This is a genomic window from Pseudomonas sp. WS 5021, assembly GCF_012985535.1.
Lineage (GTDB): Bacteria > Pseudomonadota > Gammaproteobacteria > Pseudomonadales > Pseudomonadaceae > Aquipseudomonas.
Genome location: NZ_JAAQWP010000003.1, coordinates 398,229 through 624,580, shown reverse-complemented (window position 1 = coordinate 624,580; position 226,352 = coordinate 398,229). Strand labels below are relative to the sequence as shown.

At 61.7% G+C, this 226,352-nt stretch carries 216 protein-coding genes, 1 other RNA gene and 1 riboswitch (1 of these 218 only partly in view); of the genes, 103 read left to right on the top strand and 114 right to left on the bottom strand.

The annotated features are described in order from the left end of the window. Positions 1-907: the 5' portion of an L-serine ammonia-lyase gene (locus HBO19_RS12865; RefSeq protein WP_170057606.1), read on the bottom strand. The gene continues 470 nt to the left of window position 1, outside the view; only the first 907 of its 1,377 coding nucleotides appear in the window; the start codon lies at positions 905-907; the stop codon falls past the left edge of the window. Positions 908-1,334: 427 nt separating this feature from the next. Here HBO19_RS12865 and HBO19_RS12860 point away from each other — a divergent pair, with 427 nt between their 5' ends. From HBO19_RS12860 to choV, 3 genes are all read left to right on the top strand, one after another. After that, positions 1,335-2,282, top strand: coding sequence for a choline ABC transporter substrate-binding protein (locus HBO19_RS12860; RefSeq protein WP_169953669.1), 948 nt, complete (start codon positions 1,335-1,337; stop codon positions 2,280-2,282). 67 nt (positions 2,283-2,349) lie between these two features. Continuing rightward, entirely contained in the window at positions 2,350-3,195 is an 846-nt protein-coding gene (gene choW, locus HBO19_RS12855) for a choline ABC transporter permease subunit (protein WP_032858679.1), read from the top strand. Further along, positions 3,192-4,370, top strand: a complete 1,179-nt coding sequence (choV, locus tag HBO19_RS12850) for a choline ABC transporter ATP-binding protein (protein WP_029300678.1) — start codon at positions 3,192-3,194, stop codon at positions 4,368-4,370. Before choW ends, choV begins: the two co-directional genes overlap by 4 nt. Before the next feature lie 156 nt (positions 4,371-4,526). Here choV and HBO19_RS12845 read toward each other — a convergent pair whose 3' ends face one another. Further along, entirely contained in the window at positions 4,527-6,464 is a 1,938-nt protein-coding gene (locus HBO19_RS12845) for a BCCT family transporter (RefSeq protein ID WP_346266490.1), read from the bottom strand. 378 nt (positions 6,465-6,842) lie between these two features. Here HBO19_RS12845 and betI point away from each other — a divergent pair, with 378 nt between their 5' ends. From betI to yccS, 11 genes are all read left to right on the top strand, one after another. Further along, the gene (gene betI / locus HBO19_RS12840) at positions 6,843-7,436 is read left to right on the top strand and encodes a transcriptional regulator BetI (protein WP_032858683.1); all 594 of its coding nucleotides are present in this window, start codon (positions 6,843-6,845) and stop codon (positions 7,434-7,436) included. 94 nt (positions 7,437-7,530) lie between these two features. Then, positions 7,531-9,003, top strand: a complete 1,473-nt coding sequence (gene betB, locus HBO19_RS12835) for a betaine-aldehyde dehydrogenase (RefSeq protein ID WP_170057605.1) — start codon at positions 7,531-7,533, stop codon at positions 9,001-9,003. A gap of 128 nt (positions 9,004-9,131) precedes the next feature. Further along, positions 9,132-10,832: a choline dehydrogenase gene (gene betA, locus HBO19_RS12830; RefSeq protein ID WP_170042181.1), complete on the top strand. Its 1,701-nt coding sequence runs from the start codon at positions 9,132-9,134 to the stop codon at positions 10,830-10,832. A gap of 246 nt (positions 10,833-11,078) precedes the next feature. Beyond that, positions 11,079-11,774, top strand: a complete 696-nt coding sequence (locus HBO19_RS12825; protein ID WP_029297314.1) for an RraA family protein — start codon at positions 11,079-11,081, stop codon at positions 11,772-11,774. A gap of 127 nt (positions 11,775-11,901) precedes the next feature. Continuing rightward, complete coding sequence (locus HBO19_RS12820) at positions 11,902-13,344, top strand: TldD/PmbA family protein (protein ID WP_170057604.1); 1,443 nt, start codon at positions 11,902-11,904, stop codon at positions 13,342-13,344. Continuing rightward, on the top strand, positions 13,344-14,660 hold the full coding sequence (locus HBO19_RS12815; protein ID WP_170057603.1) for a TldD/PmbA family protein: 1,317 nt from the start codon (positions 13,344-13,346) through the stop codon (positions 14,658-14,660). Before HBO19_RS12820 ends, HBO19_RS12815 begins: the two co-directional genes overlap by 1 nt. Before the next feature lie 256 nt (positions 14,661-14,916). Then, entirely contained in the window at positions 14,917-15,807 is an 891-nt protein-coding gene (locus HBO19_RS12810; RefSeq protein WP_170042178.1) for an alpha/beta hydrolase, read from the top strand. Positions 15,808-15,843: 36 nt separating this feature from the next. Beyond that, positions 15,844-17,271 (top strand): multidrug transporter subunit MdtD, encoded by a 1,428-nt coding sequence (mdtD, locus tag HBO19_RS12805; protein ID WP_169953655.1) that lies wholly within the window; start codon positions 15,844-15,846, stop codon positions 17,269-17,271. Between the two features lie 130 nt (positions 17,272-17,401). Then, complete coding sequence (gene dbpA, locus HBO19_RS12800) at positions 17,402-18,739, top strand: ATP-dependent RNA helicase DbpA (RefSeq protein ID WP_232545553.1); 1,338 nt, start codon at positions 17,402-17,404, stop codon at positions 18,737-18,739. Between the two features lie 163 nt (positions 18,740-18,902). After that, complete coding sequence (locus HBO19_RS12795; protein WP_170057602.1) at positions 18,903-20,081, top strand: NAD(P)/FAD-dependent oxidoreductase; 1,179 nt, start codon at positions 18,903-18,905, stop codon at positions 20,079-20,081. A gap of 223 nt (positions 20,082-20,304) precedes the next feature. Next, on the top strand, positions 20,305-22,488 hold the full coding sequence (gene yccS, locus HBO19_RS12790) for a YccS family putative transporter (RefSeq protein WP_170057601.1): 2,184 nt from the start codon (positions 20,305-20,307) through the stop codon (positions 22,486-22,488). Between the two features lie 87 nt (positions 22,489-22,575). Here yccS and HBO19_RS12785 read toward each other — a convergent pair whose 3' ends face one another. Further along, complete coding sequence (locus tag HBO19_RS12785; protein WP_170042177.1) at positions 22,576-23,313, bottom strand: transporter substrate-binding domain-containing protein; 738 nt, start codon at positions 23,311-23,313, stop codon at positions 22,576-22,578. A 255-nt stretch (positions 23,314-23,568) separates the two neighbouring features. Between HBO19_RS12785 and HBO19_RS12780 the strand changes: the two genes are divergently transcribed. Continuing rightward, complete coding sequence (locus HBO19_RS12780; RefSeq protein WP_169953647.1) at positions 23,569-24,021, top strand: GNAT family N-acetyltransferase; 453 nt, start codon at positions 23,569-23,571, stop codon at positions 24,019-24,021. 96 nt (positions 24,022-24,117) lie between these two features. Here the strand turns inward: HBO19_RS12780 and HBO19_RS12775 are convergent, their stop codons facing one another. The 3 genes from HBO19_RS12775 to HBO19_RS12765 are packed head-to-tail and all read right to left on the bottom strand — an operon-like array spanning position 24,118 to position 27,101. Further along, positions 24,118-24,414, bottom strand: a complete 297-nt coding sequence (locus tag HBO19_RS12775; protein ID WP_169953646.1) for a winged helix-turn-helix domain-containing protein — start codon at positions 24,412-24,414, stop codon at positions 24,118-24,120. 17 nt (positions 24,415-24,431) lie between these two features. After that, complete coding sequence (locus HBO19_RS12770) at positions 24,432-24,938, bottom strand: M48 family metallopeptidase (RefSeq protein ID WP_169953644.1); 507 nt, start codon at positions 24,936-24,938, stop codon at positions 24,432-24,434. Positions 24,939-24,980: 42 nt separating this feature from the next. Further along, positions 24,981-27,101 (bottom strand): EAL domain-containing protein, encoded by a 2,121-nt coding sequence (locus HBO19_RS12765; RefSeq protein WP_169953642.1) that lies wholly within the window; start codon positions 27,099-27,101, stop codon positions 24,981-24,983. A 319-nt stretch (positions 27,102-27,420) separates the two neighbouring features. On the opposite strand from HBO19_RS12765, the gene HBO19_RS12760 reads away from it, so the two are divergent. From HBO19_RS12760 to HBO19_RS12740, 5 genes are all read left to right on the top strand, one after another. Continuing rightward, positions 27,421-28,086, top strand: a complete 666-nt coding sequence (locus HBO19_RS12760; RefSeq protein ID WP_170042173.1) for a polysaccharide lyase family 7 protein — start codon at positions 27,421-27,423, stop codon at positions 28,084-28,086. A 131-nt stretch (positions 28,087-28,217) separates the two neighbouring features. Beyond that, positions 28,218-29,447, top strand: coding sequence for an alanine racemase (gene alr / locus HBO19_RS12755; RefSeq protein WP_170057600.1), 1,230 nt, complete (start codon positions 28,218-28,220; stop codon positions 29,445-29,447). A gap of 318 nt (positions 29,448-29,765) precedes the next feature. Beyond that, entirely contained in the window at positions 29,766-30,023 is a 258-nt protein-coding gene (locus tag HBO19_RS12750; protein ID WP_169953636.1) for a hypothetical protein, read from the top strand. A gap of 374 nt (positions 30,024-30,397) precedes the next feature. After that, positions 30,398-30,667 (top strand): hypothetical protein, encoded by a 270-nt coding sequence (locus HBO19_RS12745; protein ID WP_169953634.1) that lies wholly within the window; start codon positions 30,398-30,400, stop codon positions 30,665-30,667. A gap of 273 nt (positions 30,668-30,940) precedes the next feature. Further along, positions 30,941-31,402: a hypothetical protein gene (locus HBO19_RS12740; protein ID WP_170057599.1), complete on the top strand. Its 462-nt coding sequence runs from the start codon at positions 30,941-30,943 to the stop codon at positions 31,400-31,402. Between the two features lie 118 nt (positions 31,403-31,520). Here HBO19_RS12740 and fba read toward each other — a convergent pair whose 3' ends face one another. From fba to tkt, 6 genes are all read right to left on the bottom strand, one after another. Next, entirely contained in the window at positions 31,521-32,585 is a 1,065-nt protein-coding gene (gene fba / locus HBO19_RS12735; protein ID WP_029297347.1) for a class II fructose-bisphosphate aldolase, read from the bottom strand. A 279-nt stretch (positions 32,586-32,864) separates the two neighbouring features. Continuing rightward, on the bottom strand, positions 32,865-33,200 hold the full coding sequence (locus HBO19_RS12730) for an MliC family protein (RefSeq protein ID WP_169953630.1): 336 nt from the start codon (positions 33,198-33,200) through the stop codon (positions 32,865-32,867). Between the two features lie 60 nt (positions 33,201-33,260). Further along, a complete protein-coding gene (locus HBO19_RS12725) occupies positions 33,261-33,482 on the bottom strand; it encodes a hypothetical protein (protein WP_170057598.1) in 222 nt (73 codons plus the stop codon). 29 nt (positions 33,483-33,511) lie between these two features. Next, positions 33,512-34,675, bottom strand: coding sequence for a phosphoglycerate kinase (locus tag HBO19_RS12720; protein ID WP_057440234.1), 1,164 nt, complete (start codon positions 34,673-34,675; stop codon positions 33,512-33,514). After that, positions 34,672-35,757, bottom strand: coding sequence for an erythrose-4-phosphate dehydrogenase (gene epd, locus HBO19_RS12715; RefSeq protein WP_169953624.1), 1,086 nt, complete (start codon positions 35,755-35,757; stop codon positions 34,672-34,674). The genes HBO19_RS12720 and epd overlap by 4 nt, the downstream gene beginning before the upstream one ends. Before the next feature lie 122 nt (positions 35,758-35,879). Next, positions 35,880-37,877 carry a transketolase gene (gene tkt / locus HBO19_RS12710; RefSeq protein ID WP_169953622.1) on the bottom strand — a complete coding sequence of 666 codons (1,998 nt, stop codon included), beginning with the start codon at positions 37,875-37,877 and terminating at the stop codon, positions 35,880-35,882. A gap of 273 nt (positions 37,878-38,150) precedes the next feature. Between tkt and HBO19_RS12705 the strand changes: the two genes are divergently transcribed. From HBO19_RS12705 to HBO19_RS12685, 5 genes are all read left to right on the top strand, one after another. Then, positions 38,151-39,146 (top strand): metalloregulator ArsR/SmtB family transcription factor, encoded by a 996-nt coding sequence (locus HBO19_RS12705; protein ID WP_170057597.1) that lies wholly within the window; start codon positions 38,151-38,153, stop codon positions 39,144-39,146. Positions 39,147-39,165: 19 nt separating this feature from the next. Continuing rightward, the gene (gene metK, locus HBO19_RS12700) at positions 39,166-40,356 is read left to right on the top strand and encodes a methionine adenosyltransferase (RefSeq protein WP_169953618.1); all 1,191 of its coding nucleotides are present in this window, start codon (positions 39,166-39,168) and stop codon (positions 40,354-40,356) included. A 251-nt stretch (positions 40,357-40,607) separates the two neighbouring features. Next, positions 40,608-40,955 carry a DUF1090 family protein gene (locus tag HBO19_RS12695; RefSeq protein WP_070993955.1) on the top strand — a complete coding sequence of 116 codons (348 nt, stop codon included), beginning with the start codon at positions 40,608-40,610 and terminating at the stop codon, positions 40,953-40,955. A 95-nt stretch (positions 40,956-41,050) separates the two neighbouring features. After that, entirely contained in the window at positions 41,051-42,733 is a 1,683-nt protein-coding gene (gene ligB / locus HBO19_RS12690; protein WP_170057596.1) for an NAD-dependent DNA ligase LigB, read from the top strand. Between the two features lie 79 nt (positions 42,734-42,812). After that, on the top strand, positions 42,813-43,208 hold the full coding sequence (locus tag HBO19_RS12685; protein WP_170042168.1) for a DUF1090 domain-containing protein: 396 nt from the start codon (positions 42,813-42,815) through the stop codon (positions 43,206-43,208). Between the two features lie 18 nt (positions 43,209-43,226). On the opposite strand, the gene HBO19_RS12680 is transcribed toward HBO19_RS12685, so the two are convergent. Continuing rightward, on the bottom strand, positions 43,227-43,676 hold the full coding sequence (locus tag HBO19_RS12680) for a cytochrome c (protein ID WP_169953612.1): 450 nt from the start codon (positions 43,674-43,676) through the stop codon (positions 43,227-43,229). 127 nt (positions 43,677-43,803) lie between these two features. Between HBO19_RS12680 and HBO19_RS12675 the strand changes: the two genes are divergently transcribed. Then, positions 43,804-44,985 (top strand): MltA domain-containing protein, encoded by a 1,182-nt coding sequence (locus HBO19_RS12675; protein ID WP_170057595.1) that lies wholly within the window; start codon positions 43,804-43,806, stop codon positions 44,983-44,985. A 102-nt stretch (positions 44,986-45,087) separates the two neighbouring features. Here HBO19_RS12675 and HBO19_RS12670 read toward each other — a convergent pair whose 3' ends face one another. The 4 genes from HBO19_RS12670 to HBO19_RS12655 all read right to left on the bottom strand — a co-directional run bounded on the left by HBO19_RS12670 (position 45,088) and on the right by HBO19_RS12655 (position 47,787). Then, positions 45,088-45,474, bottom strand: coding sequence for an MAPEG family protein (locus tag HBO19_RS12670; RefSeq protein WP_057960859.1), 387 nt, complete (start codon positions 45,472-45,474; stop codon positions 45,088-45,090). A gap of 31 nt (positions 45,475-45,505) precedes the next feature. After that, the gene (locus HBO19_RS12665) at positions 45,506-46,339 is read right to left on the bottom strand and encodes an EamA family transporter (RefSeq protein ID WP_169953608.1); all 834 of its coding nucleotides are present in this window, start codon (positions 46,337-46,339) and stop codon (positions 45,506-45,508) included. 74 nt (positions 46,340-46,413) lie between these two features. Further along, complete coding sequence (locus HBO19_RS12660) at positions 46,414-47,301, bottom strand: formate/nitrite transporter family protein (RefSeq protein WP_169953842.1); 888 nt, start codon at positions 47,299-47,301, stop codon at positions 46,414-46,416. 87 nt (positions 47,302-47,388) lie between these two features. Beyond that, positions 47,389-47,787, bottom strand: a complete 399-nt coding sequence (locus HBO19_RS12655; protein ID WP_029297383.1) for a hotdog domain-containing protein — start codon at positions 47,785-47,787, stop codon at positions 47,389-47,391. A 198-nt stretch (positions 47,788-47,985) separates the two neighbouring features. Further along, a riboswitch (S-adenosyl-L-homocysteine riboswitch) is annotated at positions 47,986-48,093 on the top strand. Positions 48,094-48,114: 21 nt separating this feature from the next. On the opposite strand from HBO19_RS12655, the gene ahcY reads away from it, so the two are divergent. From ahcY to HBO19_RS12635, 4 genes are all read left to right on the top strand, one after another. Then, a complete protein-coding gene (gene ahcY / locus HBO19_RS12650) occupies positions 48,115-49,524 on the top strand; it encodes an adenosylhomocysteinase (protein WP_169953606.1) in 1,410 nt (469 codons plus the stop codon). Positions 49,525-49,693: 169 nt separating this feature from the next. Next, the gene (gene metF / locus HBO19_RS12645) at positions 49,694-50,539 is read left to right on the top strand and encodes a methylenetetrahydrofolate reductase [NAD(P)H] (RefSeq protein ID WP_029297387.1); all 846 of its coding nucleotides are present in this window, start codon (positions 49,694-49,696) and stop codon (positions 50,537-50,539) included. A 130-nt stretch (positions 50,540-50,669) separates the two neighbouring features. Next, positions 50,670-51,473: a transporter substrate-binding domain-containing protein gene (locus tag HBO19_RS12640; RefSeq protein ID WP_170057594.1), complete on the top strand. Its 804-nt coding sequence runs from the start codon at positions 50,670-50,672 to the stop codon at positions 51,471-51,473. A gap of 223 nt (positions 51,474-51,696) precedes the next feature. Then, on the top strand, positions 51,697-53,577 hold the full coding sequence (locus HBO19_RS12635; RefSeq protein ID WP_057440348.1) for a DEAD/DEAH box helicase: 1,881 nt from the start codon (positions 51,697-51,699) through the stop codon (positions 53,575-53,577). A gap of 227 nt (positions 53,578-53,804) precedes the next feature. Here the strand turns inward: HBO19_RS12635 and HBO19_RS12630 are convergent, their stop codons facing one another. Next, entirely contained in the window at positions 53,805-54,383 is a 579-nt protein-coding gene (locus tag HBO19_RS12630) for a YceI family protein (RefSeq protein ID WP_169953600.1), read from the bottom strand. A gap of 32 nt (positions 54,384-54,415) precedes the next feature. After that, positions 54,416-54,967, bottom strand: a complete 552-nt coding sequence (locus tag HBO19_RS12625) for a cytochrome b (protein ID WP_169953598.1) — start codon at positions 54,965-54,967, stop codon at positions 54,416-54,418. 274 nt (positions 54,968-55,241) lie between these two features. Here HBO19_RS12625 and HBO19_RS12620 point away from each other — a divergent pair, with 274 nt between their 5' ends. Together HBO19_RS12620 and HBO19_RS12615 are read left to right on the top strand one after the other, a co-directional pair. Then, a complete protein-coding gene (locus tag HBO19_RS12620; protein WP_170057593.1) occupies positions 55,242-56,648 on the top strand; it encodes an adenosylmethionine--8-amino-7-oxononanoate transaminase in 1,407 nt (468 codons plus the stop codon). Between the two features lie 166 nt (positions 56,649-56,814). Beyond that, positions 56,815-57,534 carry a 16S rRNA (uracil(1498)-N(3))-methyltransferase gene (locus HBO19_RS12615; RefSeq protein WP_170042165.1) on the top strand — a complete coding sequence of 240 codons (720 nt, stop codon included), beginning with the start codon at positions 56,815-56,817 and terminating at the stop codon, positions 57,532-57,534. 120 nt (positions 57,535-57,654) lie between these two features. Here the strand turns inward: HBO19_RS12615 and HBO19_RS12610 are convergent, their stop codons facing one another. From HBO19_RS12610 to HBO19_RS12600, 3 genes are read right to left on the bottom strand one after another with little or no spacing between them, the layout of a single operon-like run. Next, entirely contained in the window at positions 57,655-58,557 is a 903-nt protein-coding gene (locus HBO19_RS12610; RefSeq protein ID WP_169953592.1) for a transporter substrate-binding domain-containing protein, read from the bottom strand. A gap of 24 nt (positions 58,558-58,581) precedes the next feature. Then, positions 58,582-58,935 (bottom strand): RidA family protein, encoded by a 354-nt coding sequence (locus tag HBO19_RS12605; protein ID WP_170057592.1) that lies wholly within the window; start codon positions 58,933-58,935, stop codon positions 58,582-58,584. Positions 58,936-58,944: 9 nt separating this feature from the next. Further along, positions 58,945-60,186, bottom strand: a complete 1,242-nt coding sequence (locus HBO19_RS12600; RefSeq protein WP_169953588.1) for a D-amino acid dehydrogenase — start codon at positions 60,184-60,186, stop codon at positions 58,945-58,947. A 106-nt stretch (positions 60,187-60,292) separates the two neighbouring features. Between HBO19_RS12600 and HBO19_RS12595 the strand changes: the two genes are divergently transcribed. After that, positions 60,293-61,195 carry a LysR substrate-binding domain-containing protein gene (locus HBO19_RS12595; RefSeq protein WP_169953586.1) on the top strand — a complete coding sequence of 301 codons (903 nt, stop codon included), beginning with the start codon at positions 60,293-60,295 and terminating at the stop codon, positions 61,193-61,195. 95 nt (positions 61,196-61,290) lie between these two features. On the opposite strand, the gene HBO19_RS12590 is transcribed toward HBO19_RS12595, so the two are convergent. After that, positions 61,291-61,908, bottom strand: coding sequence for a hemolysin III family protein (locus tag HBO19_RS12590; protein ID WP_170042164.1), 618 nt, complete (start codon positions 61,906-61,908; stop codon positions 61,291-61,293). 132 nt (positions 61,909-62,040) lie between these two features. On the opposite strand from HBO19_RS12590, the gene HBO19_RS12585 reads away from it, so the two are divergent. Further along, complete coding sequence (locus tag HBO19_RS12585; protein ID WP_169953584.1) at positions 62,041-62,955, top strand: LysR substrate-binding domain-containing protein; 915 nt, start codon at positions 62,041-62,043, stop codon at positions 62,953-62,955. Between the two features lie 102 nt (positions 62,956-63,057). Here HBO19_RS12585 and madM read toward each other — a convergent pair whose 3' ends face one another. From madM to HBO19_RS12530, 11 genes are all read right to left on the bottom strand, one after another. Then, a complete protein-coding gene (gene madM, locus HBO19_RS12580) occupies positions 63,058-63,822 on the bottom strand; it encodes a malonate transporter subunit MadM (RefSeq protein WP_169953582.1) in 765 nt (254 codons plus the stop codon). Positions 63,823-63,827: 5 nt separating this feature from the next. Then, on the bottom strand, positions 63,828-64,220 hold the full coding sequence (gene madL, locus HBO19_RS12575) for a malonate transporter subunit MadL (protein ID WP_169953580.1): 393 nt from the start codon (positions 64,218-64,220) through the stop codon (positions 63,828-63,830). Between the two features lie 66 nt (positions 64,221-64,286). Continuing rightward, complete coding sequence (gene mdcH, locus HBO19_RS12570) at positions 64,287-65,192, bottom strand: malonate decarboxylase subunit epsilon (protein ID WP_170042162.1); 906 nt, start codon at positions 65,190-65,192, stop codon at positions 64,287-64,289. Beyond that, positions 65,189-65,785, bottom strand: coding sequence for a malonate decarboxylase holo-ACP synthase (locus tag HBO19_RS12565; RefSeq protein WP_170057591.1), 597 nt, complete (start codon positions 65,783-65,785; stop codon positions 65,189-65,191). Before HBO19_RS12565 ends, mdcH begins: the two co-directional genes overlap by 4 nt. After that, entirely contained in the window at positions 65,779-66,558 is a 780-nt protein-coding gene (gene mdcE, locus HBO19_RS12560; RefSeq protein ID WP_170057590.1) for a biotin-independent malonate decarboxylase subunit gamma, read from the bottom strand. Before mdcE ends, HBO19_RS12565 begins: the two co-directional genes overlap by 7 nt. Continuing rightward, the gene (locus tag HBO19_RS12555) at positions 66,555-67,397 is read right to left on the bottom strand and encodes a biotin-independent malonate decarboxylase subunit beta (protein WP_170057589.1); all 843 of its coding nucleotides are present in this window, start codon (positions 67,395-67,397) and stop codon (positions 66,555-66,557) included. The genes mdcE and HBO19_RS12555 overlap by 4 nt, the downstream gene beginning before the upstream one ends. Continuing rightward, positions 67,390-67,689, bottom strand: coding sequence for a malonate decarboxylase subunit delta (locus HBO19_RS12550; protein ID WP_057960874.1), 300 nt, complete (start codon positions 67,687-67,689; stop codon positions 67,390-67,392). Before HBO19_RS12550 ends, HBO19_RS12555 begins: the two co-directional genes overlap by 8 nt. Then, the gene (locus tag HBO19_RS12545; protein ID WP_170057588.1) at positions 67,689-68,546 is read right to left on the bottom strand and encodes a triphosphoribosyl-dephospho-CoA synthase; all 858 of its coding nucleotides are present in this window, start codon (positions 68,544-68,546) and stop codon (positions 67,689-67,691) included. Before HBO19_RS12545 ends, HBO19_RS12550 begins: the two co-directional genes overlap by 1 nt. Continuing rightward, complete coding sequence (gene mdcA, locus HBO19_RS12540; RefSeq protein WP_115129199.1) at positions 68,547-70,217, bottom strand: malonate decarboxylase subunit alpha; 1,671 nt, start codon at positions 70,215-70,217, stop codon at positions 68,547-68,549. It lies immediately after the preceding gene. Positions 70,218-70,316: 99 nt separating this feature from the next. Then, entirely contained in the window at positions 70,317-71,039 is a 723-nt protein-coding gene (locus HBO19_RS12535; protein WP_170042159.1) for a hypothetical protein, read from the bottom strand. 121 nt (positions 71,040-71,160) lie between these two features. Then, positions 71,161-71,412 (bottom strand): DUF6124 family protein, encoded by a 252-nt coding sequence (locus HBO19_RS12530; protein ID WP_170057587.1) that lies wholly within the window; start codon positions 71,410-71,412, stop codon positions 71,161-71,163. Between the two features lie 395 nt (positions 71,413-71,807). Between HBO19_RS12530 and HBO19_RS12525 the strand changes: the two genes are divergently transcribed. Further along, entirely contained in the window at positions 71,808-72,068 is a 261-nt protein-coding gene (locus HBO19_RS12525; RefSeq protein WP_169953841.1) for a type II toxin-antitoxin system RelE/ParE family toxin, read from the top strand. A 14-nt stretch (positions 72,069-72,082) separates the two neighbouring features. After that, positions 72,083-72,370 (top strand): HigA family addiction module antitoxin, encoded by a 288-nt coding sequence (locus tag HBO19_RS12520; protein WP_099168625.1) that lies wholly within the window; start codon positions 72,083-72,085, stop codon positions 72,368-72,370. 142 nt (positions 72,371-72,512) lie between these two features. Here HBO19_RS12520 and HBO19_RS12515 read toward each other — a convergent pair whose 3' ends face one another. The 6 genes from HBO19_RS12515 to pilG form a co-directional block, all read right to left on the bottom strand. Beyond that, positions 72,513-72,968: a chemotaxis protein CheW gene (locus HBO19_RS12515; RefSeq protein WP_169953565.1), complete on the bottom strand. Its 456-nt coding sequence runs from the start codon at positions 72,966-72,968 to the stop codon at positions 72,513-72,515. After that, positions 72,961-78,816, bottom strand: a complete 5,856-nt coding sequence (locus tag HBO19_RS12510) for an Hpt domain-containing protein (RefSeq protein WP_170057586.1) — start codon at positions 78,814-78,816, stop codon at positions 72,961-72,963. The genes HBO19_RS12515 and HBO19_RS12510 overlap by 8 nt, the downstream gene beginning before the upstream one ends. Before the next feature lie 158 nt (positions 78,817-78,974). Beyond that, positions 78,975-81,026: a methyl-accepting chemotaxis protein gene (locus HBO19_RS12505; protein WP_169953563.1), complete on the bottom strand. Its 2,052-nt coding sequence runs from the start codon at positions 81,024-81,026 to the stop codon at positions 78,975-78,977. Continuing rightward, positions 81,023-81,559, bottom strand: coding sequence for a chemotaxis protein CheW (locus HBO19_RS12500; protein WP_169953562.1), 537 nt, complete (start codon positions 81,557-81,559; stop codon positions 81,023-81,025). The genes HBO19_RS12505 and HBO19_RS12500 overlap by 4 nt, the downstream gene beginning before the upstream one ends. Positions 81,560-81,571: 12 nt before the next feature. After that, on the bottom strand, positions 81,572-81,937 hold the full coding sequence (gene pilH, locus HBO19_RS12495; RefSeq protein WP_169953561.1) for a twitching motility response regulator PilH: 366 nt from the start codon (positions 81,935-81,937) through the stop codon (positions 81,572-81,574). A gap of 44 nt (positions 81,938-81,981) precedes the next feature. After that, complete coding sequence (gene pilG, locus HBO19_RS12490; protein ID WP_032858786.1) at positions 81,982-82,389, bottom strand: twitching motility response regulator PilG; 408 nt, start codon at positions 82,387-82,389, stop codon at positions 81,982-81,984. A gap of 238 nt (positions 82,390-82,627) precedes the next feature. Between pilG and gshB the strand changes: the two genes are divergently transcribed. The 7 genes from gshB to HBO19_RS12455 all read left to right on the top strand — a co-directional run bounded on the left by gshB (position 82,628) and on the right by HBO19_RS12455 (position 88,551). Continuing rightward, positions 82,628-83,581 (top strand): glutathione synthase, encoded by a 954-nt coding sequence (gene gshB, locus HBO19_RS12485; RefSeq protein ID WP_029300457.1) that lies wholly within the window; start codon positions 82,628-82,630, stop codon positions 83,579-83,581. 77 nt (positions 83,582-83,658) lie between these two features. Then, entirely contained in the window at positions 83,659-84,558 is a 900-nt protein-coding gene (locus HBO19_RS12480; RefSeq protein ID WP_169953560.1) for an energy transducer TonB, read from the top strand. Positions 84,559-84,658: 100 nt separating this feature from the next. After that, positions 84,659-85,228, top strand: a complete 570-nt coding sequence (locus HBO19_RS12475) for a YqgE/AlgH family protein (RefSeq protein ID WP_170042156.1) — start codon at positions 84,659-84,661, stop codon at positions 85,226-85,228. Then, positions 85,228-85,665, top strand: coding sequence for a Holliday junction resolvase RuvX (gene ruvX / locus HBO19_RS12470; RefSeq protein ID WP_005792259.1), 438 nt, complete (start codon positions 85,228-85,230; stop codon positions 85,663-85,665). Before HBO19_RS12475 ends, ruvX begins: the two co-directional genes overlap by 1 nt. 82 nt (positions 85,666-85,747) lie before the next feature. After that, positions 85,748-86,254 (top strand): bifunctional pyr operon transcriptional regulator/uracil phosphoribosyltransferase PyrR, encoded by a 507-nt coding sequence (pyrR, locus tag HBO19_RS12465; RefSeq protein ID WP_169953558.1) that lies wholly within the window; start codon positions 85,748-85,750, stop codon positions 86,252-86,254. Between the two features lie 24 nt (positions 86,255-86,278). Continuing rightward, positions 86,279-87,283, top strand: a complete 1,005-nt coding sequence (locus HBO19_RS12460) for an aspartate carbamoyltransferase catalytic subunit (RefSeq protein ID WP_038444135.1) — start codon at positions 86,279-86,281, stop codon at positions 87,281-87,283. Beyond that, the gene (locus tag HBO19_RS12455; protein ID WP_169953557.1) at positions 87,280-88,551 is read left to right on the top strand and encodes a dihydroorotase; all 1,272 of its coding nucleotides are present in this window, start codon (positions 87,280-87,282) and stop codon (positions 88,549-88,551) included. Before HBO19_RS12460 ends, HBO19_RS12455 begins: the two co-directional genes overlap by 4 nt. Before the next feature lie 128 nt (positions 88,552-88,679). On the opposite strand, the gene HBO19_RS12450 is transcribed toward HBO19_RS12455, so the two are convergent. Next, complete coding sequence (locus HBO19_RS12450) at positions 88,680-89,108, bottom strand: TM2 domain-containing protein (RefSeq protein ID WP_169953555.1); 429 nt, start codon at positions 89,106-89,108, stop codon at positions 88,680-88,682. Between the two features lie 249 nt (positions 89,109-89,357). Here HBO19_RS12450 and HBO19_RS12445 point away from each other — a divergent pair, with 249 nt between their 5' ends. Beyond that, positions 89,358-89,993 carry a C40 family peptidase gene (locus tag HBO19_RS12445; RefSeq protein ID WP_170042154.1) on the top strand — a complete coding sequence of 212 codons (636 nt, stop codon included), beginning with the start codon at positions 89,358-89,360 and terminating at the stop codon, positions 89,991-89,993. Positions 89,994-90,069: 76 nt separating this feature from the next. Here HBO19_RS12445 and HBO19_RS12440 read toward each other — a convergent pair whose 3' ends face one another. Further along, a complete protein-coding gene (locus HBO19_RS12440) occupies positions 90,070-91,104 on the bottom strand; it encodes a type IV pilus twitching motility protein PilT (protein WP_170057585.1) in 1,035 nt (344 codons plus the stop codon). 57 nt (positions 91,105-91,161) lie between these two features. Between HBO19_RS12440 and HBO19_RS12435 the strand changes: the two genes are divergently transcribed. The 9 genes from HBO19_RS12435 to HBO19_RS12395 all read left to right on the top strand — a co-directional run bounded on the left by HBO19_RS12435 (position 91,162) and on the right by HBO19_RS12395 (position 97,820). After that, positions 91,162-91,848, top strand: a complete 687-nt coding sequence (locus HBO19_RS12435) for a YggS family pyridoxal phosphate-dependent enzyme (protein ID WP_170042152.1) — start codon at positions 91,162-91,164, stop codon at positions 91,846-91,848. A 33-nt stretch (positions 91,849-91,881) separates the two neighbouring features. After that, the gene (proC, locus tag HBO19_RS12430; RefSeq protein ID WP_057440375.1) at positions 91,882-92,700 is read left to right on the top strand and encodes a pyrroline-5-carboxylate reductase; all 819 of its coding nucleotides are present in this window, start codon (positions 91,882-91,884) and stop codon (positions 92,698-92,700) included. 9 nt (positions 92,701-92,709) lie between these two features. Continuing rightward, a complete protein-coding gene (locus HBO19_RS12425; RefSeq protein ID WP_057440376.1) occupies positions 92,710-93,300 on the top strand; it encodes a YggT family protein in 591 nt (196 codons plus the stop codon). Positions 93,301-93,462: 162 nt separating this feature from the next. Further along, positions 93,463-94,602, top strand: coding sequence for a homoserine O-acetyltransferase (locus tag HBO19_RS12420; RefSeq protein ID WP_169954935.1), 1,140 nt, complete (start codon positions 93,463-93,465; stop codon positions 94,600-94,602). 7 nt (positions 94,603-94,609) lie between these two features. Continuing rightward, complete coding sequence (gene metW / locus HBO19_RS12415) at positions 94,610-95,230, top strand: methionine biosynthesis protein MetW (protein ID WP_029300485.1); 621 nt, start codon at positions 94,610-94,612, stop codon at positions 95,228-95,230. Between the two features lie 21 nt (positions 95,231-95,251). Next, positions 95,252-95,686: a DUF4426 domain-containing protein gene (locus HBO19_RS12410; protein WP_029300487.1), complete on the top strand. Its 435-nt coding sequence runs from the start codon at positions 95,252-95,254 to the stop codon at positions 95,684-95,686. Next, positions 95,683-96,279, top strand: coding sequence for an RdgB/HAM1 family non-canonical purine NTP pyrophosphatase (gene rdgB, locus HBO19_RS12405; protein ID WP_170057672.1), 597 nt, complete (start codon positions 95,683-95,685; stop codon positions 96,277-96,279). The genes HBO19_RS12410 and rdgB overlap by 4 nt, the downstream gene beginning before the upstream one ends. Beyond that, complete coding sequence (gene hemW / locus HBO19_RS12400; protein ID WP_262386264.1) at positions 96,276-97,478, top strand: radical SAM family heme chaperone HemW; 1,203 nt, start codon at positions 96,276-96,278, stop codon at positions 97,476-97,478. Before rdgB ends, hemW begins: the two co-directional genes overlap by 4 nt. A gap of 18 nt (positions 97,479-97,496) precedes the next feature. After that, positions 97,497-97,820, top strand: coding sequence for a DUF3392 domain-containing protein (locus HBO19_RS12395; RefSeq protein WP_034116244.1), 324 nt, complete (start codon positions 97,497-97,499; stop codon positions 97,818-97,820). Positions 97,821-97,958: 138 nt separating this feature from the next. On the opposite strand, the gene trmB is transcribed toward HBO19_RS12395, so the two are convergent. The 4 genes from trmB to HBO19_RS12375 all read right to left on the bottom strand — a co-directional run bounded on the left by trmB (position 97,959) and on the right by HBO19_RS12375 (position 100,196). Further along, on the bottom strand, positions 97,959-98,684 hold the full coding sequence (gene trmB, locus HBO19_RS12390) for a tRNA (guanosine(46)-N7)-methyltransferase TrmB (RefSeq protein ID WP_169954936.1): 726 nt from the start codon (positions 98,682-98,684) through the stop codon (positions 97,959-97,961). Positions 98,685-98,693: 9 nt separating this feature from the next. Beyond that, the gene (locus HBO19_RS12385) at positions 98,694-99,488 is read right to left on the bottom strand and encodes a thiazole synthase (protein WP_017845016.1); all 795 of its coding nucleotides are present in this window, start codon (positions 99,486-99,488) and stop codon (positions 98,694-98,696) included. Positions 99,489-99,543: 55 nt separating this feature from the next. Continuing rightward, the gene (thiS, locus tag HBO19_RS12380; RefSeq protein WP_162947777.1) at positions 99,544-99,744 is read right to left on the bottom strand and encodes a sulfur carrier protein ThiS; all 201 of its coding nucleotides are present in this window, start codon (positions 99,742-99,744) and stop codon (positions 99,544-99,546) included. 71 nt (positions 99,745-99,815) lie between these two features. Then, positions 99,816-100,196: a DUF423 domain-containing protein gene (locus tag HBO19_RS12375; protein WP_076963151.1), complete on the bottom strand. Its 381-nt coding sequence runs from the start codon at positions 100,194-100,196 to the stop codon at positions 99,816-99,818. A gap of 74 nt (positions 100,197-100,270) precedes the next feature. Here HBO19_RS12375 and mtgA point away from each other — a divergent pair, with 74 nt between their 5' ends. Then, positions 100,271-100,993, top strand: coding sequence for a monofunctional biosynthetic peptidoglycan transglycosylase (gene mtgA, locus HBO19_RS12370; protein WP_169954937.1), 723 nt, complete (start codon positions 100,271-100,273; stop codon positions 100,991-100,993). Between the two features lie 170 nt (positions 100,994-101,163). Here mtgA and rpoH read toward each other — a convergent pair whose 3' ends face one another. The 4 genes from rpoH to ftsY all read right to left on the bottom strand — a co-directional run bounded on the left by rpoH (position 101,164) and on the right by ftsY (position 105,259). After that, entirely contained in the window at positions 101,164-102,018 is an 855-nt protein-coding gene (gene rpoH, locus HBO19_RS12365) for an RNA polymerase sigma factor RpoH (RefSeq protein WP_003176698.1), read from the bottom strand. A gap of 129 nt (positions 102,019-102,147) precedes the next feature. Continuing rightward, positions 102,148-103,170 carry a permease-like cell division protein FtsX gene (ftsX, locus tag HBO19_RS12360; RefSeq protein WP_057440383.1) on the bottom strand — a complete coding sequence of 341 codons (1,023 nt, stop codon included), beginning with the start codon at positions 103,168-103,170 and terminating at the stop codon, positions 102,148-102,150. Next, entirely contained in the window at positions 103,167-103,838 is a 672-nt protein-coding gene (gene ftsE / locus HBO19_RS12355; RefSeq protein WP_003213784.1) for a cell division ATP-binding protein FtsE, read from the bottom strand. The genes ftsX and ftsE overlap by 4 nt, the downstream gene beginning before the upstream one ends. Further along, positions 103,835-105,259 (bottom strand): signal recognition particle-docking protein FtsY, encoded by a 1,425-nt coding sequence (gene ftsY / locus HBO19_RS12350; protein ID WP_170057584.1) that lies wholly within the window; start codon positions 105,257-105,259, stop codon positions 103,835-103,837. The genes ftsE and ftsY overlap by 4 nt, the downstream gene beginning before the upstream one ends. Before the next feature lie 341 nt (positions 105,260-105,600). Here ftsY and HBO19_RS12345 point away from each other — a divergent pair, with 341 nt between their 5' ends. The 4 genes from HBO19_RS12345 to HBO19_RS12330 are packed head-to-tail and all read left to right on the top strand — an operon-like array spanning position 105,601 to position 110,107. Next, positions 105,601-106,956, top strand: coding sequence for a pitrilysin family protein (locus HBO19_RS12345; protein WP_170057583.1), 1,356 nt, complete (start codon positions 105,601-105,603; stop codon positions 106,954-106,956). After that, complete coding sequence (locus HBO19_RS12340; RefSeq protein ID WP_170057582.1) at positions 106,949-108,439, top strand: pitrilysin family protein; 1,491 nt, start codon at positions 106,949-106,951, stop codon at positions 108,437-108,439. The genes HBO19_RS12345 and HBO19_RS12340 overlap by 8 nt, the downstream gene beginning before the upstream one ends. Then, the gene (gene rsmD, locus HBO19_RS12335; RefSeq protein WP_169954941.1) at positions 108,439-109,053 is read left to right on the top strand and encodes a 16S rRNA (guanine(966)-N(2))-methyltransferase RsmD; all 615 of its coding nucleotides are present in this window, start codon (positions 108,439-108,441) and stop codon (positions 109,051-109,053) included. The genes HBO19_RS12340 and rsmD overlap by 1 nt, the downstream gene beginning before the upstream one ends. Positions 109,054-109,111: 58 nt before the next feature. Continuing rightward, positions 109,112-110,107: a hydrolase gene (locus tag HBO19_RS12330; protein ID WP_170057581.1), complete on the top strand. Its 996-nt coding sequence runs from the start codon at positions 109,112-109,114 to the stop codon at positions 110,105-110,107. A gap of 113 nt (positions 110,108-110,220) precedes the next feature. Here the strand turns inward: HBO19_RS12330 and HBO19_RS12325 are convergent, their stop codons facing one another. Beyond that, on the bottom strand, positions 110,221-111,075 hold the full coding sequence (locus tag HBO19_RS12325) for a sulfurtransferase (protein ID WP_170057580.1): 855 nt from the start codon (positions 111,073-111,075) through the stop codon (positions 110,221-110,223). A 33-nt stretch (positions 111,076-111,108) separates the two neighbouring features. After that, positions 111,109-111,780, bottom strand: coding sequence for a TetR/AcrR family transcriptional regulator (locus tag HBO19_RS12320; protein WP_029300622.1), 672 nt, complete (start codon positions 111,778-111,780; stop codon positions 111,109-111,111). Positions 111,781-111,927: 147 nt separating this feature from the next. Here HBO19_RS12320 and HBO19_RS12315 point away from each other — a divergent pair, with 147 nt between their 5' ends. From HBO19_RS12315 to HBO19_RS12295, 5 genes are all read left to right on the top strand, one after another. Continuing rightward, positions 111,928-113,355, top strand: coding sequence for a coniferyl aldehyde dehydrogenase (locus HBO19_RS12315; RefSeq protein WP_169954944.1), 1,428 nt, complete (start codon positions 111,928-111,930; stop codon positions 113,353-113,355). Positions 113,356-113,383: 28 nt separating this feature from the next. Beyond that, positions 113,384-113,929, top strand: coding sequence for a twin-arginine translocation pathway signal protein (locus tag HBO19_RS12310; protein ID WP_169954945.1), 546 nt, complete (start codon positions 113,384-113,386; stop codon positions 113,927-113,929). A 57-nt stretch (positions 113,930-113,986) separates the two neighbouring features. Beyond that, positions 113,987-115,582: a GMC family oxidoreductase gene (locus HBO19_RS12305; protein WP_170057579.1), complete on the top strand. Its 1,596-nt coding sequence runs from the start codon at positions 113,987-113,989 to the stop codon at positions 115,580-115,582. 114 nt (positions 115,583-115,696) lie between these two features. Then, positions 115,697-116,176, top strand: a complete 480-nt coding sequence (gene coaD, locus HBO19_RS12300; RefSeq protein WP_003176711.1) for a pantetheine-phosphate adenylyltransferase — start codon at positions 115,697-115,699, stop codon at positions 116,174-116,176. Positions 116,177-116,279: 103 nt separating this feature from the next. After that, the gene (locus tag HBO19_RS12295; protein ID WP_003213796.1) at positions 116,280-116,531 is read left to right on the top strand and encodes a YfhL family 4Fe-4S dicluster ferredoxin; all 252 of its coding nucleotides are present in this window, start codon (positions 116,280-116,282) and stop codon (positions 116,529-116,531) included. A 122-nt stretch (positions 116,532-116,653) separates the two neighbouring features. Here HBO19_RS12295 and mutM read toward each other — a convergent pair whose 3' ends face one another. Continuing rightward, positions 116,654-117,466 (bottom strand): bifunctional DNA-formamidopyrimidine glycosylase/DNA-(apurinic or apyrimidinic site) lyase, encoded by an 813-nt coding sequence (gene mutM, locus HBO19_RS12290; protein WP_057440389.1) that lies wholly within the window; start codon positions 117,464-117,466, stop codon positions 116,654-116,656. Positions 117,467-117,487: 21 nt separating this feature from the next. Further along, a complete protein-coding gene (locus HBO19_RS12285) occupies positions 117,488-118,300 on the bottom strand; it encodes an HDOD domain-containing protein (RefSeq protein ID WP_169955046.1) in 813 nt (270 codons plus the stop codon). 310 nt (positions 118,301-118,610) lie between these two features. Between HBO19_RS12285 and HBO19_RS12280 the strand changes: the two genes are divergently transcribed. The 3 genes from HBO19_RS12280 (at position 118,611) to ilvD (ending at position 123,322) form a co-directional block, all read left to right on the top strand. Further along, on the top strand, positions 118,611-119,807 hold the full coding sequence (locus HBO19_RS12280) for a class I SAM-dependent rRNA methyltransferase (protein ID WP_170057578.1): 1,197 nt from the start codon (positions 118,611-118,613) through the stop codon (positions 119,805-119,807). A gap of 245 nt (positions 119,808-120,052) precedes the next feature. Further along, positions 120,053-121,252 (top strand): MFS transporter, encoded by a 1,200-nt coding sequence (locus HBO19_RS12275; RefSeq protein ID WP_170057577.1) that lies wholly within the window; start codon positions 120,053-120,055, stop codon positions 121,250-121,252. Between the two features lie 228 nt (positions 121,253-121,480). Further along, a complete protein-coding gene (gene ilvD, locus HBO19_RS12270) occupies positions 121,481-123,322 on the top strand; it encodes a dihydroxy-acid dehydratase (protein WP_170057576.1) in 1,842 nt (613 codons plus the stop codon). Positions 123,323-123,490: 168 nt separating this feature from the next. On the opposite strand, the gene HBO19_RS12265 is transcribed toward ilvD, so the two are convergent. Then, complete coding sequence (locus HBO19_RS12265; protein WP_170057670.1) at positions 123,491-124,489, bottom strand: haloacid dehalogenase-like hydrolase; 999 nt, start codon at positions 124,487-124,489, stop codon at positions 123,491-123,493. 302 nt (positions 124,490-124,791) lie between these two features. Between HBO19_RS12265 and HBO19_RS12260 the strand changes: the two genes are divergently transcribed. Then, positions 124,792-126,183, top strand: a complete 1,392-nt coding sequence (locus tag HBO19_RS12260) for an L-cystine transporter (RefSeq protein ID WP_170042142.1) — start codon at positions 124,792-124,794, stop codon at positions 126,181-126,183. 67 nt (positions 126,184-126,250) lie between these two features. On the opposite strand, the gene HBO19_RS12255 is transcribed toward HBO19_RS12260, so the two are convergent. Next, on the bottom strand, positions 126,251-126,763 hold the full coding sequence (locus tag HBO19_RS12255) for a dihydrofolate reductase (protein ID WP_169954952.1): 513 nt from the start codon (positions 126,761-126,763) through the stop codon (positions 126,251-126,253). Positions 126,764-126,832: 69 nt separating this feature from the next. Here HBO19_RS12255 and HBO19_RS12250 point away from each other — a divergent pair, with 69 nt between their 5' ends. Beyond that, positions 126,833-128,212 (top strand): DUF2868 domain-containing protein, encoded by a 1,380-nt coding sequence (locus tag HBO19_RS12250; protein ID WP_170057575.1) that lies wholly within the window; start codon positions 126,833-126,835, stop codon positions 128,210-128,212. After that, a complete protein-coding gene (locus tag HBO19_RS12245) occupies positions 128,205-129,572 on the top strand; it encodes a DUF3482 domain-containing protein (protein WP_169954954.1) in 1,368 nt (455 codons plus the stop codon). The genes HBO19_RS12250 and HBO19_RS12245 overlap by 8 nt, the downstream gene beginning before the upstream one ends. On the opposite strand, the gene HBO19_RS12240 is transcribed toward HBO19_RS12245, so the two are convergent. From HBO19_RS12240 to HBO19_RS12215, 6 genes are all read right to left on the bottom strand, one after another. Continuing rightward, the gene (locus tag HBO19_RS12240) at positions 129,569-130,123 is read right to left on the bottom strand and encodes a phosphonate degradation HD-domain oxygenase (protein ID WP_169954955.1); all 555 of its coding nucleotides are present in this window, start codon (positions 130,121-130,123) and stop codon (positions 129,569-129,571) included. The genes HBO19_RS12245 and HBO19_RS12240 overlap by 4 nt on opposite strands. 141 nt (positions 130,124-130,264) lie before the next feature. Beyond that, positions 130,265-131,290 (bottom strand): putative 2-aminoethylphosphonate ABC transporter substrate-binding protein, encoded by a 1,026-nt coding sequence (locus HBO19_RS12235; protein WP_057440401.1) that lies wholly within the window; start codon positions 131,288-131,290, stop codon positions 130,265-130,267. Positions 131,291-131,315: 25 nt separating this feature from the next. After that, positions 131,316-133,040, bottom strand: a complete 1,725-nt coding sequence (locus HBO19_RS12230) for a putative 2-aminoethylphosphonate ABC transporter permease subunit (RefSeq protein WP_170057574.1) — start codon at positions 133,038-133,040, stop codon at positions 131,316-131,318. A gap of 1 nt (position 133,041) precedes the next feature. Beyond that, entirely contained in the window at positions 133,042-134,106 is a 1,065-nt protein-coding gene (locus HBO19_RS12225; protein ID WP_169954958.1) for a putative 2-aminoethylphosphonate ABC transporter ATP-binding protein, read from the bottom strand. Between the two features lie 237 nt (positions 134,107-134,343). Continuing rightward, positions 134,344-135,207 (bottom strand): LysR family transcriptional regulator, encoded by an 864-nt coding sequence (locus tag HBO19_RS12220; protein ID WP_169954959.1) that lies wholly within the window; start codon positions 135,205-135,207, stop codon positions 134,344-134,346. A gap of 16 nt (positions 135,208-135,223) precedes the next feature. Beyond that, positions 135,224-137,536: a heavy metal translocating P-type ATPase gene (locus tag HBO19_RS12215; RefSeq protein WP_170042138.1), complete on the bottom strand. Its 2,313-nt coding sequence runs from the start codon at positions 137,534-137,536 to the stop codon at positions 135,224-135,226. 85 nt (positions 137,537-137,621) lie between these two features. Between HBO19_RS12215 and cadR the strand changes: the two genes are divergently transcribed. Next, entirely contained in the window at positions 137,622-138,071 is a 450-nt protein-coding gene (gene cadR / locus HBO19_RS12210) for a Cd(II)/Pb(II)-responsive transcriptional regulator (RefSeq protein ID WP_169954961.1), read from the top strand. A 130-nt stretch (positions 138,072-138,201) separates the two neighbouring features. On the opposite strand, the gene HBO19_RS12205 is transcribed toward cadR, so the two are convergent. Beyond that, positions 138,202-139,173, bottom strand: a complete 972-nt coding sequence (locus HBO19_RS12205) for a thymidylate synthase (RefSeq protein ID WP_170057573.1) — start codon at positions 139,171-139,173, stop codon at positions 138,202-138,204. A 51-nt stretch (positions 139,174-139,224) separates the two neighbouring features. Beyond that, entirely contained in the window at positions 139,225-140,037 is an 813-nt protein-coding gene (gene lgt, locus HBO19_RS12200; RefSeq protein ID WP_169954962.1) for a prolipoprotein diacylglyceryl transferase, read from the bottom strand. A 212-nt stretch (positions 140,038-140,249) separates the two neighbouring features. On the opposite strand from lgt, the gene HBO19_RS12195 reads away from it, so the two are divergent. Next, complete coding sequence (locus HBO19_RS12195) at positions 140,250-140,996, top strand: NRDE family protein (protein ID WP_170057572.1); 747 nt, start codon at positions 140,250-140,252, stop codon at positions 140,994-140,996. A 111-nt stretch (positions 140,997-141,107) separates the two neighbouring features. Here HBO19_RS12195 and ptsP read toward each other — a convergent pair whose 3' ends face one another. After that, entirely contained in the window at positions 141,108-143,387 is a 2,280-nt protein-coding gene (gene ptsP, locus HBO19_RS12190) for a phosphoenolpyruvate--protein phosphotransferase (RefSeq protein ID WP_169954964.1), read from the bottom strand. A 22-nt stretch (positions 143,388-143,409) separates the two neighbouring features. Beyond that, entirely contained in the window at positions 143,410-143,889 is a 480-nt protein-coding gene (locus HBO19_RS12185) for an RNA pyrophosphohydrolase (protein WP_032858866.1), read from the bottom strand. A gap of 143 nt (positions 143,890-144,032) precedes the next feature. Here HBO19_RS12185 and HBO19_RS12180 point away from each other — a divergent pair, with 143 nt between their 5' ends. Then, entirely contained in the window at positions 144,033-144,689 is a 657-nt protein-coding gene (locus HBO19_RS12180; RefSeq protein WP_169954965.1) for an HAD family hydrolase, read from the top strand. A gap of 112 nt (positions 144,690-144,801) precedes the next feature. On the opposite strand, the gene HBO19_RS12175 is transcribed toward HBO19_RS12180, so the two are convergent. Beyond that, positions 144,802-145,215 (bottom strand): DUF2269 family protein, encoded by a 414-nt coding sequence (locus tag HBO19_RS12175; protein ID WP_170042135.1) that lies wholly within the window; start codon positions 145,213-145,215, stop codon positions 144,802-144,804. Between the two features lie 40 nt (positions 145,216-145,255). After that, positions 145,256-146,770, bottom strand: a complete 1,515-nt coding sequence (gene ilvA / locus HBO19_RS12170) for a threonine ammonia-lyase, biosynthetic (protein WP_169954967.1) — start codon at positions 146,768-146,770, stop codon at positions 145,256-145,258. 136 nt (positions 146,771-146,906) lie between these two features. Here ilvA and rpiA point away from each other — a divergent pair, with 136 nt between their 5' ends. Further along, positions 146,907-147,578 (top strand): ribose-5-phosphate isomerase RpiA, encoded by a 672-nt coding sequence (gene rpiA / locus HBO19_RS12165; protein WP_076963671.1) that lies wholly within the window; start codon positions 146,907-146,909, stop codon positions 147,576-147,578. Positions 147,579-147,940: 362 nt separating this feature from the next. Beyond that, entirely contained in the window at positions 147,941-149,887 is a 1,947-nt protein-coding gene (locus tag HBO19_RS12160) for an autotransporter domain-containing protein (RefSeq protein WP_170057571.1), read from the top strand. Between the two features lie 7 nt (positions 149,888-149,894). Here HBO19_RS12160 and HBO19_RS12155 read toward each other — a convergent pair whose 3' ends face one another. The 4 genes from HBO19_RS12155 to HBO19_RS12140 all read right to left on the bottom strand — a co-directional run bounded on the left by HBO19_RS12155 (position 149,895) and on the right by HBO19_RS12140 (position 154,211). Then, on the bottom strand, positions 149,895-150,815 hold the full coding sequence (locus HBO19_RS12155) for an SdiA-regulated domain-containing protein (RefSeq protein ID WP_169954969.1): 921 nt from the start codon (positions 150,813-150,815) through the stop codon (positions 149,895-149,897). A 121-nt stretch (positions 150,816-150,936) separates the two neighbouring features. Then, positions 150,937-151,863, bottom strand: coding sequence for an SdiA-regulated domain-containing protein (locus HBO19_RS12150; RefSeq protein WP_169954970.1), 927 nt, complete (start codon positions 151,861-151,863; stop codon positions 150,937-150,939). Between the two features lie 263 nt (positions 151,864-152,126). After that, entirely contained in the window at positions 152,127-152,792 is a 666-nt protein-coding gene (locus HBO19_RS12145) for a fumarylacetoacetate hydrolase family protein (RefSeq protein WP_169991322.1), read from the bottom strand. A 24-nt stretch (positions 152,793-152,816) separates the two neighbouring features. After that, positions 152,817-154,211, bottom strand: coding sequence for an FAD-binding oxidoreductase (locus HBO19_RS12140; RefSeq protein WP_169954972.1), 1,395 nt, complete (start codon positions 154,209-154,211; stop codon positions 152,817-152,819). A 205-nt stretch (positions 154,212-154,416) separates the two neighbouring features. On the opposite strand from HBO19_RS12140, the gene serA reads away from it, so the two are divergent. After that, positions 154,417-155,646 carry a phosphoglycerate dehydrogenase gene (gene serA, locus HBO19_RS12135; RefSeq protein ID WP_029289418.1) on the top strand — a complete coding sequence of 410 codons (1,230 nt, stop codon included), beginning with the start codon at positions 154,417-154,419 and terminating at the stop codon, positions 155,644-155,646. Between the two features lie 64 nt (positions 155,647-155,710). Here the strand turns inward: serA and HBO19_RS12130 are convergent, their stop codons facing one another. Beyond that, positions 155,711-156,148 carry a DUF4399 domain-containing protein gene (locus HBO19_RS12130; protein WP_169954973.1) on the bottom strand — a complete coding sequence of 146 codons (438 nt, stop codon included), beginning with the start codon at positions 156,146-156,148 and terminating at the stop codon, positions 155,711-155,713. A 134-nt stretch (positions 156,149-156,282) separates the two neighbouring features. On the opposite strand from HBO19_RS12130, the gene HBO19_RS12125 reads away from it, so the two are divergent. After that, complete coding sequence (locus HBO19_RS12125; RefSeq protein ID WP_169954974.1) at positions 156,283-156,906, top strand: transporter substrate-binding domain-containing protein; 624 nt, start codon at positions 156,283-156,285, stop codon at positions 156,904-156,906. Positions 156,907-157,037: 131 nt separating this feature from the next. On the opposite strand, the gene HBO19_RS12120 is transcribed toward HBO19_RS12125, so the two are convergent. Both HBO19_RS12120 and HBO19_RS12115 read right to left on the bottom strand, forming a co-directional pair. Then, complete coding sequence (locus tag HBO19_RS12120; protein WP_169954975.1) at positions 157,038-157,532, bottom strand: DUF523 domain-containing protein; 495 nt, start codon at positions 157,530-157,532, stop codon at positions 157,038-157,040. A 2-nt stretch (positions 157,533-157,534) separates the two neighbouring features. Next, positions 157,535-158,167, bottom strand: coding sequence for a 2OG-Fe(II) oxygenase (locus tag HBO19_RS12115; protein WP_169955048.1), 633 nt, complete (start codon positions 158,165-158,167; stop codon positions 157,535-157,537). 131 nt (positions 158,168-158,298) lie between these two features. Between HBO19_RS12115 and HBO19_RS12110 the strand changes: the two genes are divergently transcribed. Further along, on the top strand, positions 158,299-159,051 hold the full coding sequence (locus HBO19_RS12110; protein WP_170057570.1) for a DUF2059 domain-containing protein: 753 nt from the start codon (positions 158,299-158,301) through the stop codon (positions 159,049-159,051). 122 nt (positions 159,052-159,173) lie between these two features. Here HBO19_RS12110 and HBO19_RS12105 read toward each other — a convergent pair whose 3' ends face one another. Beyond that, complete coding sequence (locus HBO19_RS12105; RefSeq protein WP_170057569.1) at positions 159,174-160,115, bottom strand: alpha/beta hydrolase; 942 nt, start codon at positions 160,113-160,115, stop codon at positions 159,174-159,176. Between the two features lie 111 nt (positions 160,116-160,226). Between HBO19_RS12105 and HBO19_RS12100 the strand changes: the two genes are divergently transcribed. Both HBO19_RS12100 and HBO19_RS12095 read left to right on the top strand, forming a co-directional pair. Further along, positions 160,227-160,802, top strand: a complete 576-nt coding sequence (locus HBO19_RS12100) for a DUF6436 domain-containing protein (protein ID WP_170042128.1) — start codon at positions 160,227-160,229, stop codon at positions 160,800-160,802. Between the two features lie 40 nt (positions 160,803-160,842). Next, positions 160,843-163,209: a penicillin acylase family protein gene (locus tag HBO19_RS12095; protein ID WP_170057568.1), complete on the top strand. Its 2,367-nt coding sequence runs from the start codon at positions 160,843-160,845 to the stop codon at positions 163,207-163,209. Between the two features lie 110 nt (positions 163,210-163,319). Here the strand turns inward: HBO19_RS12095 and HBO19_RS12090 are convergent, their stop codons facing one another. Continuing rightward, positions 163,320-164,225 carry an AraC family transcriptional regulator gene (locus HBO19_RS12090; RefSeq protein WP_170057567.1) on the bottom strand — a complete coding sequence of 302 codons (906 nt, stop codon included), beginning with the start codon at positions 164,223-164,225 and terminating at the stop codon, positions 163,320-163,322. A 99-nt stretch (positions 164,226-164,324) separates the two neighbouring features. Between HBO19_RS12090 and HBO19_RS12085 the strand changes: the two genes are divergently transcribed. Next, a complete protein-coding gene (locus tag HBO19_RS12085; protein WP_169954980.1) occupies positions 164,325-164,717 on the top strand; it encodes a carboxymuconolactone decarboxylase family protein in 393 nt (130 codons plus the stop codon). Here HBO19_RS12085 and HBO19_RS12080 read toward each other — a convergent pair. After that, complete coding sequence (locus HBO19_RS12080) at positions 164,656-165,621, bottom strand: GlxA family transcriptional regulator (RefSeq protein ID WP_169954981.1); 966 nt, start codon at positions 165,619-165,621, stop codon at positions 164,656-164,658. The genes HBO19_RS12085 and HBO19_RS12080 overlap by 62 nt on opposite strands. A 257-nt stretch (positions 165,622-165,878) precedes the next feature. Here HBO19_RS12080 and HBO19_RS12075 point away from each other — a divergent pair, with 257 nt between their 5' ends. Next, positions 165,879-166,520 carry an HD domain-containing protein gene (locus HBO19_RS12075; RefSeq protein ID WP_169954982.1) on the top strand — a complete coding sequence of 214 codons (642 nt, stop codon included), beginning with the start codon at positions 165,879-165,881 and terminating at the stop codon, positions 166,518-166,520. 130 nt (positions 166,521-166,650) lie between these two features. Here HBO19_RS12075 and HBO19_RS12070 read toward each other — a convergent pair whose 3' ends face one another. The 8 genes from HBO19_RS12070 to HBO19_RS12035 form a co-directional block, all read right to left on the bottom strand. Next, positions 166,651-167,535: an ABC transporter permease subunit gene (locus HBO19_RS12070; protein ID WP_057440425.1), complete on the bottom strand. Its 885-nt coding sequence runs from the start codon at positions 167,533-167,535 to the stop codon at positions 166,651-166,653. Next, on the bottom strand, positions 167,532-168,413 hold the full coding sequence (locus tag HBO19_RS12065) for an ABC transporter permease subunit (protein WP_169851359.1): 882 nt from the start codon (positions 168,411-168,413) through the stop codon (positions 167,532-167,534). Before HBO19_RS12065 ends, HBO19_RS12070 begins: the two co-directional genes overlap by 4 nt. A 35-nt stretch (positions 168,414-168,448) precedes the next feature. Further along, complete coding sequence (potA, locus tag HBO19_RS12060) at positions 168,449-169,591, bottom strand: polyamine ABC transporter ATP-binding protein (protein ID WP_029289449.1); 1,143 nt, start codon at positions 169,589-169,591, stop codon at positions 168,449-168,451. Positions 169,592-169,658: 67 nt separating this feature from the next. Continuing rightward, the gene (locus tag HBO19_RS12055) at positions 169,659-170,753 is read right to left on the bottom strand and encodes a polyamine ABC transporter substrate-binding protein (RefSeq protein ID WP_169954983.1); all 1,095 of its coding nucleotides are present in this window, start codon (positions 170,751-170,753) and stop codon (positions 169,659-169,661) included. Positions 170,754-170,994: 241 nt separating this feature from the next. Beyond that, positions 170,995-172,107 (bottom strand): polyamine ABC transporter substrate-binding protein, encoded by a 1,113-nt coding sequence (locus HBO19_RS12050; protein ID WP_220273125.1) that lies wholly within the window; start codon positions 172,105-172,107, stop codon positions 170,995-170,997. 179 nt (positions 172,108-172,286) lie between these two features. Next, positions 172,287-173,651, bottom strand: a complete 1,365-nt coding sequence (locus HBO19_RS12045) for an aspartate aminotransferase family protein (RefSeq protein ID WP_169954984.1) — start codon at positions 173,649-173,651, stop codon at positions 172,287-172,289. Positions 173,652-173,706: 55 nt separating this feature from the next. Beyond that, positions 173,707-175,065, bottom strand: a complete 1,359-nt coding sequence (locus tag HBO19_RS12040; protein WP_169954985.1) for a glutamine synthetase family protein — start codon at positions 175,063-175,065, stop codon at positions 173,707-173,709. 39 nt (positions 175,066-175,104) lie between these two features. Then, positions 175,105-175,893: a gamma-glutamyl-gamma-aminobutyrate hydrolase family protein gene (locus HBO19_RS12035; protein WP_169954986.1), complete on the bottom strand. Its 789-nt coding sequence runs from the start codon at positions 175,891-175,893 to the stop codon at positions 175,105-175,107. A 278-nt stretch (positions 175,894-176,171) separates the two neighbouring features. Between HBO19_RS12035 and HBO19_RS12030 the strand changes: the two genes are divergently transcribed. Both HBO19_RS12030 and HBO19_RS12025 read left to right on the top strand, forming a co-directional pair. Further along, the gene (locus HBO19_RS12030; protein ID WP_057440427.1) at positions 176,172-177,548 is read left to right on the top strand and encodes a glutamine synthetase family protein; all 1,377 of its coding nucleotides are present in this window, start codon (positions 176,172-176,174) and stop codon (positions 177,546-177,548) included. Between the two features lie 163 nt (positions 177,549-177,711). After that, positions 177,712-178,338, top strand: coding sequence for a TetR/AcrR family transcriptional regulator (locus tag HBO19_RS12025; RefSeq protein WP_169954987.1), 627 nt, complete (start codon positions 177,712-177,714; stop codon positions 178,336-178,338). A 113-nt stretch (positions 178,339-178,451) separates the two neighbouring features. Here HBO19_RS12025 and HBO19_RS12020 read toward each other — a convergent pair whose 3' ends face one another. The 8 genes from HBO19_RS12020 to HBO19_RS11985 form a co-directional block, all read right to left on the bottom strand. Then, positions 178,452-178,667 (bottom strand): TOBE domain-containing protein, encoded by a 216-nt coding sequence (locus HBO19_RS12020; protein WP_003213899.1) that lies wholly within the window; start codon positions 178,665-178,667, stop codon positions 178,452-178,454. Between the two features lie 27 nt (positions 178,668-178,694). Then, a complete protein-coding gene (ssuB, locus tag HBO19_RS12015; RefSeq protein WP_169954988.1) occupies positions 178,695-179,501 on the bottom strand; it encodes an aliphatic sulfonates ABC transporter ATP-binding protein in 807 nt (268 codons plus the stop codon). Continuing rightward, the gene (ssuC, locus tag HBO19_RS12010) at positions 179,498-180,286 is read right to left on the bottom strand and encodes an aliphatic sulfonate ABC transporter permease SsuC (RefSeq protein WP_169954989.1); all 789 of its coding nucleotides are present in this window, start codon (positions 180,284-180,286) and stop codon (positions 179,498-179,500) included. Before ssuC ends, ssuB begins: the two co-directional genes overlap by 4 nt. 9 nt (positions 180,287-180,295) lie before the next feature. Beyond that, positions 180,296-181,444 carry an FMNH2-dependent alkanesulfonate monooxygenase gene (gene ssuD, locus HBO19_RS12005; protein ID WP_169954990.1) on the bottom strand — a complete coding sequence of 383 codons (1,149 nt, stop codon included), beginning with the start codon at positions 181,442-181,444 and terminating at the stop codon, positions 180,296-180,298. A 25-nt stretch (positions 181,445-181,469) separates the two neighbouring features. Further along, the gene (locus tag HBO19_RS12000; RefSeq protein ID WP_169954991.1) at positions 181,470-182,438 is read right to left on the bottom strand and encodes a sulfonate ABC transporter substrate-binding protein; all 969 of its coding nucleotides are present in this window, start codon (positions 182,436-182,438) and stop codon (positions 181,470-181,472) included. Between the two features lie 93 nt (positions 182,439-182,531). Further along, positions 182,532-183,125, bottom strand: a complete 594-nt coding sequence (gene ssuE, locus HBO19_RS11995) for an NADPH-dependent FMN reductase (protein WP_038444301.1) — start codon at positions 183,123-183,125, stop codon at positions 182,532-182,534. A 314-nt stretch (positions 183,126-183,439) separates the two neighbouring features. Then, positions 183,440-184,078 carry a peroxiredoxin gene (locus tag HBO19_RS11990; RefSeq protein ID WP_169954992.1) on the bottom strand — a complete coding sequence of 213 codons (639 nt, stop codon included), beginning with the start codon at positions 184,076-184,078 and terminating at the stop codon, positions 183,440-183,442. Positions 184,079-184,354: 276 nt separating this feature from the next. Further along, positions 184,355-185,686, bottom strand: a complete 1,332-nt coding sequence (locus HBO19_RS11985) for an OprD family porin (RefSeq protein ID WP_169954993.1) — start codon at positions 185,684-185,686, stop codon at positions 184,355-184,357. A gap of 369 nt (positions 185,687-186,055) precedes the next feature. Between HBO19_RS11985 and tauA the strand changes: the two genes are divergently transcribed. Then, positions 186,056-187,042: a taurine ABC transporter substrate-binding protein gene (tauA, locus tag HBO19_RS11980; protein ID WP_170057566.1), complete on the top strand. Its 987-nt coding sequence runs from the start codon at positions 186,056-186,058 to the stop codon at positions 187,040-187,042. Between the two features lie 115 nt (positions 187,043-187,157). On the opposite strand, the gene argA is transcribed toward tauA, so the two are convergent. Beyond that, the gene (argA, locus tag HBO19_RS11975) at positions 187,158-188,456 is read right to left on the bottom strand and encodes an amino-acid N-acetyltransferase (RefSeq protein ID WP_032858930.1); all 1,299 of its coding nucleotides are present in this window, start codon (positions 188,454-188,456) and stop codon (positions 187,158-187,160) included. A gap of 135 nt (positions 188,457-188,591) precedes the next feature. Next, positions 188,592-189,740 carry an acetylornithine deacetylase gene (gene argE / locus HBO19_RS11970; protein ID WP_169954995.1) on the bottom strand — a complete coding sequence of 383 codons (1,149 nt, stop codon included), beginning with the start codon at positions 189,738-189,740 and terminating at the stop codon, positions 188,592-188,594. A gap of 160 nt (positions 189,741-189,900) precedes the next feature. On the opposite strand from argE, the gene HBO19_RS11965 reads away from it, so the two are divergent. Beyond that, the gene (locus HBO19_RS11965) at positions 189,901-191,268 is read left to right on the top strand and encodes a CYTH domain-containing protein (protein ID WP_170042117.1); all 1,368 of its coding nucleotides are present in this window, start codon (positions 189,901-189,903) and stop codon (positions 191,266-191,268) included. 102 nt (positions 191,269-191,370) lie between these two features. Here the strand turns inward: HBO19_RS11965 and HBO19_RS11960 are convergent, their stop codons facing one another. Next, positions 191,371-191,841 (bottom strand): Lrp/AsnC family transcriptional regulator, encoded by a 471-nt coding sequence (locus tag HBO19_RS11960; protein WP_076963642.1) that lies wholly within the window; start codon positions 191,839-191,841, stop codon positions 191,371-191,373. 127 nt (positions 191,842-191,968) lie between these two features. Between HBO19_RS11960 and HBO19_RS11955 the strand changes: the two genes are divergently transcribed. The 6 genes from HBO19_RS11955 to HBO19_RS11930 all read left to right on the top strand — a co-directional run bounded on the left by HBO19_RS11955 (position 191,969) and on the right by HBO19_RS11930 (position 197,280). Beyond that, on the top strand, positions 191,969-192,304 hold the full coding sequence (locus HBO19_RS11955; RefSeq protein WP_170057565.1) for a hypothetical protein: 336 nt from the start codon (positions 191,969-191,971) through the stop codon (positions 192,302-192,304). Between the two features lie 84 nt (positions 192,305-192,388). Continuing rightward, complete coding sequence (locus tag HBO19_RS11950) at positions 192,389-194,140, top strand: GspE/PulE family protein (protein ID WP_170057564.1); 1,752 nt, start codon at positions 192,389-192,391, stop codon at positions 194,138-194,140. Between the two features lie 74 nt (positions 194,141-194,214). Continuing rightward, positions 194,215-195,135 (top strand): SPFH domain-containing protein, encoded by a 921-nt coding sequence (locus tag HBO19_RS11945; protein WP_027608388.1) that lies wholly within the window; start codon positions 194,215-194,217, stop codon positions 195,133-195,135. Positions 195,136-195,145: 10 nt separating this feature from the next. Continuing rightward, positions 195,146-195,592 (top strand): NfeD family protein, encoded by a 447-nt coding sequence (locus HBO19_RS11940; protein ID WP_169954999.1) that lies wholly within the window; start codon positions 195,146-195,148, stop codon positions 195,590-195,592. A gap of 69 nt (positions 195,593-195,661) precedes the next feature. Then, on the top strand, positions 195,662-195,979 hold the full coding sequence (locus tag HBO19_RS11935) for a DUF2388 domain-containing protein (protein ID WP_057440438.1): 318 nt from the start codon (positions 195,662-195,664) through the stop codon (positions 195,977-195,979). 161 nt (positions 195,980-196,140) lie between these two features. Continuing rightward, positions 196,141-197,280, top strand: a complete 1,140-nt coding sequence (locus HBO19_RS11930) for a DegT/DnrJ/EryC1/StrS aminotransferase family protein (protein ID WP_170057563.1) — start codon at positions 196,141-196,143, stop codon at positions 197,278-197,280. Positions 197,281-197,322: 42 nt separating this feature from the next. Here the strand turns inward: HBO19_RS11930 and gcvH are convergent, their stop codons facing one another. From gcvH to HBO19_RS11885, 9 genes are all read right to left on the bottom strand, one after another. Then, entirely contained in the window at positions 197,323-197,706 is a 384-nt protein-coding gene (gene gcvH / locus HBO19_RS11925) for a glycine cleavage system protein GcvH (protein ID WP_170057562.1), read from the bottom strand. 52 nt (positions 197,707-197,758) lie between these two features. After that, a complete protein-coding gene (gene gcvT / locus HBO19_RS11920) occupies positions 197,759-198,841 on the bottom strand; it encodes a glycine cleavage system aminomethyltransferase GcvT (protein WP_169955002.1) in 1,083 nt (360 codons plus the stop codon). A 156-nt stretch (positions 198,842-198,997) separates the two neighbouring features. Then, positions 198,998-200,614, bottom strand: a complete 1,617-nt coding sequence (locus tag HBO19_RS11915; protein ID WP_169955003.1) for an iron ABC transporter permease — start codon at positions 200,612-200,614, stop codon at positions 198,998-199,000. A gap of 196 nt (positions 200,615-200,810) precedes the next feature. Then, positions 200,811-201,815, bottom strand: a complete 1,005-nt coding sequence (locus HBO19_RS11910) for an extracellular solute-binding protein (RefSeq protein WP_169955004.1) — start codon at positions 201,813-201,815, stop codon at positions 200,811-200,813. A 163-nt stretch (positions 201,816-201,978) separates the two neighbouring features. Next, complete coding sequence (locus HBO19_RS11905; protein ID WP_170042271.1) at positions 201,979-203,196, bottom strand: 2-octaprenyl-3-methyl-6-methoxy-1,4-benzoquinol hydroxylase; 1,218 nt, start codon at positions 203,194-203,196, stop codon at positions 201,979-201,981. A 9-nt stretch (positions 203,197-203,205) separates the two neighbouring features. Further along, complete coding sequence (locus HBO19_RS11900; protein ID WP_169955005.1) at positions 203,206-203,691, bottom strand: DUF4442 domain-containing protein; 486 nt, start codon at positions 203,689-203,691, stop codon at positions 203,206-203,208. Beyond that, the gene (gene ubiH, locus HBO19_RS11895; protein ID WP_170042110.1) at positions 203,684-204,871 is read right to left on the bottom strand and encodes a 2-octaprenyl-6-methoxyphenyl hydroxylase; all 1,188 of its coding nucleotides are present in this window, start codon (positions 204,869-204,871) and stop codon (positions 203,684-203,686) included. The genes HBO19_RS11900 and ubiH overlap by 8 nt, the downstream gene beginning before the upstream one ends. After that, positions 204,868-206,190 carry a Xaa-Pro aminopeptidase gene (gene pepP, locus HBO19_RS11890; RefSeq protein ID WP_169955007.1) on the bottom strand — a complete coding sequence of 441 codons (1,323 nt, stop codon included), beginning with the start codon at positions 206,188-206,190 and terminating at the stop codon, positions 204,868-204,870. The genes ubiH and pepP overlap by 4 nt, the downstream gene beginning before the upstream one ends. 20 nt (positions 206,191-206,210) lie before the next feature. Then, the gene (locus HBO19_RS11885) at positions 206,211-206,768 is read right to left on the bottom strand and encodes a YecA family protein (RefSeq protein ID WP_169955008.1); all 558 of its coding nucleotides are present in this window, start codon (positions 206,766-206,768) and stop codon (positions 206,211-206,213) included. A 137-nt stretch (positions 206,769-206,905) separates the two neighbouring features. On the opposite strand from HBO19_RS11885, the gene HBO19_RS11880 reads away from it, so the two are divergent. The 4 genes from HBO19_RS11880 (at position 206,906) to HBO19_RS11865 (ending at position 208,330) form a co-directional block, all read left to right on the top strand. Next, complete coding sequence (locus HBO19_RS11880; protein WP_057440444.1) at positions 206,906-207,115, top strand: TIGR02449 family protein; 210 nt, start codon at positions 206,906-206,908, stop codon at positions 207,113-207,115. Beyond that, positions 207,112-207,429: a cell division protein ZapA gene (locus tag HBO19_RS11875; RefSeq protein WP_029289530.1), complete on the top strand. Its 318-nt coding sequence runs from the start codon at positions 207,112-207,114 to the stop codon at positions 207,427-207,429. The genes HBO19_RS11880 and HBO19_RS11875 overlap by 4 nt, the downstream gene beginning before the upstream one ends. 30 nt (positions 207,430-207,459) lie before the next feature. Further along, a non-coding RNA gene (gene ssrS, locus HBO19_RS11870) (6S RNA) lies at positions 207,460-207,638 on the top strand. Between the two features lie 56 nt (positions 207,639-207,694). Next, positions 207,695-208,330 carry a 5-formyltetrahydrofolate cyclo-ligase gene (locus HBO19_RS11865; protein ID WP_170057561.1) on the top strand — a complete coding sequence of 212 codons (636 nt, stop codon included), beginning with the start codon at positions 207,695-207,697 and terminating at the stop codon, positions 208,328-208,330. Positions 208,331-208,332: 2 nt separating this feature from the next. Here the strand turns inward: HBO19_RS11865 and HBO19_RS11860 are convergent, their stop codons facing one another. Continuing rightward, a complete protein-coding gene (locus HBO19_RS11860) occupies positions 208,333-208,482 on the bottom strand; it encodes a hypothetical protein (RefSeq protein ID WP_169955010.1) in 150 nt (49 codons plus the stop codon). A gap of 195 nt (positions 208,483-208,677) precedes the next feature. Here HBO19_RS11860 and HBO19_RS11855 point away from each other — a divergent pair, with 195 nt between their 5' ends. The 5 genes from HBO19_RS11855 (at position 208,678) to HBO19_RS11835 (ending at position 214,611) form a co-directional block, all read left to right on the top strand. Continuing rightward, positions 208,678-209,127: an EVE domain-containing protein gene (locus HBO19_RS11855; RefSeq protein ID WP_169955011.1), complete on the top strand. Its 450-nt coding sequence runs from the start codon at positions 208,678-208,680 to the stop codon at positions 209,125-209,127. 86 nt (positions 209,128-209,213) lie between these two features. Continuing rightward, entirely contained in the window at positions 209,214-210,179 is a 966-nt protein-coding gene (locus tag HBO19_RS11850) for an HlyD family efflux transporter periplasmic adaptor subunit (protein ID WP_170057560.1), read from the top strand. After that, on the top strand, positions 210,176-212,893 hold the full coding sequence (gene rbbA / locus HBO19_RS11845) for a ribosome-associated ATPase/putative transporter RbbA (protein ID WP_170057559.1): 2,718 nt from the start codon (positions 210,176-210,178) through the stop codon (positions 212,891-212,893). Before HBO19_RS11850 ends, rbbA begins: the two co-directional genes overlap by 4 nt. Beyond that, positions 212,893-214,011, top strand: a complete 1,119-nt coding sequence (locus tag HBO19_RS11840) for an ABC transporter permease (protein WP_169955014.1) — start codon at positions 212,893-212,895, stop codon at positions 214,009-214,011. The genes rbbA and HBO19_RS11840 overlap by 1 nt, the downstream gene beginning before the upstream one ends. Before the next feature lie 150 nt (positions 214,012-214,161). Continuing rightward, positions 214,162-214,611 carry a hypothetical protein gene (locus HBO19_RS11835; protein WP_169955015.1) on the top strand — a complete coding sequence of 150 codons (450 nt, stop codon included), beginning with the start codon at positions 214,162-214,164 and terminating at the stop codon, positions 214,609-214,611. 62 nt (positions 214,612-214,673) lie between these two features. On the opposite strand, the gene HBO19_RS11830 is transcribed toward HBO19_RS11835, so the two are convergent. Continuing rightward, positions 214,674-215,081, bottom strand: coding sequence for a flagellar basal body-associated protein FliL (locus tag HBO19_RS11830; RefSeq protein WP_169955016.1), 408 nt, complete (start codon positions 215,079-215,081; stop codon positions 214,674-214,676). Between the two features lie 149 nt (positions 215,082-215,230). On the opposite strand from HBO19_RS11830, the gene HBO19_RS11825 reads away from it, so the two are divergent. Both HBO19_RS11825 and glpT read left to right on the top strand, forming a co-directional pair. After that, a complete protein-coding gene (locus tag HBO19_RS11825; RefSeq protein WP_169955017.1) occupies positions 215,231-216,211 on the top strand; it encodes an NADPH:quinone oxidoreductase family protein in 981 nt (326 codons plus the stop codon). 288 nt (positions 216,212-216,499) lie between these two features. After that, positions 216,500-217,837: a glycerol-3-phosphate transporter gene (gene glpT, locus HBO19_RS11820; RefSeq protein ID WP_057440450.1), complete on the top strand. Its 1,338-nt coding sequence runs from the start codon at positions 216,500-216,502 to the stop codon at positions 217,835-217,837. Here glpT and HBO19_RS11815 read toward each other — a convergent pair. Together HBO19_RS11815 and HBO19_RS11810 are read right to left on the bottom strand one after the other, a co-directional pair. Beyond that, positions 217,821-218,486: a gamma-glutamylcyclotransferase gene (locus HBO19_RS11815; protein WP_169955018.1), complete on the bottom strand. Its 666-nt coding sequence runs from the start codon at positions 218,484-218,486 to the stop codon at positions 217,821-217,823. The two genes, glpT and HBO19_RS11815, sit on opposite strands and share 17 nt — an antisense overlap. Positions 218,487-218,512: 26 nt before the next feature. Further along, positions 218,513-220,900 carry a TonB-dependent receptor gene (locus HBO19_RS11810; protein WP_170042105.1) on the bottom strand — a complete coding sequence of 796 codons (2,388 nt, stop codon included), beginning with the start codon at positions 220,898-220,900 and terminating at the stop codon, positions 218,513-218,515. Positions 220,901-221,226: 326 nt separating this feature from the next. Here HBO19_RS11810 and HBO19_RS11805 point away from each other — a divergent pair, with 326 nt between their 5' ends. Beyond that, the gene (locus HBO19_RS11805) at positions 221,227-221,703 is read left to right on the top strand and encodes a sn-glycerol-3-phosphate transporter (protein ID WP_170057558.1); all 477 of its coding nucleotides are present in this window, start codon (positions 221,227-221,229) and stop codon (positions 221,701-221,703) included. A gap of 203 nt (positions 221,704-221,906) precedes the next feature. On the opposite strand, the gene HBO19_RS11800 is transcribed toward HBO19_RS11805, so the two are convergent. From HBO19_RS11800 to trxA, 4 genes are all read right to left on the bottom strand, one after another. Then, a complete protein-coding gene (locus HBO19_RS11800; RefSeq protein WP_170057557.1) occupies positions 221,907-222,875 on the bottom strand; it encodes a CDP-6-deoxy-delta-3,4-glucoseen reductase in 969 nt (322 codons plus the stop codon). After that, on the bottom strand, positions 222,875-224,341 hold the full coding sequence (gene ubiD / locus HBO19_RS11795) for a 4-hydroxy-3-polyprenylbenzoate decarboxylase (protein ID WP_038444369.1): 1,467 nt from the start codon (positions 224,339-224,341) through the stop codon (positions 222,875-222,877). Before ubiD ends, HBO19_RS11800 begins: the two co-directional genes overlap by 1 nt. A gap of 156 nt (positions 224,342-224,497) precedes the next feature. Then, the gene (rho, locus tag HBO19_RS11790; RefSeq protein ID WP_003176825.1) at positions 224,498-225,757 is read right to left on the bottom strand and encodes a transcription termination factor Rho; all 1,260 of its coding nucleotides are present in this window, start codon (positions 225,755-225,757) and stop codon (positions 224,498-224,500) included. Between the two features lie 232 nt (positions 225,758-225,989). After that, the gene (trxA, locus tag HBO19_RS11785; protein WP_169955022.1) at positions 225,990-226,319 is read right to left on the bottom strand and encodes a thioredoxin TrxA; all 330 of its coding nucleotides are present in this window, start codon (positions 226,317-226,319) and stop codon (positions 225,990-225,992) included. Between the last annotated feature and the right edge of the window lie 33 nt (positions 226,320-226,352).

Sequence of the window (226,352 nt, the reverse complement as noted above, 5' to 3'; positions counted from 1 at the left end):
AGTGCAGCACCGCCGGAATGATCCCCGCCGCGCCGTTGGTTGGGGCCGTGACCATGCGCCCACCGGCAGCGTTTTCTTCGTTGACGGCCAGGGCGAACAGGTTGACCCACTCCATGGCGCTCAAGGTCGAGCCGATCACATTGGGCTTGCCCAGCTCCTGCAGGCTGCGGTGCAACTTGGCGGCGCGGCGGCGCACATTCAAGCCGCCGGGCAGGATGCCTTCGTGCTTGAGGCCCTGCTCGACGCAGTCCTGCATGGCACGCCAGAGTTTCATCAGGCCGCTGCGGATTTCTTCCTCGGAACGCCAGACCTTTTCATTGGCCAACATCAGTTCGGCGACGCGCAGGTTGTGGGTCTTGCACAACTGCAACAACTCCACCGCGCTGGAGAAATCATAGGGCAGTTCGGTGCGGTCCATATCTGCCACGCCGCTGCGCGCCTGGGCTTCATCCACCACAAAGCCGCCGCCCACCGAATAGTAGGTATCGCGATGCAACTCGGTCTGGGCGCCGTAGACCACCAGGGTCATGGCGTTGGGATGGAAGGGCAGGTTTTCGTCGATCAGGCGCATGTCCCGCGACCACACAAACGGCACCGGTACGCGGTTGTCCAGCAGCAACGTCTGCGTTTGGCGCAGGGCCTCGATACGCAGGCCGATCTGCGATGGATCAATCGCGTCTGGCCACTCGCCCATCAGCCCCATGATCACCGCGTTGTCGCTGCCGTGGCCGATGCCTGTGGCCGATAAAGAGCCATACAGCTGCACTTCGACACGCCGCACCTGATCCACAAGCGCACGTTCCCGCAAGCCCTGGACGAATAACGCCGCGGCGCGCATGGGGCCGACGGTGTGGGAACTGGACGGCCCAATGCCGATCTTGAACAGGTCGAAAACGCTGATAGCCATTGCGCGAAACTCCTCGATAGCACAGGCCAGGCGCAATAACGCCTGGTGGCGGAGCTGCTACGCTCAAGTCGCCCAGATGGCGGCATCATCAAGCTTTCACTGCGCCGTCCGGCGTCTCACACCGACCTACCCATGCTCACCAGCGTCTTCCCCGTGCAATGGGGCGTAATCGCCGTTTTTTGCGGCGCAGATCGAGAAAAAGTGCAGTTTTGCCTATGGAAAAATCTGTAAGCGACGTCACCGACACTGGATACGACCATCCCTGTACTGGATACGACCCACCCTGTAGGCGTCAGATTTTCACTGGTACATGATCAGTCTCGACTCGTTTGCAAGGCACCGAGGCTGCACATCGCTCGCACGCCCCAACTGCAACACTTATAAGCGCGGTCAAGCACCGCCGGAAAAACACCAGGAGTCCAAACCCATGAAAGGTTCCCCCCCGTTGTTGTTGGCCGCCATGCTGAGTCTTCCCCTTGCGGCCCTCGCTGCTGATCCTGAGCAGTGCAGCACCGTCAACTTCTCCGATGTCGGCTGGACCGATATCACCGTCACCACCGCCACCACCAGCGAAGTCCTCAAGGGCCTGGGCTACAAGCCCCGCACCACGATGATTTCCGTACCCGTGACCTACAAGTCCCTGGCCGACGGCAAGAACATGGATATCTTCCTCGGCAACTGGATGCCGACCATGGAAAACGACATCAAGCAGTACCGTGATGCCGGCACCGTGGAAACCGTGCGCGCCAACCTGGAAAACGCCAAATACACCCTGGCCGTGCCGCAAGCGCTGTACGACAAGGGCCTGAAGGACTTCGCCGACATCGTCAAATTCAAGGACGAACTGGGCGGCAAGATCTACGGCATCGAACCGGGCAACGACGGCAACCGTACGATCCAGAGCGTGATCGACAAGAATCAGTTCGGCTTGAAGGACGCAGGCTTCAAGGTGGTGGAGTCCAGCGAAGCGGGGATGCTCTCGCAAGTGGACCGTGCCACCAAGCGCGGCCAGGCCATTGTGTTCCTCGCCTGGGAACCGCACCCGATGAACACCCGTTTCAAACTCAAGTACCTGACTGGAGGTGACGATTCATTCGGCCCCAACTACGGCCAGGCCACCATCTACACCAACACCCGCAAGGGCTACGTGCAGGAATGCAGCAACGTTGGCCAACTGCTGAAAAACCTGTCGTTCACCCTGGACATGGAAAGCACCCTGATGGGCAACGTCCTCGACGACAAGATGAAACCCGACGTAGCCGCCAAGGCCTGGCTGAAGAAGAACCCGCAAGTACTCGACACCTGGCTCGCCGGGGTCACCACCCTTGATGGCAAACCAGGACTTGCCGCCGTGAAAGCCTACCTCGACAAGTAACCGCTGACCCTGGGCCGGCGTGCCGGCCCGGGATGTTTTCCCTCTTCGCATGTGGACATTCACTACCATGCTGACTGAACAGAAAATCCCACTAGGCCAGTACATCGCTGCCTTCGTCGAATGGTTGACGCAGAACGGCGCCGATTATTTCGACGCGATCGCATCGACACTGGAAACGATGATCCACGGCGTGACGTTTGCGCTGACCTGGTTCAATCCGCTGGCATTGATCGGTCTGATTGCGCTGCTTGCTCACTATATTCAACGTAAGTGGGGCCTGACCGTATTTGTCATCGCCTCCTTCCTGCTGATCCTCAACCTGGGGTACTGGCAGGAAACCATGGAGACCCTGGCGCAGGTGCTGTTCGCCACCCTGGTCTGCGTGGTGATCGGCGTGCCGCTGGGCATTGTTGCCGCGCACAAGCCGATGTTCTACACGATGATGCGCCCGGTGCTCGATTTGATGCAGACCGTGCCAACCTTCGTCTACCTCATCCCGACCCTGACCCTCTTCGGGCTGGGCGTGGTGCCTGGCCTGATCTCCACGGTGGTGTTCGCGATTGCCGCGCCGATCCGCCTGACCTACCTGGGCATCCGCGATGTGCCGCAAGAGTTGATGGACGCCGGCAAGGCCTTTGGCTGCTCGCGCCGCCAGTTGCTCTCGCGCATCGAACTGCCCCACGCCATGCCGAGCATTGCTGCCGGCATTACCCAATGCATCATGCTGTCGTTGTCGATGGTGGTGATCGCGGCCCTGGTGGGCGCCGACGGCCTCGGCAAACCCGTGGTCAACGCGCTGAACACCGCCGACATTGCCCTGGGCTTTGAAGCCGGCCTGGCGATTGTGCTGCTGGCTATCATGCTCGACCGCATCTGCAAACAACCCGACGCCAAAGTAGGGGGTGATGCATGAGCATTATCCGATTCGACAATGTCGACGTGATCTTCTCCAAAGACCCACGCGAAGCCCTCAAGCTGCTGGACGAGGGGATGCACCGCAACGAAATCCTGAAAAAGACCGGGCAGATTGTCGGCGTGGAAAAGGCCAGCCTGGATATCGAGAAAGGCGAGATCTGCGTGTTGATGGGCCTGTCCGGCTCCGGCAAATCCAGCCTGTTGCGCTGTATCAACGGCCTTAACACCGTGAGCCGTGGCCAGTTGTTTGTCGAGCATGAAGGGCGCCAGATCGACATCGCCTCATGCACCCCGGCAGAGCTGAAAATGATGCGCACCAAGCGCATCGCCATGGTGTTCCAGAAGTTCGCCCTGATGCCCTGGCTCACGGTGCGCGAAAACATCAGCTTTGGCCTGGAGATGCAGGGCCGCCCCGAGAAAGAGCGGCGCAAGCTGGTGGACGAAAAACTTGAGCTGGTGGGCCTGACCCAATGGCGCAACAAGAAGCCCGACGAACTCTCGGGCGGCATGCAACAGCGCGTCGGCCTGGCTCGCGCACTGGCGATGGACGCCGATATCCTGCTGATGGACGAACCCTTCTCGGCCCTCGACCCCCTGATCCGCCAAGGCCTGCAGGATGAGTTGCTGGAGCTGCAACGCAAGCTGAGCAAGACCATCGTGTTCGTCAGCCACGACCTGGATGAGGCGCTCAAGCTCGGTAGCCGGATCGCGATCATGAAAGACGGCAAGATCATCCAGTACAGCGTGCCGGAAGAGATTGTGCTGAACCCGGCGGATGACTATGTGCGCACCTTCGTCGCCCATACCAACCCGCTGAACGTGTTGTGCGGCCGCAGCCTGATGCGCACCCTGGACAACTGCAAGCGGGTCAACGGCTCGGTGTGCCTGGACCCAGGCGGCGATTCGTGGCTGGACCTGGCCGAAGGCAACACCATCCAGGGCGCGCGGCAAAATGGCGTGGCAATGAACCTGCAGAACTGGGCGCCAGGGCAAGCGGTGGAAGGCCTGGGGCGGTTGCCGACCTTGGTGGATTCGAATATCGGCATGCGCGATGCGTTGCAGATTCGCTACCAGACCGGCAACAAGCTGGTGCTGCACGACAACAACAAGGTGGTAGGGATTCTGGGGGATAGCGAGCTGTACCACGCCCTGCTGGGCAAGAACCTGGGCTAAAGACCCAACTGAAGGAACTGGGTCATTGTAGGAGCTGGCTTGCCAGCGATAGCGGTGTTGGATTCACTACCGCTATCGCTGGCAAGCCAGCTCCTACATTTGAGCGCATTGCCAAGTTTGAACAGGCGGTGTCAGTGACGACACCGCCGGCTTTTATCAGCTATAGACACGGCCAAGGAGCTGCCGATGGCTTTCAAACTGATCGAGCACATCCCGGGTGATCTGCTCCTGGGTGAAGCCCATCAGGTCGTATTCCTGGCCGCCGTTGTGCAGGTAGACCTCGGCGCGGTAGTAGCGCGCACGTTCCTCGTCGGCCTCGATCGACTCACTGGGCGCCGCCAGGTAGCCGTCCAGGCTCACCTCGTAGACAAACGGGTTGCCTTCCATCTCGATCCGCACGCCAATGCAGCGCTTGGACTTACCCAGCAGCGTCTGCACATCCAGCCCTTGGGCGCGCAATGCCACGGCCGCTTCTTCCAGCGCCGGGGTGACTTTCTTGTCCATAAAGCGTTGCACCACCGCCTGGCTCGGTTGCAGGTCCTGGGCGGTGAGGCGCTCGCTGAAACCGCGACGGCCGCGTTCGGCCAATTGCGCCTGCTCCTGTTCGATGGCCACATCCTGGCGCATGGCCTTGTGCAAACCGAACATAAAGAAGATCAGCACCACCGAGAACGGCAGGCCCGCCAGTACCACCATGGTCTGCATGGCTTCAAAGTTGCCGGCAAACAACAAGCCGATGGTCACCAGGGTGATCACCGCCGACCAGAAGATCCGCAGCCAGTGCGGCGCATCCTCATCCACATTGCCACCTTTGCACGACAGGTTGGCCATCATCACCGCGCCAGAATCCGCCGGCGTCAGGAACAGCACAAAGCCGACAAAGATCGACACGCCGATCACCACTTTCGACGCCGGGTAGTATTCCAGCAACTGGTAGATCGCCATGGATGGCTGCTCCAGCGCGGTCTTGCCCAGCTCCACCGCACCGTGGTTGAGCACCAGGTCCAACGCCGAGTTGCCGAAGATCGACAGCCACGCCAGGGTAAAGCCCAGCGGGATCAGCAATACGCCAGCCACCAGTTCACGCACGGTACGGCCACGGGAAATACGCGCGATGAACATGCCTACGAACGGTGCCCAGGAAATCCACCAGGCCCAGTAGAACAGGGTCCACAGGCCCATCCAGCGCTCGGACTTCTCGCCATCGCCTTCGTACACGTAGAGGTCGAAGGTTTTGAGCACCAGGCCGTTCATGTAGTCGCCCAGGTTCTGCACAAAGCCGTTGAGCAGGTGCAGGGTCGGGCCAAACAGCAGCACGAAAATCAGCAGGCCGCTGAACAGCACGATGTTCAGGTTGGACAGGCGGCGAATGCCATTCTCCACGCCCGACACGGCGGCGATGGTCGCCACGGTGCTCATCACGATGATCACGATCAGCAGGTTGGTGTTGCTGTGCTCCATGCCGAACAGGTTTTCCAGCCCGGACGACACTTGCATCGAACCAATCCCCAGGTTCGTCACCAGGCCCAGCAGGGTCACGAACATGCCGAAGCCATCCACCGCATGACCGGCCGCACCCTTGACCCAGCGCTCGCCCATCAACGGGTACAGCGCCGAACGCAGGGCCAGCGGCTGGTTATGGCGGTAAGCAAAGTACGCCACGGCCAGGCCGACCAGCGCATAGATCGCCCAGCCATGCAGGCCCCAGTGCAGGAAGGTCAGCTGCAACGCCTGGCGCGCGGCCATATGGGTGGCGGCGGCGCCTTCGGGCGGGTTGAAGTAGTGATCCAACGGCTCGGACGCGCCGAAGTACAGCAACGAGATGCCGATGCCCGAGGAGAACAACATGCCGGCCCAGGCGCCGTAGCTGAAGTCCGGGGTATCGGCCTTGCTGCCCAGCTTCAATTTGCCGTAGGACGAAAACGCCAGGCCCACCACAAATACCAGGTAGGCGGCGATAACCACCATGTAGTACCAGCCAAAGCTCTTCGAGAGCCAGGTCTGGGCGACTCCCAGCATTCTGCCGGCCTCTTGCGGGGCGATGATCAGAACGGCGGTCAACAACAGGATCAGCGCGGTGGAGGTGTAGAACACCCAACCGTTGACCCGCACCTTTTCCGGTGGGGTCTTTATAAGAGAGGCAGAACTCATGGCACAGAGGCTCCGGGCAGTGCGAGAGAGGACACAAGGCAGCGCGTGACCCGCGCCATCGATTTTTCGGCAGTCGACGGACGGGTGTTATAAAGACATCCCGAAAATCCCCGAACCCCAGCGACCCAGGGTCATGGGCGGTTTCAAGGGTTTTTACGGATGTCAGATGTGCCTGCCGACATGTAGGAAATACCTGTAGGCAGCGACCATTTGTCGCAGATCTTATTCTTTGTTGATTGAACGTTCAATCAAAACAAAATAGACTGGCCCTCAAGCCGACGAACGTTTACGCCCGTCGGCAGGCCTAAGGAGAGGTGCTACATGCCCAAGGTCGGTATGCAACCCATACGCCGCCAGCAGTTGATCGAAGCCACATTGACGGCCATCGATCAGGTTGGGATGGGAGATGCCAGCATTGCGCTGATCGCCCGTCTGGCCGGCGTCTCGAACGGCATCATCAGTCACTACTTTCAGGACAAGAATGGCCTGATCGCCGCAACCATGCGGTACCTGATGAATGTGCTGATCGAGAACGTCCACGAACGCCGGCAGGCATTGAAGGAAGACAGCCCCCGGGCGCACCTTCAAGTGATTATTGGCGGCAACTTCGACGCCAGCCAGGTCAACGGCCCGGCAATGAAAACCTGGCTGGCCTTCTGGGCCACCAGCATGCACCACCCGTCTTTGCACAGGTTGCAGCGGATCAACGATCACCGCCTGTATTCCAACCTGTGCTGCCAGTTCCGCCGTGTGCTGCCGCTGGAAGATGCACGCAGCGCAGCCCGAGGCCTGGCGGCCCTGATCGACGGCTTGTGGTTGCGCGGCGCCCTGTCGGGAGACGCTTTCGACACGGAGCAGGCGCAACGGATCGCTTACGAATACATGGATTTCCAATTGGCCAAGCAGGTGAGTTAGAGCCCACATAAACGCTCAACCCCTGAACTGCTGCTGAGCGGGCTATGCCCCTTCAGTGGTTAACGCCAACCACTTATGCACTTGCGAGGACTTTATGGCCCGTTTCGAACTGCAAAAACTCTACATTGACGGCGGCTACAGCGACGCTGGCAGCGATGCCACCTTCGAAGCCATCAACCCGGCTAACGGTGAAGTTCTCGCCAACGTGCAGCGCGCTACGTTCGAAGACGTTGAGCGTGCGGTGGTCAGCGCCGAAAAGGGCCAGAAAATCTGGGCCGCGATGACCGCCATGGAGCGTTCGCGCATCCTGCGTCGCGCCGTGGAAATCCTGCGTGAGCGCAACGATGAACTGGCCGCCCTGGAAACCCTGGACACCGGTAAATCCTTCTCTGAAACCAAGTACGTCGACATCGTCACCGGTGCCGACGTGCTGGAATACTACGCCGGCCTGGTGCCCGCCATCGAAGGCGAGCAGATCCCGCTGCGCACCACTTCGTTCGTCTACACCCGCCGCGAGCCGCTGGGCGTGGTCGCCGGTATCGGCGCGTGGAACTACCCGATCCAGATCGCCCTGTGGAAGTCTGCCCCAGCCCTGGCGGCCGGCAACGCAATGATCTTCAAGCCAAGCGAAGTGACGTCGCTGACCACCCTGAAACTGGCCGAGATCTACACCGAAGCCGGCGTTCCGGATGGCGTGTTCAACGTCCTGACCGGCAGCGGTCGTGAAGTCGGCACCTGGCTGACCGAGCACCCACGCATCGAAAAAATCTCCTTCACCGGCGGCACCGACACCGGCAAGAAGGTCATGGCCAGCGCTTCGAGTTCCTCGCTCAAAGACGTGACCATGGAACTGGGCGGCAAATCCCCGCTGATCATCTTCGACGACGCCGACCTGGATCGCGCCGCCGACACCGCGATGATGGCCAACTTCTACAGCTCCGGCCAGGTCTGCACCAACGGCACCCGCGTGTTTATTCCAAAGCACCTGCAAGCTGCCTTTGAAGCCAAGATCGTGGAACGTGTTGCGCGCATCCGCGTCGGCAACCCAGAAGACGAGAACACCAACTTCGGTCCACTGGTCAGCTTCGCCCACATGGAAAGCGTGCTGGGCTACATCGCCAAGGGTAAGGAAGAAGGCGCACGCCTGCTGTGCGGCGGCGACCGCCTGACCGACGGCGACTTCGCCAAGGGCGCGTTCGTGGCACCGACCGTGTTCACCGACTGCACCGACGAAATGACCATCGTGCGTGAAGAAATCTTTGGCCCGGTAATGAGCATCCTCACCTACGAGACCGAAGAAGAAGTGATCCGTCGTGCCAACGACACCGACTTCGGCCTGGCCGCTGGCCTGGTGACCCGCGATCTGAACCGCGCTCACCGCGTGATTCATCAGTTGGAAGCCGGTATCTGCTGGATCAACGCCTGGGGCGAGTCCGACGCCAAGATGCCGGTGGGCGGCTACAAGCAGTCGGGTGTTGGCCGTGAGAACGGCATCAGCTCGCTGAACAACTTCACCCGCATCAAATCGGTACAGGTTGAGCTGGGCGACTACGCCTCGGTGTTCTAACCCGGCTACCGCCAATCGCCCGCAAGCGGGCTCCTACAAGGATTGCGCACGACCTGTAGGAGCCGGCTTGCCGGCGATCGAGGGCAACGCCCTCGCCTGACCTGACCATCTCCAAAGAGGGTGCATTTATGTCCCAAGAATACGACTACATCATTGTGGGTGCCGGTTCCGCCGGTAACACCCTGGCGACCCGTCTGACCGAAGACGAAGGCGTCACCGTCCTGCTGCTGGAAGCCGGCGGCCCGGACTACCGTTTCGATTTCCGTACCCAGATGCCCGCCGCCCTGGCGTTCCCGCTGCAAGGCCGCCGCTACAACTGGGCCTATGAAACCGATCCAGAGCCACACATGGACGGCCGCCGCATGGAATGTGGGCGCGGCAAGGGCCTGGGTGGCTCGTCGCTGATCAACGGCATGTGCTACATCCGTGGCAACGCCATGGACTACGACAACTGGTCGAAGCTGCCAGGCCTGGAAGACTGGAGCTACCTCGACTGCCTGCCGTATTTCCGCAAGGCCGAAACCCGCGACATCGGCCCTAACGACTACCACGGTGGCGAAGGTCCGGTCAGCGTGACCACGCCTAAAGCCGGGAATAACCCGCTGTTCCACGCCATGGTTGAAGCCGGCGTGCAGGCCGGTTACCCGCGTACCGAGGACTTGAACGGCTACCAGCAAGAAGGCTTCGGCCCGATGGACCGTACCGTGACGCCCAAAGGCCGTCGCGCCAGTACCGCCCGTGGCTACCTGGACACCGCCAAGAAACGTTCGACCCTGACCATCGTCACCCATGCCCTGACCGACAAAGTGTTGTTCGAAGGCAAGCGTGCGGTCGGCGTGCGTTACCTGATCGGCGCCGCCGAAGAACGTGTTGAAGCCCGCGCGCGCAAGGAAGTGCTGGTGTGCAGCGGCGCCATCGCTTCGCCGCAATTGCTGCAACGCTCCGGTGTAGGCCCGGCCAAACTCCTGGAAAGCCTCGACATCCCGGTGGTCCACGACCTGCCAGGCGTCGGTGAAAACCTGCAGGACCACCTGGAGCTGTATCTGCAATACGCCTGCACCCAGCCGGTCTCGCTGTACCCGTCGCTGCTCTGGTACAACCAGCCGGCCATTGGTGCCGAATGGCTGTTCAACGGCACCGGCATCGGCGCCAGCAACCAGTTCGAGGCGGGCGGTTTTATCCGTACCCGTGAAGAATTCGAATGGCCGAACATCCAGTACCACTTCCTGCCGGTCGCGATTAACTACAACGGCAGCAACGGTGTGAAAGAGCACGGCTTCCAGGCGCACATGGGCTCCATGCGTTCGCCGAGCCGTGGCCGTGTGCAAGTGAAGTCGAAGAACCCACGGGACTACCCGAGCATCCTCTTCAACTACATGGCCACCGAGCAGGACTGGCAAGAGTTTCGCGATGGCATCCGCCTGACCCGTGAAATCATGCAGCAGCCGGCACTGGACCCGTACCGTGGCCGCGAGATCAGCCCGGGCATCGACGTGCAAACCGACGAGCAACTGGACAAGTTCATCCGCGAACACGCCGAAACCGCGTTCCACCCCTCCTGCTCGTGCAAGATGGGCACCGACGAAATGGCCGTGGTCGATGGCGAAGGCCGCGTGCATGGCATGCAGGGCCTGCGGGTGGTCGATGCGTCGATCATGCCGATCATCACCACCGGCAACCTGAACGCGCCAACCATCATGATCGCCGAGAAAATCGCCGACAAGATGCGTGGCCGCCAGTTGCCGCGCAGCACCGCGGACTACTACGTGGCCGGCGATGCGCCAGTGCGTGGCAAGCCGTTGCGTGAGGTGGGTCCGACCGCGCGGTAAGCGTTACACCGCGGCGCTCCTATCGCAGGCAAGCCAGCTCCCACATTTGAATGTATTCACCCATCAAAATGTGGGAGGGGGCTTGCTCCCGATGAGGCCCGCCCAGCCAACACACATCTTCCCAGACTCTTCCTACACTGCCCCGCCCTTGATCCCACCCCCCGCGCCGGCCTAATCTAGTCCCTCGCGCAAACGTTTCACCTTCCTACCGACACGCCGGCTTCTGCCTGGCCACGAGGCTTTCTCATGTTTGATGTCGTTTCTTCGAGCAAATGGCCTACCGGCTTCCTGATCAATCCAAACGTTGAACCGCTGGACCCGAAATGGCTGAAGGAATTCAGCAAGATTCCGGCCGCGGCCGTCAGCGACTGCCTGGGCCGTAACGTCGGTGGCCTGGGCCTGAAGGCCTTCCACGGCAATGCACCGATGCTCGGCAGCGCGCTGACCGTGCGAGTGCGCCCCGGTGACAACCTGATGATTCTCAAAGCCATGCAAATGGCCCGCCCGGGCGATGTGCTGGTGATCGACGGCAGCGCCGACCTGACCCGTGCGGTGTTCGGCGGCATCATGCGCGCCATGGCCCTGAAGGCCGGCATTGTCGGGGTGGTGATCAACGGCGCCCTGCGTGACCTCGACGAATGGCAGACCGGCGAACTGCCAGCCTACGCCATCGGCGGCGTGCATCGTGGCCCGAGCACTGACGGCGGCGGCGAGATCAACGTGCCGATCTCCTGCGCTGGCATGCTGGTAGCGCCTGGCGACCTGATGATCGGCGACGGCGACGGCGTGGTCGCCGCCTCGCGCAGCGAACTGCCGGAATTGCTGGTGCGCTGCCATGACCTGCTGGCCCGCGAGAAAGCCACACTGGCCGCCATCGAAGCCGGCACCCTGGACCCTGATCGCTTTGACGCGATTTTGCGCGCCAAGGGTTGCCCGGTCTAAAGCCAAGGCAAAAGCATCGCAGGCAAGCCAGCTCCCACATTTTGATTTGTGAACACATTCAAAAGGTGGGAGCTGGCTTGCCTGCGATGGGGCCCTCAAAGCCATCACCGCCCACAAGGAAGGCCCCATGTTCGACAAACACCCGCAACTCAAACAACATTTCGCCGCCCTGCGCACCCGCGCCGAGTTCTTTTCCCTGCGCTACGTGCGCGAGTCCGGCCAGTACCTGTCGGTGCGCAAGAACGTCGCCGAACCGCCACACCTGAGCCGCGACGAAGGCGCCATGCTCACCGTGCGCCTCAACGGGGTCGAAGCCTACGCGGCCACCAACGATATTTCCCTGACCGGCCTGCAAGCCGCCCTCGAGCGTGCCGAGCAGCAAGCCCGGCGGATCAGGCCCCACGCCCTGCTCGACCTGCGCGACCAGCCGGTGTCCAGCGACGTCGCCGACTATCTGTCGCCAGAACTCGACCAACCCTTCCCGTCCCTGAGCGACTGCTACCAACTGCTCGGCGCCGAATCGGCCGCCGTGCCCAAGGACGAGCGCCTGGTGAACTGGGAGGTCAGCCTGGGCACCACCCGCGTTGAACAGATTTACCTCAACAGCGCCGGCGCCGAGTTGCGCCAGGCCCAGCGCTTTGTGTTCCCCGGCGTCAACGTGACCGCCTACGACGGCAACGACAGCCAGACCCGCACCCTGGGTGGCAGCAACTTTGGCCAGCAAGGTGGCTTTGATGTGATCAGCCGCTTCGGCCTGATAGGTGCTGCACCCCGAATTGCCGACGAGGCCCTGCAACTGCTGCTGGCCCCCAACACGCCCCAAGGCCCGCGCGATCTGCTGCTGATGCCCGACCAGATGATCCTGCAGATCCACGAGTCCATCGGCCACCCGCTGGAGCTGGACCGCATTCTCGGCGACGAGCGCAATTACGCCGGCACCAGCTTCGTCAAGGCCAGCGACTTCGGGCACCTGCAATACGGCTCCAACCTGCTGAACGTGACCTTTGACCCCGACATTCCCGAGCAACTGGCCAGCTACGCCCATGACGATGACGGCACGCCCGCCAACAAGCAGTTCCTGATCCGTAACGGCCTGCTGGTCAAGCCCCTGGGCGGGGCGCTGTCGCAATACCGCTCGGGCATGGGCGGCGTGGCCAACAGCCGCGCCAGCAGTTGGAACCGCGCGCCCATCGACCGCATGGCCAACCTCAATATCGAGGCCGGCGACCAGAGCCTGGGGCAACTGATCGGCGGCATCGAGCACGGCATCCTGATGTCGACCAACCGTTCCTGGTCCATCGATGATGCGCGCAACAAGTTCCAGTTCGGCTGCGAATGGGGCCAGTTGATCGAGAATGGCGAACTCAAGGGCGTGGTGAAGAACCCCAACTACCGGGCGATTTCCGCGCAGTTCTGGCGCAAGCTCAGCGCCGTGGGCGATGCCAGTACCTTCAGGGTGCTGGGCACGCCCAACTGTGGCAAGGGCGAGCCGAACCAGGTGATCCGCGTCGGCCATGCGTCGCCGGCGTGTGTCTTCAGTGATGTGGATGTGTTTGGGGGAGACGCCTGATGAAGGCTTTCAAGGACCTGGTGGAGTGGCTCAAGCAGGCCATCACCGAAGGGGAACAGTTTCATCTGGACTACGCGGCGGAGTCGTCCGAATTCGTGCGTTTCAACCACGCCAAGGTGCGCCAGGCCGGCCAGGTACAGCAGGCCAGTGTCAACCTCAAGCTGATCAACGATGGCCGGCACGCCGACCTCGGTATCACCCTGTCCGGAGACCCCGAGGTGGACCGCCAGCGCCTGGCCGAGGGCCTGCAGCAACTGCGCGAAACCTTGCCCTTGCTGCCCAAGGATCCTTACCTGCTGCTCAATCACACGGCCTGGCAAAACAGCAGCGAGCAGGCCCAGGCGCTGCCGGACCTCGATCAGGTCCTGGGCGAAATCAGCCAGGGCGCCCAAGGTTTCGACCTGGTCGGCATTTATGCCGCCGGGCCGATCAGCCGTGGGTTCGCCAGCTCGTCGGGGGCTTTTGGCTGGCATCAGGCCAATAGTTTCAACTTTGATTTCAGCCTGTTCCATGCCAATGGCGAGGCAGTAAAAGCCAGCTACGCCGGCGATGCCTGGGACAGCGCGGCCTTTGCCCAGCGCTTGCAGCAAGCCCGCGAACAACTGGAGTTCCTTGGCCGGCCGTTGCACACCCTGGCGCCCGGTCAATACCGCGCGTACCTGGCACCGGCGGCCATGGAAGAAATCATCGGCATGCTCGCCTGGGGTGGTTTTTCTGCGCAGGCCATCGCCAGCAAGGGCAGCCCGTTGCAGCGCCTGTATGCCGGCGACCAGGCCCTGAGCCCGCTGGTGGGCATGAGCGAACAGATCACGGCCTCCCTGAGCCCGGCGTTCTCCCGTGACGGCTACCCGCGCAGCGACGTGACCTTGGTCGCCAATGGCCAGGCGCAAGGGCAACTGGTCAACTCGCGCAGCGCCGCCGAATACGGCTTGAGCACCAACGGCGCCAGCGCCGATGAGTCCCCCAGCGCCTTGCAAATGGCCGCCGGCAGCCTGGCCCAGGCCGATATCCTCAAGCAACTGGGCACGGGCCTGTATATCAGCAACCTGTGGTACCTGAACTACTCCGACCAACCGGCGGCGCGCCTGACGGGCATGACCCGCTTCGCCACGTTCTGGGTGCAAGACGGTGAGATCAAGGCGCCGGTCAGCACCATGCGTTTTGACGATAGCGTCTACCAACTGCTGGGCTCACAGTTGGAGGCATTGACTGCCGAGCGCGAGTTGTTGCTGTCGGCCAGCACCTATGGCGAGCGTAATACCTCGTCCAACCTGCTGCCCGGCGCGCTGGTAAAACGTCTGACCCTGACCTTGTAAACGCCCGGCTTGGCGGCGATGGCGGCCAGAAGATCGCCGTCAGGCTCCCGGGCCTGATCGCCGGCAAGCCGGCTCCTACAGGGGAATACCCTGGGTTCTGATGAACCGTCCCTTGCCGCACCCCGTTGGTTGGCGGGCTGTTGTCGACACTCCAAAACCTCGTTATAACGGTTGGTGGCATCCCGCCACCTTTCAACCCGCTTGCGCGCAAGCGATGCATGACCTCGCCCGGGATAGGGCGAGCCGGAGCGTTGACATGTACCAAGGAAGTTTTGTCATTGATAAGTTGTTCAAGCACTACAACGTTCACGTAGAGCAACTGGGTAACGATCCGCAACGCAAGACCGTGCTGTTGGTCAATGGCGCGCTGTCCACCACCCGCTCATTCGCCCGCACCAGCAAGTGCCTGGCCGAGCATTTCAATGTGTTGATGTTCGACTTGCCGTTTTCCGGCTATTCGCGCCCCCACAACGCCGATCTGGACCTGGTGACCAAGGACGACGAAGTCGAGATCCTGCGGGCGCTGGTGGAGCGTTTCCAGGTCAACCACCTGGTGTCGGCCTCCTGGGGTGGCATCTCGACCCTGCTGACCCTGGCGCGCAACCCGCCGTCCATCGAAAGCTCGGTGGTGATGGCCCTGGCGCCCAATCTCAACCAGGCGATGCTCGAATACGTGGAGCGCGTGCGGGTGCTGATCGAGGCCGATGACAAGTCCGCCGTCGGCCACCTGCTCAATGAAACCGTCGGCAAATTCCTCTCCAGCCGACTCAAGCGCAATAACCATCGGCACCTGTCGACCATGGCCACCACTGAGTACCGCCAGGCGCGCTTTCATATTCATCAGGTGCTGGCCCTGGGCGATGGCAACTACCTGCCGCAATTGCGCCAGATCGAAACCCCGGTGCATTTTCTCAACGGCACCCTGGACGAATACACCCCGGCCAATGAAGCCCAACTGTTCAAGCAGTACGTGGGCCGCAGCAGCTTCGCCAGCGCCGAGCACACCGGCCATTTGCTCGACCTGGAGTCGCGGGAGGCGGCGCTGGCGGTGCACCGGGCGTTGATCGATTTCCTGGTGGGTAAAGACGTTCCCCTGTCAGATATAGACGAACCGCCAGTGGGAAAACCGGCGGAGGTTAGCGCATAATCGGCAACACATAGCCTGCTAACAAAAAGGGATCCCATGCCCAATCGTGTCGTGCTCGATGCCAAGACTGCCCGCTGGTTGCCCTGGGTGGTCGCGATTGCCTTCTTCATGCAGTCGCTCGACGGCACGATTCTCAACACGGCACTGCCCGCCATGGCCGAGGATCTGGCGGAAAACCCGCTGCGCATGCAGGGCGTGATCATCGCCTACATGCTCACCGTGGCCTTGCTGATCCCGGCCTCGGGCTGGATCGCCGACCGTTTCGGCACCAAGAAGATTTTCTTTGGCGCGATCATGCTGTTCAGCATCGGCTCGCTGCTGTGCGCCCTGTCCAGCAGCCTGACCATGCTGGTGGGCGCGCGGGTGATCCAGGGCCTGGGCGGTGCGCTGATGCTGCCGGTCGGCCGGCTGGTGGTGCTGCGCGCCTACCCGCGCTCGGAGCTGGTGCGGATCATGGGCTTTATCACCATCCCCGGCCTGCTCGGCCCCTTGCTCGGCCCGACCATGGGCGGCTGGATGGTGCAATACCTGACCTGGCACTGGATCTTCCTGATCAACCTGCCGGTAGGCATGATCGGCTGCTACGCCGTGTGGAAGTTCATCCCCGACCTGCGCGGCAGCGAGCGAACACGCTTCGACAGCCTGGGCTTTTTGCTGTTTGGCGCGGCGATGGTGCTGATCACCATTGCCATGGAAGGCCTGGGTGAGCTGCACTTGCCGCATTTGCGCGTGATGTTGCTGCTGTTCGGCGGCATGGCGTGCCTGGCGGCCTACTGGCTGCGCGCCGGGCATATCGAAAACCCACTGTTCTCGCCGGTGCTGTTCAAGACCCGGACCTTTGCCGTGGGCATTCTCGGCAACCTGTTCGCGCGCCTGGGCAGCGGCGCCCTGCCGTTCCTCGTACCGCTGTTGTTGCAGATCGCCCTGGGCTATTCGCCGTCCCAGGCGGGGATGAGCATGTTGCCCCTGGCGGCGGCGGCCATGCTCGCCAAGTCCATCGCCCGGCCGCTGATCGAACGCCTGGGCTATCGCATCGTGCTCACCGGCAACACCCTGGCGCTGGGGATCATGCTGGCGAGCATGGGCCTGGTCAGCGAGCAGACGCCGTACCCGCTGTTGCTGGCGATGCTCGCGGTACTGGGGGCGATCAACTCCCTGCAATTTACCGCGATGAACACCGTGACCCTGATCGACCTCGACGACGCCCAGGCCAGCAGCGGCAATAGCCTGCTGTCGGTGGTGGCGCAACTGGCCCTGAGCCTGGGGGTGGCCTGCGCCGGTGCCCTGCTTGGCGGATTTACGGCCGAAGCCGGTAACGATGGGGTCAACACCGTGCTTGAGGCATTCCAGTTGACGTTCCTCACCGTGGGCATCATGGCGATGCTGGCGGCGGCGATCTTCCTGCAATTGTCGCCAAAAGACGGCAAACGGGTGGTCAGCCGCGAGCACGACATTGAGCATTAAGCAGCGACTCGTCTAGAACTTGCAGGGAAATTCCCACGGGGCTGGTACACTGCGCGACATTTTGTTTTGCAGAGCCAGTCCCGTGACCACCATCGCCACCGCTTTTAATACTTTGCCGCTCTCCGCCGCCATGCTGGCTAACCTCGACTCGCTGGGTTATGCCGAGATGACGCAGATCCAGGCGCAAAGCTTGCCGGTGATCCTCAAGGGGCTGGACCTGATCGCCCAGGCCAAGACCGGCAGCGGCAAGACCGCTGCCTTTGGTATCGGCCTGCTGAACCCGATCAACCCGCGCTACTTCGGTTGCCAGGCCCTGGTGATGTGCCCGACCCGCGAGCTGGCAGACCAGGTGGCCAAGGAAATCCGCCGCCTGGCCCGCGCCGAAGACAACATCAAGGTACTGACCCTGTGCGGCGGCGTCTCCCTCGGCCCGCAGATCGCTTCCTTGGAGCATGGCGCCCACGTCATCGTCGGCACCCCGGGCCGCATCCAGCAACACCTGCGCAAGGGTTCGCTGGTGCTGGACGGTTTGAACACGCTGATCCTCGATGAAGCCGACCGCATGCTCGACATGGGTTTCTACGACGCCATCGAAGACATCATCAGCAAGACCCCGGCCCGTCGCCAGACCCTGCTGTTCTCGGCCACCTACCCGGTGAGCATCAAGCAACTGGCGTCCAAATTCATGCGCGCGCCGCAGCAGGTCAAGGCCGAAGCGTTCCACTCCGATGAGCAGATCGAGCAGCGTTTCTACGAAATCTCCCCGGAAGAACGCATGGACGCAGTGACCAAGGTGCTGTCGCACTTCCGTCCGGCCTCTTGCGTGGCCTTCTGCTTTACCAAGCAGCAAGTGCAGGAAACCGTGGATCACCTGACCGCCAAGGGCATTTCTGCGGTCGGCCTGCATGGCGACCTGGAACAGCGCGACCGTGACCAGGTGCTGGCAATGTTCGCCAACCGCAGTACTTCGGTACTGGTGGCCACCGACGTGGCGGCCCGCGGCCTGGACATCGACTCGCTGGACATGGTGATCAACGTCGAACTGGCCCGCGATTCGGAAATCCACATCCACCGCGTCGGCCGTACCGGTCGTGCCGGTGAGACCGGGATCGCCATCAGCCTGGTGGCACCGTCCGAGGCGCACCGCGCCCAGGCCATCGAACTGCTGCAAAAAGCCCCGCTGAACTGGGACCAACTGAGCAACCTCAAGTCCCAGGGCGGCGCGCCGCTGCTGCCGGTGATGAGCACGTTGTGCATTGCTGCCGGCCGTAAAGACAAGGTCCGCCCAGGCGACATCCTTGGCGCGCTGACCGGTGAAGCCGGGATTCCGGGCGCCCAGGTCGGCAAGATCGCGATCTTTGACTTCCAGGCCTACGTGGCGGTGGAGCGCAGCGTCGCCAAGCAGGCGTTGCAGCGCTTGAACGACGGCAAGATCAAGGGCCGTTCGTTGCGCGTACGGATCCTGTAAGCACACCGCGTTGCTGTTGAAGGAACCGAATCAATGTGGGAGCCGGGCTTGCCCGCGATGCAGGCGACTCGGTCTGACAGATTGACCGAGTTGATGCCATCGCAGGCAAGCCAGCTCCCACAGTTGATTGCATTTCAAATCAGGTTTTTGTGAGGACATTGCTGTGCGCTCGACCGAAGTTGTGATCATTGGCGCTGGCGCCGCAGGCTTGATGTGCGCGCTGACCGCCGCCGGGCGTGGGCGCAAGGTGATGCTGATCGACCATGCGAACAAGGCCGGCAAGAAGATCCTGATGTCCGGCGGTGGTCGCTGTAACTTCACCAACATGTACACCGAGCCGGCCAACTTCCTCTCGCACAATGCGCACTTCTGCAAATCCGCCCTGGCCCGCTACACCCAGTGGGATTTCATCGCCTTGGTGGCCAAGCATGGCGTGCCGTACCACGAGAAAAAACTCGGTCAGCTGTTCTGCGATAACAAATCCAGCGACATCCTCGGCATGCTGCTCGACGAATGCATCCAGACCGGCGTGAGCCTGCACCTGGACACCTCGATCCAGGAGATCTCCAGGCTCGACAGCGGCTACCAACTGCAAACCACCCTCGGCGAGTTGCGCTGCGAATCCCTGGTGATTGCCACCGGCGGCCTGTCGATTCCGACCCTGGGCGCCACCGGCTTTGGTTATCAGGTGGCCAGGCAGTTCGGTCATGAACTGCTGCCGACCCGTGCAGGCCTGGTGCCGTTTACCATCACCGATCAGCTCAAGGAGCTGTGTGGCGAGCTGTCCGGCACCTCGGTCGATTGCCTGGTCAGCTGCAACGAGCAGAGCTTTCGCGAGAACATTCTGTTTACCCATCGCGGCCTGAGCGGGCCGGCGATTTTACAGATTTCCTCGTACTGGGAGCCCGGCGACACGGTTGAGATCAACCTGCTGCCCGACCACGACGCCCACGCCTGGCTGCAACAGCAACAGGCCGAGCGCCCCAACAGCGAGCTCAAGACCCTGCTGGGCGAGATCTTCACCAAGAAGATGGCCAACCTGCTGGCCGAGACGTGGTTTGTGTCCAAGCCGATGAAGCAGTACACCCACGCCGAACTCGCGGACATCGCCACCCGGCTGGGCTGCTGGCAATTGGTCCCGGCCGGCACCGAAGGCTACCGCACCGCCGAAGTCACCCTGGGCGGGGTGGATACGCGGGAAGTGTCGTCCAAGACCATGGAATCGCTGAAAAGCCCCGGCCTGTATTTTATCGGCGAAGTGCTGGACGTGACCGGGCACCTGGGCGGCTTCAACTTCCAGTGGGCCTGGGCTTCGGGGTATGCGGCGGCGCAGTACGCCTGAACCAAGGATGTACTCGATCAAACTGTAGGAGCTGGCTTGCCGGCGATAGCGGTGTATCAGTGCCCCATTTGCCGGTTGACCCACCGCTATCGCCGGCAAGCCAGCTCCTACAGTTGATTGCGGTGCCTGGGATATTTTTTGCTTATGAATGTGATCGCCACGCTTGCCGTGGCGTCATTACTGGCTCAATTTAGCGGCATCGTCCCGGAAGACCCCAGACTTCATGTCCTCGACCTCGTTCAAGCAGTCCATGCGGCGCCTTTGGGCACTGGATAAGTTCAGTTACAGCGTACGGGTGTTTATCGCCCTCACCGGCAGCATGGCGCTGTGCTGGTATCAGGATGAAATGTCGCTGCTGATCCCGCTGTTCCTGGGGATTATCGCCAGCGCCCTGGCCGAGACCGATGACAGCTGGCAGGGCCGCCTCAATGCGCTGGCGGTAACGCTGGTGTGTTTCAGCGTGGCGGCGCTGTCGGTGGAGTTGCTGTTTCCCTACCCGTGGATTTTTGCCATCGCCATCGCCCTGGCGAGTTTCTGCCTGACCATGCTCGGCGCGTTGGGCGAGCGTTATGGGGCGATAGCCTCGGCCACCTTGATCCTGTCGGTCTACACCATGATCGGCGTGGACCAGCGCGGCGGTGCCGTCACCGACTTCTGGCACGAGCCTTTGCTGCTGGTGGCCGGTGCCGCCTGGTACGGCGCACTGTCGGTGCTGTGGCAGGCAATGTTTTCCAACCAGCCGGTGCAACAAAGCCTGGCCCGGCTGTTTCGCGAGCTGGGGCGTTACCTCAAGCTCAAGTCATCGTTGTTCGAGCCTATTCGCCAGCTGGACGTAGAAGCGCGGCGCCTGGAGCTGGCGCAACAAAATGGCCGGGTGGTGGCGGCGCTCAATGCGGCCAAGGAAATCATCCTGCACCGTGTCGGCAATGGCCGGCCGGGGTCCAAGGTCAGCCGCTACCTCAAGCTGTACTTCCTGGCCCAGGACATCCACGAGCGCGCCAGCTCCTCCCACTACCCCTACAACGCCCTGGCCGAGGCGTTCTTCCACAGCGATGTGCTGTTCCGCTGCCAGCGCCTGCTGCGCCAGCAAGGCAAGGCCTGCCAGGCCCTCGCCGAGTCGATCCAGTTGCGCCAGCCGTTTGTCTACGACGACAGCTTCGCCGAGGCCCTGGGCGACCTGAACGCCTCCCTCGAACACCTGCGCATCCAGAGCAACCCGGCCTGGCGCGGGCTGCTGCGTTCGTTGCGCGCGCTGGCGGCCAACCTGTCGACCCTCGACCGCCTGCTCAGTGACGCCAGCAACCCCGACAGCCTGGCAGATGCCAGCGACAGCAGCCTGCTGGACCGTTCGCCGCGCAACCTCAAGGAAATGTGGACGCGCCTGCGTACCCAACTGACCCCGACTTCGCTGCTGTTCCGTCACGCCCTGCGCCTGCCGCTGGCGCTGAGTGTCGGCTACGGCATGGTGCATTTGATCCACCCGTCCCAGGGCTACTGGATCATCCTCACCACCCTGTTTGTCTGCCAGCCCAACTACGGCGCCACGCGGCGCAAGCTCGGCCAGCGGATCGTCGGCACAGCCATCGGCCTGACAGTGGCCTGGGCGCTGTTCGATCTGTTCCCCAGCCCCCTGGTGCAATCGATGTTCGCCATCGCCGCCGGGCTGGTGTTCTTTATCAACCGCACCACCCGCTACACCCTGGCCACTGCGGCCATTACCCTGATGGTGCTGTTCTGCTTCAACCAGGTGGGCGATGGCTACGGGCTGTTCCTGCCGCGCTTGTTCGATACCCTGCTCGGCAGCCTGACCGCCGGGCTGGCGGTGTTCCTGTTCCTGCCGGACTGGCAAGGCCGGCGCCTGAACAAAGTGCTGGCCAACACCCTGACCTGCAACAGCATCTACCTGCGCCAGATCATGCAGCAATATGCCGCCGGCAAGAGCGACGACCTGGCCTACCGCCTGGCCCGGCGCAATGCACACAACGCCGACGCCGCGCTGTCCACCACCCTGGCCAATATGCTGATGGAGCCTGGGCATTTCCGTAAGGAAGCCGACGTAGGCTTCCGCTTCCTGGTGCTGTCCCACACCTTGCTCAGTTACCTCTCGGGGCTTGGCGCGCACCGCGACACCCAACTGCCAGCAGACGTGCGCGAGCACCTGATCGAAGGCGCGGGCAAGACCCTCGCCACGAGCATCGACGAAATCGCCACGGGGCTGGCGAACAAGCAGCCGATCGCGGTGCAAAGCGATGCCGAGGAAGCGCTGGCGGTGGAGCTGGAGCAGATGCCGGATGAGATCGACGAAGCACAGCGCCTGGTACAGACGCAGCTGGCATTGATCTGTCGGCAGTTGGGGCCGCTGCGTACCTTGGCGGCGCATTTGATCAAGGAAACCAGTGCGGCTTAGGCCGTCATCGCAGGTGAGCCAGCGCCTACCTTTGAAATGCATTCCCATGTGGGAGCTGGCTTGCCTGCGATGAGGCCCTGAAGACCACTACATCCCATGCTGTTTGAGCAGTCGCGCATAACTGCCATCAACTTTCATCCGGGCAATCTCCCGATCAAACCCGGCAACAATCTGCTCATGCCTGGGGTTTTTCAGGCTGACCAGAATATGCAGGCTGTTCTCACTCAAGGGCTTGGGCAAAAACTCCACCGCACTGCGCACCCTGGGTGATTCCCGCGCGAGGTAAAAGCGCGCGACATATTCGTCCTCGACCGTCAGCCGCACCCGCCGGGCCGCGAGCATGCGCACGGCCATGGCGAAGTTATGCACCGGGACTTTTTGCAGTTGGGGATCGGCATCGAAGTCTGCCGAATAGGCGTAGCCGCGTACGACGGCGACGGGATAGTCGTGCAATTGCTGCAGGTTCTGGAACTCGATGGGATCGTCGCGGCGCTTGATGAAACGCACGCGGTTGAGCAGGTACTCGGCGGAAAACTGCCCCAACTGCGTGCGCGCCTCGTCGTACCAGGCATTGATCAGTACGTCATAACGCCCGTCGCCCACGCCCATCAGCGCCCGCGCCCAAGGCACCTGCTCGAAATCACTGGCATAGCCGGCACGCGCCAGGGCAGTGCTGACGATATCGGTGGCCAGGCCTCCATTGACCAGGGTCGCATCGGTAAACGGCGGCCACGCATCCGCCACCAGGCGCAAGCGTTCCGCGGCCACCGTGGGGGCCAGCAACAGCAATACGATCAAAGCAACGGCACGAGACAATCGCAGCATGCTTAATGTCCTTGCACAACGGGCAGTTCCTTGCGGGCGATGACGCCTGGCGGGAATCCTTCCAGGTTCTGACTTTAGCTTATCGCTCGCGGTGTACCGCAGATTACACAAAGAACCCGGCCGCGAAAGCACTCAATGATGGCAAATTGACGTCACTCACAAAAAACGTGGTTTTGCAGGTGTTTGCACCACCGCCCAAGACAGTCGCCGGTCAGGGCATTACTATCCAGGCAGGTCTTTATGCGAGATGGAACGATGACTGTCGATTGGGTTTGCAAGCACCACAATGATCTGGGCAAGGAACAGCTCTACGCCATTTTGCGTCTGCGGGCAGCGGTGTTTGTGGTCGAGCAGAAATGCGTCTACCAGGATATCGATGACCAGGATCTGGAGGGCGATACCCACCACCTGATGGCCTGGCAGGACAATCAACTGGTGGCCTACCTGCGCCTGCTCGACCCGGAGCTGCACGGCGGCGACGTGGTGATCGGCCGCGTGCTGGTGGCCGAGGCGGCACGGGGTACCGGCCTGGGGCACGAGATGCTGGAGGAAACCCTCAAGCAGATCGACGATATCTGGCCGCAGACGCCGATCTTTCTCTCAGCCCAGGCGCATTTGCAGGGGTACTACGCAAGATACGGGTTCAAGGTCGAGGGGGAGGAATACCTGGAGGATGAAATTCCGCATATTGGGATGCGGCGCGCTTGAGATCGCCATCGCGGGCAAGCCCGCTCCCACATTTGAGCGCAATCAGCCTGTGGGAGCGGGCTTGCCCGCGATAGCGCCAGGCCTGCCAACCCAACTTCAGGGATAACCCAACACCTGCTTGACCTGCACCAGGTTGCGCTCGATCCAGCCGCGGTCAATCGCCCCCCAGTCGCGAATCCGATAGTGCCCGGCATGATTGCGGGCGCCCTCTTCCTGCTCGAACTCACAGACGATATCCAGGTCCGCCAACGCGGCGATGGTGTCCTGCGCCGTGCGCCGGGGCATGCCGGTCACCTCGGTCAGCGCCGGGACGCTGCTGGCCAATTGGCTATCGATCAGGTACGCCACATACAGGCGGCGGTAGAAACTGCTCTTGGTCTTGCTGACATCCATGCTCGCTTCCTCTCGATTCAATCCCGCGCCGCGCCTTGCAAGTCGCGATAGGTCAGGTACACCCGCAGGTCGAATTCCACCTGGTGGTAGCCGGGCAACATGTATTCGCAAAGTTTATAGAACGCCTTGTTGTGGTCCGATTCCTTGAAGTGCGCCAGTTCGTGGACAACGATCATCTTCAGGAACTGCGGCGCCGCGTCCTTGAACAACGCGGCGATGCGGATCTCTTTCTTGGCCTTGAGATTGCCGCCCTGCACCCGCGAGATCGTGGTGTGCAGGCCCAGGGCGCGGTGGGTCAGGTCCAGGCGGTTGTCGAACAGCACTTTGTCGATGGCCGGCGCGTTGCGCAGGTGCTCCTGCTTCAGGGCCAGGGCGTAGCTGTACAACGCCTTGTCACTTTGCACCCCATGGCGCTCGGGGTAGCGCTGTTGCAGGTAGTCGCCCAGTTGATCCTTGGCGATCATTTGGCGCACTTGCTCTTGCAGGGCGGCGGGATAGGCCTGGAGGTATTTCAACGCAGTCATGGGTTCGAACGGCAGGGGCGTGAGGCCGCCAGTGTAGCGAATTCAGCAAGGGCCTGCCCGTAGCGCGAAAAGCTGCGGCCACTGGCAAATATCCTCAGCCGTCAGGGGCGGGGCCACCAGCGGTCCCTGGATAAACTGGCAGCCATTGGCCTGCAGCCAGTGGCATTGCTCAAGGGTTTCCACACCTTCGGCGATCACCAGCAAGCCGAAGTGCCCGCACAGCTCGATAATGCTGCGGGCCAGCGCCGCCTCCCGCGGCGAGCCGAGCACGCGGGCGACCAGGCCGGGGTCGAGCTTGAGCGTGTCGAACTCCAGGTCACGCAGATGCGCCAGGGAGCAGTTGCCCGAGCCAAAGTCATCCAGGGCTATGCGCACGCCCAGGCGCCGTAGCTGCTTGAGCTGCTTGATGGACTCTTCAATGTTGTGCATCAGGCTTTCTTCGGCGATTTCCACTTCCAGTTGTCGCCCGTGCAGCCCATGTCGCTCCAGTGCCTGCTGCAGTTGAGCCACCAGGTTGGGCATATTGAACTGGCTGCTGCTCAGGCTCACGCTGAGCACCCAGTCGTCACGCATGACTGGGGCCCAGGCCTGTCGCGCCAATGCCACCTGGTGGTAGATCCAACTGCTGAGCTGGCTAATCAACCGCGCCTCTTCCAGCAAGGGCAGGAACAACCCGGGCGGCACATCGCCAACACTGGGGTGCTGCCAGCGCAACAAGGCTTCGACCCCGCGCAAGTGCCCGTCCACCAGGGACACTTGGGGCTGGTACACCAACGTCACCTGCTTGTTGTCGATGGCCTCGCGCACACTGCTTTCTAGCATCAGGCGCGAGCGGGCCCGGCCGTTCATTTCCTGATCGTAATAGCGATATTGCTGACGCCCTGCCCGCTTGGCTTCGTACATGGCGATGTCGGCGGCGCGCAGCAGGCCAGTGAGATCGCGCCCGCAATCGGGGAAAGTGGCAATGCCGATACTGACCCCCAGCATCACTTCCAGGCCGTCTACCTGCTGGCAGATCGACACTCGCTCGATCAGTTGTTCGGCGAGCTTGGCGGCCTGCTCCGGGTATTGCAGTTCCAGCAACGCGACAAACTCATCCCCCCCAAGGCGGCCAAGAATGTCACAACTGCGCAGGCACAGCTCCAACTGCTCCGAGACCCAGCGCAGCACCCGGTCGCCGGCGTCGTGCCCCACGGAATCATTGACCCGCTTGAAGCCGTCCAGGTCCATGTACAGCAGCACCGTGGCCAGCTCGCTGCGCTCGTTGCGCAGCAGGATCGTCTCCACGGTCTGGTAAAAACCCCGCCGGTTGAGCAGACCGGTGAGGGGGTCGGTGACGGCCTGGGACTCCAATTGCTGATGCAGGTGCCGTACTTGCGACATGTCCTGCACAGTCACCACCATGGCCTTCTGCTCGCGGGGCAAGGGCGCACAGGACATCGCCACCGGCAGTTGCTGGCCGGGCGCGGTACGCAGGATCGCATCGTGCAGGCGCCAGGTTTCGCCGCGCAGGTAGCCGGCGTATAGCTCGCAGCCGAACCAGTCGGGCATATGGGGTTTTTGCAGGTAGCCGAGGAACGCCCGGCCTTGCAGTTCATCCACCGTGGCATTGAGCAATCGCGAAATAGCCGGGTTGGCGTAGCTGATCACCCCGTCTTCGCCCACCACCAGGATGCCCTCGGCGGCGTTGTCGAGCACCGAGGCATTGAAGGCACGGGCCAGTTCCAGGTCATGACTCAAGCGCTGCAAGGCCCGCCGGTTGCGCTGATGCTCCAGCAGGGCCTGGACCTTGGGCTTGAGGATCTGCGGGTCGAATGGCTTGAACAGGTAGTCGATGGCACCGCTGGCATAGCCTTCCAGCACGGCGGCGGGCGATTGCTCATTGGCACTCAAGAAAATGATCGGAGTCATGCGGGTGCGCTGGCTGCCGCGCATCAAGCGCGCCACTTCGAAGCCGTCCATGCCCGGCATTCGCACATCCAGCAGCACCAGGTCGACGTCACGTTCGAGCAGCAGCCCCAGGGCTTCCTCGCCGGAAGCCGCCGTCACCACCTGCCAGTCGTCGCGCTGCAGGAGCGCGCGCATGCTGATCAGGTTTTCCGGGTAGTCATCGACCACCAGGAGCACTGAACAGCCGTCGGCCGGGGTTGGAACGGATTCCATGCTGCATCTCTTCCTTGAGGGTTCATTCCGGTCATTTTTGCGACAAAACCGGACACTTAATGTGGAGTCACTCTAGCCCTGGATCCAATAAAGCAGAAGGCGCGACGATGCCATCATTGCGCCAAAAGGCCACACAACCGACTAACGGTCAGCGCCTACAGCCCACGGACTACGGGAAAGATGGCTTTTTGACAGACTATTGACGCCAATAAACCGCCTAAAACTTGTTAACAAACAGTTACCAGCCGCTTATAAAGAACGCGCCAATCCACGGGCCAAAGCCTTTTGACCCTTCTTTCGTACAGTAAAGGCGCACCCCATGATTGATCTGTCCACCTGGAACCTGAGCATCCCTGTTGGCACCCCGCCAGCCACCATCGACACCCCCAAGCTGCTCAGTGGTTTCAAAGGCAAATACTTCCAGGCCGAAGGCAGCAGCGTGCAATTCTGGTCCCCGGTGACCGGTACCCGTACCGAAAACGCCATCTACCCGCGCAGCGAACTGCGGGAAACCTATGCCGACGGCCGGCTGCGCAACTGGACCTATCCCGAAGCCGACAATTACCTGCGCGCCACCCTGGCCATCAACCAGGTGCCCTCTTCGGGCAAGATCGTGATCGGCCAGATTCACGCCTATGACAGCCAGAAACCGCTGGTCAAAGTCGAATACCAGTACAAGGAAAAAACCCAGACCGGCAACATCGTCGCCAAGGTGCGCATGCGCCCGGACGACAGCAAGGGCCGGGTAATTATCGTGGCCGAGAATGTGCCCCTGGGGCGCAACTTCACCTACGTCATTCACCTGAACAAGGCTGGCTTGTTGAGCATCGAGGCCGCCAACGGCCAATGGAACGAGCGCCTCGGCGCGGCCTGGGGCAAAAAGCCGTTGTACTTCAAGGCCGGTGTGTACGTGCAAGACAACAGTGGCGACAGCAAAGAGGGCGGCAAAGTGACGTTTGCCAAGCTGGATATCGATCACAACTGACAGTCTGATCATTCTCACGACGCTTTAGGACAGAACCGCGACCCTGGGTCTCGACTTTCTTGTAGGACAATTCGAGTATGGCGCCGCGCACGCGCAATGCTTACCTATAAGAAAGTCATGGAGACTCATCAATGCCCTTCACTCGCACCCTACTCGCCCTGTCCATGGGCATGGTTCTGCTGCAAAACCCGGCCTTCGCGGCCCCGCCGTTGTCGATGACCGACGGGGTGGCCCAGGTCAATATCCAGGACAGCAACGCCTGGGTTGAGATCAGCAAAGCCGCGTTTGAACACAACATCCGCACCCTGCAAACCAGCCTCGCCGATAAGTCGAAAATCTGCGCCGTGCTCAAGGCCGACGCCTACGGCCACGGCATTGGCCTGCTGATGCCATCGGTGATCAAGCTCGGCGTGCCTTGCGTGGGCGTGGCCAGTAATGAAGAAGCCCGCGTGGTACGCGAAAGCGGCTTCAAGGGCCAACTGATCCGCGTGCGCACCGCCGCCCTCAGCGAACTGGAAGCGGCGCTGCCATACAACGTCGAAGAGCTGGTGGGCAACCTCGACTTCGCCGTGCGCGCCAGCCTGATCGCCGAGCATCACGGCCGCCCGCTGGTGGTGCACCTGGGCCTGAACTCCAGTGGCATGAGCCGCAACGGCGTGGAAATGACCACCGCCCAGGGCCGCCGCGACGCCGTAGCCATCACCAAGGTGCCAAACCTGGAGGTGAAGGCGATCATGACCCACTTCGCCGTCGAAGACGCCGCCGACGTGCGCACCGGCCTCAAGGCCTTCAACGAGCAGGCCAACTGGCTGATCAACGTCGCCCAACTGGACCGCAGCAAAATCACCCTGCACGCCGCCAACTCCTTCGCCACCCTGGAAGTGCCCGAGTCCCGCCTGGACATGGTGCGCCCTGGCGGCCTGCTGTTCGGCGACACCGTGCCGTCGTTTACCGAATACAAGCGGGTGATGCAGTTCAAGTCCCACGTGGCCTCGGTCAACAGCTACCCCAAGGGCAACACTGTCGGCTATGACCGCACCTACACCCTGGCGCGTGATTCGAAACTGGCAAACATCACCGTGGGCTATTCCGACGGCTATCGCCGAGCGTTCACCAACAAAGGCATCGTGCTGATCAATGGCCATCGCGTGCCGGTGGTGGGCAAGGTGTCGATGAACACGCTGATGGTGGATGTGACGGACGTGCCGACCGTGAAGAGCGGCGATGAGGTGGTGTTGTTTGGCAAGCAGGGGAATGTACAGACGACCCAGGCGGAGGTAGAGGATATAAACGGGGCGTTGTTGGCGGACCTTTATACGGTGTGGGGTAATTCCAATCCCAAGGTTCTGGTCGATCAATAAACTACAGCAACCCTGTGGGTTGATACTTTCAAATCCTGCCCACAAAAAACCCGCATCTCTGCGGGTTTTTTATTAATACCTAAAGCTTAGTTAACCCTGTTATTAATTTTAAATACCACTTCAAATTTACCGCCCTCACACAACTTACATTTCCTAATAACAACCATTCCAAAAAAATCTAAAAAACTGTCATTTCTTACAGATGAAAGCAACAGTTAACGCCCCTATCATTCTCCTCGCACCACCCAGGAAGGGTGAAGCTGGAAACCGGGATTTATCTAATTCACCCACCAATTTTATTTAATAAAGGAATATGCAATGACCATTTCAATCAACTATGCACAAAGCACTTCAACCGGGACCATTACCGTCGGTGGTACAGGCGCAGCACCAAATACTGTTCTAAACGTACAGCAAGCCAACACCGGATATCTCTATGGGCAAATGACCTCAAGTTATGATGGTAGTTTTGCTGGAACATTTGCAGGTGTACCTTCAGGCACACGACAAGACTTGACGATCTACGATACAACCATCGGTCGATACACGCCTTACTATTATGTAGACGTCCGATAAGAAGCATCCCTCTGAGCACTATAAAAGCAACCGAAGGAAGCTTGCTCAAACATCGCTACAAAAAAGCCCGCGTCGCTGCGGGCTTTTTCCATTGAGGATAAAGGGGACGGATCTTTTTTGGCACCATTTTTACTGCTATACGTCTACCCGATTACACGGGCGTGGGAGGATCGATGCCCAATCTGGCCAGAGTTGCATTGCCTAAAACCCCGCATCAGATGGTCCAGCGCAGCCATAACAAACAGATCTTATTAACCACAAGTGCAATCACGAAAAAATATAAAAAAGCCACCAATACTGTGAGATTTCACAGTAGAGACAGTTATAAAAAAAAACTACCTTAAGGACTCAGATCAATCCAGATGAGAAAAATCATGAAAAACTCAATCCTTACGAAGTTATTAAATTCAGGAAAAAACCTCACCCCGGCAGCTTTCCTTGCTTGCACCCTAGCGGTGTCTGCTCCAGCCCATGCACAGGAGGATACATACATATGCAATATATCGTTACCTGGCAACCCAATTTCAACTGTCAAAGCAACGTCTGCAAGTGAGGCAGAAAAAAAAGTAAAAGCGGAAATGGCGGGCACCGCCCAAAAAATTTACGGCATAACATCCCTTAATGTTACTTGCGTAAAAAAGTGAACAAGCCATAACGATAAAGAGGGTAAAGGGGACGGATCTGTTAGATTCCATAGAGTACTGACGCCCCATAAGGGTGGGTTAGTTAAATAGATCTGTCCCCATTATCGATATTCTTCCATTTTATCCTCAATAGCGAAAGAGTCTAAAGACTGCAGTCTTTTGACAGGTTTAACTTGGTTTTTGTTGGTTTATTTTTGTTGTGTGGTCTTTGGTGATTAAGGATGAGCCACAAAGTGTGTTTATTTCGCTAACATTTAGGTGAGATTTAAAGTCATGGAATATAATTTTGTACAAGCACCACATGTAGGCACTGCAACTGCAAGGGCTTTGGCTCACCGGGACTTTCTTAAAAATCCTGAAGACTCGACAAAGAAACTTTTTATATCTCTTGGGGGTTGGACACCGGAAGACCCTTTATCTTATGAAGAGACACAAGTGCTTCAGCAGCATGACCAACAATGGGCTGAATTTACTAATCATCATTACTTCTTTGAAGAAACCATCTCAGACGCTCAAAGAATCAGTTATATAGTCGGGCATCGCGGTGGAGACGAGTTTCCAGGCGTTACAGGCGCCGCTAATTATGAGGAACTGGCATCTGGGGTCTTGTCGCAATTAAGAGCCGGTACTTATAAACGAGGAAGTGGTGCTGCATATTCCTTGGATGATTTTGAAAAAAATGTGAAGGCGAGCAATAAAAGCAAGTTGAAATCAGGATGGTTGCGAAAAGAATGATTTTGCTGCGGTTTCGCCTTGCGTTGCCAGGTGTTTCACGCATCTATAAAAAACCCGCAGGTATCAGGCTGCGTTTTCACACAGCCTGAAGAGGCGGGTTTTTATTAACACCTGAAGCTTAGTTAACCTTGGCGTTCAACTCACCTTTCAAGTACCGCTGGTACATCGCTTCCAACGACACAGGCTTGATCTTCGAAGCATTACCGGCAGTACCGAACGCTTCGTAACGCGCGATACATACATCACGCATCGCAGTCACAGTGGCACCGAAGAACTTACGCGGGTCGAACTCGCTCGGGTTGGTGGCCATCAGGCGACGCATCGCACCGGTGGAAGCCAGGCGCAGGTCGGTGTCGATGTTGACCTTGCGCACGCCGTGCTTGATGCCTTCGACGATTTCTTCAACCGGTACGCCGTAGGTTTCTTTGATGTCGCCGCCGTACTGGTTGATGATCGCCAGCCACTCTTGCGGTACCGAGGAAGAACCGTGCATCACCAGGTGGGTGTTGGGGATGCGTTTGTGGATTTCCTTGATGCGGTCGATGGCCAGTACGTCGCCAGTCGGTGGCTTGGTGAACTTGTAGGCGCCATGGCTGGTGCCGATGGCGATGGCCAGGGCATCGACCTGGGTGCGCTTGACGAAGTCAGCGGCTTCTTCGGGGTCGGTCAGCATCTGGCTGTGATCCAGCACGCCTTCGGCGCCGATGCCGTCTTCTTCACCGGCCATGCCGGTTTCCAGGGAACCCAGGCAGCCCAGCTCACCTTCTACCGACACACCGCAGGCGTGAGCCAGGGCGACGGTTTGTTGGGTGACACGCACGTTGTAGTCGTAGTCCGTCGGGGTCTTGCCGTCTTCACCGAGGGAGCCGTCCATCATTACCGAGCTGAAGCCCAGTTGGATCGAGCGCTGGCACACGTCAGGGCTGGTGCCGTGGTCCTGGTGCATGCACACCGGGATGTGTGGGAATTCTTCGATTGCCGCAAGGATCAGGTGACGCAGGAACGGCGCACCGGCGTATTTGCGGGCACCGGCCGAAGCCTGGACGATCACTGGGGAGTCGGTCTTGTCAGCGGCTTCCATGATGGCGCGCATCTGCTCAAGGTTGTTGACGTTAAAGGCTGGGACGCCGTAGCCGAACTCGGCTGCGTGGTCCAGCATTTGACGCATGCTGATAAGTGCCATTGTGTTGTCTCTCCCGGTCGAGGGTCGTTAATCGTGCAAGCCTGCCGTAGCGGCGGCTGCTATTCAAGTTATTGCAGATCAAGGCGTTGAGCCTTGGCCTGCTGAATCGTTATTGCTACTGGGGCTGACCCAAATTCCAATCTGGAACCGAATCATGTGGGAGCTGGCTTGCCTGCGATCGCGGTGTGCCAGACACCGAATTCGCCAACTGCGCCACCGCTTTCGCGGGCAAGGTCGCTCCCACATTTGGATATCATTTATGTTGAGACCGTGTTCTTTCTATTGGGCCTTGCAGCCCCGGCCGATCAAATCATCGGTGGCCACCCAGTAAACCAGGCCTTCCTCACCTTTGGTGTGAAACGCCAGCCGTTCATTGCTGTACAGCGCGCCGGAGGCCGCCACGTCTTCCTTGAGGCGATAGACCTGGTCGGAGCCGCCGAGGCGCACATCCACCTGCTTGTGGTCGGTATCGACAAACCGCCAGTTCACCTGGGCCTGGCTGTCGCATACCCAGGTGGTCCATGGTGCTTGCTGCGGTTGTGCCTTGTTGAACATGTTCAGGTTGGCACAACCGGCCAGTAGAGCCAGTGCTGCCAGGGCGATAACGCCTTTCATTGCCAATCCTCGAACGGCGGCCTGGGGCCGCCACTGCTGTCGGTTAGTGAATCAGACCCATCAAGGGCAACCCTGTTCCTTACCTTTGGGCGGGGAGTCGTATTTCTCCAGCCCGTCGGGCCCTATGCGCTTGCTGATCACCGGCATGGTTTCAGCCTGCCAGTCGGCCTGGTAGCAGCCCTTGTGCGGCGCAGCCCCCGGTGCCTCTGGCGGCGCCTTGGGCGCGCTGCCGCAGCCGGCCAACAGGCCTGCTGCAATCACCAGCGCGAGTGGCTTGATCATGGGAATGCTCCTTTTCCAGACCGCAGGCCTCAGCCCTTGGCTCGACTTTCCAGCACTTCAACGGCTGGCAGCACCTTGCCTTCGACAAACTCAAGGAATGCGCCACCACCGGTAGAAATGTAGGAGATCTGCTCAGCAACGCCATATTTATCGATGGCCGCCAGGGTGTCGCCACCGCCGGCAATGGAGAATGCCGAACTTTCGGCAATTGCCTTGGCCAGCACTTTGGTGCCGTTGCCGAACTGGTCGAACTCGAACACACCCACCGGGCCGTTCCACAGGATAGTCCGGGAGGCTTTCAGCAGCTCAGCGAAGTTCGCAGCAGTTTGTGGGCCGATGTCCAGGATCATGTCGTCTGCCGCCACGTCGGCGATCAGCTTGACGGTCGCTTCGGCGCTTTCAGCGAATTCCTTGGCCACTACCACGTCCACCGGCAGTGGCACGCTGACCTTGGCCGCGATGGCGCGGGCAGTGTCCAGCAGGTCCGGCTCGTACAGGGATTTGCCTACCGGATGGCCAGCGGCCGCCAGGAAGGTGTTGGCAATGCCGCCGCCCACGATCAACTGGTTACAGATCTGGCTCAGGCTGTTGAGCACGTCCAGCTTGGTCGACACCTTGGAGCCCGCCACGATGGCGGCCATTGGCTGGGCCGGTGCGCCCAGGGCCTTGCCCAGTGCGTCCAGCTCGGCAGCCAGCAACGGGCCAGCAGCGGCCACCTTGGCGAACTTGGCTACGCCATGGGTCGAACCCTCCGCGCGGTGCGCGGTGCCGAACGCATCCATCACGAACACGTCACACAGCGCAGCATATTGCTGGGCCAGTTCGTCGCTGTTCTTTTTCTCGCCCTTGTTGAAACGCACGTTTTCGAACAGCACGATGTCGCCGGCCTTGACGTCGACGCCGCCCAGGTAATCAGCCACCAGCGGCACTTCGCGGCCCAGGGCCTTGCTCAGGTAATCGGCTACAGGCTTGAGGCTATTTTCGGCGGAGAACTCACCTTCGGTCGGACGACCCAAGTGGGAGCAGACCATTACGGCCGCGCCTTTTTCCAGGGCCAGCTTGATGGTCGGCAGCGAGGCAAGGATGCGCGCATCGCTGGTGACCACACCGTCCTTGACTGGGACGTTGAGGTCTTCGCGGATCAGTACGCGCTTACCTTGCAGATCGAGGTCGGTCATCTTCAACACGGTCATGGTCGCAGTTCCTGAATTGCTTGATTTTGAAAGGCTGATTTTGCAGAAGCGATGTGCAGATAATGTTCCGCAACATCCAGCATGCGGTTGGCAAAGCCCCATTCGTTATCGAACCAGGCCAGGATGTTCACCAGCCTCGGGCCGGAAACACGGGTCTGGCTGGCATCGACAATGGCCGAATGCGGGTCATGGTTGAAATCACAACTGGCGTGGGGCAACTCGGTGTAGGCCAACAGGCCTTTGAGCGGGCCGCTGGTGGCGGCGTCGCGCAAAATCCGGTTGACCTCGCCGGCGTCGGTGTCGCTGACGGTTTGCATGGTGATATCCAGGCACGACACGTTCACCGTCGGCACGCGCACTGCTTTGGCCTGGATTCGCCCGGCAAGTTCCGGCAGCAGGCGTTCGATACCGCGGGCCAGGCCGGTGGACACCGGAATCACCGACTGGAACGCCGAACGGGTGCGGCGCAGGTCTTCATGGTGGTAGGCGTCGATCACCGGCTGGTCGTTCATCGCCGAGTGAATGGTGGTGATCGACACATATTCCAGGCCAATCGCCTGGTCCAGCAGACGCAACAGCGGCACGCCGCAGTTGGTGGTGCAGGAGGCGTTGGACACCAGCAACTCGTCACCGGTCAGGCAGTCCTGGTTGACGCCGTAGACGATGGTGGCGTCGACATCCGCCTCGCTGGCCATCGGCTGGGAAAACAGCACGCGCGGCGCACCGGCGTCGAGGAATCGCTGGCCATCGGCACGGGTGTGGTAGGCACCGGAGCATTCCAGCACCAGGTCGACGCCCAGCGCCGCCCAGTCGATGCCCTCGGGCGTGGCACTGCGCAAAACTTTCACGCAGTTGCCATTGATATGCAGACAATCGCCGTCGATCCGCACTTCGCCGGGGAACCGGCCGTGGGTGGAGTCGAAGCGTGTCAGGTATTCGATGCTGGCCATGTCGGCCAGATCGTTGATTGCGACAATTTCAAACCCGGCCGCCGCCCCTCGCTCGAACAGCGCACGCAAGACGCAACGACCAATCCGGCCGTAGCCGTTGAGTGCAACTTTGTAGGGACGGGGTTCAGGCATGGGGTTCTCGATCAATATGTTCCATCGCTATCGCGGGCAAGCCCGCTCCCACATTAGACCGCGATCCAAATGTGGGAGCGGGCTTGCCCGCGATGGCGCCAGTACAGACAACGCAGACTGACTTAGTCTTCCAGCAGTTCTTCAGCCTGACCCAGGATGTTTTCCAGGGTGAAACCGAACTCTTCGAACAACGCTGGCGCCGGCGCCGACTCACCATAGGTAGTCATGCCGATCACGCGACCTTCCAGGCCCACGTACTTGTACCAGTAGTCGGCGTGCGCCGCTTCAATGGCGATACGCGCGCTGACCTGCAACGGCAGGACCGATTGCTTGTAGTCCGCGTCCTGGGCTTCGAACACGCTGGTGCACGGCATGGACACAACGCGCACGTTACGGCCTTGGGCAGTCAGCTTGTCGTAGGCCTGAACGGTCAGGCCCACTTCGGAACCGGTGGAGATCAGGATCAGCTCCGGCTCGCCGATGCAGTCCTTGAGCACGTAGCCACCACGGCTGATAGCGGCGATCTGCGCGTCGGTACGCGCCTGGTGCTGCAGGTTCTGGCGGGAGAAGATCAGCGCCGAAGGGCCGTCCTTGCGCTCGATCGCGTGCTTCCAGGCCACGGCCGATTCCACTGCGTCGGCTGGGCGCCAGCAATCCAGGTTCGGCGTGGTACGCAGGCTGGTCAGTTGCTCGACCGGCTGGTGCGTCGGGCCGTCTTCGCCCAGGCCGATGGAGTCGTGGGTGTACACGTGGATCACGCGCTTCTTCATCAGCGCCGCCATGCGTACGGCATTGCGTGCGTATTCCATGAACATCAGGAAGGTCGCGCCGTAAGGCACCAGGCCGCCGTGCAGGGCAACGCCGTTCATGATGGCGCTCATGCCGAACTCGCGCACGCCGTAGTACATGTAGTTGCCGCTGGCGTCTTCAGCCGAGACACCTTTGCAACCTTTCCACAGGGTCAGGTTGGAACCGGCCAGGTCAGCCGAACCGCCAAGCAGTTCAGGCAGCAGTGGGCCATAGGCATTCAGCGCGTTCTGGCTGGCTTTGCGGCTGGCGATGGTTTCGCCTTTGGCAGCCACTTCTGCGATGTACTCGTCGGCCTTGGCCGAGAAGTCCAGCGGCAGGTCGCCATTGAGGCGGCTCATCAGCTCATTGGCCAATGCCGGGAATTGGGCGGCGTAGGCTTCAAAACGCTGGTCCCACTCGGCTTCAGCGGCGCGGCCGGCTTCCTTGGCGTCCCACTCGGCGTAGATATCAGCCGGGATTTCGAACGGGCCGTAGTTCCACTTCAGCGCTTCGCGGGTCAGGGCGATTTCCGCGTCACCCAGTGGGGCGCCGTGGCAGTCTTCCTTGCCTTGCTTGTTCGGCGAACCGAAGCCAATGGTGGTCTTGCAGCAGATCAGCGTCGGCTGCTCGCTTTTGCGCGCCGTTTCGATGGCCGTCTTGATCTCTTCCGGATCGTGGCCGTCAACATTGCGGATGACCTGCCAGTTGTAGGCTTCGAAACGCTTTGGCGTGTCGTCGGTGAACCAGCCTTCGACTTCGCCATCGATGGAGATGCCGTTGTCATCGTAGAAAGCAATCAGCTTGCCCAGGCCCAGGGTGCCAGCCAGGGAACTGACTTCGTGGGAAATGCCTTCCATCATGCAGCCATCACCCAGGAACACATAGGTGTGGTGGTCGACAACGTTATGGCCTGGACGGTTGAACTGCGCCGCCAGGACTTTTTCGGCCAGGGCGAAGCCCACGGCGTTGGCCAGGCCTTGGCCCAGGGGACCGGTGGTGGTCTCGACGCCAGGGGTGTAGCCGAATTCCGGGTGGCCCGGGGTGCGGCTGTGCAGTTGGCGGAACTGCTTGAGGTCGTCGATGGACAGGTCGTAGCCGGTCAGGTGCAGCAACGAATAGATCAACATCGAGCCATGGCCGTTGGACAGCACGAAGCGGTCACGGTCGGCGAACGAGGGGTTGCTCGGGTTGTGTTTCAGGTAGTCACGCCAAAGTACCTCGGCGATATCCGCCATGCCCATCGGGGCACCGGGATGGCCGCTGTTGGCTTTTTGCACGGCATCCATGCTGAGGGCACGAATGGCGTTGGCACGCTCACGACGGCTGGGCATCGCTGATCTCCTGAGGATATTGAATCGAGAGTGAATAAAAGAAACGGAAAAAAGGACCGGCATTTTCCCTCAGCCAAGGCCTTAGGGGCAATGACAGATACCGACATATGTAGGTTTTTCCTGTGGTTTGGACTGCATTGGCAGCAAGAACACTTCCCGCCGTTCGTCTAAAGGTTATAGCGCCTGCTTATAACCACCGATTATCGACCAATATCAAAACTTTTTGATATTGGCCTTGCGAGGATTTGACCTCATCACTAGACTGCTGGCCTTATGAACTTACCTGCGCCTTCCATTCGCCCCGACGACTGCGATGAGCTGGCGGCCCTGTGCAAGGCCGGCGGCGATCCGCTGCGCCTGAATGTACTGCGCGCCCTGGCCAACGACTCGTTTGGCGTATTGGAACTGGCACGGATCTTTGCCATTGGCCAGTCCGGCATGAGCCATCACCTGAAAGTGCTGGCCCAGGCTGACCTGGTGGCCACCCGCCGTGAAGGCAACGCGATTTTTTACCGTCGCGCCCTGCCCCACACCGACTTGCTGGGTGGCAAGCTGCACGCTGCATTGCTCGACGAAGTGGACAACCTGGCCCTGCCGGCTGACGTCCAATCGCGGATCGCACAGGTCCACGGGCAACGCGCCGCCGCCAGCCAGGACTTTTTCTCACGGGTGGCGGACAAGTTTCGCGCCCAGCAGGACCTGATTGCCGGGCTGCCTCAATACCGCGAAAGCGTGTTGGCGCTGCTCGACAAACTGGGCTTCAGCCAGGCTGCCACGGCGCTGGAAGTCGGCCCGGGCGATGGCGGGTTCCTGCCAGACCTGGCACGCCGCTTCCACCAGGTGACGGCGCTGGACAACAGCCCGGCCATGCTGGAACTGGCGCGCCAGCTGTGCGAACGCGAGCACTTGGGCAACGTCAGCCTGCGGCTGGCCGATGCCTTGAATGATGTAGGGCTGCAAGCCGATTGCGTGGTGCTGAACATGGTCTTGCACCATTTCGCCGCCCCGGCCGATGCCCTCAAACAAATGGCCGGTTTGCTGCAACCGGGCGGCAGTCTTTTGGTAACCGATTTATGCAGCCACAACCAGAGTTGGGCCAGGGAGGCCTGCGGTGATCTATGGTTGGGGTTTGAACAGGACGATCTGGCCCGTTGGGCCACCGCTGCGGGACTCGTTCCCGGGGAAAGCCTCTATGTAGGCTTACGTAATGGTTTCCAGATTCAGGTCCGCCACTTTCAGCGGCCAACTGGCGACACTCACCATCGGTAAATATCAGGAAAACATCGAGATGAGCGAATATTCCCTTTTCACCTCCGAGTCCGTGTCTGAAGGGCATCCGGACAAAATCGCCGACCAGATTTCTGATGCGGTGCTGGACGCCATCATTGCTGAAGACAAGTTCGCCCGCGTGGCGTGCGAGACGCTGGTGAAAACGGGCGTGGCGATCATCGCCGGTGAAGTCACCACGTCGGCCTGGGTCGACCTGGAGCAGATCGTCCGTGACGTGATCACCGACATCGGCTACACCAGCTCCGACGTCGGCTTCGACGGCGCGACCTGCGGCGTGATGAACATCATCGGCAAGCAGTCGCCCGACATCAACCAGGGTGTGGACCGTGCCAAGCCAGAAGACCAGGGCGCCGGCGACCAGGGCCTGATGTTCGGCTACGCCAGCAACGAAACCGACGTACTGATGCCTGCGCCGATCACCTTCTCCCACCAGTTGGTCAAGCGCCAGGCCGAAGCCCGTAAATCCGGCCTGCTGCCTTGGTTGCGCCCGGACGCCAAGTCCCAGGTGACCTGCCGTTACGAAGGCGGCAAAGTGGTGGGCATCGACGCCGTGGTGCTGTCGACCCAGCACAACCCGGAAGTCTCCTACAAAGACCTGCGCGAAGGCGTGATGGAGCTGATCGTCAAGCACGTGCTGCCTGCCGAGCTGCTGACCAAGGACACCCAGTTCCATATCAACCCGACCGGCCAGTTCATCATTGGTGGCCCGGTAGGCGACTGCGGCCTGACAGGTCGCAAGATCATCGTCGACAGCTACGGCGGCATGGCCCGTCACGGCGGTGGCGCGTTCTCCGGCAAGGATCCATCCAAGGTTGACCGCTCGGCCGCCTACGCCGGTCGTTATGTGGCCAAGAACATCGTTGCCGCCGGCCTGGCCGAACGCTGCGAGATTCAGGTGTCCTACGCCATTGGTGTGGCCCAGCCTACGTCGATCTCGCTGAACACCTTCGGCACCGGCAAGATCAGCGACGACAAGATCGTCAAGCTGGTGCGTGAGATTTTCGACCTGCGTCCGTACGCAATCACCACCATGCTCGACCTGCTGCACCCGATGTACCAGGAAACCGCGGCCTACGGCCACTTCGGCCGTACCCCTGAACAGAAGACCGTCGGCGACGACACCTTCACCACGTTCACCTGGGAAAAAACCGACCGCGCCGACGACCTGCGCAGCGCTGCCGGCCTGTAATCGCAGCATGTAGCACCCAAGGCCCCGCCGGGTATTCCCGGCGGGGCTTTTTGTTGCGCTTTTTTACAGGCGCCGATGAGCACGCGACGGCGAACCTGGCAAATAGTTCACATTTATTGGATCCAAACCTTGCAGGCAAAATGATGGCCCACTAGAATCCGCGCCCTCCCGAGCGCTCAACCACATTGGATATTGCATTGCGCCCGCTCGGGACAGCCAAGTGCGCAGGCAATCGAACATTGAGGTTTTTCATGCGTATTTCCACGTTCGCCCCTGCCGCCGTCCTGTTCAGCCTGTTCGCCCTGCCAGTGCAAGCCGCTGACCTGAGCGGCCTGACTGGCGCCCTGACTTCCCAGTTGGGCGGCGCAACCGGCAACTGCGAAAAACAGAGCCAGGAGCTGCAAGCCAAGGTCGATGCCGCCAAAGCCAATGGCGAAGACCTGAAAGTGAAGGCCATGCAGGCTGCACTGGATCAGGTAAACAAAGGTTGCAAAAAAGTCGGCGAGTCCCAGGGCAAGCTCGACGAAGCCTCGCAAAAGCAGCAGGCCAAGGCAGACAGCAACGACACCGTGAAAGCCCTGGGCGGTCTGTTCAAGTAAGCAGAAACACCCGGTAAAAAGCCTCGCACCTGCGGGGCTTTTTTATGGGCGTCTGCCTGCTTTAGGCTGGCCCCCCCTTCAGAGCAAGGATGCTCATGATGCCGCCACGCCTGCTGACCTACCTGCTGTTGATGCTCTTCCCTCTCATCGCCTGGGCGCAGGGCTGCCCGGACTGGCCAGTGAACAAGGCCCAGGACGAAATAACCGCCCTGCAACGGCAAATCGGCCTGTGGGATGACAGTTACCATCGGCTCGGCCAATCCCTGATCAGCGACGAGCTCTACGATCAGGCCCGCATACGCCTGGAGCAATGGCGGGGTTGCTTCGCACAGGCACCGTCATCTGCCGACAACCCCCTGTCCAGCGCGCGCGGCACTGTTGCCCACCCAGTCGCGCATACAGGCCTTGAGAAGCTGGTCAACGACCGCGCCGTGGCAGACTGGATCAGCACACGCCGCGACCTGTGGGTACAACCCAAGGTCGATGGTGTGGCGGTGACCCTGGTCTATCGCGCAGGGCGCCTGGCCCAGGTCATCAGCCGCGGCGACGGCCTGTTCGGCCAGGACTGGACCGCCTCGGCCCGCAACATTCCAGGCATCGTGCAACAGCTGCCCGAGGCCATCGACCTGCTCTTGCAGGGCGAGCTGTATTGGCGCCTGGGCGCCCACATACAAGGGGAGACGGGCGGCATGAATGCCCGCAGTAAAGTCTCCGGGCTGATGAACCGCCAACACCTGAGTGACGCCGACGCCGCAGGTATCGGCCTGTTTGTCTGGGCCTGGCCCCATGGGCCGGCGGACCTCAAGCAGCAGTTGGACAGCCTCGCACGCTGGGGTTTTGGCGATAGCCAGCGTTACAGCCAGCCCATCGACACCTTCGAACAGGCACGGCACTGGCGAACTTTCTGGCATGAACATCCATTGCCCTTCGCCACTGATGGCGTGGTGCTGCACCACAGCCAGCGCGCCCCGGCCGAACGCTGGCAGGCCAGTACGCCGTATTGGGCTGTTGCCTGGAAATACCCGGTCATCAAAGCCCTGGCCCATGTTCGCCATGTGCAGTTCAAAATCGGCCGCACCGGCCGTATCACTCCGATCCTGGAACTGGACCCGGTGCTGCTCGACGACCGTCAGATCAAACGCGTCAGCATCGGCTCCTTGAAGCGCTGGCAGGAATTGGATATCCGCCCAGGCGACCAGGTGTCCATCAGCCTCGCCGGCCAGGTGATCCCAAGGCTCGACCAGGTCATCCTGCGCAGCTATCCACGGGTCGATGTCGCGGTGCCGGTAGCCAGCAATTTCCATCACCTGAGCTGCTGGCAATTGGCCCCGGCCTGCGAGGAGCAACTGCTGGCCCGGCTGACCTGGCTCAGCGGTAAGCAAGGGCTGGACCTGCCACACATTGGCCGCGAGACCTGGAATAGCTTGATCCAGGCCGGGCAAATCAGTGGTTTGGTGGATTGGTTGAACCTTGATGAGACAGAGCTTGCTACCATTGACGGATTCGGCGACCGCAGCAGTGCGCGCCTGCTTGCGAGCCTGCAAGTGGCGCGCCAGCGACCGTTCGCGCAATGGCTGATGGCGCTTGGGGTTCCACCTACCGCCCGCAATAACCTGGCGGGCGGCTGGCATGCCCTGGCTGCGCGAGACACTCAAGCCTGGCAGGCCGAAGCAGGAATCGGCCCGGGGCGCGCGGCGCAATTGAGCGCCTTTTTTCGCGACCCCCAGGTGGTGGCTATGAGTGAAACACTGCGGGCTGCCGGGATAGATGGCTTTTAGTCTCGACCCGCCAATTTAATCGGTGCCAGCAGAAATCATCCTGCCCACCTTACAACGATCTGTTTACTTTGGAGTTTCCATGAAATTTCTTGCACCGCTTGCCCTGTTGACCGTTACCAGCTTCCTCGCCACGCCATTGCTGGCTGCCGAGACAGCCCCGCAACTGACCGGTTGCGCCGCCAAGCGCCAGGCCATCAGCCTGCAGATCGAACAAGCCAAGGCCCACGGCAACAGTGAGCAACAAGCCGGCCTGGAAAAAGCCTTGAGCGAAGTCACCGCCCACTGCACCGATGCCTCCCTGAAAAAGGAACGCGAGAACAAGGTGCTGGACGCCAAGCACGAAGTCAGCCGCCGTCAGGCCGACCTCGACAAGGCCATGAAAAAGGGCGACTCCGAGAAGATCAACAAGCGTAAGGACAAGCTCGCCGAATCGCGCAAAGAGTTGCAGCAAGCTCTCGACGACCTGGACAAGTAAGGCGCAGCCAATCGAGCCTCAATGGTCGCGAAACTGCTTATGACAGGCGCTGCAGGCATCTTCGACTTTCTGCACCGCAGGCTTCAGGTCACTGGCTTTGTAAGGCTGCACCTGGCTGGCGATCACCAATTCACCGGTGGCCGCCTCAAGGTTGCGCGCCAGTTCCTGGAACTGGGCCTGTTTTTGCCATACGTCGTCCTTGGCGCTGGTGTGATCTTCTTCGCGCACCGTTGGAAAGTGCTTCCACGGCTCATGGGACAAAGCGTCAAGCTTGACCGCACCTTCGGCAAATTTGGCCCCGTCGAACGGGATGCGGCCACGCAGCATGCCGCCCAGGTCTTCGCCCGTCTTGAGCATCTGCTTGAAGATGGCCTTGCGCTGGCCCAATGGCGAGTTCGGGTCAACGCCACCGCAAGCGGTCAGCGTCAGGCAGGCCAGCAATACAACAGTCAGTTTTTTAAAAGTCATGATGGCTCAGGGTCACGGGAAACGGCGGCCAGTATCCTCGCCCCGCCCGCAAAGACCAATAGCCCTATTAATAATATGGATGCTTGCGCCGCACCCTGCGCAGGCAATCGCCTTGGGAATTACTTGCATGAATAACCTGTTTAACCCCTGGAGCCGCCGGCTGGCATGGGCTCTGCCGATGATCGCACTACTCGCCGGATGCGACGGCGGCAACGCTCCGGCACCCAAACCTGAGCCAGAAAAACCCCATGCCGTGGCGACCTACGCCAGTGCCACTTGGGAAGACCTGCCGGTGGTTTCGGACAGCGACCTGCAAGCTGGCTTCGAATCCTGGCGCAGCGCCTGCCAACGCTTGAAGAACGACCCGGTGTGGAGCGCCACCTGCGCTGCAGCGGTCAATGTGCCCGGCAATGCCGGGGATATCCGTGGTTTCCTCAAGCAGCAGTTGGACGTCTATGGCTTGCGCTCGGCGGACAACACGCCCAATGGCCTAATCACAGGCTATTACGAACCGGTCTACCCGGGCAGCCTCACCGAAACCAAGACCGCCCACGTGCCGGTGTTTGGGGTGCCGGACGACCTGATCATCGTCAACCTGGAAAGCATCTACCCCGAACTCAAGGGCAAACGCCTGCGCGGGCGCCTGGAAGGCCGGGTACTCAAGCCCTATGACGATGCCGGTACCATCAACCAGCAAGGCTCCAGTGCCAAGCCAATTGCCTGGCTGACCCACCCGATGGACCTGCAATTTCTGCAAATCCAGGGCTCTGGCCGCATCCAGCTGGCTGACGGTCGTCAACTGCGCGTGGGCTATGCCGACCAGAACGGCTTCCCGTATCGCCCTATCGGCCGCTGGCTGGTGGAGCAAGGCGAGTTGAAGAAAGACGAAGTGAGCATGGGCGCGATCAGTGCCTGGGCCAAGGCCCATCCTGAGCGGATCCCGGAACTGTTGGCGAGCAACCCCAGCTACGTCTTCTTCAGCACCCGCCCCGACAGCAATGAAGGCCCGCGCGGCTCGCTGAACGTGCCGCTGACCGCCGGCTACAGCGTGGCCGTGGACCGCAAGGTCATCCCGCTGGGCAGCCTGTTGTGGCTGTCGACCACCCGCCCCGATGGCGCGCCGGTCGTACGGCCGGTAGCGGCCCAGGATACCGGCGGCGCGATTGTCGGCGAGGTACGTGCGGACCTGTTCTGGGGCACCGGTGATGCGGCGGGCGAGTTGGCCGGGAACATGAAGCAGCAGGGCCAGATCTGGATGTTGTGGCCCAAGGGTACGGCGCTGCCTCAAGTGCCGGATGCGCCTTTGTAGGAACCGGCTGGCCGGCGATGGCGGTTTGAAATCCGACATCGCGGGTGCACGTGCTGGCGTCATCGCTGGCAAGCCAGCTCCCACAAGGGCTGGCTGCGTGCCTTAGATCGAGACGAAGAAGAAACTCGCAATCAACGCCATGCCCACGAACCACACCAGCGAACGCAAGATCGCCCAGTCCGCCAGGTAGCAGATGATGTACAGCAGGCGGCTGGTGATAAACAGCACCGCCAGTACGTTGATGGTCACCAGTTCCGCGTTGCCGGCCAGGTGGGCAATGATCACCGCAGCGGCAAACGCCGGGGTCACTTCGAAGCTGTTGAGCTGTGCACTATGGGCGCGCTTGGCGAAGCCTTCGAGGGTTTCGAGGAAGGCCCGGGGGTCATGGTTCTGCCGGGGGCCGAACTTGCCACCACTGAACTTGGCCACGCCGGTACACAGGTAAGGCAGAAAAATTGCGATCAACACACACCAGAAAGCGACAGTCATCACTCATTCCTTTTTTAGTTTTATCCGCTGGTTAGAGTTTCATCACGAGCATGCCGATCAGTACCAACCCACAGGCTAAGAGCCGGGAGCGGCCGAAAGGTTCTTTCAGGTAACGCATGCCGAACAACACCACCAGGATCACGCTGACTTCCCGCAGCGCGGCGGCCTCGGCAATCGAGCCCAACTGCATGGCCCAAAGCACCAGAGCGTAGCTCAACAACACGCACAAACCCACGCTCAACCCCAACCGCCATTGTGTGCGCCAGAACAGGCTGAACGCCGCACGCTTGCGCACCATGGCCAACAATGGAAACGGCCAGGCGCTGAGCAGGGTCACCCAGACCAGGTAGTCCAATGGGTGCGACCAGCGCCGCAACGCCTGACCATCGAGGAAGGTGTAGCAGCCAATGCACAGGCCGATCAGCGCCACCACCGGCAACATCGACCATGGCAACCGATCCCCACCACCGCCATGCCACAACAGGCACAACATGCCGAGCGGGATCAGCAGGATGCCGACAATCTGCTGGGTACTGAGTACCTCCCCGGCAAACACCAGGGTCAACGCCAGCACCACCAGCGGCGATAAGCCGCGCATCAGCGGATACACCAACCCCAGGTCACCGACGCGGTAGGCCTGGATCAGCAGGTAGCGGTAGAGCAACTCGAACAGCGCCGAGGCGATGATCCACGGCCAGATTTCCAAGGGCGGCAGCGACACAAATCCTACCGCCAGTAGCACAAACAGCAGCGCAACGCTGTCCATGCAGGCGATCACCAACAGGCGTTCGCCGCTGAATTTGATCAAGGTGTTCCACGTCGCATGCAACAGTGCCGCTATCAGTACCAAGACTGTCGCAAGCAATGGAACCTCCTGTAAGTGATTCGTGATGTGTCAGCACATACATATACCAAATACCGCGCTGGCACACACTGGCCTCACTGATCCTTGTCGATCCGCTGCGGATGCCTCGGGTCCGCCGCCTTTTTGCCCGGCAGGCTGCCTTCGCTGCGAATCTGCGCATGGCTGATCAACGCAAAGATAAAGCTGCCGCCGATGATATTGCCCGCCAGGGTCGGCCCGGCAAATACCAGCCAGAAGTCCTTCCACGGTAGCTCGCCGGCAAATACCAGGTAGGACACTTCCGCCGAACCGACGACGATGTGGGTGAAGTCGCCCAAGGCCATCAGGTAGGTGATCAGGATAATGATCCACATCTTGGCGCTTTCCATGGACGGGATCATCCACACCATGGTGGCGATCATCCAGCCGGAGACGATGCCCTTGGCGAACATCTGGCCCGTATCGTTTTCCATGATCTTGCGCCCGATTTCGAGGAAGGCCTGGTCGGTCTTGGTGTCGAAGATCGGCAGGTGCAGCATCACATAAGCCACCAGCAAGGTGCCGCAGAGGTTGCCCACCAGCACCACCGTCCACAGCCGCAACAGGCGCCCGGCATTGCCCAGGGTCGGCTTGCTCATCACCGGCAGCACGGCGGTCAGGGTGTTTTCGGTGAACAGTTGCTGGCGCGCGAGGATCACTGCGAGAAAGCCTGCGCAGTAGCCAAAGCTGGCAATCACCTTGAAGCCTTCGCCGTCGGGCAGGCGTGAGTTGAGCAGCCCCATGGCCATCAATGACAGGCCCATGGTCAGGCCGGCGGCCAGTGCCGACCACCACAGCGCCGCTACGCTGCGCTCCAGCTCCTGGTCGCCCTGGGTGCGGATGATTTCATGCAGCACCGCCGCCCGGGGTGGCTGGTTCTTGTCCACATCCTGCTGTTCTTCCTGCGACAGGTTGGGAGTCTTGCCGTCTTTTTGCGTGGCCATGGGCGTACCTGAACGTTGGGTGACGATGTTCAGGTACGACCTGCCAGTCATCACCAGCGTTCAATGGCCACTTGCTTATACGGAGGGTTACTCGCTGTCGTCCTGGAACTGGTCTTTGACGTACTTGATCTCGGTACGACCATGAGGTGCCGGCAGGCCGTCTTCGCCGAGGTTGACGAAGACCATTTTTTCTACGGTGAGGATGCTCTTGCGCGTGATTTTGTTGCGCACTTCACAGGTCAGGGTGATGGAGGTGCGGCCAAACTCGGTGGCGGTGATGCCCAGCTCGATGATGTCGCCCTGGCGCGAGGCGCTGACAAAATTGATCTCGGAAATGTACTTGGTCACCACGCGCTGGTTGCCCAGTTGAACGATGGCGTAGATCGCCGCTTCTTCGTCGATCCAGCGCAGCAGGCTGCCACCGAACAGGGTGCCGTTGGGGTTGAGGTCTTCGGGTTTTACCCATTTGCGGGTGTGGAAGTTCATGTTCACTCCAAAGCGTCTTGCGAAATGATGGCCAACATCATGGCAGAGCGCCGGCCCAAGCTCTATGAGCCATTGCCTATCAGTGTCATGAGCGATCTTCATGACCCCGACAGAAAGGCTTGGGAAGTCAGGCGCAGGCGGCTATAATCGCCACCGTTTCAAAACGGTCATCTGTGATTGATACCGTTCTCCCGCCACCTGTCCGAGGGGCGCTGCAGCAGGCCCTGGCCTGTCAGGCTCGGATGGGGCGTTGCCCAGCCGGGTTGTCCTGGTTGGATACTAAACGCACAACGGCGCCCATTCGCACACTACGAATGGAGGCTCTTCATGAGCGCTGTAATCACGCCTGCAGGTTTTACCGACTACAAAGTCGCCGATATGTCCCTCGCTGCCTGGGGCCGTCGCGAAACCTTTATCGCCGAATCCGAAATGCCTGCCCTGATGGGCCTGCGCCGCAAGTACGCCGCTGAGCAGCCGCTCAAGGGCGCGAAGATTCTCGGCTGCATCCACATGACCATCCAGACTGCCGTGCTGATCGAAACCCTGGTTGCCCTGGGTGCCGAAGTGCGCTGGTCGTCCTGCAACATCTTCTCGACCCAGGACCAGGCCGCTGCTGCCATCGCCGCTGCCGGCATCCCTGTCTTCGCCTGGAAAGGCGAGACCGAAGAAGAGTACGAGTGGTGCCTGGAGCAAACCATCCTGAAAGATGGCGCGCCTTGGGATGCCAACATGATCCTCGACGACGGCGGCGACCTGACCGAGCTGCTGCACAAGAAGTACCCGCAGATTCTCGACCGCGTCCACGGTGTGACCGAAGAGACCACCACCGGCGTACACCGCCTGCTGGACATGCTGGCCAAGGGCGAGCTGAAAATCCCGGCCATCAACGTCAACGACTCGGTGACCAAGAGCAAGAACGACAACAAGTACGGCTGCCGTCACAGCCTCAACGATGCGATCAAGCGCGGCACCGACCACCTGCTGTCGGGCAAGCAAGCCCTGGTGATCGGCTACGGTGACGTGGGCAAGGGTTCGTCCCAGTCCCTGCGCCAGGAAGGCATGATCGTCAAGGTCTCCGAAGTCGACCCGATCTGCGCCATGCAAGCCTGCATGGACGGTTTCGAAGTGGTCTCGCCGTTCATCGACGGCCAGAACGACGGCACCGAAGCCAGCATCGACAAGGCCCTGCTGGGCAAGATCGACCTGATCGTGACCACCACCGGTAACGTCAACGTCTGCGATGCGAACATGCTCAAGGCCCTGAAAAAGCGCGCCGTGGTGTGCAACATCGGGCACTTCGACAACGAAATCGACACCGCTTTCATGCGCAAGAACTGGGCATGGGAAGAGGTCAAGCCTCAGGTACACAAGGTTCACCGTACGGGCAGTGGTGATTTCGACCCACAGAACGACGACTACCTGATCCTGCTGGCCGAAGGCCGCCTGGTTAACCTGGGCAACGCCACTGGCCACCCAAGCCGCATCATGGATGGCTCGTTCGCCAACCAGGTACTGGCGCAGATCTTCCTGTTCGGCCAGAAGTACGCCGACCTGTCGCCAGCCCAGAAAGCCGAGCGCCTGACCGTGGAAGTACTGCCGAAGAAACTCGACGAAGAAGTGGCCCTGGAAATGGTCCGCGGCTTCGGCGGCGTCGTGACGCAACTGACCAAGACCCAGGCCGACTATATCGGCGTGACCGTCGAAGGCCCGTTCAAGCCGCACGCCTACCGCTACTAAGTAACCGGCTCTCTCCCTGCTGGGGCGGGCTTGTGTGGGAGCGGGCTTGCTCGCGAATGCGCAGTGTCAGTCGAAGCAGTAACGACTGGCACACCGCTTTCGCGAGCAAGCCCGCTCCCACATTGACGGTGTATGTCTTCCGGTTTTATGAGTTTTCAAGGGTATTACCATGTCCCAAGACCGTCGCTACAGCTTCGAGTTCTTCCCGACCAAGACCGATGCTGGGCATGAAAAGTTGATGGCGACTGCCAAGCAGTTGGCCAGCTACAACCCCGATTTCTTCTCCTGCACCTACGGCGCAGGCGGCTCGACCCGTGATCGTACGATCAACACCGTGCTGCAGCTGGAAAGCGAGGCCAAGGTGCCTGCCGCGCCGCACCTGTCGTGCGTGGGCGACAGCAAGGACGACCTGCGCGGCCTGCTGACCCAATACAAGGCCGCCGGCATCAAGCGTATCGTCGCCTTGCGCGGTGACCTGCCGTCCGGCATGGGCATGGCCAGCGGCGAGCTGCGCTACGCCAATGACCTGGTGAGCTTCATCCGTGAAGAAACCGGCGATCACTTCCATATCGAAGTGGCTGCTTATCCGGAAATGCACCCGCAAGCGCGCAACTTCGAAGACGATCTCAACAACTTCGTGCGCAAGGCCAATGCCGGCGCCAACAGTGCGATCACCCAGTACTTCTTCAACGCCGACAGCTACTTCTACTTCGTCGAGCGCGTGCAGGCCCTGGGCGTGAACATCCCGATCGTGCCGGGCATCATGCCGATCACCAACTACAGCAAGCTGGCGCGCTTCTCTGACGCCTGCGGTGCAGAAATCCCACGCTGGGTACGCAAGCAGCTGGAAGCCTACGGCGATGACGTCAAGAGCATCCAGGCCTTCGGCGAGCAGGTCATCAGTGAAATGTGCGAAACCTTGCTGCAAGGTGGCGCACCGGGGCTGCACTTCTACACCCTGAACCAGGCTGACCCGAGCCTGGCGATCTGGAACAACCTCAAGCTGCCACGCTGAGGCTGCCCCCTTTGTACCGCCGGCCAGGATTCCTTCCCGGCTCGGCGGCGCAATAAAAGTTCAGGTTTGCCGCCTGAAGATCCCCGATCCAGAGCTTCTCTTTAACCTGAGACAGTCGTAACCTCAGGGTATGCCCGTCATTCTCCAGCTGTTGAGCGCTGTTCTTTTCACTTGCCTGAGCCTGACCGCCCACGGCGAGAAACTGCGCATTGTCACCGAGCCCTGGGCACCTTACGTCTACGAAGAAAACGGCCAGATGCGCGGGCTCGACTACGAGACTACCGTCATCGTGTTCCAGCGCCTGGGGATCGAGGTGCAGTGGCAGTTCCTGCCCTGGAAACGCTGCCTGGCCATGCTCGACCAAGGCCTGGCGGACGGCGCACTGGATATTTTCCACAGCCACGAACGCGACGCCGCGCTGCTTTACCCCAGCGAACCGTTGTCCCAGGTTGAGTTTGTGATGTTCTACGCCAACCAGCGCCCGCATCCGTTCCAGACCCTGGATGACCTCAAAGGGCTGACCATCGGCACCTCCCCCGGTTACCTGTATAGCGCCGGGTTCAGCGAATCCACGCTGTTTACCCGCGAACCGGCCCCCAGCCATGAGGCTAACTTCGGCAAATTGGCCCGTGGCCGGATCGATCTGGTGATCACCGACCGCCGGGTCGGCCAGCATGTGCTCAAGGAATTGGGCCTGGAGCACCAGGTCACCCAGGCGCCGCCGGTGATCAGCAGCCAGAAACAATTCCTCGCCGTACGCCGTGGCGCGGGCATGGACCTGCTGGTCCAGCGTTTTGGCGCCGAGCTCAAACGTTTCAAGCAAGAGCCCGCTTACGCGGCCCTGAGTGCCAAATATGCCGGCGCCGGGACCCAGATAGCCCCGTCGCCGCTGCTGGACGACACCGTTGAGCAGCAGGAAAGCAGCGCGCAGTGAATGCTCTGTTATACTCCGGCCTTTCCGCCAGGCTTACGCCCGGCCGCTGTGGTCGTATCACAGGCATCCAACCCCGCTACTGCGCAGCTTTGCAGCCCGCGCGAGCCATTGGAGTGCCTGCCAGCCCCAGCAGGACCGGACGGGGTTGCGTTCCTCTAAACGCCATTCGCGCCCGGCAAGATTATCCCTTTGGGCCAAGCCCTAACTACAAACAGGATTACTCATGTCCTTTGCTTCCCTCGGTCTCTCCGAGGCTTTAGTCCGCGCCATCGAGGCAGCGGGCTATACCGAGCCTACTCCGGTGCAACAGCGGGCTATTCCCGCCGTGTTGCAAGGTCGCGACCTGATGGTCGCGGCTCAGACAGGTACTGGTAAAACCGGCGGCTTCGCCCTCCCGATTCTGGAGCGGTTGTTCCCCAACGGTCACCCGGACAAATCCCAGCGTCACGGCCCGCGCCAACCCCGCGTACTGGTCCTGACCCCTACCCGCGAACTCGCCGCACAAGTGCATGACAGCTTCAAGCTGTACGCTCGCGACCTGAAGTTCGTCAGCGCCTGCATCTTCGGCGGCGTCGGCATGAACCCACAGGTTCAGGCCATGTCCCGCGGGGTTGACGTGCTGGTCGCCTGCCCTGGTCGTTTGCTCGACCTGTGCGGCCAAGGCAGCGTCGATCTGTCCCACGTGGAAATCCTCGTGCTGGACGAAGCCGACCGTATGCTCGACATGGGCTTTGTCCATGACGTGAAGAAAGTCCTCGCGCGCCTGCCGGCCAAGCGTCAGAACCTGCTGTTCTCGGCAACGTTCTCCAACGACATCACCGCCCTCGCCGGCAAGCTGCTGCACAACCCCGAGCGCATCGAGGTCACGCCGCCCAACACCACGGTCGAGCGTATCGAGCAACGGGTATTCCGCTTGCCGGCCAGCCACAAGCGCTCGCTGCTGGCCCACCTGATCACCGCTGGCGCCTGGGAACAGGTGCTGGTGTTCACCCGCACCAAGCACGGCGCCAACCGCCTGGCCGAGTACCTGGACAAGCACGGCCTCACCGCCGTCGCCATCCACGGCAACAAGAGCCAGAACGCGCGGACCAAGGCCCTGGCCGACTTCAAGGCCGGCTCCGTACGGATCCTGGTGGCCACCGATATCGCCGCCCGCGGCCTGGATATCGACCAACTGCCGCACGTGGTCAACTTCGAGCTGCCAAACGTCGATGAAGACTACGTGCACCGTATCGGCCGTACTGGCCGTGCCGGTCGTTCGGGCGAGGCCATTTCCCTGGTCGCCCCGGATGAAGAGAAACTGCTGAAAAGCATCGAGCGCATGACCAAGCAGAAAATCGCCGACGGCGACCTGATGGGCTTCGATGCCAGCACCGTAGAAGCCGAAAAACCGGAAGTGCGCGAGCGGCCGGATGTGCGTAACCCACGCAACCCACGTGGTCCCAAGGGCGATGGCCCGAACGGCGGCGGTGGTGGCGGTGGTCGTCGCGACAAAGGCAAGGACAAGGGCGGCAAGGACAAGGCGCCTACCAACGGCCGTGGCGAACGCCCAGCCCGTGAGCAAAAGCCCCGTGAAGGCACCCCGGCCCGCGAACAGCGCCAGCCGAGCCAGCCGCCACGCGCCGCAGCCGACCGCGCACCGGACGAGTTCCTCGACGACGACGTGGATAACTTCGGCAACCGCGTCGACTACGTGCCCCAGGCCAAGCCGGCCCAAGGCCGTGGTCGCCGCCCAGGTGCCCCGGCACCGGGCGCTGGTGCAGGTGCTCCGCGCACCGGCGGCCAGCCGCAGGGTCGCCAGAACGGTCCACGCAGCAGCAACGGCGCCACCACTGGCACCCCGCCTGCCAAGCGCAATGGCCCGCGCAACGGCGCTCCGCGTGACGGCCAGGCCCGTCGCGAAGAGTCGCGCAACCGCCGCCCTGCGCGTGATGAGCAGCCACGCGCCTCGGAACCTGCCGTGCAGAACCCGCGCAGCGGCACCACGCCGAAGATCATCCACAAGGAGTCGAAAAGCGATCGCTTCCCGACACCTGAGCAGTTGGATCAACTGCCAGGCCGCCCTCGTGGTGAAAAACCAGCGTTGCTGACCCGCAACCGCTGATTTTCAAAGCGCCATAAAAATGCCCCGAATCGAAAGATCCGGGGCATTTTTTTGGACTCGACATCGATCAACTGTGAGAGCTGGCTTGCCTGCGATGACGGGATTTCAGCCTGCATCGCAGGTGGCTGACCTGCCGCTATCGCAGGCAAGCCAGCTCCTACATTGACCGTATTCCAGGCTGAAAAAAACCGGATCTCACGATCCGGTTTTTTATGCAGCCTGCGAATTTACTTCGCTTTGACACCTTCCAGCGAGATGTCCAGGTCCACGGTCTGGGAAGTCGGGCCTGGGCCTTTGATGCCGAAGTCATTCAGGTTCAGCGTAGTCTTGGCGTTGAAGCCAGCACGTTCGCCGCCCCACGGATCCTTGCCTTCACCGTTGAACGTGGCCTTGAAGGTCACAGGCTTGGTCACACCGTGGAAGGTCAGGTCGCCGGTCACGTCAGCAGTTTTTTCGCCGGTTGGTTTAACTGCGGTCGAAACGAACTTGGCATCGGCGAACTTGCCAACGTCCAGGAAGTCCTTGCTGGCGATGTGCTTGTCACGTTCAGCGTGGTTGGACCACAGGCTGGCGGTTTTCACGTCGACGGCGATTTTGCTCGCTTCAGGCTTGGCGGCATCCCAGCTGAACGTACCATCCCAGTCCTTGAAGGTACCGTGGATGTAGCTGTAGCCCAGGTGGCTGATTTTCCAATCGATGAAGGCATGCTGGCCTTCCTTGTCGATCTTGTAATCAGCAGCCATCACCTGACCAGCAGACAGCAGAGCAGAACCAATTGCCAGAGCGGCGAGAGTCTTTTTCAACATGCTTTCTATTCCTTGTGAGTCGAGGTTGAACATCAGGCTTTGCGCCCCAGCATACGAACCAGGGTCGCGTCACGATCAATGAAGTGGTGCTTCAACGCGGCCACGCCATGCAGGCCGGCAAACACCACCAGTACCCAGGCCAGGTACAAATGCACCAGCCCAGCTACGTCTGCCTGGTCCGGTAGACCGGAAACCACGGCAGGAATTTCAAACAGGCCAAACACCGGGATCCCGACACCGTCTGCGGTGGAAATCAGGTAGCCGGCAATCATCACGGCAAACAGCCCGAGATACAGGAACGCGTGGCCAAACGCCGCGCCGATCCGGGTCATGCGGCTATAGCTGGCCAGTGGCGGCGGTGGTGGGCTGAGCAGGCGCCAGACAATGCGCACCAACATCACCGCAAACAACGTAATACCAATGCTTTTGTGCAAGTCCGGTGCATCTTTGCGCCATAGGCTGTAGTAGTCGAGGCCGACCATCCACAGGCCCAGCGCGAACAGGCCAAACACCACCAGGGCCACACTCCAGTGGATAACAATGCTGACCCAGCCGTAGCGGGCCGATGTGTTTCGTAGTTGCATTCCCCAAATCCTGTAAGAGCCGTGTCCAAGACTAGCGTGTTACCTATCGATATAAAGCCGAAAATTTCGCTTTGAAATATCGATTTATCCGATGTTGAGCCTATGAACAGTAAATTAACTAGGGATTAAGGACTATTGAGCACAAACGTGACAGACCGTCCTGCATTTACTGCCAATTCACCGTTCATGGGTTGTGACACAGCCCACCATTGCATAGGCTTGCGCGATTGTTTTGCCTGCGCGGGTCACGGCAGCGCTTCGAGGAGACTAAAAGATGGGCTTGAACAACCAGTGGATGCAACGCGATCTGGCGGTGCTGTGGCATCCCTGCACCCAGATGAAAGACCACCAGCAACTGCCGCTGGTACCGATCAAGCGCGGTGAAGGCGTATGGCTGGAAGACTTCGAAGGCAAGCGCTACCTCGATGCCGTCAGCTCGTGGTGGGTCAACGTGTTCGGCCACGCCAACCCGCGCATCAACCAGCGCATCAAGGATCAGGTGGACCAACTGGAGCACGTGATCCTCGCCGGCTTCAGCCACCAGCCGGTGATCGAGCTGTCCGAGCGCCTGGTCAAGATCACCCCCGAAGGCCTGACCCGCTGCTTCTACGCCGACAATGGCTCGTCGTGCATCGAAGTCGCGCTGAAGATGAGCTTTCACTATTGGCTCAACCGCGGCCAGCCGAACAAAAAGCGCTTTGTCACCCTGACCAACAGTTACCACGGCGAAACCATCGCCGCGATGTCGGTCGGTGATGTGCCGCTGTTCACCGAGACCTACAAGGCGCTGCTGCTGGACACCATCAAGGTGCCAAGCCCGGACTGCTACCTGCGCCCCGCAGGCATGAGCTGGGAAGAACACTCGCGCACCATGTTCCAGGCCATGGAACAGACCCTGGCGGAAAACCACGACAGCGTCGCCGCCGTGATCGTCGAACCACTGATCCAGGGCGCCGGTGGCATGCGCATGTACCACCCGGTGTACCTCAAGCTGCTGCGCGAAGCCTGCGACCGGTATGGCGTGCACCTGATCCACGATGAAATCGCCGTGGGTTTCGGCCGCACCGGCAGCATGTTTGCCTGTGAGCAGGCGGGCATCCGCCCGGATTTCCTGTGCCTGTCCAAGGCCCTCACCGGTGGCTACCTGCCGCTGGCCGCCGTGGTCACCACCGAAGATGTGTACAGCGCCTTCTACGACGACTATCCGACCCTGCGCGCCTTCCTGCACTCCCACAGCTACACCGGCAACCCGCTGGCCTGTGCGGCAGCCCTGGCGACCCTGGATATCTTCGAAGAAGACAACGTCATCGAGAACAACAAGGCCCTGGCCCAGCGCATGACCACCGCCACCGCGCACCTGGTAGACCACCCCCATGTCTCGGAAGTGCGCCAGACCGGCATGGTGCTGGCCATCGAGATGGTACAGGACAAGCCCACCAAGACCGCCTACCCCTGGCAGGAACGGCGCGGCCTGAAAGTGTTCGAGCATGCCCTGGAACGCGGCGCGCTGCTGCGCCCGCTAGGCAGCGTGGTGTATTTCCTGCCGCCGTATGTGATTACCCCGGAGCAGATCGACTTCCTCGCCGAAGTGGCCACCGAGGGCATTGATATCGCCACCAACAGCAAAGTCAGCGTGGCCGTGCCCAAGGACTTCCACCCAGGCTTTCGCGACCCCGGCTAACCCTCAGCCCCCTGTAGGAGCCGGCTTGCCGGCGAAAAACGTGAGAGCGCCGCGTTCATCCAGGCCCCCTCGTTATCGTTGACCTCCATCGCCGGCACGCCGGCTCCTACAGTACGCCGTCGCTCCCGCTGCATAGCAACACACACATTATTTGCAGAGAACAGAAATGAGACTGTCGCGTTTTTTCACCGATACCCCGCTAAGCCTTGGCGACCACGAATTGCCCGAAGCCCAGGCGCACTACATCAGCCGCGTGCTGCGCATGAACGAAGGCGATGCCGTGCAACTGTTCGACGGCTCTGGCCAGGAATTTCGCGGCAGCCTGCTGGAAGTCGGGAAAAAACGCGTGACGGTGCAACTGACCGAAGCCTTCGCCGGCCAGGTCGAGTCGCCACTGCACATTCATCTGGGCCAGGGCCTGTCCCGTGGCGAGCGCATGGACTGGGCCATCCAGAAAGCCACCGAGCTTGGGGTCAATGCCATCACGCCGATCTTCAGCGAGCGCTGCGAAGTGCGCCTCAAGGACGAACGTGCCGACAAACGCCTGCTGCACTGGCGCCAGGTCGCAATCAGCGCCTGTGAGCAATGCGGCCGCTCTACGGTGCCGGTGATTCACCCACCGCTGTTGCTGGCCGATTGGTTGAAACAGGCCGAGGCGGATTTGAAGCTGGTGCTGCACCCGGTGGCCGAGCCGCTGGTGAGCCATGCCAAGCCATCGAGCCTGGCGTTTTTGATCGGGCCGGAGGGTGGCTTGACCGATGGTGAAGTCCAGACCGCGCAAGGCGCTGGCTTCCACGCCGCACGCCTGGGGCCGCGGGTGTTGCGCACCGAGACGGCGCCCGTAGTTGCGCTGGCCGTCGCACAACAGCTATGGGGCGACTTCTAACCCCACGTTGCAAACCCAATCAAACTGTAGGAGCTGGCTTGCCTGCGATGGCGGCATCAAGGCCTGCGCAAGACTTGCGGGCCTCATCGCCGGCAAGCCGGCGCCTACACGCTGGGTGTTTTATTCCACCGGATCACTCACCGGCTTGGCAATGATCGCCTTCAGCTCGCTGGTCATGGGGAACTCCAGGTTCAATCCCTTCGGCGGGATCGGCTGTTCAAACCAGCGCTGGTAGATCCCGTTGATTTCCCCCGAGCTGTACAGCTCGCCCAACGTTTCGTTGACCACCGCCAGAAACTGCGGGTCGTCCTTGCGCACCATGCAGCTGTAGATTTCCCGCGACTGCTCCTCGCCCACCACCACCCACTTGTGCGGGTCCTTGGCCTTGGCACGCTCGCCGTAGAGCAACGCATCGTCCATGTAGAACGCCACGGCCCGGCCCGATTGCAACATCTGGAACGCCTCGCCGTGATCCTTGGCGCTGATCACCGACATATCCAGCTTGTGCTCGTGGTTGTAGCTCTTGAGGAACCGCTCGTTGGTGGTGCCGGCAGTGGTCACCACGTTCTTGCCGCGCAGGTCGGCGAAGCGCTGGATACCGCTGTCGTTGGCGGTGAGCAACTGGCCCTTGACGTAGATAAAGCCATAGGAAAACGCCACCTGCTTCTGCCGCTCGGCCGTCACCCCGGTGGAGCCGCACTCCAGGTCGACGGTGCCGTTGATCACCAACGGAATACGGGTCTGGGAGGTGACCAGGTTGTACTTCACGTTGAGCTGGGGCACGCCGATCTTCTGTTGGATGCGCTCGACAATCTTGCTCGCCAGGTCCACCGAGTAGCCCATGGGTTTGCCGGTGTGGTCGCCGACATAGGAAAACGGCACCGACGCATCGCGATAGCCCAGGGTGATGCTCTTGGCATTCGCGACCTTGGCCAGGGTGCCCACCAGCGGCGCTTCATTGGCCTGGGCCTGGGCCGCCAGTAACAGCCCGAGGGCCGTGCCGATCAACGTGATTTTTTGCATTGTTATTCTCCGTTGGTTTTCTTGTTATGGACGGCGTACAGCGATGACGCTGATTTCCACCAGCACACTGGGGCGTGCCAGTTCCGCCTGCAGGGTGGTACGGGTCGGTGCCTGGCCGGGCGTGAGCCAGGCGGACCAGACATCATTCATCGGCGCAAACCCCTCCTGAATGTTCTTCAGGTAGATCGTCGCGTTGAGCAGATGATCCTTGTCGCTGCCGGCTTCGGCCAGCAGCGCATCAATCTTGGCCAGCACCTCGTGGGTCTGGGTACTGACGTCCTGGCCGTCGCCCGGCACCTGGCCGGAAAGGAACACCAGGTCCTGGAAAGTCACGGCGCCCGACAGGCGACTATTGCTGTTGATCCGGGTGATGGTCATTGCGCTGTCCTATGCGGCGCGGGGCGCTAGGCCCTGCATATCAATGGAAGGAGTGTGCTGGCCGATCAGTTCGGCCAACACCTGGCCGCTGCCGCAGGCCAGGGTGAAACCCAGGGCGCCGTGGCCGAGGTTGAGCCACAGGTTGCGGTACACGCTGGCACCAATCAGCGGCACGCCGCTGGGGGTGGCCGGGCGCATGCCGGCCCATTCGATGGCCTGGCTGTAATCGCCGGCCAAGGGGAACGTCTCACTGGCCTGGCGCTTGATCAGGGCCAGGCGCTTGGGCTCAAGGCCCTTATCGAAGCCGACGATATCGACCATCGCCGCCACCCGCAGTTGTTCGCCGATCCGCGCGTAAACGATCTTGCGGTCATAGTCGGTGATGCTGATGTTCGGCGCGGCGTGCTGCGCGCCAATCGGCACGCTCAGGCTGTAGCCCTTGAGCGGATACAGCGGCAATGCGATGCCCGGCAAGGCCAACTCGGGGCTGCGTACTCCCGCCGCCAGCACCAGGTGCTGCACCGGCATCACCTCGTCACCCAACTCAATCGCCTGTACGGTGCCGTTGGCATGGCGGATGCCCGTGACCTTGCGCCCCAGCACAAACCGGCACCGGCCCGACGCTTGCAGGCGCGCCGCCAACTGCTGGCAGAAGCCATGACAGTCCGCCACTTCTTCATTGGGCGTGTAGATACCTCCGACAAAATCCCTGGCCCCCAGGGTCGGCTCCAGCCGCGTGCAATCGGCCGCCGACAGCACTTGCTGTTGCAGGCAATCGAGCACCTTGTTGCGAGCGTGCTCGAAGGTGTGATGGCTGCGAAATGTCACCAGCTTGCCGTTCCGTTTCCAGTCGAAGCCGTCCAGCCCGTCTTCTTCGCGCCATTGCTGCAAGGTGCCCTGGCTCAGGGTGGCCAGGCGCAGCAAGTGCCCGGCGTTGCGCTTGTTGACCGAAGCCCGGCAGGCACCAAGGAAGGAGGCCATCCAACGCCATTGCGCCGGGTCCAGGCGCGGGCGCAGCTTTAACGGCGAGTCACCGCGCAGCAGCCAGCCAATGGCTTGCAACGGCACGCCTTTGTCCGCCAGCGGCGCAACGTAGCGATAGGACAATTGGCCGCCATTGGCAAAGCTGGTCTCGCTGCCCAGGCTGTCGCGGGCTTCGACCACCGTCACGTCCATGCCGGCGCGCACCAGGGCATAGGCGCTCGCCAGACCGATGACCCCACCGCCAATGATGCAAACCTGCTCAGCCATATCGATTCCCAAGCGTTGTGATGAGCGTCCAAGGGTAGGGGCAGGTGACAGGCGCCGGACAATGAATAAAGATGGGCCACCTATAAACAAAGGTTATGGACTCGTCATGCGCTTGCGTCATATCGAAATCTTCCAGGCCATCCGCCAGACCGGCTCGGTCAGTGCCGCCGCGCAGTTGCTGCATGTCTCGCAACCGGCGGTGACCAAGGTGCTGCAACATGCCGAGCTGCAACTGGGCTTCCCGCTGTTCCTGCGCATACGCGGCAAGCTGCAGCCCACCCCGGAAGCCCTGGCCCTGGAGCGCGAGGTCGATAAGGTCAGCGAAAGCCTGCAAGGCGTGCGGCGCCTGGCGCAGAACCTGCGGCGCGCGCCCGGCCAAAGCTTGCGCATTGGCGCCACGCCGGCCCTGGCCTTGTCACTGCTGCCGCCGGCGATTGGCGAGTGGACCCAACGCTACCCGGACATCGCCTGCGAACTGTCCAGCGCCCACAGCCGTGAGCTGGTGCAAAACCTGTTGATGCGCGAGATGGATGTGGCGCTGACCCTCAAGTCCCCGGACCATCCGGGGCTCAAGGCCCAGGCATTGGCCCACGGCGTGTTGGTGGCCCTGGCGCCACGGGGCTTCTGGCCGGCGGCGGAACTGGGCAAACCCCTGCCCTTGATGGCCCTGGCGGGCACGCCGTTGATTGGCCTGTCGAGTGCCGACCCGCTGTCGGCGCGGCTCGACAGCTACCTGGAAGCGGTCGAGCCGCCGCCGCGCGTGCGGATCTCGGTGCAGACCTACTCCCTGGCCCGGGCCATGGTGGAGTCCGGCGCCGGCCTGGCGGTGATCGACCCTTTCACCGCGCTGGGCGCCTCCACCGACAGCACCTGCATCCGCCCCCTGGCCCCGCCGCTGCCCATCACCCTGTATGCCCTGACCCGCGCCGACGAGCCACCGCCGCATATGTTGGCGAGCCTGCTGGAGATCTTTGGCAGCCGTGCCCAGGAGCAGCTAGACCGCCTCTAAACCTGTAGGAGCCGGCTTGCCGACGATGAGGCCATCAAGTCTTGCGCCAACCTTGCTGACGCCATCGCCGGCAAGCCGGCTCCTACAGAGGTGCGTCAGAGCACGTAGCGCATGATCGCCACAAAATGCAGCAGGCTGCCGCCAATCACAAACAGATGCCAGATCCCGTGGGAGTGCCTTAAACGGTGTTCCAGGGCAAAGAAGATAATCCCCACCGTGTACAACACCCCACCCGACGCCAGCCAGATAAACCCATCCATGCCCAGCGCGGCAATCAACGGCTTGACCGCCACCAACACAATCCAGCCCATCACCGCATAAATCACAATTGACAAAATGCGCGCCTCGGAACGCGGCTTGATCTCCTGCAAGATCCCGATCACCGCCAGCCCCCAGACAATCCCGAACAGCGTCCAGCCCCACGGCCCGTTCAGGGTCACCAGGCAAAACGGGGTGTAGCTGCCGGCAATCAGCAGATAGATCGAAAAGTGGTCGACCTTCTGCATGATCGCTTTCTTGCGCCCGCGCACGCTGTGATACACCGTCGAGGCGCTATACAGCACCAGCAGCGTAAAACCGTAGATCGCCACGCTGACGATCTTCCACGGGCTGCCGTCCATGCTCGCCACCACCAGCATCCACACCGCGCCGATAAAGGCTGCCACGGCGCCGAGCAAATGGCTCCAGGCGTTGAATCGTTCTCCGTGATACATGTGTTGCCAACCTCCAAAACTGCTGCATCTACCCCGTAAGGCTCAGGCCTGACAGGCGAGAGTGCAAGACCGTTATGACGGTTGCGGCGCTTTAAGGGCACAATCGAATGCATTCGAATAAGAGTCATCGCCATGCTGATCGACGAAGAATTTACCCTCAAGAAACTGGAAATCTTCCTGGCCTTCATGCGCACCGGCAACCTGGCCCGCGCCGCCGCCGAGTTGCAGACCAGCAATGTCAGCGTGCACCGGGCCATCCACTCCCTGGAAAACGCCCTGCGCTGCCCGCTGTTCAAGCACGAAGGGCGCAACCTCACCCCCCTGGAAAGCGCCTACGTCCTCGAAGAACGCGCGCAGAAGCTGGTACAGGATGTGGTCGACAGCGTGCGCCTGACCCGCGAAGCCGCCGGTTTCTCCGCCGAGCGTTTCAAGCTCGGCGCTCTGTATTCGCTGACGGTCAAGACCGTGCCGCAACTGATCATGGGTCTGAAAATCAGGCGTAGCGAGCTCAATATCGACCTGATCCTGGGCTCCAACGTCGACCTGATGTACAAGCTCAAAAACATGGAAGTCGACGCGATCCTGATCTCCCTCGACGACCAGGCCGTCGAGCCGGATTGCGCGCAGATCCAGCTGTTTTGCGACGATATCTTCCTCGCCACCCCCGCCGACTCGCCCCTGGATCGCGAACAGGAAATCGACCTGGCCCAGGTGCGCGATGCCACCTTCATCACCCTGACCCAAGGCTTCGCCACCCACCAGGACGGCGCACGGGTGTTCAAGCAGGCAGGCTTCGAGCCGAAGGTGGCGATGCAGGTCAACGATATCTTTACCCTGCTGAGCATGGTCAGCTCGGGCGTTGGCTATGCGCTGCTGCCGGGAAGGATCGCGGCGGTGTATGAGAACCGGGTCAAGCTGATCCCGCTGCAACCACGCTACCGGTTGCAGCAGCACATTGGCGTGGTGTTCTTGAAGGCCAAGGAGCGCGATCCGAACTTGCTGGCGTTGTTGGCGGAGTGTCGGATGTATGCCAATCGGCAACGTTGAACACTGCCCCTGTAGGAGCCGACTTGCCGGCGATGAGGCCATTCGCCTTGCGACACATCCAAGGCAGCCATCGCCGGCAAGCCGGATCCTACAAAGGGTCGATCAGCCCACCAACCCGCGCATGATCAAAAACAACAACGAAGGCCCCAACAAACAACCCAGCGCCGTATAAAACGCCGCCGTCAGGCAGCCATAAGGCACCAGCTTCGGATCAGTCGCCGCCAGCCCACCGGCCACGCCGCTGGAGGTGCCCATCAACCCGCCGAAGATCACCGCACTGCGCGGGCTGTTCAGGCCAATCAGCGGCGCGACGAACGGGGTCATCACCATCACCAGAATGGCCTTGATCAACCCCGCCGCGATGGACAGCGCCATCACCTCGGAACTGGCGCCAATCGCCGCCCCGGTCACCGGCCCGACGATGTAGGTCACGGCCCCGGCGCCGATGGTGGTCAGGCTCACCGCATCGGTATAACCAAACGCCATGGCCACTCCGACGCCTGCGATAAACGACGAGCCAACGCCGACAAACAACGCCAGCACCCCCACATATCCAGCACGCTTGAGCTCATCGACGCTCACCCCAAACGCGGTGGCCACGATGGCAAAGTCCCGCAGCATCGCCCCGCCCAGCAGGCCGATGCCCGACAGCAACGGGATATCCACCACGCCCTTGGCCCCGCCGGTAAACGCACCACCCACATAGGACAGCACCAGCCCCAGCAGGATCGCGATGGCCGAACCATGCAGGCGGCCTTTGGTGAAGGTGTCGCTGATCCAGTAGGACACCCACATGGTCAGGCCGATCACCGCAAAACCGCTGATCAGGCCGTAGCCGGTGATGACTTTCATCAAGGATTCGTACATGGCGCTCACCCTGCCGACTTGGGAGTGACAACCGCTTCCGGCTCACGCTTGCCGATGCGCACCAGCACCGGCACCAGGGCAAATGCCACCACCACCGCGCTGGTGCCGGCGAGGATCGCCATCGGGCCGCCACTGATCGCGCCATACACGTTTTGCTGGGCCGCCATGGCCACCACAATGGGAATGTACACCGCCGCCCAGAAGCTCACGCCCTGCTCGGATTTGCCGGTAAACAGGCCACGCTTGGCGAGGTAACTGCCCAGGCCGATCAGCAGCAACATCGCGATCCCCACCCCGCCGACGTTGGCCGGGATGCCCATCCATTTGCCCAATAGCTCGCCGACGAACAGGCCCGCCAGGGTACACAGGGCCAGAAACGCCACACCGTAAATAATCATGCTGGTAGTCCTCTTGATGCTTGATCGAAATTGTTGTTTTTGTGCTTCGAAAGCCAAGCTCACGCTTTATCGGTGGTGGCGGCCCTCCTGTTCCAGCAAGGCCTGCAAGGTGTCCAGGCGCGCACCTTCGAAGGCAATCACGGTGCCTTGCTCAAACACCCGCCGCGCAAGGCCGGTGAGGACTGTGCCCGGAGGCAGCTCGATGTGCAGGCGCACGCCGCGCTCATAGGCGCTTTGTACGGTGCCGCGCCAATCGACGAGGCGGCACATGTTGAACGCCAGGTCGTCGCGCAACTGCGCCGGATCGCGGATCGGCCGCGCCCGGCTGCTGCTCAGGTAAGTGATGGCCGGCGCCTTGAGCGCGACCTTGGCAAACGCTTCAGCGAGGGCCTGGGCCGGTTGCTCCAGCAGTGCGCAATGGGACGGCACGCTGACGGCCAGGCGCTTGGCCACGCCCTGGCCTTTGACGCGGTTGGCCACCCGTTGCATGGCGGCATCGCTGCCGGCGATCACGCACTGGTTATCGGCATTGATATTGGCCAGGTACACCGGGGTTTGCGCGCTGTGGATCTCGGCGAGCACGCTTTCGACGGTGGATAACTCCAGGCCGATCAGCGCTGTCATGCCGTAGCCCTGTGGATAAGCGTGCTGCATCAGTTCACCGCGCAGGCTGACCAGCCGCAGCGCATCGGCAAACGCCAGGGCCCCGGCGATCACTGCCGCCGGATAAGCGCCGATGGACAGGCCCGCCACATAGTCCGGTGTGTGTTGCAACTCACGGGCATGGGCCACGCCGGCGATCAGCAGGCACAGTTGCACGGCGCGGGTGCTGGCCAGGGCCTGCGCCGAATCGAGCTGGCGCACCTCTTGTCCCAAGGTATCGCTGGCTTCATCGAGGACATTGGCAGGCAATTGCTGGAGCATGCCCGGGCGTTGGGCACCCTGCCCCGGAAACACCAGGAGGCTGCTCATGCCACGGCCTGCCAAGGGTCGATCACCAGATGCGCACCGCTGGCGTTTTTCAGCAGCACCCGCAGCGATGGGCCGGCCCATTCGCGCAAGGCCACCGCGCCATAAGGGGTTTGCAATTGCAGGTCCACGGCACACGGTGCGGTGTCCAGAATCGCCAGCAGCGCCTCGGCATCACCGCGATCAAGCCGCTCGGGCGCGCGCAGCAGCAAATCCAGATCGCTCTGGGCATGCAGTGCCTCAATGCCCGTGGCCAACTCGAAACCCGCGCTGCCCGTCACACCCCAAACCTCTTGCGCCAGCACCGGCCGCAGTTGATCGAGGGCGCGCAACGCCGGTAAATCCCGCGGCGAGATCACCCCGCACAGGGCCTCGGGTGTCACTCGCCGTTGCACAGCCGCCACGGGCATCACGGCCGCAAAGCGCTGCTCCCGCAAACGTCCACGCACACCCACCGCCACATAGCCCGGTTCGGCCAGCGCCCGGCGCACCACCACTGGCTGCCCCGCCCCGATCACCGCCAGTACCCAGGCCGGTGCGTCAGCGGGCACGTGCGCCGGGGCCATGCCCCAGAGCAAGTCGTGGGCGTTCACCATTGCTCCCGCAACAGCTGGCGTACATGGCTGGACGCGGCACGATTGACGGCGCCCAGGCGCCCGCGTAAATCGCGCACGCCGCTGTTCTGCACATCCTTGATCGCCTGCACCAGGCAATCCCTGACCCGCGCCAGGTCGTCGGCGGTCGGTTGTTCGATCTGGCTGACCGTGAGGGTTTCCCAGAGCAAGCCGAGGCTGGCATAGCTGTCGATGTCATAGGCCATGGGCGGCACGCTGGCGGCCAGGGCTTCGAGTTCTTCGACGCTACGCAAGGTGACCCGCGCCGCCGAGGCCTTGCCCATGGCGTGCACCATCACCCCAGGGTCGCGCAGGGCAATCAGGCGGTTGGCCTGGTAGCCATGGGCGAGAAACGCCCCGGACATGGCCTTGCCCACCAGCAACCCGATCACCGGATGCCCGGCCAGGCGCGCGCGGGCATAACTGTCCGCCGCCGCCGCCAGGGCCTGATGAATGCCCAGGGCTTCTTCGCGACGGCCATAGGCCTGGCTCGGCACGTCGACAATAGCCACAATCGGGCGTTGATCGCCGCGGGCGATGGCTTCATCCACCGCCTTGGCCAGGCCCCAGCCTTCCAGCAACCCAACCTCACCTTGGCGGGCGCGGGGGAAGCGGTTGGTAGCATCCGGCACCACCGCGATAAACCGCACGGCCTGCTCGCCGAGCACGCCATCAGCAACTTTCAACGAAGCCGGCAAACCCGCCACCGGCGCTGCATCCGCGCGCAATGCGTTGAACCAGTGCAAGCCTCTCATGAGCGTTCTCCCTGATACAGGTCACGAACCGTGGCCGGCTCGATCTGCGGTTCGGCGTCCAGCGCAGCCAGGCGCGCCAGGTAATAGTCGGCTTGGCGGCTGCGCGGCGCTGCCGGCAAACCTTGCTGCAACAGTTCGCTGATCTGCTGGCGGATCTGCGCCACATCGTCCGCCACATAACGGTCGGCCAGGCCGCTGTTGAAGCGCTGCTCGCCGCCGGTCAGGCTCCAGATGAAGGGCCGGTCACGGGAGTCGTATTCTTCAAGGCCGGCTTCCTGTTCGATCACTTGCGGGCCGTTCAAGCCCAGGCGCGCTTCGCGGGTCACCACCAGGTAGCTGCACAGGCCCGCGGCAATGGACATGCCGCCAAAACAGCCAACGCTGCCGGCCACTACGCCGATCACCGGTTGGTACTGGCGCAGGTCGACAATCGCGGCGTGGATATCGGCAATCGCCGCCAGCCCGAGGTTGGCCTCCTGCAGGCGCACGCCGCCGGTTTCCAGCAACAGCACCGCACGCGTCGGGATGCCGTTGCGGTTGTCCTCGGCGGCCAGCTCCAGGGCGCCGGCGATTTTCGCGCCGCCCACTTCACCGAGGCTGCCGCCCTGGAAATTGCCTTCGATGGCGGCAATCACCAGCGGCACGCCATCGAGGGTGCCCTTGGCGATCACCACCCCGTCGTCAGCCTGCGGCACCACGCCCTGGCGGCTCAACCACGGCGACATCACGCGCTGGAACGGGTCGATCAATTCACGGTAGCTGCCGGCATCGAGCAAGGCCTTGGCCCGCTGGCGGGCGCCGAGTTCGACGAAGCTGTGCCGGTTGAGTAAATCAGTCATGGCCAAGCTCCTCGAAACCTTGCTCCAGGCGCAAACGCACCACGCCGGGGGTGGCGCCAAAATCGTGGATCTGAATGTTCAGCGCCGGTGGGGTCTGCTCCTGGAAAATCCGCTGGAACAGGTGCTGCCAACGCTGCTCGGCGCCGTTGACCGAGGTTTGCACCTGGATGCTCAAGGTGCCCGCCGTGCCCGGTTCCAGCAGCACTTCAAGGTCGCCGGAACCGACGCAGCCCACCAGCGCGCGGCCTTTGGGCGGCTGCCCGGCGGGGAATTCAAAGGATAGGGTTTCCATCAAAACGCTCCGTCGCAAGACTCGATGCGGTCGATAAACAGGCAGGCGGCCAACAGGTCGGCGGCGCCACCGGGGGAGGCATTCAGGGCCAGCAGTTGCTGGTCCAGCTCATTAAGGCGACGCCGCCCGGCCAGGCTCGCGCTGCCGCCCGCATCCAGCACGGCCTGGGCGCCCCGTTGCATCGCCTGCAAGCCATCGGTGCCGGCGCGGTAGAGCACGCAGGTGTCGGCCAGTTGGGTCATGATCGCCAGCAGCGCATCGAGGCGCGCGTTCTGCTCGCCGTGTTGTTGCAAACGGCTTGCGTGCAGTTGCGGCAGGCCCCGTTGCAGCACTGCGGGGAAGCCCAGTTGCGCTTCTTCGCGGGCGCCACGTACGCCATAGCGCTGCGCGACTTGCGCGCCATGGCTCAGCGGTTGCGGTGCAAAACGGTCATGGAGCAGGGCCAGGCGCGCAGCCCTTAAAGTCAGCGCATTGGCCGTGCGCGAGGCAGGTGCCAGCGCGGCGGCGGCCACCAGCAGGCCAAGGGCCCAGATCGCGCCACGGTGGGTATTCACGCCCTGGGTGGTGGCGAGCATCGCCTGTTCGCCTTCGCGGCCGATCCGGCCGAGGGCTTCGCGCAGCGGCAGGCCGATCTCGCCCAGGGCAATCGCCGCTTCGGCCATTTCCTTGAAGGCCGGCCACAAGGACAGCGCCGACGCGTGCATCAAGCCCAGATGTAGATCCAGATGGGCGCCATTGCCACGCCGATCCACCAGCGCCGGCTTGGGCGACAGGTCCGCTTCGTCGATCAGTGCATCGACCGCCAGGTCCGCCAGTTGCTCGGCCAGGGTCAGTGTGTGCAGTTTGAGTGCGTGCATTTACCAGCTCCTGAACTTGGCGGGCGGGTTGTACAGGCCACCGGACCAGTCCACCAGGTCGGCCACGCTTTTGGCCGCCAGCAGTTCGCGGGTGGCGTCGGTGCGGCGGATGCCGAGGTCTTCGGGCAAGGCGATCAGGCCTTCGCGGCGCATGCGCGCGGTGTCCTTGGGGTTGTGGCGCAGGCCGATGGCGGTCACCCCGGCGACCGCCGCGATCATCGCCTGGCGCTCTTCCAGGGAGCGCGCCTTGTACAGGTAGGCGATGCCTTCTTCGGTGAGCAAGTGGGTCACGTCGTCGCCGTAGATCATGATCGGCGCCAGGGGCATGCCGCTTTTGCGCGCCACTTCCACCGCGTCGAGGGTGTCGACGAAGGTCGGTTTGCCGCCCTCCTGGAAGGTCTCGACCATCTGCACCACCAGCTTTTTGCCGCGCTCCAGCAAGGCTTCGGGGGCATCGTCGTGGCGCATATCGAGCCAGGCCGGGGTGCCGTGGCGGCGCCCGCGTGGGTCGTGGCCCATGTTCGGCGCACCGCCAAACCCGGCGAGCCGGCCTCGGGTCACGGTGGACGAATGACCGTCACCATCCACCTGCAAAGTGGCGCCGATAAACAGGTCCACCGCGTATTGCCCCGCCAGTTGGCAGAACATCCGGTTGGAGCGCAACGAGCCGTCGCGACCGGTGAAGAACACATCCGGGCGCGCGGCGATGTAGTTTTCCATGCCCAGTTCGGTGCCGAAACAATGCACGCTTTCAACCCAGCCGCTTTCGATGGCGGGGATCAACGTGGGGTGCGGGTTGAGGGTCCAGTTGCGGCAGATCTTGCCTTTAAGGCCCAGGGACTCACCGTAGGTCGGCAGGATCAGTTCAATGGCGGCGGTATTGAAACCAATGCCATGGTTCAGCGACTGCACGTTGTGTTTTTCGTAGATGCCACGGATCGCCATCATCGCCATCAGCACATGCACCGGCTTGATATGCCGGGGGTCGCGGGTGAACAGCGGTTCGATATAGAAGGGCTTGTCGGCCACCACCACGAAATCCACCCAACTGGCCGGGATGTCCACGCGGGGCAAGTCGCTGACGTCGTCCACCAATTGGTTGACCTGCACGATGACGATGCCATCGCTGAACGCCGCCGGCTCGATCAGCGCCGGGGTGTCTTCGGTGCTGGGGCCGGTGTAGATATTGCCGGCGCGGTCGGCCATGAAGCCTGCGGACAGCACCACGTTGGGGATCAGGTCTACGACCAGTCGCGCATAGAGTTCGATGTAGGTGTGGATCGCGCCGACTTCCAGCAGGCCGTCTTCAAGCAGCTGGCTGATGCGCAGGGATTGGGTGCCGGCAAACGAGAAATCGAGCTTGCGGGCGATGCCCTTTTCAAACAGGTCCAGGTGCTCGGAGCGCCCGACGCTGGGCATGATCATGTGCAAATCGTGGAGCACGGCCGGGTCGGCCTTGGCCAGGGAGCGCGAGAGAAAGTCGGCCTGCTTCTGGTTATTGCCTTCCAGCACCACGCGGTCGCCGGGCAGGATCAGGGCTTGCAGGGCCTCGACGATCCTGTCGCTGGGCAGCACGGCCCCGTCGGCAAACGCCTGGACCAGCCCGAGCCGCCGCTGCTTCTCGTCGCGGCGCCGCGTCCAGCGCGAGTCGGGGGTTATTGTTGTTGTCATGATCGCTCCACGGGTTCGCTGTCGTGGGGCTCACCATAGGAGTGAATCGGGGGGGTATCAATCAAGCTCGGCGGTGGATTGTTACGGTTGGAGTAATGGTCAGGAGCGCCGCCATTCCATGCGCTGGCGCCACACGGTCCAGCCCAAGCCAATGCCCGCCACGCCATGAAACCCCAGCACCGCCGCCAGGCTCCAGCTCACCAGCCCCCAAATCGCCTGCACGTACACGGGCAGCAGAAACAGCAACAGCCCAAACAACACGGCCACGCCCCATTGCTCCCACTTCATCAACCGACGCAGATAGGAGACGATCGCACAGCCTGAAGCCGCGCCCAGGAAAGCCAGCAGCAGGCCGGTGACTTCATGCCCCGACACCACGGGCCAATCCAGGCGCCACAAGGGCAGGCAGAAAACAGTCAGCACCAGTGAACACATCAGGATAAACACGAACAGGTATTCAAAGACCGCCAGGCCCCAGCCACGAATGCTGGTGCGGGTCTGTTCAATCTCGGCCTTGCTTGGTCTTTTCGAAATGGCCACCCCAAGCAAGCACGAGCCCAAACCGCCGAGGCTCATGACCACCAGGTTGATCACAACACCCTTGATTTCTTTGCCTGTGGCGTTGAGCACGAGGGTTTCCAGGTACCCCAAGATAAACACCGCGCCCACCACCGAAATCCCGAAGCCAGCGAGCTTGCCGCGCCGTGTCGGAAAATTCATCGTCGCGCTGGCAGTGAACACCAACACCAGGAACCACAACAGCAAAGCACCGGTAAACGGGGTGAGGTTGTACAGCCAGGCAAATACGTCAAATAGCCACATTGTGTTGTTGCTTCCACCGAAAGACTCGTCGGGTTATCGGCGGGTTTACGTGGGGCTTTACCCGAGCAGGCATCAGTCCCAAAAAGGGAACGAACGGTCCCTTTCTGGGACTGATCAAGTTTTACGCAGCGGCCGCAGGCGATAGTTGCTCCAGCGCACGCTCGACCAGCAGTTGGCCCAGTTCGGTCATTTGTTGGATGGCCAGGAGCACGCCGCGCTGGGCGCCGTTCAGCTCAAAGGCCAGGCCGCAGGTCAGGGCGTTGAGGGACGCGAGGGTTTCACTGGCGTTGACCAGCAGGGTTTCGGTGTTCTGGTGTGGGTTGACGGTGAAGATACTGGATGAGGTAGGTCGGTTGGGGGTGGGTTTGATCATGGTGAACATCTCCGATATGTGAAGGAGACTGACACCGCTTGCTTGCACGCAAATCGGGTGGCAGCTGTGCGCAGGTGTGCAAGACCGGGCATATCGGACCCCGGCAGACCCGAAGGTCTCCCACGCACAGCCGCCATAACAAACACAGCAGGCATAAAAAACGCCCGTTGAAAGGCTATGGGCGTTGGTGCGCCGATATGTAACCGGACTTGCACGTCCGTGTCACCGTTTTTTGCGATGACCGACCAAGCCTAGGCGCGCAGGCGGCGAGCGACAAGTTCATGGGCGGCGCGAAAATGTGCGGGAAAAATCTGAAGGCATCATGCCGCATGATCATTCCTACAGATTTTTAGGGTTGTTGCTCGGATGGCACCTCTCTAGCCTTTGGAATTTGAATCATCTCACCAGCAGAACATTATGAAACAGGATCAACCAAAGGCATCAACGCGGGTCACGCGAAACGCTTGCGTCGTGTGCTGCTGATTCTGGATAGCGCAGGACACCCGGGCGAATTGAATCTCCCAGGATGGCGTTTTCATCGACTCAAAGGCGATCTGCTCGACTACTGCTCCGTCAGCATTAGCGGTAACTGGCGCATCATTTTTCGTATGCTTGATGATCACGTCGAACTGGTTGATTACCTTGACTACCATTGAACAGGGGCACGTACATGGGTATGCACAACCCGCCACATCCCGGCGAAATCCTGCTTGAGGATGTGATGCCCAGCTTGGGCATCACCATTACCGAAATGGCCCGGCGGCTCGGCTTTGCCAGGGAAACATTCTCCAGGATCCTGCATGGTCACGCGCCAGTCAGCCCAGACCTTGCCGTGAGGTTGGAGCGGGCAGGCATCAGCAAAGCGCGGTTATGGTTGTCGATGCAAAGTACCTACGATCTTTGGCAAGCAGAGCACCGTGAACAACCGGTCATTGAGCGTTTTGCGCAGATTAAGTAAGGTTTGGCGCCAAGCGCACTCCAATGTGGGAGCTGGCTTGCCTGCGATGCAGACGCTTCGGTGTGTCAGTTAAACCGAGGTGATGCTATCGCAGGCAAGCCAGCTCCCACATTGGGTCTTCAGAGGTGTTGATAACGGCTGTTCAGGCCAACCCAGCCTCGACCAGCAGCGCTTCCAACCCCATCAGGTCCGGCACTTTCGCCACATGCTCGCCGACCTGTACCGCCGCCAGTTCCAGCGGCGACAGGGGGACGTCCACATAACTCAGTTGGCTGTCGAGCTTGTACGAGCGGGGAATGCCCTGGATCACCAGCGCGATGAACTTCAAGGTCGGGCGCCCGCCTAGGGCGTTGAGCACGACGATCCGTGCGCGTTCGCTGACAACGCTGGTACCACCGCAGGCCGCTTCGAAGCTGATCAGGGGCAGTTGCTGGTCGCGCCAGGTCACTTGCCGCAGGTACCACGGCGGGGCGTCGCTGGCCGGTTCGCCGCGCTGGAAGTCGATCAGCTCGGCCACCGCCACGTTGGGCAGCAGCAGGTGGCGGTCGGCCAGGGGCAGCAGCAAGCCGGTGAGTTGGCTGGTGCGGTGGTCAAGCATGTTTCGGGCTCCAGTAGGCGATGCTTTCGAGCAACACCGACTCTTGATAGGGCTTGCCAAGGTAGTCGTTGACCCCAATCGCCATGGCCCGATCGCGGTGTTTCTGGCCGGTGCGCGAGGTGATCATGATGATCGGCAGGCGCGCGAGCCGTGGATCGTTGCGCACCTGGATCGCCACTTCGAAGCCATCCATGCGCGGCATTTCGATGTCCAGCAACATCAGGTCCGGGGTGTGTTCTTCGAGCAGGGCGATGGCGTCGATGCCGTCCTTGGCAGTCAGTACGTTCATGCCGTTGCGCTCGAGCAGGCGGCTGGTGACTTTGCGTACGGTCACCGAGTCGTCTACCACCAGCACCAGCAATCGCTGTTTTTTCTGCGGCTCGTTGACCGCCAATGCCGTGTCCGCCGCCTGGGCCGGCAAGGCCGGGGCCAGGGCGCGGATATGTGCCAGCAGGTCGATGATCAACACCACCCGGCCATCGCCGAGGATGGTCGCCCCGGACAGCCCCTGCACCGCCGCAAACTGCGGGCCCAGGCCCTTGACCACGATTTCCCGGGTGCCGGCCATGTCGTCCACCTGCACCGCAATATATCGCTCGTTGCATTGCATCAGCAGCACCGGCAGCGGCTGGCTTTGCCCCAGTAGCTTGGGCCGGGCCACGGTGTGCAGCAGCTCGCCCAGGTAATACAGCTCATAGCGCTGGCCGGCGTATTGATACACCGGCGGGTCCAGTTGGTAGTGCCCTTCCAGCTCATTGGGCAACACGCGCACCAGGCCCTGGATGGTGTTCAGCGGGATCGCGTACTGGTCTTCCGCGCACTGCACCATCAACGCCCGGTTGACCGACACGGTGAACGGCAGGCGAATGCGAAAATGCACGCCCTGCCCCGGCGTAGAGTCGATCACCATGCTCCCGCCGAGTTGGCGCACTTCTTCATGCACCACGTCCATGCCCACGCCGCGCCCGGAAATCTGGGTGATTTTTTCGGCGGTGGAAAAGCCCGGCTGCAAGATGAACTGCAACACATCGCGATCGCTGATCTCCATCTCCGGGTCCAGCAGGCCACGCTTGATCGCCTTGCGCCGCACCGCATCCAGCGGCACGCCAGCGCCATCGTCGCGCATGTCGAAGATGATGTCGCCACCTTCATGGCTCAGGTCCAGGGTGATCCGGCCCTTCTGCGGCTTGCCCGCCAACAGCCGTGCATCCCGCGATTCCAGGCCATGGTCGACGGCGTTGCGCAGCATATGCTCCAGGGGCGCGGCCATGCGCTCCAGCACGTTGCGGTCCATCTCGCCCTCGGCATTGCCGACCACGAATTCCACGTCCTTGCCCAGCTCGCCGGCCACTTGCCGCACGATACGCTTGAGGCGCGGCAGCATGCGCTCGAACGGCACCATGCGCGTGCGCATCAGGCCTTCTTGCAGCTCGGTGTTGATCCGCGCCTGTTGCTGCAACAGGTTCTGCGCGTCCTGGTTGCGCTGGTCGAGGGTTTCCTTGAGGTCCAAAAGGTCCGAGGCCGACTCGGACAACGCGCGGGACAGCTGTTGCAACTGGGAATGGCGATCCATTTCCAGTGGATCGAATTCTTCGTAGCCCAGGCGCTCGGTCTCGGCGTGCTGGCGGCTGAGGATACGGCCCTGGGTCTCGGTATCGAGGCGGCGCAGTTGGTCGCGCATGCGCTCGATGGTGGTTTCCACCTCACTGAGGGCGGCGCGGGCGTCGTTGACCTGCTGCTCGATGCGCCCACGGAAAATCGAGGTTTCGCCGGCGAGGTTGACCAGGTCATCCAGCAGCTCGGCAGAGATTTTCACCATGTCCGCGCCCGGCTCGCTAGCGGCCGGGGCTTCGGGTTTGCTGGCGGCCATGGCGACCGGTGCGGCCTGGTCTTCGCTGGGCTGGACCAGGCTTTTGATGCGCTCGATCAGGCGCTCCACCGAACCGACCGGCAACCCCGCCGCCACTGCCTCGACCATCTGCGCCAGGCGGTCATGGCAGCCCTGCAGCAGCGCAAACAGCTCGCTGGTGGGCGCCAGCAAGCCCGCCGACAGGCCTTCGTAGAGAAACTCCAGTTCGTGGGCCAGGTCGCCAATCGGGCCGATCTCGACCATCCGCGCGCCGCCCTTGAGGGTGTGCAGGTCGCGCAGCAGGGTCTCGACTTCCTGGCGGCCCTGGGGCTCGGCCTGCCAGCGCGACAGTGCGGCGCCGGAGCTGTCGAGGATGTCGGCCGCTTCCTCCAGAAAGATGTCCAGCAGCTCCGGATCACTGCCGCCGCCCTGTGCATCGGGCGGTGTGGGTAGCGCCACCGGCGCGGCGTTCTGGCGCACCTCGCGCAAGCGGCCAATCAGGGCGCTGGAATCACTCAAGGGTTGCTGCTCTTGCAACTGCTCCAGTTGCAAGGCCAGGTGTTCATGGCTGTCCATCAACACTTGCGCCATTTCAACGGAGTAGTTGTAGCGCCGGTCCACCAGGCCTTCGTAAAGGCTTTCCAACTCTTGGGCCAGATCGCCCACCGGGCCGATTTCGGCCATGCGCGCACCGCCGCGCAGGGTGTGCAGGTCGCGTTGCAGGGACGACAGCGGCGCCACGCCGTCGGGGTCCAGCAGCCAGCGCTTGAGGGACTGCCCGGCGCTGTCGAGGATATCCACCGCTTCTTCAAGGAAGATCTCGACGATCTCATCGTCCACCGCCCAGTCCTGCTGCAACTGCGAGGTGGCCGCGCCCAGTTCGGCAATGCTCAAGGCGCGGCTGCCATCGGTTTTGATCAGGCCGGTGGCGCTGGGGTCGAGCCCTTCATCGAGTAACTCGCGCAAGGCTTTCATGCGCGCCGGCGCCGGGCTGACCTCCTGGCCGGCGGCCAGTTGGTCGAGCATGTTGATCAGGGCTTCATGGGCCTGTTCGGCCTCCTGGAAAAATCGCTCGCTGACCGCCAGGCTGCTTTCTTCCACCGCGCCATACAGGTCGAGCAAGGCTTCGCACAGTTCATCCATCGGATGCAGTTCGGCCAGGTGCGCGCCCTCGCCCAGGGTGGTCAGCTCGTCCAGCAACGCACTGAGCTCCTGGCGCTCGCCAGGGTGTTGTTGCCAGCGCCGCAGCAGGCTTTCGGCATCGAGCAGGATGTCCATGCCCTGGGCCAGGAAGTTGCTGATCAACTGTGGGTCGCGCTTGACCCGCAGGCCGGCGCTCGGCGCATTGAGGAAGGCTTCGAGCTGGCTGTCGAGGCGCGCCTGGGTGCGCTCGATCAACGATTGCGCACCGTCGATGGGCGCCAGGGGGTCACTGTCCAACTGGCGCAGGCCGCGCTGGAACAGGGCTTCGCCCTCCAGCAGCAAGTCGATTTCATCCAGGTCCAGGGCCAGGCGATGGGCCTTGTATTCGCGCGTCAGGTGGTCCAGCGGCCGCGCCAGTTCGGCGATGGGCAAGACGCCCGCCATGTAGGCACTGCCCTTGAGGGTATGCAGGGCACGTTGCAGCTCATCGCTGACAGGCAGCGGCATCTGCTCGGTGGCCTGGTGCAAAAACCGATTGAGGCTGTCCAGGTGACTCTGTGCTTCGTTGCGAAAGATCTCCAGCAGCAGTGGGTCGAGCGCGCTGTCATCCTGAGCCACGGCTGGCGGTAACGGCGCGCCACTGGCCAGGGCATGGGCGCGTGCGGCAAGGTGGTCGACATCATCGCGCTGGCGCTGGGTGTCGGCGGCGAACTCGGCGATCAAGGCCGGCAGCAGCACCAGCACGTCATCCAGCACCGCCTGGACCTCGGCGCCCGGCGCGACCACCCGCTCGAGCACGCGGTTCAGCAGGTTTTCCACGGCCCACGCCAGTTCCGCCAACACCAGGGCACGCACCATGCGCCCGCTGCCCTTGAGGGTATGGAAGGCGCGGCGCATGTCGCTCAGGGCGGTTTTATCTTCAAGGCTGGCGGCACCTTGGGGCACCAGGCGCTGCAACACGTCCAGCACTTCGGCGGTTTCTTCCAGGAACACTTCGCGCAGTTCATCATCCACCGACTCTTCATCGGCTGGCGGCGGCAGCAGGCTGCCCGGGCGTTGCAGGGCCGGTGGGTTGAGACGTGGGGTCGGGCTGGCCAGGGCCTGCGCCAGGGTCTGGGAATCGACCGGCAATTCATCGTGCGGTGCCGAGGGTTCCTGGCGCCAGGCTTGCTGCGCGGGCACTGGCGCATAACCTAGCGCCGCGAGCCCTTCAAAAGCGATATCCAACACCCGCTCGCCCGGTGCATCCGGGTCCTGCAGCATGCGCTCCAGGTAGTGTTCCAGGCTGGTGAGCACATCGGCGCAATGCTCCAGCTGCGCCGCCGGCGGCGCGGTGTCATGGCCCATCCACTGTTCATCGACGTAAATCTTGAAGCCACGCACCAGGCTCGCCGCGCGCGGCAGCGGGATCATCGCCAGGGCGCCACGCACCTGGGTCAGCAGCTCTGGCAGGGACTCCAGGCGCTGTGTATCCCATTGCGCCTCAAGGCAGTCGATGACCAGCTCTCGCGCCTGCTTGAGGCACTGGCATGACTCCTTGATCACCAATTGGTGGATCTGGGTCAGGTCGGTGGTGGGCAGGCGGCTGTCTTCACGGTTTTGCGGTTCGACGGTGCCGACCATCCCGGCCAGCGTCGCCTCGACATACAGCAACGCCCCGGCTACATCCATCAACACCGCGTCGTTGGGCTCGCGCTGCCCCTGGGCCAGGCCCTGGACCACCGCCAATTGGTCGATGATCACTTTGCGCGGCTGGCCAAAGCCCAATACCGCCAGGGTATCGGCGATCTGCCGCAACGGCGCCAGCAGGCTGTCCAGGCCAGAGATGTGTTGGCGGTCGCTGCGCACGAACAGGTCCAGGCGCTCCTTGACCCGCACCAACTCCTCACACAATGCGCCGAGCACCGAGCCCATGGCGTTGCGGTCCGGCCCGGCCAGGCGCGCGCGCTCGGCATCGACCACGGTGCTGTCGGGCAAGGCTTCATCCAGGCCGTAGCGTTCCTTGAGGCTTTGCATGCGCGGTGTCGGCCGGGTGACTTTGGCGATGTAAAACAGCAGGCTCTTGAGCAGTTGGTCGGGCGCCGGGGTGTTGATCCCTTCGATGCCCTGGATTTGCAGGCGCTTGAGCACCTTGTCACAGCTCTTGAGCAGGCTGCGCAACGCCGGGCTATTGGCGATAACGCCGGTGAGCATGCCTTCGGCCAGCGCCGAGGTGACTTGCCACAACGCCAGCAACGGCGCGCCGTGACACAGCGCTTCCAGTTGCGCGAAGACCCGCGCCATGTCTTCCAGGTTGCTCGGGCCGTGGTCTTCACGCAGCAGCCCGGCCAAGCCCTGTTGCAGCATTTGCCGCCATTGCTGCAGTTGCTCGGCAAAATCAGCCGGCGCTCGTTGGGCCAGGGCATCATCGGGCAGCGGCGCGATCACCAGCAGTTGCGGGCTGAACAGGCTGGTTTCCGAGAGCAGGCTTTTGCCGTGCACGCTGCGCAGGTCGTTGAGCAGTGGCAACACCACCAGGGGCAGGTCGCGCCGCGCGCTGTGCACACGGTCCAGGTACAACGGCAGTTGGCCGAGGGCTTGCTGCAGCAGGCGAATGCCTTCTTCACGCTGGCTGACACGCCCGGCTTGCAGGGCCAGGGCCAGGTGCTCCATTTCTTCGGCGAGCAGTGCCGCGCCGTAGAACTCGACCATTTGCAGGGCACCGTGGACCTGGTGAATGCCCTCCAGGCACTGCGCCAGGGCTTGCTCGCTGGCGTCGTCGGCAAAGGCGTCCAGCGCCGCACGGGCCTGCTTCAGGGTGTCGGCGATCTCGCCCTTGACCCATTCGAGGGCGACGTAGTCGTGCCGGTCAACCATAACGACTCCCGTCTGAATGGGTGAAAAGTGAGAATCCATGTGGGAGCGGGCTTGCTCGCGAAAGCGCTGGGTCAGTCGGCACATTAGGTGACTGATACACCGCTTTCGCGAGCAAGCCCGCTCCCACATTTAGATTGCGGTGGCTTTGGGGAGGCATGTCATTCATCGGTCTTGCGCACGGGCGGCAGGGTGAAGCCCGATACCGAGCGGCGCAACTGGCTGGCCATTTTGGCCAGGTTGCCAATGCTCTCGGCGGTGGCCGTGGAGCCCGATGAGGTCTGGCTGGTGATCTGCTGGATCACGTTCATGGTCAGGGAGATCTGCCCCGCCGACGAGGTTTGCTGCTGCGCGGCGTTGGAGATGCTCTGGATCAGCGCGGCCAGGGTCTTGGACACCCCCTCGATTTCTTCCAGGGCCACCCCGGCGTCCTGGGCCAGGCGCGCGCCACGTACCACTTCGGTGGTGGTCTGCTCCATGGAGATCACCGCTTCGTTGGTGTCGGTCTGGATCGCCCGCACCAGGTTCTCGATCTGCCGGGTAGCCGCCGACGAGCGCTCGGCCAGGCGTTGCACTTCATCGGCCACCACCGCAAACCCGCGCCCGGCGTCACCGGCCATGCTCGCCTGGATCGCGGCATTGAGGGCCAGGATGTTGGTCTGCTCGGCGATGTCGTCGATCAGGCTGACGATGTCGCCGATTTCCTGGGACGACTCGCCCAGGCGCTTGATGCGCTTGGCGGTGTCCTGGATCTGCTCGCGAATGTTGTCCATGCCGTGGATGGTGTTGTGCACCACCTCGTTGCCCTTGTTGGCGATCTCCACCGAGCGCTCGGCCACCGCCGAAGACTCGGCGGCGTTGGCCGATACCTGGTCGATGGATTGGGCCATCTGGTTGATCGCCGTCGAGGCTTCGGCAATCTGCTGGGCCTGGTGTTCCGAGGCCTGGGCCAGGTGCATGGCGGTGGCCTGGGTTTCCTGCACGGCGCCGGCCACTTCACCGGCGGTGAGGTTGATGGTCGCCACCAGGTCGCGCAACTGGTCCACCGAATAGTTGATGGAGTCGGCGATGGTGCCGGTGAAGTCTTCGGTCACCGAGGCGGTCACGGTGAGGTCGCCGTCAGCCAGGTCTTCGATTTCGTCGAGCAGGCGCATGATCGCGTTCTGGTTGCGTTCGTTTTTCTCGGCGGTTTCGCGCAGCTGGCGATTGGTCTCGCGCACCATCACCAGGCCAATCAGGATGATTGACGCCAGCGCCAGCAAGCCCAGGACATAGCCGCCGATGGTGTCGAGGGTGCGCCCGCCGGCCAGGTTTTCAAAACCGGTGGCCAGGTGCGAGGCTTCATCGAGCAGGGTTTGCGACAGGCTGAAGATGTTGCTTGCCGAGGCGCGCACCTGGAACAGTTGCGGCGAGGTTTCGAGGATTTCATCCACGGAGCCGGAGACAAACTCGAACAGCTCGGCAATTTCCGCCAGGCGCGCACGGGCGTCCGGGTCCTGCACTTCGCTGATTTTCAGGCCTGCGCTGCCCTGGAGCATGCCGGCCAGGACCTGGCCAAAGCGGTTGGCATCGCGGCCAAAGGCGTCGGCGGCCTTGACCGCCGTGTCATCCCCCGCCAGCACCGTGTTGACCGCCCCCAGGATGCGCTCGGCCAGCAGCGATTGGCGCTGGGCCACGGCCACCTGGCTGGCGGGCGCGCCGCGCTGCAGCAGGATCTCGACGACCTTTTCCGACTCCAACTGCAATTGCGGCACGGTTTCGGCCAGGGTCGCCGCCACTTGATGCAGGGACAGCACCGTCTGCTCGCTGGCCAGGATCACGTCGGTGTTCTTCAGCAAGGCTTCCCAGTCATGCTGCACGGCGCGCATTTCGCTGCGCACGGCGCTGGGCGCAGCGGGCAGGCCGGTGGCCGGGTCGCCTTTTTTCAGGTAGCTCCAGCGCTGGGCAAAATCATTGCGCGCCTCGCTCAACAGCTTGAACGCGGCGGCCTTGCCGGCTGCGGCCTCGGTGGCGTTCTTGGCAATGCGCTGGGACAGCACGCGCAGCTCGCCGGCGTGGCCGATGTACTGCTTGTCGTAGGTGGACTGGGTGTTGAGGTACGCGAAGTTGGCGAACAGCAGCATGATGAAGATGATCAGCGCGATAAACAGCACGATGATCTGCGAGCGGCTACGGGAGGCTTCCTGCGGTTTGACGGGCGTGGCGGTGCTCATGCGGCAACATCCAGAAAGCCCGGGGCCTGGGCCAGGGCGAAGGGGCTGAAGACCTGCCACAGCGGGTCGCCGCTGAACTGGCCTTGGATAAACGCGGCGCTGGCCGCGGGCACGCTGGCCGATACCGGGCGCAGCTGGTCCTGGGCGAAGTGCTGCAGGCCGACCACCTCATCCACCAGCAGGCCGACGAAGGTGTCTTCGTGTTCGATCACCAGCACCCGGCGCTGCTTGCGCGCCGTCGACAGCTCATAGCCGAAAAACCCGCACAGGTTGATCACCGGCAGCAAGCGCCCACGCAGGTTGGCCACGCCCCTGACCCAGGGCTTGACCCCGGGCATCAGGGTGCAGCGCGGTTCATGCAGTACCTCGGCGACTTCGCCCATGGGCGCCACATACCAATGCCCGCCCAGGCGAAAGCCAATGCCGCTCCAGCTGTGCGAGCGAGTTTCCTGGGACGGCAAATCAGCGGCCAGCAGGCGGCAACGGCGGTCGATGTCCAGCAGCAGCTCAAAGGCGGTTTGCGACTCGGTCATGGGAACGTGCCGTCAGGACTTGAGCACCGAGTTCAGCACTTCGATCAGCTTGTCTTCTTCCACCGGCTTGGTCAGGTACGCCTTGGCGCCCTGGCGTGCGCCCCAGATCTTGTCGGTTTCCTGGTCCTTGGTGGTGACGATGATGATCGGGATACCGTTGGTTTCCGGCTCCTTGGACAACTGGCGCGTGGCCTGGAAGCCATTGAGGCCGGGCATGACGATATCCATCAGGACGGCGTCGGGTTTTTCCTGGCGGGCCAGGGCCACGCCATCGGCGCCATTCTCGGCCTTGAGGACTTGGTGGCCGTGCTTTTCCAGCATGCCGGTCAGTTTGTACATTTCAGTCGGCGAATCGTCGACGATCAGAACGCGTGCCATGGTTTTCCCCACTACATTGGTTGACGCAAGCCCAGGGGGCTGGGTCAATGTGCTTGTTCTACTGCGGCGAAACCCGGCACATAGGCCTTGATCGCACTGAGCAGTTCTTCCTTGCTGAAAGGCTTGGTCAAAAATTGATCGACGCCGACGATGCGCCCCTTGGCCTTGTCGAACAGGCCGTCCCTGGACGACAGCATGATCACCGGGATGGCCTTGAACGCCGGGTTGTTCTTGACCAGGGCGCAGGTCTGATAGCCATCCAGGCGCGGCATCATGATGTCGACAAAGATAATGTGCGGGTGATGGTCAACGATCCTGGCCAGGGCATCAAAACCGTCGATGGCCGTGATGACTTCGCACCCCACGTTCTTCAACAGCGTTTCAGCGGTGCGGCGAATCGTTTTCGAGTCGTCGATCACCATCACTTTCAAGGCGTTGGAATGCTGTTCCATATCTGCTCTACCATCGCCACAGCGAATCGGGTTTCGGCGTGTACTGCCGGATGCTGCCTGGGAGGAGCGCCAAAACCCTTGCCATGCAAGGGCCGACACGCCATGGCAGCCTTTTTAGCACAGACTGGGGAGGCAATCTATCGGCCGACCGGCAAGGTGGTTTTTCCTTGACCCACAACAGCCGCAGCGCCACTCTGACGCCACTTTTATGCGCCCTTATTTGCTAGAGGAATTCCCCATGAGCGTTCGCGTCGGCATTGTCATGGACCCTATCGCCAGCATCTCCTATAAAAAGGATAGCTCGCTGGCCATGCTGCTGGCCGCCCAGGCCCGCGGCTGGACCCTGTTCTATATGGAACAGCGCGACCTTTACCAGGGCGATGGCGAGGCGCGGGCGCGGATGCGCCCCTTGCAGGTGTTCGCCAACCCTGAGAAATGGTTTGAGCTGCAAGACGAGATCGACAGCCCCCTGAGCGACCTGGACGTGATCCTGATGCGCAAGGATCCGCCGTTCGACATGGAGTTCGTCTACTCCACCTACTTGTTGGAGCAGGCCGAGCGCGCCGGCGTGCTGATCGTCAACAAGCCGCAGAGCCTGCGCGACTGCAACGAAAAACTGTTCGCCACCCTGTTCCCACAGTGCACGCCGCCGACCGTGGTCAGCCGCCGCGCCGATGTGCTGCGTGAATTTGCCGCCAAGCATGGCGATGTGATCCTCAAGCCGCTGGATGGCATGGGCGGCACCTCGATCTTCCGTCACCGCGCGGGCGACCCGAACCTGTCGGTGATCCTTGAGACCCTGACCGCCCTGGGCACCCAGCAGATCATGGGCCAGGCCTACCTGCCGGCAATCAAGGACGGCGACAAGCGAATCCTGATGATCGACGGCGAGCCGGTGGATTATTGCCTGGCGCGTATCCCGGCGGCCGGCGAGACCCGTGGCAACCTCGCGGCCGGTGGTCGTGGCGAAGCCCGCCCGCTGAGCGACAAGGACCGCTGGATCGCCGCCCAGGTTGGCCCGACCCTGCGGGAAAAGGGCCTGCTGTTTGTAGGCCTTGACGTAATTGGCGAGCACCTGACCGAAATCAACGTGACCAGTCCCACCTGTATCCGCGAAATAGACAACGCGTTCGGCACCAATATCGGCGAAATGCTCATGGCGGCAATTGCCGACAAGCTACAAGCCAAGTGACATAGAACAGCCAGATGTAAACCAACATTGCGCTATCATGCGCCACCCGTGAGACGCGCGATGTTGGTTTTCCTGTTATGACGCTTCCGTCCGACCTGCCCCCCGAACTCAGCCACAGCGGCGTACGCCCGGCTGATCGGCTCGGATTTACCCTATTCCTGGCAGCGCTGATTCATTTGGCGTTGATCCTCGGCCTGGGCTTCACGTTCGTCGAACCCCAGCAAATCAGCAAAACCCTGGAAATCACCCTCGCCACCTTCAAAAGTGAGAAAAAGCCCGAGAAGGCTGACTTTCTGGCGCAGGACAACCAGCAGGGCAGCGGCACCCTGGATAAAAAGGCAGTGCCCAAGACCACCGAAGTGGCGCCCTTCCAGGACAACAAGATCAATAAGGTCACCCCGCCTCCAGCGGCCAAGCCCGAGGTCAAGCAGGCCGCGCCCAAGGCCGCCGTCGCCACCATTGCGCCAAAACCCCAGAAGGCCGTGACCCAGCGCGAAGCCGTGAAGACCGAGCCTGTGCCGAGCAAGCCCGCACCGACATTCGACAGCTCGCAACTTTCCAGCGAAATCTCCAGCCTGGAGGCCGAACTGGCCAACGAACAACAGTTGTATGCCAAGCGCCCGCGCATCTATCGGCTCAATGCCGCCTCTACCATGCGCGACAAAGGCGCCTGGTATAAGGACGAATGGCGCAAGAAGGTCGAGCGCATCGGCAACCTGAACTACCCGGACGAGGCCCGGCGCCAGCAGATCTACGGCAACCTGCGCCTGCTCGTATCAATCAACCGCGACGGTTCCTTATATGAAGTGCTGGTGCTGGAGTCGTCCGGCCAGCCATTACTGGACCAGGCGGCACAACGCATCGTGCGCCTGGCCGCACCGTTCGCCCCGTTTACCGGCGACCTGAACGATATCGACCGCCTGGAAATCATCCGCACCTGGCGCTTTGCCAAGGGCGACCGGCTTTCCAGCAATTGACTACCCCACGCTCGCTCCTACACGGGCAACAAATCCGCTAACCGTATTCCTACACATCCCCAGCTTGTCAGTTCGCCCCTCCAACGCCACACTAGCGGACATGAAAAATGTCAGCCCGACTTACCTCAAGCACCAATTCCTGATCGCCATGCCCCATATGGCCGACCCGAACTTTGCGCACACCTTGACCTATATCGTCGAGCACACGGCCAATGGCGCCATGGGGCTGGTGGTCAACCGACCGCAAGACCTGAACCTGGCGGATATCCTTGAGCAACTGCGCCCGGAGATCGATCCACCCGCCAGTTGCCAGGCGGTGCCGATCTACTTCGGTGGCCCGGTGCAGACTGACCGCGGCTTCGTGCTGCATCCCAGCGGCCCGACGTTCCAGGCAACCGTCGACCTGGAGGGCGTGTCGTTGTCCACTTCCCAGGACGTGCTGTTTGCCATCGCTGATGGCGCCGGCCCGCAGCAGAGCCTGATCACCCTGGGTTACGCGGGCTGGGAGGCCGGGCAACTGGAAGAAGAGCTGGCCAACAATGCCTGGCTGACCTGCCCCTTCGATGCCGACATTCTGTTCAACACCGCCAGCGAACTGCGCCTGAATGCCGCGGCCAAGCAGTTGGGGGTCAACCTCAACCTGCTGACCAGCCAGGTGGGGCACGCCTGATGGCCTTGCGACTGATCCTCGGGTTTGATTACGGCACCAAGCAGATTGGCGTGGCCGTGGGCCAGGTCATTACCGGCCAGGCCCGCGAGCTGTGTACCTTGAAGGCGCAGAACGGCATACCGGACTGGAATCAGGTCGAAGCCCTGATCAAGGAATGGAAGCCCGACGCAGTGGTGGTCGGCCTGCCGCTGAACATGGACGGCACCCCCAGCGACATGTGCCTGCGCGCCGAAAAGTTCGCCCGCCGCCTCAACGGCCGCTACAACCTGCCCTTCTATACCCACGATGAACGCCTGACGACCTTCGAGGCCAAGGGTGAGCGTCGCGACCGTGGCGGGCAGAAAGGCAGCTACCGCGACAACCCGGTCGACGCCATTGCCGCCGCCTTGCTGCTGCAGGGTTGGCTGGATGAAAACACCGCTTTATTTGAATCCTGACTGACGCGGCTTGCCGCGTCTTCTTACGTTTGAGCCCGGACTTTGCCAGCGTCACGCTGCCCAAGCCCTTGAAGGAGCCACCATGAGCCTGCCCAATCCCGCCGAACTGATCCGTCAGATGGCGACGAGCCTCACGACCCACCTGCAACACCGCGCCATCAGCGAGCCGCGTTTCATCGGTATCCGTACCGGTGGCGTGTGGGTCGCCCAGGCGTTGCTGCAAGAGCTGGGCAGTGATGCGCCCCTGGGCACCCTGGATGTGTCCTTCTACCGCGATGACTTCAGCCAGAACGGCCTGCACCCGCAAGTGCGCCCGTCAGCGCTGCCCTTTGAAATCGAAGGCCAGCACCTGGTACTGATCGATGACGTGCTGATGAGCGGGCGCACGATCCGCGCCGCCATGAACGAGCTGTTCGACTACGGCCGCCCGGCCAGCATCACCCTGGTCTGCCTGCTCGACCTCGAGGCTGGCGAACTGCCGATCAGCCCGGATGTGGTGGGCGCGACACTGTCGCTTTCGGCCCAGCAGCGGGTAAAATTGTCCGGTCCCACGCCGCTCGAACTCGAACTGCAAGACCTCGCCCTTTAAACCGCCTTGTAAAGAGTCCCCGCGATGACGCCTCTAGATGCCAAGCGCCCGCTGCAGCTCAACGCTCAGGGCCAGCTGCAACACTTCCTGTCCCTCGACGGCCTGCCCCGCGAATTGCTCACCGAAATCCTCGACACTGCCGACTCGTTCCTTGAAGTCGGCGGCCGGGCGGTGAAGAAAGTCCCGCTGCTGCGCGGCAAAACCATTTGCAACGTGTTCTTCGAGAACTCGACGCGCACCCGCACCACCTTCGAACTGGCGGCCCAGCGCCTGTCAGCCGACGTGATCACCCTGAACGTCTCCACCTCGTCGGCGAGCAAGGGCGAAACCCTGCTCGACACCCTGCGCAACCTGGAGGCCATGGCGGCCGACATGTTCGTGGTGCGTCATGGCGACTCGGGCGCGGCGCACTTTATCGCCGAGCACGTGTGCCCGCAGGTGGCGATCATCAACGGTGGCGATGGCCGCCACGCCCACCCGACCCAGGGCATGCTCGACATGCTCACCATCCGTCGGCACAAGGGCGGCTTTGAAAACCTCTCTGTGGCCATCGTCGGCGATATCCTGCACTCGCGGGTGGCACGCTCGAACATGCTGGCCCTGAAAACCCTGGGCTGCCCGGATATCCGCGTGATCGCGCCGAAAACCCTGCTGCCGGTAGGCATCGAGCAATACGGGGTGAAGGTCTACACCGACATGGCCGAAGGCCTGAAGGATGTCGACGTGGTGATCATGCTGCGCCTGCAACGCGAGCGCATGGCCGGTGGCCTGCTGCCCAGCGAAGGCGAGTTCTACCGCCTGTTCGGCCTGACCACCGCACGCCTGGCCGGCGCCAAGCCGGATGCCATTGTCATGCACCCAGGCCCGATCAACCGGGGGGTGGAGATTGAGTCGGCGGTGGCCGACGGTCCGCACTCGGTGATTCTCAACCAGGTCACCTACGGCATCGCGGTGCGCATGGCCGTGCTGTCCATGGCCATGAGCGGGCAAACTGCCCAACGTCAATTCGAGCAGGAGAACGCCCAGTGAAGCTCAGCATTCTCGGCGCCCGAGTCATCGATCCGGCCAGCGGCCTGGATCAAGTCACTGATCTGCACCTGGAAGCCGGCAAGATCATCGCCATCGGCGCCGCCCCCAGTGGTTTCAGCCCGGTTCAGAGCATCGATGCCAAAGGCCTGGTGGCCGCGCCCGGCCTGGTAGACCTGAACGTGGCCCTGCGCGAGCCGGGCTACAGCCGCAAAGGCAGCATCGCCAGCGAAACCCGCGCCGCCGCTGCAGGCGGTGTCACCAGCCTGTGCTGCCCGCCGCAGACCAAACCGGTGCTGGACACCTCGGCCGTGGCCGAGCTGATCCTCGACCGCGCCCGCGAGGCCGGCAATTGCAAAGTGTTCCCCATCGGCGCCCTGAGCAAAGGCCTGGATGGCGAGCAACTGGCCGAGCTGATTGCCCTGCGCGACGCGGGTTGCGTGGCCTTCGGCAACGGCCTGGAGAGTTTCCGCAGCACCCGCACCCTGTGCCGTGCCCTGGAGTACGCGGCCACCTTCGACCTGACGGTGATCTTCCACTCCCAGGACCACGACCTGGCCGAAGGCGGCCTGGCCCACGAAGGCCCCACCGCCAGCTTCCTCGGCCTGGCAGGCATCCCGGAAACCGCAGAAACCGTGGCCCTGGCCCGTGATCTGCTGCTGGTGGAACAAAGCGGCGTACGCGCGCACTTCAGCCAGCTGACCAGCGCCCGCGGCGTAGCCTTGATCGCCCAGGCCCAGGCCCGTGGCCTGCCGGTGACCGCCGATGTGGCGCTGTACCAGTTGATCCTGACCGATGAGGCATTGATCGACTTCTCCAGCCTGTACCACGTGCAACCGCCACTGCGCACCCGCGCCGACCGTGACGGTTTGCGTGCGGCGGTGAAGTCCGGGGTGGTGTCGGCGATCTCCAGCCACCACCAGCCCCACGAACGGGATGCCAAGCTGGCACCGTTTGGCGCGACAGAGCCTGGGATCAGTAGCGTCGAGCTGCTGCTGCCACTGGCAATGACCCTGGTGGAAGATGGGTTGCTGGACTTGCCAACGTTGCTGGCACGCCTGAGCTCAGGCCCGGCGCAAGCGCTGCGCCTGCCGGCGGGCAAGCTGGCGGTGGGTGCGGCGGCGGACCTGGTGCTGTTTGACCCGGCCAGTTCTACTGTCGCCGGCGAGCAGTGGCTGTCCCGCGGTGAAAACTGCCCGTTCATCGGCCATAGCTTGCCGGCGACTGTGCGTTACACCCTGGTGGATGGACGGATCAGCTACCAGGCCTGATCCGCTAAAGTGTGGGAGCTGGCTTGTGTGGGAGCTGGCTTGCCTGCGATTGCATCACCTCAGTGTCACTGACATACCGAGGTGCCCGCATCGCAGGCAAGCCAGCTCCCACATGCGCCCAGCGACGCTTACCGCCCGCCCAGGCGCTCGGCATTGCGCACCGAAATCTGCGTGTTCAGTGTCCAGAAGTCATACAGCACGCCAATCAGGAACAAGCCGCCGGTCACCAGGTACAACAGGCCGGTGAGCCATTTGCCCTGATACATGCGGTGCAAGCCAAATACCCCAAGAAACGCCAACAGAATCCACGCCACGTTGTATTCAATCGGCCCGGCGGTAAAACGCAGGTCGGCTTCACGGTCCATTGCCGGGATCAGAAACAGGTCGATCAACCAGCCAATCCCCAGCAAACCAAAGGTGAAGAACCAGATCGTCCCGGTCACCGGCTTGCCGTAGTAGAAGCGGTGCGCCCCGGTAAAACCGAAGATCCAGAGCAGATAACCGATCATCTTGCTGTGAGTGTCCTGTTGCGAAACATCCTGTCGATAGGTGTTCATGAATGACCTCTTTTGCCTCGATAGATAAATATTTCTGGTTTCTTTGTGACTTTTTTACAGGCACCCGACGTACGGCAAATGCTATCGTCGCTTCCCTCAAAGCCTTATGCCGCCTGACTTGTGTAGGACAATTGCGACAGTTCGTCGCGGTTTTCCTGATTTTGACGTCAAGGTTCAGTCGACAAACGGCCTGAGAAAGACACTAAAAGCTGTTATAAAGTTGCGCGCAAACCAACAAGAGCCTGCCTTATGCGACCATTTTTAAAGACATGGCTAACCATTTGCCTATTGATGCCACTGGCCGCCCACGCCACCAATCGTGAGCAACGACTTCCGAACGTTAATGGTTTCACCCCTAAAGTTCACGCCACTACCAGCTCCGCCAAATCGGTAAAGCTCAGCGTCAAGCGCCCGGCTCAACTGAGCAAGGCCAACGTTAAAGCAGTTCCCGGCCTGGTCGCGAGCAATAACCAGCAAAGCAGCAAAGTCTTGAGCCGTGCGGTCAACGTGCTCGGTACCCCTTATCGTTGGGGCGGCAGCAGCCCAAGTAAAGGCTTTGATTGCAGTGGTTTGGTGAAATACGCCTTCAATGATGTAGCTGCGGTGGACTTGCCACGCACCTCCAATGCCATGGCCAGCGGCCACGGGCAGAAGGTTGATCGCAAGGATTTGAAGCCCGGCGACCTGTTGTTCTTCAAGCTCAAGAGCCGCCAGGTCAACCATGTAGCCATTTACCTGGGCAACGACCGTTTTATCCACGCACCGCGCCGTGGCAAGTCGGTCAGTATCGACACCCTGAAAAAACCGTTCTGGAACAAGAACTACGTGATTGCCAAGCGCGTGCTGCCCAAAGAGCAGAACAACCTGCGGATTGTGCAGCGCTGACAGTAAATGCAAATGTGAATGCTGGCTTGTGTGGGAGCTGGCTTGCCTGCATCCCAGGCAAGCCAGCTCCCACATCCTATATATCTGCTGGCACCCGCGCCTGCCCCCGCGCCTCTTCGCGACTAATCAGCCCCTGACCGACCAACCCCTTCAAGCTCATATCCAACGTTTTCATCCCCAACGCCCCTCCTGTCTGGATCGCCGAGTACAACTGCGCCACCTTGTCCTCGCGGATCAGGTTACGGACCGCCGGCGTGCCGAGCATGATTTCATGGGCCGCCACGCGCCCGCCGCCGACTTTGCTCAATAACACCTGGCTCACCACCGCCTGCAGCGACTCCGAGAGCATCGAGCGGACCATGGCCTTTTCCCCAACCGGGAACACATCCACCAGCCGGTCCACGGTCTTTGCCGCCGAACTGGTGTGCAGGGTGCCAAACACCAGGTGCCCGGTTTCAGCCGCTGTCAGGGCCAGGCGGATAGTTTCCAGGTCGCGCAACTCCCCCACCAGGATTACATCCGGGTCTTCGCGCAACGCCGAACGCAGGGCCGCCGAAAAGCTGTGGGTGTCGCGATGCACCTGGCGCTGGCTGATCAACGCCTTGCGCGGTTCGTGGACAAACTCGATGGGGTCCTCAAGGGTCAGGATGTGCTGCTGGCGGGTGTTGTTGAGGTAATCGACCATCGCCGCCAGGGTGGTGGACTTGCCCGAGCCCGTGGCACCTGTCACCAGCACCAGTCCCCTGGGCAGCTCGGCGATGCGCCGGAATACATCGCCAAGCCCCAAGGCTTCCAGGCTTTGGACCCGCGAGGGGATCGCGCGAAACACCGCGCCCATCCCCCGGTGCTGGCGGAACACATTGGCGCGAAAGCGCGCGACACCCGGCACTTCAAAGGAAAAATCCGTTTCAAGAGATGTTTCGAAATCCTTTTGTTGGTGTTTATTGAGGATCGGGCTGAGCAGGTCGGCCAGTTGGGCAGCACTCAGCACCGGCCAATCCAGCGGCAGAACCTCGCCATCAACGCGCACCCTCGGCGCCAGCCCTGCCGACAGATGCAGGTCGGAGGCGCCCCGGCTGACACTTGCGGCCAGCAGTTCAGTGATGTCCATAGGGCTATCCATTTCCAGTAGAATGCCGCGGACTCCATATCCACGGGCGCAACTTGAATGTCGACCATAGCAGACAATATCGGCCTGGTTAGTGAGCGCATCCGTGCCGCGGCCCGGGCCGTGCAGCGCGATGAAAGCAGCGTCCACTTGCTGGCCGTGAGCAAGACCAAACCCGCGCAAGCCGTGCGCCAGGCCCATGCCGCAGGGATACGCGACTTCGGCGAGAACTACTTGCAGGAAGCCCTCGGCAAACAGGCGGAATTAACCGACCTGCCCTTGAGTTGGCACTTCATCGGCCCCATTCAATCGAACAAGACGCGCGCTATCGCCGAGAACTTCGCTTGGGTGCACTCCGTGGACCGCCTGAAAATCGCCCAACGCCTGTCCGAACAACGCCCGGCCGACCTGCCACCGCTTAATATCTGCATCCAGGTTAATGTCAGTGGCGAAGCCAGCAAATCCGGCTGTACACCCGCCGATTTGCCAGCATTGGCCGAGGCGATCCAGGCCCTGCCCCGCTTGAAGCTGCGCGGCCTGATGGCGATCCCCGAGCCCACCGACGACCGCGCGCAGCAAGATGCCGCGTTTGCCGCCGTACGAGACTTGCAAGCGAGCCTGAACCTGGGGCTCGACACACTTTCCATGGGCATGAGCCATGACCTTGAGTCGGCCATTGCCCAAGGGGCCACCTGGGTGCGGATCGGTACCGCCCTGTTTGGCGCCCGCGACTACGGCCAGCCATGAAATGGCTGACTTCCATCTGAGTAAGGACCTGTCATGAGCAGCACGCGTATAGCCTTTATCGGCGCCGGTAACATGGCGGCCAGCCTGATCGGCGGCCTGCGGGCCAAGGGCCTGCAAGCCTCGCAGATTCGCGCCAGCGATCCGGGCGCCGAGACCCGTGCCCGGGTGAGCGCAGAACACGGTATCGAAACCTTCGCCGACAACGCCGAGGCCATCCAGGGCGTCGACGTCATCGTGCTGGCAGTCAAGCCACAGGCCATGAAGGCCGTGTGCGAAGCCCTGCGCCCAAGCCTGGCGCCGCAGCAACTGGTGGTGTCGATTGCCGCCGGTATCAACTGCGCCAGCATGAACAACTGGCTCGGCGCCCAGCCCATCGTGCGTTGCATGCCCAACACGCCATCATTGCTGCGCCAAGGCGTCAGCGGCCTGTACGCCACCGCCCAAGTGAGCGCCGCCCAGCGTGAGCAGGCCCAGGAGCTGTTGTCGGCCGTGGGCGTGGCCCTGTGGCTGGAAGAAGAACAGCAACTGGATGCCGTCACTGCCGTGTCCGGCAGTGGCCCGGCGTATTTCTTCCTGCTGGTCGAAGCCATGACCGCCGCCGGTGTGAAACTGGGCCTGCCACGGGAAATCGCTGAGCAACTGACCCAACAAACCGCCCTCGGCGCCGCGCATATGGTGGTGTCCAGCGATGTGGACGCGGCCGAGTTGCGCCGGCGCGTGACCTCGCCCAATGGCACCACACAGGCGGCCATCGAATCGTTCCAGGCCGGGGGCTTTGAAGCCCTGGTCGAAAAAGCACTGGGTGCCGCCGCGCACCGCTCGGCCGAACTTGCCGAACAACTGGGTCAATAAGGAGCCAATATGATTGGTTTGAACACCGCCGCCGTCTATGTACTGCAAACCCTCGGCAGCCTTTACCTGCTGATCGTGCTGTTGCGTTTTGTCCTGCAACTGGTACGCGCCAACTTCTACAACCCGCTCTGCCAGTTCGCCGTGAAGGCCACCCAGCCACTGCTCAAGCCGCTGCGCCGGGTGATCCCGAGCCTGTTCGGCCTGGACATGTCTTCGCTGGTCCTGGCGATCCTGGTCCAACTGGCGCTGATGGCCCTGACGCTGCTGCTGACCTACGGCACCATGGGCAATTTCCTGCAACTGCTGGTCTGGGCCCTGATCGGCGTAACCGCGCTGTTCCTGAAGATTTTCTTCTTCGCCCTGATCATCAGCGTGATCCTGTCGTGGGTCGCACCGGGCAGCCATAACCCAGGTGCCGAGCTGGTCAACCAGATCTGCGAACCGGCCCTGGCGCCATTCCGCAAGATCCTGCCAAACCTGGGCGGCCTGGATATCTCGCCGATCCTTGCGTTCATGGTGCTCAAGCTCCTGGACATGCTGGTGATCAACAACCTGGCGGCAATGACCATGATGCCGGACATCCTGCGCTTGCTGATCTGACCTTTGGAGGAGCCGGCTTGCCGGCGATGGCACCCGCGAAAACGCCATCGCCGGCAAGCCGGCTCCCACAGAAACAAGCCGTCATCAGCCAGGACAAGGTTCGCTTGCCGCTGGCCCCCCCGCTCTTTAGACTTACGCCTCATTTAAACGAGAGCAGGGTCGATGCCAGCTGCCTTCCCCCCCGATTCTGTTGGACTGGTCGTGCCCCAAGTGGCGCACTTCAGCGAACCCCTGGCCCTGGCCTGCGGTCGATCGCTGCCGGCCTATGACCTGATCTATGAAACCTACGGCGAGTTGAACGCCACGGCCAGCAATGCCGTGCTGATCTGCCACGCCCTGTCCGGCCATCACCACGCCGCTGGCTACCACAGCGCCGACGAGCGCAAGCCCGGCTGGTGGGACAGCTGCATCGGCCCCGGCAAGCCCATCGACACCAACAAATTCTTTGTGGTCAGCCTGAACAACCTTGGCGGCTGCAATGGCTCCACCGGCCCCAGCAGCCTCAACCCGGAAACCGGCAAGCCGTTTGGCGCCGACTTCCCGGTACTGACCGTCGAAGACTGGGTGCACAGCCAGGCACGCCTGGCCGACCTGCTGGGCATCCAGCAATGGGCCGCGGTGATCGGCGGCAGCCTGGGCGGCATGCAGGCCCTGCAATGGACCATCACCTACCCCGACCGCGTGCGCCATTGCCTGGCCATCGCCTCGGCCCCCAAGTTGTCGGCGCAGAACATCGCCTTCAACGAAGTGGCGCGCCAGGCGATCCTCACCGACCCCGAGTTCCACGGTGGTTCGTTCCAGGAAGCCGGGGTGATTCCCAAGCGCGGCTTGATGCTGGCGCGGATGGTTGGGCATATCACCTACCTGTCGGATGACTCCATGGGCGAGAAATTCGGCCGTGGGCTCAAGAGCGAGAAGCTCAACTACGACTTCCACAGCGTCGAATTCCAGGTCGAAAGCTACTTGCGTTACCAGGGCGAGGAGTTTTCCGGGCGTTTTGACGCCAACACCTACCTGCTGATGACCAAGGCTTTGGACTACTTCGACCCGGCGGCAAACTTTGACGACGACCTGGCGAAGACCTTCGAGGGGGCCAGCGCCAAGTTCTGCGTGATGTCGTTCACCACCGACTGGCGCTTCTCGCCGGCCCGTTCGCGGGAGCTGGTGGATGCGCTGATGGCTGCGCGCAAAGACGTCTGCTACCTGGAGATCGACGCACCGCAAGGCCACGATGCCTTCCTGATCCCGATCCCGCGCTACCTGCAGGCCTTCAGCAATTACATGAACCGCATAACTTTGTGAGAACGCCATGAGAGCCGACCTGGAAATCATCCAAGACTGGATCCCCGCCGGCAGCCGCGTGCTCGACCTGGGTTGCGGCGATGGCGAACTGCTGAGCTGGCTGCGCGACAACAAGCAAGTCACTGGCTATGGCCTGGAAAACGACCCGGACAACATCGCCCAGTGCGTGGCCAAGGGCATCAACGTGATCGAGCAGGACCTGGACAAGGGCCTGGGCAACTTTGCCAGCAACAGCTTCGATATCGTGGTGATGACCCAGGCCCTGCAGGCCGTGCACTATCCGGACCGGATCCTCGACGAAATGTTGCGCGTCGGCCGCCAGTGCATCATCACCTTCCCCAACTTCGGCCACTGGCGCTGCCGCTGGTACCTGGCCACCAAGGGCCGGATGCCGGTATCGGACTTCCTGCCGTACACCTGGTACAACACGCCCAACATTCACTTCTGCACCTTCGAGGACTTCGAAGCACTGTGCAGCGGGCGCGAAGCCAAAGTGATCAACCGCCTTGCCGTCGATCAACAGCATCGCCACGGCTGGGCGAGTAAGCTATGGCCTAATCTTTTGGGTGAAATCGGGATTTATCGGGTCAGCAGCCCTGGCCTGACCGACCACCAGATTGCCGTCTAACCATTTTCGAGGAGGACGATCATGAGTCGCCTGGCTATTTTTCTACTCACCGCCTGCCTGGGCGCCAGTGCCATGGCCGCCGGCCCTATCGACAGCAATCGGCAGAAGGCATTTGGTGATATCACCGTGCACTACAGCACCTTCACCTCCAGCTTCCTGCAACCCGAGACAGCCCAGGCCGTGGGCGTGGTGCGCAGCAAGAACAAGGGCATGATCAATGTTTCGGTGATCAAGGGCGTGGAGCCCGTGGCGGCGCAAGTGACCGGCACGATCAAGGACCTGACCGGCAAAAGCGAAATGCTGACCTTCAAGCAAATCACCGAAAAAGGCGCGATCTACTACCTCGCCCCCTACTCGGTGCCGCAGCAGGAATTCCGCACTTTTACCATCAATGTTGAAACCGGCGGCAAGGCCCATGGTTTCAGTTTCACCCAAGAACTGTTCCCGGCCGAATAATGAACCTGACACAACTCGTACTGGCCAGCCATAACGCCGGCAAACTCAAGGAACTCCAGGCCATGCTCGGCGAATCGGTGCAATTGCGCTCGATTGGCGAGTTCAGCCAGGTGGAGCCGGAAGAGACCGGCCTGTCGTTCGTCGAAAACGCCATCCTCAAGGCCCGCAATGCCTCGCGCATTTCCGGCCTGCCGGCACTGGCCGACGATTCGGGCCTGGCGGTGGACTTCCTCGGCGGCGCTCCTGGAATCTACTCGGCGCGCTATGCCGACGGCAAAGGCGACGCGGCGAACAACGCCAAGCTGCTGGACGCCCTCAAGGACGTGCCGGACGCGATGCGCGGCGCGCAGTTTGTCTGCGTGCTGGCGCTGGTGCGGCATGCCGACGACCCGCTGCCGATCCTCTGCGAAGGCTTGTGGCACGGGCGCATCCTGCATACGGCCAGCGGCGAGCACGGGTTTGGCTATGACCCGCTGTTCTGGGTGCCGGAGCGCAATGTGTCCAGCGCCCAACTGAGCCCCGCCGACAAGAACCAGATCAGCCACCGCGCCCGCGCAATGGATTTGCTGCGCCAGCGCCTGGGCTTGAAATGACCCACAACACCTCCGCGCAGCCCCTGATCCTCGGTGGCGCGCAAACACCTCGGGCGGCCTTGCCAGTGCTGCCGCCCCTGGCGCTGTACATCCACATCCCGTGGTGCGTGCGTAAATGCCCCTATTGCGACTTCAACTCCCACACCGCCAGCAAGCTGCTGCCGGAAGAAGAGTATGTCGACGCGCTGCTGGCGGACCTGGATCAGGACCTGCACGCGGTGTATGGCCGCGAGTTGAGTTCGATCTTCTTTGGCGGCGGCACGCCAAGCCTGTTCAGTGCGGCGGCGCTGGGCCGGTTGCTGGAGGGCGTGGAGCAACGTATCCGGTTTGCCAGCGATATCGAAATCACCCTGGAAGCCAACCCCGGCACCTTCGAGCAAGAGAAGTTCGTCGCCTACCGCAAGCTGGGGATCAATCGCCTGTCGATTGGCATCCAGAGCTTCCAGCAGGAAAAGCTCAAGGCCTTGGGCCGCATCCACAACGGCGACGAAGCCGTACGCGCCGCCGGCATGGCACGCCAGGCCGGGTTCGATAACTTCAACCTGGACCTGATGCACGGTTTGCCCGATCAATCCCTGGACGACGCCTTGGGCGACCTGCGCCAGGCGATTGCGCTCAAGCCGACCCATCTGTCGTGGTACCAACTGACCCTGGAACCCAACACCGTATTTTGGAACCAGCCGCCGACGCTGCCGGAAGACGACACCCTGTGGGATATCCAGGAAGCCGGCCAGGCCCTGCTCGCCGAACACGGCTACGCGCAATATGAAGTCTCGGCCTACGCCCAGCCGGGCCGGCCCGCGCGGCATAACCTCAATTACTGGAGTTTTGGCGACTTTATCGGCATCGGCGCCGGCGCCCACGGCAAGCTCAGTCATCCAGACGGGCGCATCGTGCGCACCTGGAAGACCCGCGCACCGAAGGACTACCTCAACCCGGCAAAAAGCTTCCAGGCAGGCATGAAAGAGCTGACCAACGAGGAACTGCCCTTCGAGTTCCTGATGAACGCCCTGCGCCTGACCGAGGGCGTGGAAGCCAAGCTGTATGCCGAGCGCACCGGCCTGGACCTGGCCAGCCTGGATCAAGCCCGCAGGGATGCCGAACAAAGTGGCTTATTGCAGGTCGAACCGTCACGCCTGGCGGCCACGGACCGTGGGCAACTCTTTCTCAATGACCTGCTGCAGAAGTTTTTGAGCTGATCGCTCTAAGGAAATCGAATGGATCTGGTACTCGACCTGCTCGCCACCGTATCCCGCTGGAGCCGTAGCAACCTGTCGGAAATCTCCCTGGCGCTGGTAGGCTGCCTGTTGGTGCTGTTCGGCGCCGACATCAAGGGCTGGGTCGAAGCGCGCCTGGGCAGCATCGCCGGCGCCTTGCGCGTACCGTTGATGGCCCTGCTGTGCATGATCGGCAGCGGTGCTGCGCTGATCTACGCCACGCCGTGGATTGTGCGGGGGTTGAGCCAGTTCAATAACTACAGCCTGGCACCGGTGCTGTTGGTGGTGCTGGTGTTGATTGGCGTGGTTGCCGACCGCCGCTGACTCAAAGCCCACCACAAAACAACTGTAGGAGCTGGCTTGCCTGCGATAGCATCACCTCGGTGTATCAGTGATACCCAAGTGACGCTATCGCAGGCAAGCCAGCTCCTACAGTTGGTCGCATTCCAGTTTTCTAGCTGATCAAGCCAGCTTTTCGAACTTCAAATCCCAAACCCCATGCCCCAACCGCTCGCCACGGCGTTCGAACTTGGTGATCGGACGTTCGGCCGGGCGTGGCACGCACTGACCATCTTCGGCCAGGTTGCGGTAGCCAGGGGCGACGTTCATCACTTCCAGCATGTACTGCGCATACGGTTCCCAATCGGTGGCCATGTGCAGGATGCCACCCACCTTGAGCTTGCTGCGCACCAGTTCCGCGAAGGACGCCTGGACGATACGGCGCTTGTGGTGACGACTCTTGTGCCATGGGTCCGGGAAAAACAGCATCAGGCGGTCGAGGCTGTTGTCGGCGATGCAGCGGTTAAGCACTTCGATCGCGTCGCAGTCATAGACCCGCAGGTTTTTCAGGCCCTGGGTCAGCACGCCGTTAAGCAGCGCGCCCACGCCCGGACGGTGCACTTCCACGCCGATAAAGTCTTGCTCGGGCGACGCCGCAGCCATTTCCAGCAGGGAATGGCCCATGCCGAAGCCGATTTCCAGGGAGCGCGGGGCCGAACGGCCAAACACCTGGTCGAAGTCCACCGGCGCATCGGCCAGGGGCAGGACGAACAGCGGCGTGCCCTGGTCCAGGCCCTTTTGCTGGCCTTCGGTCATGCGCCCGGCACGCATCACAAAACTCTTGATGCGGCGGTGCTTGGACTCGTCGCCTTCTTCCACGGGGTTCGGCGTTTCGTTTGATTCAGTCATCAATGGCTCTTACTTGATCAGACCATCCAGCGGCGAGGAGGCGCTGGCGTAAAGTTTTTTTGGCATACGCCCGGCGAGGTACGCCAGGCGGCCGGCGACAATCGCGTGTTTCATGGCTTCGGCCATCATGATCGGCTGTTGCGCATTGGCGATGGCCGAGTTCATCAGCACCGCTTCGCAGCCCAGTTCCATGGCGATGGTGGCATCGGACGCGGTACCGACGCCGGCATCCACCAGCACCGGGATCTTGGCTTCTTCGAGGATGATCTGCAGGTTGTACGGGTTGCAGATCCCCAGGCCAGTACCGATCAGGCCGGCCAGCGGCATCACCGCGATGCAGCCGATCTCGGCCAGTTGGCGGGCGATGATCGGGTCATCGCTGGTGTAGACCATCACGTCGAAACCTTCCTTGACCAGGGTTTCGGCGGCCTTGAGGGTTTCGATCACGTTGGGGAACAGGGTTTTCTGGTCCGCCAACACTTCCAGCTTCACCAGGTTGTGGCCGTCGAGCAGCTCACGGGCCAGGCGGCAGGTGCGCACAGCTTCGATGGCGTCGTAGCAACCGGCAGTGTTGGGCAGGATGGTGTAGCGATCCGGCGGCAGGATATCCAGCAAGTTCGGTTCGCCCGGGTTCTGGCCGATATTGGTGCGGCGCACAGCCACCGTCACGATTTCGGCGCCCGAGGCTTCGATAGCCAGGCGGGTTTCTTCCATGTCGCGGTACTTGCCTGTGCCTACCAGCAAACGCGACTGGTAGGTACGACCGGCCAGGACGAAGGGCTTGTCGCTACGAACGATGCTCATGGGAAATCCTCGAGTAGGGGTGAGGTTCTGCAGAATCCGGGTAGTTGCCGCAGGGCTAGCCGCCGCCGATGGCGTGGACCACTTCAACCTGATCGCCTTCGGTGAGGGCGGTTTCGGTGTGCTGGCTACGCGGGACGATATCCTGGTTGAGCTCCACTGCGACGCGACGTCCGGTCAGTTCCAGACGGGTCAGCAGGGCCGCGACGGTTTCACCGTCGGGCAGTTCATAGGATTCGCCGTTCAATTGAATGCGCATGCCACGGGCCGCCATCGTTTTTAGGGGCCAGCATTCTAGCCTGATCGTGACCTGAAGGTCAGCTACAAGCGTCAGGCGGTCAGTTGCAGGCGCCAGGCGGCGAGCCCCAGGCACAGCCAGCCAATCAGGAACGCCAGGCCGCCAAACGGCGTGATGATCCCCAGCTTGCCAATGCCGATGGTGGTCAGCAGGTACAGGCTGCCAGAGAACAGCAAGATGCCGATGCTGAACGACACACCGGCCCAGAGCACCAGGCGCCCGGGCACATGCGCGGCCAGCAAGGCCACGCCAAACAACGCCAGGGCGTGCACCAGTTGGTAGGTCACGCCGGTGTGGAATATCGCCAGGTATTCAGCCGTCAGGCTTTTTTTCAGGCCATGGGCGGCGAACGCGCCGAGGGCAACACCGGTAAAGCCGAAAAAGGCCGCCAACATCAGAAAGCCACGCAGCATGAGGAACTCCAGTCAGACTCAAAGGGCCGGGTCTGTATAATGGCCCGCTCAACGGGTTCGGCCAAGCCATCTCTATGCTGCGTGTCCTCTTCAGTCGTTTTCTCAAAGTCGTGAAATGGTTTGTCATCGGCAGCGTTTTGCTGGTGCTGCTGTTTCGTGTCGTCCCGCCGCCGTTTACCGCACTGATGGTCGAGCGCAAGATCGAGTCCTGGGTCGATGGCGAGCCCATTGACCTGCAACGTACCTGGGTGCCGTGGGATGAGATCTCCGATGACTTGAAAGTCGCGGTGATGGCCGGCGAGGACCAGCGCTTCCCACAGCATTGGGGTTTTGACTTCGGGGCGATCCAGGCTGCGCTGCTGCATAACGAGCGCGGCGGCTCGATTCGCGGCGCCAGTACGCTGAGCCAGCAGGTATCGAAAAACCTGTTCCTGTGGGCCGGCCGCAGTTATGTGCGCAAGGGCCTGGAAGCCTGGTTTACCGGGCTGATCGAAATCCTCTGGCCCAAGCAGCGGATCCTTGAGGTGTACCTCAACAGCGTGGAATGGGACGAAGGTGTGTTTGGCGCAGAGGCGGCAGCGCGGCATCATTTTGGCGTGGGTGCCAAGGGGCTTTCGCGGCAGCAGGCCAGTTATCTGGCAGCGGTACTGCCCAATCCAAGGGTGTGGAGTGCCAGCCATCCGACGGCGTATGTGGCGCGGCGGGCGGCGTGGATTCGCCAGCAGATGGGGCAGTTGGGTGGTACTGGCTATTTGAATGAGCTGAACAGTACGCGAAAGGCGCCGTGGGCCAACTGACGCAACATAAAACCTGTAGGAGCCGGCTTGCTGGCGATGGCGCTGTATCAGCCAATCATTGAGAGCCGGTAGATCGCCATCGCCGGCAAGCCGGCTCCTACAGGGGCGCGGCACGAACAAAAATGCCCCGAGCTTTCGATCGGGGCATTTTTTTGCTCGTTCGTTGCGTGTTAGGCGGCGATCGACAGTTTCAGCTTATTCATCGCGCTCTTCTCAAGCTGACGAATACGCTCGGCCGACACATTGTACTTTTGCGCCAGGTCGTGCAGCGTGGCTTTTTCTTCTGCCAGCCAGCGCTGGTAGAGGATGTCACGGCTGCGGTCGTCCAGCACTTCCAGTGCTTCGTGCAGATTGTGATTGGAGTTGTCGCTCCAATCGGCATCTTCCAGTTGACGCGCCGGGTCATACCGGTGGTCTTCCAGATAGTTGGCCGGCGATTGGAAAGCACTGTCGTCGTCCGCTTCAGCGGCCGGGTCAAAGGCCATGTCATGGCCGGTCAGGCGACTTTCCATCTCGCGCACTTCCCGAGGCTCCACGCCGAGGCTTTCGGCCACACGATGGACTTCCTCGTTGTTCAGCCACGCCAGGCGTTTTTTCTGGCTGCGCAGGTTGAAGAACAGCTTGCGCTGGGCCTTGGTGGTCGCCACTTTCACAATGCGCCAGTTGCGTAGGATGAACTCGTGGATTTCCGCCTTGATCCAGTGCACGGCGAACGACACCAGGCGCACACCCATTTCCGGGTTGAAGCGTTTCACAGCCTTCATCAGGCCGACGTTGCCTTCCTGGATCAGGTCAGCCTGGGCCAGGCCGTAGCCGCTATAGCTACGGGCGATATGTACGACAAAACGCAGGTGGGCGAGCACCATCTGCCGAGCCGCCCCCAAATCCTGCTCATAGTAGAGACTCTCGGCCAGTTCACGCTCCTGCTCGGGCGTCAGCAATGGAATGCTGTTGACCGTGTGCACATAGGCTTCCAGGTTCGCACCCGGGACCAGAGCATAAGCAGGTTGCAAAGAAGTGGTCATACGAAAAAACCTCCGACTCACATAACTCGTGCAGTTCAGCACTGCGAAAATTGACCGGAAACCGTAGGACAAGTTCCCTAAACCACTGATACGGTCAATACAAACGAAACCACATTAATCTGACATTAACTACTTCGGCGCCAGCTCACGTAAATGCCGTGCGACCGCAATCCAAGCACCGATATACCCCAACAACACCGCGCCAAGCAACAGTGATAGACCATCGGCAGCGGGTACGCCAGCCAGGGCAAAATCACTGCCATACAAACCGGCCAGGCCGACTACCGCGTCGTTCAGCCAATCCAGGCCAAACGCCAATACGCCCCAGGACAGAATCCCCGCACCAAAGCCATAAAGCGCGCCCATGTACAGAAAAGGACGACGCACATAGCTGTCTGTGCCGCCGACCAGTTTAATCACTTCTATCTCGGTGCGGCGGTTTTCAATATGAAGACGAATGGTATTGCCTATCACCAAAAGTAATGCAGAAACCAGCAACACCGTCAGACCAAAGACAAACCGGTCGCCCAGCTTGAGAATCGCCGCCAGACGCTCGACCCACACCAGATCAAGCTGCGCCTGCTGTACCTTGGGCAATTCAGCCAATTTTTGTCTTAATGCTTCAAGGGCCGTCTTGTCGATTTCATTGGGCGTGACCAACACAACCCCCGGCAGCGGGTTCTGCGGCAGCTCCTTGAGCGCCTCACCCAGGCCGGACTGTTGCTGGAACTCTTCCAGCGCCTGGTCGCGGCTGATGTACTCGGCATCCGCCACGCCCGGCAGGTTCTTGATCTGCTCGCGCAGGGCCTCGCCTTCGGTGGCGCTGGCATCCAGTTGCAGATATAGGGAAATCTGCGCCGCGCGCTGCCAGGAACCGCCCAGGCGCTCGACATTATTAAGCAGCAACGACAAGCCCATCGGCAGGCTCAACGCCACGGCCATCACCAGGCAGGTGAAGAAGCTGCCAATCGGCTGCTTGCCCAGGCGGCGCAGGCTGTCCACCAGGCTGGCGCGATGGCTTTCGATCCAGGCGTGCAGCAAGGTGCTGAAGTCAGGGCCGTCATCATCGTCGCGTTTCTTTTTCTGCGGTTGCGGGTCGGCCGCTTTCGGCGCTACGCGCTCGGAAACTTTAGGGCTGCGTGTGGCACTCATACGCCAGCCTCCCCGTCACCGATCAGGCGGCCGCGCTGCAGGGTCAGCATGCGATGGCGCATGCGCGCGATCAATGCCAGGTCGTGACTGGCAATCAGCACGCTGGTGCCCAGGCGGTTGATGTCTTCAAAAACACCCATGATTTCTGCAGCCAGGCGCGGGTCGAGGTTACCGGTAGGTTCGTCCGCCAGCAGCAAGGCCGGGCGATGGACGATGGCGCGGGCAATGCCGACGCGCTGTTGCTGGCCGGTGGACAGGTCGCCGGGGTACAGGTCGGTCTTGTCCGACAGCGCCACCCGCTCCAGGGCCGAATCCACACGCTTGACGATTTCGGCCTTGGACAGCCCGAGGATCTGCAATGGCAGGGCGATGTTATTGAACACTGTGCGATCGAACAGCAACTGGTGGTTCTGGAACACCACGCCGATCTGCCGGCGCAGGAACGGGATCTGTGCATTGCTGATGGTGGCCAGGTCCTGGCCCGCCAGCAGCAATTTGCCGGTGGTCGGACGCTCCATGGCCAGCAACAGGCGCAGCAAGGTACTTTTGCCGGCGCCGGAGTGACCGGTGACAAACAAAAACTCGCCACGACGCACCCGGAAACTCAGCTCATGCAAGCCGACATGCCCGTTGGCGTAACGCTTGCCCACCTGTTCAAAACGAATCATGAACGCTCCCGCTCGGCAAACAGTGCCTGGACAAAGGGTTCGGCCTCAAACGTGCGCAGGTCATCAATGCCTTCGCCGACACCGATATAACGAATCGGCAGCCCGAATTGTTTAGCCAGGGCGAAAATAACCCCACCCTTGGCCGTGCCATCGAGCTTAGTCAACGCCAGGCCAGTCAGCTGGACTGTCTGGTTGAATTGCTTGGCCTGGCTGATCGCGTTCTGCCCGGTCCCGGCGTCCAGCACCAACAGCACCTCGTGGGGCGCGTCGGCGTCGAGCTTGCCTATCACCCGGCGGACTTTCTTCAACTCTTCCATCAAGTTGTCTTTGGTATGCAGGCGACCGGCGGTATCGGCGATCAGCACATCGATGTTACGGGCCTTGGCGGCCTGCACGGCATCGAAGATCACCGAGGCGGAGTCGGCGCCGGTGTGCTGGGCGATCACCGGGATCTTGTTGCGCTCGCCCCACACCTGCAATTGCTCCACGGCAGCGGCGCGGAAGGTATCACCGGCGGCGAGCATGACTTTCTTGCCTTCCAGTTGCAGCTTCTTCGCCAACTTGCCGATGGTGGTGGTCTTGCCGGCGCCGTTGACGCCAACCACCAGGATCACAAAGGGTTTTTTCTCGGTAATCACCAGCGGCGCTTCCACTGGCTTGAGCATGGCGGCCAGTTCGGCCTGCAATGACTTATAGAGCGCGTCGGCGTCGGTGAGCTGCTTGCGCGCGACCTTCTGGGTCAGGCTCTGGATGATCACGGCGGTGGCTTCGACGCCCACGTCAGCGGTCAGCAGGCGGGTCTCGATATCTTCGAGCAGCTCGTCATCGATGATCTTTTTGCCGAGGAACAGGCTGGCCATGCCTTCGCCGATGCTTGCGCTGGTCTTGCTCAGGCCTTGCTTGAGTCGGGCAAAGAAACCGGTCTTGCTGGTTTCGGCAGGTGCGGTGGCAGGCTCGGCAACAACGGCTACGGGCTCGACAATCACCGGTTCGACCACAACGGGCAGGGGCTCGGCGACCACCTCGACCGGCTCCACAACCACAGGAATCGGTGGTGCCACATGTTCGGCCTGCACATCCTCGACCAGCGCGACAGGCTCTTCAGCCACCGGCAATGGCGGCCACGGCTTGTGCTCTGGCTCTGGCTCTGGCTCTGGCTCTGGCTCTGGCGCAGCCTCCACCACCGGCTGCAAGACCGGCTCGGCGATAGGCAGCACCACAGGCGCCGGCGTCTCGACGACAGGCTCGGCCACCGGTTCAATCGCAGGTTGCGCCTGCAAAACAGGCTCGAATACGGGCTCAGGTTGGACTTGCGGCTGTTCGACGACGGTTTCCTGCGGCTTTTTGCGCAGCCATCCGAACAGGCCTTTTTTCTCGCCAGCCGCAGCTGGGCTCTTCTTGTCGTCGTTGGAACCAAACATGGAGGACGGCTATCTCACGGTAGCGACGCGCCAAGGTGGCGCCTCGGTAAATAATATTCGATGCGCAACAGACTGTTTTTTAGCCAGCTTGTTCATGCGCAGTATTTTGTGAGGCGTGAATACAGCCTCAACAAATCGATTCAATATAGGACTGAAGCGATAAAATCGGCGAAAAGCGGATTAAAACCGGGGAAACCCACGGATAACTCCATCTTCACGACGACTGGATCCGAAACGATATGACAGCCGCAGTGGCCGCCGCTAATACGGATCAGTATCCTAGCACCTCCTCGCCCGCCGACGCTAAGACCAAGCGGGCAGCCCAACAGGTTTAAAAACGAATGAATGCTCTAGCCCGCCGCGCCGCAGGCCTGCTGCTCAGCACAGTTTGTCTGCCCCTTTCAGCCTTGGCTGCCGACCCTCAACCCACCCATGAATTCACCCTGGACAACGGCCTCAAGGTCGTCGTGCGCGAAGACCATCGCGCTCCGGTGGTGGTCTCGCAGGTCTGGTACAAGGTCGGCTCCAGCTATGAAACCCCTGGCCAGACCGGTTTGTCCCATGCCTTGGAACACATGATGTTCAAGGGCAGCTCCAAGACTGGTCCAGGCGAAGCTTCGTTGATCCTGCGCGACCTGGGCGCCGAAGAAAACGCCTTCACCAGCGACGACTACACCGCCTATTACCAAGTGCTGGCCCGCGACCGCCTGGGCGTGGCCCTGGAACTGGAAGCCGACCGCATGGCTACCCTGCGCCTGCCGGCCGACGAATTCAGCCGCGAGATCGAAGTCATCAAGGAGGAGCGCCGCCTGCGCACCGATGACAACCCGATGTCCAAGGCCTTCGAACGCTTCAAGGCCATGGCCTACCCGGCCAGCGGCTATCACACGCCGACCATCGGCTGGATGGCCGACCTGGACCGCATGAAGGTCGAGGAACTGCGCCACTGGTACCAATCCTGGTACGTGCCGAACAACGCCACCCTGGTAGTGGTCGGCGACGTGACCCCGGACGAGGTGAAAACCCTGGCCCAGCGTTACTTCGGCCCGATCCCCAAGCGTGACGTGCCACCGGCGAAAAAGCCCCTGGAACTGGCCGCGCCGGGCGAACGCCTGCTGACCATGCACGTGCAAACCCAATTGCCGAGCGTCATCCTGGGCTTCAACGTACCGGGCCTGGCCACTGCCGAAGACAAGCGTTCGGTCAACGCCCTGCGCCTGATCTCGGCACTGCTCGATGGCGGCTACAGCGCGCGCATACCGAGCCAGCTGGAACGCGGTGAAGAACTGGTGTCCGCTGCCTCGACCAACTACGACGCCTACACCCGCGGCGACAGCCTGTTCACCTTGAGCGCCACGCCCAACCAGCAGAAGCAGAAAACCGTGGCCCAGGCCGAAGCCGGGCTCTGGCGCCTGCTGGACGAACTCAAGGCCAAGCCACCGACCGCCGAGGAACTGGAGCGTATTCGCGCCCAGGTCATTGCCGGCGTGGTCTACGAGCGCGACTCCATCACCAGCCAGGCCACGGCCATTGGCTCCCTGGAAACGGTCGGCCTGTCGTGGAAGCTCATGGACACAGAGCTGGCCGAACTGCAGAGCGTGACGCCCGAGGACATCCAGAAAGCCGCGCGTACGTATTTCACCCGCGAACGCCTGAGTGTCGCCCATGTCATGCCCGAGGAGACCACTCATGAGTGATCGCAAAAACAACCGCCTGGTGCTGCCTGGCCTGATCGTCGTGACCCTGGTGGCAGCGGTCGCGGTGTATATCGGTCGCCCGGATGATTCCGTGGCCAGCCCAGCGCTGGAGCAGGCCAAGTCCAGCAAGACCCTGCAATCCCTGGCGGAACTGGACGGCAAGAACCCGACCAATCGCCAGCTCAACGTGCAGACCTGGAACACCGCCGAGGGCGCCAAGGTGCTGTTCGTCGAGGCCCATGAGCTACCGATGTTCGACATGCGCATCCTGTTCGCCGCCGGCAGCAGCCAGGACGGCAACACGCCGGGCCTGGCGCTGCTGACCAACGCCATGCTCAACGAAGGCGTGCCGGGCAAGGATGTGGGGCAGATTGCCGCCGGTTTTGAAGGCCTGGGCGCGGATTTCAGCAACGGTGCCTACCGCGACATGGCGCTGGTGTCGCTGCGCAGCCTCAGTGCCGCCGACAAGCGCGAGGCCGCCCTCACGCTGTTTGACCAGGTGATCGGCCAGCCGACCTTCCCTGCCGACTCCCTGGCGCGGATCAAGAACCAGTTGCTGGCAGGCTTCGAGTACCAGAAACAGAACCCGAGCAAGCTGGCGAGCATCGAGCTGTTCAAGCGCCTGTACGGCGATCATCCCTATGCGCACCCAAGCGAAGGCACACCAGAGAGCGTACCGGCCATTACCCAGGCACAGTTGAAGGCATTCCACGCCAAGGCCTACGCCGCCGGCAACGCGGTGATCGCGATGGTCGGCGACCTGTCCCGTGCCGACGCCGAAGCCATGGCAGCCAAGGTGTCCGCGTCCCTGCCCAAGGGCCCGGCACTGGCGAAAATCGCCGAGCCGACCGAGCCCAAGGCCGGCCTGGGGCACATCGAGTTTCCCTCCAAGCAGACGCACTTGCTGTTCGCGCAACTGGGCATCAACCGTGCCGACCCGGACTACGCCGCCCTGTCCCTGGGCAACCAGATCCTTGGCGGCGGTGGCTTTGGCACCCGCTTGATGAGCGAGGTGCGCGAGAAGCGCGGCCTGACCTATGGCGTGTACTCCGGCTTCTCGCCGATGCAGGTACGTGGCCCCTTCATGATCAACCTGCAGACCCGCGCCGAAATGAGCGGCGGCACCTTGCGCCTGGTGGAGCAAGTGCTGGCCGACTACCTCAAGACCGGGCCGACGCAAAAAGAATTGGATGACGCCAAGCGTGAACTGGCCGGCAGCTTCCCGCTGTCTACCGCGAGCAACGCCGATATCGTCGGGCAACTGGGCGCCATGGGTTTTTACAACCTGCCGCTCAATTACCTGGAAGACTTCATGAAGCAATCCCAGGCCCTGACCACCGAACAGGTCAAGGCTGCACTGAACAAGCACTTGAGCAGCGATAAAATGGTGATCGTGACCGCTGGTCCCACCACCGCGCAAAAGCCACTACCGCCCCCCACTGATAAACCTGCCGAGCAGCCGCTCGGGGTTCCGGAGCATTAATGGCTAGTCCATCGCGCCCTAAAAAACCTGTCCACAACGTTCATAACGGTGTGGGCCAACTGCGCATCATTGGCGGCCAATGGCGCAGCCGCAAGCTGAGCTTCCCCGATGTCGTGGGCCTGCGCCCGACCCCGGACCGGGTCCGCGAGACCCTGTTCAACTGGCTCGCGCCGTACATCGAAGGGGCCAAGGTGCTTGACCCGTTCGCCGGCAGCGGCGCGCTGTTCCTCGAGTCGCTGTCCCGTGGCGCCGCCCTGGGCCAGGCCCTGGACGCGAGCAACGTGGCGGTTTCCAGCCTGCGTGAACACCTGGGCACCCTGCGTTGCACCACCGGTCACGTCCAAACCGCCGATGCCCTGCGCTACCTGGAAACCCAGCCGGCCAGTGCATTCGACGTGGTGTTCCTCGACCCGCCGTTCAACCAGAACCTGCTGCCGACCGTCTGCACCCTGCTGGAAGAGCGCCAATGGCTGGCCGATGACGCCTGGGTCTACACCGAAAGCGAAACCGCGCCATCAACCCTGGGCCTGCCGGGCAACTGGCGCCTGCACCGCGAGCAAAAGTCCGGGCGGGTGTATTACGCGTTGTGGCAACGTACGGCTCTGACCCACTGAAAACGCTGTAGGCGCGAGTTTGTCTGCGGGCAGGCCCGCGCCTACAGGACAGGTATTCATGACATCGCCAGCAAACCGCTTCACCCCCGCCTTCGGCCTCGGCAACCCACATCTGCAAACGCTGTGGGGCCCGCTCTGGCGCCCCACCACCCACCTCGAGCGCCAGCGCGAGCGCCTGTGGCTGGAAGATGGCGATTTTCTCGACCTCGACTGGCACGGCCCCCACGACCCGCATGCGCCCTTGGTGCTGGTGCTGCATGGGCTGACCGGTTCATCCAACTCGCCCTACGTTGCCGGCCTGCAAAAAGCCCTGGCCAGCCAGGGCTGGGCCAGTGTCGCGCTGAATTGGCGTGGCTGCTCCGGCGAACCCAACCTGTTGGCCCGCAGTTACCACTCCGGCGCCAGTGAAGACCTGGCCGCCGCCATCGCGCACCTGCGGGCCAAGCGGCCGTTGGCGCCGCTGTATGCCGTGGGTTACTCCCTGGGCGGGAATGTGCTGCTCAAGCACCTGGGCGAAACCGGCGACCACTGCGGCCTGCAAGGCGCGGCGGCGGTATCGGTGCCGTTTCGCCTGGATCAGTGCGCCGACCGCATCGGCCTGGGCTTCTCACGGATCTATCAGAAGCACTTCATGCGCGAGATGCTCAGCTATATCCGGGTCAAGCAGCGCCAATTCACCCAGGACGGGCGCGAAGACGCACTGAAGACCCTGGCCGAGCTGGGCTCGCTGGAGAAGATGCGCACATTCTGGGATTTTGATGGGCGCGTCACCGCACCGCTGCATGGCTATCTGAGCGCCGAGGACTATTACCGGCGGGCGTCGAGTCGTTACTTCCTGGGGGAGATTCGCACGCCAACGCTGATCATCCAGGCGGCGGATGATCCTTTTGTGTTTGCCCACAGCTTGCCCCAGGCCAGCGAACTGTCGGACTGCATCGAGTTTGAACTGCAGGCCAAGGGTGGGCATGTGGGGTTTGTCGAGGGTTCGCTGAAGACGCCTGGGTACTACCTGGAGCGGCGGATCCCGCATTGGTTACGGGTAAAACACGGTTAATCATGTGGGAGCGGGCTTGCTCGCGAATGCGGCGTTTCAGCTAATAAATTCGGTGGCTGGCACACCGCATTCGCGGGCAAGCCCGCTCCCACATTTGATCGGGGATTACTCGCTTAGTCGCCGCTAGCAATTTCCCGCTGCGGATCAGTGATCCACTCACTCCACGACCCCGCATACAACTTGCCCAACGGATACCCCGCCAGGCTCAAGGCAAACAGGTTGTGGCACGCCGTCACACCCGAGCCACAATACGCCACCAATTCCTGGGGCGAGCGGCCTTGCAGCTTTTCTGTAAACCGTTGCTTGAGCTGCGACACCGGCAAGAAGCGCCCGTCACTGCCCAGGTTTTCGCTGAACGCCGCACATTGCGCGCCGGGAATATGCCCGGCAATCGGGTCAATGGGTTCCACTTCACCGCGAAAGCGCGGCAAGGCACGGGCGTCGATCAAGGTCAGGCCCGGCTGGCCCAGGCGTTTTTGCAGGTGCTCGGCGTCCAGCAGAAGATGGTTGTCCGGGCTGCCGGCAAAGGTGCCAGGCTCGGTGCTCGGCGCATCCAGGCTCAAGGGGAAACCGGCGCTGTGCCAGGCCTTCAGGCCACCATCGAGGATCGACACACCGTCACGCTTGCCCAGCCACACCAGCAGCCACCAGGCACGGGCGGCAAACGCGCCAGGACCGTCGTCATACAGCACGATTTCGCTGTCGGCATTGACGCCCCAGGCCTGTAACTGCTGGACCAGCACCTGGGGCGCCGGCAGCGGATGGCGACCAGTCACGCCCTTGGTCACTGGCCCACTGAGATGGCGCTCCAGGTCCGCATACTGCGCCCCCTCGATATGCCCTTCGGCATAGCTGCAACGCCCGTAATCCGGGTCTTCCAGGGCAAAACGGCAATCGAGGATGACTAAGCCTGCGTGCTGCTGGCGTTCGGCCAGTTGTTGCGGGCTGATCAGTTGCGCAAGCGGCATGACGGACTCCTGGAAATACGTTCGGGAAAGGGCCTACTTCACTTCTTCCAGTGCCTGACTTAGAGGCACGTAAAATTCCTTGAACAACGCGTCCACGGCTTCTTTGGCCTGGGGCGTGATAAACCCCGCCTCCAGCACCAGCACCTGATACACCCCGCGCTTGATCGCCTCGGCACTCAGGTGTGCGGAGTTCTCGTTGGTGGTGCACAAAAAGCGCACCCAGGAGGTGAGGATGATCCAGGCGTTGAGGGTCAAGGCTTCGGTCTGCACCGGGTCCATGTTCAGGATCCCGGCCTCGACAAACCCCCGGTAAATCGCGCCGCCCTGGATCAGGCAGCGCTGGGAAAAGCGCCGGTAGCCGGTGGCCAGTTCCGGGTCGCTTTCCAGCAGATGCTCAAGGTCGCGGTGCAAAAAGCGGTAGCGCCACATGCCGGCCAACACCGCCTGCAAGTAGAAGCGCTTGTCCTCGACCACCATGGCGCGCCCCTGGGGCGGGCGCAGGAAGCTGTCTACCAAGGCTTCGTACTCGCGAAACAGCACGGCGATAATCGCCTGCTTGTTCGGGAAGTGGTAGTACAGGTTGCCGGGGGATATTTCCATGTGGGCGGCAATATGGTTGGTGCTGATGCTGCGCTCGCCCTGCTGGTTGAACAGCTCCAGGCTGGTTTGCACAATGCGTTCGCTGGTCTTTACTCGTGGTGCCATGGGGTATCGGCTTCTAAAATCCTGATGCAAACATCTTACGGTCTATCCTTGCCAGGATAAAACTGCATGTTGCCGCGAAGTCATTTGACAAAATAGAGCAATAACTCTAAAAACGCAGGTATTCCAATAACAATCGGGAACTGCGCCATGTCTGCCAACGTTGCCTACCTGCAAGATTCCCAGGCGCTGGACCAACTCCAGGACCTGTTCGCTGCTCAGCGCCGCGCCTACGCGGCCAACCCGATGCCAACGGCGGCGCAGCGCCAGCAGTGGCTCAAGGCCTTGCGCGACCTGCTCAGCGATGAGCGCCAGGCGCTGATCGAGGCCATCAGCAGCGATTTCAGTCATCGCAGTGCCGACGAAACCCTGTTCGCCGAACTGATGCCCAGCCTGCATGGCATTCACTACGCCAGCAAACACCTCAAGGGCTGGATGAAACCGTCGCGCCGCGCTGTAGGTATAGCCTTCCAGCCGGCATCTGCCAAAGTGATCTATCAACCCCTGGGCGTCATCGGGGTGATCGTGCCCTGGAACTACCCGTTGTACCTGGCCATCGGCCCGCTGGTCGGCGCGTTGGCGGCGGGCAACCGGGTGATGCTCAAGCTCAGCGAATCCACCCCTGCCACTGGCCAGTTGCTCAAGACCCTGCTGGCGCAAATCTTCCCCGAAGACCTGGTGTGCGTGGTGCTCGGCGAAGCAGAAGTGGGCATGGCGTTCTCCAAGCTGCCGTTCGATCACCTGCTGTTCACCGGTGCCACCAGCATCGGCAAGCATGTGATGCGCGCCGCCGCCGAGCACCTGACCCCGGTCACCCTGGAGCTGGGCGGTAAATCCCCGGCGATTGTCTCGGCCGATGTGCCGCTCAAGGATGCCGCTGAACGGATCGCATTCGGCAAGGCGCTGAATGCCGGGCAAACCTGTGTGGCGCCGGACTACGTGCTGGTTCCCGAAGACCGTGTGGACGGCTTCGTCGAGGCCTACACCCAGGCGGTACGTGGGTTTTATCCGACCCTGGCCGACAACCCGGACTACACCGCCATCATCAACGAGCGACAACTCGCCCGACTCAATGCCTACGTCAAGGACGCAACCGACAAGGGCGCGACCCTGGTGCCGCTCTATGACCAGGGCCAGGCACGGCGCATGGCCCATAGCCTGCTGCTGAATGTCAGCGATGAAATGACCGTGATGCAGGACGAGATTTTCGGCCCGGTGTTGCCCATCGTGCCCTATCGCGGGATCGACCAGGCCTTTGCCTACATCAACCAACGCCCTCGCCCACTGGCGCTGTATTACTTCGGCTACAACAAGGCCGAACAGAATCGCGTACTCCACGAGACCCATTCCGGCGGCGTGTGCTTGAACGACACCCTGCTGCACGTGGCCCAGGACGATATGCCTTTTGGCGGCATCGGCCCGTCGGGCATGGGTCACTATCACGGCCATGAAGGGTTCCTCACGTTCAGCAAGGCCAAGGGGGTGCTGATCAAGCAACGCCTGAATGCGGCCAAGCTGATTTACCCACCGTATGGCAAAGCCATCCAGAAACTGATCCAGAAGCTGTTCGTGCGCTAAAACCGTTACCACCGGGACCACAATAAAAATGAACCCTAGCCTGACTGAATCACCCGCGCTGTCACGGCGCGGCGTCTTGAAGATCGGCCTGTGCGCCAGCGCCTTCCTGGCCACCGCAGGCCTTGGCGCCAGCCTCAGCGGTTGCTCCAGCAGCACCCCCGCCAGCGGCTTTGCCATGCTGCGCAACAGCGACCTGCCGTTTTTGCGCGCAGTGATCCCGGTGTTACTCGAAGGCGCGGCCAGCGCCGAGGTGGTGGCGGCAGGCATTGAAGACACCCTGAAAAAACTCGATTACAGCCTGCTGCACCTGTCGCCGGAGATGTTCAAGCTGACCCAGCAGTTGTTCGACGTACTGGGCATGGCCGTCACCCGTGGCCCGCTGACCGGCATCTGGGGCAGTTGGGAAAATGCCAGCAGCGAGCAGATCCGCAACTTCCTGCATCGCTGGGAGAACAGCTTCCTCAACCTACTGCGCATGGGCCAGGGCTCGCTGCTCAAGCTGGTGATCATGGCCTGGTACTTTCGGCCCGAGTCCTGGGCCCATTGCGGGTACCCCGGGCCACCGAAGATCTGACCTTGGCAACCCACTTTGATAGCCACTCCGTAGCCAAAACAATAAGAGAACAAGCTAATGCCCGTACCTGATGTGTTCCGCGATGGCATGGCCCGCGGCTGGAAAACCCATAACGGCGCCGCCCTCGACCAGGACCTGGTGCTGGAAGCCGATGTCGCGATCATCGGCAGCGGCGCAGGCGGCGGCACTACCGCAGAGATTCTCAGCGCCGCCGGCTACAAGGTGCTGCTGATCGAAGAAGGCCCGCTCAAGACCAGCAGCGACTTCAAGCTGCTGGAAGACGAGGCCTACGCCAGCCTGTATCAGGAAGGCATCGGCCGCATGAGCAAGGACGGCGCCATCACCATCCTGCAAGGCCGCGCCGTGGGCGGCACCACGCTGATCAACTGGACCTCGAGCTTTCGCACCCCCGACCCGACCCTGTCCCACTGGGCCAGCGAGTACGCGGTCAAGGGCCACAGCAGCGCCGAGATGGCGCCGTGGTTTGAAAAGATGGAACAGCGCCTGGGCATCGCACCCTGGGCCCTGCCGCCCAACCCCAACAACGATGTGATCCGCCAAGGCTGCGAAAAGCTCGGCTACAGCTGGCACGTGATCCCGCGCAACGTGCGCGGCTGCTTCAACCTGGGCTATTGCGGCATGGGCTGCCCGGTCAACGCCAAGCAATCGATGCTAGTGACCACCATTCCCTCGACCCTGGAGCAAGGCGGCGAGTTGCTGTACCTGGCCCGCGCCGAGCGCCTGAAGTTCAGCGGCGACACCATCACCAGCCTCGAATGCGTGGCCATGGATGCGCGCTGCGTAGCGCCTACCGGCCGCAAGATCACGGTCAAAGCCAAGCATTACGTACTGGCCGGCGGCGGCATCAACAGCCCGGCGCTGTTGATGCGCTCGGACGCACCCGACCCGCATTCGCGCCTGGGCAAGCGCACGTTCCTGCATCTGGTGAATTTTTCTGCGGGGCTGTTCGACGAGGTGATCAACCCGTTCTACGGCGCGCCGCAGTCGATTTACTCCGACCACTTCCAATGGCAGGACGGCACCACCGGCAAAATGTCCTACAAGCTCGAAGCGCCGCCGTTGCACCCGGCGCTGGCCAGCACATTGTTCGGGGGTTATGGCACGCAGAACGCCCTAGACATGAGCCAGTTGCCCAAGACCCACGCCATGCTGGCGCTGCTGCGCGACGGCTTCCACCCCGACAGCCAGGGCGGCAGTGTCGGCCTGCGCGGCGATGGCACGCCGGTGCTCGACTATGAGGTCTCGCCCTACGCCTGGGACGGCCTGCGCCGGGCTTTCCACAGCATGGCCGAGATCCAGTTTGCCGCCGGCGCCAAGTCGGTCAAGCCGCTGCACCACGACGCGCGCTACGTCAACACACTGGCGCAGGCCCGCAGCCTGATTGACGGCCTGAACCTGGAACTGCATCGCACCTGCCTGGGCAGCGCCCATGTGATGGGCGGTTGCGCCATGGGCGAAGAGCCGAAAAACGCCGTGGCCGACAGCCTGGGGCGGCATCACCAACTGCGTAACCTGTCGATCCACGACGGCTCGCTGTTCCCCACCAGCATCGGCGCCAACCCCCAGCTTTCGGTGTACGGCCTGACTGCGCAACTGGCGACGGCGCTGGCTGAACGTCTGAAAACAGCATGAAAAAACCAGGTATTCGCGGTGTCTATAGTGCTTTCTTCTGAATAAGTTGACTTGGCCGACCGGGATGGCTGCGATACCATCCGGTTCCCCAACGGACTCCGCCAGGACGACGCGATGAACCGAGTGTTGTACCCAGGTACCTTCGACCCGATTACCAAAGGCCATGGCGATCTGGTCGAACGCGCCTCGCGCTTGTTCGACCATGTGATCATCGCGGTCGCGGCCAGCCCCAAGAAAAACCCGCTGTTTCCCCTGGAACAGCGCGTGGAGCTGGCCCGCGAGGTCACCAAGCACCTGCCCAACGTGGAAGTGGTGGGCTTTTCGACGCTGCTGGCGCACTTTGCCAAGGAACAGAACGCCAATGTGTTCCTGCGTGGCCTGCGGGCGGTGTCGGACTTCGAATATGAATTCCAGCTGGCCAATATGAACCGCCAACTGGCGCCGGACGTAGAGAGCCTGTTCCTTACGCCGTCGGAGCGTTACTCGTTCATTTCCTCGACCCTGGTGCGGGAAATCGCGGCATTGGGTGGGGATATCACCAAGTTTGTGCACCCTGCGGTCGCCGATGCGCTGACGCTGCGCTTCAAGAAGTAAGACCGCTCGACCGGCGCCCGCTCGCACTGCGGGCGCCAATGCGGCACAATTGCGCGCATTAGTTTTTCAGATGCCTTGGCAGAGCGCCCTGGCAGGAGTTTCCATGTCCCTGATCATCACCGACGATTGCATCAACTGCGACGTCTGCGAACCCGAGTGCCCGAACGCTGCCATTTCCCAGGGTGAAGAGATCTACGTGATCGACCCCAACCTGTGCACCCAGTGTGTCGGCCACTACGACGAACCCCAGTGCCAGCAAGTGTGCCCGGTCGATTGCATCCCGCTGGATGAGGCACACCCTGAGACTGAAGAGCAGTTGATGGAGAAGTACCGGTTGATTACCGGTAAGGCCTGAGACCTTGTGGTGGCTGGGAGGGCCTCATCGCGGGCAAGCCCGCTCCCACACTTGAAGGTGTTCACAAGTCAAAATGTGGGAGCGGGCTTGCCCGCGATGACGGCAGCCGCCGTCACACACAATCAGCTCTGGCACTTAGGGCAAAACACACTCGCCCGCTGCCCCAGCATCACATTGCGCAACTCACTGCCGCAGACCTTGCACGCCTCGCCACCCCGGCCGTAGACGAACAGTTCCTGCTGGAAATACCCCGGCTGGCCATCACCCCCGATAAAGTCGCGCAATGTCGTACCGCCGCGCTCGATGGCGGCCGCGAGGATGCGTTTGATCTCGATCGCCAGCTTCAGGTAACGCCCACGGGAAATGCCCTTGGCCTCCCGGCGCGGGTCGATCCCGGCGGCAAACAGCGCCTCGGTCGCGTAGATATTGCCCACCCCCACCACCACCGCGTTGTCCATGATGAACGGCTTGACCGCCATCGAGCGACCACGGGACAGCTGGAACAGGCGCTCGCCGTCGAACAGGTCGGTCAACGGCTCCGGCCCCAGGCGCAACAGCAGTTCGTGGTTGTGCGGGTCCTGGCTCCAGAGCATCGCGCCAAAGCGCCGGGGGTCGGTGTAGCGCAGGGCCAGGCCCGACTCCAGCTCGATATCCACATGCTCGTGCTTGGCTGCCGGCAGGCCGACTTCCACCAGGCGCAGGTTGCCCGACATGCCCAAGTGGCTGATCAAGGTGCCGACTTCGGCGTTGATCAGCAGGTACTTGGCCCGCCGCTCCACCAGCACGATGCGCTGCCCGGACAGCCGCACATCGAGGTCTTCGGGGATCGGCCAGCGCAGGCGCCGTTCACGCACCACCACGCGGCTGACCCGCTGGCCTTCCAGGTGCGGCGCAATTCCGCGCCGGGTGGTTTCGACTTCTGGCAGCTCAGGCATATTCGTCTCGCGATAGAAAGGTTAGTGCGCGCCCAGCTCGCGGATCGACAACTTCAGGCTCTCGAAGTCGTAGTCCGACAGGCCCACGTAATCCAGCACCAGGTGGCCGATGCTGTCCCATTCATGGTCAACCGTCTGGTTGCCCAGCACCCGATAGGACGCGCAAATGTGCTCGGCCATCTTCAGGATCGCCAGCAGGTTTTTCAGCGGGCTGTTACGCGCCGACTCATCGCTGAAAATCGCCAGGGCGTTGTGGTGGTTGGCGATGGCGTTGGTCACATGCTCCGGCAGGCGCCAGGACTTGGCGGTGTAGTAGCCCACCACCGCGTGGTTGGTGTGGAACGCACGGTTCTCGGTGTCGACCACCCGGCAATCGGGCCCTGCCTTGGCGTAGGAGTCTTCCAGCACGCTCATGTAGTCCGGGAAACGCTTGAGCATCAGCGGCACGCCACAATCGTGGAACAGCCCCAGGGCATAAGCTTCGTCCACCGCCTGGGAGCCGGTGCGCTTGGCTAGGGTCAGGCAGGTCATCGCCACATCCTGGGCGGTGTCCCAGAACCGGTTGAGGGTGACGATGGTGTCGTCGCTCATCTCGCCCTTGATCGACTGGGCGTTGATCAGGTTGACGATCGAGCGGCTGCCCAACAGGTTCACCGCGCGCTGGATCGAGGCAATCTTGTTGCTCAGGCCGTAATACGGCGAGTTGACGATTTTAAGCAATGAGCCGGAGAGGCCCGGGTCCTGGGAGATCAGCCGCGCAATCACCTCCAGGTCCGGATCGGGCATGTATTGCTCCATCTGCAAATCCACCATGATTTGCGGTTGGGGCGGCACGCTGATGCCTTGCAGGGCCTGTTGGATCTGTTCGGCGGAAAGCTCTTGGGACATAAATACACACTCTGGGCTAGGCGCGAATTCTAACCTCTAAGCAAAGCTGACCGACACCTCAAAAACCCGATTGGAAACCGGAGCAAAATGTGGGAGCTGGCTTGCCTGCGATGGCATCGTTGCGGTGGCATCGCTGCGGTGCGACAGACAGACCGAGTCGCCTGGATCGCAGGCAAGCCAGCTCCCACATGTCCGGCGGCGCGGCCAACAACGACACAACACGGTATACTCCCGCTCTTTTTTCCGGAGCGACGTCATGTCCCTGCCAAGCCTGCGTCTCAAAGCCAACGCCGATCGTCGTTTGCGCAACGGCCACCTGTGGGTCTACAGCAACGAAATCGATGTGGCCGCCACCCCACTCCACGGCTTCCAGGCAGGCGACCAGGCCATCCTCGAAGCGGTCGGTGGCAAGACCCTGGGCATCGTGGCCATGAGCCCGAACAACCTGATCTGCGCGCGCCTGCTGTCGCGCGATATCAAGTTGCCATTGGACAAGTCGCTGCTGGTGCACCGCCTCAACGTCGCCCTGTCCCTGCGCGACCGCCTGTTCGACAAGCCGTTCTACCGCCTGGTCTACGGCGACTCCGACCTGTTGCCGGGCCTGGTGGTCGACCGTTTCGGCGATGTCCTGGTGGTACAAATCGCCTCGGCGACCATGGAAGCCCATAAAGAAGACGTGATCGCCGCACTGACCCAAGTGCTCAAGCCCAGCGGCATCCTGTTCAAGAACGATTCCGCCGCGCGCGACGCCGAAGGCCTCAACCGCTACGTCGAAACCGTGTTCGGCCTGGTGCCAGAGTGGGTTGCCCTGGAAGAAAACGGCGTGCAATTCGAAGCCCCGGTGATCCAGGGCCAGAAGACCGGCTGGTTCTACGACCACCGCATGAACCGTGCACGCCTGGCCCCGTATGCCAAAGGCAAGCGCGTTCTCGACCTGTACAGCTACATCGGCGGCTGGGGCGTGCAAGCTGCCGCGTTCGGCGCCAGTGAAGTGTTCTGCGTCGACGCCTCGGCTTTCGCCCTTGATGGCGTAGAGCGCAACGCCGCGTTGAACGGTGTTGCCGAGAAAATGACCTGCATCGAAGGCGACGTGTTCGAAGCCCTCAAAGAATTGAAAGCCAGCGAAGAACGCTTCGACGTGATCGTCGCCGACCCACCGGCCTTCATCAAACGCAAGAAAGACATGAAGAATGGCGAGGGCGCCTACCGCCGCCTGAACGAGCAAGCCATGCGCCTGCTCAGCAAGGACGGAATCCTGGTCAGCGCCTCGTGCTCCATGCACCTGCCTGAAGACGACCTGCAAAACATCCTGCTGACCAGCGCCCGCCATCTGGACCGCAATATCCAGATGCTCGAACGTGGCGGCCAGGGCCCGGACCACCCGGTGCACCCGGCGATTGCCGAGACGCGCTACATCAAGAGCATCACGTGCCGGTTGCTGCCCAATAGCTAAGTAACACGCAGATCAAAGGTGGGAGTGGGCTTGCTCGCGATAGCGGTGTATCAGTTACAGATTTTTAATCTGTTACACCGCTATCGCAGGCAAGCCAGCTCCCACCTTTTTTGTGCCGTATCAAAAAGATTTTCCTACCGTCGCAAGCCATACGCCCTCAGGAAATTTCCCTCGACGATTTTGATTGAATTCCACTTTTTGCAGACTAGTATCGGTTTCTGGCTTCACTGCGGAAAACAAAAACAATGTCTGATTCCACCTGCTCGCCCGTCCTCGATGGCCCAGCCAAACGCCAGTATCTTTCCCGCTTCATCCTCATCACCTGCATTTCCCTGATCAGTTTCTTCCCGATCAATATCCTGCTGCCTTCATTTCCGGCCCTCGCCGCCAGGTTCGACACGCCCAGCGCCAATGTCGCGCTGTCCATCAGCCTGTTTACCCTGGTCTTTTCGGTCTCCCAACTGATCGCCGGCCCACTCTCGGATAAATGGGGGCGCAAGGAAGTCCTGCTTGGCTGCATCACACTGTCGATCCTGGGGGCGATAGGCTGCACGTTGGCACAGGATTACCTGACCTTCCTGCTGTTTCGCAGCGTGCAGGCCATGGGCTGTGGCTTCTTCGTGCTGGGCCACGCCCTGGTGGAAGACCTGTTCGACGAACAGGACCGGGCTCGCGTGCGCCTGTATTACATGACCCTGAGCGGCTCGTTCGTCGCCCTTTCGCCGCTGATCGGCTCCTGGCTGCAAACCACCTTTGACTGGCAAGGCAGCTTCTACGGGTTCGCGGTGATGGCATTGGGCATGTTGATCCATGCGCTGTGCATCCTGCCCACCAAGTCCGCCAGCCCCCATCGCGCATCGGTGTCGATCATTGCCACGTTGAAAGCCGTGGCCGGCAACCGGGACTTCCTGCGCTACTGGTGGATCGCCGCCCTGGTGTTCGCCTGCTACTTTGCCTTGATCAGCGTCACACCCCTGATGTTCATGGATGGGCTGAAACTGTCCGAATACCAGTACGCCCTGGTGCTGATGGTCTATGGCGTGGCCTATCTGCTGGGCGGCGTGGTGGCCTCGTTTCTGCAAAAACGCATCTCGCTGGCCCGGCAAATCAATATCGGCCTGGGGTTACTGCTGGTGGCCGGTGTGCTACTGATGCTGATCGTCAGCCTTGACGCCATCACCACCATAACCCTGCTGATCCCGATGCTGATCAGCGCCCTGGCCGTGACCCTGGTGCGCCCGGCGGCCATTTCGGCGGCGATGCTGCTGTTCTCAAGCAGCGCGGGCACGGCCGCTTCGGCGGGCAACAGCATCATGTTCCTGACGGCCGCCATCAGCAGCGCAGCCCTTGCGCAAACCGGAACGCATTTGCTGATGACCATTGCCGCAAGCTTTATCGTCTTCAGCCTCTGGGGCTGGCTGACAAATACGAGGGTCGGGCGATAAAGCCCCGGGACATGCTTCTCGCCATTCCCTCCCGACGCCAGCGGTGTAGAATCGACCCTATTCATCGCCAGTCATCCCCCGGCGGGTTTATGAGCTCAAGGCCAATGCGCACGGCGATCCCGTAACGTTTGCGGCAACTTCCGGACACACGGCTATTTCTGAGTGTTCCAGACGTCAATAGAAGCTCACTCCCCTATTTAGTACCTGATTAGCCGCCCGGAGTGCTCCATGCCAGATTACCGCTCGAAAACATCCACCCATGGCCGCAACATGGCCGGCGCCCGCGCACTGTGGCGTGCCACGGGGATGAAAGATGACGACTTCAAGAAGCCGATCATCGCGATTGCCAACTCGTTCACCCAGTTCGTACCGGGCCACGTCCACCTCAAGGACCTGGGCCAACTGGTCGCCCGCGAGATCGAACGTGCTGGCGGCGTAGCAAAAGAATTCAACACCATTGCCGTGGATGACGGCATCGCCATGGGCCATGACGGCATGCTGTATTCCCTGCCGAGCCGCGAGATCATCGCCGACTCCGTGGAGTACATGGTCAACGCCCACTGCGCCGACGCCATCGTCTGCATCTCCAACTGCGACAAGATCACCCCCGGCATGCTGATGGCATCCCTGCGCCTGAACATCCCGGTGATCTTCGTCTCCGGCGGTCCGATGGAAGCCGGCAAAACCAAACTCGCCTCCCACGGCCTGGACCTGGTGGACGCCATGGTCATCGCCGCCGATTCCAGCGCTTCTGACGAGAAAGTCGCGGAATACGAGCGTAGCGCCTGCCCGACCTGCGGTTCGTGCTCCGGCATGTTCACCGCCAACTCGATGAACTGCCTGGTGGAAGCCCTGGGCCTGGCCTTGCCGGGCAATGGTTCGACACTGGCCACCCACAGCGACCGCGAGCAGCTGTTCCTGCAGGCCGGCCGCACCATCGTCGACCTGTGCAAGCGTTACTACACCGACAACGACGAGTCGGTATTGCCACGCAATATCGCCAACTTCAAGGCGTTCGAAAACGCCATGACCCTGGATATCGCCATGGGCGGTTCCACCAACACCATCCTGCACTTGCTGGCCGCAGCGCAAGAAGCCGAGATCGACTTCGACCTGCGCGACATCGACCGCCTGTCCCGCCACGTGCCGCAGTTGTGCAAGGTCGCGCCGAACATCCAGAAGTACCACATGGAAGACGTGCACCGCGCCGGCGGGATCTTCTCGATCCTAGGCTCCCTGGCCCGTGGCGGCCTGCTGCACACCGACCTGCCGACCGTGCACAGCACGTCCATGGCCGAGGGCATCGCCAAGTGGGATATCACCCAGACTGACGACGAAGCCGTGCACACCTTCTTCAAGGCCGGCCCGGCCGGCATCCCGACCCAGACGGCCTTCAGCCAGTCGACCCGTTGGGACACCCTGGACGACGACCGTGAAAACGGCTGCATCCGCAGTGTCGAGCACGCGTACTCGCAAGAAGGCGGCCTGGCCGTGCTCTACGGCAACATCGCCCTCGACGGCTGTGTGGTGAAGACCGCTGGCGTGGATGAGTCGATCCACGTGTTCGAGGGTCGCGCCAAGATCTACGAAAGCCAGGACAGCTCGGTGCGCGGCATCCTCGCCGACGAAGTGAAAGAAGGCGACATCGTAATCATCCGCTACGAAGGCCCGAAAGGCGGCCCGGGTATGCAGGAAATGCTCTACCCGACCTCGTACCTGAAATCCAAGGGCCTGGGCAAAGCCTGTGCGCTGCTGACCGACGGGCGCTTCTCGGGCGGCACTTCGGGCCTGTCCATCGGCCATGCTTCGCCAGAAGCCGCTGCCGGTGGCGCGATTGGCCTGGTGCAGGATGGCGACAAGGTGCTGATCGACATTCCGAACCGCTCGATCAACCTGTTGATCAGCGACGAAGAACTGGCCGCACGCCGGGTCGAGCAGGACAAGAAAGGCTGGAAACCGGTGGAGAAGCGTCCGCGCAAAGTCACCACCGCCCTCAAGGCCTACGCCCTGCTGGCCACCAGTGCCGACAAGGGTGCGGTGCGTAACAAGGCCATGCTCGACGGCCTGTAAGCCCCGCCCATAAAAATGCCCCGCCACGTGCGGGGCATTTTTTTGCCTGCCTGAATTGCCAAACCACAGGAGATCAAATGTAGGAGCTGGCTTGCCTGCGATCCAGGCGACTCGGTCTGCCTGCCACACCGCAGTGATGCCATCGCAGGCAAGCCAGTTCCCACAGGGTTACTGGATTTCATCGGGCTTGACGATCACCCAGTTCTTGTCCGCCGTCACCGCCAGCCCTTCCTTGGCCTGGGCCGCCGCATGCTTGGCCATCATGCCGTTGAGCTGGGTCATGTACTTGTCCTTGCGGTTGATCCACAAGTGGATGCCACCCTTGGCCACGTCCACATCGTGAAACAGCATGTAGCCGTCGCTGGTAGGGGTGTCGCCGCCGACCAGTAGCGGTTTTTTCCACTCGTCGATGTAGGTGAGGATCGCCGCATGCTTGCCGGCCATCCAGGTCGCCGGGGTCCACAGGTAGGGGGTCAGTTCCAGGCTGAGGTTGGCCTTTTCATCGTATTTGCCGGCGCTGATCTGCTTGCGGGCAGTGGTCAGCTCGCCAGTCTTGCGGTCCTTGAGCAACAGGCTGACCCCGATGACATTCTGCGGCTTGACGTTGTAGCCGTACTTCGGATCGGAGGCGACCATGCGCACCAGCTCTTCAGAGGCGGCGGTCATCACGTACACGTCGATGCCGTTTTCCATCAGTTTGTTGTACAGCTCGGTCTGGCCGGTGAAGATTTTCGGCGGTTGCACCTCCATGTTCTTCACCACATCGCCTTCAAAGTAGGTGACCGGCACCGGTTTGCCGGAGGCCATCAACTCATCCACGTAACCCTTGAGTTCCTTGAGGGTAAAGCCTGAAAACACCTGGGCGACCCACGGGTAGCAGACCATGTCGTCCACTTCGCACAGGCGATAGTAGTAACTGAACAGACTTTCCTTGTGCTCGGCGGTGTCTTTGAACGGCATAAGCTTGAGCGATGGATCGAGACTGTCGCGGGTGATCAGGCCCTTGTTTTCCATGTACGGCAACAGCGACTCTTCGAGGTCGAAGCGGTAGCTGGTGTTGTCCATGTCGAACACCGCGTAATTGCCCTTGTTGGCGTTGGCCGCAATCATTTCATTGAGTTGCTTGGCGGCGGGTGCCGGCCAGTGCTTCAACTCGGTGGCGGCCATGACCTGGCTGGCAAGCCCCAGGCACAGCGCGGCGGCAAACAGTCTCGACGTGAGCTTCATGTGCGTTTTCTCCCTGAGTGAAAGACATCGACGCTAACAAATCCGTGTGACCGTTCCCGGCACCAGCACGACCGTCTGCGTCCTGAAACCGCCACCGGCATATGTCAGGGCGCCAGGCCCTTATTCCAAAAACGACAGTAGTCATTCCATAAAGGTATTAAATCAATATATTTCAAGCTGTTAGGCTTTCCGGTTCGCAGTCGCACGCTCAGGCGACTGGCAGCCATTTACTTGGAGCTTCAATGAATCTGCCGCTGATTCTCAATCTGCTGGTGTTCCTGGCCTTATTGCTAGGCCTGGCCCAAACCCGTCGCACCCACTGGAGCCTGGCCAAGAAGGTCCTGCTGGCCCTGGTGCTCGGGGTGGTGTTTGGTGTGGTCCTGCACACCATCTACGGCGCCGGCCATCCGGTGCTCAAGGCCTCGATCAGTTGGTTCGACCTGGTGGGCAATGGTTATGTGCAGCTGTTGCAGATGATCGTGATCCCGCTGGTGTTCGCCTCGATCCTCAGCGCCGTGGCCCGCCTGCATAACGCCGCGTCCCTGGGCAAGATCAGCTTCCTGACCATCGGCACGCTGCTGTTCACCACCGCCATTGCGGCGCTGATCGGTATCGGCCTGACCAACCTGTTCGGCCTCACCGCCGAAGGCCTGGTGGCCGGCACCCAGGAACTGGCACGCCTGCAGGTGATCCAGAGTGACTACGCGGGCAAGGTCGCCGACCTGAATATCCCGCAGTTGCTGCTGTCGTTCATCCCGCAGAACCCGTTTGCCGACCTGGCCCGGGCCAAGCCGACGTCGATTATCAGTGTGGTGATCTTCGCTGCGTTCCTGGGGGTTGCCGCGCTGCAACTGCTCAAGGACGACGTGGAAAAAGGCCAGAAGGTGCTGAACGCCATCGACACCCTGCAAGCCTGGGTGATGCGCCTGGTGCGCCTGGTGATGAAACTGACCCCCTACGGCGTGCTGGCGCTGATGACCAAAGTGGTCGCCAGTTCCAACCTGCAAGACATCATCAAGCTCGGCAGCTTTGTGCTGGTGTCCTACCTGGCGCTGGGGCTGATGTTTGTGGTCCACGGCCTGCTCCTGTCGCTGGCCGGGATCAACCCGCTGCGCTTCTTTCGCAAAGTATGGCCGGTGCTGACTTTTGCCTTCACCAGCCGCTCCAGCGCGGCGAGCATCCCGCTGAGCATCGAGGCGCAGACGCGCCGCCTGGGCATCCCGCAGTCCATCGCCAGCTTCGCTGCCTCGTTCGGCGCGACGATTGGCCAGAACGGCTGTGCCGGCCTGTACCCAGCGATGCTGGCCGTGATGGTGGCGCCGACCGTGGGCATCAACCCGCTGGACCCGCTGTGGATCGCTACCCTGGTGGCAATCGTGACCCTGAGTTCGGCCGGTGTGGCCGGCGTAGGCGGCGGTGCGACGTTTGCCGCGCTGATCGTGCTACCGGCCATGGGCTTGCCGGTGGCGTTGGTGGCATTGCTGATTTCCGTGGAGCCGCTGATCGACATGGGCCGCACGGCGTTGAACGTGAATGGTTCGATGACCGCCGGGGCGATTACCAGCCAGATCATGCAGCAGACCGATAAAAAGCTGCTCGATGCCGATGAGCATGCTGAGTTGGCGCAGGCCTGATAGAGCGCTATCGCCGGCAAGCCGGCTCCTACACGGTCCTGTAGGAGCCGGCTTGCCGGCGATGCTTTTAGGCCTTTTCCCAGACTTCGAAGTTGTACGCCGGCTTGTCGCCTTCTGCCGGATTCTGCACATTCGACACCAGCGTCCACCGGTTCAAGTCAAACTCCGGAAACCACGCATCCCCCTGCGGGCTCAACGCAACCCGCGTCAGATACAGGCGATCCGCCTGCTCCAGCCCCTGCGCATACAGTTGCGCGCCGCCGATCAGCATCAGCTCGTCCACGCCCTGCTCCAGCGCCCAGGCCTCGGCTCGCTCAATTGCCGCATCGAGGGACGGAAAAACTTCCGCACCTTCGAGCACCAGATCGGTCTGACGGCTGACCACTATGTTCAAGCGACCCGGCAACGGTCGACCCAGGGAGTCCCAGGTCTTGCGCCCCATAATGATCGGCTTGCCCAGGGTGGTGGCCTTGAAATATTTGAAATCCCCCGGCAAATGCCAGGGCATGCTGTTGTCGACGCCGATCACGCGGTTTTCACCGAGGGCTGCGATCAGGCTTAAAGGGAGAGTTTTTTTCATGGCGACGAGAATACCAGAGGCGCGGGCCAGCGGTTATGCTCCAGGCTCACTGACACAACAGGACGGCGCGTGACTGCTCTGAACCCCCTGCACACACTCTGGCTGACGGAAACCGTGCGCCTGCGTGAAGAACACGCCGGCCCCCTGGAAGACCAGGAAGCCAATCGCCTGGCCCGCAGCAACGGCGGCGACCTGCCGACGCGCATTCAAAACCGCGCGCTGTGGCTGGCCGAGCGTGACGGCCTGCGCGCCGCCCTGCTGCATTGGCTGCAAGGCGCACGCCTGGCGCTGATCGTGCTGATGGTGCTGGCCATCGTCAGCGGCGCTGGCCTGGCCTTCGCCGCCCTGGGCAACGGCCTGGCCCCGGTCAATGTGTTCTGGGCCCTGGGCAGCCTGCTGGGCTTGAACCTGATCCTGCTGCTGAGCTGGGCCCTGGGCTTGCTGTTTGCCGGCGAACACAGCGCCAGCCTCGGCCGCCTGTGGTTGTGGCTCAGCGAAAAACTCGCCCGCGATGCCAAGGCCGCGCAACTGGCGCCAGCGCTGTTGTTGCTGCTGCAACGCCATAAGCTCAACCGCTGGGCGGTGGGTGTGCTGGTCAATGGCCTGTGGCTGCTGGCACTGTGCAGCGCGCTGGTGATCCTGCTGACGCTGATGGCCACCCGGCGCTACGGGTTTGTCTGGGAAACCACCATCCTTGGCGCCGACACCTTTGTCAGCGTGACCCAGGCCCTGGGCAGCCTGCCCGCGCTGCTCGGTTTCAGCGTACCCAGCGTGGAGATGATCCGCGCCAGCGGCGATTCGGCGCTGAATATCGAGAGCGCCCGCCAGGCCTGGGCTGCGTGGCTGGTAGGGGTGTTGCTGGTTTATGGCTTGCTGCCAAGGCTGATCCTCGCCGTACTGTGCCTATGGCGCTGGAAACGCGGGCGCGCAGCCCTGGGCCTGGACCTCAACCTGCCCGGCTACAGCCACTTGCGCGAAGCCTTGACGCCCAGCAGCGAACGCCTTGGCGTCAACGATGCCGCGCCGCCGCAGTTGCACCACGTCAGCGGCGGCGCCAGCGACCTGCACAGCGATGGCGCCCTGCTGGTGGCCATCGAACTGGACGACCAGCGCCCCTGGCCGCCCAAGTTGCCGGCCACGGTCAAGGACGCCGGCATCCTCGATAGCCGCGAATCGCGCCACAAACTGCTGGAGCAACTGACCCGCTTCCCGCCGGCACGCCTGCTGATCGCCTGCGATCCACGCCGCTCGCCGGATCGCGGCAGCCTCGCGCTGATCGGCGAGCTGGCCCGCAGCGCCAGCGCTACCCGCGTCTGGCTGCTGCAAGCGCCACCGGGCCAGGCGCTGGATGCCGAGCGCCTCGGCGATTGGCACAGCGCGTTGCGGCAACTGGACTTGCCCTTCGCCGATTGCGCGCCGCTCACCTGGCTGGAGACCGGTCATGACTAAACCCCTGAAACTGGCGGTGGTCGGCCACACCAACGTCGGCAAGACCTCGCTGCTGCGCACCCTGACCCGAGACGTGGGCTTTGGCGAAGTGTCCCACCGCCCCAGCACCACCCGGCATGTCGAAGGTGCGCGCTTGTCGGTCGACGGCGAGGCCTTGCTGGAGTTGTACGACACCCCAGGCCTGGAAGATGCCATCGCCCTGCTCGACTACCTCGAACGCCTCGACCGCCCCGGTGAACGCCTGGATGGCCCGGCGCGCCTGGCGCGTTTCCTCGAAGGCAGCGAAGCCCGCCAGCGCTTTGAGCAGGAGGCCAAGGTCTTGCGTCAGTTGCTGGCGTCCGACGCCGGCCTGTACGTGATCGACGCCCGGGAGCCGGTGCTGGCCAAGTACCGCGACGAGCTGCAAGTGCTGGCCAGTTGCGGCAAACCGCTGCTGCCGGTGCTCAACTTTGTCAGCAGCGCCGAACACCGCGAGCCGGACTGGCGTGAAGCCCTGGCCCGCCTGGGCCTGCACGCGCTGGTGCGCTTTGACAGCGTGGCGCCCCCCGAGGATGGCGAGCGGCGGTTGTATGAAAGCCTCGCCCTGTTGCTGGAAAGCTCGCGGCCACAGTTGGAACGGCTGATCCTCGACCAGGAAGCCCAGCGCCAGGCGCGCCAGCTAAGCGCCGCGCGCCTGATCGCCGAGCTGCTGATCGACTGCGCCGCGTGCCGGCGCAGCGTGGTCACCGAGGATGAACAGCAAGCCATCAGCGATCTGCGCAAGGCCGTGCGCCAGCGCGAACAACGTTGCGTCGAGGCCCTGCTCAAACTCTACGGCTTCCGCCCGCAAGACGCTGCGGCCAGCGACCTGCCGTTGCTGGACGGGCGTTGGGGTGATGATTTGTTCAACCCCGAAACCCTCAAGCAACTGGGGGTGCGAGTCGGCGGCGGGATTGCCGCGGGGGCCGCCGCCGGTGCCGGTGTGGATTTGCTGGTGGGCGGCCTGACCCTGGGCGCAGCCGCCCTGGCCGGGGCGATTGCCGGCGGCGCGCTGCAAACCGCGCGCAGCTACGGCAGCCGTCTGCTGGGCAAGATCAAGGGCCAGCGCGAACTGACCGTGGATGACAGCGTGTTGCGCCTGTTGGCCCTGCGCCAGCGCCAGTTGCTCAAGGCCCTGAACCTGCGCGGGCATGCGGCGCTGCACAGCATCAAGGTCGACACCCCGCAGGACAAGAGCTGGCGCGAAGGCAAACTGCCCGACGCCTTGCACAAGGCGCGCGCCCATCCGCAATGGTCATCGCTCAACCCTCACCCAAGGTTGAGCCAGGCCGAGCGCCAGGAACAGATCGAGGCCCTGGCCCAACGCCTGGACGAGGCCTAGGCCGCCAGCAGTTGCCGGGCCTTGGCCTTCAACACCTCAAGGTCGAGCAGCGGCACGTGCATTTCCTTGGCCTGTTCATCCCAGTGGCGCATGCGCAGGCTCACCGCGCACAGCGGGTCCTGCTCGAACGCGCGGGCCTCGTCGGCCGTCATCACCCCGCCCTGATAACCCAGGGTGCGGCGGCTGGCCTCGCTCAAGCGTGCGTAATAGTCCGGCTGGCTGAAGGTCAGGTAACGCTTGGCCTGCACGTGATACTCCACCAGTTTCGCCAGGCGCTCGCTGAACCCGGCGCGCCGCAAGTAATCGGCGCCCAGGCGTTCGTGGCTGACCACGCCGTAGCCACCCATGTTCGCGCCACCCTGGCCGCAGATATGTCCGATGTCGTGAAAGAACGCCGCCAGCACCACTTCATCGTCGAAGCCTTCGGCCATGGCCAGTTGCGCGGCCTGGGACATATGCTCGATCTGCGACACCGGCTCGCCGATATAATCGGCAGCGCCATGCTGTTCATACAGAGCAAAGACCTCGGCGACTACCTGCTCAGCTTTCATTAGGCCTCTCCCCAGAATTAAGTGATGTAGCGAATTGCAAACCGCTATCGCCGGCAAGCCAGCTCCTACAGGGTGAATTGTGAACACCTTCAAATGTGGGAGCTGGCTTGCCGGCGATAAGGCCATCAGCCCCAACGAATATTATTGACCTGCCACTTTCTCCGATTTGCCGTCATAGCGCTTGCGCCATTCAGCCAGGATGTTGTCACGGTTCTTCGAGGCCCAGGCAAAGTCGTTTTTGATCAGGCGCTGCTCATAGTCCGCCGGCAATTCGGTCTGCGGCTTGGCAATGCCCGGCTGGGCCAGCACCGCGAAGTTTTCCTTGTACAGCTCCATCGCTGCGGGGCTGGCGGAGAAGTCGGCGAGTTTCTGCGCTGCTTCCGGGTGGGCCGTGCCCTTGATCACCGCAGTGGCTTCGATATCCCAGCCCAGGCCTTCCTTGGGCAAGACGATGTCCAGCGGCGCGCCCTGGCGTTTCAACTGTACCGCCGGGTATTCGAAGGAAATGCCGATCGGGAACTCACCCGAAGCCGCCAGCTTGCACGGCTTGGAACCGGAGTGCACATACTGGCCGATGTTCTGGTGCAGATCATCCATGTACTGCCAGCCCTGCTTCTCACCGAAAGTCTGCAACCAGGCGCTGACGTCGAGAAAACCGGTGCCGGACGACGCCGGGTTAGGCATGACGATCTTGCCCTTGTACTCAGGCTTGGTCAGGTCCTGCCAGCTGATGGGTTTGCTCAGGCCCTGTTTCTCGGCTTCGACGGTGTTGAAGCAGATCGTCGCGGCCCACACGTCCATGCCGACCCAGGCCGGTGGGTTGGCGGCGTCTCGGTAGTTCTTGCCAATCTTGTCCAGATCCTTTGGCGCATAGCTTTGCAGCATGCCTTGCTGATCGAGGATCGCCAGGCTGGAAGCCGCCAGGCCCCACACCGCATCGGCTTGCGGGCGGGCTTTTTCTGCCAGCAGCTTGGCGGTGATGATGCCGGTGGAGTCGCGCACCCACTTGATCTCGACGTCCGGGTTGGCCGCCTCGAAGGCTTTCTTGTAGGTCTTCAACTGCTCGGCTTCAAGGGCCGTGTACACGGTCAACTCGGTCTTGGCAGCAAAGGCATTCAGGCTGAACGCGGTGAGCACAGCAGCGGCGAGGGCCAGGGGCTTGAACATGGTGCGTTTCCTTGTGGGGGCAGAGTTATTGACCGGGCGCGGTTTGGCGCCAGGCCTGGGAGCGGCGCAACAAACCGCGTGAGGCCCACGCCAGCAGCAGCGAGACGCTGGCTGAGGTGAACAGAATCAGGGTCGACATGGCCGCCGCGCCGCCTACGTTGCCGGCGTCGTCCATGTTCAGCACGGCCACTGCGGCGAGGATGGTGTCGGGGCTGTAGAGAAAAATCGCGGCCGATACGGTGGTCATCGCCGAGACAAACAGGTAGCGCAGGATGTCCAACAGCGCCGGCAGGCAGATCGGCACGGTGACCCGCAAAAAGTGGCGGTACAGCGGCGCCTTGAGCGACAGCGCGGCGGCTTCGAACTCGGCGTCGAGTTGGCGCAGGGCCGTGGTGGCGGTCATTTGCGCGGTGGTCAAATAGTGAGCAATGGTGCACACCACCAGCAGCGTCATGGTCCCGTAGAGCACATGCAGCGGGTTGCCGTTGAGGTTGAAAAAGAACACGTAGCCCAGGCCCAGCACCAGGCCCGGCACCGCCATCGGCACAAAGCTGAGCATGCGCAGCGCCAGGTTGAGGCCTTTTTGCCCCTTGGTCTTTTCCATCAGATAAGCGCCGGTGAAGATCAGTACGCTGCCGATCAGTGCGGTGCAGATCGCCATGGTCAGGCTGTTGCGATAGGCCAGCCAGCCGCCGCCGGCGGTGTCATTGAACTGGTAGTGGTTGAGCGACAGCGACAGGTTGTACGGCCAGAACTTCACCAGCGACGAGTACACCGCCATGCCGAACACCAACAGCAGCACCGCGCAGATCAGCAGCACAATCGCCAGGTAACAGCCATCACGCAGGCGCGATGGCGCCGGCTGGAACACCTGGGCGCGGCCGCTCATGGAGTCGCCGTGGCGCCGGCGCAGCCAGGTATCCACCGCAAAACTGAGCAGCGCCGGCAACAGCAGCACCATGCCGATCAGGGCACCACGACCGAATTGCTGCTGGCCGACCACGGCCTTGTAGGCTTCCAGCGCCAGCACTTGATAGTCGCCGCCCACCACCACCGGCACGCCGAAGTCGGTGATGGTCAGGGTGAACACCAGGCAGAACGCGGCGAACACCGCCTGGCGTGTCGCCGGCCAGGTGATGCTGCGAAACGCCCGGGCCGGGCTGGCGCCCATGCTTGAGGCGGCATCGAACAGCCGCGCGTCCGCCAGGGACAACGCCGACAGCAGGATCATCAGCGCGTGGGGAAAGGTGTAGATCACTTCACCGAGGACAATCCCCCAGAAGCCGTAGATGTTGTCTGACAGCAAACCGCGCAACATGCCCTGGTTGCCGAACAGGTACACCAGGGCGATGCCCGGCAACATCGACGGCGCCATCAGCGGCAGCAACGACAGGCCGCGCCAGAGGGTCTTGCCGGGGATCAGCGTGCGTTGCAGGGCGTAGGCAAACAGGTAGGCCAGGGGTACGACAATGATTGCGACGCTCAGGGAAACCTTCAGGCTATTGCCCAGCAGCCAATGGAAGTTGGCGCTGGTCAGCAACTCGCGCGCGGCCACCAGGCCGCCGCCCTGGCCGTCTTCGGCGCTGAAACCGCGCCAGAAGATCGCCAGCAGCGGCAGCAGCACGGCGACGCCCAACAGGCACAGCAACAGCAGCTTGCCGCCCAGCACAAAGATGCGGTCGCCGATTTGCGCACGGGAAGCCTGACGGGCCACGCGGCCGGGTACCGGCAGGCTCATATCAACGGCCATCTCAGGCAAACACCTGCAGGCTGCGCGGTGGCAGTGCCACCCAGATGTCCTGGGCGCCCAGGCGCGGCATGGCTTCCGGCGCCAGTTCGGCCAGCAGCGAATGGCCGGGCAACTGGTCCAGTTCAAAGCTCATGCGGCAACGGTTGCCGAGGAAGGTGATCTCGCGGACCTTGGCCGGGAACAGGTTTTCTTCGTGTACCGGCGGGTTGACGCTGATCGCTTCCGGCCGGCAGAACAGGCGGCCCGACGCGGCTTTGCCGCAGTCATCGGCCAGGCGCACGTTCATCCCGCCGACCTGGGCGTGGCTGGCGCTGTTGCGGCTGAACGGCAGCCAGTTGCCCTGGCCGACAAACTCGGCCACGAACGGCGTGGCCGGGCGGTCGTAGATTTCTTGCGGGGTGGCGTACTGCTCGACCTTGCCGTTGTTCATCACGGCGATGCGGTCGGCCATCAGCATGGCCTCGTCCTGATTGTGCGTGACCATCAGGGTGGTGATGCCCAGGCGGCGTTGCAGTTGGCGCAGCTCGGTACACAGGTGCTCGCGCACCCGGGCATCGAGGGCCGACATCGGTTCGTCCAGCAGCAACAACGACGGGGCCGGCGCCAGGGCACGGGCCAGGGCGACGCGCTGTTGCTGGCCGCCGGACAGTTGGCCGGGGTATTTTTTTTCGCTGCCGGTCAGGCCCACCAGTTCCAGCATCTGCGCCACGCGCTTGCGCACTTCATCGCGACCGCTGCCGGTCAGGCCGTAGCCGATGTTGGCCTCGACGCTGAGGTTGGGAAACAGCGCGTAGGACTGGAACAGAATGCCGTAGTCCCGCGCCTGGGGTGCCAGTAGGGAAACATCGCGATCACCCAGGTACAACTCGCCGCTGTCCTGGCGCTCCAGGCCGGCGATGCAGCGCAGCAAGGTGGTCTTGCCGCAGCCCGAGGGACCGAGCAGGCACACAAGTTCACCGGCGGCGACGTCCAGGGACACATGGTCCAGGGCAGTAAAGGCGCCAAAGCGCTTCTGGATACCACGCACCTTCATCGGCGCGCCGGGGTTGAGCTGGGCTGTGTTCATGGTGGCACCTCATCAAACTGATGAAGGCCATGCTAGGCAGCAAATGCGTCCCTGGTGTGGCAGGAAGGCAAAAGCGGGTGATAGTGGTATTGGTGGATTTGGGTAGAGGTATAGCCTTGGGGTGTTTGGTCTACCGCTATCGCAGGCAAGCCAGCTCCCACATTTGAATGTATTCACAGATCAAAATGTGGGAGCTGGCTTGCCTGCGACGGCGATTTCAAAACCATCAAAAATCTTTCAGAGTGGCGACATTTCCTGCGCCAACCCCAGAAACGCCGCCGGCAACCGGGCACCTTTGCGCTCTTTAAGGCAGTACAGGTACTCGGGAATCTGCGGCGCATTCTCGATGGTCAGCACCCGCAGTTGCGGGTCATGGGGCACTTCCTGGCGGGCGATGATACTGATGCCGATGTTGCGCAGCACCGCCTCGCGAATCGATTCGCGGCTGCCGATTTCCAGCAGCGGCCCATAACTCACGCCAGCGCCCTTGAGCATCTCTTCAGTCAGGCGCCGGGTGGTGGACCCTGCCTCGCGCATCAACAGGGTATGCCCCGCCAGCGCACTGAGCGGCACATGCTCCAGCACGGCCAACGGGTGATTGCGATGCACCGCCAGTACCAGTGGATCGGTGCCCAGCACCCGGCGGATCAGGCGCGGGTCGTCCAGCAGTTGCGAGGAGGCGGCGACGTCCACCCGGTAATCATCCAGGGCTTCGAGGACCTGCTGGGAATTGCCGATTTCCACCGCCACTTCCACGTGGGGCAAGCGCTCACGAAAGGTTTTCACCAGGTCGAGGATGTAATAGGGCGCGGTCGCGGCGATCCGCAACGTGCCCTGGACCTGGCCACTGTTGCGCAGGAAAAACTCGATATCCGCTTCCTGTTGCAACAGCGCCTTGACCATCGGCATCAACCGCGCGCCTTCGTCGCTGACGGTGAGGCGGCGGCCACCGCGGTAGAACAGCTCAACTGCGTACTGGCTTTCCAGATGGCGGATCTGGGTGGTCACCGTGGGTTGGCTCAGGCCGAGTTTTTTCGCCGCCTGGGTAATACTGCCCAGGCGGGCAACCATGTAAAACGCCTTCAACTCGGCACTCAGCACACCACCCTCTCATCGACTATTTGCGCAGCAGGCGCAGACCATTGAACACCACCAGCAGGCTCACGCCCATGTCGGCGAACACCGCCATCCACATAGTTGCCATGCCCATGAAGGTGACCGCCAGGAAGATCGCCTTGATCACCAGCGCCAGGGCAATGTTCTGCTTGAGGATACTCGACGTTTGTCGCGACAAGCGTATGAATGCCGGAATCTTGCGCAAATCATCGTCCATCAGTGCCACGTCGGCGGTCTCGATGGCCGTGTCGGTGCCCGCTGCAGCCATGGCAAAGCCAATCTCGGCGCGGGCCAGGGCCGGGGCGTCGTTGATGCCGTCGCCGACCATGCCGACCCGGTGGTTTTTCCCGTACAGGTCCTCGATAGCCTTGAGCTTGTCGGTGGGCAGCAGGTCGCCCTGGGCCTGGTCGATGCCCACCTGGGCAGCAATTGCCTGGGCGGTGTGGGTGTTGTCGCCGGTGAGCATCAGGGTCTTGATGCCCAGCTCGTGCAACTGCTGGATGGCTTCGCGGCTGCTGTCCTTGACCGTATCGGCCACGGCGAACAGCGCCAATGGGCCGGATGTGTCGAGCAGCAGCACCACCGACTTGCCTTGTTTTTCCAGGGCGAAGAGTTTCTCTTCGAGGGCCGGCGAGCACAGGCCCAGTTCTTCCACCAGGCGATGGTTGCCCAGGTGATAGACCTGGCCATTGATCTCGCCGCGCACCCCGCGCCCGGCCAGGGCTTCGAAGTTATCCACAGCCTGTAGCGGGAGTTTTTTATCCACAGCGGCATTGGCGATCGCCAGCGACACCGGGTGGTCGGATCGCGCGGCCAGGCTGGCGGCCAAGGCCGGCGCGCGGTCCTCCAAGTTGGGGAACAACGCCAGGTAGTCGGTCTGCACCGGCTTGCCGTGGGTGATGGTGCCGGTCTTGTCCAGGGCCAGGTAGTCGAGCTTGTAGCCGGCCTCCAGGTACACGCCGCCCTTGATCAGGATGCCTTTGCGCGCAGCGGCAGCCAGGCCGCTGACGATGGTCACCGGGGTGGAAATCACCAGGGCACAAGGGCACGCGACCACCAACAGCACCAGGGCGCGGTAGATCCAGTCAAACCACACCGCGCCCATGAACAGCGGCGGGATCACGGCCACGCCGAGGGCAAACAGGAACACCGCCGGGGTGTAGATTTTCGAGAAGCTGTCGACAAAGCGCTGGGTCGGCGCCCGCGAACCCTGGGCCTGTTCCACTGCATGGATGATGCGCGCCAGCGTCGAGTTGTTGGCGGCAGCGGTCACCCGGTATTCCAGGGAACCGGCCTGGTTGATGGTGCCGGCGAAGACTTTATCGCCCACGGTCTTCTCGATCGGCAGGCTCTCGCCGGTGATCGGCGCCTGGTCGATGGTGGACTGGCCGGCAGTGACTTCGCCGTCCAGACCAATGCGCTCGCCGGGACGTACCCGCACAACAGCGCCCAGTTCAATGGTCTTGACCTCTTGTTCGACCCAGCTACCGTCAGCCTGGCGCACCGTGGCCCGCTCCGGGGTCATCTGCATCAAGCCACTGATGGCATTGCGCGCACGGTCCAGGGACTTGGCCTCGATCAACTCGGCCACGGTAAACAGGAACATCACCATCGCCGCTTCCGGCCACTGGCCGATCAGGATCGCACCGGTCACGGCGATGCTCATCAGCGCGTTGATGTTCAGGTTGAGGTTTTTCAGGGCAATCCAGCCCTTTTTGTAGGTGGTAAGGCCGCCACTGAGGATCGACACCAGCGCCACCAGCGCCACCACCCAGGTCGGGGCCGCGTCAGTGAAATGGATCACCTCTGCTGCCAGGGCGCAAAAACCAGACAGGGCCAGCGGCCACCAGTGCTTCTTGGCCGGTGGTGCGGCGGCCGGCACGCCCTCTTCGATCGGATCGGCCTGCATGCCCAGGGACTTGATGGCCTCGACGATCGGCGCGGTGCTCGGCAGGTCGTGGGTCACGCCGAGGATACGGTTGATCAGGTTGAATTCCAGTTGCTGCACACCGGCCATCTTGCCCAGTTTGTTCTGGATCAGCGTCTGCTCAGTGGGGCAGTCCATGGCCTCAATGCGGAAGGTACTCAGGCGCGCGTTGGCGCTGGTTGCTTGCGTCAACGTCACCAGCGACGGGGCTGCGGCGCCGGAACAGCAGGAGCCGCCACCGTGATCATGCTTTTTCACAGGCGCAAGCTTTTGCGCGTGATCATGATGGCTATGATCATGGCCGTGGTCGTGATGGCTGTGATCATGGTCGTGATCATGATCGTGGCTGTGGTCGTGCTTGTGCGGGGTGCGCAGGGAATCGCTCATTGTGTCGCGTCCATGAAGGTGCCTGTTGCCAAGTAAAGACCCTGTAGCCACTATAGGGTCAAGCACCCTTTTGGAGATTGCTGCGATGAAGATCGGCGAACTGGCAAAACTGACCGACTGCCCGGTGGAAACCATCCGTTATTACGAGAAAGAAGGCCTGCTGCCACCACCGGCGCGCAGTGAGGGCAACTACCGGCTGTACACCCAGGCGCACACCGAGCGCCTGACCTTTATCCGCAACTGCCGCAGCCTGGACATGACCCTGGAGGAAATCCGCAGCCTGCTCGGCCTGCGTGACAGCCCCCAGGACCAGTGCGAGAGCGTGAATGCACTGATCGACGAGCATATCCATCACGTCAAGGCGCGGATTGACGGGTTGCTGGCCTTGCAGACACAACTACTCGACCTGCGCCAGCGCTGTGGCGAAGGGCCGGAGATCGACCAGTGTGGGATTTTGCAGCGGCTGGAGGTCAGTGGGAGTGTGGCGGCCAGTGAGGCGGAGCACTCACATGTGGGCAGAAGCCACGGCCACTAACTCATGTGAACACCAACTAAATGTGGGAGCGGGCTTGCTCGCGATAGCGGTGGGCCAGTCGATTAAGATGTCGACTGATACCCCGCTATCGCGAGCAAGCCCGCTCCCACATTTTTTGACCGCGTTTAGATCAAACCGCCATCGGCGCCGTCATCGGCGCATGGTGCTCATAGCCTTCCAGCGAGAAGTCGCCAGGCTCGATCAGCTCCAGCCACTCCGGCTGGTACACCCCGGTCTTGGCAAACTCCGGCACGCGCTCGCTGATCACCAGCTTCGGCGCGGCAAATGGCTCGCGCTTGAGCTGTTCGCTGAGCATGTCCAGGTGGTTCTCGTAGACGTGCGCATCACCGATGAAATAGGTGAACCAGCGCGGCGTGTAGCCGGTCAGGCGCCCGATCAGGCTCAGCAGCGCGGCGCCTTCGGTGAGGTTGAACGGCGTGCCCAGGCCCAGGTCGTTGGAACGGATGTAGAGGGTCAGGGAGATTTCCTTGGTCTCGACATTCGGGTGGAACTGGTACAGCAGGTGGCACGGCGGCAAGGCCATTTCATCGAGCTGGGCGCAGTTCCAGCCGTGGAACAGGATGCGCCGGCTGCCCGGGTCCTTGATGATGGTGTCGACACACTGGCGGATCTGGTCGATGGCCTTGTACAGCACCACGTAGGCCTGGCCGTCTTCCTCGCCTTCGGCGATCTGGCGATAGCCCTGGGCCAGGGTCTGCTCGATAGCGGCCTGGTTGCTTAGCGGGATCTGCTTGTACGCCGGCCATTTGCGCCATTGCACGCCGTAGATCTCGCCCAGGTCGTCCTCGCCCTGGCGGAACGGGTTGGCCAGCCACTGCGCGTTTTCGTTGGCGTTCTGGTCCCAGACCTTGCAGCCCAGGGCGCGGAATTCGGCGGCGTTATTCACCCCACGCAAAAAGCCGCACATCTCGCCAATCGCCGATTTGAAGGCCATTTTGCGGGTGGTGATGGCCGGGAAGCCTTCCTGCAGGTCAAAGCGCAACATCGCACCGGGGAAGCTGATGGTGTTCACGCCAGTGCGGTTGGCCTGCTTGGTGCCGTTGTTGATGACGTGGGAAACCAGCTCGAGATATTGCTTCATGACATTACCTGTATCGGTGAAGCCGACGCCCTCGGGCCTCGGCGTTCGAATTTATAGCGCAGTGGTCTTGATCGCCTGTGGGCGGTTGTAAGCCCACCAGAGCAGGCCCAGGCCAACAAGAATCATCGGAATGCTCAGTACCTGACCCATGGTCAGCCAGCCGAACGCCAGGTAGCCCAACTGCGCATCCGGCACCCGCACGAACTCGACGATGAAACGGAAAATCCCGTAGAACAGGGCGAACATCCCCGAAACCGCCATGGTCGGCCGCGGTTTGCGCGAGTAGATATAGAGGATCAGGAACAGCGCCACGCCTTCCAGGGCGAACTGGTACAACTGCGACGGATGGCGCGCCAACTGCGCCGGGTCGCTGAACGGCGGGAACACCATGGCCCACGGCACATCGGTCGGCTTGCCCCACAGCTCGGCGTTGATGAAGTTACCGATCCGCCCGGCACCCAGGCCAATCGGCACCATCGGCGCGACAAAATCCATCAGTTGGAAGAACGACTTACCGTTGCGCCGGCCAAACCACCAGGCCGCGAGCATCACGCCGATAAAGCCGCCGTGGAACGCCATGCCGCCCTTCCATACCTCGAAAATCAGGGTCGGGTTGGCCAGGTACGCGCTCAGGTCGTAGAACAGCACATAGCCCAGGCGCCCGCCGACGATCACGCCCATCGACATCCAAAACACCATGTCGGAGAGCTTCTCCTTGGTCCAGGTCGGGTCGAAGCGGTTCAGGCGTCGGGAAGCCAACAGCCAGGCGCCGCCGATGCCGATCAGGTACATCAACCCGTACCAGTGGATTTTCAGCGGACCGATGGCCAGGGCCACCGGGTCGATCTGCGGGTAAGGCAGCATTGCGACTCCTCGTTAAATCATTCGTTATTGCGCACGGACCTTGCCGGTGGACGATTAAGCCTGCGTTACAGCAGCTCGATCAAATGAAGAAGTTCGCACCCGCGCCAAGCAGCCTGGCATGTTAACGGATGGGAGGCATCTGGCCCAACTTCGATACGATGGATAGCCGGCGGTTCTATGGGTAGAGTGAGCAAAACACAAAGGATCGCCTTATGTGCCTGATTGTTTTCGCCTGGCGGCCGGGCCATGCCCAGCCGCTGATCGTCGCGGCCAACCGTGACGAATTCTACGCCCGGCCCAGCCTGCCCTTGGCCCAGTGGCCGGATGCACCGCAGGTGTATGCCGGTCGCGACCAGGAAGCGGGAGGCACTTGGCTGGGGGTGGGCGCCGATGGACGGTTTGCCGCGCTGACCAATATCCGCGACCCGCACCAGCCACCGGCGCGCAAGTCCCGCGGCGAGTTGGTGGCGCGTTTTCTCGGTGGTTCGCTGCCGGTTGCCGACTACTTGACCGAGGTTAACGGCAGATCGATTGAATATGCCGGATTCAACCTGTTGCTTGGCACGCCGCACGAGCTGTGGCACTACAACGCCAATGAATCGGCCCCCACCCAACTGAAGGCCGGGATCTATGGTTTATCCAACGCCGGGCTGGATACGCCCTGGCCCAAGCTGCTCAAGGCCAAGGCGGCACTGAGCCAAGTGCTGGGTGATCCGCAGCCGGATGCCTTGCTGGAAATTTTGAGCGACCCGCAGACCGCTCCTTTTGCCGAGTTGCCGGATACCGGGGTGGGGTTGGCTACGGAGAGTTTGTTGTCGAGTGTGTTTATCGCCAGCCCCAGTTATGGGACGCGGGCGAGTACCGCGCTGATTGTGCATGCCGATGGGCTGCGACATATGCTCGAACGCAGCTTTGGGCCCCATGGGGGGCGGTTGGGCGAGGTGGAACTCAAGATCTAACAGCGCCGCAGGTCAACTGTGGGAGCGGGCTTGCCCGCGATAGCATTGGATCAGTCGGCATCTTAGTTGACTGACCTACCGCAATCGCGGGCAAGCCCGCTCCCACATTTTTTAGAGGGTTTTCGTCGCGGTCGGATTGATCATCCGCGCCAACCCCAGGCTTTTCAGGGCCAACTGCAGCGAGCTGTGGATAACTTGCGGGTTGTCGATGGTCATCAGTTCCGCCAGCAGGTCCTTGGCCTTGCTCAGGTTGATCTGGCGCAGCATCCACTTGACCTTGGGCAAGTTGGTGGCGTTCATCGACAGGCTGTCAAAGCCCATGGCCATCAACAGCACCGCCGCCGCCGGATCACCGGCCATTTCCCCACAGATACTCACCGGCTTGCCTTCGGCATGGGCATCGCGCACCACGTTCTGCAAGGCTTGCAGCACCGCCGGGTGCAGGTAGTCGTAGAGGTCGGCCACCCGTGGGTTGTTGCGGTCCACGGCCAGCAGGTATTGGGTCAGGTCGTTGGAGCCCACCGACAGGAAGTCCACCTGCCGCGCCAGCTCCTTGGCCTGGTACACCGCGGCCGGGATTTCGATCATCACGCCAATCGGCGGCATCGGCACGTCGGCGCCTTCGTCGCGCACTTCGCCCCAGGCCCGGTGGATCAGGTGCAGGGCTTCTTCCAGCTCGTGGGTGCCGGAGATCATCGGAAGAAGAATGCGCAGGTTGTTCAGGCCTTCGCTGGCCTTGAGCATGGCGCGGGTCTGGACGAGGAAGATTTCGGGGTGGTCGAGGGTAACGCGGATACCGCGCCAGCCAAGGAAGGGGTTGTCTTCCTTGATGGGGAAATAAGACAGTGACTTGTCGCCGCCGATGTCCAGGCTGCGCATCGTCACCGGTAACGGATGGAAGGCGGACAGTTGCTCGCGATAAATCGCCAGCTGCTCCTTCTCGCTCGGGAAACGTTGGTTGATCATGAACGGCACTTCGGTGCGGTACAGGCCCACCCCTTCAGCGCCACGTTGTTGCGCACGCGCCACGTCCGCCAGCAGGCCAGTATTGACCAGCAGCGGTACACGGTGGCCGTCGAGGGTCACGCAGGGCAGTTCGCGCAGGGCATCGAGCCCCTGGGACAGCTGGCGCTCCTCCTCGACAACTTCGGCGTACTGCTTGCGCAGCACCTCGCTGGGGTTGGTGAACACCTCGCCACGGTGCCCGTCGACGATCATCGAAATGCCGTCGACCTTGGAATACGGCAGGTCCACCAGGCCCATCACTGTCGGGATGCCCATGGCACGGGCCAGGATCGCCACGTGGGAGTTGCCCGAACCCAATACCGAGACCAGGCCCACCAGTTTGCCTTCCGGCACTTCGCCGAGCATGGTGGCGGTCAGTTCTTCACTGATCAGGATGGTGTTGTCGGGGTAGACCAGGTTGGTGGTGCGGTCTTCCTGCAGGTAGGCCAGCAGGCGCCGACCGAGGTCGCGCACATCCGAGGCGCGCTCGCGCAGGTAGGCGTCGTCCATCAATTCAAAGCGGTTGACGTGATCGGTGACCACCTGGCGCAGCGCGCCCTGGGCCCACTGGCCGGTCTTGATCACGGTCTTGACTTCGTTACCCAGGGACGCGTCGTCGAGCATCATCTGGTACACGTCGAACAGCGCCCGTTCTTCGGGGCGCAACTGGGTGGCCAGCTTGGTCGACAGGTTGCGCATATCGGCGCGCACGCCTTCCAGGGCGGTCTTGAACAGTTTGATTTCCGCGTCGATGTCGTCGACGGACTTGTCCGGCACCACATCGAGGTCGGCCGGCGGCAGCATGACCACCGCAGTACCGACCGCCGCGCCCGGCGAACCCGGTACGCCGACGAACTTGGCTTCCTGGATCCCCTTGCCCTGGCGCCCCAGGCCGCGAATCGAGCCGGTGGCTTCGGCGTGGGCGATCACCCCGGCCAACTGCGCGCTCATGGTCACGAGGAAGGCTTCTTCACCTTCATCGAACTGGCGGCGTTCTTTCTGCTGGATGACCAATACGCCGACAACGCGGCGGTGGTGGATGATCGGTGCGCCGAGGAATGAGGCATAGCGCTCTTCACCGGTTTCGGCAAAGTAGCGATAACGCGGGTGATCGGCCGCGTTTTCAAGGTTCAGGGGTTCTTCACGCGTCCCCACCAGGCCCACCAGACCTTCATTGGGCGCCATGCTGACCTTGCCGATGGAGCGCTTGTTCAAGCCCTCCGTGGCCATCAGCACAAAACGGTTGGTCTCGGGGTCCAGCAGGTAAACCGAGCAGACCTGGCTGCCCATGGCTTCCTTGACGCGCAACACAATAATCCCCAACGCCGCCTTGAGATCCTTGGCGGAGTTAACTTCCTGGACGATCTTGCGCAGCGTATTGAGCATGGCTCGGGGTCGAACTCCGTCGTCAGTCGCGCGCTAAAAGGCGCGGGGCAAGCTCTTTGAGAGCGCGACGATAAACCTCGCGCTTGAATGTCACCACCTGGCCCAACGGATACCAATAACTGACCCAGCGCCAGCCATCGAACTCCGGTTTACCGGTCAAATCCATACGCACCCGCTGCTCGTTGGAGACAAGGCGCAGCAGAAACCACTTTTGCTTCTGGCCGATGCACAGCGGTTGGCTGTGGGTACGCACCAGGCGTTGCGGCAAACGATAGCGCAACCAGCCTCGGGTACAGGCCAGAATTTGCACATCTTCGCGCTCCAGGCCGACTTCTTCGTTCAACTCACGGTACAGGGCGTCTTCAGGGGTTTCATCGGGGTTGATCCCACCCTGGGGAAACTGCCAGGCATCTTGGTTGATTCGGCGAGCCCATAGCACCTGTCCGGCATCATTCGTAAGAATAATCCCGACATTTGGACGGAAACCATCGGGGTCGATCACGGCAACAACCTCGCAAACGCATGTCGCCGCATTGTTCCACAAAGCTTGTTGCAGCGGCAACGAGGCTGCTTACCTTATGTGCACTCTTGTGAAAAGACCGTATTCTGGACGCCTTTTTACAGACTTTTCAGCGAGTAACCGCAATGCGCCTGGCTTTATTCGACTTGGACAACACGCTTTTGGGCGGCGACAGTGACCACGCCTGGGGTGATTACCTGTGTGAGCGCGGCATCCTCGATGCCGTTGCCTACAAGACCCGCAACGACGAGTTCTACCAGGATTACCTGGCCGGCAAGCTGGACAACGCCGCGTACCTGAACTTCAGCCTGGAGATCCTCGGCAGCACCGAGATGGCCCAGCTCGACGAATGGCACCGCGACTTCATGCGCGACTGCATCGAGCCGCTGATGCTGCCCAAGGCGGCTGAACTGCTGGCCAAGCACCGCGCCGCCGGTGACACGCTGGTGATCATCACCGCCACCAACCGCTTTGTCACCGCGCCGATTGCCGCACGTTTGGGGGTTGAAACCCTGATCGCCACCGAATGCGAGATGGCCGATGGCCGCTACACCGGGCGCAGCACCGATGTACCGTGCTTTCGCGAGGGCAAGGTCACGCGCTTGAATCGTTGGCTGGAAGAGACCGGGTATAGCCTGCAAGACAGCTATTTCTATAGCGACTCGATGAATGACCTGCCGCTGCTGGAGCAGGTGACCCACCCGGTGGCGGTGGATCCGGACCCGAATCTGCGGGCCGAGGCCCAGAAGCGTGGCTGGCCGGTGATTAGCCTGCGCGGCTGATAAAGCTTTCGCGAGCAAGCCCGCTCCCACATTCGACTGCATTCCAAAGGTGGAACCCGATCAAATGTGGGAGCGGGCTTGCTCGCGAATGAAGGCGACCCGGTTTCAAGCCTTAAACGGGTTTGGCACCCATCAACCCGGCAATCGCCACAAACCCCACCAGGCTGACAACCGCCAGGGCCAGGGTGAATTTCGCACTGCCCGTACCGCCCAGCCGCAGGCGATTGAGGCGCACCACCAGCCAGAACCAGGCCAGCGCCGCCACGGTGTAGATCACGCTGGAGCCCAGGATCCATGTCTGCCCCAATGGCCAGCCGATCAGGTGCACCAGCCACCAGCCGGTAAACGGCATGCTCACCAGGCTTACGCCCATCAACAACCAGACAAACAGCCATGGCCGGTGCAACGTAACCGCCGGGCCGGCGGCGCGCTTGCGCCAGCTCAGTACGGCCAGCGCCAGGCCACTGGCCAACAGCAGCACTGTTGCCACCATGTGGATCGTCTTGAGGGTCGTCAGATATTCCATGCTCTCGATTCCTTAAAGGCCGCCCAGTCAGCGTAGTCGCTCAACCGAGGAACAGCTGATAGGCCGGGTTGTCACTTTCATCCCAATACGGGTAGCCAATCGCTTCCAATGCCGCTGGCACCAGGTGGCGCTCGTTGGCCGGCACTTGCAGCCCAGCCACCACGCGGCCATCGGCCGCACCGTGGTTGCGATAGTGGAACATCGAAATGTTCCAGCGCCCGCCTAATTTATTCAGAAAGTTGAACAAGGCCCCCGGACGCTCCGGGAACTCGAAGCGAAACACCACTTCATTGCTGACATGCGCCGCATGCCCGCCGACCATATGGCGGATGTGCAGCTTGGCCAGTTCGTTCTCGGTCAGGTCCAGCACCGGGAAACCCTGCTCGCTCAGGCTGGCAATCAGCGCGCTGCGCGGGTCGGTTTCCGGGTGGGTCTGCACCCCGACAAAAATGTGCGCTTCACTGCCGGAGTGGTAGCGGTAGTTGAATTCGGTGATCTGGCGCTTGCCCACGGCCTCGCAGAAGGCCTTGAAGCTGCCCGGGCGCTCGGGGATGGTCACGGCAATGATCGCCTCGCGACCTTCGCCCAGCTCGGCGCGCTCGGCCACATGGCGCAGGCGGTCGAAGTTGACGTTGGCCCCGGAATCAATGGCGACAAAGGTCTGGCCGCTGACGCCACGGGTCTCCACATACTTCTTGATCCCGGCCACGCCCAATGCCCCTGCAGGCTCGGTGATGGAGCGGGTGTCGTCGTAGATATCCTTGATCGCCGCGCAGATTTCATCGGTGCTGACGGTGATCACTTCATCCACATAGTCCTTGCAGATATCGAAGGTGTGCTGGCCGATCTGCGCCACCGCCACGCCATCGGCAAAGATCCCCACGGCCGGCAGTACCACGCGTTCGCCCGCGGCCATGGCGGCTTGCAGGCAGTTGGAGTCGTCCGGCTCGACACCGATGATCTTGATCTCCGGGCGCAGGTACTTCACGTACGCCGCGATGCCGGCAATCAGGCCGCCGCCGCCCACTGGGACGAAAATCGCATCCAGCGGCCCTGGGTGCTGGCGCAGGATTTCCATCGCCACGGTGCCCTGCCCGGCAATGGTGTGTGGATCATCGTAGGGGTGAATATAGACGTAGCCTTTTTCGTCGACCAGTTTCAGCGAGTACGCCAGCGCTTCCGGGAAGGAGTCACCGTGCAGCACCACTTTGCCGCCACGGGAACGCACGCCTTCGACTTTGATCTCCGGGGTGGTCTTGGGCATCACGATGGTGGCCTTGACCCCCAGCACCTTGGCCGCCAGGGCCAGGCCCTGGGCATGGTTGCCCGCCGAGGCGGTGACCACGCCACGGGCACGTTCTTCGGCGCTCAGTTGGGTCAGCTTGTTGTAGGCGCCGCGAATCTTGAAGGAGAACACCGGCTGCAAGTCTTCACGCTTAAGCCAGACCTTATTGCCCAGGCGCTCGGAGAGCTGGCGGGCGGTCTGCAACGGGGTTTCCACGGCAACGTCGTAAACGCGCGAGGTGAGGATCTTCTTGACGTACTGTTCGAGCATCGGAAAGCATCACTGGGCGGGTTGGGCAGGGCCGAGGAGTCTAACCCGCCTCTTGGCCGGACGACCACACGAATCCAGAGGTTTTGTTGGGTTATACTCGCGCCCCTCTTTACTCCCCGCCCGTTCCGGAGCCCGCATGACCCAGGATCAACTCAAACAGGCAGTGGCCCAGGCCGCCGTCGATTTAATCCTTCCTAAACTCGACGATAAAAGCATCGTCGGCGTCGGCACCGGCTCCACCGCCAATTGCTTTATCGATGCGCTGGCCCTGCACAAGGGCGCGTTCGACGGCGCCGTGGCCAGCTCCGAAGCCACCGCCGCGCGCCTCAAGGGCCATGGCATCCCGGTGTACGAGCTCAATACCGTGAGCGACCTGGAGTTCTACGTCGACGGCGCCGATGAAAGCGACGAGCACCTGAACCTGATCAAGGGCGGCGGCGCAGCCCTGACCCGCGAGAAGATCGTCGCAGCCGTGGCCAAGACCTTTATCTGCATCGCCGACGCCAGCAAGCTGGTGCCAGTGCTGGGCAACTTCCCGCTGCCCGTCGAAGTGATCCCCATGGCCCGCAGCCACGTGGCCCGCGAGCTGGTGAAACTGGGCGGCGACCCGGTGTACCGCGAAGGCGTGCTGACCGATAACGGCAACATCATCCTCGACGTATTCAACATGCAGATCACCAACCCGGTGGAGCTGGAGACCCAGATCAATGCCATCGTCGGCGTGGTCACCAACGGGTTGTTTGCAGCGCGGCCTGCCGATGTACTGCTGCTGGGGACCAGTGAAGGCGTGAAAACCCTCAAGGCCTAAGTACACGCAGAACCCCTGTGGGAGCGGGCTTGCTCGCGAATGCGGTGTGTCAGCTAGCAAAATCGGTGACTGGCACACCGCATTCGCGAGCAAGCCCGCTCCCACATTTTTGACCGCGCCCCATCCGATGTACATGTAACAAAAACGCTACTTTTCGCAGCATTCCCTCCCCCGCCTGCCCCAATTTGTGCGCCAGCTCACGGCATCCCCTGCCATATCTGGTATCAAATCCGTTACAACTTATAGCCAGGCGACCCCCACTTCCAACAACGCGCCAATTCGCGACCGCCCCATGGAATGAGGCGCGCATTGTGCAATCGGTCCCGCCGAGCCACTCCCCCAACCACCTCAAGGAAGACCTTGTGATCAAGCCCCTAGCCCTCGCTGTCAGCGTTGCCTGTGCCCTGCTGTCGACTCAATCCAATGCCTACGACTACGGCGAGCACGCCAATGTCACCCTGGAAAAGCTGATCACCGACTACCCCGGCCGCTATCGCGGCACGGCCAACTTTGCCGGGGCCGCCGACTGGATGCAGAGCCAGATGGGCAGCGCCTACAACATCAGCCGCCAGGACTTCACCTGGAATGGCGGCAGCCGCGCCTCGCAGAACGTGGTGGCCTACGCCGCCGGTACCAAACCGCAATACGTGGTGATTGGCGCGCACTTCGACACCTACTTCGGCCGCCCGACCCTGCAAGGCCTGGACGACAACGGCTCCGGCGCCAGCGTGCTGACCGAAGTGGCGAAGAACCTCGGTGGCCTGCAACTGGAAAACGGCCTGCAGATCGTCGGCTTCGGCGCCGAAGAGGAAGGCCTGCGCGGCTCCCGGGCGTTTGTCGACTCATTGAGCGCCAGCCAACGCGCCAATATGCTGGCCATGATCAACCTCGACAGCCTGATCACCGGCGACATGATGTACGCCCACGCCGGCCAGAACAGCACCGCCAATCCGGCCCTGGCGTCGTTGCGCGAACACACGTTCCAAATCGCCAAGGAGTTGAACATCAACCTGTTCACCAACCCCGGACTGGACGCGCAATACCCCGCCGGCACCGGCTGTTGCAGTGACGGCGAGGCCTTCGAGGCGCTGAACATCCCGATCCTGTATATCGAAGCCACCAACTGGGAACTGGGCGCCCTGGACGGCTACACCCAGACCAACAACCCGGCAATCCCCGGCGGCTCGACGTGGCACGACCCCAATGAAGACAACAAGACGGTCCTGACCAACGCCTTCGGCCAGGAACGCATCGACCAGCGCCTGCGCGACTATTCGCGCCTGCTCAGTCGCCTGGTGCTGGAGCTGACCAATGCCGACTTGATGGCGTCGACCACCTCGGGCGGCGCGGTTGCGCGCAATATGCAGGACAACCTGCAGCGCCAGCACCAGGCCATGGTGCGCCTGCACGACCGTCGCTGGCTGACTTTGCAAGCGGCCAGCCGTGAAGTCGGCAGCTTCGATGGCGAGATCGGCGTGGACGGCGAATACAACCCGGACAGCGGCTTCGACACCGCCCCCAACCCAGAGGCCCGGCGCCTGGGCCTGCATGCCCTGGGCGACTATCAACTGAGCAGCAGCCTGAACATCGGCGCCAGCCTGAGCTACCTCAACGGTCGCGACAAGCTGGAACACCGTGGCAAGCTGCAAAGCGACACCTGGCAAGCCGCGGTCTACGCCTTGTTGAACGATGGCGGCCCGACCTGGCTGGCCGGCGACCTGAGCGTGGGCCACAGCAGCTTCGACTCCAAGCGCAACCTGCTGATCCAGGCCAATGGTGGCCCCGTGCTGCTTAACCAGCAGTTGACTGGCGAGACCGACGCCCTGTCCCTGGACGCCCGAGTGCTCGGCGGTTATGACTTCGATCTGGGCGCGATCAAGACCGGGCCGTTTGCCGGGCTCGATTACAGCCACTCGCGCATCGACAAGTTCCACGAGAAGCAGAACCTGCGCACCGCCCTTGAATATGAAGAACAGTCCTTCGATTCCCTGGAAGCCAGCCTCGGCTGGCGCGTGCGCGGTGCCGTGGCCCTGCCTTATGGCCTGAGCCTGATGCCCTACGGCGACATCGCCTGGGTCAAGGAATTGGCCGACGGCCGCCTCGACGACCTCGACCTGACCGCCCGCGCCGACGGCCAGGCCCGTACCGCACGCCTGGGCTCAGTGGACAAGAGCTTTGGTCGCGCACAGGTCGGCAGCCAATTGGCGATCACCCCGCAGCTTGGGGTGTACGCAGAGGTGAACGGCCGCCTGGGCCATGCCGAAGGCAGCCAGACCGGCTATTCGTTGGGTGTGCAGTGGATGTTCTGATCCGCGCTTAGCGCTGCTCGGGCTTTTTCTTGAAGACATAGAACAGGTTCGGCTCACTCACCAGGTACAACGTGCCATCGTCATCCATGGCAATACCCTCGGCCTGGGGCACGCGTTTCTTCAGGCCATTGCGCCCCTTGAGCAGCGACAAGCTGCTCAAGGGGCGACCGTCGATATCCAGTTCCAGCACCAGGTACGACTCATCGGACAGCGCCAGCAAATGGCCGCTGCGCTCATCGTATTGCAGGCTGGACAGGTCGCGTACAAACAGCCCGGCATCGCGTCGGGGGTTGTTGACCACGTGGACCGAGTAGGTTTTTTCCGGTTTGAAATGGGGAAAGCCGTGCACTTCGTAGATCAGCATCGGGTCCCGCTCCTTGGCGACGAACAGGCGCTTGCCCACTGAGTCATAGGCCAGCCCTTCAAAGCCTTTATTGCCCTTCAGGTGCACACCCAGGGTCATCTGCTCGGCCTCGGCCGCGTCGAGAAACTGCGTGTCGTCCTCCAGATGGATCTTGATCAGCCGCTGCTGGCGCTCATCGCTGACCACGTAGGTGTTTTCGCTGATGAACTCCACCGCCTCGGCATCGCCAAACCCCACCAGGTTGATGCGCCGCAGGATCTTGCCGTCCAGGGACAACTCGACCAGTTCGGCGTTTTGGTTGGTCACGGTAAACAGGCTCTTGCGCACCGGGTCGTAGGTCAGCGCCGAGACATCATCATCCAGGCCTTCAATCACCTGGGCTTCCAGCACCACCTCATAGTCCGCCAGGCCAATGGAGCGTTCATCCAGCGGCTGGCGCCAGGTCTGCCAGTTGAACCAGGCGCGCTCGAATAAACGAAACTGCTGGGCGACCACGCCCACAGCAACCAGGGCGATCAACACTAGGATAAGAAGGGCAGGTTTGGGGCGGGCAAATCGGCGCATGGGGGCTGGCTCAAAGTCAAAACTGGCAAATGAATATCACAGCCATCTGAATTTAAACTTAAACGCAGCTCAGTGTCTGGGGAATGCCGCTCATAGAGAAGAATCCGACGTAATCAATCGGCTATTTCTGCTTCTCGAAGCGGTAGAACAAATTGGGCTCGCTGACCATGTACAGGGTGCCGTTTTCGTCCATGGTCACGCCTTCGGCGCGGGGGATGGTGTTTTTCAAGCCGTTGAAGCCGCCCAGCACGGTCATGAAGCTGACTTGCTCGCCCTTCTCGTCCAGTTCCAGCAGCAGATGGGAGTCGGCGGACAGTACCAACAGGTGGCCGGTACGCGGATCGACACTCAGGGCCGAAAGGTTGCGGATATCCAGCTCGGAGCTGGGCAATTTCTGCTTGTCGCCCGCCAGGACCTGGCTGCCGTCGCTGGCCCAGGTAAACAGCTGCGCTGGGCGCTCGATACCCAGCACCAGCTGTTGATTGCGTTTGTCCCAGGTGATGGCCTCGAACGCCTTGTTCTGGTTCTTGGAGGGGCCCAGGTCGTAGCTCGGGTAGTCGGCGAAGGCCAGTTGCCGCGTGTCGGCATCGACCTTGACCAGGGTCACGTTGTGCCTGCGCTCATCCACGATGGCCAGCACGCCGTTTTCCATGACCGTCACACCTTCCGGGTTGCTCCAGCCCACCATCGGAATCTTGCGCAACACATCACCCTGCAGGCTCAGCTCCACCAGGAACGGGTTTCTGCCCATGACGGCGAACAGGGTCTTGGTCCTGGGGTCGTAGGCCAGATCCGAAGCTTCGTCCTTTTCCATGCCAGGCAACGGCTTGGCGTCGATCACCGCCTGGTAATCCGGAAGCCAGATGCTCTCGCGACGCTCCATCGGGCTTTCAAACCGCTCCAACACCCACAACGCGCCCCGGTCATCCCAGTGCATCAACCAGGAAATCCCGTACATGATCGCCCCGGCCAGGAATAGCCAGGAATACCAGCGCATGTTCAAGCGCGAACGAAGAGTGGGTTTCACAGAAGGGAGGGGCACGGCCATGGAGGCATTCCAGATAATCGGCTGTAGGTGATGGCCCAGGCTCAGAGCGCCCGCGTGCCATATGACCGAGGATTATCCGGATGGAGTGTGAAAAAAATGCAAAGCCCCGATGTGCGCAGTACGCACAAATAATCTGTGTACAAGCTTGTGTGGGAGCCGGGCTTGCCCGCGATGCAAGCACCGTGGTGCATCAGGCACACCGCGGTGATGCTATCGCAGGCAAGCCAGCTCCCACAGAAGCCGGCTCCTACAGAGAGATGGGGTTAGCGTACGGAGCTTTCGAAGCGGCTGACACCCGGCAGTTCCAGCACCAGTTCGTCACCTACTTCCAGCGGGCCCACGCCCACAGGCGTGCCGGTCAGGATCACATCCCCGGCCTGCAGCGAGAAGCAGCCCGCCATGTGCTGGATCATCGGCACGATCGGGTTGAGCATTTGCGCGCTGTTGCCGTCCTGGCGCACCTGGCCATTGATGGTCAGGCGAATGCCGATATCGGTCAGGTCGGGAAAGGTGCTGCCCACCACGAACGGCGCAATGACTGCCGCACCGTCGAAGGACTTGGCGATTTCCCACGGCAGGCCCTTGGCCTTGAGCTCGGACTGCTTGTCGCGCAAGGTCAGGTCCAGGGCCGGGGCGAAGCCGGAGATGGCGTCCAGCACTTCTTCACGGCTCGGGGTTTTCGACAGCGGTTTGCCGATCAACACCGCGATTTCCGCTTCGTAATGCACCGAACCGCGCTCGGCTGGAATGGCAAAGCCGCCTTCCAACGGCACCACGCAACTGCCCGGCTTGATAAACAGCAGGGGCTCGGTTGGTACCGGGTTGTCCAGTTCCTTGGCGTGTTCGGCGTAGTTGCGCCCGATGCAGACCACTTTGCCCAGTGGAAAGTGGATGTTGGTGCCGTCGACGTACTTGTGCTGATAGCTCATGGACCGCTTCCTCTTTCGTGATGGTTAAACAGCGAAGATCTTGCCCGGGTTCATGATCCCGTTCGGGTCGAACACGGCTTTCACTGCCTTCATATATTCGATTTCAACCGGAGAGCGGCTGTAAGTCAGGTAATCGCGCTTGGTCATGCCCACGCCGTGTTCGGCGGAGATCGAGCCGTTGTACTTCTCGACGGTCTCGAACACCCACTTGTTGACGGTGGCGCACTTGGCGAAGAACTCGTCCTTGGACAGGTTTTGCGGCTTGAGAATGTTCAAGTGCAGGTTGCCATCGCCGATGTGGCCGAACCAGACAATTTCGAAGTCTGGATAGTGTTCGCCGACGATCGCGTCGATTTCCTTGAGGAATGCCGGCACTTTCGACACGGTGACCGAAATGTCGTTCTTGTAGGGCGTCCAGTGGGAGATGGTCTCGGAGATGTACTCGCGCAGCTTCCACAGGTTGTGCAACTGGGTTTCGCTCTGGCTCATCACGCCATCGAGCACCCAGCCCTGTTCGACACAGTGCTCGAAGGTTTCCAGGGCGTGGTTGGCGACTTCTTCGGTGGTGGCTTCGAATTCCAGCAGGGCGTAGAACGGGCAATCGGTCTCGAACGGCGCCGGCACATCGCCACGGCCGAGGACTTTGGCCAGGGCCTTGTCAGAGAAAAACTCGAACGCCGTCAGGTCCAGTTTGCTTTGGAACGCGTGCAGCACCGGCATGATCGAGTCGAAGTCGGTGGTGCCCAACACCATTGCGGTGAGGTTTTTCGGGGCCCGGTCCAGGCGCATGGTGGCTTCGACCACAAAACCCAGGGTGCCTTCAGCGCCGATAAACAGCTGGCGCATGTCGTAGCCGGTGGCGTTCTTGATCAGGTCGCGGTTCAGTTCCAGCACATCGCCTTTGCCGGTGACGACCTTCATGCCCGCTACCCAGTTACGGGTCATGCCGTAGCGAATCACCTTGATCCCGCCGGCATTGGTGCCGATATTGCCGCCAATCTGGCTGGAACCGGACGACGCGAAGTCCACCGGGTAGTACAGGCCGTTTTCTTCGGCGACGTTCTGCAATTGCTTGGTGACCACGCCCGGCTGGCACACGGCGGTGCGATCGGTGAGGTTCACATCGAGGATCTGGTTCATGTAGTCGAACGACACCACCACTTCGCCATTGGCCGCCACGGCAGCCGCCGACAGGCCGGTACGCCCGCCGGACGGCACCAGCGCCACCTTGTGCGTGTTGGCCCAGCGAACAATGGCCTGCACTTGCTCAATGGTCTTGGGGAAGACGATAGCGGTCGGCGCGGGGGCGAAGTGCTTGGTCCAATCCTTGCCGTAAGCCTCCAGGGAGTCTGCATCGGTCAGCACTTTGCCGGGCTCAACCAGGGTCTTTAGCTCATCAATCAGGGCAGGATGGGTCATCGACAGAACTCTCGAACAATTCATGGTCATCCTGAGAACGCTTCACGTCGCAGGAATGAGTGTTTAGCGGGGCGCGTATGCTAGCATACCGCCCCCGCAGGACAGAGCCCAAGGGCGTTTCTGCGGTGACGGCTTTCCTGCCGTCCGGGTCAGCTTGCGCTGCTCGATTCCCTGCCATTTTTCTCCGGGATACAGGTTTACGCAGATGAGCAAGACTTCTCTCGATAAGAGCAAGATCAAGTTCCTTCTTCTGGAAGGCGTCCACCCATCGGCCGTCGACGTCCTAAAGGCCGCCGGGTACACCAGCATTGAGTACATCACCAGTTCTCTGCCGGAATCCCAGCTCAAGGAAAAGATCGCCGACGCGCACTTTATCGGCATTCGCTCCCGCACCCAGCTGACCGAAGAGATCTTCGACCACGCCAAGAAGTTGGTGGCGGTCGGTTGTTTCTGCATCGGCACCAACCAGGTCGACCTCAATGCAGCGCGCGAGCGCGGTATCGCGGTGTTCAACGCCCCGTACTCCAACACCCGTTCCGTAGCGGAGCTTGTGTTAGCGGAAGCCATCCTGCTGTTGCGCGGTATCCCTGAGAAAAACGCTTCCTGCCACCGTGGCGGCTGGATCAAGAGCGCGGCCAATTCCTTCGAAATCCGCGGTAAAAAGCTGGGTATCGTCGGTTACGGCTCCATTGGTACCCAGCTGTCGGTATTGGCTGAAGGCTTGGGCATGCAGGTGTTCTTCTACGACACCCTGACCAAGCTGCCGTTGGGCAACGCCACCCAGGTGTCGAGCCTGACCGAACTGCTGGGCATGTCCGACATCGTCACCCTGCACGTGCCGGAAACCGCTGAGACCCAGTGGATGATCGGCGAGAAGGAAATCCGCGCCATCAAGAAGGGCGGGATCCTGATCAACGCCGCACGCGGCACCGTGGTCGAGCTGGATGCCCTGGCCGACGCGATCAAGGACAAGCACCTGATCGGCGCTGCCATCGACGTGTTCCCGGTGGAGCCACGCTCCAACGACGACATCTTCGAAAGCCCGCTGCGTGGCCTGGACAACGTGATCCTGACCCCGCACATCGGCGGCTCCACCGCTGAAGCCCAGGCCAACATCGGCCTGGAAGTGGCAGAGAAGCTGGTCAAGTACAGCGACAACGGTACGTCGGTGTCCTCGGTCAACTTCCCGGAAGTGGCCCTGCCGGCTCACCCTGGCAAGCACCGCCTGCTGCACATCCACCAGAACATTCCTGGCGTGATGATGGAGATCAACAAGGTCTTCGCGGAAAACGGCATCAACATCTCCGGTCAGTTCCTACAGACCAACGAGAAGGTCGGCTACGTGGTGATCGACGTAGACGCCGAGTACTCGGACCTGGCGCAAGAGAAGCTGCAGCACATCAGCGGTACTATTCGTAGCCGCGTGTTGTTCTAAGGTTTCAAGCGCGCCACGAAAAAGGGAGCCCCGCGGGGCTCCCTTTTTTTCGTCTGAACAAATCTTACTTCACGGTAACAGTGATCACTTTTGAGGCTACAGTAGGTTCGAACTGACGATGCAGGTTATCGCCCGCCACCAGTTGCAGCGTGTGTTTGCCTGGGGCCAGGGTCAGTTCGGTCTTGGTTTGTGCCTTGCCGAAGTGGATCACAGTGTCGGTAGCCGGAATCGGCTGGCTTGGATCAGGCAGTTGCGCCTGGTCGACCAGCAGGTGGTGATGGCCTGCACCCGGGACTTGTTTGTCGATGGGCTCCAGGTCCATGCCCTTGATGCCAAACTCGACGGTGAAGGTCTTGTCGACGGTGGCGCCATCCTTGGGCGAAACAATGAACACTTCAGCCCCTTTGGGTGCCGGTGTGCGCGGGATATCCGCCGCAGACGCCAGCATTGAAGCCCCCAGCAGCAAGCTGGCCAGGGTTGCACGAGACAAAATGGCTTTCATTAACTTCTCCAGTTTTTCTATGAAATCTGTAGGGTTAAGACAACTTAGTGACGAAACGTTGTCCAAGGCACTCAACACCATAGCAAAGCGAGCCTTAACCGCGTCTCGCACCTTCGAATTCTTTAGGAGTGACCATGCGTTTTTTGCCTGGCCTGTTACTTGTGCTGCCTTTGCTGAGCCCCTTGGCTCACGCCGAACTGTTCGACGAGGTGTTTGACCGTGGCGAACTGCGCATTGCCCTGGAAGCGGACACGCCGCCCTTCAACTTCAAGGAAGGCGACAAACTCACCGGCTTTGAAGTGGACCTGGGTGAGTTGCTGGCTCGGGAAATGGACGTACGCGCCTCCTTTATCACCACCGACGACAGCGACTTGCTGCCCGGTGTGGAAAGCGGCAAGTACGACGTGGCGATCAACCACATCGCTGTGACTCCTGAACTGCGGGATCGTTTCGATTTCAGCGCGCCTTATAGCTATGCCAATGCCCAGATGCTTGCCAACAAGCAGCAAAAACCCCTGTTGAGCGGCCTGAATACACTCACCAGCAGTCAATTTGCCGCCAAGCCCACCGCAGGCGTGGATTTGCGCAGCCGGGTCGATGCCAAGGCCACGTTGACCCTGGCCATCCCCTTCCAGAAGGGCAACCCGGCGTTCAAATCGAGCCTGGACAAGGCACTGGAGCGGATCAAGGCCGATGGACGGCTGACGGCGCTGTCGGAAAAGTGGTTTGAGGCTGACACCAGCAAACCTGCCAAATAACCAATGTGGGGCCAGGCTTGTGTGGGAGCGGGCTTGCTCGCGAAAGCGGTGTGTCAGTCAACAAATCTGGCACTGATAAACCGCATTCGCGAGCAAGCCCGCTCCCACAAAAGGCTGGTCCTACATGGGATTTAAGCGGGGTTTGAGAGCTGGTCCAGGGCTACCGCCGCCTCGGCCAGCTCCAGCTCGCTGAACACCTGCACCCCATGGCGCTTGAGCAACGCCGCCGTCACGCCTTCGCCCGTGACTTTGACCCCACTGAAGGTGCCGTCATACGTCAGCAGGTTGCCGCAAGACGGGCTGTTGGCCTTGAGCACGGCGATGCGGATGCCATGGCGCTGCACCAGGGCCAGAGCCTGGCGCGCACCCTCGACAAAGGCGTCACTGAAGTCTTCGCCATCGGCGGTCAGCACTTGGGCGCGGCCTTCCCACACCGCCATCCCCTGCCCGCCCGGAATCTCGGCAGATGGCCGTGGGGTAGGCAGGCCACCGGCCACCTCCGGGCATACCGCAACCACCCGGCCTTCGGCCTGCCAGGCGGCCAGTTGGTCAAACGGCCCGCTGGCCCCACCGTCGTAACGTACGCGATGCCCCAGCAGGCAGCGGCTGACCAGAATCTTTTGCATGCTCAAAACGGCTCGTTGCCCCGCCGGCGAAACCAGCCTGTCAGGGACAGGCGTTCGCGGTGGGCGGGCAGGACTTCGTGGGGCACTTCCCCCGACAGGAACACCACCAGGCAACCGCCGGTGGGGTCCACGTCGTATTCAACGCCGTCCTTGAGGTACATGCGCAACTGGCCGCCGTGCTCGGGCAGCCAGTCCTGGTTCAGGTAGACCACCGCCGAGACCATGCGCCGGTCATCATCGCGAAAACGGTCGAGGTGCTTGAGGTAGAACGCCCCCGGCGGGTACATGGCGAAGTGGCATTCGAACTCTTCCAGGCCGAGGAACAGCCCGCGGTTCATCGCCAGCCGCAGGTTGTCCATCAACGCCAGATAGCGGTCGCAGATCGCCGCCTGGCCGGGCTCCAGCCATTGGATATGGTCGCCACGGATCCCCTCGCGAATCTCCTGGGCCGGGCCGCGTCCGACAGCGGCCGGGGCCAATTCGCCTTCAATTGCGCGTTTATGGCACTCAGCCGCCAGTTCCAGGGTCAGAGCCTCTGGCAGGAAGATGTTCTGCTGCGACCAGCCCTTCACGGCCAGGTCGTCGACGATGCTTAGCAGCAGCGGGTCATCAGGGGATATTTGCATGGCGCGCATAGTATCCATACGCCTGGCAAACCGACAGCGCCGCCGAGCGCCTAAATACACTTTAGTCAGGCGATTGATAGGACTTCTCGACAAATCCTACGCCCGACACGGACAATAGTGGCCGACTGACAGGAGTCCCTATGCGTCGTTTGTTTTTATCCTTGCTGATGTTCTGCGTGTTGCCCGCCTGGGCAGACAGCCGTGACCAGTTGTACGCGGTCGCCGGCTGGCCGGAACAACGCGCGCATTTTAATGACGCCTTGAGTGCCGCCCAGCAGCGCTACCGCAACAGCTTGCCGCCGGCGGTGTACCAGGCGCTGGTGGACAACAGCAATAAACGCTTCGCCCCCAAGGCCATGGATCAGCGCGCCGAAGCCCAGTTGCGCCAGAACCTGGCGGACCCAAAACCGGCGCTGGCGTTTTTCCAGTCGCCGCTGGGGCGCAAGATTGTCGCCGCCGAGTTGCTGGCGACCCGTCGCGACCAGTTGGCCAAGAACGCCCAGGGCTTGCCGCAGATCCAGGCCGACGCCACCCGCAGCCTGATCATCGGCCATCTGGCCCAGGCCCTGCCTGCCCGCGAAGCCGGGGCCGAAGTCAGCCTGGCGATTGCCGGCGTGGCCGCAGACAGCCTGAGCCAGATGATCCCCGGCCTGTTGGGCGGCGGTCAGGCGCAGAGCATGCTCAATGGCCAGCGCGAGCGGTTGATGCAGCAGATCGGCAATGACCTGAACAACACCTTGTTGTACGTCTATCGGGATTTGTCGGACCCGGAGCTGGAAGAATTCGCCACCTTTGCCGAGTCGCCGCAAGGCAAGGCTTACTACCAGGCAGCGCTGGCGGCGATCCGCGCCGGGCTGGCGGTCGGCCAAAGCACCTCCAGCCTGGCCCCCTGACGCCCCTCCCCCTGTAGGAGCGAGCTTGCTCGCGAAGAACTCAAGGACGCCGCGTCTAACCAGGCAGCACGCGTTATCGTTGACGTTCTTCGCGAGCAAGCTCGCGCCTACAGGGGGGAGGGTTATTTCAGGTGGTCGGTGAGGAACTTGAAGTATTCCTCGCGGATTTGCGGCAGTTCATTGGCCAGATGATGCCGGCCCTTGGGCACCATCAGGATCTGCGGCTGATCAAACTTGCCGCGCAGCACCTGCAAGTTGTGCTGCCAATCCACCGTCATATCTTCCTCGCCCTGCACGATCAGTGGTCGCCGCGTACTGCGCGGCGCGGCCTCGATGCGCTTGATCCAGCGCGCCAGCGCGCCCACCCAGGCGGTTGGCAGTTGCCGGGGCTGCAACGGGTCGGCCTCGAGGAACGGACGGAACGCCGGGTCGTTGCTGTTATCGCTGAAGCGCCGGGCGATACCTTTGACGAACGGCTTGAGCAGGTAATAGCTCAGTTGCGACCAACCCCAGGCACGCGGCCGCACCAGCGGCGACAACAGGAAGGTCTGGCCTTGCGCCGGGCTGCTGGAGCCATGGTTGAGCAGATGGTCCACCACAATCGCCCCGCCGGTGCTTTGCCCGAACAGGTGCCAGGGCTTGGGCAGTTGCAGCGCGTCGGCCTGGTCGAACAAGCCGTTCACCACGTGCTGGTACACCGCAAAATCATCGATGCTGGCACGTTCGCCACTGGACAGGCCATGGCCCGGCAAATCGCAGGCAATCACCACAAAACCCTGGTCCAGCCCCCACTCCACCACGCTGCGATACAGCCCCATGTGATCGTAGAAACCGTGGAACATAAACAGTGTGGCCACAGGTTGCGCCGGCCACCAGACCTGGCTGACCACCTCGAACCCATCCACCTCCATGCGCCCCAGACGGCTGGCCACCGGGGTTTTGCGCGCGGCCAGGTCCAGCCCATAGAAGCGCTGGTAGACCCTGGCCTCGGCCGAAAGCGGCTGCGCGTCCACCAGGGGCCGCAGGCTTTCGCGCAGATGATCGGGGTCAAAGGTAACGGGCATAAGAACTTCCAGACTAGGGCTTCACAGCAGTGAACAGATGAATATTGAGTCGCGATATTCATCTGTCAGGGCAAGCATGGCAAGCTACGCCACCGTCGAGGATTGTTCTGAATGCCAAAGCCCTACCGCAACGCCCTGCTCGCCAGCCTGATCCTGCTGATCTGCGCCGTGGTGCTGTGGGTCGCGTATGACTGGTTCCAGGGCCGCTACCTGCGGGCATTCAGCGAACATACGGCGGTGTTTTCCGGCGACCTGCTACGCCTGCCCGACGACCTCGCAGGCCCCGGCCCGATCCGCCTGGTGCACTTCTGGGACCCGGCTTGCCCGTGCAATGTCGGCAACCAGCAGCACCTGAGCGAACTGATCGAGCAATACGCGCCCCAGGGCGTGGAGTTCTATGCCCTGCAAAAAGCCGGCAGCCACGGCCAATTGCCCGCGACCCTTGGCGCGATGAAAATCATCACCGCCCTGCCCGGCGCCGACCAGGTGCCCGCCAGCCCGGCGGTGGGTATCTGGGATCGCAGCGGCAAGCTGGCGTATTTCGGCCCGTATAGCGAGGGCCTGACCTGTAATTCGAGCAACAGCTTTATCGAACCGATCCTGCAGGCGCTCAACGGCGGGCGGGCGGTGAACGCAACCCACACCCTGGCAGTGGGCTGCTATTGTTCCTGGCCGCAAGGTTCGTAGATTTTCAAGGTAGCCCCACTTCTAATAATAAGGATTGTTTATGAAGCGCGTTTTGTCGGGTCTTGTAGCCCTGCTGGTGTTGATCGCCCTCGGGGCTGGCTGGTACGTCTACAGCAAGCAACCCACCCGCCAGGGCACGGTGGAGCTGGCCAACCTGCAAGGCTCGGTCACGGTGCGCTATGACGACCGGGGCGTGCCGCATATCCGCGCGGAAAACGAGGCCGACCTGTATCGCGCCCTGGGTTACGTGCACGCCCAGGACCGCCTGTTCCAGATGGAAATCATGCGCCGCCTGGCGCGCGGTGAGCTGGCCGAGGTGCTCGGCGTCAAGTTGCTGGACACCGATAAACTGTTCCGCAGCCTGCGTATCCGCGAGCGCGCCACCACCTACGCGGCCCAGATGGACCGCCAGTCCCCGCACTGGAAGGCCCTGCAAGCCTATCTGGACGGGATCAACCAATATCAGGACAGCCACGCCAGCCCCATGGAGTTTGACGTGCTGGGCATCCCCAAGCGGCCGTTCACCGCCGAGGACACCATCAGCATTGCCGGCTACCTGGCCTACAGCTTTGCCGCAGCCTTTCGTACAGAGCCCTTGCTGACTTACGTGCGCGACCAACTGGGCAGCGATTACCTGAAGGTGTTCGACCTCGACTGGAAACCCAAGGGCGACCTCGGCCTGGCCGCCGCCGACTGGCAAGGCCTGAGCGCCATCGCCCGCCTCAGCGAGCAGGCCCTGGCCGACAATGGCCTGCCGCAGTTCGAAGGCAGCAACGCCTGGGCCATCAGCGGCAACCGCACCAAGAGCGGCAAGCCGTTGCTGGCGGGCGACCCGCATATCCGCTTTTCGGTGCCGTCGGTATGGTACGAGGCGCACCTGTCGGCGCCCGGCTTTGAACTCTACGGTTATCACAACGCCCTGGTGCCGGTGGCGTTCCTGGGCCATAACAAAGCGTTTGGCTGGAGCCTGACGATGTTCCAGAACGACGACCTCGACCTGATCGCCGAGCAGGTCAACCCGGACAACCCCAACCAGGTGCGCTACCACGACCAGTGGGTCGACATGACCAGCAGCGAGCAACAGATCGCGGTCAAGGGCCAGGCCCCGGTGACGCTGACCCTGCGCCAGTCGCCCCACGGCCCGATCATCAACGACGTGCTCGGCGCCAATGCCGGCACCACGCCGATTGCCATGTGGTGGGCCTTCCTCGATACCGAAAACCCGATCCTCGATGGCTTCTACCAACTCAACCGCGCCGACACCCTGGCCAAGGCCCGCCAGGCGGTGGCCAAGGTGCATGCACCTGGGCTGAATATCGTGTGGGCCAATGCCAAGGGCGATATTGGCTGGTGGGCCGCAGCGCAGTTGCCGATCCGCCCGGCCGGGGTCAACGCCGGGTTTATCCTCGATGGCAGCACAGCCCAGGCCGACAAGCTGGGCTTCTACCCGTTCAGCGCCAACCCCCAGGAAGAAAACCCGGCCCGTGGCTACGTGGTCTCGGCCAATGCCCAGCCGGTGTCACCTACTGGCATGCAGATCCCCGGCTATTACAACCTGGCGGACCGTGGCCAACAGTTGAACGCGCAATTGAGCGACAACCAGGTCAAATGGGACCTGGACAACAGCCAGGCCTTGCAACTGGGCACCACCACCGCCTACGGGCCACGCCTGCTGGCGCCGCTGCTGCCGGTGCTGCGCGAGGTGGTCAAGGACCCGGCCGAACTCAAGCTGCTGGAGCAACTGGCCGCGTGGAATGGTGACTACCCGGTGCAGTCGATCCCGGCCACGCTGTTCAACCAACTGCTGTACGACCTGACTGACGCGGCCTTTCGTCCCAAACTGGGTGACGAGATGTTCAAGACCCTGATCACCACCCGTGTGATCGACGCCGCCTTGCCACGCCTGGCCGCTGCTGCCGATTCGCCGTGGTGGAACGGCCAGCGTGCCGCGACCGTCAAGCACGCCTGGGACAACAGCCTGGCGCACCTGAGAACCACCTTCGGTGACGACCCGGCGCAATGGCAGTGGGGCAAGGCCCATACCCTGACCCACGGCCATCCGCTGGGCATCAAGAAGCCACTGGACCAGATCGTCAATGTCGGGCCGTTCGCCTCACCGGGCAGCCACGAAGTGCCGAACAACCTGTCGGCAATCATCGGCCCTGCGCCATGGCCGGTGACGTACGGCCCGTCCACCCGACGCCTGGTGGACTTTGCCGACGCCGCTCACGCGCTGACCATCAACCCGGTGGGCCAAAGCGGCGTGCCGTTCGACAAGCACTACGCCGACCAGGCCGAGACCTATATCGAGGGCGGGTACGAGCAGGCGCATTTTGATGAAGAAGAGGTCCAGGCCAATACTCGCGGCACCCTCAAGTTGTTGCCGGCCCGCCCACAACAGCCCTGAAGAAACACCCTCAAAACGGTGGGAGCGGGCTTGCTCGCGATGGCTGAGTGTCAGTCGATACATTAGTTGACTGATACACCGCCATCGCGGGCAAGCCCGCTCCCACCGTTTTAATCTGCGTTGCGCATTCGACCGGGCGCTTGGCCATATGCATCCTTGAATTTCTTGCTGAACGCCGCCTGGGACTGGTAACCCACCCGGGCCGCAATATCCGTCAGGCTCAGCCGTGACTGCTGCAGCAGATTGAACGCCAGCTCCATGCGCAACTGGGTCAGCAGCACCCACGGCGACACGCCGGCCACTTTGACAAATGCGCGCATGAACGTGGCCCGGGACATCGATGCAGCCCCCGCCAGGCTGTCGATGGTCCAGTCATGCCCGGGCTCGGCCAGCATCGCCTGCCAGGCGCGGCCCAGGCGTTTGTCGGTGAGCAAGGCAAAGGTGCCAGCCAGCGGCGCCTGTTGCGCCAACCAGGTGCGCACCAGCAAGGTGAACAGCGCCACCGACAGGGCATCAATAAACGACCGCGCGCCCAGCCGCTCACCGTCAGCCTCACTGCGCATCAGCGCAATCAGTGCCGCCAGTTGCCCATCGGCCGGCCATTGTCGGCTGGACACCACCAGGTACTCGGGCAAGGCCGCAAACAGCAACGACTGGCGGTTGTAGTGAAAGGCGCCACAGAGCATCTCAACCTCCGGCTGATCACCGCCCAAGCGATGCACCTTCAGTACCCCGCTGTCGATCACCGTGGGCAGCCTCGGCGGGGTCTGCGCGCCCTGGCTGCGCAGCAGATGGGTCGCACCACCGGGCATCAACAGGATATCGCCTTCTGCCAGCGTCACCTGCTGCCCACCCGAAAGCTCGGCGTGGCAGGTCCCCCGCACGACAATATGATACGGCGCCACCCCCAGCGATTCGGGCGCATGGTCCAGGGCCCAGTCGCCCTGGAACTGGCAGCGCACGTCAAGGCGGCCGCGCAGGTTGGCCAATGTGATCAGCGTGTCGATAGCGTTCATTTGCGAATATCGGTCAAAAAGATGAGCGGATCGAACAATACCGCCAAATCCGAACGGCACACACTGGCTTCACACCCAACCCGTTCAGGAGTCAACGCAATGTTCAATAACTGGCCCGACTTGCTGCCCACCGTGAAGAACGCCTTTGGCGCACTGGGCAAGAGCAACCCGAAGATGGTCAAAGCCTACATGGCGCTGGGCGAGGCTGCCGAGGAAAACAACGTCCTGGATGCCAAGACCCGCGAACTGATCGCGATTGCCGTGGCCATCACCACCCGCTGCGACGGCTGCATCGGCGTACATGCCGACGCCGCGATCAAGGCCGGCGCCACCCGCGAAGAAATCGCCGCGACGCTTGCCACCGCGATCTCGCTGAATGCCGGCGCCGCCTACATCTACTCGCTGCGCGCACTGGAAGCCTACGACACACTCAAACCAGCGCCGCAAAGTTCAGCCGGAACTGCTGCGGCGTCACCCCCAGCCGGCGATTGAACACGCTGCGCAGGTGCTGGGCGTCGCGAAACCCGCATTGGTAGGCCACGGTCTTCAGCGGTGCGGTGCTGCTTTCGAGCATCACCCGCGCCGCATCCACCCGCGCGCGCTCGACAAACTCTGCCGGGGTGATCCGCGCTTCGCGGGCAAACACCCGCGAAAAGTTGCGCGCACTCATATTGGCCGCGCGGGCCAGGTCGGCGATGCCCAGGTCACCCGTCAGGTTCGCCAGCACGTACAACTGCACTTGCGCCACCGCCGAGGTGGCTTCGGCGTGGGGCGTGAGAAACGGGCTGAACTGCGATTGCCCGCCGCTGCGCTGGGTAAACACCACCAGGCGCTTGGCCACGCTCAAGGCCACTTCCGGGCCGTGGTCCTGGGCCAACAGGTACAGCGACAGGTCGATGCCCGCCGTGACCCCGGCCGAGGTGTAGAGGTTGGCGTCTTGCACGTAGAGGCGGTCGGCGTCGACCTGGGTCGAGGGGCACAGGCGCGCCAGATCAGCCGCGTCGCTCCAGTGGGTGGTGACGGTTTTGCCATCCAGCAATCCGGCCCGGGCCAGCATGAAGGCGCCATTACAGATCGAACCGAAGCGCCGGGCCCTGGCGCTCGCGTCACGCAGCCATTGATGGAACGGCGCGCCGAAATCTTCGAAGGGCAACTGCGGGCCGCCGGCGACCAACAACAGGTCATAGGCTTGTAGCGCATTGCTGTAATGGATATGAGCCTGCAAGGACAGACCGTTGGAACAGGCGATCTGGCCCTGGACCTGGCCGATGACTTCGAGCTGGTAATGATCCGCAGGCGCCAGGAAGCGATTGGCCTCGCAGAACACATCCATGGGGCCGGTCACGTCCAGTGACTGGACGCCGGGGAAGATCAGGATCGCGACGGTCTTGTGCATGGGTAAACCTTCCTCTGGACTGTCGCAAAACCCTGTGGGAGCTGGCTTGCCTGCGATGGCATCACCTGGGTATACCTGATGTACCGAGGCGATGCTATCGCAGGCAAGCCAGCTCCCACATTGCATCGTGTACAACCATGGCGCGATATGAAGGCACATTGGCCGGGATCGCGCCCCTGCGGCGGTGGTTGCCTGGCAGCTGGGCGACCAGACTGGACTGATCAGCGCCAACCGGCGCTTTCTTGAGGATCATGACCATGAGCACCACCATCGCCGGCATCAAAATCCCCGACAGTGCCCTGGCCAAGGCTACCACCGAGTACATCCGCGACATTGAATCCGACCTGCTCTACCACCACTCCCGCCGGGTGTTCCTGTTTGGCGCCTTGAGCGGCGAGCGCCAGCAATTGGCCTACAACCCGGAGCTGCTGTACGTCGGCGCAATGTTCCATGACTTGGGCCTGGTGGCCGGCCACCGCAGCGATGATGAGCGTTTTGAAGTGGACGGCGCCAACGCTGCTGCCGCCTTTCTGAAGCCTTATGGCTTGAGCGACGACGATATCGAGCAGGTATGGCTGTCCATCGCCCTGCACACCACGCCGGGCGTGCCCAAGCACCTGCGCCCTACCGTCGCCCTGGTGACCGCTGGCGTGGAGATGGATGTGCTGGGCATGGACTACGCCGCGTTTACCCACGTGCAGCGCGAGGCGGTGGTGCATGCGCATCCACGGGGTGAAGGGTTCAAGGAGTGCATCATCTGCGCGTTTGCCGACGGGTTGCGTCATCGCCCGCAGACCACGTTTGGCAACGTGAAGACCGATGTGCTGGTGGATCAGGAGCCGGGGTTCAAGCCGATGAACTTTGTCGAGGTGATTCGCCAGTCGCCGTGGACGGCTTAATCAACTTGAAATGCAATTGAATGTGGGAGCTGGCTTGCCTGCGATAGCGGTGGTTCAGTCACATCTTCTGTGACTGACACTCTGCTATCGCAGGCAAGCCAGCTCCCACATTTTTAGCCTGTTCCGGCCGTTAGACCGGTGCTGGCGCCCGGCGTACATCCGGCTGTTTCCAGCCATCCGCCGCGGCTTCTTCGATCGCTTGCTGGATCGCCTTCTTGCGCCGCTCTTCGGCACGGCGGCTGAAGAACCACACCAAAAAGGTCACCAGCGACACCGCCAACAGAATCAGGCTGGCCACGGCGTTGATCTCGGGCTTGACCCCAAGGCGCACCGCCGAGAACACTTCCATCGGCAAGGTGGTCGAACCCGGGCCCGACACGAAGCTGGCCAGTACCAGGTCATCCAGGGACAACGCGAACGACATCATGCCGCCCGCCGCCAGCGAGGGTGCGATCATCGGGATAGTGATCAGGAAGAACACCTTCCACGGCCGCGCACCCAGGTCCATGGCCGCCTCTTCGATCGACAGGTCCAGCTCACGCAAGCGTGCCGACACCACCACCGCCACATACGCCGCACAGAACGTGGTGTGGGCGATCCAGATGGTGACGATGCCACGCTCCTGGGGCCAGCCGATCATCTGCGCCATGGCCACGAACAGCAGCAACAGCGACAGACCGGTGATCACTTCCGGCATCACCAGCGGCGCGGTCACCAGGCCGCCAAACAGCGTGCGGCCCTTGAACTGGCTGATACGGGTCAGCACGAACGCTGCCAACGTACCCAGCGCCACCGCGGCCACCGCCGTGTAGCAGGCGATTTCCAGGGAGCGCGCCACCGAGCCCATCAACTGGGTGTTGTCCAACAGGCCCACGTACCACTTGATCGACCAGCCGCCCCACACCGTCACCAGTTTCGATTCGTTGAACGAATAGATCACCAGGATCAGCATCGGCAGGTAGATGAACAGCAGCCCTACGACCAGCATGAAGCTGGAGAAACTGAAGCGCTTCATACCTTGCCCTCCATCTCTTTGGCTTGGCTGCGGTTAAACAGAATGATCGGCACGATCAGGATCGCCAGCATCACCACCGCCAGCGCAGAGGCCACCGGCCAGTCGCGGTTGTTGAAGAATTCTTGCCACAACACTTTACCGATCATCAGGGTTTCCGGGCCGCCCAGCAGTTCCGGGATCACGAACTCGCCCACCACCGGGATGAATACCAGCATGCAGCCGGCAATGATGCCGTTCTTGGACAGCGGCACGGTGATTTTCCAGAAGCTGTTGAAGGTGCTCGAACCCAGGTCCGACGCGGCTTCCAGCAGGCTCTGGTCATGTTTGACCAGGTTGGCATACAGCGGCAGGATCATGAACGGCAGGTACGAATAGACCACGCCGATATACACCGCGATATTGGTGTTGAGGATCTGCAACGGCTCGTTGATCAGGCCCATGGACATCAGGAAGCCATTGAGCAGGCCGTTGTTGCTAAGGATGCCCATCCACGCATACACGCGGATCAGGATCGCGGTCCAGGTCGGCATCATGATCAGCAGCACCAGCACGGTCTGCATCTCTTTGCGCGCACTGGCGATGGCGTAGGCCATCGGGTAGCCGATCAGCAGGCACAAGGCCGTGCTGAAAAACGCCATCTTCAGCGAGCCCAGGTAGGCGGCGATGTACAGTTCGTCGCCGGCCAGCAGGCTGTAGTTGGCCAGGTTGAGCACCACCTCCAGCTTCTGCTCGATGTAGGTGTAGATCTCGGTGTAGGGCGGGATCGCCACGTCGGCTTCGGCAAAGCTGATCTTCAGGACGATGAAGAACGGCAGCATGAAGAACAGGAACAGCCACAGGAATGGAATCCCGATGACTACCTGCTTGCCGCTGGGAATTATTCGGTGCAATCGCCGTTTGAATTTCTTCATGTTCATGAGCGAAGTACCACGCCGCTGTCGTCTTCCCACCATACGTAGACCTGGTCACCCCAGGTCGGCCGCGCGCCACGGCGTTCGGCGTTGGCGACGAAGGACTGCACCAGCTTGCCGCTCGGCAGCTCGACGTAGAACACCGAGTGGCCGCCCAGGTAGGCAATGTCATGCACCTTGCCGCTGGACCAGTTGTGCTCGCAGGTCGGCATTTCGGTGGTGACCAGCAGCTTTTCCGGGCGGATGGCGTAGGTCACCGACTTGTCTTCCACCGACGTGGCGATGCCATAACCCACGTAGATATCGCGGTCCAGGTCGGCGCACTTGAGCACCGCGTGGCCTTCGGCGTCATCCACCACCACGGTGTCGAAGATGTTGACGTTGCCGATGAACTCGCACACCAGGCGGCTGGTGGGGGTTTCGTAGATATCGATCGGGCTGCCGATCTGCGCGATCCAGCCCAGGTGCATGATCGCGATGCGCTCGGCCATGGTCATGGCCTCTTCCTGGTCGTGGGTCACCATCACGCAGGTCACGCCGACGCGCTCGATGATTTCGACGAGTTCAAGCTGCATCTGCGAGCGCAGCTTCTTGTCCAGCGCGCCCATTGGCTCATCGAGCAGCAGCAGTTTCGGGCGCTTGGCCAGGGACCGGGCCAGGGCCACCCGCTGACGCTGGCCGCCAGACAACTGGTGCGGCTTGCGCTTGGCGTACTGGCTCATCTGTACCAGCTTGAGCATCTCGGCCACGCGGGCCTCGACTTCTGCCTTGGGGATCTTGTCCTGTTGCAGGCCGAAGGCGATGTTCTGCGCCACGGTCATGTGTGGGAACAAGGCGTAGGACTGGAACATCATGTTGATCGGCCGCTCGTAGGGCGGCATGTCGGTGATATCCACACCGTCGAGGAAAATCCGCCCTTCGGTCGGTCGCTCGAAACCTGCGAGCATGCGCAGCAAGGTGGACTTGCCCGAACCAGAACCGCCGAGCAAGGCGAAGATCTCGCCTTTCTTGATTTCCAGGGACACATCGTCCACGGCAATCGTCTCGTCGAACTTCTTCGTGACCCGGTCGATTTTGACCAACACCTTTTTCGGTGTCTGGTCGCCCTCGAGGGCTTTCTTATAGGCGCCGGAGGCAACTGCCATTTACGAAACTCCCAGAAAAAAAGAGTGCAGAACGTCCAATACGGACGAACCTTAGATAGTGTGAGCCTTACTTGCCCGTCTTGACCTTGGTCCAGCTACGGGTCATCAAGCGTTGCACTTTCGGGGGTAGCTCGAAGTTGACAAACGTCCGGTCGAGAACCGCCTGCGGTGGATAAACCGCTTCGTCGGTGCGTATCGATTGCTCCATCAGCGTGTCCGCCCCTGGGTTAGGGTTGGCGTAGCCGACGTAATCACTGACCTGAGCGATCACTTCAGGTTGCAGTAAATAGTTGATGAAGGCGTGGGCTTCCTTGACGTTGGTCGCGTCCTTGGGGATCGCCAGCACGTCAAACCACAGGTTGCCGCCTTCTTTCGGAATCGCGTAGGCGATGTTCACGCCCTTGCCTGCCTCGGCCGCCCGGGCCTTGGCCTGGAACACATCGCCGGAGAAGCCGGCAGCCACGCAGATATTGCCGTTGGCCAGGTCCGAGATGTATTTGGATGAGTGGAAGTAGGTCACGTAGGGACGTACTTTCAGGAGTTTTTCCTCGGCCTTTTTATAGTCGGCCGGGTTGGTGCTATTAGGGTCCAGGCCCATGTAGTTGAGCACCGCCGGTAGCATTTCATCGGCCGAGTCCATGAAGGACACGCCGCAACTGGCCAGCTTCTTCATGTTTTCCGGCTCGAACAGCACGGCCCAGGAGTCGATCTTGTCGACACCCAGCACTTCCTTCACTTTGTCGACGTTGTAGCCAATGCCGTTGGTGCCCCACAGGTAAGGCACCGCGTATTGGTTACCCGGGTCGTTCTTTTCCAGGCGCTTGAGCAGCGCCGGGTCGAGATTGGCATAGTTGCTTAGCAACGACTTGTCGATCTTCTGGAACGCGCCCGCCTTGATCTGCTTGCCCAAAAAGTGGTTGGACGGCACCACCACGTCATACCCGGTGCGCCCGGCCAGCAACTTGCCTTCCAGGGTTTCGTTGGAATCGAACACGTCATAGACCGGCTTGATGCCGGTGGCCTTTTCAAAGTTGGCCAGGGTGTCGGGGCCGATGTAGTCCGACCAGTTATAAATATGCACAGTCGAAGCCGCCTGCACGCTGACTGCCAACGTGAGACCCGCCCCTACCAGCAAGGCTTTGCGAAATAAAGAAATTGGCAAGTGGAGGTCCTCTTAAATAGTTGGGCCCAAAGTTGTTGCCCGACAACAAAACCGGCGCGCAACTTACCCTCGATAAACCGATCCGGCAAAACTTTCTGTCATTTAATTTGTGAGAGCGGGCTTGTGTGGGAGCGGGCTTGCTCGCGAAGGCGGCGTGTCAGCCTGCATATGTCTCTACTGACACGCCGCTTTCGCGAGCAAGCCCGCTCCCACCCAAACCCTCTCCCACACTTATCAAGGCTTATTTACCCGACTTGATCTTGGTCCAGCTGCGTGTCAGCAGGCGCTGGGTAGCGGCCGGCAGGTCGCTGATTGCATACAGCTTGGCTTTCACTGCATCCGAGGGATAGATGCTCGGGTCACCCGAAATATCCTTGTTCACCAGCGGCGTAGCGGCCTTGTTACCGTTCGGGAAACGTACGCTGTTGGTGATGGCAGCCATGACTTCAGGCTTGAGCAGGTAGTTCATGAACTGGTAGGCGGCGTCCAGGTTCTCGGCATCTTTAGGGATGGCGACCATGTCGTAGAAGCTGCCTGCGCCTTCCTTGGGAATGGCGTAGGAAACCTTGACCTTGCCACCGGCTTCAGCCGCGCGGGACTTGGATTGTTCCAGGTCGCCCGAGTAACCCACGGCCACGCAGATGTTGCCGTTGGCCAGGTCCGAGATGTACTTGGAGGAATGGAAGTAGCCTATCGAAGGACGGATCTTGAGGAACAGTGCCTCGGCTTCAGCCAGTTGCTTCTTGTCCTGGCTGTCGGTCGGGTAGCCCAGGTAGTGCAGGGCCACCGGGATCATTTCGGTTGGCGAATCGAGGAAGCTCACGCCACAGCTTTTGAGTTTTTCGATGTTCTCGGGCTTGAACAGCACATCCCACGAGTCGATCTTGTCCACGCCCAGCGCAGCCTTGACCTTGTCGGGGTTGTAGCCGATGCCGATGGTGCCCCACATGTACGGGAATGCGTGCAGGTTGCCTTTGTCGCTGGCGTCACCGACGGCCTTGAGCAGGTCGGTATCGAGGTTCTTCCAGTTAGGCAGCTTGGACTTGTCCAGCTCCTGGTACACACCGGCCTTGATCTGCTTGGCCAGGAAGTTGTTCGACGGCACAACCACGTCGTAGCCGGACTTGCCCGCCAGCAGCTTGGCCTCGAGGGTTTCGTTGCTGTCGAAAACGTCGTACACCACTTTGATGCCAGACTCTTTCTCGAAGTTGGCGATGGTGTCCGGTGCAATATAGTCGGACCAGTTGTAGACATGCAGTACTTTACTGTCTGCCTGGGCCGCGCCCGCCATCACGCCCATCAGGGACAAGGCCAGGAGGGTCTTGCCAGCGTTCTTCAAACCTAATGCCTTCATTCGGTCATGCTCCAATTTTTCTTTTTTGGGCCACATTTTTCTACGTTTCATGGCCCGTCGAAGGGCAACAAAACAGGGCGACAGTCTGGCAAGTTCAGGGGCCGGCTTTCAACCAAAGCCCCGCATTTATCATTGCCCGAATGCAACAGCCGCTAGCCGCTGCATTCTGAGCCTAGCACTTAGCCCTGCAATGCCGCCAAAGTCAGGTCCAGGCACTGGCGAGCCTTGGTGACCAGCTCGTCAATCTCGGCCTTGCTGATCACCAGCGGCGGCGAAATGATCATGGTGTCGCCCACGGCGCGCATGATCAGGCCATTTTCGAAACAGAAGGTGCGGCAGATCATGCCCACGCCCTTGCCTTCATAACGCTTGCGCGTGGCCTTGTCCTGTACCAGCTCGATCGCACCCAACATGCCGACACCACGGACTTCGCCCACCAGCGGATGATCCGCGAGCTCGCGTAGACGCTTTTGCAAATACGGTGCCGTTTCGTCATGGACGCGGCTGACAATTTTTTCATCGCGCATGATGCGGATGTTTTCCAGGGCCACCGCAGCAGCCACCGGGTGCCCGGAATAGGTGAAGCCGTGGTTGAAATCGCCGCCTTCGTTGAGCACTGCCACCACTTCGTCGCGCACGATCAGGCCGCCCATGGGGATGTAGCCCGAGGTCAGGCCCTTGGCGATGGTCATCATGTCCGGCTTGAGACCATAGAAATCGCTACCGAACCACTCACCGGTGCGGCCAAAGCCACAGATCACTTCGTCGGCGACAAACAGGATGTCGTACTTGGCGAGGATTTCCTTGATGCGCGGCCAGTAGGTCTCTGGCGGCACGATCACACCGCCGGCGCCCTGGATCGGCTCGGCGATAAAGGCACCGACGTTGTCCACGCCGACTTCCAGAATCTTCTCTTCCAGTTGATTGGCGGCCCACACCCCGAACTCTTCAGGGCTCATGTCGCCGCCTTCGCCGAACCAGTACGGCTGGGCGATGTGCACGATGCCCGGGATCGGCAAGTCGCCCTGCTCGTGCATATAAGTCATGCCGCCCAGGCTGGCGCCGGCCACGGTGGAACCGTGGTAGCCATTCTTGCGGCTGATGATGGTTTTCTTGTTCGGCTGGCCCTTGATCGCCCAATAGTGGCGGACCATGCGCAACATGGTGTCGTTGCCTTCGGAGCCGGAGCCGGTGAAGAACACATGATTCATGCCGGCCGGGGCGATATCGGCGATCGCCTTGGCCAGTTCCAGCACCGGCGGGTGGGCGGTCTGGAAGAACAGGTTGTAGTAAGGCAGTTGTTTCATCTGCTTGGCGGCGGCGTCAGCCAGCTCATCGCGACCATAACCGATGGCCACGCACCACAGGCCGGCCATGCCGTCGAGGATCTTGTTGCCTTCGCTGTCCCACAGGTAAACGCCCTTGGCGTTGGTGATAATGCGCGGGCCTTTCTCTTTCAACTGCTTGAAGTCGCTGAACGGCGCCAGGTGATGATCGTTGCTCAGGGCTTGCCATTCACGGGTTTGCGGGTTGTTGCTGGACATACCAATCTCCAAAAAGTAGGTGAAGGTGCGACCCATCCTGGCCGCACCCGGCGCATCAGACGGCGAAGAGCAGGAATTCCCGCTCCCACGAACTGATCACGCGCTTGAAGTTTTCATGCTCGGCCCGCTTGACCGCGACGTAGCCAGTGATGAATTTTTGACCCAGGTATTTCTCGATGGTCTTGCTGTTTTCCATGCGCTCCAGCGCATCTTCGATAGTCAACGGCAGGCGCAGGTTGCGTCGCTCGTAACCACGACCGACCACCGGGGCGCTCGGGCTGATGCCTTCGACCATGCCGATATAGCCGCACAGCAGGCTGGCGGCGATGGCCAGGTACGGGTTGGCATCGGCGCCCGGCAGGCGGTTTTCCACGCGGCGGTTCTGCGGGCCGGCATCCGGCACGCGCAGGCCCACGGTGCGGTTCTCTTCGCCCCACTCCACGTTCACCGGCGCCGAGGTGTCGGGCAGGAAGCGGCGGAACGAGTTGACGTTAGGCGCAAACAGCGGCAACAGCTCGGGGATGAACTTCTGCAGGCCACCGATGTGGTGCAGGAACAGCTCGCTCTTGGAGCCGTCCTCATTGGAGAACACGTTCTTGCCGGTGGCGATATCAATGATGCTCTGGTGCAGGTGCATGGCGCTGCCGGGCTCGCCGGTCATCGGCTTGGCCATGAAGGTGGCGGCCACGTCGTGCTTGAGCGCGGCTTCACGCATGGTGCGCTTGAACACCAGGATCTGGTCGGCCAGGGACAGGGCATCGCCGTGACGGAAATTGATTTCCATCTGCGCCGTGCCGTCCTCGTGGATCAGGGTGTCGAGGTCCAGCTCCTGCAGCTCGCACCAGTCGTAGACATCTTCGAACAGTGGGTCGAATTCGTTGGCCGCTTCTATAGAGAAGGACTGGCGACCGGTTTCCGGACGGCCAGAGCGGCCAATCGGCGGTTGCAGCGGGAAGTCCGGGTCTTCGCAGCGCTTGGTCAGGTAGAACTCCATCTCCGGCGCCACGATGGGCTGCCAGCCTTTGTCGGCATAGAGCTTGAGGACTTTCTTGAGCACGTTGCGCGGCGACAGCTCGATGGGGTTGCCTTGCTTGTCGTAGGTGTCGTGGATCACCTGGGCGGTGGGCTCGATGGCCCAGGGCACCAGGAACACAGCGTTTTGGTCCGGGCGGCAGATCATGTCGATGTCGGCCGGGTCGAGCAATTCGTAATAGATGTCGTCTTCGACATAGTCGCCGGTCACGGTCTGCAACAGAACGCTCTCGGGCAGGCGCATGCCTTTTTCGGCAATGAACTTGTTGGTCGGCGAGATCTTGCCCCGGGTGATCCCCGTGAGGTCGCCAATCATGCATTCGACTTCTGTGATCTTGTGGTCTTTCAACCAATCGGTGAGCTGGTCGAGGTTGTTACTCATAAATGCCTCTGGGCTGGGTTTCCTGACATCCATTAAAGGTCAGGCGTTGTTTGACGCGTGCGCGTCTCTTTGTTTCGCCCGCGTTCGGCAGGCATCGCCAAATGCCTGGAAGATCGCGAGGTAGTACGGGTTGGAGCTTACCTGCCATTCAGGGTGCCATTGCACTCCTAATGCAAAAGCGTCTGCAAAAGCCTTGCCCTGTTTGAGCGAAAAAGCCTCGACCAGGCCATCCGGCGCGGTCGCCTCGACCTGCAGGCCCGGCGCCAGGCGGTCGACGCCCTGGCTGTGGATCGAGTTGACCTGGATCGTGTCCGGCAAGCCCAGGCCCGCCAATACCCCGCCCGGGGCAATCGCCACGGCGTGCGCCGGGCCGTACTGGACTTCCAGCGGCTGGGTATCGTCTTCGCGGTGATCGAGCATACCCGGCAACTCATGAACCTTCTGGTGCAGGCTGCCGCCCAGGGCCACGTTCATTTCCTGGAAGCCCCGGCATATCCCCAGCACCGGCACGCCTGCGGCAATCGCGGCGCGAATCAGCGGCAGGGTGCTCTGGTCCCGTGCAGGATCATGGGCAGTCCCGGGCGCACTGGCCGGACCGTCGTAATGGAAGGGTTCGATATTGGAAGGTGAGCCGGTAAAGAGGATGCCGTCCAGACCGTCAAGAATATTGGCCGGTTCGAACAGCTCCGCCAAGGACGGAATAATCAATGGCAGGCCCTTGGCAGCGACTGCCACGGCGCGGACGTATTTGTCGCCACTGATGTGATAAGCATGCAGACCAACCTGTTTGGAGCAGGCGGTGACGCCGATTAACGGCAGGCCAGACATGAAGCACCCCGGTATTATTGCTGTTATGGGTTTGAATCGAGCTTAGCCTTGTTCATTTTTTTACACAACACCCCCGTAAAAAATACAACACGGCCCGCTCAAGCCTGCTAGTCCCAAGCCGGTCAAACTGGCAAAACTGCCCAAAAAAGCCGCAAAAAAGCCCCCCGGGCGCTTTTTTAGGGCAAAAAAGGCCTCGCTTGACTTCGGCAAGCCGTTCGGGTTGACTGAAACCAGAAAAGATCAATGATTGATATTTTTAACAACAAAGGTGTTGCATCATGTCGGTACCCCCGCGTGCCGTTCAGCTTAACGAAGCGAACGCGTTCCTTAAGGATCATCCTGAGGTTCTGTACGTAGACCTTCTAATTGCGGATATGAATGGTGTGGTGCGCGGTAAGCGCATCGAACGCACCAGCCTCCACAAGGTTTACGAGAAAGGCATCAACTTGCCGGCCTCTTTATTTGCCCTGGATATCAATGGCTCGACGGTGGAAAGCACCGGCCTGGGTCTGGACATCGGTGATGCTGACCGAATCTGTTATCCAATCCCCGACACCCTGTGCAATGAACCCTGGCAAAAGCGCCCTACCGCGCAACTGCTGATGACCATGCACGAACTTGAAGGTGAACCTTTCTTCGCCGATCCGCGCGAAGTGCTCCGCCAAGTTGTAACCAAGTTTGACGATATGGGCCTGACCATCTGCGCCGCCTTCGAGCTTGAGTTCTACCTGATCGACCAGGAGAACGTGAACGGCCGGCCACAACCTCCCCGCTCGCCGATTTCCGGCAAACGCCCGCACTCGACACAGGTCTACCTGATCGACGACCTCGACGAATACGTCGACTGCCTCCAGGACATTCTGGAAGGTGCCAAAGAGCAAGGCATCCCGGCTGACGCCATCGTCAAGGAAAGTGCCCCGGCGCAGTTCGAAGTGAACCTGCACCACGTCGCCGATCCGATCAAGGCATGCGACTACGCGGTACTGCTCAAGCGTTTGATCAAGAACATTGCCTACGACCATGAGATGGATACCACCTTCATGGCCAAGCCTTACCCAGGCCAGGCCGGCAATGGGTTGCACGTGCATATTTCGATCCTGGACAAAGACGGCAAGAACATCTTTGCCAGCGAGGATCCCGAGCAGAACGCCGCATTGCGTCACGCGATCGGCGGTGTGCTGGAGACCCTGCCTGCACAAATGGCTTTCCTGTGCCCCAACGTCAACTCCTACCGTCGTTTCGGCGCACAGTTCTACGTGCCGAACTCGCCGTGCTGGGGCCTGGACAACCGCACCGTGGCGATTCGCGTACCGACCGGCTCGTCCGACGCCGTACGTATCGAACACCGTGTGGCCGGCGCCGATGCCAACCCTTACCTGCTGATGGCTTCGGTCCTGGCAGGCGTGCACCACGGCCTGACCAACAAGATTGAGCCTGGCGCACCGGTGGAAGGCAACAGCTACGAGCAGAACGAGCAAAGCCTGCCGAACAACCTGCGCGACGCCCTGCGCGAGTTGGACGACAGCGAGGTGATGGCCAAGTACATCGATCCGAAATACATCGATATCTTCGTCGCCTGTAAGGAAAGTGAGCTGGAGGAGTTCGAACACTCCATCTCCGACCTTGAATACAACTGGTATCTGCATACCGTGTAAGCGGTGGCTGCAATAAATGAACGCTGCAGGCTTATGGCCTGTGGCGTTTTTTTATGGCCGCCTGCGGCGGATCGCTGGCAAGCCCGCGCCTACAGCGATAGCGGTTTGGCAGACAACACACCTTCCTGCTCATACAATGCCCGCTGCCCTGTAGGAGACATCCATGACCCGCCCCGCCGCCCCTCGCAAACCCCGCGCCCGCAGCCAGGCCCGGATCGACGCGATCCTCGACGCCGCCCGCACCTTGCTGGCCGCCGAAGGTGTGGCCAGCCTGTCGATCTACAGCGTGGCCGAACGGGCGCAGATTCCGCCGTCCTCGGTGTATCACTTTTTCGCCAGCGTACCGGCCTTGCTCGAAGCCCTGACGGCAGACGTGCACGCCGCCTTCCGCGCAGCGCTGCAAGCACCCATCGACCACGACCAACTGCACACTTGGCGCGACCTGTCGCGCCTGGTCGAGTTGCGCATGCTGGCGATCTACAGCAAGGACGCCGCCGCCCGCCAATTGATCCTCGCCCAGCACGGCCTCACCGAAGTGACCCAGGCCGACCGCCAGCACGACCTGGAGTTGGGGGACTTGATGCTGCAAGTGTTCAACCGCCACTTTGAGGTGCCGACGCTGCCGGCGGATGTGGACGTGTTTGCCCTGGCACTGGAACTGAGCGACCGCGTGTATGCGCGCTCGGTGCATCAGCATGGGCAGATCACCCCGCGCATGGCGGAGGAAGGGATGCGGGTATTCGATGCGTATGTGGGGCTTTATTTGCCGGTGTTTTTGCCTAAGCGATAAGTTTTACGGTGACTGGGCCGGCCTCTTCGCGAGCAAGCCCGCTCCCACATTCGACCGCATTCCCATGTTCGAATGTGGCAGTAGGCTTGCCTGCGATAGCGGCCTGAAGCCGATCACAGCTTGGCGATCGACACCTCGGTGGACTTCACAAACGCAATCACTTCACTGCCAATCACCAGCTCCAGCTCTTTGACCGAGCGGGTGGTGATCACTGACGTGACGATGCCGGACGCCGTCTGCACGTCGATTTCCGACAGTACGTCGCCTTCGACGATTTCCTTGATGGTGCCTTTGAACTGGTTGCGCACGTTGATCGCTTTGATAGTCATGGTGTTATTCCTTAAGGGACAAGTGAGTTATTGCGCCCAACGCAATTGCGTAGGCAACGGTGAAACAGGTTCCGGCTCAGGCGGCGTGCCGGGCAGTGACAGCACACGGTTGAGCACTTCGGTTTCCAGGGCCGCCAGGCGATGGGAGCCGCGGACCCGCGGGCGTGGCAGTTCCACATGCAGGTCGAGGCCGATTTCGCCGTCCTCGATCAGGATCACCCGGTCGGCAATGGCCACGGCTTCGCTGACGTCATGGGTCACCAGCAACACGGTAAAACCATGCTTGCGCCACAGGTTTTCGATCAGTTGCTGCATCTCGATGCGGGTCAGGGCATCCAGCGCCCCCAAAGGTTCGTCCAGCAGCAACAGGCGCGGCTGGTGAATCAGGGCGCGGGCCAGGGCCACCCGTTGTTTCTGGCCACCGGACAACGCTGCCGGCCACTCATCGGCACGCTCGGCCAGGCCGACCGCTTCCAGCGCTTCAAGGGCCTGGGGCCGCCAGTTGCCTTTAAGGCCCAGGCCGACGTTATCGATGATCTTTTTCCAGGGCAGCAGGCGCGCTTCCTGAAACATCAGCCGCGTGTCTTCGAGCGCTTCGCTCAACGGCGCGGAGCCTGCAAGCAACTCGCCACTGGTGGCGCTATCAAGGCCGGCCAGCAAGCGCAGCAAGGTACTTTTGCCGCAGCCACTGCGCCCGACCACGGCGACGAACTGGCCCGCCGGGATGTGCAGATCGATCTCGCGCAGGACTTCCCGCGCGCCAAAGGCCTTGCGTAGCTTGCGCACCGCCAACGGGATACCCCGCAGCAGGCGTGGAGGTTGTTGAGCGGTCATGCCGCACCTCCTTTATGCACTTGATAGGCCGGATGCCAGCGCAGCCAGACCCGCTCCAGGCCCCGCGCCGCCAGGTCCGCCAGCTTGCCGAGCACCGCGTACAGCACGATCGCCAGCACTACAACGTCGGTTTGCAGGAACTCGCGGGCATTCATAGCCAGGTAGCCAATGCCGGAACTGGCCGAGATGGTTTCCGCAACGATCAGCGTCAGCCACATAAAGCCCAGGGCAAAGCGCACCCCCACCAGGATCGAGGGCAAGGCGCCGGGCAGGATCACCTGGCGAAACAGGCTCAAACCCGACAAACCGTAACTGCGAGCCATCTCCACCAGCGCCGGGTCGACGTTGCGGATGCCGTGATAGGTGTTGAGGTAGATCGGGAACAGCGTGCCAAGGGCCACCAGGAAAATCTTCGCCGTCTCATCGATGCCAAACCACAGGATCACCAGCGGGATCAGCGCCAGGTGCGGTACGTTGCGAATCATCTGCACCGAGCTGTCCAGCAGGCGTTCGCCCCATTTCGACAGGCCGGTGATAAAGCCCAGGGCCAGGCCGATGCCGCCGCCGATCACAAAACCCAGGCCCGCGCGCCAGCCACTGATGGCCAGGTGGGTCCAGATTTCACCGCTGCTGACCAGATGTACCCCAGCCGCAATCACTGCGCTGGGGGCCGGCAGAATACGCGTCGACAACCAACCCGCCGACACCGACAACTGCCACACCGCCAGCAACAGGACCGGCAGCGCCCACGGCGCCAGCCGATGCAGAATCCGTTGACTATTCATGACGGCGCCTCAGCTCTGCGACGCGGCTTTGGGAAGAATGTCGTTGGCCACCATCTCGCCAAACGGGCTGACGTAACCGGCGCTTTTCGGCAGCTCGGGACGTTCGATATCCAGGTGCGGGAACAATAATTCCGCGACCCGGTACGACTCTTCCAGGTGTGGATAGCCGGAGAAGATAAAGGTGTCGATGCCCAGGTCCGCGTACTCCTTGACCCGCGCCGCCACGGTCGGCCCGTCACCCACCAGTGCCGTGCCGGCACCACCGCGTACCAGGCCGACGCCGGCCCACAGGTTAGGGCTGACTTCGAGGTTGTCGCGGCTGCCGCCATGCAGGGCGGCCATGCGTTGCTGGCCCACCGAATCAAAGCGCGACAGCGACGCCTGGGCGCGCGCGATGGTGTCGTCGTCCAGATGGGAGATCAGTTTGTCGGCGGCTTTCCACGCCTCGTCGTTGGTTTCACGCACGATCACATGCAAGCGAATACCGAAGCGCACGGTGCGCCCGAGCTTCGCCGCTTTGGCCCGCACCTGCTCGATTTTTTCCGCCACCGCCGAAGGTGGTTCGCCCCAGGTCAGGACCATTTCCACTTGTTCGGCTGCCAGGTCCTGGGCCGCTTCGGAAGAACCGCCGAAATACAACGGCGGCCGAGGTTGCTGGATCGGTGGGTACAGCAGCTTGGCGCCTTTGACGCTGATGTGCTGGCCGTCGTAGTCCACGGTTTCGCCTTCCAGCACGCGCCGCCAGATGCGGGTGAACTCCACCGAGGCCTGGTAGCGCTCTTCATGGCTGAGGAACAGGCCGTCACCGGCCAGCTCTTCTGGATCGCCACCGGTCACCAGGTTGAACAGCGCGCGGCCACCGGATAGCCGGTCCAGGGTCGCTGCCTGGCGCGCCGCCACCGTCGGGGAAATGATCCCGGGGCGCAGCGCAACCAGGAACTTCAGACGCTGGGTCACCGGGATCAGCGAGGCGGCCACCAGCCACGAGTCCTCGCAGGAGCGCCCGGTAGGGATCAGCACCCCGCCAAAGCCCAGGCGATCAGCGGCCTGGGCGACCTGCTGCAAATAACCGTGATCCACGGCGCGAGCGCCTTCGGCGGTGCCAAGGTAATGGCCGTCGCCGTGGGTAGGCAGGAACCAGAAAATATTGAGGCTCATGGAGTTGTCTCCTGAAGAAGTCGGATTACGGCGCTTTGGCAACGGTCGCAGGTGGCGTCCAGATCACGTCCTTGATGCTCAAGGGCTTGGGAATCAATTTGAGCTGGTAGAAGGTGTCGGCGATTTTCTGCTGGGCGGCGACCACTTCCGGGGTCAGGAACAGCGCTCCGTAGCCTTGGCGTTTCACCGAGGTCAGGGTGATGTCAGCCGGCAGGCCGAGCAATGGTGCGACTTGTTCGGTGACTTGCTGGGGGTTGGCCTTGGACCATTCGCCCACGGCGCGCACTTCTTCCACCAACGCCTTGATCACGTCCGGGTGTTTTTCGGTGTAAGGCTTGGTGGCCAGGTAGAACTGGTGGTTATCGGCAATGCCGGTGGCGTCACGCAGGGTGCGGGCTTGCAGTTGCTTCTCGGCAGCCGCCTGGTACGGGTCCCAGATGACCCACGCATCGACACTGCCACGCTCGAAGGCGGCACGGGCGTCGGCGGGCGGCAGGAACACGGTCTGTACGTCGGTGTATTTCAGGCCCGCGTCTTCCAGGGCGCGCACCAGCAGGTAATGCACGTTGGAGCCTTTGTTGAGCACAACTTTCTTGCCCTTGAGCTCGGCCACCGATTTGATCGGCGAGTCCTTGGGTACCAGGATGGCTTCGCTGGTCGGCGCTGGCGGTTCGTAGGCGACGTAGAGCAGGTCGGCGCCGGCGGCCTGGGCGAACACTGGCGGGGTCTCGCCGGTGACGCCAAAGTCGATGGAGCCGACATTCAGCCCTTCAAGCAACTGCGGGCCGCCGGGAAATTCGGTCCACTGCACGTTCACGCCCTGGTCCGCCAGGCGTTTTTCCAGGGTGCCCTTGGCCTTGAGCAGCACCAGGGTGCCGTACTTCTGATAACCGATCCGCAGGGTTTCTGCGGCTTGGGCTTGAACAATGGCGCCGAAGGACACAGCCGCAGCAAACAGTGCGACCAGGCCCCGACGCAAGATGACAGTGCGCATGGCGCTCTCCAAATTGACGATGAGGGTTGTGGCTGCACCTGCTTGGCCGTTGGCGGCTGAGTAAGGTGAGGGTTTCTTACATTAGGGTTCGGCTTAAATGCTCCAGCGAGCGCTCAACAAACGTTCATTCAACACATGGGGGTCCAGCGGTTGCGGGCGGCGGGCCATGGCGCTGTAGAACTGCTCCAGGGCTTCGCTCAAGCGTTGTTCAAGGATCGGCACCAACTGCGCCTGGGCACTGCCTTCGCCGTAGGCGATCTGGCTGTCTTCGGCGAAAATCCCGTGCAGCAGCTCCTGGGCTTTCAGCGCCGACAGCACGGGTTTCAGGGCGTAGTCCACCGCCAGCATGTGGGCAATGCTGCCGCCGGTGGCCATGGGCAACACCACTTTGTGGGCCAGGGCGCGTTCCGGCAGCAGGTCGAGGACGGTTTTCAATGCACCGGAAAACGAAGCCTTGTACACCGGCGTGGCAATCAGCAAACCATCGGCATTGGCCACCTGGGCCAGCAGGTCGAGGACCTTCGGGCTGTCGAAGCGGGCATACAACAAATCTTCGGCCGGGAAGTCCCGTACCTGATAACTCACCACTTCCACGCCTTGCTGCTGCAACCAGCGCCGGGAATGATCCAGCAAGACCCCGGAGCGGGAACGCTGACTGGGACTGCCACCAAGTGTTACGACCAGCATCTGGAGTTTCCTTGAGCAAGTGTCGGCGGTTCGCGGTGCGGCGATGGCGCCAAGATGGGACAGACCTTATCAGCAGATTTATATATCTATAAATCTTATTTTTTCATTTGTTTATTCTTAAATTGCATATAAGAAAGATCATTCGCCAGGCGAAAAAAAAGGCCGTCGAAACGGCCTGAAAACCCCTGCTATGTGAGTCGGTCCTCATGCAATGTTTGCAGCGTTTGTACTGGCGCTATCGCGGGCAAGCCCGCTCCCACAGGGGAATGCGGTCAACAGTGGGAGCGGGCTTGCCCGCGATGGCGATGTGAGCTTTAGCGGTTGGGCTGTGGGGTCAGCCGCAGATACGGCTTCACCGCCCGATAACCCTTGGGAAAGCGCTTCTTGATCTCTTCCTCATCCTTGAGCGAAGGCACGATCACCACTTCGTCACCGTCCTGCCAGTTGGCCGGGGTGGCGACTTTGTAGTTGTCGGTCAGCTGCAACGAGTCGATGACCCGCAGGATTTCGTGGAAGTTGCGCCCGGTGCTGGCCGGGTAGGTGATGGTCAGGCGAATCTTTTTGTTCGGGTCGATCACGAACAGCGAACGCACGGTAAGGGTGTCGTTGGCATTGGGGTGGATCAGGTCGTACAGGTCCGAGACCTTGCGGTCGGCATCGGCCAGGATCGGGAAGTTGACGATGGTGTTCTGGGTTTCGTTGATGTCTTCGATCCACTTGTGGTGGGAGTCCACCGGGTCTACCGACAGGGCAATGGCCTTGACCCCGCGCTTGGCGAACTCATCCTTGAGCTTGGCGGTGAAACCCAGCTCGGTGGTGCACACCGGGGTGAAGTCAGCCGGGTGGGAAAACAACACGCCCCAGCTATCGCCCAGCCACTCGTGGAAGCGAATCTTGCCGGCGCTGGAATCCTGTTCAAAGTCGGGGGCGATATCGCCCAGTCTGAGGCTCATGGTGTGGCTCCTGATGAGTGCTTATGGAACCCACTGTGCCTGTGCCGATGATATTTTAAAAAGAATAAATATCGATTTATTTAGACGATAAAGGAATATTAAAAATCTGTTCACTGGACCGCAACCAAGGCGCAGGCCAACATGCACCCAAGGTTCGAGAAGGCCTTGAGACGCTGTAGAAAGAGGGGTTCAGGAAGGGCTTGCGGGGGTTGAGCCCGACTTGAAAGCAACAGCACCTTGCCCGGCATTGCGCCGGGCAAGGTTTTACTGCTGGTCTTACAGGATCGGCAGGGTGTAGCTGACGATCAGACGGTTTTCGTCCTGGTCACGCTGGGTAGTAACCTGGGAACGCAGCGAAGCGTTTTTCCAGGCCAGGCCCAGGCCCTTGAAGGTGCCTTCAGGGATTACGTAGCCGAGGTTGAAGTCACGTTCCCACTCGCTTTTGTCACCATTCACGGCGGCAATGTTGTCGCCCTTGAGGTAGACCACAGAAGTGGTCAGGCCTGGCAAGCCGATGGTTGCGAAGTCATAGGCGTACTGGGCCAACCAGGTACGCTCGCCGGCGCGTTGGAACTTGCCGATCTGCATGTCGGTGATGATGTAAGCCGAAGCGCCATCACCCTGGTTGAGGAACGGGAAGTCGCTGGTGCCATTGACACGCTGGTAGCCGGCGCTGATGGCGTGGCCTTGCAGGCTGTACGTGAACTTGGCGCTCCAGGTGCGGTTGTCGACTTCGCCGCCATTCTGGTAGCCCGAAGCACGGTAGCCGGCAATACGACCTTCCTGGCTCGAGTTCTTGCCGTCGGAGTCGCTGTTGAAGTAACGCAGGTCGGACTTGATGCTACCGACTGGCAGCGCCCAGTTGTGGGTCAGGCCCAGGAAGTGCTGCTTGTAGAAGTCGGACAGGTTGCCGTAGTAGTACTGGGCAGTCAGGTCCTTGGTGATCTTGTAGTCACCACCAGCAAAGTAGAACTCGTTGCTGCGGGCGTTGGCGGTAGCGGTGCGGGTTGCACCGTTGGAGCCAGCGATGGTCAGCGAGTCGTTGTTGGTGGAGTTACGGCCTTTGGCGTGTTCCAGCTTACCGCCAACCAGAGTCAGGTTGTCGATGTCGTTGGAGGTGATCTGACCGCCTTCAAAGGTCTGCGGCAGCATACGACCGTCGTTGGACGTCACTACCGGCAGTTTCGGCAGCAAGGTACCCAGCTTCAGTTCGGTCTTGGAGATCTTGACCTTACCGGTCAGGCCCAGGCTGGCGAAGTCGTCTACCGCACGACCGTCGTGGTCGCTAGGGAACACGGTGCCGCCCTTGGAGTTGTTGCCGTTGTAGGCAGTGCCTTTACCGGAGTCCAGCTTGACGCCGTACAGGCCGATTGCATCAACACCAAAACCAACGGTGCCTTGGGTGTAGCCCGAAGCAAAGTTGAAAATGAAGCCCTGGCCCCACTCTTCCTGCTTGGAAGGTTTGGCCGTGCCATCACGGTTGTCGGTATTGATGTAGAAATTACGTGCAGTAACGCTTGCCTTGCTGTCTTCAACAAAACCAGCGGCGCCAGCTTGCTGGGCCAAAACCCCAGCTGCGACGGCGAACGCCAATGTGGACTTCTTCATGTACCGCTCCTCTCGTTTCTAATTTTTGTAGTTCTTTGGTCTCGGGTCTGACGCCCTCGATCCACAGATGCGCGATTAGCGCCAGATCGTGACTGACAAGTCAATCGTAACCTTGTGTGTCTACTACCTTCGTCTAATCGCAGTTGATTTGGTCCCTGCAGGGTAATGAGTTTTTCATACACCCAAAAAGAATTATTTCATCCTTTTTCATACTATTCAGGAATAACACTTTCCATGGCGCGACAATCCCGCAGCGGGGTATCGCTCCATAAGCTAATTCCTAAAGGGTATTTATTGGCCATTTTTTAGATCGTTTAGTGTGAGCAGAATCTCGCACACGTCACTCACGATCAAAAAGGCGACGCCATCATGGCCAAACGCGCATCCTCTAGTCAATTTGTTACAGTTTTACTATCGCTTACACTTTCTTTTGGGGTGCAGGCCGCCAACCTAACCATCGGTTATCAGACCGGCATCGATCCGAGCAAAGTGCCCCAGGCCGACGGTGTTTATGAGCAGGCCATCGGCGAGAAAATCGACTGGCGCCGCTTCAACAGCGGCCCGGACGTGGTCACCGCGATTGCCTCCGGCGATGTGCAGATCGGCAACCTCGGCTCCAGCCCGTTGGCGGCCGCCGCATCCCGCAATCTACCCATCGTAGCCTTCATCGTATCGGCTCAGATCAATAGTTCTGAAGCTTTGGTAGTGCGTAACGGCAGCCAAATTGACGCACCCAAGGACCTGATCGGCAAAACCATTGCCACACCTTTTGTCTCCACATCTCACTACAGCCTGCTCGGGGCCTTGAAACACTGGGGCCTGGACACCACACAGGTGAAAGTGGTGAACCTGCAACCAGGCGAAATTGCCGCAGCCTGGAAACGCGGGGATATCGATGGTGCCTTTGTCTGGTCGCCCGCCCTGGGGGAAATCCGCAAGACCGGCAAGACGTTGACCGACGCCGCCGAGGTGGGCCAATGGGGCGCGCCGACGTTCGAGGTGTGGGTGGCGCACAAGGACTTTGCCGAGAAACATCCGGAGGTCGTGGCCAAGTTTGCCAAGGTCACCCTGGATTCGTTTGCCGAGTACGCAGCGCACAAATCCGAGTGGACGGCGGATTCGGTACCGGTGCAAAAGATCGCCCGGTTGACCGGCGCAAACGCCGCAGACATCCCCGAACTGCTGGAAGGCAGCACCTTCCCCGATGCACAGGCGCAGCGAACCGACGCCTTGCTCAATGGTGGGACAGCCAAGGCCATTGGGGAGACGGCGAAATTTCTTAAGGAACAAGGGAAAGTAGAGACCGTGTTACCGGACTATTCGGCCTACGTGACCGGAAAATTCATCAAAGAATAAACCCTCCCCCTGTAGGAGCCGGCTTGCCGGCGATGGCGGTGGGCCAGTGAACAAAGATGTCGACTGATACACCGCCATCGCGGGCAAGCCCGCTCCTACATTGGATGGGTGGCGCTTATAAGGTCTTTTCGAAGATCTTCGAATTACGCTGGAAGTTGTACAGCGAAGCCCGCGCCGATGGCAGGCGATCGACGCTGCTCGGCACGAATCCGCGCTCGCGGAACCAGTGGGCGGTGCGGGTCGTCAGCACGAACAAGGTCTTCAAGCCTTGGGTGCGGGCGCGGGTTTCGATGCGCTCCAATAGCTCATCGCCACGGCCACCATGGCGATACTCCGGATTGACCGCCAGGCACGCCAGTTCGCCGGCATCCGAGTCGGCAATCGGGTATAGCGCGGCGCAGGCGATGATCATGCCTTCGCGTTCCACCACGCTGAACTGCTCGATTTCCCGCTCCAGCACTTCCCGCGAGCGGCGCACCAGGATCCCTTGCTCTTCCAGCGGGCTGATCAAGTCCAGCAAGCCGCCGACGTCTTCAATCGCCGCCTCACGCACCAGCTCGAACTGCTCCTGAGCCACCAGGGTACCGCCGCCGTCGCGGGTGAAAAGTTCGGTCAACAGCGCACCGTCCTCGACATAACTGACGATATGGCTGCGCCCCACGCCCCCACGACAGGCCTCGGCCGCCGCATCCAGCAGTTCGGCCTGGTAATTGTTGCCCAGGCGTTGCAGGTGCGCCGGCACTTGTTGCGGGCGCAGTTCGCGCACCAGCCGGCCGTTTTCGTCGATCAGGCCCAGGTCTGCGCCGAACAGCAGCAGCTTGTCGGCGCCCAGGTCGATGGCGGCGCGGGTGGCGACGTCTTCACAAGCGAGGTTGAAAATCTCCCCGGTCGGCGAATAGCCCAACGGCGACAGCACGACGATGGAGCGCTCGTCCAACAGGCGATTGATGCCCTTGCGGTCAACCCGGCGCACTTCACCAGTGTGGTGGTAATCGATGCCGTCCAGCACGCCGATCGGCCGCGCGGTCACCAGGTTGCCACTGGCCACCCGCAGGCGCGAGCCCTGCATCGGCGAAGACGCCATGTCCATGGACAGCCGCGCTTCAATGGCAATGCGCAGGTGGCCGACCGCGTCGATCACGCACTCAAGGGTTGCCGCATCAGTGATGCGCATGCCGTCGTGGTAATGCGGGGTCAGGCCGCGAGCGGCAAGGCGGGTTTCGATTTGCGGGCGCGAACCATGCACCAGCACCAGGCGCACGCCGAGGCTGTGCAGCAGCACCAGGTCGTGGACGATATTGCCGAAGTTGGGATGATCCACACCATCGCCCGGCAGCATGACCACAAAGGTGCAGTCACGGTGGGCATTGATGTAGGGCGAAGCGTGACGAAGCCAATTGACGTATTCGGGCATAAAACCTGGGCCTGTAATAAAAAGCAGCCAAAAAAGGATGAATCGCTAAACGCACAGCGGGCTGATGGTTATCGTCGGAACAGGCTTGGCGACACGCTCGCTCTCCTTCTATGTACGGGGTGCAATGGAGTTAATTTATGCAGGTTTGAGGCAGTAGTGTTCAATCAATTCCCGCAATAGACGCACTGTAGGCGTCAAGCGTGACATTTCAAGGTACTCGCCCGGCTGGTGGGCGCAGGCGATATCCCCAGGGCCGAGCACCAGGGTTTCACAACCAAGGCGCTGAAGATAAGGCGCTTCAGTGCCGAACGCTACTGCTTCGGCACGATGACCGGTCAAACGTTCCGCGACCCGCACCAGCTCCGCATCTTCCGGCTGCTCGAAGGGCGGCACTTCGGGGAACAGTGGCGCGTAGTCGATCTGCACCTGATGGCGCTCGGCGATGGGCGTCAGCTTCTGGCGGATGGCGTCGCGCAACACCTGGGGATCCATGCCGGGCAAGGGCCGCAGGTCGAACTCCAGGGAGCACTGGCCGCAAATGCGGTTGGGGTTATCGCCGCCGTGGATGCAGCCAAAATTCAAGGTCGGCTGGGGCACGCTGAACTGGGGGTTGCGGTACTCCCGCTGCCAGGCCAGGCGCAGGCCGCGCAGCTCGCCCATGGCGTCATGCATGGCTTCGAGGGCGCTGTGGCCCAGGCTTGGGTCCGACGAATGGCCACTGCGTCCGAGAATATCGATGCGCTCCATCATCACGCCTTTGTGCAGGCGGATCGGCTTGAGGCCCGTGGGCTCGCCAATCACCGCGGCACGCCCCAGCGGGCGACCGGCCGCAGCCAGGGCGCGGGCGCCGGCCATGGAGCTTTCTTCATCGCAGGTGGCGAGGATCAGCAGCGGCTGCTTGAACGGTTGGTCGAGCAGCGGCAAGACGGCTTCGATGGCCAGCGCGAAAAAACCCTTCATGTCGCAGCTACCCAATCCTACCCAGCGCCCGTCCACTTCCGTCAACTTCAAAGGATCGGTCTGCCATAGCGCTTCATCGTACGGCACGGTATCGCTATGCCCCGCCAGCACCAGGCCACCGGGGCCGCTGCCAAAGCTGGCCAACAGGTTGAACTTGCCGGGGCTGACCTGCTGGATATCGCAGGCAAAACCCAAATCGCCGAGCCAGGTGGCGAGCAAATCGATCACCGGGCGGTTGGTCTGGTCGAGAGACGCTTGGGTACAACTGACAGAGGGCGCGGCAATCAGTGCGGCAAATTGTTCTTTCATGGACGGTAAAGGCATGCGCTGTCTCTCAACTTCCACAGATGAAACCCATCATAGAACCATCCGCGCTGCACAATAAACCCGTTACGGCACGTTGCCCGGCTCAGTCCTGTACACTGCACGGCCTTGGCAGCCACCTATTCTCCCGGCTGCACTCCCGATCCTGGATGTTCCGGCCATGCAAAAAGAAACCGAAATCAAGCTCCGCGTCAGCCGCGAGACCCTCGCCGCGCTGCGTGAGCACCCGCTCCTGAAAAAACGCAACAAAAGTGGCTGGGAACGCCGTGAGTTGATGAACCAGTACTTCGACACCCCCGAGCGCGACCTGGCCCAGGCCAAGGTTGCCCTGCGCCTGCGCAAGGATGGCGACGAAGTGATCCAGACCCTCAAGACCCGTGGCCACAGCGTTGCCGGCTTGTCGGAGCGCAATGAATACGACTGGAAACTGGCCAAGGCCAAGCTCGATGTGAAGAAACTCGACGGCGAATGCTGGCCCGAGCAACTGGCCGAGTTGGACAAAAAGACCCTCAAGCCGATCTTCACCACCGACTTCGTACGCGAACGTGCCGAGATCGCCTGGGGCCGTGGCAAGGCCAAGGTGGTGATCGAAGCCGCCCTGGACCTGGGCCAGGTGATTGTCGGCAAACAGAAGGAAGAAATCTGCGAGCTGGAACTGGAACTGCGCGAAGGCGAGCCCGCCGCCCTCCTGGAACTGGCAGCCGAGCTGGCGCAAACCCTGGCGCTGATGCCGTGTGATATCAGCAAGGCCGAGCGCGGCTATCGCCTGTTCGACGCCAACAGCTACTCCCTGAGCCTGCCGGCCCCGCAACTGCAACCACAAATGCCCCTGGACGACGCCTTCGCCGCGCTGACCTGGCATTTGCTGGGCAGCAGCCAGCGCCTGGCCGAGCAGTACCGTTTCAACGGTCACTGGCGCCTGTTGCAGGACTGGGTAGACAACCTCGCCGAAATGCGCGCCCTGATCGGCAGCCTTGGCCAGGCCGCGCCACGCCAGTCCACCAGCGAACTGCGCAGCGCCCTCGACGCCCTTTTGGAAGACTGGCGCCCGCTGGTCCAGGCCGGTGAAGACGATGAAGACGTGCGCAAGGCCGCGCCGGAACAGTTCCTCGAAGAATTGACCGACGTGCGCTGGGGCCTGTTCTCACTGAACACTTCGCGCTGGCTGCTGGCCCGCACCTGGACCCTGGACCGCAATGTGCGTGGCAACCGCCAGGGCGCCGCCCAGGTCGCCAACTGGCTGCCGCGCCTGCTGGCCGACGAAGCCGTCGCCCTGCGCCTGCCGCGCTACCAGCAACAGCCCGAAGACCTGGCCGAGCAACTGCCGCGCATCGAGCGTCTGCAGGCCTGGCTGCATCACGCCCGCCACCTGCTGGAGATCCCGGAGCTGGATCGTTTGTACGGCGAGTTGAACAAGTTGGCGGCCCTGGCCAACCAGCCGATCACCGATGAGTCGCTGGATGCGCGGATGCATCAGGTGATTGCGGTGTATCAGAACCGTGCCTGGAAGACTTTGTTGCGCATGTAAGATTGCTATCGCGGGCAAGCCCGCTCCCACACTCGAACCGATTTCCTCTGGAACACTCGGTCAACTGTGGGAGCGGGCTTGCCCGCGATGACACCCGCACTATCACCGCAACACTGGCAGGCTGGTGGTGGACTTGATCTCCGACAGCGCCACAATCGAATTGACCTCCTGAATCCCCGGCACCATCGACAGTTTCTCGAAGAAGAAACGCTCATATGCCTCGATATCCGAGGTGACAATGCGCAGTAGAAAATCCACCGACCCCATCAGCACATAACACTCCAGCACTTGCGGGAACCCGCGGATCGCCTCGGTGAATTCCGTGAAGTTGGAGCGCCCGTGGGCGTTGAGTTTGACCTCGGCAAAGATCTGCGTATTAAGGCCGATTTTCTTGCGGTCGAGCAGCGTTACCTGGGCGCGAATCACCCCCTCCTCCTTGAGCCGCTGAATCCGCCGCCAGCAGGGCGACTGCGACAGGCCGACCTGTTCGGCAATCTGCGCGCTGGAGAGCGACGCGTCTTCCTGGAGCAGTGCCAGGATCCGGCGGTCGTAGACGTCCAACTCACTGTGCATAAAAATACCTATTAATCTAGTTTCTGCGAATTACCTTATTCATATATACGGCATATCACTCCAACATAGATAAGAAATACCCCACACCCCATGTAAAAATTTCTCCAGTCAAATTTGGAGAACGGCCATGCATTCAATTCCATCCAGCCCCACCACCCGCGTCGATGCCTGGGCCGTCAGCAACAGCCATTGCCAGGCGCGCTACCAGATCCTCGCCGAAGCCGAGCCCGATGTGCTGTGCCGGATCCTCAATTTCTTCGCCTTGCAGTTTTTGGTGCCGCAGCAGGTGACCGTGATGCGCGACGATGACCTGCTGAACATCGACGTAGTGATGGATGGCCTGAGCTGGCACCGCGCCCAGGTGATCGGCGAAAAACTTCGTAACCTGATCAGCGTGTGCTCGCTGGAACTACAACCCGTTGAATCCACAAGGCTACAAACCGTGCAGGCGGTGGCTCAGTAAAAACCGGCAATAACCCGCTGGGCGACAGCGACCAGGATCGGACTAGCCTTGGCGCTGCTGCTTCAAACCGCCCAGGAAACCGCCATGTCCGCTGTGCCAGAACACCAGGATCGCAGGCTTTGCCTCGACGATCTGCTGCCCGCCCTTACCGCCCACGGTTTGCTCGACACCGCCCTGGCCGAGCGCTTGCGGCGCACATCGGCCGATGGTTTGCATCCGCTGGAGTTTCTCGCCGGCCAGTCACTGCCTGATCCCGCCAGGCCCGGCCTCTCGCTGTGCCTGGAACGGCTGACGGAGTGGCTCGCCCGTCAGGTGGGGCAGCCCTACCTACGCATCGACCCGCTGAAAATCGATGTCGCGAGCGTGGTGCCGCTGATGTCTCACGCCTTCGCCCAACGCCACCATATCCTTGCCGTCGCCGTTGACCGCGACAGCGTGACGGTAGCCAGTGCCGAACCGTACCTGCGTGAGTGGGAAACAGGCCTGGCCCATGTGTTGAAGCGCCCGATCAAGCGCGTGGTAGCCAACCCCGAGGCGATCCGCAGTTGCACCCAGGAGTTCTTCCGCCTGGCCAGGTCGGTCAACGGGGCCGACCAGACCAACCCCACGGCGACCGCTGCCGAGCAACTGCTCAGGCTCGGTGCCGGTGAGCAGGAACCAGACGCCAACGACGCGCACATCGTCAATATTGTCGACTGGCTGCTGCAATTTGCCTTTGGCCAGCGCGCCAGCGATATCCACATCGAACCGGGCGCCGACCAGGGCCGCGTGCGTTTGCGTATCGATGGACTGCTGCACGATGCCTATCAGTTTCCGTCCCAGGTCACCACCGCCGTGGTCAGCCGCCTGAAAAGCCTTGGGCGGATGAATGTCGCCGAAAAGCGCAAACCCCAGGATGGCCGGATCAAGACCAAGACGCCCGCGGAGATCGAAGTGGAACTGCGCCTTTCGACCCTGCCCACGGCCTTCGGCGAGAAGCTGGTGATGCGGATTTTTGATCCACAGGTGCTGCTCCAGGACTTCCAGCAACTGGGGCTTTCGGCCGATGACTTGCTGCGCTGGCGGCAAATGACCGGTCAGGCCAACGGCATCATCCTGGTCACCGGCCCCACCGGGTCAGGCAAGACCAGCACCCTCTACAGCACACTGCGACAGCTGGCGACCCGCACGGTCAACCTGTGCACGGTGGAAGATCCAATCGAGATGGTGGAACCGGCCTTCAACCAGATGCAGGTCCAGCACAATATCGACCTGACCTTCGCCAGCGGCATCCGCGCGCTGATGCGCCAGGACCCGGACATCATCATGATCGGGGAGATCCGCGACCTGGAAACCGCTGAAATGGCGATCCAGGCGGCCTTGACCGGCCACCTGGTGCTCTCGACCCTACATACCAACGATGCCCCCAGCGCGATCAGTCGCCTGCTGGAACTGGGCATCCCCCATTATTTGATCAAGGCCACATTAATTGGGGTCATGGCCCAGCGTCTGGTGCGGCGGTTGTGCCCGCACTGTAAAAGCCCGGAGGCACTGAACCAGGACGATTGGCGCAGCGCCACCCAGTCCTGCACGCCGCCCCCCGCCAGCGTCTACCGGGCCAATGGCTGTGCAGAATGCCGGGACAGTGGCTATCTCGGACGCATCGGGGTTTACGAGATCATGCTGATGAATGACGCTGCCAGGAACCTGGTCTGCGCCGAAACCGACCTGCAGGCATTGCGCCGCCAGGCGCTCAAGGACGGCATGCACAGCCTGCGATTGTCGGGCGCCCACAAGGTTGCGGCGGGGCTGACCACCCTGGAAGAGGTCTTACGGGTCATCCCCTCCAACGAGTAAACCGTTCTTATCTGCGACAAGCCCGTTACAATCGACAGACTTCGCGTACCGCCACCACCAGACAAGGAATCGTTATGCAGATCGGAACAGTGCTTCTCCTCTTCGTAGGCTTGGCCATTGCCATCCTGTTCATGGGCTTCAAAGTCGTGCCCCAGGGCTACCAATGGACGGTGGAGCGCTTCGGCCGCTACACCAACACGCTCAAGCCTGGCCTGAATATCATCATTCCGGTGATGGACCGCATCGGGCGCAAGATCAACGTGATGGAAAGCGTGCTGGATATTCCGCCCCAGGAAGTGATCACGGCCGATAACGCCACGGTGCAGATCGACGCGGTGTGCTTCTTCCAGGTGGTGAATACCGCCCAGGCGGCCTACGAGGTCAACAACCTCGAACATGCGATCCGCAACCTGCTGCAAACCAACATCCGTACGGTGCTCGGTTCCATGGAACTGGACGCCATGCTCAGCCAGCGCGACGGCATCAACGAGAAGCTGCTGCGCACGGTCGATGAAGCCACCGCGCCGTGGGGCATCAAGATCACCCGCATCGAGATCAAGGACATCAGCCCACCTGCCGACTTGATGGCCGCTATGTCCGGCCAGATGAAAGCTGAGCGGATCAAGCGTGCCCAGATCCTCGAAGCCGAAGGCCTGCGTGCCTCCGCTATCCTGACCGCCGAAGGCAAGAAGCAGGCGCAGATCCTCGAGGCCGAAGGGGGTCGCCAGGCTGCGTTCCTGGAATCTGAAGCCCGTGAGCGTCAGGCTGAAGCCGAAGCGCGCGCCACACAGGTGGTATCGGAGGCGATTGCCACCGGTAACGTGCAGGCCATCAACTACTTTGTCGCGCAGAAATACATCGATGCCCTGGGCAAGCTGGCCTCGGCCAACAACAGCAAAGTGATCCTGATGCCGCTGGAAGCCAGCCAGGTCATTGGCGCGGTGGGCGGCATCGGCGAAATCGTCAAGGCCACCTTCGACAACAAGAAAGCCTGAGGCTCGCGCCATGTGGGAATTCCTGCAACACCTGTCGTTCTGGGATTGGCTGGCGCTGGGCACCGTGCTGCTGATTCTCGAAGTGTTTGGTGCCGGCGGCTATCTGTTGTGGATGGGGATCGCGGCGGCAGCGGTTGGCGTGCTCAAGTTCCTGATTCCAGGGCTTGGGCTGGAGCTGCAACTGCTGCTGTTTGCGGTGCTGTCGATCCTGACGGCGGTGTACTGGTGGAAGCGCCAGCGCAGCAGTGCCAAGGCCAGCGATCAGCCGGGCCTGAATATGCGTGGTTCGGAGCTGATTGGCCGCACCTTTGTGGTGCATCAGGCGATTATCGATGGCCGGGGCAAAGTCAAGGTCGGCGATGGCGTGTGGATGGTCACCGGGCCTGATGCGCCTGTAGGGGCTCAAGTACGGGTGATTGGCCAGGAAGGCGTGATTCTGCGGGTCGAAACTGTTTAGTCAGCCATGGAACTAGGCTGGGTTATCTACAATCAAACTGTTCAGATAACCCAGTCGGAGTCACCCATCATGCGTCTCAAATATGCTGTCGCCACCCTCGCCGTGCTTTCCCTCCCAGTTGGATCGGCCATGGCCGACAGCTTCTGGCGTAATGTCATCTCATCGGGCGCCACCACCGGCTCCACGTACCTGACCTTCAAGGACCACAAGCTGGTAGTCGCCGCCCAGGACGACGCCGGTAGCTTCGTCGCCAGCGACGGCGGCATCCGTGGCCCTTACCTGGAAGCCGCCATGCAGAAAGTGCGTGCCGACAACCCAGGCCTGAAGGCCACTGACATGGAACTGGCCAACGCCATCCTGGCGAAGAACGCCATCGCCGCCGAGTAAACCGGGCACAAAAAAGCCGCTTCAAAAGCGGCTTTTTTGTGCCTGTCGTTCGACGATTCGTTCACGGATGACAGGCTATATTCAGTTACCCCGTGCGACGATGCCGGGGTTGATATGAGCTTTTATTCTTAGTTCTTCTTAAAACGGATGCCTTCAACGTCATGAGCCAACTGCCTTTCCTACCGTTTTCAAAACCGACCATTGATGAAGCCACTATCGCGGCAGTCGGTGAAGTGTTGCGTTCCGGCTGGATCACCAGCGGGCCCAAGGTGCAGGCGTTCGAAGCACAATTGTCGGAATATTTTGGCGGCCGGCCGGTGCGCACTTTCAACTCCGGCACCTGCACCATGGAGATTGCCTTGCGCATCGCCGGTGTCGGGCCGGGGGATGAAGTGATCACCACGCCGATTTCCTGGGTGGCAACGGCCAACGTGATTCTGGAGGTAGGCGCCACGCCGGTGTTTGCCGATATTGACCCGGTGACCCGCAATATCGACCTGGCCCAGGTGGAAGCGGCCATTACGCCGCGCACCAAGGCGATCATCCCGGTGTACCTGGCCGGCCTGCCGCTGGACATGCCGATGCTCTATGCACTGGCCAACAAGTACGGGCTGCGGATCATCGAGGACGCCGCCCAGGCATTGGGCTCCAGTTGGGATGGCCAGCGAATTGGCGCCACGGGGGATTTTGTCTCGTTCAGCTTCCAGGCGAACAAGAACATCACCTGTTCCGAAGGCGGCTGCCTGGTGTTGAACAACGCTGAAGAAGCGCGCCTGGCGGAGAAATACCGCCTGCAAGGCGTGACCCGCAGTGGGTTCGACGGGTTGGACGTGGATGTGCTGGGCGGCAAGTTCAACATGACCGATATCGCCGCCGCCATCGGCCTGGGCCAGTTTGCCCATCTCGAGCAGATCACGGCCCATCGCCAGGCCCTGGCCCGGCATTACTTCGAGTGTTTGGGCAGCGATTTCGAGGCAACGTACGGCGCACAACTGCCGCCTGCAGACTTTGAAAACAGCAACTGGCACCTGTTCCAACTGGTTCTGCCCGAGCGTGCGGATGGCCTGCCGGCCCGCGCTACGTTCATGGAGCAGATGCAGGCCCAGGGCGTGGGCATTGGCTACCACTACCCGCCGATCCACCTGCTGAGCCTGTATCGGGCACAGGGGTTCAAGGAAGGCATGTTTCCGGTTGCGGAAAGCGTCGGACGCTTGATTGTGTCGTTGCCGATGTTTACGGCGATGACCAAGGCGGATGTGGAGCGGGCTGTTGCGGCGGTGAAGCAGGTGCTCAAGCCCTGACCGTTGCAGGAGCCGGCTTGCCGGCTCCTGCAGGGGACGGTGTTATTCGCCGATGGCGGCTTTGTAGCCAGCGGCATCCAGCAGTTTTTCCAGTTCGGCGGCATTGCTTGGCTGGACCTTGAAGATCCAGGCCTCGTAAGGCTTTTCATTGAGCGACTCAGGGGCATCGGCCAACTCCTCGTTGACCGCAATCACTTCACCCGAAACCGGCGAGTAGATATCCGAAGCAGCCTTCACCGATTCGACTACGCCTGCGGCGTCGCCCGCGGCGAACACCTTGCCCACTTCCGCCAATTCAACAAACACCACATCACCCAACGCTTCCTGGGCGTGATCGGAGATCCCGACGGTCACGGTGCCATCCGCTTCCAGGCGTGCCCATTCGTGGCTTTCGGCAAAACGCAGTGCGGCAGGGATATCGCTCATAGTCTGTGTCCTCAAAAAGAAATGTCAGCGGCCATTGGCCTGCCGCAAAAGGTTAGATCAAGGTCTTGCCATGGCGCACGAAGGTCGGCTTGACCACTCGCACCGGGTACCACTTGCCGCGAATCTCTACTTCCGCGCGGTCAGCGGTTGCCATCGGTACACGCGCCAGGGCAATGGATTTACTCAGCGTAGGAGAGAAACTACCACTGGTGATCTCTCCTTCGCCAACATCGGCGATACGAACCACTTGATGAGCGCGTAAAACCCCGCGTTCTTCCAGCACCAAACCCACCAGCTTGAGCTGCACTCCGGCGGCCCGTTCAGCCTCCAGGGCGGCACGCCCGATGAAGTCGCGGCCCGCCGGTTCCCAGGCGATGCTCCAGGCCATATTGGCGGCCAACGGTGACACATTCAGGTGGATATCCTGGCCGTAGAGGTTCATGCCGGCCTCCAGGCGCAGGGTGTCACGCGCACCCAGGCCGATAGGCGAAATGCCCGCGCCCACCAGGTCGTTGAAAAAGCCCGGGGCCTGGTCGGCGGGCAGGACGATTTCCAGGCCATCTTCGCCGGTATAGCCTGTGCGTGCGATAAACCAGTCGCCGTCGGCGCGGCCCTCGAAAGGCTTGAGCTGGTGGATCAGCACGCCGCGAGACTGGGTGACCAGCTCGGCAATCTTGTGCCGGGCCTGGGGCCCCTGGATCGCCAGCATGGCCAGGTCCGGACGCTCACGCATCAGCACCTGATAGCTGCCCAACTGGGCCTGCATCCACGCGATATCCTGGTCGCGGGTGGCCGCATTGACCACCAGCCGGTAACCGTCTTCGGTGCGGTAGACAATCATGTCGTCCACCACCCCACCCTGCTCGTTGAGCATGGCGCTGTACAGCGCATGGCCGCAGCCATGCAAACGATCGACATCATTGGCCAGCAAGTACTGCAGCCACTCCCTGGCCTGGTGGCCTGAGATATCGATCACGGTCATGTGGGAAACATCAAACACCCCGCAGTCACGGCGCACCTGATGGTGCTCCTCGACTTGCGAGCCGTAGTGCAGAGGCATATCCCAACCGCCAAAATCGACCATTTTCGCGCCGAGGGCGAGATGCAGGTCATACAGAGGCGTACGCTGTCCCATGGGTTTCTCCTTCCGGGCGTGGCGAAGGTGCGGACGGTTGCCGTTCGGGCTACACACCTTGAAATACAAGGCCTGCAGCCACAATCAGCCACCCTGCCCGGAAGACGGGCCGCACCGAATGCCGCGCATTGTAGCCTCAAGCCGTAGGACTGGCACCTAACCGATTCGTCGCGCCGAACGTCGGATCAAGCCGATGACCGGCAACAGGCCGACCAACACCAGGGTCAGGGCGGGCAACGAGGCACGCGCCCACTCGCCCTCGCTGGTCATCTCGAAGATGCGTACCGCCAGCGTGTCCCAGCCGAATGGGCGCATCAGCAGGGTCGCGGGCATTTCCTTGAGCACATCGACAAACACCAGCAAGGCCGCGCTCAAGGTGCCAGGCAGTAAAAGTGGCAGATACACTTTGCAAAACAGTCGTGGCCCACTGACCCCCAGGCTGCGCGCTGCTTCCGGCAAGGACGGGCGGATGCGCGCCAGGCTGTTTTCCAGCGGGCCATAGGCCACGGCCAGGAAACGCACCAGATAGGCCATCACCAGCGCCGACAGGCTGCCCAGCAGCAAAGGTTTGCCAGCGCCGCCCAGCCAGCTGGAAACCGGAATCACCAACTCGCGGTCCAGATAGCTGAAAGCCAGCATGATCGACACCGCCAATACCGAACCCGGCAAGGCATAGCCCAGGTTTCCCAGGCTGACCCCGGAGCGGATAGCCCGGGTCGGCGCCAGGCGGTTGGCGAAGGCCAGCAGCAACGCCACGCTGACGGTGATCAGCGCGGCCATGCCGCCCAGGTAGAGGGTATGTACGATCAGCCCGGCATAGCGCTCGTCGAGGTCGAAACGCCCGCGCTGCCAGAACCAGGCCAGCAGCTGGAGCATCGGGATAACAAAGGCACAGGCAAACACCAGGGCGCACCAGCCGGTGGCGGCGGCGGCCTTGACGCCATGCAGGTGATAGAGCGCCTTGCCCCGCGGTCGCTCGTTGCTCGGGCGGCTGGCGCCACGGGCCCGGCGCTCGCCGTAGAGCACCAGCATGACCACCAACAGCAGCAGGCTCGCCAGTTGTGCGGCGCTGGACAGGCTGAAAAAGCCATACCAGGTCTTGTAGATGGCGGTGGTGAAGGTGTCGAAGTTAAACACCGACACCGCGCCGAAGTCCGCCAGGGTTTCCATCAAAGCCAAGGCTACGCCGGCGCCGATGGCCGGGCGCGCCATAGGTAGGGCCACCCGCCAGAACGCCTGCCAGGGCGACTGGCCCAGCACCCGCGCCGCTTCCATCAACCCCTTGCCCTGCGCCAGGAACGCGGTGCGCGCCAGCAGGTAGACGTAGGGATAGAACACCAGCACCAGCACGATGATCACGCCACTGGTGGAGCGCACGCGCGGCAGGCGCAGGCCCATGCCGAACCATTCACGCAGCAGGGTTTGTACCGGCCCGGAGAAATCCAGCAAACCCACGAAGACAAACGCCAGGACATAGGCCGGGATGGCAAACGGCAGCATCAACGCCCAGTCCAGCCAGCGCCGGCCGGGGAACTCGCAGAGGCTGGTCAGCCAGGCCAGGCTCACGCCCAGCACCGTTACGCCTACCCCGACGCCCACCACCAGGGTCAAGGTGTTGCCCAGCAGACGCGGCATCTGGGTGTCCCACAGGTGCGACCAGATTTGCGTGTCGATGCTTTGCCAGGACAGCAACAGGACACTCAGGGGCAGCAGCACCAGGGCGGCGACAGTGAAGACCGGCAGGTACCAGCGGCGTTGGGCGGGGTGGGCCAAAAGGAATTCTCAAGCAGTGGATGATTCGCAGGCCTGCACAAAACACTGTGGGAGCGGGCTTGTGTGGGAGCTGGCTTGCCTGCGATAGCATCACCCGGTATCGCTGATAAACCGAGGTGTCTGCATCGCAGGCAAGCCAGCTCCCACACAAGCCGCTCCCACATTAATTAGAACTGCGGCGTGCTACAAATTGTACTCAGTTCCAGCCCGCACGATCCATCAGGCGAATCGCCTCGGCCTGGCGCTTGCCCGCCACTTCCACCGGCAGGGTGTCCGCCTTGAACTTGCCCCAGCTCGCCACTTCAGCCGAAGGTTCTACCGCAGGGTTGGCCGGGAACTCCTGGTTGACGTCGGCAAAGATCTTCTGCGCCTCAGGCGTAGTCATCCACTCCACCAGAGCCTTGGCGGCTTCCGGGTGCGGGGCGTACTTGGTCAGGCCGATGCCCGACAGGTTGACGTGCACGCCACGGTCGCCCTGGTTCGGCCAGAACAGTTTCACCGCCAGTTTCGGGTCCTGCTTGTGCAGGCGGCCGTAGTAGTAGGTGTTGACGATACCCACATCGCACTGCCCGGCGTTGATTGCCTGCAGTACCGCAATGTCATCGGAGAAGACGTCGGTGGACAGGTTATTGACCCAGCCCTTGATGATTTCTTCAGTCTTTTCTGCGCCATGGGTTTCGATCAGGGTGGCGGTCAGCGACTGGTTGTAGACCTTCTTCGCGGTGCGCAGGCACAGGCGGCCTTCCCATTGCTTGTCGGCCAGGGCTTCGTAGGTGGTCAGCTCTGCCGGCTTCACGCGGTCGGTGGAGTAGGCGATGGTGCGCGCCCGCAGGCTCAAGCCCGTCCAGGCATGGCTGGAGGAGCGATATTGTGCAGGGATGTTGGCGTCGATCACCTTGGAGGTGAAGGGTTGCAGAATGCCCATCTGCTCGGCTTGCCAGAGGTTGCCACCATCGACGGTCAGCAGCAGGTCGGCGGTGGCGTTCTGGCCTTCGGCCTTGATGCGCTGCATCAGCGGCGCTTCCTTGTCGGTGATGAACTTCACCTGCACCCCGGTTTTCTTGGTGTAGGCGTCGAACACCGGCTTGATCAACTCGTCGATACGAGAGGAGTAGACCACCACTTCGTCAGCCGCCTGGACGGTGGTGCTGGCGATAAGGGTGAGTGCCAGGGCAGTCAGGAGGCGCTTGGGTGCCAACATAGGTGCGGTCTCTCGTAGGAAAAGTGAGCGCAAATGATAAGGACTCACATTTAGCATCTCAACCAAACACTGGGCGCAGGCGTTACGAGATGTTGCATGGGAAGAATTTACCCTGCGGCAACCGGCCTCATCGCCGGCAAGCCGGCTCCTAGCGGGAACGCACTCAGGGCTTGGCCAGGTCCGGCAGGTCGCCGGTCAAACCCAGCGCCTGACGCACGAACAGCGCCTTGGCCTCGGGCATTTGGTCGACCATTTTCAGCCCGGCATTGCGCAACCAGCGCAACGGCAGCTGGTCGGCCTGGAACAACCGTTCAAAGCCCTCCATCGCCGCCATCAGCGCCAGGTTGTGCGGCATGCGCCGGCGCTCGTAGCGACTGAGCACCTTCACATCTGCCAAGCGTTCACCGCGCTCGCACGCCTTTAGCAGCACCTCGGCCAACACCGCGGCGTCGAGGAAGCCCAGGTTCACGCCCTGCCCCGCCAACGGGTGAATAACGTGGGCTGCATCGCCAATCAGCGCCAGGCCTTCGGCGACGTAGCGCTTGGCGTGGCGCTGGCGCAGCGGTACGCACAGGCGTGGGTCGGCACTGACCACGCTGCCCAGGCGGCCCTCAAAAGCGCGCTCCAGTTCACCACAGAAGCTTTCGTCGTCCAGGGCCATCAAGCGTTCGGACTCGCTCGGCGTGGTCGACCAGACGATCGAGCACCAATCTTCGTGGCCATCGCGTACCAGCGGCAGGAACGCCAGCGGGCCATGGTCGGTGAAGCGCTGCCAGGCCGTACGCTGGTGCGGCTGGCTGCTGCGCACGCTGGTGACGATGGCGTGGTGCAGGTAATCCCATTCGCGTGTGGCGGTGCCGGTCAGGCGGCGCACGGCCGAGTTGGCGCCGTCGGCGGCGATCACCAGCGGCGCGCGCAGGGTGCGGCCATCGGCCAGGGTCAGCAGCCAGTCATCGCCGGAGCGGCGCATCTGCTCCAGGCGTGCGTTGGCCAGCAGGCCCAGGTCGCAGTCGTGCAGGCGCTCAAGCAGGGCGTCCTGGACCACACGGTTTTCGACGATATGCCCCAACACCTCGGCATGCACACTGGCCGCCGAGAAGTGGATCTGCCCGGTGCCGCTGCCATCCCAAACCTGCATTTCGCCGTAGGGGCTGGCGCGGCGACTGGCGATGCCGTCCCACACGCCCAGGCGTTCGAGGATGCGCTGGCTGGCGGCCGACAAGGCGCTCACCCGCGGTTCAAACGGAGCATCGGCGTCAAATGGCTTGACGCTCAACGGGCTGCCGTCGAGCAGCAGCACTTGCAGGCCACTGCCCTGCAACGCCAGCGCCAGGGCGCTTCCGACCATTCCGGCCCCGACAATCAGCACATCTGCGCGCATGTCCATGCTTTATGCCTGTTTCGCTGGCGGCTTGCGCCGCACGTAAAGGGTTTTGTCGACTCGCGCCACCAGGGTGCCGGAACCGTCGTAAATCTGCACCTTGAGGTGCGGCAAGTATTTCTCGCCGCCCTCGGTCTGGCGTCGCACTTCATCGAGCAAGGCCTGGTCGATGGAGAATTCGGCAAACACCGGGCCTTTGCCCGGCGAGATGAAATCGATGCTCGCCGCCTTGTCCCAGACGATGTAGTCGCGGCCCAGGTTCTCCATCAGCATCAGCATGTAGAACGGGTCGACCATCGAATACAGGCTGCCGCCAAACTGCGTACCGACGTAATTGCGGTTGTACCAGCCCAGGCCCATGCGCACCTTGGCGTGACAAAAGTCGGCACTCAGGTGCTGGACCCGCACCCCGGCGCCGAGGTACGGCGGGTACAGGCTCAAGAACCAGCGTAATAACCGCGCCTTGCCCAGGCGCTCCGTCAGCCACTTACGCATCGGGGCGCGTGCCCAGGCCCATGGCCTGCCGGGCGAACCAGCGTTTGGCCGGCGGCAGCAGGTCCAGGCCCAGCAGGCCGAGGTTACGCCCCATGGCGACCAGCGGTTGGCCGCTGCCGAACAGGCGGGTGACCTGGTCGGAGAAGCCCACGGTCAGTTGTTGATCCAGGCGCTGGCGTTCGCGGTAGGCCTGCAAGGTCGCCAGGTCACCCGGCACGGCGGGCCCGGCCAGCAACGCCTCGGCCAACGCATAGGCATCGCGCAGGGACAGGTTGAAACCCTGGCCGGCAATCGGGTGCAAGCTGTGGGCGGCGTTGCCCAGGACCACCAGGTGCGAGCGCACTTGCTCCTCGGCCTCCACCAGCGTCAGCGGATACAAGTGGCGCGCGCCGACCTGTTTCAGGGTGCCCAGGCGATAGCCAAACACGCCCTGCAACTCGCTGAGGAAACTGCGCTCATCCAACTGCGCCAGGCGCTGGGCGTCCATGCCGACGCGGGTCCAGACCAGCGCGCAACGGTTGTCCGCCAGCGGCAGCAAGGCCATCGGGCCTTCGTCGGTGAAACGCTCGAACGCCTCGCCGTTATGGGCTTCGCTGGGGGTGATGTTGGCGATCAGGGCACTCTGGTTGTAAGGCCGTTGCTTGACGCCAATGCCCAACTGCTCGCGCAGCCCGGAGCGGCCACCATCGGCCAGTACCGCAAGGTCGCACTCAATGACGGTTTCATCGTTGAGGGTCAGGCGGTAGCCATCGGCCAGCGGTTCCATGCGGCTGACTTCTGCGGGGCAGCGCCAACTGATCACGTCTTTGTCCAGGCCTTGCCACAGGCACTGCCCGAGCCAGGCGTTTTCCACCACATAGCCCAGGGCCGGTACGCCCTCTTCAAGGGCCGACAAGCGTGCGGTAGAGAAGCGCCCACGGTCGGAAACATGGATTTGCTTGATCGGTTCGGCACGTCGGGAAATGTCTTGCCACACACCCAGGCGCTGGTAGATCTGCCGCGCGCCAAAGGACAGCGCCGAGGAACGCGCGTCATAGCTCGGCTGGTAGCTGTCGCCGGGGGCGAAGGGTTCGATCAGCACGATTTTCCAGCCACGGGCCTTGGCCCCGGCCTGCAATGCCAAGGCCAGGCTGGCGCCCACCAGGCCGCCACCGATAATCGCCAGGTTGACCCGGCTCATCGGGCGGCCGCCATCAGTGCTTCAATCTCGGCCACGGTCTTGGGTACGCCACCGGTCAGAATTTCACAGCCTTGCTTGGTCACCACCACGTCATCCTCGATGCGCACGCCTATGCCACGCCATTTCTTTGCCACGTTCTGGTTGTCCGGGGCAATGTAGATGCCCGGCTCCACGGTCAGGGCCATGCCCACTTCCAGCACCCGCCATTCGCCGCCGACCTTGTACTCGCCCACATCATGCACATCCATGCCCAGCCAGTGCCCGGCGCGGTGCATGTAGAACGCCTTGTAGGCTTCGCTGGCGATCAACTCGTCCACATCACCCTGCAACAAGCCCAGCTTCACCAGCCCGGCGGTGATAACTTGCACCGTCGCCTCATGGGCCTGGTTCCAGTGCTTGTTCGGCGCGATCTGGGCAAAGGCGGCGTCCTGGGAGGCCAGCACAATTTCGTAGATCGCCTTCTGCTCGGCCGAGAACTTGCCATTGACCGGCCAGGTGCGGGTGATATCGCTGGCATAGCAGTCGATTTCACAACCGGCGTCGATCAACACCAGGTCCCCGTCCTTGAGCAGCGCGTCATTCTGCTGGTAGTGCAGGATGCAACTGTTGCGCCCCGAGGCGACGATGGAGCCATAGGCCGGCATCTTCGCCCCGCCCCGGCGGAATTCGTAGTCCAACTCGGCTTCCAGGCTGAACTCATGCAACCCGGCGCGGCTGGCCTGCATCGCCCGAATATGGGCCGCGCAGGAAATCCGCGCGGCTTCGCGCATGACCTTCACTTCTGCGGCGGATTTATACAGGCGCATGTCGTGCAGCAGATGATCCAGGGCAACGAATTCGTTCGGCGGCTGCGCACCGAGGTGCGCCTTGGAGCGGATCACGTTGATCCACTCCATCAGGTGCCGGTCGAATTCGGCATTGCTGCCCATGGCCGAGTACACCCGGTCGCGGCCTTCGATCAGGCCGGGCAGGATGTCGTCGATATCGGTAATCGGGAACGCATCGTCGGCGCCGTATTCGCGAATCGCGCCTTCGGTGCCAGCGCGCAGGCCGTCCCACAATTCGCGCTCGGCGTTGCGTTCACGGCAGAACAGCACGTATTCGCCGTGAATGCGCCCAGGCATCAGCACAATCACCGCTTCGGGCTCGGGGAAGCCGCTCAGGTACTGGAAGTCGCTGTCCTGGCGGTACACGTGCTCGACATCACGGTTGCGGATCGCCACGGCAGCGGCCGGCAGGATCGCGATGCTGTTGGGTTCCATCTGCGCCATGAGCGCCTTGCGGCGGCGGGTGTATTCCGCTTTGGGGATATGGATCATGGGCAGGTGGGTTCCCTCTCTTAGTGCAGCGACGGCTTGGTTGCAGCAGGTTCAGCAGACTTTTTGTTCTCGGTGAACAGCAGCAACGGCGCGACGCGCAGGTATTCCATGACTTCCATATAGTCGCCTTCGCCGTCTTCGGATTCTTCCAGGGCATCTTGCACCTGGGAGATGGCTGCGAGGTCCTGCAACACTTCCTTGGCGTCGGTGCTCAGCTCCAGGCCGCCGGCGTTCACGCCAAAGCCATGGAGGAAACCCTGGCACCATTGGCCCAGTGCAGCGGCACGCTCGGTGAGCGACGCATCGTCGGTTGGCAGCAGCAGGACCACGGTGACGTCATCACCGGTCAGTTCGCCTTTAACCATTTCTTGCAGGCCGATCAACGCGTTGCGCACGTTTTCGGTAGGCTCGGTTTCCAGCAGCTCGGCCACGTCGGCCAGCCAGTTGTCGGCGTCAAAACCGACGCCGGTGCAGCTACGGCCCAGCAGCACGCCATGCAGTTCGGCAGGCGAGCAAGGGTGACCGCTGGAGCTCAGCAGTTTGGAAAAAGCGTCGTACGGGGAGTTCTGAATAGGCATGATGAGCTAGGCGCCAGGCGGCGCGATGTCTAGAATGAAGCGCTGTATCCTAGCACCGGCAGACGCACCCGACTATCAAGGGCGTCAGATCGTTTATCCTGCAGTTGCCATTCATCAGACAAATCCAGTGGAACCCTATGGAAGACGCCGACTTGCAAGCGCTGATGGCCAGACTCGAATTGCTAATTACCCGGGTCGAGCAACTAAAGAGTCAAAACGGACTCCTATTAGCTCAGGAAAAGACCTGGCGCGAGGAACGCGCGCACCTCATTGAAAAAAACGAAATCGCCCGGCGTAAGGTCGAATCGATGATTTCGCGCCTGAAGGCCCTGGAGCAAGACTCATGAGTTCAAGCAATAGCGTCACCGTGCAGATTCTCGACAAAGAGTATTCGATCATCTGCCCCCAGGAGGAGCGCAGCAACCTGGTGAGCGCCGCCCGCTACCTGGATGGCAAGATGCGTGAAATCCGCAGCAGCGGCAAAGTCATCGGCGCCGACCGTATCGCCGTGATGGCCGCGCTGAACATTACCCACGATTTGCTGCATAAGCAGGAACGCCCTGACGTACAGGCCAGTGGTTCGACACGCGAGCAAGTGCGTGACCTGCTCGAGCGCGTCGACCTGGTGCTTTCTACCGACCAGGAACCACCCAAGGGCTGATCGCCGCGTCTATTTCGGGTATACTCGCCTCACTCCCTGGCGTGCTTGCCAGTCGGCGATGTCCCTGAGCCGATTCGCACTACCCTGGAAGTTGCACGTTGGGCTGGTGTGCATGTCCGCTAGACGGAAAGCCTTAAAGCCTACTGCATCTTCCACCTTGAACTTTCGGGTTCAAGGGCTAAGTCGACAGCGGTTCTGTCGGGGAGCCTGATTCCCAAACTCAATGCCAGTCCCCGGACTGGCATTGTTTTATGAGCCGAACACCATGACCGAACCTGCGCCACTTTCCCGTCCGCACCTTCGACGCATGTTGCGCAAGGCCCGCCGCGCCCTGACGCCGAGCGAGCAACGCCAGGCCGCGCTTGGCCTGTATCGGCAACTGGCACAGCACCCGCTGTTTCGCCGGGCCAAACATATCTCCCTGTACCTGTCGACGGATGGCGAAATCGATCCGCGCTTGCTGCTGCGCGCTGCCCAGCGCCGGGGCAAGGCCACCTACCTGCCAGTGCTCAGCGCCTGGCCTCGGACCAAGATGGTGTTCCAACGCGTGCGCCCTGGGGAAAAGCTTGCGCCCAACCGCTTTGGCATTCTTGAGCCACGGGTCAATGTCGGGCGCCAGCGCAAGGTCTGGGCCCTGGACCTGGTGCTGCTGCCGTTGGTGGGTTTTGATGACGCGGGCGGGCGGCTGGGCATGGGCGGCGGTTTTTACGATCGCAGCCTGGCGTACCTGGCGCGCCGCTCGTCGTGGCGCAAGCCGACGCTACTGGGGCTGGCCCATGAGTGCCAGAAGGTCGAACGCCTGGCGCAGGCAAGCTGGGATGTGCCGTTGAATGGCACCGTTACCGATAGAAGATGGTATGTCGCAGAGGGGACGCCGCTGGACTCAACGGCGCCGAAATAGCGTCAACGCTTGAAGGTTTGTTGTTGCTGCTGTGCAAATTCAACCGGGGCTTGGGTCTTGTTCGACCATAGGCTTTGCGCATACCCGGTGGTCACGACGCCCAGACCGAACAAAATAACCAAAATCCATAGTAAATCCGGTTTGCGTTTCATCGATTGCCCCCCTTCAGGCATATCACACACGATGACGGCAACGTTCCAAAGTAGTCCGTTCCAGCTGCGTCAAGCTTAAAATCCCGGCATTCTGCGTTAACGTGAACCAACACGCAAACCTTGGCGTCAACCGACCGTCGGTTTGTCATGAAATTGACAGACAAGCTGCCCAATCCCCTGCAAAGGAGCAAAACCATGGCCTATTGGCTGATGAAATCCGAGCCCGATGAGCTGTCCATCAAGGGCCTGGAAAAACTCGGCGAGGCGCGCTGGGACGGCGTGCGCAATTACCAGGCGCGCAATTTCCTGCGGGCCATGGCCGTGGGCGACGCGTTCTTCTTTTACCACTCCAGTTGCCCGGAACCGGGCATTGCCGGCGTAGGGAAAATCATCGAAGCGGCTTACCCCGACCCGACCGCGCTGGAGCCTGATAGCCATTACTTCGATGCCAAGGCCACCACCGAGAAGAATCCGTGGAGCGCCATCACCGTGGCCCACGTCGAAACCTTCCCCAAAGTCCTCGGGCTGGGTTACCTCAAGCAACAGACAGCCCTGGCCGAATTGCCGCTGGTGCAAAAAGGCAGTCGCCTGTCAGTGATGCCAGTCACAGCGGAGCAATGGGCGGCGGTCATGGCGCTGCGCTAACGCCTAAAGGTATTCATTTGACCGGTATCAACGGCTATCGGTTACGATCCCGGCAAACTAGGACGCTAACACCGCAGGATGCACCCATGTCGACGTCACATCGCAGTTCGCAATTCTTCGCCTTTCTCCTGATTTTGCTGTTGGTGGCCGCCGGCGGCTTCGGTTACTGGAAGTCCACCCTCGACCGCCTGCCGGAAGGCTTGAGCATGGGCAACGGCCGACTGGAATCCACCGAAGTGCAGATCGCCACCAAGATCCCCGGCCGCTTGGCCGAGGTGCGGGTCGATGAAGGCGACAAGGTGCTCAAGGGCCAACTGCTGGCGCGTATCGACACCCGCACCCTGGAAGCCCAGCGTTCCCAGGCCGAAGCCGAAGTACTGCGGGCCAAGGAGAACTTCGCCGCTGCCGAAGCCAACGTGCAATTGCGCCAGAGCGAGAACCTGCTGGCCAGCCAGGAACTCAAGCGCACCCAAGAGCTGTACCGCCGCGGTTTCGCCAGCGCGCAGTTGATCGACCAGCAGCAGGCACGCCAGAACACCGGCAATGCGGCGGTGGTGGCCGCCCAGGCCCAGGTGAATGCGGTCAAGGCCGCCATTGGTGCCGCCGAGGCCCAGGTGACGCAACTGACCAGCGAAATCGACGACAGCAGCCTGCGCGCGCCCATCGACGGCATCATTCAACTGCGCCTGGCCGAACCTGGCGAAGTGCTCGGCGCCGGTGGGCGGGTGTTGTTGCTGATCGATCCGAATGACCAGTACATGAACCTCTACCTGCCCGCCTCCGTCACCGGTCGCCTGACCGTGGGCAGTGAAGCGCGGATCGTGCTCGATGCCCTGCCGGATCAGCCGCTGCCAGCGAAAATCAGCTTTGTCGCGGCCAAATCCCAGTTCACCCCCAAAGAAGTGGAAACCCGCGACGAGCGCCAGAAACTGGTGTTTCGCGTCAAGCTGCGCCTGACTCAACCAAGCGCCGTGCCCCAGGCCAAGCCCGGCATGCCCGGCGCCGGCTACGTGCGCACTGCCGACCTGGACTGGCCGGCCAACCTGCAATGAACGGGCTGGCGCTGCACGCCACGGGCATCAACCACCGCTACGGCAAGCAACAGGCGCTGATCGACATCGCCTTCAGCCTGCCGGCTGGCACCCGCTGCGGCCTGATCGGCCCCGATGGCGCGGGCAAGTCGAGCCTGCTGGGCTTGATCGCCGGGGTCAAAAAGCTGCAGACCGGTGACTTGCAGGTGCTGGGCGGTTCCATCGAAGACCGCCGCCACCGCAACAGCCTGTACCCGTTGATCGCCTTTATGCCCCAGGGCCTGGGCGGCAACCTGTATCCAGAGCTGTCCATCAGCGAGAACATCCGTTTTTTCGCCACCCTGTTTGGCCTGTCCACAGCCGATTGCGACCAGCGCATGCACAACCTGTTGCTGGCCACCGACCTGGCACGCTTCGCCGACCGCCCCGCGGGCAAGCTGTCGGGCGGGATGAAGCAAAAACTGGGGCTGTGCTGCGCGCTGATCCACGATCCGGACCTGCTGATCCTCGATGAACCGACTACCGGCGTCGACCCTTTGTCACGCCGGCGCTTCTGGGAACTGGTAGAAACCGTACGCAGCGAGCGCCCACAACTGACGCTGCTGGTGGCCACGGCCTACATGGAAGAAGCCGAGCAGTTCGAGCACTGCCTGATGCTCGACCGCGGCAAGCTGATTGCCGATGGCCTGAGCCGTGACCTGGCTGCTGTTACGCCCAGTGGCAAGCTGGATGACGCGTTCACCCATTTCCAGGGCGACAGCGCGCACAACAACCAGCCGCTGGTGATCCCCCCTCGGGCTAACGACAACACCGATATCGCCATCGAAGCCCACGACCTGACCCTGCGTTTTGGCGACTTCACCGCTGTCAACAAAGTCAGCTTCGCCATTGGCCGTGGCGAGATCTTCGGCTTTCTCGGCTCCAACGGCTGCGGCAAGACCACCACCATGAAAGTCCTCACCGGGCTGATGCCGGCCAGTGAAGGCAGCGCCACGCTGCTGGGCAACCCGGTGAATGCCAAGGACCTGGCGACCCGCAAGCGCGTGGGTTTCATGTCCCAGAGCTTCTCGCTGTACGGCGAACTCAGCGTGCGCCAGAACCTGGTGCTGCACGCACAGCTATTTGACCTGCCCAAGGCCGACAGCGGCCCACGCATCGAAGAATTGATCCAGCGTTTTGACCTGGGCAGCGTCGCCGAACAACCCTCCGGCGAGTTGCCCCTGGGCTTGCGCCAGCGCCTGTCCCTGGCCGTGGCGGTGCTGCATCGCCCGGAAGTGCTGATCCTCGACGAACCCACCTCCGGTGTGGACCCCGCCGCACGCGACGATTTCTGGCGCTTGCTGGTGGAGTTGTCCCGCGAGCAAGGGGTGACGATTTTCCTCTCCACCCACTTTATGAACGAAGCCCAGCGCTGCGACCGCATCTCGTTGATGCACGCAGGCAAGGTGCTGGCCTGCGACACGCCAGATGCCCTGCAACGACAATTCCACGGCGAGACCCTGGAAGCCGCGTTCGTCACCTGCCTGGAGCAAGCCCAAAAAACCCCGGAAACCGCCGCGCCCAGCGCGAGCGTCAGCACGCCGACCACGCCGCCCGTCAGCAAGCGCGGCTTCAGCCTGGCGCGCCTGCTGGCGGTGGCCAGCCGTGAAGGCAAGGAACTGCTGCGCGACAAAGTGCGCATGGCCTTTGCCCTGCTCGGGGCGATTTTCATGATGGTGATCTTCGGCTACGGCATTTCCCTGGACGTGGAGAAGCTCGCCTTCGCCGTGTATGACCAGGACCAGACGCCGCAAAGCCGCGCCTATCTGGAGGCCTTTCGCAGTTCGCGCTACTTCGCCGAACAGCCGCCGATCACTGATTCGGCCGAGCTGCACCGGCGCCTGCAACGTTCGGAAATCAAACTGGCCCTGGAAATTCCGCCCGGCTTTGGCCGCGACCTCTACGCCGGGCGCCAACCAGCGGTGGCCGCCTGGCTCGATGGAGGTATGCCGTTTCGCGCCGAGACCAGCCGCAATTATGTAGAAGCCGTACACCAGGCCAACCTGCAGCAACTGGCCGAACTCAACAGCACACCGCTGTCCCAACCGGCCGCGGCCAAGCTGGAAACGCGCTTTCGCTACAACCAGGACGTGGTCAGCGTAAATGCCATCGGCCCGGGTGTGATGGCGCTGATCCTGGCGTTTATCCCGGCCATGCTCACCGCCCTGGGCATCGTGCGCGAGAAGGAACTGGGCTCGATCACCAACTTCTACGCCACGCCCCTTACCCGCCTGGAGTTCCTCCTTGGCAAACAGGCGCCGTACCTGGTGATCAGCCTGATCAACCTGGCCTTGCTGGTGGCGATGAACCGCTGGCTGTTCGGCGTGCCGTTCAAGGGCAGCGGCCTGACCCTGGCGTTTGGCGGCCTGCTGTATGTGCTGGCCACCACCAGCATGGGCCTGCTGATTTCCGCGTTCACCCGCACCCAGATCGCGGCGATCCTCGGCACCATGATCATCACCAGCCTGCCGACCATCCAGTTCTCCGGGTTGATCGTGCCGCGCTCGTCCCTGGAAGGGGCGGCGGCGCTGATGGGGATGTTGTTTCCCGCCGGTTACTTCCTGGATGTCGCCGTCGGCACCTTCACCAAAGCCCTGGACCTGCGCCAACTGTGGCCCCAGTGCCTGGCGCTGTTCGGGTTTTTCCTGGGGTTCACCGGGCTGAGCCTGGTCATGCTCAAGAAGCAGGAGGCCTGATGCACAAGTTCGCCCATATCCTGCGCCTGGGAGTCAAAGAGCTCACCAGCCTGCGCCACGACAGCGTGCTGCTGCTGTTTCTGTTCTATGCCTTCACCGTCGCCATCTACATGCCGGCGGCCGGCTCGGTGATTGGCGTGCACAACGCCAGTGTGGCCTTTGTCGATGAAGACCACGGCCAATTGTCGCGCCAGTTGGCCGAAGCCCTGCAGCCACCGGAGTTCCAGCCTGCCGTGCCACTGCCCTACGACCAGTTGGACAAGGTCATGGACAGCGGCCAGTACACTTTCGTGATCAACGTGCCGGCCAATTTCCAGGCCGACCTGTTGGCCGGACGCCAGCCGAGCGTGCAGGTCAACGTGGATGCCACGGCCATGAGCCAGGCGTTTATGGGCGCGGGCTATATAGGGCGGATTTTCCAGCGCGAACTGCTGACCTACGGTGGCCAGTCCGACGCCAGCCAGCGCGCGCCAGCGGCCCTCACCACCCGCGCGTTGTTCAACACCAACCTGGAAGGTGGCTGGTTCCTGGCGGTGATCCAGATCGTCAACAACATCACCATCCTCGCCATCGTACTGACCGGCACCGCCCTGCTGCGCGAACGCGAGCACGGCACCCTCGACCATTTGCTGGTGCTGCCGCTGACCGCCCTGGAAATCATGCTGGCAAAAATCTGGAGCAATATGCTGGTGGTGGTGCTGTGTACCTGGCTGTCCCTGGAAGTGGTGGTCAAGGGCCTGCTCGGCGTGCCGCTGGCCGGCTCGTTGAGCCTGTTCCTGCTGGTGACGGCGTTATACCTGTTTGCCAGCACCGCCTTGGGCATCTTCCTTGCCACCCTCGCCCGCTCGACGCCGCAGTTCGGCTTGCTGGCGATCCCGGTGATCATTCCGATGCTGCTGTTATCAGGCGGCAGTACGCCGTTGGACAGCATGCCCGAATGGTTGCAATGGGTGATGCAGGGCTCGCCGTCCACGCACTTTGTGAGTTTGAGTGCGGCGATTCTGTTCCGGGATGCGGGGGTGAGCGTGGTGTGGCCGGATTTGCTGGCGCTGGCGGGAATTGGGTTGCTGTTTTTTGCGGTGGCGTTGGCGCGGTTCAGGAAGAGTCTGGCGTCTTGAACTATCACTTGTAAATTATAAAAACCACTAAGCCTATTAAAAAACAAAATAAAAAACTGTCATTTATGACAGTAGCCGGCATTCCTCTCCCCTTGTTAGCTTGAACAGCCAACCACGAACTTATCGCCGTAGCACCCCGGGAGAGCGAAAATGGTCAATAAATCAGATTCGGATAACAGTGGCTCCAGCGACGCTGCCACCCCAGAGGTCATAGAGATTAAGATCGACTCGAATAACCCCAACGGAAAAACAACAGTTACAGGGGAGTATTCATTGCATGGATATAAAGGAGCGATAGAGGTTGAATACACCTGGAGAAGTAATGTCTACACGATAACTGCGCTCAGATATCTATTCGAGCGTACTGCGGTAACGGGTAAAAACCCCCGCTTCGAAATCACCAGAGACACCGACGGCCCCAGCGGCCCCACATTGTCAGTCAACCCTCCACAAGATGGCCAATGGCACTCTTGGGGTTCATCAATGAGCTACCAAACAGCCAACACAGCACTATTTTTCACTTTCTACTTTATCTTCGACGCGCCCCCCGAGGGGGTATGGAGAACAGATAGAAAAATACTGAAGCTCACTGTGTACTAACTATTACAACCAGCAACTTAGTTGCTGGTTTTTTAAACCATCAAAAGCTCCCCCACTCTGACCTATTGAATGATCAGGTTGTTAAACAACAAATCCTCAACCACCGGCTTGCCCGTCTCATCGTTCATCACTTGCTGAGCCTGCTTCAGCGCTTCCTGGCGCAACTTCTCCTTGCCCTCGACACTGCCCATGCTCTCGACTGTCTGCTGGGTAAACAACGCCACCAGTTGATTGCGAATCAGCGGCTCATTGGCCTTGATCGCCGCCGCCGCTTCCGGGCCGGTCACGCGCAGGGCCACGTCGGCCTTGTATACCCGCAGTTTCGGGCCGCCATCCAGGGCGTAGTTGCCGACAAAAGGCGGCGTCAGGCTGTAATAGCTGACCTTGGGCGCTTCGCCTTCCTTGGCTTCTTCGGCATGGGCTGCCATCGGCAACGTCAGGGCCAGCATCAACAGGATCCACGCTTTCACAGTTCATTCCTCATATTCGGTGGCCAGTAGCATAACGCTAGCAAGGCAGAGCACAAGCTTATGGCGACTTATCAGGCCGGGGCATGCTCGTTGACCCGTGACCTTACCCACCTACACTTATCGGCCAATACGCCAAAAGGAATAGTCCGATGAAAGCCGTGCTGTGCAAAGCCTTCGGCCCTGCCGAAACCCTGGTGTTGGAAGACGTCGAAAGCCCGGCGATCAAGAAGAACGAGATCCTGCTGGATGTGCACGCCGCCGGGGTGAATTTCCCGGACACGCTGATCATCGAGGGCAAGTACCAGTTCAAGCCACCCTTCCCGTTCTCGCCGGGTGGCGAAGCGGCAGGTGTGGTCAGCGAGGTCGGGGAAAAGGTCAGCCACCTCAAGGTCGGCGACCGGGTCATGGCGTTGACCGGGTGGGGCAGCTTTGCCGAGCAGGTCGCGGTGCCGGGCTATAACGTGCTGCCGATCCCACCGAGCATGGATTTCAATACCGCCGCTGCCTTCAGCATGACCTACGGCACTTCGATGCACGCCCTCACCCAGCGTGGCCATCTGGCCGCTGGCGAGACCCTGCTGGTACTGGGCGCGTCCGGTGGCGTCGGACTGGCCGCCGTGGAAATCGGCAAGGCCATGGGTGCCCGGGTGATCGCCGCCGCCAGCAGCGCCGACAAGCTGGCCGTGGCCAAGGCTGCCGGGGCCGATGAGTTGATCAACTACAGCGAAAGCAACCTCAAGGATGAAATCAAACGCCTGACCGATGGCAACGGCGCCGACGTGATCTACGACCCGGTGGGTGGCGATCTGTTTGACCAGGCCATCCGCGCCATTGCCTGGAACGGCCGCCTGCTGGTGGTGGGGTTTGCCAGCGGGCGCATCCCTGAACTACCGGTGAACCTGGCGCTGCTCAAGGGCGCGGCGGTGCTCGGGGTGTTCTGGGGCTCGTTCGCCCAGCGCCAGCCGCAGGATAACGCGGCGAATTTCCAGCAGTTGTTCAGTTGGTATGCGCAGGGCAAGTTGAAGCCGCTGGTGTCGCAGGTGTATCCGCTGGATAACGCGGCGCAGGCGATCAATGACCTGGGGCAGCGCAGGGCGGTGGGCAAGGTGGTCGTGCAGGTCCGCCAGTGATTTGAAATGCAATCAATGTAGGAGCTGGCTTGCCTGCGATAGCGGTGGGCCAGCTACATCGTTGGTAACTGATCCACCACTATCGCAGGCAAGCCAGCTCCTACAGTGGGTCTGCGGTGTTCTGAAGAATCTGGTTACGACCCATACTTGTCTATTGGCGACATGTTCGTAAAAGAACATGCAATTACTCCGGTTTCCTGTGTTTGCGGATAAGAGGCGATGCTATTTTCGGTAACGAAACTGTAACATTCGCATCCGCAGTCAAAACAAGAAATTTGGAGCTCTTGAATGTTTGCTTTCTTTCGTCCTGCCCCACACCAGGCACCCCTGCCTGAAGAAAAGATCGACAGTACCTACCGACGACTGCGCTGGCAGATCTTCGCCGGTATTTTCTTTGGCTACGCGGGTTACTACCTGCTGCGCAAAAACTTCTCCCTGGCCATGCCGTACCTGATCGACGAGGGTTACACCCGTGGTCAACTGGGCTTGGCCATGTCGGCAATCGCCATTGCCTACGGCCTGTCCAAGTTCCTCATGGGCCTGGTGTCCGACCGCTCCAACCCGCGCTATTTCCTGCCGTTTGGCCTGCTGGTATCGGCCGGGGTGATGTTCATTTTCGGTTTCGCGCCTTGGGCAACCTCCAGCGTGACCATGATGTTCATTTTGCTGTTCATCAACGGCTGGGCCCAGGGCATGGGCTGGCCGCCAAGCGGGCGGACCATGGTGCACTGGTGGTCGCAGAAAGAACGCGGCGGCGTGGTGTCGGTATGGAACGTGGCGCATAACGTCGGCGGCGGCCTGATCGGCCCGCTGTTCCTGTTGGGCATGGCCTGGTTCAACGACTGGCACGCAGCGTTCTACGTGCCGGCCACCGTAGCCTTGGCAGTGGCGGCGTTTGCCTTCATCACCATGCGCGACACCCCGCAGTCGGTGGGCCTGCCGCCTATCGAGAAGTACAAGAACGACTACCCGGAAGGCTACGACGCCAGCCACGAAGACGAATTCAGCGCCAAGGAAATCTTCGTCAAGTACGTGCTGCGCAACAAAATGCTCTGGTACATCGCCTTCGCCAACGTGTTCGTCTACCTGCTGCGCTATGGCGTGCTGGACTGGGCACCGACCTACCTCAAGGAAGCCAAGCACTTCACCGTCGACAAGTCGTCGTGGGCGTACTTCTTCTACGAATGGGCGGGGATTCCCGGCACGCTGCTGTGCGGCTGGATGTCGGACAAGATCTTCCGTGGCAACCGTGGCCTGACCGGCATTGTGTTCATGGCCCTGGTGACCGTGGCGACCCTGGTGTACTGGCTCAACCCGCCAGGCAACCCGATGGTCGACATGATCGCGCTGTTCTCCATTGGCTTTTTGATCTACGGCCCGGTGATGTTGATCGGCCTGCAGGCGCTGGAGCTGGCGCCGAAGAAAGCCGCTGGTACGGCGGCAGGCTTTACCGGCCTGTTCGGTTACCTGGGCGGTTCGGTAGCGGCCAGTGCGGCCATGGGCTACACCGTGGACCACTTCGGCTGGGACGGCGGCTTTGTGCTGCTGATCGGCGCGTGCCTGCTGGCCATCGCGTTCCTGATCCCAACCCTGTGGCACACCAATAGCGTCAGCTCGGCGCGTTAATCGCCGCGACGCCTTTGGCACATCGCTTGAGCCGCGCCTCCAGATTTTTATCTGGCATGGCGTGGCTACGCAGGGCGTTGACGGTCTGCTCGACATAATCGCGAGTGGTGCCGTAACGCCCGCAAGCGCTTTCAAATACCTGGTTCAGCACGCTGTCGGGCAAGTTGCCGGCGTAGCTGGGCAGGTGCCGCTCCAGCACAAAACCCAACGCCTGCACCTGGCTGCCGTCTTCAAGCCGGCAACTGAGCCAATGTGGCCGATACGATGGGTAAGGCATCTCGCGCTGCCACAAGGCATAGAGCGAGGCCTCCAGTTGATCCTCCGGCAGGCGGTAGGCAAAGCCGCTGCACGAGCCACCACGATCCAGGCCAAACACCAGCCCCGGCAACTCCGGCGTGCCCCGGTGCTCGTGGGACCACAGGTACAGGCCCCGGTGATACCCATGGACCCGGGCGCGCAGGCGCTGGGTCGCCGAACACTCGGGACGCCAGATCAGCGAGCCATACGCAAACAGCCAGACCGGCCCACCCTTGTGCAGGCCCATGGTGGCTTGCATCGAGCTCATCAATTGTTCGTGAGTGAGTTGCGGCCCCAGATCGAGCCGCGGTGGGTAAGCCAATTGCAGACGTTCGGATTCAATAACGGTCATGGCAGATCGCTTAGGTCTCCTGTGCATTACCAGTTATAGGCGACTTTACCGTAATAGAACGCGCCGCTGTAACCGTAAGGCGAAAAAGTGCTATAGGCCAGGTTGCCGCCACTGCTGGCGTAGGCATTGAGCTTTTCCGGGTATTTGTCGGTCACGTTGTCGCCGCCCACGGTGAAGGTCCAGTTGTGCAATTTGTAGTCAGCCGACAGGTCCAGCACCCAGGCGGCCTTGAAGGTCTGGTCGTTGACCTTGTCTGCCTGGTAGCTGGTGAATTCGCCATAACGCACCAGGTTGCTGTGCAGCGCCCAGTTGCCGAAGGTGAAATCGTTGGCCAGGCTCAGCTTGTGCTGGGGCGTGGTGTCGCCCAGCAAGCCGATGCGCTCGCGCCGGTCGACCCGCACCAGGTTGGCGCCCAGGCTATCGAGAATGGCCGGGTTGGCCTTCACGTCCGTGACCTTGGTGTGGTTGTAGTTGTAGCCCACAGTGCTGTTCCAGCGGATGCCGTTATCCAGTTGGTAGCGGTAGTTGGCCACCAGGTCGACACCATCGGTGCTGGTGTCGGTGGCATTGGTGAAGTAACGGGCGGTGGTGTAGTCGATGTTGCCGACACCGTTGGCCTGCAGATAAGCGCGAGTCGCAGCGTTGAGCGCGAGGTTGGACGACAGGCTGATACGGTCGCGGATATCGATACGGTACACGTCGACCGTCACCGTCAGGTTATCCGCGGGCTCCAGCACCAGGCCCAGGCTGTAGTTGCGCGACTTTTCGGCCTTGAGGTCTTCGGCGCCGAGCAGGCGGGCGACCTGGCTGGTGGCCGGGAACGTGCCGGCTTCCTGGATAGTGTTGCCGATCAACTGCGACGAGGTGTAGGCAAAGTTCTGCTGGGCCAGGGACGGTGCGCGAAAGCCATTGGAAATGCTGCCGCGCAGGGCCACCTGCGGGGTGAAGTCATAGCGTGCCGACAGCGAGCCGCTGACGTTGGAGCCAAAGTCGCTGTAGTCCTCATGGCGCACCGCCGCCGAAACCCCGAGCTTCTCGGTGAAATTGGTTTCCAGGTCCAGGTATTGCGCCCAGTTGTGGCGCGAGGTGCTGCCGGCGTCGGCATCACGGAAACCGCCGAGGCCCGAACTGCCGGTCTGGTAGTAGGACGCCGGCTCACCCGCTTCAATCTCATAGCCCTGGTGCAGGTATTCGCCACCGAAGGCCACCGACACCGGGTACGGCAACCAACCAAGGTCGAACTCCCGGGAGAGGTCCAGGCTGAGCTGCTTCTGTTCGTTGCTCAGGGTGCCGTTGTCGAACTTGCGCGGCGTCGCCAGGCCCAGGGAGGTGTTGATGGTTTCGGTGCGCAGTTCGTACTGGTTCTTGCCGTAGTTGGCCGACAGGTCGTAGTGCCAGTCATACGCCAACTGCCCACGCAGGCCGGCCACCAGCGAGGTGTCTTCGAGGTTGCCACGGATCAGCGGCAAGTAGCCATTGGGGTTGAGCGCCGGGATGTTGTTGGACGCATTGCTCGCCCGGTAAAACGCCGCCGTCTCGCCGCGCCGCTTACTGTAGCCACCAAAGGTGTAGAACTCGGCAGCATCGTTGAAGGCATAGCCGGCGTTCAACCACAGCTTGCCTTCGTTGGTCGAGGGTTCGCCCTGGCGGAACACTCGCTGGCCGTACGTGGTAGAGCCGACGCTGGCCGGGCGGTAATCGTGGCCGGCGCGATTGGTGTAGTCATTGTCGGCGCCTTCGGCGGAGAGGTTGATAAACCCATTCTCGCCCACTGCCAGGCCGGTATTGCCGCTGATGTTGCGCTGGATCCCGTCGCCTTTCTTGTATTGCCCGAACTTGCTGGAAACCGCGCCTCCATGGTCGGTCTGCTTGAGGATCACGTTGATCACCCCGGCAATCGCGTCAGAGCCGTAGCGGGCCGACGCGCCATCGCGCAGCACTTCGATATGGTCGACCGCCGACAGCGGGATGGCATTCAAGTCTGCCGGGGCCGAACCGCGACCGACCGCCCCGCCCAGGTTGACGAAGGCACTGGTGTGGCGCCGCTTGCCATTGACCAGCACCAGCACCTGATCCGGCGACAGGCCGCGCAGTTGCGCCGGGCGCACCAGTTCGGCGCCGTCCACCAGGCTGGGGCGTGGGAAGTTGATGGAAGGAATCAGCCGCGCCAGTACAGCACCCAGCTCATCGGAGCCGGTACTGCGCAGACTTTCGCCGGAAATAACATCAATTGGTGACAATGAGGCGCTGGCCGTGCGTTCTTGGGCACGAGTGCCGGTGACGATCACCGTGTCGAGTTTTGGTGCGTCCGCAGTCGTCGTTTCAGCGGCGATTACTGGATTGAATCCCACGGCGGTCAGCAAATTGGCTGACAAAATCGCCGTGTACAGCGCGTGTTTGTTGTAGCTCCCCATACCGCTCCCCTTGCAATCAAAAGTCAGAACGTCAATGCCCTGAGTTCATACGATCGATCCGTGTGGCGGACGGTGGCGGTCATTTACTGGTTATTGGCAGAAAGTCGGTGGCCCGATGACATATAGCTTAATGATATTTATCTTGACGAATAAATATCTTTTAAGAATAAGAGAAAGCATAAGCAATGGGCCCCATTCGTCAGGATTGCCCCGGTAAACGTCGTTGTTTCAGCACCGGTTCAGCCTTTACGGGCGACCTGGCCTCAAGATAGGCCCGCGTCACGACCCCACTTAGCCGCGCATTAACCGACTATCGAGGTCGCCCCATGAAAAACCGACTTTCTGGCCTGCTGCTCCTGGCGCAGGCCACCACCGCCCTGGCCGCCGAAACACCCGCCAACGACGACAAAGGCTTCTGGTACGCCCAGACCAGCGTCTACACCCGGCACTTTGCGCCGGACCCCGAGCACAACAACCACCAGGACCTGATCGGCCTGGAGCGCAATGACGCTTCGGGCTGGGTGTATGGCGGTGCGACCTTTCGCAACTCGTTTCGCCAGCGCTCGTATTACGCCTATGCGGGCAAGCGCTATGACATGGCCAACTATCCGGTGTACCTGAAGCTGACCGGCGGGGCGATCCAGGGCTATCGCGGCAAATACCGCGACAAGATCCCGCTGAACCGCTACGGCGTGGCACCAGTGATCATTCCGTCGGTAGGCGCGCACTATGGGCCGATGGCGGCAGAGCTTGTGCTGCTGGGGTTCAATGCGGCGATGGTGACCACGGGCGTGCGCTTCTGAGGCCGCGCACCTGAGTAGACACAATCCGATGTGGGAGCTTGCCCGCCCCCATATTTGATTTGTGGCGGTACCAAAATTCCCTGCCATGCGCAGATCCCCTGTGGGAGCGGGCTTGCCCGCGATAGCGTTGGTTCAGTCAATATCGTCGGTGACTGATACACCGCTATCGCGGGCAAGCCCGCTCCCACAGTTTGATCGGCGCCTCAGGCGCGAGGGGCGTAGGCAAATACGTCGGCGCGCATCTGATGTGCATCCATGCCGGCGTTGACCAGCGCATCCAGCGTGCCATAGATCATCGCCGGCGAACCGCTGGCGTAGACATGCACAGCCTTGAGGTCGGTTATGTCTTCGCACACCGCCTCATGCAACAAGCCACAACGCCCTTCCCAACCGCACAGGTCGCTGACCACTTTGTGCAGGAACAAGTTGGGCAATTGCTGCCACTGCTCCCAATGTTCGACCTGGTAGAAATCTTCGGGACGGCGCACGCCCCAGTACAGATGCACCGGGTGCTTGAAACCGCTGGCCCGGCAGTGCTCGATCAGGCTGTGCATCTGCGCCATGCCGGTGCCGGCCGCGATCAGCACCAGCGGCCCGTCGGGCAGCTCGGCCAGGTGGGTATCGCCAAACGGCAGCTCGACCCGCGCCATCTGGTTGCGCTGCAACTGCTCGATCAGGCTGCGGGCACTGTCTTCGCGCACCAGCACATGCAGCTCCAGCTCGCGCCCGGCATGGGGCGCCGACGCCAGGGAAAACGCCGATTTCTCGCCGTTTTCGCGTTCGATCATCAGGTACTGGCCAGCGTGATAGCGCAGCGCCTTGCCGGCCGGCGCACGCAGGCGCACGCGCCACACATCGCCACCCAGGTCCACGCACTCGCTCAACTGACAGGCAAGCTTGCGCACCGGCAACTCCCCCGGCGCCAACACGCCATCCCATAGCACGATGCAATCTTCCAGCGGCTCGGCGATGCAGGTGTAGAACTCGCCATGATCGCGCACCTCGCCGGCCTGCTGCACCCGGCCCTCGACCAACAGGGCCGCGCACACGTGGCACACGCCATTGCGGCACGCCTGCGGGCATTCGTAGCCCAGGCGCCGCGCACCTTCAAGAATCCGCTCGCCCGGCTGCAAGTCGAGGACCGCACCGGAAGGTTGCAGGGTTACACGCATCAATCTATTCCCAATTCTTTCCACATCGCATCGACACGCGCCGTCACGGCTTCATCCTTGACGATCACCCGGCCCCACTCACGGGTGGTTTCACCCGGCCACTTGTGGGTGGCATCCAGGCCCATCTTCGAGCCCAGGCCCGACACCGGCGAGGCGAAGTCGAGGTAGTCGATCGGCGTGTTATCGATCATCACTGTGTCGCGCTTGGGGTCCATGCGCGTGGTGATGGCCCAGATCACATCGTTCCAGTCCCGGGCATTGATGTCGTCATCGGTGACAATAACGAACTTGGTGTACATGAACTGTCGCAAAAACGACCACACACCGAGCATGACGCGCTTGGCGTGGCCCGGGTAGGACTTCTTCATGGTCACGATGGCCATGCGGTACGAGCAGCCTTCCGGCGGCAGGTAGAAGTCGGTGATTTCCGGAAACTGCTTCTGCAGGATCGGCACGAACACTTCGTTCAGCGCCACACCCAGGATCGCCGGCTCATCAGGCGGGCGGCCGGTGTACGTGCTGTGGTAGATCGGCTTGATCCGGTGGGTAATGCGCTCGACGGTGAACACCGGGAAGCTATCGACTTCGTTGTAGTAGCCGGTGTGGTCGCCATAGGGGCCTTCATCGGCCATCTCGCCCGGATGAATCACGCCTTCGAGGATGATTTCGGCGGTGGCCGGCACTTGCAGGTCGTTGCCACGACACTTCACCAGCTCAGTGCGGTTGCCGCGCAACAGGCCGGCAAAGGCGTATTCGGACAGGCTGTCGGGCACCGGCGTCACGGCTCCGAGGATGGTGGCCGGGTCGGCGCCCAGGGCGACAGACACCGGGAACGGCTGGCCGGGATGCTTCTCGCACCACTCACGAAAGTCCAGCGCGCCGCCACGGTGGCTCAGCCAACGCATGATCACCTTGTTGCGGCCGATCACTTGCTGGCGATAGATACCGAGGTTCTGGCGGTCTTTGTTCGGGCCCTTGGTGACGGTCAGGCCCCAGGTGATCAGCGGGCCGACGTCGCCAGGCCAGCAGGTCTGCACCGGGAGCATCGCCAGGTCGACATCATCGCCTTCGATGACCACCTCCTGGCACACCGCGTCCTTGACCACTTTGGGCGCCATGGCAATGATCTTGCGGAAGATCGGCAGCTTCGACCAGGCATCCTTGAGGCCCTTGGGCGGCTCGGGCTCCTTGAGGAACGCCAGCAGCTTGCCGATCTCGCGCAGTTCGCTGACCGACTCGGCACCCATGCCGAACGCCACCCGATCGGGCGTGCCGAACAGGTTGCCGAGCACCGGGATATCAAAGCCTGTGGGGTTCTCGAACAGCAGCGCCGGGCCCTTGTTACGCAGGGTGCGGTCGCAAATCTCAGTCATTTCCAGGACCGGGGAAACCGGCACCTGAATACGTTTCAACTCTCCGCGCTGCTCAAGTTGCTGCACGAAATCCCGAAGATCCTTGAATTTCATTAACCATGCCACCCGTAAAATAGGCGTACATCCTACCTGCTCTGAGGGCGGCTGGCAGCTTATCGCGGCGTATTTGCGTTTGGAACATGCTTAAAAAACACACGAAAAAAAATGGCGCCCCTAGGGGCGCCATTCTTTCGGACCTGAAACGTCGTATTACTTACGCTTCATCGACAGGAAGAACTCGTCGTTGGTCTTGGTGGTTTTCAGCTTGTCGATCAGGAACTCGATGGCGGCAACTTCGTCCATCGGGTGCAGCAGCTTGCGCAGGATCCACATGCGCTGCAGTTCGTCGTCGGCCGTCAGCAACTCTTCGCGGCGGGTGCCGGAGCGGTTGATGTTGATGGCCGGGAACACGCGTTTTTCAGCGATGCGACGGTCCAATGGCAGTTCCATGTTGCCGGTACCCTTGAACTCTTCGTAGATCACTTCGTCCATCTTCGAGCCGGTTTCAACCAGCGCGGTGGCGATAATGGTCAGCGAGCCGCCTTCTTCGATGTTACGCGCGGCGCCGAAGAAACGTTTCGGCTTCTCCAGGGCGTGGGCATCGACACCACCGGTGAGCACTTTGCCGGAGCTCGGAATCACGGTGTTGTAGGCACGGGCCAGACGGGTGATGGAGTCGAGCAGGATCACCACGTCCTTCTTGTGTTCGACCAGGCGCTTGGCCTTCTCGATCACCATTTCGGCAACCTGCACGTGGCGGGTTGGCGGCTCATCGAACGTCGAGGCAACCACTTCGCCGCGCACGGTGCGCTGCATTTCGGTCACTTCTTCCGGACGCTCATCGATCAGCAGCACGATCAGGTGAACTTCAGGGTTGTTACGCGCGATGTTCGCTGCAATGTTCTGCAGCATGATGGTCTTACCGGCTTTCGGCGGTGCGACGATCAGGCCACGCTGGCCCTTGCCGATCGGGGCGCACAGGTCGATCACACGACCGGTCAAGTCTTCAGTGGAACCGTTGCCGGCTTCCATCTTCATGCGCACGGTCGGGAACAGCGGCGTCAGGTTCTCGAAGAGAATCTTGTTCTTCGCGTTCTCGGGACGATCGAAGTTGATCGTGTCGACCTTGAGCAGGGCGAAGTAACGCTCGCCTTCCTTTGGAGGACGGATCTTGCCAACGATGGTGTCACCGGTGCGCAAGTTGAAGCGACGGATCTGGCTCGGCGAGACGTAGATATCGTCTGGGCCGGCGAGATAGGAGGCGTCTGCAGAGCGGAGGAAGCCGAAGCCGTCCTGGAGAATCTCCAGCACGCCATCACCGGAGATTTCCTCGCCGCTTTTCGCGTGCTTTTTCAGCAGGGAGAAAATCACGTCCTGCTTGCGCGAACGGGCCATATTTTCTATGCCCATTTCTTCGGCCAGTTGGAGCAGGTCGGTAATCGGCTTTTGCTTGAGTTCAGTCAGATTCATATAGGAATGACGTAATCATTTATAGAGGGGGGGAATTAAGCTTTTGGCTTAATGAGGCCGCGCCGCAGAGAAGGCGACAGGATCGCGTACTAATCGAAAGGAATGCGTCGGCGACGGCTTGCAGGGGGCAGTGGAGAAACCAGTGCGGGGCCGAATGTACCACCTGAGTTTGGGAGCGTCTAGCCCTGTTTCACGAAAAAGCCCCGCAATTTGCGGGGCTTTTTGACGACGCTTAGATGTTGGCGTCGAGGAAAGCTTGCAGTTGCGACTTCGACAGCGCGCCGACCTTGGTGGCCTCGACGTTGCCGTTCTTGAACAACATCAGGGTCGGGATACCACGTACGCCATGCTTGGCCGGGGTTTCCTGGTTGTCGTCGATGTTCAGCTTGGCGATGGTCAGCTTGCCTTCGTAGGTAGCTGCGATATCGTCCAGGACCGGGGCGATCATTTTGCAAGGGCCGCACCACTCAGCCCAGTAGTCAACCAGCACCGGGCCTTGGGCCTGAAGGACTTCGGCATCAAAGGTCGCGTCGGTGACGTGCTTGATAAGATCGCTGCTCATGGATGTCTCCGGGTTGTAAGCAAAAAAAACGTT

Bases quoted from the DNA above. Each gene is read 5' to 3' on its own strand.
- HBO19_RS12860 (WP_169953669.1), top strand. From the start codon at position 1,335: ATGAAAGGTTCCCCCCCGTTGTTGTTGGCCGCCATGCTGAGTCTTCCC.
- choW (WP_032858679.1), top strand. From the start codon at position 2,350: ATGCTGACTGAACAGAAAATCCCACTAGGCCAGTACATCGCTGCCTTC.
- choV (WP_029300678.1), top strand. From the start codon at position 3,192: ATGAGCATTATCCGATTCGACAATGTCGACGTGATCTTCTCCAAAGAC.
- betI (WP_032858683.1), top strand. From the start codon at position 6,843: ATGCCCAAGGTCGGTATGCAACCCATACGCCGCCAGCAGTTGATCGAA.
- betB (WP_170057605.1), top strand. From the start codon at position 7,531: ATGGCCCGTTTCGAACTGCAAAAACTCTACATTGACGGCGGCTACAGC.
- betA (WP_170042181.1), top strand. From the start codon at position 9,132: ATGTCCCAAGAATACGACTACATCATTGTGGGTGCCGGTTCCGCCGGT.
- HBO19_RS12825 (WP_029297314.1), top strand. From the start codon at position 11,079: ATGTTTGATGTCGTTTCTTCGAGCAAATGGCCTACCGGCTTCCTGATC.
- HBO19_RS12820 (WP_170057604.1), top strand. From the start codon at position 11,902: ATGTTCGACAAACACCCGCAACTCAAACAACATTTCGCCGCCCTGCGC.
- HBO19_RS12815 (WP_170057603.1), top strand. From the start codon at position 13,344: ATGAAGGCTTTCAAGGACCTGGTGGAGTGGCTCAAGCAGGCCATCACC.
- HBO19_RS12810 (WP_170042178.1), top strand. From the start codon at position 14,917: ATGTACCAAGGAAGTTTTGTCATTGATAAGTTGTTCAAGCACTACAAC.
- mdtD (WP_169953655.1), top strand. From the start codon at position 15,844: ATGCCCAATCGTGTCGTGCTCGATGCCAAGACTGCCCGCTGGTTGCCC.
- dbpA (WP_232545553.1), top strand. From the start codon at position 17,402: ATGCTGGCTAACCTCGACTCGCTGGGTTATGCCGAGATGACGCAGATC.
- yccS (WP_170057601.1), top strand. From the start codon at position 20,305: ATGTCCTCGACCTCGTTCAAGCAGTCCATGCGGCGCCTTTGGGCACTG.
- HBO19_RS12785 (WP_170042177.1), bottom strand. From the start codon at position 23,313: ATGCTGCGATTGTCTCGTGCCGTTGCTTTGATCGTATTGCTGTTGCTG.
- HBO19_RS12780 (WP_169953647.1), top strand. From the start codon at position 23,569: ATGACTGTCGATTGGGTTTGCAAGCACCACAATGATCTGGGCAAGGAA.
- HBO19_RS12775 (WP_169953646.1), bottom strand. From the start codon at position 24,414: ATGGATGTCAGCAAGACCAAGAGCAGTTTCTACCGCCGCCTGTATGTG.
- HBO19_RS12770 (WP_169953644.1), bottom strand. From the start codon at position 24,938: ATGACTGCGTTGAAATACCTCCAGGCCTATCCCGCCGCCCTGCAAGAG.
- HBO19_RS12765 (WP_169953642.1), bottom strand. From the start codon at position 27,101: ATGGAATCCGTTCCAACCCCGGCCGACGGCTGTTCAGTGCTCCTGGTG.
- HBO19_RS12760 (WP_170042173.1), top strand. From the start codon at position 27,421: ATGATTGATCTGTCCACCTGGAACCTGAGCATCCCTGTTGGCACCCCG.
- alr (WP_170057600.1), top strand. From the start codon at position 28,218: ATGCCCTTCACTCGCACCCTACTCGCCCTGTCCATGGGCATGGTTCTG.
- HBO19_RS12750 (WP_169953636.1), top strand. From the start codon at position 29,766: ATGACCATTTCAATCAACTATGCACAAAGCACTTCAACCGGGACCATT.
- HBO19_RS12745 (WP_169953634.1), top strand. From the start codon at position 30,398: ATGAAAAACTCAATCCTTACGAAGTTATTAAATTCAGGAAAAAACCTC.
- HBO19_RS12740 (WP_170057599.1), top strand. From the start codon at position 30,941: ATGGAATATAATTTTGTACAAGCACCACATGTAGGCACTGCAACTGCA.
- fba (WP_029297347.1), bottom strand. From the start codon at position 32,585: ATGGCACTTATCAGCATGCGTCAAATGCTGGACCACGCAGCCGAGTTC.
- HBO19_RS12730 (WP_169953630.1), bottom strand. From the start codon at position 33,200: ATGAAAGGCGTTATCGCCCTGGCAGCACTGGCTCTACTGGCCGGTTGT.
- HBO19_RS12725 (WP_170057598.1), bottom strand. From the start codon at position 33,482: ATGATCAAGCCACTCGCGCTGGTGATTGCAGCAGGCCTGTTGGCCGGC.
- HBO19_RS12720 (WP_057440234.1), bottom strand. From the start codon at position 34,675: ATGACCGTGTTGAAGATGACCGACCTCGATCTGCAAGGTAAGCGCGTA.
- epd (WP_169953624.1), bottom strand. From the start codon at position 35,757: ATGCCTGAACCCCGTCCCTACAAAGTTGCACTCAACGGCTACGGCCGG.
- tkt (WP_169953622.1), bottom strand. From the start codon at position 37,877: ATGCCCAGCCGTCGTGAGCGTGCCAACGCCATTCGTGCCCTCAGCATG.
- HBO19_RS12705 (WP_170057597.1), top strand. From the start codon at position 38,151: ATGAACTTACCTGCGCCTTCCATTCGCCCCGACGACTGCGATGAGCTG.
- metK (WP_169953618.1), top strand. From the start codon at position 39,166: ATGAGCGAATATTCCCTTTTCACCTCCGAGTCCGTGTCTGAAGGGCAT.
- HBO19_RS12695 (WP_070993955.1), top strand. From the start codon at position 40,608: ATGCGTATTTCCACGTTCGCCCCTGCCGCCGTCCTGTTCAGCCTGTTC.
- ligB (WP_170057596.1), top strand. From the start codon at position 41,051: ATGATGCCGCCACGCCTGCTGACCTACCTGCTGTTGATGCTCTTCCCT.
- HBO19_RS12685 (WP_170042168.1), top strand. From the start codon at position 42,813: ATGAAATTTCTTGCACCGCTTGCCCTGTTGACCGTTACCAGCTTCCTC.
- HBO19_RS12680 (WP_169953612.1), bottom strand. From the start codon at position 43,676: ATGACTTTTAAAAAACTGACTGTTGTATTGCTGGCCTGCCTGACGCTG.
- HBO19_RS12675 (WP_170057595.1), top strand. From the start codon at position 43,804: ATGAATAACCTGTTTAACCCCTGGAGCCGCCGGCTGGCATGGGCTCTG.
- HBO19_RS12670 (WP_057960859.1), bottom strand. From the start codon at position 45,474: ATGACTGTCGCTTTCTGGTGTGTGTTGATCGCAATTTTTCTGCCTTAC.
- HBO19_RS12660 (WP_169953842.1), bottom strand. From the start codon at position 47,301: ATGGCCACGCAAAAAGACGGCAAGACTCCCAACCTGTCGCAGGAAGAA.
- HBO19_RS12655 (WP_029297383.1), bottom strand. From the start codon at position 47,787: ATGAACTTCCACACCCGCAAATGGGTAAAACCCGAAGACCTCAACCCC.
- ahcY (WP_169953606.1), top strand. From the start codon at position 48,115: ATGAGCGCTGTAATCACGCCTGCAGGTTTTACCGACTACAAAGTCGCC.
- metF (WP_029297387.1), top strand. From the start codon at position 49,694: ATGTCCCAAGACCGTCGCTACAGCTTCGAGTTCTTCCCGACCAAGACC.
- HBO19_RS12640 (WP_170057594.1), top strand. From the start codon at position 50,670: ATGCCCGTCATTCTCCAGCTGTTGAGCGCTGTTCTTTTCACTTGCCTG.
- HBO19_RS12635 (WP_057440348.1), top strand. From the start codon at position 51,697: ATGTCCTTTGCTTCCCTCGGTCTCTCCGAGGCTTTAGTCCGCGCCATC.
- HBO19_RS12630 (WP_169953600.1), bottom strand. From the start codon at position 54,383: ATGTTGAAAAAGACTCTCGCCGCTCTGGCAATTGGTTCTGCTCTGCTG.
- HBO19_RS12625 (WP_169953598.1), bottom strand. From the start codon at position 54,967: ATGCAACTACGAAACACATCGGCCCGCTACGGCTGGGTCAGCATTGTT.
- HBO19_RS12620 (WP_170057593.1), top strand. From the start codon at position 55,242: ATGGGCTTGAACAACCAGTGGATGCAACGCGATCTGGCGGTGCTGTGG.
- HBO19_RS12615 (WP_170042165.1), top strand. From the start codon at position 56,815: ATGAGACTGTCGCGTTTTTTCACCGATACCCCGCTAAGCCTTGGCGAC.
- HBO19_RS12610 (WP_169953592.1), bottom strand. From the start codon at position 58,557: ATGCAAAAAATCACGTTGATCGGCACGGCCCTCGGGCTGTTACTGGCG.
- HBO19_RS12605 (WP_170057592.1), bottom strand. From the start codon at position 58,935: ATGACCATCACCCGGATCAACAGCAATAGTCGCCTGTCGGGCGCCGTG.
- HBO19_RS12600 (WP_169953588.1), bottom strand. From the start codon at position 60,186: ATGGCTGAGCAGGTTTGCATCATTGGCGGTGGGGTCATCGGTCTGGCG.
- HBO19_RS12595 (WP_169953586.1), top strand. From the start codon at position 60,293: ATGCGCTTGCGTCATATCGAAATCTTCCAGGCCATCCGCCAGACCGGC.
- HBO19_RS12590 (WP_170042164.1), bottom strand. From the start codon at position 61,908: ATGTATCACGGAGAACGATTCAACGCCTGGAGCCATTTGCTCGGCGCC.
- HBO19_RS12585 (WP_169953584.1), top strand. From the start codon at position 62,041: ATGCTGATCGACGAAGAATTTACCCTCAAGAAACTGGAAATCTTCCTG.
- madM (WP_169953582.1), bottom strand. From the start codon at position 63,822: ATGTACGAATCCTTGATGAAAGTCATCACCGGCTACGGCCTGATCAGC.
- madL (WP_169953580.1), bottom strand. From the start codon at position 64,220: ATGATTATTTACGGTGTGGCGTTTCTGGCCCTGTGTACCCTGGCGGGC.
- mdcH (WP_170042162.1), bottom strand. From the start codon at position 65,192: ATGAGCAGCCTCCTGGTGTTTCCGGGGCAGGGTGCCCAACGCCCGGGC.
- HBO19_RS12565 (WP_170057591.1), bottom strand. From the start codon at position 65,785: ATGGTGAACGCCCACGACTTGCTCTGGGGCATGGCCCCGGCGCACGTG.
- mdcE (WP_170057590.1), bottom strand. From the start codon at position 66,558: ATGAGAGGCTTGCACTGGTTCAACGCATTGCGCGCGGATGCAGCGCCG.
- HBO19_RS12555 (WP_170057589.1), bottom strand. From the start codon at position 67,397: ATGACTGATTTACTCAACCGGCACAGCTTCGTCGAACTCGGCGCCCGC.
- HBO19_RS12550 (WP_057960874.1), bottom strand. From the start codon at position 67,689: ATGGAAACCCTATCCTTTGAATTCCCCGCCGGGCAGCCGCCCAAAGGC.
- HBO19_RS12545 (WP_170057588.1), bottom strand. From the start codon at position 68,546: ATGCACGCACTCAAACTGCACACACTGACCCTGGCCGAGCAACTGGCG.
- mdcA (WP_115129199.1), bottom strand. From the start codon at position 70,217: ATGACAACAACAATAACCCCCGACTCGCGCTGGACGCGGCGCCGCGAC.
- HBO19_RS12535 (WP_170042159.1), bottom strand. From the start codon at position 71,039: ATGTGGCTATTTGACGTATTTGCCTGGCTGTACAACCTCACCCCGTTT.
- HBO19_RS12530 (WP_170057587.1), bottom strand. From the start codon at position 71,412: ATGATCAAACCCACCCCCAACCGACCTACCTCATCCAGTATCTTCACC.
- HBO19_RS12520 (WP_099168625.1), top strand. From the start codon at position 72,083: ATGGGTATGCACAACCCGCCACATCCCGGCGAAATCCTGCTTGAGGAT.
- HBO19_RS12515 (WP_169953565.1), bottom strand. From the start codon at position 72,968: ATGCTTGACCACCGCACCAGCCAACTCACCGGCTTGCTGCTGCCCCTG.
- HBO19_RS12510 (WP_170057586.1), bottom strand. From the start codon at position 78,816: ATGGTTGACCGGCACGACTACGTCGCCCTCGAATGGGTCAAGGGCGAG.
- HBO19_RS12505 (WP_169953563.1), bottom strand. From the start codon at position 81,026: ATGAGCACCGCCACGCCCGTCAAACCGCAGGAAGCCTCCCGTAGCCGC.
- HBO19_RS12500 (WP_169953562.1), bottom strand. From the start codon at position 81,559: ATGACCGAGTCGCAAACCGCCTTTGAGCTGCTGCTGGACATCGACCGC.
- pilH (WP_169953561.1), bottom strand. From the start codon at position 81,937: ATGGCACGCGTTCTGATCGTCGACGATTCGCCGACTGAAATGTACAAA.
- pilG (WP_032858786.1), bottom strand. From the start codon at position 82,389: ATGGAACAGCATTCCAACGCCTTGAAAGTGATGGTGATCGACGACTCG.
- gshB (WP_029300457.1), top strand. From the start codon at position 82,628: ATGAGCGTTCGCGTCGGCATTGTCATGGACCCTATCGCCAGCATCTCC.
- HBO19_RS12480 (WP_169953560.1), top strand. From the start codon at position 83,659: ATGACGCTTCCGTCCGACCTGCCCCCCGAACTCAGCCACAGCGGCGTA.
- HBO19_RS12475 (WP_170042156.1), top strand. From the start codon at position 84,659: ATGAAAAATGTCAGCCCGACTTACCTCAAGCACCAATTCCTGATCGCC.
- ruvX (WP_005792259.1), top strand. From the start codon at position 85,228: ATGGCCTTGCGACTGATCCTCGGGTTTGATTACGGCACCAAGCAGATT.
- pyrR (WP_169953558.1), top strand. From the start codon at position 85,748: ATGAGCCTGCCCAATCCCGCCGAACTGATCCGTCAGATGGCGACGAGC.
- HBO19_RS12460 (WP_038444135.1), top strand. From the start codon at position 86,279: ATGACGCCTCTAGATGCCAAGCGCCCGCTGCAGCTCAACGCTCAGGGC.
- HBO19_RS12450 (WP_169953555.1), bottom strand. From the start codon at position 89,108: ATGAACACCTATCGACAGGATGTTTCGCAACAGGACACTCACAGCAAG.
- HBO19_RS12445 (WP_170042154.1), top strand. From the start codon at position 89,358: ATGCGACCATTTTTAAAGACATGGCTAACCATTTGCCTATTGATGCCA.
- HBO19_RS12440 (WP_170057585.1), bottom strand. From the start codon at position 91,104: ATGGACATCACTGAACTGCTGGCCGCAAGTGTCAGCCGGGGCGCCTCC.
- HBO19_RS12435 (WP_170042152.1), top strand. From the start codon at position 91,162: ATGTCGACCATAGCAGACAATATCGGCCTGGTTAGTGAGCGCATCCGT.
- proC (WP_057440375.1), top strand. From the start codon at position 91,882: ATGAGCAGCACGCGTATAGCCTTTATCGGCGCCGGTAACATGGCGGCC.
- HBO19_RS12425 (WP_057440376.1), top strand. From the start codon at position 92,710: ATGATTGGTTTGAACACCGCCGCCGTCTATGTACTGCAAACCCTCGGC.
- HBO19_RS12420 (WP_169954935.1), top strand. From the start codon at position 93,463: ATGCCAGCTGCCTTCCCCCCCGATTCTGTTGGACTGGTCGTGCCCCAA.
- metW (WP_029300485.1), top strand. From the start codon at position 94,610: ATGAGAGCCGACCTGGAAATCATCCAAGACTGGATCCCCGCCGGCAGC.
- HBO19_RS12410 (WP_029300487.1), top strand. From the start codon at position 95,252: ATGAGTCGCCTGGCTATTTTTCTACTCACCGCCTGCCTGGGCGCCAGT.
- hemW (WP_262386264.1), top strand. From the start codon at position 96,276: ATGACCCACAACACCTCCGCGCAGCCCCTGATCCTCGGTGGCGCGCAA.
- HBO19_RS12395 (WP_034116244.1), top strand. From the start codon at position 97,497: ATGGATCTGGTACTCGACCTGCTCGCCACCGTATCCCGCTGGAGCCGT.
- trmB (WP_169954936.1), bottom strand. From the start codon at position 98,684: ATGACTGAATCAAACGAAACGCCGAACCCCGTGGAAGAAGGCGACGAG.
- HBO19_RS12385 (WP_017845016.1), bottom strand. From the start codon at position 99,488: ATGAGCATCGTTCGTAGCGACAAGCCCTTCGTCCTGGCCGGTCGTACC.
- thiS (WP_162947777.1), bottom strand. From the start codon at position 99,744: ATGCGCATTCAATTGAACGGCGAATCCTATGAACTGCCCGACGGTGAA.
- HBO19_RS12375 (WP_076963151.1), bottom strand. From the start codon at position 100,196: ATGCTGCGTGGCTTTCTGATGTTGGCGGCCTTTTTCGGCTTTACCGGT.
- mtgA (WP_169954937.1), top strand. From the start codon at position 100,271: ATGCTGCGTGTCCTCTTCAGTCGTTTTCTCAAAGTCGTGAAATGGTTT.
- rpoH (WP_003176698.1), bottom strand. From the start codon at position 102,018: ATGACCACTTCTTTGCAACCTGCTTATGCTCTGGTCCCGGGTGCGAAC.
- ftsX (WP_057440383.1), bottom strand. From the start codon at position 103,170: ATGAGTGCCACACGCAGCCCTAAAGTTTCCGAGCGCGTAGCGCCGAAA.
- ftsE (WP_003213784.1), bottom strand. From the start codon at position 103,838: ATGATTCGTTTTGAACAGGTGGGCAAGCGTTACGCCAACGGGCATGTC.
- ftsY (WP_170057584.1), bottom strand. From the start codon at position 105,259: ATGTTTGGTTCCAACGACGACAAGAAGAGCCCAGCTGCGGCTGGCGAG.
- HBO19_RS12345 (WP_170057583.1), top strand. From the start codon at position 105,601: ATGAATGCTCTAGCCCGCCGCGCCGCAGGCCTGCTGCTCAGCACAGTT.
- HBO19_RS12340 (WP_170057582.1), top strand. From the start codon at position 106,949: ATGAGTGATCGCAAAAACAACCGCCTGGTGCTGCCTGGCCTGATCGTC.
- rsmD (WP_169954941.1), top strand. From the start codon at position 108,439: ATGGCTAGTCCATCGCGCCCTAAAAAACCTGTCCACAACGTTCATAAC.
- HBO19_RS12330 (WP_170057581.1), top strand. From the start codon at position 109,112: ATGACATCGCCAGCAAACCGCTTCACCCCCGCCTTCGGCCTCGGCAAC.
- HBO19_RS12325 (WP_170057580.1), bottom strand. From the start codon at position 111,075: ATGCCGCTTGCGCAACTGATCAGCCCGCAACAACTGGCCGAACGCCAG.
- HBO19_RS12320 (WP_029300622.1), bottom strand. From the start codon at position 111,780: ATGGCACCACGAGTAAAGACCAGCGAACGCATTGTGCAAACCAGCCTG.
- HBO19_RS12315 (WP_169954944.1), top strand. From the start codon at position 111,928: ATGTCTGCCAACGTTGCCTACCTGCAAGATTCCCAGGCGCTGGACCAA.
- HBO19_RS12310 (WP_169954945.1), top strand. From the start codon at position 113,384: ATGAACCCTAGCCTGACTGAATCACCCGCGCTGTCACGGCGCGGCGTC.
- HBO19_RS12305 (WP_170057579.1), top strand. From the start codon at position 113,987: ATGCCCGTACCTGATGTGTTCCGCGATGGCATGGCCCGCGGCTGGAAA.
- coaD (WP_003176711.1), top strand. From the start codon at position 115,697: ATGAACCGAGTGTTGTACCCAGGTACCTTCGACCCGATTACCAAAGGC.
- HBO19_RS12295 (WP_003213796.1), top strand. From the start codon at position 116,280: ATGTCCCTGATCATCACCGACGATTGCATCAACTGCGACGTCTGCGAA.
- mutM (WP_057440389.1), bottom strand. From the start codon at position 117,466: ATGCCTGAGCTGCCAGAAGTCGAAACCACCCGGCGCGGAATTGCGCCG.
- HBO19_RS12280 (WP_170057578.1), top strand. From the start codon at position 118,611: ATGTCCCTGCCAAGCCTGCGTCTCAAAGCCAACGCCGATCGTCGTTTG.
- HBO19_RS12275 (WP_170057577.1), top strand. From the start codon at position 120,053: ATGTCTGATTCCACCTGCTCGCCCGTCCTCGATGGCCCAGCCAAACGC.
- ilvD (WP_170057576.1), top strand. From the start codon at position 121,481: ATGCCAGATTACCGCTCGAAAACATCCACCCATGGCCGCAACATGGCC.
- HBO19_RS12265 (WP_170057670.1), bottom strand. From the start codon at position 124,489: ATGGCCGCCACCGAGTTGAAGCACTGGCCGGCACCCGCCGCCAAGCAA.
- HBO19_RS12260 (WP_170042142.1), top strand. From the start codon at position 124,792: ATGAATCTGCCGCTGATTCTCAATCTGCTGGTGTTCCTGGCCTTATTG.
- HBO19_RS12255 (WP_169954952.1), bottom strand. From the start codon at position 126,763: ATGAAAAAAACTCTCCCTTTAAGCCTGATCGCAGCCCTCGGTGAAAAC.
- HBO19_RS12245 (WP_169954954.1), top strand. From the start codon at position 128,205: ATGACTAAACCCCTGAAACTGGCGGTGGTCGGCCACACCAACGTCGGC.
- HBO19_RS12240 (WP_169954955.1), bottom strand. From the start codon at position 130,123: ATGAAAGCTGAGCAGGTAGTCGCCGAGGTCTTTGCTCTGTATGAACAG.
- HBO19_RS12235 (WP_057440401.1), bottom strand. From the start codon at position 131,290: ATGTTCAAGCCCCTGGCCCTCGCCGCTGCTGTGCTCACCGCGTTCAGC.
- HBO19_RS12230 (WP_170057574.1), bottom strand. From the start codon at position 133,040: ATGGCCGTTGATATGAGCCTGCCGGTACCCGGCCGCGTGGCCCGTCAG.
- HBO19_RS12225 (WP_169954958.1), bottom strand. From the start codon at position 134,106: ATGAACACAGCCCAGCTCAACCCCGGCGCGCCGATGAAGGTGCGTGGT.
- HBO19_RS12215 (WP_170042138.1), bottom strand. From the start codon at position 137,536: ATGAGCGATTCCCTGCGCACCCCGCACAAGCACGACCACAGCCACGAT.
- cadR (WP_169954961.1), top strand. From the start codon at position 137,622: ATGAAGATCGGCGAACTGGCAAAACTGACCGACTGCCCGGTGGAAACC.
- HBO19_RS12205 (WP_170057573.1), bottom strand. From the start codon at position 139,173: ATGAAGCAATATCTCGAGCTGGTTTCCCACGTCATCAACAACGGCACC.
- lgt (WP_169954962.1), bottom strand. From the start codon at position 140,037: ATGCTGCCTTACCCGCAGATCGACCCGGTGGCCCTGGCCATCGGTCCG.
- HBO19_RS12195 (WP_170057572.1), top strand. From the start codon at position 140,250: ATGTGCCTGATTGTTTTCGCCTGGCGGCCGGGCCATGCCCAGCCGCTG.
- ptsP (WP_169954964.1), bottom strand. From the start codon at position 143,387: ATGCTCAATACGCTGCGCAAGATCGTCCAGGAAGTTAACTCCGCCAAG.
- HBO19_RS12180 (WP_169954965.1), top strand. From the start codon at position 144,033: ATGCGCCTGGCTTTATTCGACTTGGACAACACGCTTTTGGGCGGCGAC.
- HBO19_RS12175 (WP_170042135.1), bottom strand. From the start codon at position 145,215: ATGGAATATCTGACGACCCTCAAGACGATCCACATGGTGGCAACAGTG.
- ilvA (WP_169954967.1), bottom strand. From the start codon at position 146,770: ATGCTCGAACAGTACGTCAAGAAGATCCTCACCTCGCGCGTTTACGAC.
- rpiA (WP_076963671.1), top strand. From the start codon at position 146,907: ATGACCCAGGATCAACTCAAACAGGCAGTGGCCCAGGCCGCCGTCGAT.
- HBO19_RS12155 (WP_169954969.1), bottom strand. From the start codon at position 150,815: ATGCGCCGATTTGCCCGCCCCAAACCTGCCCTTCTTATCCTAGTGTTG.
- HBO19_RS12150 (WP_169954970.1), bottom strand. From the start codon at position 151,863: ATGGCCGTGCCCCTCCCTTCTGTGAAACCCACTCTTCGTTCGCGCTTG.
- HBO19_RS12145 (WP_169991322.1), bottom strand. From the start codon at position 152,792: ATGAGCTATCAGCACAAGTACGTCGACGGCACCAACATCCACTTTCCA.
- HBO19_RS12140 (WP_169954972.1), bottom strand. From the start codon at position 154,211: ATGACCCATCCTGCCCTGATTGATGAGCTAAAGACCCTGGTTGAGCCC.
- serA (WP_029289418.1), top strand. From the start codon at position 154,417: ATGAGCAAGACTTCTCTCGATAAGAGCAAGATCAAGTTCCTTCTTCTG.
- HBO19_RS12130 (WP_169954973.1), bottom strand. From the start codon at position 156,148: ATGAAAGCCATTTTGTCTCGTGCAACCCTGGCCAGCTTGCTGCTGGGG.
- HBO19_RS12125 (WP_169954974.1), top strand. From the start codon at position 156,283: ATGCGTTTTTTGCCTGGCCTGTTACTTGTGCTGCCTTTGCTGAGCCCC.
- HBO19_RS12120 (WP_169954975.1), bottom strand. From the start codon at position 157,532: ATGCAAAAGATTCTGGTCAGCCGCTGCCTGCTGGGGCATCGCGTACGT.
- HBO19_RS12115 (WP_169955048.1), bottom strand. From the start codon at position 158,167: ATGCGCGCCATGCAAATATCCCCTGATGACCCGCTGCTGCTAAGCATC.
- HBO19_RS12110 (WP_170057570.1), top strand. From the start codon at position 158,299: ATGCGTCGTTTGTTTTTATCCTTGCTGATGTTCTGCGTGTTGCCCGCC.
- HBO19_RS12105 (WP_170057569.1), bottom strand. From the start codon at position 160,115: ATGCCCGTTACCTTTGACCCCGATCATCTGCGCGAAAGCCTGCGGCCC.
- HBO19_RS12100 (WP_170042128.1), top strand. From the start codon at position 160,227: ATGCCAAAGCCCTACCGCAACGCCCTGCTCGCCAGCCTGATCCTGCTG.
- HBO19_RS12095 (WP_170057568.1), top strand. From the start codon at position 160,843: ATGAAGCGCGTTTTGTCGGGTCTTGTAGCCCTGCTGGTGTTGATCGCC.
- HBO19_RS12090 (WP_170057567.1), bottom strand. From the start codon at position 164,225: ATGAACGCTATCGACACGCTGATCACATTGGCCAACCTGCGCGGCCGC.
- HBO19_RS12085 (WP_169954980.1), top strand. From the start codon at position 164,325: ATGTTCAATAACTGGCCCGACTTGCTGCCCACCGTGAAGAACGCCTTT.
- HBO19_RS12080 (WP_169954981.1), bottom strand. From the start codon at position 165,621: ATGCACAAGACCGTCGCGATCCTGATCTTCCCCGGCGTCCAGTCACTG.
- HBO19_RS12075 (WP_169954982.1), top strand. From the start codon at position 165,879: ATGAGCACCACCATCGCCGGCATCAAAATCCCCGACAGTGCCCTGGCC.
- HBO19_RS12070 (WP_057440425.1), bottom strand. From the start codon at position 167,535: ATGAAGCGCTTCAGTTTCTCCAGCTTCATGCTGGTCGTAGGGCTGCTG.
- potA (WP_029289449.1), bottom strand. From the start codon at position 169,591: ATGGCAGTTGCCTCCGGCGCCTATAAGAAAGCCCTCGAGGGCGACCAG.
- HBO19_RS12050 (WP_220273125.1), bottom strand. From the start codon at position 172,107: ATGAAGGCATTAGGTTTGAAGAACGCTGGCAAGACCCTCCTGGCCTTG.
- HBO19_RS12045 (WP_169954984.1), bottom strand. From the start codon at position 173,651: ATGTCCAGCAACAACCCGCAAACCCGTGAATGGCAAGCCCTGAGCAAC.
- HBO19_RS12040 (WP_169954985.1), bottom strand. From the start codon at position 175,065: ATGAGTAACAACCTCGACCAGCTCACCGATTGGTTGAAAGACCACAAG.
- HBO19_RS12035 (WP_169954986.1), bottom strand. From the start codon at position 175,893: ATGTCTGGCCTGCCGTTAATCGGCGTCACCGCCTGCTCCAAACAGGTT.
- HBO19_RS12030 (WP_057440427.1), top strand. From the start codon at position 176,172: ATGTCGGTACCCCCGCGTGCCGTTCAGCTTAACGAAGCGAACGCGTTC.
- HBO19_RS12025 (WP_169954987.1), top strand. From the start codon at position 177,712: ATGACCCGCCCCGCCGCCCCTCGCAAACCCCGCGCCCGCAGCCAGGCC.
- HBO19_RS12020 (WP_003213899.1), bottom strand. From the start codon at position 178,667: ATGACTATCAAAGCGATCAACGTGCGCAACCAGTTCAAAGGCACCATC.
- ssuB (WP_169954988.1), bottom strand. From the start codon at position 179,501: ATGACCGCTCAACAACCTCCACGCCTGCTGCGGGGTATCCCGTTGGCG.
- ssuC (WP_169954989.1), bottom strand. From the start codon at position 180,286: ATGAATAGTCAACGGATTCTGCATCGGCTGGCGCCGTGGGCGCTGCCG.
- ssuD (WP_169954990.1), bottom strand. From the start codon at position 181,444: ATGAGCCTCAATATTTTCTGGTTCCTGCCTACCCACGGCGACGGCCAT.
- HBO19_RS12000 (WP_169954991.1), bottom strand. From the start codon at position 182,438: ATGCGCACTGTCATCTTGCGTCGGGGCCTGGTCGCACTGTTTGCTGCG.
- ssuE (WP_038444301.1), bottom strand. From the start codon at position 183,125: ATGCTGGTCGTAACACTTGGTGGCAGTCCCAGTCAGCGTTCCCGCTCC.
- HBO19_RS11990 (WP_169954992.1), bottom strand. From the start codon at position 184,078: ATGAGCCTCAGACTGGGCGATATCGCCCCCGACTTTGAACAGGATTCC.
- HBO19_RS11985 (WP_169954993.1), bottom strand. From the start codon at position 185,686: ATGAAGAAGTCCACATTGGCGTTCGCCGTCGCAGCTGGGGTTTTGGCC.
- tauA (WP_170057566.1), top strand. From the start codon at position 186,056: ATGGCCAAACGCGCATCCTCTAGTCAATTTGTTACAGTTTTACTATCG.
- argA (WP_032858930.1), bottom strand. From the start codon at position 188,456: ATGCCCGAATACGTCAATTGGCTTCGTCACGCTTCGCCCTACATCAAT.
- argE (WP_169954995.1), bottom strand. From the start codon at position 189,740: ATGCCTTTACCGTCCATGAAAGAACAATTTGCCGCACTGATTGCCGCG.
- HBO19_RS11965 (WP_170042117.1), top strand. From the start codon at position 189,901: ATGCAAAAAGAAACCGAAATCAAGCTCCGCGTCAGCCGCGAGACCCTC.
- HBO19_RS11960 (WP_076963642.1), bottom strand. From the start codon at position 191,841: ATGCACAGTGAGTTGGACGTCTACGACCGCCGGATCCTGGCACTGCTC.
- HBO19_RS11955 (WP_170057565.1), top strand. From the start codon at position 191,969: ATGCATTCAATTCCATCCAGCCCCACCACCCGCGTCGATGCCTGGGCC.
- HBO19_RS11950 (WP_170057564.1), top strand. From the start codon at position 192,389: ATGTCCGCTGTGCCAGAACACCAGGATCGCAGGCTTTGCCTCGACGAT.
- HBO19_RS11945 (WP_027608388.1), top strand. From the start codon at position 194,215: ATGCAGATCGGAACAGTGCTTCTCCTCTTCGTAGGCTTGGCCATTGCC.
- HBO19_RS11940 (WP_169954999.1), top strand. From the start codon at position 195,146: ATGTGGGAATTCCTGCAACACCTGTCGTTCTGGGATTGGCTGGCGCTG.
- HBO19_RS11935 (WP_057440438.1), top strand. From the start codon at position 195,662: ATGCGTCTCAAATATGCTGTCGCCACCCTCGCCGTGCTTTCCCTCCCA.
- HBO19_RS11930 (WP_170057563.1), top strand. From the start codon at position 196,141: ATGAGCCAACTGCCTTTCCTACCGTTTTCAAAACCGACCATTGATGAA.
- gcvH (WP_170057562.1), bottom strand. From the start codon at position 197,706: ATGAGCGATATCCCTGCCGCACTGCGTTTTGCCGAAAGCCACGAATGG.
- gcvT (WP_169955002.1), bottom strand. From the start codon at position 198,841: ATGGGACAGCGTACGCCTCTGTATGACCTGCATCTCGCCCTCGGCGCG.
- HBO19_RS11910 (WP_169955004.1), bottom strand. From the start codon at position 201,815: ATGTTGGCACCCAAGCGCCTCCTGACTGCCCTGGCACTCACCCTTATC.
- HBO19_RS11905 (WP_170042271.1), bottom strand. From the start codon at position 203,196: ATGCGCGCAGATGTGCTGATTGTCGGGGCCGGAATGGTCGGAAGCGCC.
- HBO19_RS11900 (WP_169955005.1), bottom strand. From the start codon at position 203,691: ATGCGTAAGTGGCTGACGGAGCGCCTGGGCAAGGCGCGGTTATTACGC.
- ubiH (WP_170042110.1), bottom strand. From the start codon at position 204,871: ATGAGCCGGGTCAACCTGGCGATTATCGGTGGCGGCCTGGTGGGCGCC.
- pepP (WP_169955007.1), bottom strand. From the start codon at position 206,190: ATGATCCATATCCCCAAAGCGGAATACACCCGCCGCCGCAAGGCGCTC.
- HBO19_RS11885 (WP_169955008.1), bottom strand. From the start codon at position 206,768: ATGCCTATTCAGAACTCCCCGTACGACGCTTTTTCCAAACTGCTGAGC.
- HBO19_RS11880 (WP_057440444.1), top strand. From the start codon at position 206,906: ATGGAAGACGCCGACTTGCAAGCGCTGATGGCCAGACTCGAATTGCTA.
- HBO19_RS11875 (WP_029289530.1), top strand. From the start codon at position 207,112: ATGAGTTCAAGCAATAGCGTCACCGTGCAGATTCTCGACAAAGAGTAT.
- HBO19_RS11865 (WP_170057561.1), top strand. From the start codon at position 207,695: ATGACCGAACCTGCGCCACTTTCCCGTCCGCACCTTCGACGCATGTTG.
- HBO19_RS11860 (WP_169955010.1), bottom strand. From the start codon at position 208,482: ATGAAACGCAAACCGGATTTACTATGGATTTTGGTTATTTTGTTCGGT.
- HBO19_RS11855 (WP_169955011.1), top strand. From the start codon at position 208,678: ATGGCCTATTGGCTGATGAAATCCGAGCCCGATGAGCTGTCCATCAAG.
- HBO19_RS11850 (WP_170057560.1), top strand. From the start codon at position 209,214: ATGTCGACGTCACATCGCAGTTCGCAATTCTTCGCCTTTCTCCTGATT.
- rbbA (WP_170057559.1), top strand. From the start codon at position 210,176: ATGAACGGGCTGGCGCTGCACGCCACGGGCATCAACCACCGCTACGGC.
- HBO19_RS11840 (WP_169955014.1), top strand. From the start codon at position 212,893: ATGCACAAGTTCGCCCATATCCTGCGCCTGGGAGTCAAAGAGCTCACC.
- HBO19_RS11835 (WP_169955015.1), top strand. From the start codon at position 214,162: ATGGTCAATAAATCAGATTCGGATAACAGTGGCTCCAGCGACGCTGCC.
- HBO19_RS11825 (WP_169955017.1), top strand. From the start codon at position 215,231: ATGAAAGCCGTGCTGTGCAAAGCCTTCGGCCCTGCCGAAACCCTGGTG.
- glpT (WP_057440450.1), top strand. From the start codon at position 216,500: ATGTTTGCTTTCTTTCGTCCTGCCCCACACCAGGCACCCCTGCCTGAA.
- HBO19_RS11815 (WP_169955018.1), bottom strand. From the start codon at position 218,486: ATGACCGTTATTGAATCCGAACGTCTGCAATTGGCTTACCCACCGCGG.
- HBO19_RS11810 (WP_170042105.1), bottom strand. From the start codon at position 220,900: ATGGGGAGCTACAACAAACACGCGCTGTACACGGCGATTTTGTCAGCC.
- HBO19_RS11805 (WP_170057558.1), top strand. From the start codon at position 221,227: ATGAAAAACCGACTTTCTGGCCTGCTGCTCCTGGCGCAGGCCACCACC.
- HBO19_RS11800 (WP_170057557.1), bottom strand. From the start codon at position 222,875: ATGCGTGTAACCCTGCAACCTTCCGGTGCGGTCCTCGACTTGCAGCCG.
- ubiD (WP_038444369.1), bottom strand. From the start codon at position 224,341: ATGAAATTCAAGGATCTTCGGGATTTCGTGCAGCAACTTGAGCAGCGC.
- rho (WP_003176825.1), bottom strand. From the start codon at position 225,757: ATGAATCTGACTGAACTCAAGCAAAAGCCGATTACCGACCTGCTCCAA.
- trxA (WP_169955022.1), bottom strand. From the start codon at position 226,319: ATGAGCAGCGATCTTATCAAGCACGTCACCGACGCGACCTTTGATGCC.